Here is a 230686-nt window from a genome sequence, read left to right on the forward strand (position 1 = left end):
GTGCCACCAGACATCCGTCGGCAGCTTCCCGCGCGCCGCCTTCTCGGCATCGACGAGCCCCGGCGCCATATACGGCTCGCGGTCGACGGCGTCGGAGTCGAAGTGGTACCGCTCCGGGTCCTTCACGTAGACGAGGATCGTGTCGTGCTTCGTGGGCCAGCGCGAGCGGCTCTTCGCGCCGTAGTCGTATGCCCAGACGATCTCATTCAGGAAGTGGTCGCGGCCGAACACCGCGTCGAGCATGACCTTCGCGTAGTGCGCCTCGCGGTAGTCGAGGTGCAGGTAGAGCGTGCCGTCGTCGGCGAGCAGGCGCCACGCCTCGCTGAGCCTCGGCTCGAGGAAGGCCCAGTAGTCGTCGAAACGGTCGTCGAACGTCGTGAGCGTCTGGCGGATCCGCTCGTACCGCCGCCCATGGAAGCCGTTCCAGACGGGGTTCTCGGTCGCGTTGAGGAAGTCGTCTCCGAAGAGGGCGCCGTCAGGATCCTCGCCGTCGTCGATCGCGTCGACGTGCACGGCGTCGGGCGCGTGCGTCACGCGCTGCGTCGTGTGCTGGCGCTTCCGCCCCGTGTTGAAGGGCGGGTCGAGGTAGATCATCGTGAAGGCGCCGTCGGGCAGCGTCTGGATGACCTCGAGGTTGTCGCCATGGTGGATCGCGACGGGCGCGCCCTGGCTCAGGCCCCGCTGCGGGGCGGAATCGGCGAGGGTCACGGGACGCGGTGCAGCCACGGGTCGGTCGAGAACTTCGTGCGCACGAGCTCCTCGGCCTGCGCGAGCTCCTCCGGCGTGACGGATCCGCGCTCGGCGCCCGTGAACCTCTGGAACTCGGCCATGAACGCGTCGAGGATCGCGCGACGCTCCATGCCCGTCTGGGTGCGAATGGGATCCACGCGCTTCGCGGCGGACGTCGTGCCCTTGTCGCTGAGCTTCTCGCGGCCGATGCGCAGAACCTCGGCCATCACCTGGCCATCGATGTCGTAGCTCAGGGTCGCGTGGTGCAGGATCCCGCCGTTCGCGAGCCGCTTCTGCGCGGCGCCGCCGATCTTGCCCTGCGGGCTCGCGATGTCGTTGAGCCCCTGGTAGGTCGCCTCGATGCCGATCGCCTTCAACGCCTGCAGCACCCAGTCGTCGAGAAACGCGTACGAGTCGGCGAACGTGAGCCCGGCGACGAGCGACGCCGGCACGTAGAGCGAGTAGGTGATGATCTGCTCGGCGCCCATGAGCATGGCGCCGCCGCCCGAGATCCGGCGCACGACGTCGAAGCCGTGGCGCTTCGCCCCCTCGGGGTCGACCTCGTTCTTGTACGACTGGAAGGATCCGATGACGACCGCCGAGCGGTCCCATTCCCAGATCCGCAGGGTCGGCTTGCGCAGCCCCTCGCCGACGCGCTCCGTGAGCACCTCGTCGAGCGCGAGGTTCATCAGGGGCGACACGGCGGGATCGTCGATGATCTCCCACGCGAAGTCTGTCCATGTCGAAGCGGTGACGAGCGCGCGGCGCACGGCCGTGCCGACGGATTCGGGGGTGAAGCCGAGCAGCTGCGCGCCGTCGGGCAGGGCACGGCGGATCGCGCCGGCGATCGTCGGCACGTCGGCCGTGTCGGGCAGGCCGACGACGGCGCCGTTGATGTCGATCAGGGCCTCGTCGGGCTCGAGGAAGAAGTCGCCCGCGAGCGCGAACTCGCTGATCTTCCCCTCGGACACCTCGAGGTCGACGACGACGAGCTTGCCGCCGGGAACCTTGTACTCGCCGTGCATTCCTCCAGGGTAGTCGGGCGGGCTGGTAGGGATCCGGTCGCGTGCGCACAGCACAACGCAGTCGATCCGACAAGGAGGCGCAGGACACGCCGTCATCCCCCGGCACCGACCGCCGTTCTGACTGCGTTGTGCTGCGAGAGGGACAGGCCTACGCCGGGAACCGCGCGGCGAGCCAGGCGAGGATGTCGGCGCGCACCTGCTCCTGCACGTAGCCGTTGAGGATCTCGTGGCGGCCCGCGTACACCCGCGTCGTCACGTCCGTGAAGCCCGACCGCTCGCGGTATGCATCCGCGAGCGCGTGCACCGCGCGGGGCCCGCCCACGGGATCATCGCGACCCACCATGAGCAGCAGCGGCCTGTCCGGCAGGTCCTTCTCGGGGCGGCCGATGAGCCGCAGCGTGTTCAGCGGGCCGAACGCCTTCGCGAGCGGTGTCTGCGTCTGCAGCGGATCCGCGAGAGCCGCGTCCTGCACGGCCGGATCCTCGCAGATCCACTCGTTGCCCTTCGCGTCCGGACCATCCCAACGGGCGTTGAGCGGCATCGCGTTGAGGTAGCCGGGCCATCGGAGCGCGGATCCGACGAGCACGATCCCGTCGTGTGCGCCCGGGTGGTCGTTGACGATGATCTGGGTGAGGAACGAGCCCCACGAGTGGCCGAGGATCACGAACGGCAGGCCCGGGTTCTCGGTGCGCGCGATCTCAGACATCTGCCATGCGGCCTCCTCCGCCGCACGATGACCGCCCTCGCCGAGGTGGGCGAGCAGGTCGGCGGATCCGTGCTGCCGCATACCCGTGCGCCCGTGGCCGCGGTGGTCGTCGGCGTAGACGACCCAGCCGGCCCCGGCGAGCGCCTCCGCCAGCGCCCGATAGCGCCCCGCATGCTCGCCGACGCCGTGCAGGACGTGCACGACGCCGCGCGGTTCACCCTCCGGCTCGTAGCGGTCGTAGTAGATCGTGGCGCCTCGGCGATCGACGAACTCAGCCATGGCGCGATCCTCCCACATCGAGCCGTTACCCAAACTAATGACCTAAACTAACTATTGCGATGACAGACGACGACTCCCTCCAGAACGACGCCTCCGAACTGCGTGCCGCGACGCTGCGGCTTGCGCGGCGCCTCCGCCAGCAGCGATCGGTCACCACGATGAGCGATGGACAGTTCGCCGTGCTCGTGAACGTGCACCTGCACGGCCCCCACACCCTCACGGCCCTCGCCGAGCGCGACGGCGTCACGGCGCCGTCGATGACCCGCACCGTCACGTGCCTCGAGGAGCTCGGCTACGTCACCCGCGTCGCCGACACCGACGACCGCCGACGAGTGCGCATCGCGGTCACCGAGGCAGGATCCGCCGTCGTCGAGGAGACCGTCGCGCGCCGCGACAACTGGCTCGCCCAGGTGCTCGCGGGCCTCACCGACGACGAGCGCCGCACGGTGCACGACGCGGCCGCGATCATCCTGCGGGAGGTGCACAGGTGAGGAACATGTTCCGCTCGCTCGGCATCTTCAACTACCGCCTGTGGTTCCTCGGGGCGCTCGTCTCGAACATCGGCGCGTGGATGCAGGCGACCGCGCAGGACTGGGTCGTGCTCACCGAGCTCACGAACCACGACGCGACGGCGGTCGGCGTCACGATGGCGTGCCAGTTCGGGCCGCCTCTCGTGCTCGTCGGCGTCACGGGATGGGTCGCCGACCGCTTCGATCGCCGGAAGCTGCTGCTGCTCACCCAGTCGAGCCTCGGGATCCTCTCGGTCGTCATCGGCGTGCTCCTCCTCACGGGTGTGCTCACGCTGCCGATCATGCTCGTCCTCGCCACACTCTTCGGCGTGGCGAACGCCTTCGACGCCCCGGCGCGGCAGGCGTTCGTGAGCGACATCGTCGGCCGCTCGCAGGCGTCGAACGCCGTCGCGCTCAACTCGGCGTCGTTCAACATGGCCCGGCTCATCGGCCCCGCGGTCGGCAGCATCCTGCTGATCCTCGTCGGCAGCGGGTGGGTGTTCGTCATCAACGCCGCGACCTTCGCCGCAATGCTCGCAGCGCTGATCCTCATCAGGCGCGACGAGCTGCAGCCCGTCGCGCGCTCGAAGAAGGGCGGCGGCCGCCTCTCGGACGGCGTGCGGTACGTCGCGGGCCGTCCCGACCTCGTCGTGACATTCGCGATGGCGTTCCTCATGGGCGCGTTCGGGATGAACTTCCCGATCTTCGCCTCGACGATGGCGGTCGAGTTCGGCCGCGACGCCGACGGCTACGGCCTGCTCAGCTCGGCTCTCGCGGCGGGATCCCTCGTGGGCGCCCTGCTCGCCGCCCGGCGCGACCGCGCGCGGCTGCGCGTCGTGATGCTCGCCTCCGCGGGCTTCGGCGCGATGTCGATCGTGTCGGCCATGATGCCCGCCTACCTCGCGTATGCCCTCGTCTGCATGGCGATCGGCTTCTGCACCGTGACGATGCTGACGACCGCAAACGGATTCGTGCAGACGACGACGGATCCGGCGCTGCGCGGGCGCGTACTCGCGCTGTACCTGGCCGTGATGATGGGATCCACCCCGATCGGCGCCCCGATCATCGGCGCCGTCGCGGATGCATGGGGCCCGCGCACGGCGATCGTCGTCGGCGGCATCGCGGGGCTCGTCGCGGCGGCGATCGGCGCGGCGTGGCTGCTGTTCTCGGGCCGCCTGCACCGTGCCGACGACCGGCGATTCCACCTGACGATCGATGAGACCCGGCCCGTGACTGTCGTCACGCCGGTCGTCGAACCGACCGGCACCGACGACGCCGTCGCCCAGACGCACGCGGCGCCGACGCGCCGCTGACGGTCGGCCCCCGATACAGGCAAGCGCTTTCCGTGATGTGATGGATGCATGTCTCTGCGCGCACTGATCGCCACAGCCGAGGGCCGCTACGAGGATCCCTGGCACCCGTTCGCCGACACGACGGCCCGGCTCGCGGCCGCACTCGGCGAGGCCGGTTTCCACTCCGAGGTGGCGCCCGTCGACGAGGCGCTCGGCAGGATCGGCGACGCCGACCTCCTGGCGGTCAACGCCGGGGATCCGTGGCGGCACGACCCGCCGATCATCGGCGCCCCCACCGACGCGATCGCGGGCCTCGACGCCGCGCTCGACCGCGGCATCGGCGTCCTCGCGATGCACACATCGCTCGCGTCGCTGCGCGACTACCCCTCGTGGCCCATCGCGACGGGTGGGATCTGGCTGCCCGGGATCTCGATGCATCCGCCGCTCTCCGACGCCCGCTTCGATTGGGAACCGCACCCGCTCGCGGGACCCGAGCCGCTCATGGCCGTCGACGAGCGCTACGCCTACATGCAGCCGATCGGCCCGCGCGACATCGTCGCGACCCACGAACACGAGGGCGTGCGCCACCCGGTCGTGTGGACGAGGGAGCACGGATCCGCCCGCATCGCCGTCGACCTTCTCGGCCACGACGCCCGCTCATACGACTCCCCGGATCACCGGGCGCTCATCGGCCGCCTCGCACGCTGGGCGGCACGGGCGTAGTCGACGCCACCTCTCCCGCGAACGAACAGGTTCTGCGCGAGAGAACATGAGATGTCCTGTGCGCTCGCACAACTCGTGTGCGCTCACGGGCGGGTGCCGGATCAGTCGCCCAGCTGCCCCAGCGTGCGCGGGCGCACGATCATCCAGAGGGCGAGGATCCCGACGATCGCGCACGCGATCATGATCGACGCCATCGACAGGGGCGTGATGCCGGCCGTCCACACCGACACGACGCCGACGAGCGGAGAGATGAGGCCCGCGACGCCGTTGTTGGCGGCGCCGAGCACGCTCGCCGCGGTCCCGGCGGCGTCGGGGTGGCGGTCGAGCGCGAGCACCTGCGCGCACGGGAAGGTGAACCCGCACGAGCTCATGAACAGGAACAGCGGGACGATCACGCCCCACGCGCTCGGAATGAGCTGCGCGCAGACGGGGATCGCACACGCGCTGACGAGCAGCGCCGCCGTGGAGAAGGCGAGCACCCACTGCGGTCCGTGCCGCACGGCCAGCCGCGCGGCGATCTGGTTGCCGATGATGAGCCCGACCGAGTTCGCGGCGAAGATCAGGCCGAACTGCATGGCGCTCAGGCCGTACCCGGTCTGGAACAGGAATGACGAACTCGACAGGTACGAGAACAGGCCAGAGAACGTCATCGCACCGATGATCAGAACCCCCACGTACACGCGGTCCGAGAACACGACCCGATAGCGGTGCCGGATCGACGTCGTCTCGGCCGTCGCGCGGTCCTCCTTCGGCCGCGTCTCCGGCAGCGAGAAGATCGCGAACAGGAGCATCGCGACGCCGTACCCGGCGAGCGCGACGAAGATCCCGCGCCACGGCAGCACCTCGAGGAGGGCGGATCCGATGAGCGGCGCGATCACGGGCGCGGCGCCCGTGACGAGCGCGAGCCGCGAGAGCATGATCGCGAGCCGCCGGCCGCCGAAGAGGTCGCGCACCGTCGCCATCGCGACGACGCCGCCGGCGGCCGCGCCGACGCCCATGAGCACGCGTGCGACGCCGAGCATCTCGATCGACGGCGCGAAGACGGCGATCGTGGTCGAGACGACGTGGAGGGCCGTGCCGATCAGCAGGGGCCAGCGGCGTCCGACGGCATCGCTCAGCGGACCCGCGACGAGCTGGCCGAGCGCGAATCCGATCATCGTGCCCGTGAGGGTGAGCTGCACCGCGGCCTCGCCGACGCCGAACTCGCTCTCGAGCAGCGGGAACGCCGGCAGGTACAGGTCGACCGTGAACGGGCCGAGCGCCGTGAGCGCGCCGAGCAGCAGGACGTAGGCGAGCCGGCGGGCGCTCGAGAGCTGATCCCCGCGATGCTCGCTCGCCGTCTCCCGCGACGCACCGCGCACGCGATCCGACACGGGCACGACGCCCGTGGGGATCGGGATGAGCCCCGTCGCGGCGGGGATCATGCCGGTATGGGGGTGCGCGTCGTCGTCGCGCTCGTGTTTCGTCACGGGGTCCGGACCTTCGCTCGAGATCGTTTCACTGGCATCGTCGACGCTACCGGCACCGGGCCGCGCACGGCGAGAGCCGCCTCACGCGCGCGGCGCGTCCGCGAACCGCCGCCGGTACGAGGTCGGCGTCGTCCCGAAGGCCTGGACGAAGGCCTGGCGGAAGGCGACCGCACTGCCGAAGCCGCTGGCCTCGGCGATCCGGCCGATGGGATCCGTCGCGGTCTCGAGCCGCACGCGGGCCGCGTCGAGGCGCCGGCGCCGCACCCACTGCGCCGGCGTCGCCCCGGTCGCTCGGCGGAACCGGCGCGTGAAGCTGCGCCGGCTCATGAGCGCGCGGCGCGCGAGCACCTCCACCGTCAGGCGCTCCGCGAGATTCTCCTCGACCCAGGCGAGCACCGGCGCGATGTCGTCGCTCACGTCACCGGTCTCCGGCACCGCGTCGACGTGCTGCGCCTGCCCGCCCTCGCGGTGCGGGGCGATCACGATCGAGCGGGCGACGGATGCCGCGACCGCCGCGCCCAGGCGCTCACGGACGATGTGCAGGCACGCGTCGAGGGCCGACGCCGTGCCGGCGGAGGTGAGGACGTCGCCGTGGTCGATGTACAGCGAGTCGGCGTCGACGTCGACCTCGGGCCGGAGGGCGGCGAGCTCCGCCGTCGATCCCCAGTGCGTCACGGCCTGGCGCCCGTCGAGGATCCCGCTCGCCACGACGGGGAAGCCGCCGAGGCACAGGCCCACGATCGTCGCGCCGCGCGCGTGCGCGGCGACGATCAGGCGCACGAGGCCGTCCGGCACGGCAGGGAGGTCCGCCGGCCAGCTCGGGAATACGAGGATGTCGGCGTCGGCGGTCGCGTCGGCGCCAGCGACCCCGTCGATCCGCAGGCCGCCGGAGGTGCGCACAGCGCCGCCGCCGTCCGTCCAGACCGTCGTGCGCCAGGGATCCGCGCCGCCCGAGCGTCCGACCTCGTCGAAGACGAGCACGGGCGTCGACAGGTGGAACATGCTGATGTCGTCGAAGGCGTGCACCGCGATCCTCATCTGGCCTATTTTCATCGAACATGTGTCTCTACGCCACTCACGCGCGGCGATCGCCCCACGGCATGCTGGATCCGCGCCGCCGGACCGCGGCGCTTCGGAAGGAGACACCCATGACCGCAGGACGCCGCGCCCTCATCGTGATCGACGTGCAGAACGAGTACGTCGACGGGCCGCTCGAGGTGCAGCACCCCGACCGCTCCGGCTCGATCCGCGCCATCGCCCGCGCGATCGACGCCGCGACGGCCGCCGAGATCCCGATCGCCGCCGTGCAGCACGAATACCCGGAGGGCGCTCCCCTCTTCGCCCGCGGATCCGCAGGATGGGATCTGCAGCCCGAGGTCGCCGCGCGCGTGACACCGGCGTGGGCGCGGTCGACGAAGAGCGTCGGCACGGTCTTCGCCGACGAGGGGCTCGTCGCGTGGCTGCGGGAGAACGACGTCGACACCGTGACGCTCGTGGGGTACATGACGAACAACTGCGTCCTCGCCTCCGCCGCCGGCGCCGAGCCTCTCGGCATCGCCGTCGAGGTGCTCTCGGACGCCACCGGCGCGATCCACCTCGCGAACGCGGCCGGATCCGCGAGCGCGCGCCAGGTGCACGAGACGCTCATGGTGCTGCTGCACTCGAACTTCGCCGCGGTCGCGACGACCGAGGAGTGGGAAGGGGCCCTCGCCGCGGGCGAGGCGCTGCCGAAGAGCGACCTGGTCGCCTCGGCCCTGAGCGGGCGCGAGGAGGCCGCCGTCGCCTGATCGCCTGCACATCCGTTCAGGCCTCCCCGTTCGCCATCCGCCTTCGATAGCGTCGGAGCGACACCGCTCGGGGCGCCGTCGCCCCGGCATCGGAGGCGAAGGAGCGTTCATGAACGGCAGCCAGACCATCCGCAGGGGCGGGCGGCGATGAAGAAGCTCATCGGCGACCCGCAGCACGTCATCCGCGACGCCCTCGTCGGCCTCGACAAGAGCACCCCGCAGGTGCGCGTCGATCACGACAACCGCGTCGTCCTCCGCGCCGAGCCGAAACCGGACGGCAGGGTCGCGCTCGTCTCGGGCGGTGGATCCGGGCACGAGCCGCTGCACGGCGGCTTCGTCGGCCTCGGAATGCTCGATGCGGCGTGTGCGGGTGAGGTGTTCACGTCGCCCACGCCCGACCAGATGGTGGCCGCGACGACCGCCGTCGACCGCGGCGCGGGCGTGCTCCACATCGTGAAGAACTACACGGGCGATGTGATGAACTTCGAGATGGCGGCGGAGCTCGCCGGATCCGTCCGCGTCGAGACCGTCGTGACCGATGACGACGTCGCAGTGCAGGACTCGAGCTTCACGGCGGGCCGGCGCGGCGTCGGCGTCACCGTGCTGCTCGAGAAGATCGTCGGCGCGGCCGCCGAGGAGGGCCGAGACCTCGACGCGGTCGCGGAGCTCGCGCGTCGCGTCGCCGACAGCGGCCGCTCGATGGGCGTCGCCCTCACGAGCTGCACCGTCCCCGCCGTCGGCAAGCCGACCTTCGACCTGCCCGACGACCAGATGGAGGTCGGGATCGGGATCCACGGTGAGCCCGGCAGGCGGCGGGTCCCCGTCGCCCCCGCGTCGGAGATCGCGGAGATGATCGTCGAGCCGATCCTCGCCGACCTCGACATGACGACGTCGCCGGTCATCGCGATGCTCAACGGCATGGGAGCGACGCCGCTCATCGAGCTGCACCTCATGTACGGCGAGGTCGCGTCGCTGCTCGAGAAGGCGGGCGTGACGGTCGCCAGGAGCCTCGTCGGCAACTACATCACCTCGCTCGACATGGCGGGCTGCTCGCTCACCCTGCTGCGCGCCGACGACGAGATGCTCCGCCTGTGGGACGCTCCCGTGAACACGGCCGGCCTGCGATGGGGAGCGTGATCGCGTGACAGACACGATCACCGTCGCCGCGGCGACGGCCTGGCTCGAGGCGTATGCCGACGTCGTCGACGCGCAGCGCGACCACCTCACCGAGCTCGACTCGGCGATCGGCGACGCCGACCACGGCGCGAACATGAGCAGGGGCACGCGCGCCGCGGTCGACAAGGTCCTTGCGGATCAGCCCGCCCACCTCGACGGCCTGCTCAAGGCCGTCGGGATGACGCTCGTCTCGACGGTCGGCGGCACGAGCGGGCCCCTGTACGGCACCTTCTTCCTGCGCCTCGCCGCCGCGCTCGGTCACGAGGGTGAGGCGGATCCGGCCACGCTCGCCGCGGGACTGCGCGCGGGGCTCGACGGCGTCATCGCTCGCGGGAAGGCCGAGGCGGGCGACAAGACGATGATCGACGCGATGGATCCCGCGGTCGCCGCATTCGAGCGGGCGGTCACCGGAGGATCCGTGCTGGGCGCCGCGGCGAGCGCGGCCGCCGATGCCGCAGACGCCGGGCGCGACGCGACCGAGCCGCTCATCGCGCGCAAGGGGCGGGCGAGCTATCTCGGCGAGCGCAGCGCCGGCCACATCGATCCGGGGGCCGCCTCGACGGCGCTCCTGTTCCGCTCTCTCGCCGAGGCGCTCGCGGCATGATCGGGATCGTCGTCGTCTCGCACAGCGCGCCGCTCGCCCGCGCCGCGCTCGACCTCGCGCTCGAGATGGTTCCGGAGGATCCGCCCCACGTCGCCCTCGCCGCGGGCGCCGGGGAGGGCATCACGGGCACCGACGCGACGCGCGTCGCCGACGCGATCAGCGCCGTCTCGGGCGACGACGGCGTGCTCGTGCTCATGGACCTCGGATCCGCCGTGATGAGCGCCGAGATGGCGCTCGAGTTCATCGATCCGGGCTGCGAGGTGCGGCTCACGCCCGCGCCGCTCGTCGAGGGGCTCGTCGCGGTCGTGGTGAGCGCGGCCGGCGGCGCGACGCTCGACGAGGCGGATCGCGAGGCGCGCGGGGCGCTCGCGGCGAAAGAGGATCAGCTCGGCGTCGCGGGCCCGGAGGCGGACCACGAGAGCGAGGCGGCCGATGCCGCGCCGGACGTCGGCGCACCCGCGGGGGTCCGCCTCACGCTGACGAACGACGTCGGCCTGCACGCGCGCCCGGCCGGGCTCGTCGTCCGGGCCCTCAAGGGCCTCGACGTCGAGGTGCGCATCGGAACCGACGCGCACGCGCCCGTCGACGCCCGCAGCCTCATGGGACTCATGTCGCTCGGCGCCGCGCATGGCGACGTCATCGCCGTCACAGCCGAGGGCCCCGACGCCGCCCGGGCGCTCGACGCGATCCGAGAGCTCGTCGAGAACGGCTTCGGGGAGGACGCCGCGGAGTAGGCGCGACGCCGCCCCGTGCGCGCCGCACGATCGGTGGTCACGACACGCCCTGTCGCCGCGGTGCAAGACGGCGTGTCGTGACTGCTGACATCACGGTGGTCACGACACGCCCGGACGAGCGCACGCCGTACGGCGTGTCGTTGCCACCCGCGTGAGCGGCGACCGCCGTCAGCCGCGCGGTGCGTACCGTTTCGGCGGGAACGCCTCGGCCACGACGGCGCGGAGCGCCTCGAGGTCGCCCGAGACGAAGCCCGCCGTGCGACCCTGCACGAGCAGGTTGCCGATCGCGGTGGCCTCGATCGGCCCGGCCTCGACGGGGATCCCCGCGCGGTCGGCCGTCAGCTGGCAGAGCAGCTCGTTGAGGGATCCGCCGCCCACGATGTGGATCGTCTCGACGGGCACACCCGACAGCTCGGACGCCGTGCGCACAGCCCCCGCGAACGCCTCCGCGAGGCTCTCGACGATCGAGCGGGCGAACTCGGCGCGCGTCTTCGGGACCGGTTGGTCGTGCTCGGCGAGCCACGTCGCGATCCGGCCCGGCATGTCGCCCGGCGGCATGAAGACGGGATCGTTCGCGTCGAAGATCCCGACCTCGCCGCGCACCGCGCCGGCGCCTGCGAGCAGCGCCGGGAGGTCGATCTTCTCGGCGCCGGGCTCTCGCTCCCACTCGCGGATGGTCTCGCTCAGGAGCCACAGACCCATGACGTTGTGCAGGAAGCGCGTGCGCCCGTCGACGCCGCCCTCGTTGGTGAAGTTCGCCTCGCGCGCCGCGTCTGTGAGGACGGGCCGCTCGGTCTCTACGCCCACGAGGCCCCACGTGCCGCACGAGATGTAGGCGGCGCGGTCGGCCTGCATGGGCACCGCGAGAACCGCCGACGCGGTGTCGTGGGATCCGACGGCGACGACAGGCGCGGATCCGCCGAGCTCCTGCGCGACGTGCGGCAGGAGGGATCCGATCGTGTCGCCCGGGTCGACGAGCGGGGGAAGGATGCGCTCCGGCACCCCGAGGCGCGCGGCGAGGTCGAGATCCCACTGCTTCGACGTCACGTCGAGCAGCCCCGTCGTCGAGGCGTTCGTGCGCTCGGCGGCCTTCTCGCCCGTGAGCATCCAACCGAACAGGTCGGGCACGAGCAGCAGCGAGTCGGCTGCCTCGATCACACCGCGCTCGCACGCGAGCTGGTAGAGCGTGTTGAACGGGAGGAACTGCAGGCCGTTGCGGCGGTACAGCTCCTCGAACGGGGCGACGGCGTGCACGGCCTCGACCCCGGCGGCCGTGCGCTCGTCGCGATAGTGGAACGGGATGCCGAGCATCCGGTCGCCCCGCATCAGGGCGTAGTCGACGGCCCACGAGTCGATGCCGATCGACGCGAGCCCGGGCGCCCGGCGGAAGGCCTCGGTCAGCCCGCCGAGCGCCCCGCGGTAGAGCGCGAGGAGATCCCAGTGCAGGCCGCTCGGGGTGCGCACGGGGTGGTTCGGGAAACGGCCGACGGTCTCCATCTGGATCCCGCCGTCCGCGAAGCGCCCGACGATCACCCGCCCGCTCGTCGCACCGAGGTCGACTGCGGCTACAGAACTCATCGCACCACCCCCATCACAACGCAGTCAATCCGATGGCTTCGAGCATCCATCAGGCCGTATCCGGCTCTTGCAGCCCAAATCGACTGCGTTGTGCTGAGGACCGCTCGGTCAAGAGGCACCCGGCCAATTCCGAGCATCGCGAGAGCTGTCATCGTTCCTCCTCGAACACAACGCAGTCGATTCGTGTGCCTCGGCGCCCTTCGCCGCGCAGGACAGCCCCGACCGTCCGAATCGACTGCGTTGTGCTGTTCAAGACGCGGTCGATCAGCGGACGAAGGCCTGGGCGACGCCCGAGTCGACCGGGATGTGCAGGCCCGTCGTGCGGCTGAGCTCGGGGCCTGTCAGGACGTAGACCGCGTCGGCCACGTTCTCGGGCACGACCTCGCGCTTGAGGATCGTGCGGTTCGCGTAGAACTGGCCGAGATCCTCCTCGTTCACGCCGTAGGTGGCGGCGCGCTGCGCGCCCCAGCCGCCCGCGAAGATGCCGGATCCGCGCACGACGCCGTCGGGGTTGATGCCGTTGACGCGCACACCGTGCTCGCCGAGCTCGACGGCCAGCAGGCGCACCTGGTGGGCCTGGTCGGCCTTCGTCGCCGAGTAGGCGATGTTGTTCGGGCCGGCGAAGACCGAGTTCTTCGACGAGATGTAGATGATGTCGCCGCCCATGCCCTGCTCGATGAGGGGCTTCGCAGCCGCCTTGGACACCAGGAAGGATCCCTTCGCCATGACGTCGTGCTGGAGATCCCAGTCCTTCTCGGTCGTCTCGAGCAGCGGCTTCGACAGCGAGAGGCCGGCGTTGTTGACGACGAGGTCGACGCCGCCGAACGCGAGGAGGGTCTCGTCGATCGAGGCCGTGACGGCGGCCTCGTCGGCGACGTTCGCGGCGACCCCGACGGCCACATCCGTGCCACCGAGCTCGGCCGCGGCGGCCTGGGCCTTCTCGAGGTCGAGGTCGGCGATGACGACGCACGCGCCCTCGGCCGCGAGGCGCTTCGCGATCGCCTTGCCGATGCCGCTCGCCGCGCCGGTGACGAGGGCGATGCGGCCCTGGTGGGTCTTCGGCTTCGGCATGCGCTGGAGCTTGGCCTCTTCGAGAGCCCAGTACTCGATGCGGAACTTCTCCTCGTCGGAGATCGGCGCATAGGTCGAGAGCGACTCGGCGCCGCGCATGACGTTGATCGCGTTGATGTAGAACTCGCCGGCCACGCGGGCGGTCTGCTTGTTCTTGCCGTAGCTGAACATGCCGACACCGGGGACGAGGACGATGAGGGGATCCGCTCCGCGCATCGCCGGGCTGTCGTCGGTCGCGTATGCGTCGTAGTAGGCCGCATAGTCGGCGCGGTACGCCTCGTGCAGCTCCTTCAGACGGGCGATGGAGTCTTCCACCGACGCGTCCGCCGGGAGGTCGAGGATCAGCGGCTTGACCTTCGTCCGGAGGAAGTGGTCAGGGCAGCTCGTGCCGAGCGCGGCGAGCTCTGGCGCACGCTCCGAGGCGAGGAAGTCGGTGACGACCTCGGCGTCGGCGAAGTGGCCCACCATGGGGGCGTCGTGCGACGCGATCCCGCGGATCGTCGCGGCGAGCGCGGCGGCCTTCGCGCGGCGCTCCGCCTCGGGCAGCGCCTCGTAGCCGGCGCGCACGGCGCCGAAGGGCTGCGCGGATCCGTTCGCCTCGATGTACGCCTGCGCCTGCTCGATGATCCAGAGCGAGTTCCTCTCGCATTCGTCGCTCGTGTCGCCCCACGCCGTGATGCCGTGGCCGCCGAGGATCGTGCCGACCGCCTGCGGGTTCGCCTTCTTGATCTCGGCGATGTCGAGGCCCAACTGGAATCCGGGGCGGCGCCACGGCACCCACACGACCTTGTCACCGAAGATCTTCTTCGTGAGCTCCTCGCCATCGGCGGCGGTCGCGATCGCGATTCCGCTGTCGGGGTGGAGGTGGTCGACGTGCGGGGCGTCGACGAGGCCGTGCATGGCCGTGTCGATCGACGGGGCGGCGCCGCCCTTGCCGTGCAGGCAGTAATCGAACGCCGCGACCATCTCGTCCTCGCGGTCGATGCCGGGGTACACATCGACGAGCGCACGCATGCGGTCGAGGCGCAGGGCCGCGAGCCCCTTCTCCTCGAGCGTGCCGAGGTCGCCGCCGGATCCCTTGACCCAGAGCAGCTCGACGGGCTCGCCCGTGACGGGGTCGGTCTCCGCGCCCTTCGCCGACGTGTTCCCGCCTGCGTAGTTCGTGTTCTTCGGGTCGGCGCCGAGGCGGTTCGACCGGGTGATCAGTTCGGTGACGGTGGGGTTCGTCATGGTGTCTCCTTGGTGGGGTCGCGACCGGAGGCGCGGGAATCGGGATCAGGCGAGCCGGGCTGCGAAGGTGTCGATCGTCGCCTCGGCTCCGGGTTCGTCGGGGCGGTTGAGGTGGCCGTGGCGCGTGCCGGACTCGACCGTGCAGCGCACGTCGGCGTCGACACCGGCGAGCGAGTGCGCGAACGCCTCGCCCGAGACGCGCAGCTCGTCGACCTCGCTCGCGACGATCGTCGTGGGCGGGAAGCCGACGAGCTCGCCGTCGGTCGCGGTGCCGGGCGCCCCGATCGAGTCGGCCGTGTCGACGGATCCGCCGAGGTAGTTCTCGTACATCTCACGCACGGCGGCGGGGGCGAACTGCGCGCTCAGCCCCGCGTCCGCGAGTGCGGCGGCGAGTTCGACCGGCACCGCCGGCTGCACCGCGTGCAGCGTCGGGTACGCGAGCACGACGTGCGCAGGCAGGGCGCGACCCGTCTTCAGCAGGCGCACGACGACGCCCGTCGCGAGGTTGGCGCCCGCGCTCGCGCCGCCGATCGCGACGCGGGAGGGCTCCCCGCCCCACTCGGCCGCGCGGTCACGCGCCCAGGCGAGGGCGCACTCGATCTCCTCCGAGGCGATGGGATAGCGCACGCCGTCGTGGGGCTCGTGGTCGGCCCACCGCGATCCGGGCTCGATGGGGGCCAGCGCGTAGTCGACGGACACCGCCGTGATGCCGCGCGCGGCGAAGGCGCGCGCCACCCAGTCGCCCTCGGGCATGTCGATGGATCCCGCGGCGAACCCGCCCCCGTGCGCCCACACGACGACCGCGCCCGTGGGCGCCTCGGCCGCGTACACGCGCACGCCGAGCGGCCCATGGGGGCCGTCGAGCGTCACGTCACGGGGACGCATCACGCGCCCCAGCCGGCCTGCTGGCCGCCGACGCGCGCGGCCTCGATCGACTCCTGGTAGCCCGAGTCGGCGAACGCCTGCATCGGGTCTGCGGGCAGCCCGCGGGCGGCGCGCCACTCCGCGAGCGCGGGGCGCACATCGGTGTAGAACGCGTCCATGAACACCTGGTTCGCGGCGAGCACGTCACCGGAGATCTGCGCGGCGCGCAGGGCCTCCGTGTCGACGAGCAGCGCGCGGGCGGTCATCTCCTGCACGTTGAGCACCGAGCGGGTCTGGCCGAGGATCTTGTTCTCGACGTTGTGGCACTGGTCGAGCATGAACTGCACATCGGGGTTGTTCAGGCCGCCGCCGCGCACGACTTCGAACACGATGCGGAAGAGCTGGAACGGATCCGCCGCGCCGACGATGAGGTCGTCATCGGCGTAGAAGCGGCTGTTGAAGTCGAACGAGCCGAGCTTGCCGAGGCGCAGGAGCTGCATCACGATGAACTCGATGTTCGTGCCGGGCGCGTGATGGCCCGTGTCGAGGCACACGAGCGCCTTGTCGCCGAGGGCGGCGACCTGGGCGTAGGACGTACCCCAGTCGGGAACGTCGGTGTGGTAGAACGACGGCTCGAAGAACTTGTACTCGAGCACGAGGCGCTGGTCGTCTCCGAGCCGGTCGTAGATCGTCTGGAGCGACTCGTGCAGGCGATCCTGGCGCCCGCGCATATCAGCCTGGCCCGGGTAGTTGGAACCCTCGGCGAGCCAGATCTTCAGGTCGCGCGAACCCGTGGAGTCCATCACGTCGATGCACTCGAGGTGGTGGTCGATCGCCTTGCGGCGGATCCGCTCATCCTCGTGCGTGAGGGCGCCGAACTTGTAGTCGTCGTCCTGGAACGTGTTCGAGTTGATCGTGCCGAGGGCGACGCCGTTGTCCTCGGCGTGCTTCCGGAGCGCCGCGAAGTCGCTGAGGTCCCACGGGATGTGCAGCGCGACCGTCGGGGCGAGGCCCGTCAGCTTGTGCACCTGCGCCGCGTCGGAGATCTTCTCGAACGGATCGCGCGGCGTGCCGGGCGTGCCGAACACCTTGAAGCGGGTGCCGGAGTTGCCGAACGCCCATGAGGGCAGCTCGATGGCCTGCGTCGAGAGCTGATCGAGGAGGTCCGGGGAGAGGATGCTCATGGTTCACGAGCCTTTCTGTCGATCGTCGCGGCCGCCATCGGCCGCGCGGATGCGGATGTTCAGTTCTCGGCGCGCGCGGCGCGAAGCTGGGATTCGAGGTGGAACACCTCGGGGAAGGTCTCGGCGCTCTGATCTGCGCGGCCGTCCTGGGCGAGGAAGAAGGGCGCCATCTCGGCCTCCCATCTCGCGGCGACCTCGCTGCTCGCGAGATACGCCTGCGAGGCCGCGTCGTCGTCGGTCTCGTAGAAGCCGACGAGCTCGCCGCCGCCGAGGTGGAAGATCGAGTAGTTCCGGCGGCCCGAGGCCGCGATCTCGTCGAGCATCTCGGGCCTGACGGGGTCGTGGCGCCGCATGTACTCGTCGAGCATCTCGGGCTTCACGCGCAGCCGGAACGCGATGCGCTGGGTCTCGCTCGTCATTGAGGTCCCTCCCTCGTCATGAATCGTTTCATTATGCCCATATCGGCCGGGGATGCGCAAGGCCGCGTTCGCCGCCCACCGCCCCGATAGGATCCAGGGAACACCTGAGGAGGTCGGATGACGGTCAGCATCCGCGACGTGGCGACCCGGGCCGGGGTCTCGGTCGGCACGGTCTCGAACGTGCTCAACCGCCCGAAGGCGGTCTCCGACGCGACGGTCGACCGCGTGCGCCAGGCGATCGACGACCTCGGATACGTGCGCAACGACGCGGCACGCCAGCTGCGCGCCGGCCGCAGCACGACGGTGGGCCTCATCGTGCTCGATGCCGGCAACCCGTTCTTCGCCGACGTCGCGCGCGGCGCCGAGGACGCGGCCGCGCAGCGCGGGCTGTCGGTCCTCCTCGGCAACAGCGACGAGCGGCGCGATCGTGAAGACGCCTACCTGGCGCTGTTCGAGGAGCAGCGGGTCCGCGGCGTGCTCCTCTCCCCCAGCTCCGAGACGCTCGCGGCCGCCCGGCGCCTGCGCGACCACGGGATCCCCGTCGTCCTCGTCGACCGCACGGCGCCCGGATCCGACTTCTCGTCCGTCGCCGTCGACGACATCCGCGGCGGATCCATCGCGGCAGGGCACCTGCTCGAGCAGGGGCGCCGCCGCATCGCGTTCGTCGGCGGGCAGCGTTCGCTGCGCCAGGTCGCCGACCGCTTCGCGGGCGCCGAGCGCGCCGTCGCGAAGGTCGAGGGCGCGCACATCGAGCGCCTCCCCACCGACCAGCTGACCGTGCTCGCCGGACGCGACGCGGGCGCCGAGATCGCGGCGCGCGCGCCGGAGGACCGCCCTGACGCGATCTTCGCCGCCAACGACCTCGTGGCGGTCGGCGTGATGCAGGCGCTCGTGATGATGGGCTCCCTGCGTGTACCCGAGGACATCGCGCTCATCGGCTACGACGACATCGCGTTCGCACAGTCGACGGTCGTCCCGCTCACGTCGATCCGCCAGCCCGCGCAGCTCATCGGATCCACGGCCCTCGACGTTCTCGCCGCCCTCGCCGACGATCCGACGCGCGCCGCCGAGACGATCGAATACGAGCCAGAGCTCATCGTGCGGGAGTCGACCGGCGGCTGACGCTCGCATCCCCGCGAGCGAGCACCTGTGCGGATGCTCGCTCGCGGCACCGCCTCAGCTCGAGCTGCGGATGTCGGCGACGTACTGCGCGACCCGCGCGAAGAGGGCCTCGTCATATGGCCCCCACTCGGGGCGCGGCGTGTCTTCGCCGCGGTAGGGCTCGTCGCCGTAGCGCGCCTGATAGTCGGCGAGCTTCCGCTCGAGGTCCGCGCGGACGTCGGCGTACGCGGGGTCCCCCGCGACGTTGCGCACCTCGGACGGATCCGCCCGCAGGTCGTACAGCTCCCATTCCGGTTCGAACACGGCGTCGGAGGCGCCGGGCACGCCGAGGCCTGCGCCGTAGTAGTAGATGAGCTTGTGATCGGCGGTGCGGATCCCGTAGTGCGCGGGCGCGCCGTGGATGGGGTCGTCGTGCTCCCAGTAGCGGTAGTACGCGGCATCGGGCCAGTCGTCGACCTCCTCGCCGCGCAGCAGCGCGCGGAAGCTGCGCCCCTGCGACGTCGGGAGCGCCTCGTCGGGATCCAGCCCGGCGACGTCGAGGAAGGTCGCCGCGAAGTCGACGTTCGTGATGATGCCCTCGCAGCGCGATCCGGCCGCGATCTCCGCCGGCCAGCGCACGAGCATCGGCATCTGCAGGGACTGGTCGAACATGAGCCGCTTGTCGAACCAGCCGTGATCGCCGAGGAAGAACCCCTGATCCGAGGTGTAGACGACGAGGGTGTTCTCGGCGAGCCCCCGCTCATCGAGGTGGTCGAGCAGGCGGCCGACGTTGTCGTCGATCGACTGCACGGTCTGCAGGTAGTCGCGCATGTAGATCTGGTACTTCCAGCGCACGCGCGCCTCGCGGTTCTCGTCGCCGCGCAGGTGCTCGGGCACCTCCTGCTTCAGGTCGTCGGCGCCCATGTCGTCGGCGAGCGTCATGTGCACGCCCTGTACGGCCCGGCTGCGCGTCGCGTAGTCGTCGAAGAGCGTCTCGGGCTCGGGGATGGATCCGTCCGCGTAGAGGTGCCTGTGCTTCTCGTCGGGGATCCACGGGCGGTGCGGCGCCTTGTGGTGCACCATCGCGACGAACGGATCCTCGCCGACGGAGTCGATCCAGTCGAGCGCGAGGTCGGTGACGATGTCGGTCGCGTACCCCTTCACCGTGTGGTGCCCGCTCGCGTCGATCATCTCGGGGTCGATGTAGTCGCCCTGGCCGGGGAAGATCTTCCACGCGTCGAAGCCGCGCGGCTGCGCGATCTCCTGCTCGCCGAGGTGCCACTTGCCGAACATCCCCGTCCGGTAGCCGACCCCGCGCAGGGCGTCGATGAAGGTGGGGACGCGGTAGTCCATCTCGGTCCAGATCGACGAGACGCCGTTGATGTGGCTGTATGTGCCGGTGAGGATCGTCGCGCGCGACGGGCTGCAGATCGAGTTCGTGCAGTACACGGCGTCCATGCGCACCCCCTCCTCGGCGAGGCGGTCGAGGTGCGGCGTGTGGTTGATCCGACTGCCGTACGCCGAGATGGCGTGGGCGGCGTGGTCGTCGGACATGATGAAGATGATGTTCGGGCGGTTCATCGCGTCTCCTTCTCTCTTCGGGCTCTCTGCGGGCGGGTGTCAGCCGACGAGCGTCGGCGCGAGCAGCAGGTGCTCGGGGGCGGATCCGTCGCGGGCGGCCACGACGACGAGGCCTGCGCAGGCGCGGCCGCCCTCGGCGAGGGGGAGGCTGGCGTAGCTGACGCCGGGCCACAGCGCCGGATCCAGGGCGCCCGCGGCGAGGCCGACGACGCGGCAGCGGGGGTCGCGGGCGCGCGCGGTCGCGAACACGGTTTCGACGTCGGCGCCCCACGAGCACACGAAGGCGGTCGTGTCGGGCGGCGCGGCGCGCGCGTCGAGCAGTTCGCCGATGCGGCGCGCGAGGTCGGCTCGGTGGTCGATGCCGGTCTCCGACGCGTCGATCGCGGCGAGCGATGCCGAGGTGATGGTCGTCTGCAGCACGTGGACGGCGACGTCCGGGTGAGCCGCGAGCTCGCGGAACATCGCCTGCTCGCGCACGCGCTCGGCGTGGGAGGCGATCTCGGGGCGCACATAGTGCACGGTGCGCACGCCGTCTGCGACGAGGCGCTCGACGACGAGCTGGACGCCCCGCGCGTAGTCGAAGTCGACGGTCGAGTACGCGACGTCGGCGGATCCGCAGTCGATCGCCCCGAACGGGATGTCGTGCTCCGCGATGGCGCGGGCGAGGTCGTCTGGTACGGCGTGGTCGTCGTGCCCGACGAACACGAGCCCGTCGAGCTGCCCGCTCCGCACGGCGTCCACCCCGGCGAGATGGTCGCGCGTCGCGAGGAACATGAGCTGATACCCCTCCGCAGCGACGCCTTGGGCCAGCCCGTCCGCGATCGCGGCGTAGCGCGGATAGGCGAGCGGCTTGTCGAGGATCACTCCGATGAGCCGGGCCGCGCGCTGCCGCAGCGACCGTGCGAGCGAGTTGGGCACGTAGCCGATCTCGCGGGCGATGCGACGGATCCGAGATCGGGTGCGCTCGGCGAGAGGGAAGTCGCTGTTCTCGTTGAGCGCGTAGGACACGGCCGACACGGAGACGCCGGCTCGCTCGGCGACATCACGGAGGGTGGGGCGCTTCATGGATCAGCCCTCGGTCGGCGCGGCGCGGTCCGCGTGCCGCGCCGCGAGCACATCGACGTTGTCCGCGACGCGGCGCCTGCTGAGGGGATACCACGTGAGCAGCATCACGGCCGCGACGCCGTACAGCACGGCCGGCACGAGAGTCGAGATCGCGTAGATCCCGTCGATCGTCGCGGCCGACTGCTGCACGCCGCCCTCCTGATAGCCGACGATGCCGAGCGCGATCCCGCCGGCGCCTCCCGCGAGCGCGAAACCGAGCTTGCGGGCCCACGTGTTGATCGCGTAGACCGTGCCGTCGTCGCGCTCACCCGTGCGCACCTCCTCGTAGTCGACCACGTCGGCGATCAGCGCCCAGACGAGCAGGTTGTAGGTGCCGACGCCGAAACCCGCGACGACCGAGAGCACGATGAACGCCCACGGCGAGGTGACGTGCAGCAGGAACATGAGGAGGAACACGGCCGCGCTGACGAGCAGCATGCCCGCGATGAACTCGCGTTTGCCGATCCGGCGCGCGACGGCGGCGGCGAACGGCGCGAGGACCAGGCCCGGCAGGAAGCTCGCGAGCTGCGCGGGCCCCGACAGCGCGCCGTTGTTGAAGTGGTTCAGCCAGAGGTACGCCGCCATGGCGTTCACGAGCAGGCCGGCGAGCATGAGGATCAGGTTCGATCCCATGAGCGCGATCAGCGCGCGGTTCGTCGCAAGCGAGCGCAGGAGCGTCGCGAAGGAGGCGCGCTCGCGCGGCTCGGCCTTGACCCGCTCGCTCGTGAGCCGATAGCAGAAGGCGTAGTAGACGACGGCGGCCGCAGCGAAGGCGATGCCGATGCCGAAGAACGCCCCGGGACGTACGGTCGACACGCCGTCGACCGTGCCGTAGATGACGAGCGGCGGCACGAGCGCGACGAAGATGCCCGCGATGTTCGCGCCGATGCCGCGGAAGACCGACAGCGACGAGCGCTGCCCCGGATCCGGTGTGATGACCGCCGCGAGGGAGCCGTAGGAGATGTTGACCATCGTGTAGAACACGGATCCCCACAGCACGTAGGTGACGACGGCGTAGGTGAGCTTCGCCCCATAGGCCCACTCCGCGACGAAGGGCGCGTACATGAGGGCGCTCATCACGGCGAGCGGGACGGCGGCGCGCAGGATCCACGGACGGAATCGCCCGTTCGGCGATGGCCGATGCGCGTCGAGGAAGCGGCCCCACCCGACGTCGGTGAACGCGTCGAGGAGCCTCGTCAGAAGGAACAGCAGGCCGACGTGGCCCGCCTGCAGGCCGGCGACATCTGTGAAGTAGACCATGAGGTACGACGACGCGAGGAGGAACAGGAAGTCGTTTCCGAGGTCGCCGAAGAGATAGCCGACGCGGTCGCGCCATCCGAACGGGCGGGCGGTGCTCAGCGCCCTGGTCAGTGTGGTCTGCTGCGGGCGATTCACGGTTCCTCCTCGAGCGTGAGACGTCCGCGACTTCGCGGCGTCGAGGTCACGCTACGGAGTTCAATCGTTTGAAACAAACATTCAAACGATTGAACTCCGGCAGGCTCACCCGCCGGGGACGGGCGGAAGCTCCACGACGTCGCCGAGGCCGCTGTACCGGGGCCCCGCGAGACGGCCGACTGGGCGCAGCAGCTCCGTGTCGATGCGCCCGTCGACCATCACCGACTCGTCGACGTGCCATCCGACGACGCGGCCGACGACGAACTGTCCGCCCGTGGGGCTGAACTCGATCGTCCGCTCGTGCACGCACTCCATGCTGACCTTCGCCGCGGCGAGGCGCGGGACATCCACCTTCTCGGATCCGGCCAGGTCGAGCCCCTGCGCCTCCGCCTCGCTCACATCGGGGGCGAGGAACGCGCTGCTGCCGTGAACCTGCTCGATGAGATCGTCGGTCGCGACGTTGACGACGTATTGGCCGTCGCGCTCGATGTTCTCGATCGTGTCCTTGCGTCCCGTCGGGCGGCGGTTGATCGTGAACCCCAGCATCGCGGGATGCTGGCTGACCCACGCGAACGAGCTGAAGGGGGCGAGGTTGACGGTGTGGGGCGGGATGCCGCTCGTGACCCACGCGATCGGGCGCGGCACGACGGATCCGACGAGCAGGCGGTAGGTCGCGGCGGGGTCCAGCGGCGCGGCGTCGATGAACATCTACAGGCTCCTTGCGGTGAAGGGATTCGGGAGGGGCAGGCCGCCGAGGATCTCGGGCGGCACGTCGCGCTCGAGCGCGACGCCGTCGAGGTCGAGCGCCCTACCCCACAACTCGCGCGCGCGATGGCGCACGGTCGACCATGGCGTGATCTCCGCGGCGCCCGCGGTGCGGATCGGCCGGCGCCATCCGTCCGCAGGGAGATCACGCCACTCGACGTTGAGATGGACAGCCGCATGCGCCGCGAGGTTGCGGAGCGCCTCGGCCGGCAGCGTCGCGGCGAAGTCGATCTCGTCGCGCCGGGCACCGGGCGCCGCGAGCGACGGCGGATCATCCGATGTGCGGACCGCCTCGACGACGCGCGCGACCTCGCGGGCCTCGAGCGCGACATGGGCGACGATCCGCGCGCGGGAGAAGCCGGGCACGCGCGACGGCCCCGCCAGGTCGCGGTCGGGCAGGTCGCCGAGTACGCGGGCGTAGAAGGCCTGCCCTCGGCGGGCGAGCAGGAGATCCGCGGCGAGCGCCGGGTCCGCGACATCGTCGGTCCGCCCAGGCATCAGTCGGCCTCGAAGCGGATCCGGTTCCGCAGCTCGCCGAGGCCGTCGACGGCGGTCACCAGTTCGTCGCCGTCCCGCAGATAGCGGGCGGGCGTCCGTGCGTGCCCGACCCCGCCCGGCGTGCCGGTCGCGATGATGTCGCCGGGAGCGAGCGGGAGGATCCGCGAGACGTACGACACGAGCTCGGCGGGCGAGAACACGAGGTCGTCCGTCGCCGCGTCCTGCACGATCTCGCCCTCGACCTCACAGCGGATCCGCGCGCCGAGCGAGAACTCGTCGGCCGTCCGCATCACGGGGCCGACGGGCGTCGTGCGGGCGAAGTTCTTCCCCTGCAACCACTCGACCGTGCGGTTCTGCCAGTCGCGCATCGAGATGTCGTTGAGAACCGTGAACCCGGCGATCGCGTCGGCCGCATCGCCGTCGTCGACGTCAGCCGCCTCGCGGCCGATCACGATCGCGAGCTCGGCCTCCCAGTCGACGGCGGCCGAGGCGCGCGCGGACACGACGATGTCGTCGTACGGCCCTGTCAGGGTCGTGGCGAACTTCGCGAACAGCGTCGGATGCGCGGGGAGGCCGCGCCCCATCTCGAGGATGTGGCTGCGGTAGTTCAGTCCGACGCACAGGATCTTCGCGGGGCGCGGCACGACGGGGGCCCAGCGGTCGGGCGCGATCTCGCCCCGCGGGATCGCGCGGCCGTCCGCCGACGAGGCGAGCTCGCGCCAGTCGTGGCGCGCGAGCAGCGCTCCGACATCCGCGACACCCGGGATCGGCGTGACCGCGTCGTCTCGGACCACGACAGCCATCGTGCCGCCGGCGCTTCGGAGGGTTGCGAGCCTCATCGTGCGCCGTCCCGCTCGGGAACGTATGTCCGGGCGAATCCGAGCCGCTCGATCACGGGGGCGTCGCTGAACCGGAACAGGTCGAACTCGGTCTCGGCGCGAAGCGACCACGGCACCCAGCTGGGCACGACGAACAGATCGCCCGTCTCCAGCCGGTGGGTCTCGTCGCCGAGGACGACCTCGCCGCGCCCCTCGAAGACCTGCCAGACGGAGGATCCGACCTCGTGACGCGCGGGCGTCACGGCCCCGCGACGCAGGCGATGGAACTCGCATCGGATCGTCGGCATGACGTCCCCGGCCGTCGTGGGGTTCGTGTATCGGATGGCGGCGTGCCCCTGCTCGACCGTGGCGGGATATCCCTCGTCCTCCAGCGCGAGCTGCTCTCGCAGCGCCGCCTCGGTGTGCTCCCATCGATAGGCGCTCAGCGGCGAGCTCACGCGCGACTCGAGGCCCGACAGGGGGCGGATCCCGGGGTGCGCCCAGAGACGCTCGGCGCGCGACACGTCGGGCGAGGCCTCGTCGGTGACGCGATCGGATCCGTACTCGAAGAAGCCCACGTCCGTGTGGTTCGACAGGGGGATATCGAGCCCGTCGATCCACGCCATCGGCTCGGCGGTGTCGTTGTGGTGACCGTGGAAGTTCCACCCCGGGGTAAGCAGGAGATCGCCGCGCGACATCCGCACGGGGTCGCCGTTGACGACCGTCCACACCCCCTCGCCCTCCACGACGAACCGGAAGGCGTTCTGGCTGTGGCGGTGCTCGGGCGCGGTCTCGTGGCCACCGAGGTACTGGATCGCGCACCACAGGGTCGGCGTCGCGTACGCCGTGCCGGGCAGGCCCGGGTTGCGCAGACCGATCGCGCGGCGCTCGCCCCCGCGACCGACGGGCACGAGGTCGCCGGAGCGTCGTGCGATGTCGTACAGAGCGCTCCAGCGCCACACGTGCGGCACGGCGGCCGGCGCGGGCGTCATCGGCATGAGGTCATCGCGCTGGGTCCAGAGCGGCGCCGTCGAGTTCGCCTCGAAGTCGGCGTACAGCTGCTCGAGCTCGGGCGAATCGATCCGCCCGTCCATCGTGTCCATGGTCAGCTCCTCCCGTCGCCGGATCCGTCCGGCGCCTCCGCGCGCGAGGCGAACTGGCTCCAGAGCCACTCGATCGTGCCGGGCAGGTCGAAGCTGTCCCTGTCGATCTCCCACTCGGCCTGGAGGCCGTCCGAGACCGCGAGGAGAACGCGCGCCATCATCGAGGGGTCGACGTCGGCGGGGAACGTCCCGACATTCTGGCGCGCCTCGATGTCGCGCCGGATCGTCCCCGTGACGAGGACGTCGCGCCGGCGGAAGAACTCGTTCGCCGGGTGCTCGGGATCCGCCGCGGCCGCCTGGAGGCTGACGTACAGGTGCACGAGCCCCGGGACGTCGACGTTGTGGCGCGCAGTGCGGAGTGTCATGGGGTCGTCGCCGGGATCCACCGTGAGGTGGCGCCTGTTCACGACGTCGCGCTGCCGGAGCACCTCGACGAGCAGGTTCTCCTTCGTGCCGAAGTGATGGAGGAGGCCGGCCTGCGTCATCCCGGCCTCGGCCGCGATGTCGCGCAGGGAGGTCGCGCTGTATCCCTTCCGCTCGATCACATCGAGCGCCGTCTCGAGGATCGCAAGCCGGCTCTCCTTGCCCTGGGAGTAGGTCCGGCGCCCTGCTCGCCGCGCGACGGGGGCGCTCGGCTGCCCCGCCACGAACAGCGGGCGCACCGTGTCGCCGGGCACGTCGGGTCGCGACGGCACGACGGCGGCCGCCGTGCGCGGGATGTCGAACGGCAGCTCGCCCGCGGCCGGCACGCGCCCGGTGAGGACATCGAGGATCGCCGCGTCGGAGGCGCCGAAGTCCGCGACGACGGCCGCGCAGAACGGCAGGAGCGGCTCGAGGATGGCGGGGCGGTCGAGCCGCACGACCAGCACGACGGGGGCCTCGACGCTCAGCAGGCGCACGCGCTCCTCGAACGCGGGAGAGAACTCGAGCGAGCCCGCGTGGAAGCTCGCCTCGAGCATGTAGTCGTCGCGGGGCTCGTACGGCGCCTCCGTGCGGACGACGATCGCCTCGGCCTCGGCGGGATCGGCCGCCGAGCGCAGCCCCGCCGCCGTGACGGCGTCGGCGGAGATCTCGTCCGAGAACACCGCGATGCCGCGTCCGAGCGGGAGGGTCGGCGCGGACGGCCGACCGTTCTCGAGCACGACCATCGATCGCGACTGCGCGTGGCGCCCCTTCTCGACGAACTCCGCGGAGCCGACGATCCGCTCGGCGGCGGCCTCGTCGACATACGGGTTCTCGAACAGCCCGAGCTGGAACTTCACGCGGAGCAGGCGCCGCACGGATTCGTCGAGGCGCGACTCGTCGACGGCGCCGCGCTCGACGAGCGACACGATGTATCCCGGATCCTCCTCGCCGCCCAGCTGGTCGCAGCCGGCATCGAGGATCCGGTGCACGCGCTGCGACTCGTCGAGGTGCTCGACGCCCCACGCGCGCGGCGGGAGCGTCTTGTCGAGGATCCGCGACTCGGTCACAAGGCCCCAGTCGGTGCAGACGACGCCGTCGTAGCCGAGGCGCTCCCGGAGCAGGCCCTGGATCATCTGCCGGTTGTACCCGAAGCCGACCTCCTCGATCGGCTCGCCGTCGAGCGTGAGCCCCATCGGGATCCCGTACGCGGGCATGATGGCGGGCACGCCGCGCTCGATGACGCGGCGGAAGGGCTCGAGGTGCTCCTCGAAGCGTCCGCCGAGGTAGTCGTGCTCCCGGCCGTACGGAAAGTGGGAGTCCTCGCCGTCGCGCTGCGGCCCGCCGCCCGGGAAGTGCTTGGCCATGCACTCGATGCTGTTCGCGGTCAGTTCCCCGCCGCCCTCGAAACCGTCGATGTAGGCGAGCCCGAGGCGTCCCACGAGCTCGGCGTTCTGCCCGAAGGTGCTGTACTGACGCGCCCACCGCGGCTCGGTCGCGAGGTCGAGCGTCGGATGCAGCGCCGTGCGGATCCCGACGGCGAGGTACTCCTGGCGGGCGATGTCCGCGAACTCGCGCACCGCCTCCTCATCGGCGAGGGCGCCGAGGCCGAGCGGCTCGGGCCACGCGGAGAGATGCTCGGCCTGGAACGACGCGCCCCAGTTCTCGGTGAACGAATGGCGCGGATCCGTCGAGATCGTCACGGGGATCCCATGAGGCGACTGCTCGGCGACGCGCTGCACGCTGTTCGTCCACCGCGCCATGGTGGCCGGGTCGGGGATCCGATGCACGTTGAGGTGCGTCACGGCGCGCTCCTCGACGAGTTCCCGGGCGGACGGCCGTCGGTCGGTCATCGGGGGCCCGTCGATGTCGCCGTCGGTTGTGACGGCGACGACCGACTGCACCATGAGCCCCGCCTTCTCGTGCAGGCTCAGGCGCGCCAGCAGGTCCTCGACGCGCTCCTCGACCGGGCGCCGCGGGTCCTCATACGGATCCATGACGCCGTTGCCGTTCAGGTCGCGGAAAGGCGTCCCGTCGGAATGGCGCGCGGTCGCGATCGTCACGGGAGTCGTCATCGTCACTTCTCTCCTTCGGCGGCGAGCTGACGGCGCCGCTCTCGGCGCGCCCTCTGCTCCGCGACATCGGCCACGGGTGCCGACATGAACAGTCTCTGCGTGTAGGGGTGCTCTGGTCGCGCCGTGACCTGGTCGACGTCGCCCTGCTCCACGATGTCACCACGGTAGAGGACCGTGACGCGGTGGCTGATGTGCCGCACGACGCCGAGGTCGTGCGAGACGAACAGGTACGCCGCGCCGGTGTCCTCCTGCAGCTCGACGAGCAGGTCGAGCACGCGCGCCTGGGTCGTGAGATCGAGCGCCGAGACGGGCTCGTCGCAGATGATGAGCCGCGGGCCGAGGGCGATCGCGCGCGCGATCGCTATGCGCTGCCGCTGCCCGCCCGAGAACTCGCGCGGGAGGCGCGACGAGGCGTCGGAGGGGAGGTGCACGCGATCGAGGAGCTCGCGCACGCGCCCGTAGGCATCGTTCCGCGTCCACCCCTGGATGAGCAGCGGCTCGGCGAGGATGTCGGCGATCGTCATCGACGGGTTCAGGGAGGTGTAGGGATCCTGGAACACCACCTGGATGTCCTTCGCGAGCTCGCGCCGCTCGCGTGCCGGGAGCCGCGTGATGTCGCGGCCGTCGAACGTGATCCGGCCGGCGCTCGCGGGCACGAGGCCGAGGATCGCGCGCCCGATCGTCGTCTTCCCCGATCCCGATTCCCCGACGAGCCCGACGGTCTCGCCTGGACGGATGTCGAGTGAGACGCCGTCGAGCGCCTGGAATCGCTTCCCTCCGCGCCCCGTGAAGACGACCTCGAGGTCGTCGACCCTCAGAAGCGGTCCGATGTCGCTCATCGCGCTCCTCCTTCCGAGGCGCCGCGGTAGACGCGCACGTCTCCGCCGTCCTCGAGCATCGATTCGAGGAGGGTCTGGGTGTAGGCCTCCTGCGGCCGCTCGAGGATGTCCTCGACGCGGCCCGTCTCGACGATGCGGCCGGACTGCATCACGGCGACCCTGTCGCAGATGTCGGCGACGACGCCGAAGTTGTGGGTGACGAGGAGAACGCCCATGCCCGTCTCCTCGCGCAGGTCGCGGAGCAGGTCGAGCACCTCGGCCTGCACCGTCACGTCGAGGGCCGTCGTGGGCTCGTCGGCGATGAGGAGCCGGGGCCGTCCCGCCACGGCGCCGGCGATGAGCACCCGCTGCGCCATGCCGCCCGAGATCTCGTGCGGGTAGGCGCGGAAGGTAGCCCCTGGATCCGGGATGCCGACGCGTTCGAGCAGCTCGAGCGCGCGCTCCCTCGCTGCGTGCTTCGACATGCCGAGCGCCCTGCGCAGCGGCTCCGTGAGCTGGTGGCCGATGCGGTAGGCCGGATCGAGGTTGCTGAGCGGCTCCTGCGGCACATAGGAGATCCCCGCGCCGCGCAGTCGCCGGCGGCGGCGCGGGTCGAGGCCTGTGACCTCCGCCCCCTCGAACTCGATCGAGCCGCGCGAGACCCATCCGCCTTCTGGGAGGAGCCCGAGCACGGAGAAGGCCGTCTGGGACTTGCCGGAGCCGGATTCGCCGACGAGCCCGAGCACCTCTCCCGGTGCCACGTCGAGGCTGACGTGGTGGACGACGGGATTCTGCGCATCGCCCGTTCCGTAGCTGACCTCGAGGTCGCGCACGGAGAGGAGGGGCGACCGGCTGTCGTCCGCCGCGATCTCCGCGGGCGCCGTGCGGCCGGTGCGGGTGGCGGAGCCGGAGCCGCGATCTTCGAGGGCGTCGCGCATCGCATTGCCCAGGAGGATGAGGGCCATGGTCGTGAGGCCGATCGCTACGCTCGGCCAGAGAACGAGCGACGGGTTGACGAAGATGCGGCGGAAGCCCTCGTTGAGCATGCTGCCCCAGGATGGCACCGAGCTGTCGGAGAGCCCGAGGAACTCGAGACCCGCCTGGATCGCGATGGCGATGCTCGCGAGGCGCGCGGTCTGGATGATGACGGGGGCGCGTACGACGGTGAGGACGTGCCGCCCGATGATGCGCGCGTCGCCGAGGCCCGACACCCTGGCGGCGTCGACGTAGAGCTCCCCGCGCACCGACTGCACGGCCGCGCGCACGATGCGGAACACGGCGGGTGAGAGCAGGATGCCGAACACAGCCATCGCGATCCAGATGGAGGGGCCGACGACAGCGCGCACCGCGAGGAGGACGACGATGCCGGGCAGCGCCATGTTGAGGTTCGTGAACCAGTTCGCGACGGCGTCGAACCAGCCGCCGTAGTAGCCGGCGATGAGGCCGGTCGGCAACCCCACGACGAGGGCGACGACGAGGGCGAGCGCGGCGCCCGCGAGGTTGATCTGCGCGCCCCAGAGGAGGCGGCTCAGGACGTCGCGCCCCGACGAGTCGGTGCCGAGCAGGTGCTCTGCGCTCGAGGGGAGGAGGGCGTCGCGGAGGTTCGCCGTGCCGGGTGCCGGCAGGCCCAGGAACGGCGCCGAGAGCGCCGCGAGGACGATGAGGACGAGCACGACGGCCGCGATGACGCCGAGCGGGTTGCGGAGGAATCGGCCGATCACGCCCTCGCGGCGCGTGCGCGCGGCCGTGATCAGGGTCGTTGTCTGGCTCATGAGAGGCGCACCTTGGGATTCAGCGCGGCGACCGCGAGGTCGACCAGCAGGTTGACGATGACGACGATGACGACGTACGCGGTCACGGTGCCGAGCACGACGTGCACGTCCGTGCGGGCGGACGCCTCGACAGCAAGGCTTCCGAGGCCGGGCAGAGCGAAGATCTGCTCGATCACGACGGCGCCGCCGAGGATCCCGACGACCTGGACGGCCAGCGCCGTGAGGCCGGTCGTCGATGCATTGCGGAGCACGTGCGCGAGGACGATGCGGGTCTCGGAGAGGCCGCGGCTGCGCAGCGTGCGGACGAAGTCCTGCCGGAGCATCGCGATCATCGAGCTGCGCACCTGCTGGGCGACGCCGGCGACGGCGACGACCGTCAGCGCGATGACGGGCATCGTGAGGCTGCGCGCCCACGCGGCGGGATCGGTCGCGAACGCGGTGTATCCGGTCGCGGGCAGCACGCCGAGCTGGATGGCGAGCACCGTGACGAGGAACAGGGCGATGATGAACGCGGGCAGCGCGTCGCCGAGCGTCGAGACGAACTGGAGGGCGCGGTCGATCCATCCGCGCCTGACGGCCGCAACCACGCCCACCGCGAATCCGAGGATGCCGCTGAGCGCCGTCACGAGGACCACGAGCGCGACGGTCACGGGCGTGCGGACGATGAGCGCCGCCCAGACGGACTGCGTCGTGAACAGCGACTCGCCCAGGTCGCCCGACACGGCGCCGACGAGCCATTGCACGTACTGCACGACGAGCGGCTGATCGAAGCCGAGCTCCGCGTTGAGCTCGGCGGCCTGCGCGGCGGACGCGTTCTCACCGAGGACGTTGAACGCGATGTCGCCGAAGGCGGGCGACAGCATGAGGAAGACGATGAGCGACGCGCCGAACACGAGCGACACGGCCGACGCGAGGCGTTTCACGAGAAAGCGCATGAGGGTTCTCCGGACGGGGCGGTGGGACGTAGCGCGCCCCACCGCCCGGGATCAGTTGCCGCTCGGGGCGTAGTTGTAGATCGACGGCACGGCCTGACGCACCTGCACCTCGACGTCGACCGCGTCGGTCCAGTAGACGAACGTGCCCGGCCGCATGACGGGCGCGAACCACACGTTGTCGACGATCCACGTGTTGATCTCGCGCGCGATCTGCGCCTGATCGGCCTCGTCCGCGCCCGGGTAGGCGTCGATGAGCGCCTGCAGTTCGGGATCGCTGGACCCGAGCGAGTTCCACGCGGCATCCTCCGCGAAGAGGAACTTCACGGTCCCCCAGTCGGAGCGCTGGGCGAGGGTCATGAACGCCACCGGGAACTCACCGCTGAGCATCGACGGGATCGCCTCGCCGGGGCCCCACTGGTGACGCGTGACGGTGACGCCGATGTCCTCCCAGTTCTGAATGATCGAGTCGTAGATCACCGGCTCGAACACCGAAGAGGTCGGCAGCGTGATCTCGAGGTCGCTCGCGCCGGCGTCGGCGAGCAGCTGCTCCGCCCGCTCGGGGTCGTAGGCGTAGGCACCATCGAGGTCTTCGTCGTAGGCCTCGGTCTCGGGCGCGTAGACCTGTGAGGTCGCATCTCCGAGCCCCTCCCACCCGACATCGACGAGTGCCTCGCTGTCGATCGCGATCGCGAGCGCCTCGCGCACGCGGGGATCCCCGAACTCGGGCTGCAGCTCGCCCGTGCGGTCGAAGAAGATGAGCCCTCCCCAGTTCACCGAGAAGCCCTCCTCGCTGTGGAGGCCCGCGGCATCCGCCTGCAGCGCCGACGCGGCGCGGTTGAGCGAGGCGACATCGATCTGACCGGAGGTGAGCGCGTTGAGTCGGGCGGTCTCGTCGACGAGCACCTTGTACTCGACCTCGTCGTACGGGAGCTCCTCGCCCCAGTAGTCCTCCGTGCGCGTATAGGTGATCGTGGAGCCGACGACCGAGTTCGCCTCGTCGAGAACGTAGGGACCCGTCCCGACGGGCACGGTGTCGATGGATCCATCCGAGATCGCGTCCGGGCTGCCGATGTACCCACCGGCATTCGCGATGCTGTCCGGGAGATCGGGGTCCGGCGATGAGAGATGCAGAACGACCTCGTGATCACCGGTGACCTCGACGCTCTCGACCGCTGCGAGGTTGGCGAGCATCGGGCCGTTGGCCGTCTGGAAGTGTTCGATGTTCGCCTTGACGGCCTCGGCATCGAACGGGGTGCCATCGCTGAAGGTCACGTCGTCGCGCAGCTCGAGCGTGAGCGAGAGCCCGTCGTCGCTCGTCGTCCAGTCGGTCGCGAGCATGGGGCTGAGCTCGCCGTTCGGCTCACGCTTGATGAGCGTGTCGTAGACGGCCTGGTAGATCGGCGCGAGGTGCCCCTCGTTCGCCTGCGCGGGATCCCAGCTCGTCGGCTCCTGGAGCGAGCCGACGACGAGGCGCTGCGGCCCGGCGTCGCCGCCGGGCGAGTCGCCGGCCCCCGCGCTGCACGAGGCGAGCACGAGCGCGGCGGCCGCGGCCGCGCCGGCCGCGGAGAGAGTTCGGGTGAGTGCCATGGCGTCTCCTGACGTCGTTGTGTGGAGGCGAGTCCGACCCTGCATCGCGATCGGGTGTGTGCAACACTAAATGGTGTTCAGTGGTTTTGCAACGGCGCAGAATGGAGACGGCACATCATGGCGACGTCGCCCAACATCGTGTGGATCTCGACGCACGACATCAATCCGCACCTCGGTGCATACGAGGGGCTCTGGCCGGACGCCGACCAGCCCTCCACTCCGCGCCTCGACGCGCTCGCGCAGGAAGGCGTGCGCTTCGACCAGGCCTTCGCCGCGGCGCCGGTGTGCGCGCCGGCGCGGTCGGCCATCATGACGGGCTGCTATCCGATCTCGATCGGCACGATGCACATGCGCACCAAGGCCGTCCCGCCCGACGATGTCCACCTCGTGAGCGAGAGCTTCCGCGAGGCCGGCTACTACGCGACCAACAACTGGTTCACCGACTTCCAGGTCGAGACGCCTCCCACGGCGTTCGACGAGTGCTCGCCCACAGCCCACTGGCGCGATCGCCCGGAAGGCGCCCCCTTCTTCGCGTCGTTCCACAGCCTGATCACCCACGAATCGCGCATCTACGGGGACGACGCGTACGCGGCCGAGACCGCGGCCCTCCCGGATGACGAGCGGGTCGATCCCGATCAGGCGAGCTTCCCGCCGTACCACCCGGATACGGAGCCCTTCCGCCGCGCGTGGGCGCGCTACTACGACCTCATCACCGCGATGGACGCGTGGGTCGGGCGGATCCTCGACGAGCTCGAGGCCGACGGCCTCACCGAGAGCACGCTCGTGGTGTTCTGGAGCGATCACGGCGCGAGCTTCCCGCGGGCGAAGCGCTGGGCGAACGAGGCAGGGCTGCGGGTCCCGCTCATCGCCCGCTGGCCGGGTCGCATCCCCGCCGGCGCGACGCGCGAGGAGGTCGTGATGACCATGGACCTCGCCCCCACGATGCTCGCCTCCGCAGGCCTCGAGGTCCCCGCGCACATGCACGGGACGCCGCTGTTCACCTCGGAAGGGCATGCCCTCCCCGCCGCGCCGTACGCGTTCGGCGCGCGCGACCGCATGGATGCGCAGGAGGACGCCGTCCGGACCGTGCGCGATGAGCGCTACCGCTACACGCTCAATCTGCATCCGGATCGATCGGGCATGCAGTACAACCACTACCCCGATCACCTCGACACGTGGGGCGAGCTGCGCCGCCTCGTGCACGAGGAGGGTCAGCGGCTGTCGCTCGGTGAGGTGCCCGCGATCCTCACCGATCTGCAGCGCTCGATCGTCGCCGTGCCGCGCCCGGAGGAGGAGCTGTTCGACCTCCGTGAGGATCCCCATGAGACGACGAACCTCGTGACCGATCCCGCCTACCGCGATGTCCGCGACCGGCTCCGCGCCGCGCTCGATGCATGGCGGGCGGAGCACGGCGACCTCGGCACGATGCCGGAGCGGGATCTGCTGGAGCGGTGGCGGCCGGGCGGCGATCCGCGGCACACCGCCGTACCGGAGGTCGCCGTCGCAGACGGCGTCCTCACCGCGACCTGCGCGACGGCGGGCGCCTCGATCGGGTGGACGACGGACCCGCCCGCCGACGAGCGCGAACGCACGGTGATCGAGGAGCAGAGCGGATCCCCGCGCCAGGACGGCCGCCGCTGGCGCCTCGTCGCGGGCCCCTTCGCCCCGCCGGCAGGATCCTCGATCTGGGTCGGCGCGTGGCGCCTCGGTCACGCCCCCAGCCCCGAGGTGCGACTGGAGATCACGGAGGCGGTTCGCTGATGCGCGCGATCATCCTGATGTTCGACAGCCTCAACCGGCGCATGGTGCCGCCGTATGTCGATGAGGCGCGGCTGCCGAACTTCGCCCGCCTCGCGGCGCGCACCGTCGCCTTCGAGAACTTCTACGCCGGATCCATGCCCTGCATGCCCGCGCGTCGCGAGATGCACACGGGCCGCCACAACTTCCTGCACCGCAGCTGGGGCCCGCTCGAGCCCTTCGACGACTCGATGCCGGAGATCCTCGGGAAGGCGGGCGTCCACACGCACCTCGCGAGCGATCACCAGCATTACTGGGAGGACGGCGGGGCGACCTATCACACGCGATACAGCACGTGGGAGTTCTTCCGCGGCCAGGAGGGCGATCCGTGGAAGGGCGTCGTCGATCGCGTGGATCCGCGCCAGAACCCCATCGTGCGCATGCGCTCGCAGGACGAGGTCAACCGGGCCCACATGGCGACGGAGGCGACGCACTCGCAGACCCGCACGGTCGACGCCGGGCTCGAGTTCCTCGCCGCGAACGCCGAAGCCGATCGGTGGATGCTGCAGCTCGAGCTGTTCGACCCGCACGAGCCGTTCTTCGCCGCCGCGCGCTTCCGGGAGGCACGGGGCCTCAGCGGCGACGCGACCTTCGACTGGCCGCCGTATCAGCGTGTGACAGAGGGTGATGACGACGTGGCGTCCGCCCGCGAGGAGTACCTGGCCCTGCTCGAGATGTGCGACCACTCGCTCGGGCGCGTGCTCGACGCGATGGACGAGCAGGGCCTGTGGGACGACACGATGCTCATCGTGAACACCGATCACGGGTACATGCTCGGCGAGCGCGGCTGGTGGGCGAAGTCGTTCCAGCCCTGGTACAACGAGCTCGTTCACCTGCCGATGTACCTCTGGGATCCGCGCGGCGGTCGCCGCGGCGACCGCGACGACCGGCTCGCTCGCACGATCGACATCCCCGCGACCGTGCTCGACTTCTTCGGTGTCGATGCGACGCCCGACATGCAGGGCCAGCCGCTGGCCTCATCCGAGGACGCTCCGGCGTCGACCCTGTTCGGCAAGCACGGCGACCACGTGAACATCACCGACGGTCGATACGTGTACATGCGGTCTGCGGTCTCACCCGAGAACGCCCCGCTCGAGGAGTTCACGCTCATGCCGACGCACATGCGGTGGCGGTTCTCCCCCGATGAGCTCGCCGAATGGGAACCGGCAGAGGCGTTCTCGTTCACGAAGGGCCTGCGCACCATGCGGATCCCCGTCGCGTCGGCGTGGCTGACGTCGTGGCGACACGGCACGATGCTGTTCGATCTCGAGAGCGATCCCGATCAGCGCGAACCGCTCGCCGACGACGCCGCCGAGCTGCGCATGGTGCGGCTCCTCGTCGACGCGCTGCGCGCCGAGGACGCCCCCGCCAGCCAGTTCGAACGGCTCGGCCTGCCGGCGACCGGCCCCGTCGAGGGCCGACATCTGCTCGCCCGCGCCCATCGCGACCGCGCGCAGGAGATCGCGGATCCGCTCCCCCGCGTCGACGAGCTCGCCGCGCCGGACCTCCTCACGATGCCCCTGCGCGCGCTCCTGCTCGATCCGCCCCTGAGCGAGGTGGTTCGGCGCCACGCACCCGAGCTCGTCGGGTCGGAGCTCGTCGGGATCGCGCCGGACGCGAGCCTGCTGTCCATCGCCGCGCGGGCGGGGATCTCGTCGCGCGCCTTCCGGGCGCTCGACCGCGACCTGGCCGCGGCAGGCTGAGCAGCTCGGCGACGCCACTCGCCGGGCGGCACACGCGCGGCGCCCCGCCGGCCGAGGCCGACGGGGCGCCGCGCGTGCTGCGGAATCAGACGCGCGCGAGATCCGGCTCGTCGGCGCCGTAGCGCTCCTGCTCGATCTCCTCGAGCGACTTGCCCTGCGTGTTCGGCGCCCAGATCGAGCCGACGATGAGCGAGACGGCGAGGATCGCGATGAGGATCGCACCGAGGCCGTGCAGCCCCATCGACACGAGCCACACGGGGAAGCCGTAGCTCAGCAGACCCACCATGATGCGGGCGGCGAAGAACAGCAGCCCCTGCGCCGACGCGCGGTACTGCGTCGAGAACAGCTCGGCGGTCCAGAGGCCGTAGAACGCCTGCGCTCCGATGCCCGAGGCGAGGCCCCACAGCACGGCGAACGCGAACATCGTCCACCCCGACGCAGGCAGGTACACGAGGACGACCCAGCCGGCGATGCCCATGGCTGCGCCGATGAAATACAGCAGGCGGCGCGACATGCGGTCGGCGAGCAGCATGAATCCGAAGTACGTGCCGATGACGGTGCACAGCCACAGGAACGACTGAAGGAAGAACTGCTGCTGCGAGTTCGTGAACCCGGCGGCGTCGTACACGCGCGGCATGAAGATGCCCGCCTGGCCGGCGACGGTGTTCCAGAATCCGTAGACGCCGATGAGGAACAGCAGCGCCGTGAGGTTCTTCTTCCGCCCGAGAAGTGCCTTGAATCCGCGCCCGCCGAGCACCTTCTGGGATCCGTTCTGCACCCGCAGGTTCTTCGTCTCGGTCCAGCGCTTCGACTCCGAGAGTCCCTGGCGCACCCACCACGTGATGAAGGCGACGACGAACAGGTGGATGAAGATGATGCGGGATCCGAACAGCCCCATCGGCTCGAGAAGCGCGGCGAGCAAGAAGCCGATCGCCGGTCCGACCGACCAGGCGAGCTGGGCGGTGCCGACGTGCTTCGCGCGCTGCGCGCTCGGCGCCTCCTCGGCGATGTAGGTCCACGACGCGGGCACGCCGGCGCCGACCGCGATCCCCGTGAGGATGAAGGCGAGCATGAGCATGCCGCTGTTCACGGCGAACGCAGCGATGAGCACGCCGACCATGTAGAGCATCAGGTCGTAGGTGTAGATGAACTTGCGCCCGAGGCGGTCGCAGAGCGGACCGCCGATGATCGCGCCGACGGCGGCGCCGAAGGCGTTCGCGCTGAGGGCCGCGAGCAGGCCCGCGAATCCGTCGGTGAAGCCGAACTCCACCTGCCAGAACCCGAGGCTCGTCGCGATCGCGATGATCGATCCGGCCTCGATGTAATTGGACATCGCGACGGCGATGGTGGCCTTCCACCCCGTCGTCCGCTTCGCACCGATGCGTGCCATAGTCCGTACGCCTCTTCCTTGAATGCCGATACCGGGCGCGGTCGGCGTCGCGGCCGACCCGATCGCCTTCGTTGATGAAACGATTCATGTGCCGGAGACACTGTACGCGTTCCGTCCGGAGTTCGCCACACCGCACTCCCGTCGCTCGAACCGACCTCCGCGCAGAACGCGAAGGCCGAACTGTGCGACGGGGACGGACGTCAGCGGATCGTCAGGGGGATCCGCACGGGGTCGAGCCTCGGGGATGTCACCTCGATCACCGCATCACCTGCCCCCGTGGGGCGCACGACGGCCAGCACGCGGCCGTCGAAGGTGCGCCACGTCGCCTGATCGAAGCGCTCCTCGGTCGCGGGGCGCGCGCTCGACATGCCGGCGAGCTCGGCGGATCCCGTCACCGAGACGGTCACGTCGCGATCGACACCCGTCACGAGGATCCCGCGATCGTCGCGCAGCTCGATCGCGCAGAATGCGAGATCCGCCGCATCGTCGCGCAGCTGGTCCCGGTCGACGATGGCCGTGAGCCTCGTCGCGCCGGCGGTCGTGAGCGAGGTCTCGCCGACTTCGACCCCTCCGCGGAAGGCGACGGCCGTGAGCCGCCCCGGGCGGTACGCGACGCGGAGGTCGGCGACGAGCGGCATCCGCTCGCCGACGGCCGCGCGCCCGAGCACCTCGCCGTCGAGGCGCAGCTCGACCTCGTCTGCGTCGGCGTACACCTCGACGGCGGTCGGGGTCCCCTCGTGACCCGCCCAGCTCCAGGATGCGACCGTGTCGCTCCACGCCCACGGCGAGCGCAACGCGATCTCGCGCCCGCTGTTCTCGGGCCGGGAGACGGCGATGAACGGATCCGTTCGCAGGCCGAAGGCGATCTCGCGGTAGTACGAGGCGGGACGCCGGAAACCGGTGATGTCGATGTCGCCGCACCAGGCCGTGAGCCACGGGTGCTCGCGCTCGAGCGCGGCGCGCGCACTCTCGTCGTCGGCGTAGACAGTGGATCCGATGCCGACCTCGCCGAGGTAGTCCCACCCCGTCCAGGTGAAGTCTCCGATGACGTGCGGATGCGTCTTCACGAGCGGCCAGAGGGTGCCGATCTGGGTGGAGAAGGTCTCGGACCCCACGATGATGCGATGCGGATGCAGCTCGCTGTCGAGGCCGTAGCGCGCTTCGGCGTAGTTGAGCCCGAGCACGTCGACGGCGGCGCTCGACTCCTCGATGCGCCTCGTCGCCGTCGCACTCACGGCGACCGCGGCGAAGGGCCCGTCGTCGCCGCTCATCGCCTCGTTCAGGCCGCCCGCCTGCTCGAGGCCGGCGCGGATCTCGCCGAGCTCGTCGATCACCGACAGGAAGGCGTTGACGCCGTTCGTGACGAGACGGGTCGGATCCGCGGCGCGCACGCGCTCCGCGAGTCGACGGGCCCAGCGGGCGCCGTGCGGCGTTCCGGTCTCGATGATCTCGTTGCCGATCGAGTACATGATGACGCTCGGATGATTGCGGTCCTTCGCGACCATCGCGTCGATGTCCGCGGCCCACCACTGCGGGAACTCGGCGGCGTAGTCGTACGGCGTCTTGAACCGCGTCCACATGTCGAACGCCTCGTCCATGACGAGCATGCCGAGCCGGTCGCACGCATCGAGCATCGCGGGCGAGACGGGGTTGTGCGCGCCGCGGATCGCGTTGAAGCCGGCCTCCTTGAGCAGTTCGATGCGGCGCTCCTCGGCGCGACCGATCGCGGCGGCGCCGAGCGGCCCGTTGTCGTGGTGCACGCACGCGCCGCGCAGGAGCACGGGCTCTCCGTTGATGCGCAGCCCCTTGTTCGGATCCGCCGTCACGGTGCGGATCCCGAACGCCACCTCGACGGGCGCCCCGTCGCCCACCCGCACCGTCGCGCGGTGCAGCTCGGGGCCGTCGGGGCTCCACAGGCGCGGATCCGCGATGTACAGGCGCTGCCGCACGACCTCTCGCGCCCCTGGCGCGAGGGTGACGGGCGTGTCGTCGCCCTCGACCACGGCGCCGTCCGGATCCGCGATCTCTGTCGCGACGTGGACTGTGCGCGTGACGAGCCCGGCGTTGGCGACCTCGGTGACGACGTCGACGACCGCCTGGTCGCCCTCGATGCGCGCCGTGGTCACGACGACGCCGTCGGGCACCACGTGGATCGGCTCGTCGACGTGCAGGACGACGGGGCGGTGCAGGCCCGCACCCGAGTACCAGCGCGAATCCTGGCCGCTGCGCACCTCGATGCGGATCTCGTTCCGCTCGCCGTGCTGCAGGAATGCCGTGATGTCGACGAAGAAGCGCGCGTAGCCGTCGGCGCGGTTGCCGGCGAACTCGTCGTTCACGAAGACCTGCGCGCGGCGATGCGCGCCCTGGATCTCGAGCCGCACGACCCGGCCCGCCCATTCGGCGGGCGCGTCGAGCGCCCTCACGTAGCTGAACGCGCCGTCCGGGTAGGAGGCGGCGGCGCCCTTCGCCGGGACATCGGCCGATCGCTCGGCGTCGCGCAGCGCGTCATGGGGCAGGCGGACGACGCGCTCCGAGGTGTCGTCGCCCATCGAGAAGGGGCCGCGCGGTGTGCGACAGACCCAGTCGTCCATCAGGGGGATCGTCGTCATCGGTGTCTCCCGCTCGCGAGCGGCTCCGAAAACCTTGGATCCGCTCTGTTTTCGACGACGATATCAGGCGCGCCGGCCGCCGCCGGCGGGCCGCGTCACGACGAGAGCAGCGTGCGCAGCCGCTCGGCGGCCGTGATCATGTGGACCGCCATCGCCGAGGCCGCCCCGTCGGCGTCGCGCGCCTCGAGGGCGCGGGCGATCGCCTCGTGCTCGTCGAGCGCGAGCGTGGCGTCCGCGGCCGTGTGCACGGCCCGGTCCGCGTACACCTGCAGGAGCGAGCGGACCACGTGGAGGAGGTCGCGCAGCGTGCCGTTCTCGGCCGCGTCCGCGAGCGCCAGGTGGAAGTCGAAGTCGGCGCGGGCGAAGGCGCTCAGGTCGTCGCCTGCGTCGCGCATGCGCTCGAGGTGCCGCGCGAGATCCGCCCGGGCCGCTTCGGTCGCGCGCGTCGCGGCGAGCCGCGCGACGTAGATCTCCAGCCCCGACCGCAGCTCGAGGAGCTCGGCGGTGTTGCGCTCGCCGATGAGCAGCCCCCACCGCAGCGTCTGAGGGAGGAGCTCGCTCGCCTCGCCGCGCAGGTAGGTGCCGGATCCGGGGCGCACATCGACGATTCCGAGGAGTTCGAGCGCGGCGAGCGCCTCGCGCACGGCGGAGCGCCCCACCCCCAGCGACGTCGCCAGGTTCCGCTCGGCGGGCAGGCGCGTGCCGGGCGCGATGGATCCGCCCGTGAAGAGGTCGAGCAGGCGCCGAGCGACCTCGCTGACCGGCGAACCGCTCGGGAGGGATCCGAGCGCGTCCGCGATGGCGTCCGAGGTGCCCGAGGCGTCGACTGGCATAGGGACAACCTAATCGCACGAATGCGAAAAGGCGATTGCAATTGGTCAACCGGTTTGTCACACTGGAGTCATGACCCGCCTCTGGAATGAACCGGGCGACTTCGCCGACGAGATGGTCGACGGATTCGTCGCCGCCCACGCACGCCTCGTGCGCCGCGTGACCGGCGGCGTCGCCCGACGCAGCCGCACCCCCGACGGCGAGACCGCCGTCGTCATCGGCGGCGGATCCGGCCACTACCCCGCGTTTGCCGGGATGGTGGGGCCCGGCCTCGCCCACGGCGCCGCGATGGGCAACCTCTTCGCCTCGCCCTCGACACAGCAGATCCTCTCCGTCGCGCGCGCCGTCGAGCGCGGCGGCGGCGTCCTCCTCGCCTACGGCAACTACGCGGGAGACGTGCTCAACTTCACCTCGGCGCAGGAGCAGCTGCGCGCCGAAGGCATCCCCTGCGAGTCCATCGCCGTCACGGACGACGTATCGAGCGCCCCGGCCGACGAACGCACCCGCCGGCGCGGCATCGCGGGCGATCTCACGGTCTTCCGCGCGGCCGCCGCCGCGGCCACGGAAGGGCTCCCCCTCGCAGACGTCGCGGCGATCGCGCGCCGCGCGAACGAGCGCACGCGATCGTTCGGCGTGGCCTTCACCGGCTGCTCGCTCCCGGGAGCGGACGCCCCGCTGTTCGAGGTCCCCGACGGCCGCATGGCCGTCGGCCTCGGCATCCACGGCGAACCCGGCCTGTCCATCACGGACATCCCGACCGCCGATGAGCTCGCCGAGATGCTCGTGGCGCGCCCGCTCGAAGAGCTGCCCGACGGCGTCGCATCGGCACGTGGGGCCCGCGTCGTCCCCGTCCTCAACGGGCTCGGATCCCTCAAATATGAGGAGATGTTCGTGGTCTACCGCCGCATCGCGCAGCTGCTCGACGCCGCCGGGATCGAGGCCGTCGACCCGCACGTCGGCGAGTACTGCACGAGCTTCGACATGGCCGGCACCTCGCTCACGCTCTTCTGGCTCGACGACGAGCTCGAGCGGCTCTGGCACGCCCCCGTCGACACGCCCGCCTACCGGCGCGGCGCGATCGCCGCGGGCGAGCCCGACGCGGAGGAGGAGCACGAGGCCGCCGCCGCAGACGTGCCCCCGTCGGACGCCCCGTCCCGCGGCGTCGCCCGGACCATCGTCGCCGCGCTCGAGCGCGCCGCCGCCGCCATCGACGACAGCGCCGACGAGCTCGGTCGCATCGACCGGATCGCCGGCGACGGCGACCATGGCATCGGCATGCAGCGCGGCGCGCACGCGGCCCTCGACGCCGCCCGCGACGCCGCCGATCGCGGCGCGGGGGCGCAGACGACGCTCGCCCGCGCAGGCGACGGCTGGTCGGATCGCGCGGGCGGCACGTCGGGCGCGATCTGGGGTGTGATCCTGCGCACCGTCGCCGCCGATCTCGGTGACACGGGGATCCCGGATCCCGCAGCGCTCGCGACCGGCCTCAGCCTTGCGTCCGATGCCGTCATGGCCTACGGGAAGGCGCAGCCGGGTGACAAGACGCTCGTGGACGCGCTCGCCCCCCTCGCCGAGGCCTTCGCCGCGCGCATCGCCGACGGCGATGCCGCTCCCCGCGCCTGGCGGGTCGCCGCCGAGGCCGCCGAGTCGGCGGCCGCCGCGACCGCCGACCTCCTGCCGCGCATGGGGCGTGCCCGCACGCACAGCGAGAAGGCCATCGGCACCCCGGATCCGGGCGCGCACTCGCTCGCGCTGATCGCGCTCACCGTCTCCGACCTGTTCGCGGCGCGGGAGGTGCGGTGATGATCGGGCTCGGGACATACGCCTTCTTCTGGAGGATGTCGGATCGCGTCGAGGCGCCCATGACGCTCGGCGACGCGTTCGCCGAGACGAAGGAGCTCGGTCTCGACCTGTTCCAGATCTGCGACCACGCGCCGCTCGAGTCGATGACGGACACCGAGCTGCGGGCCCTCGCCAGGCGCGCCGACGAGCTGGGGATCGCGCTCCAGATCGGCACGCGCGGAATCGAGCCCGCGCGCCTCGAGCGCTTCCTCGCCATCGCCGAGATCCTCGGCGCCCGGCTCGTGCGATCGATGTTCCGCGGCGATGCCTGCTCCCCCGCGCCCGACTGCGCCGTCCGCTGGCTCGCCGACGCGATCCCGGCGTACGAGCGCGCCGGCGTCACCCTCGCACTCGAGACCTACGAACAGGTCGCGACGACCGACCTCGTCGACGTCGTCGAACGCGTCGGCAGCGACCGCCTGGGCATCTGCCTCGATCCGGCGAACGTCGTCGCGCGGCTCGAGAGCCCCCGCGCGTGCGTCGAGGCCGCGGCCGCCCACACGACGAACGTGCATGTGAAGGACTTCGCGTTCGACCGCCAGCCGGGATGGGTCGGATTCACCTACTCCGGCGCCCCCATGGGCGAGGGCCTGCACGACTACGACCACCTGCTCGCCATCGTGGATCCGCGCGGTCGCGGCATCGACGAGATCGTCGAGCACTGGCTTCCGTGGCAGGGCGACGCCCTCGCCACGGTCCGCACCGAGCGGGACTGGACCCGCCGCACGATCGACCACCTGAGGAGGACCCCCTGATGACACGCACCCACCGCATCGCCCTGTTCGGCGCCGGAGGCAAGATGGGCACCCGGATCACGAACAACCTCGCGAAGACCGAGCACGCGGTGCGGCACGTCGAGGGCGCCCCTGCGGGCCAGGAGCGGCTGCGCGCGGCCGGGCACGAGCCCATCGCGGCGCCCGCCGCGATCGCCGACGCCGAGATCGTCATCCTCGCCGTCCCCGACCTCGCCCTCGGCGCGGTGACGGCCGAGATCGTCCCGCAGCTGCAGCCCGGCACGATCGTGCTCACGCTGGATCCCGCCGCGGCCTACGCCGGCCTCCTCACGACGCGCGACGACGTCGTGCAGGCCGTCGCGCACCCCTGCCATCCGTCGGTGTTCCTCCAGCGCGAGACGCCCGAGGAGTGGGCCGACACGTTCGGCGGCATCGCCGCCCCGCAGGAGGTCATCGCGGCCGTCGAATCGGAGGATCCCGACGCCGTCGCGCTCGTCGACCGCGTCGTGCGCGACATCTACGCGCCCGTCATCGACGTGCACTGGGTGACGGTCAAGCAGCTCGCCCAGCTCGAGCCGACGCTCGTCGAGACGATCGCCTGCATGATCGGCGCGCTGCTGAAGGAGTCGCTCGAGGAGGCCGTCCACACGATGGGCGTGCCGGAGGCCGCCGCCCGCGCGATCCTCCTCGGCCACACGCAGGTCGCGCTCGCGAACAGCCTCAACGGCGACAACCCGTTCAGCGACGCGTGCCTCATCGCGATGGACTACGGTCGCGAGAGCATCATCAAGGACGACTGGAAGAAGGTCTTCCGTGACGACGAGCTCGACAGGAACCTCGCGCGCATGCTGCACCTCGAGACGATCGACCGATAGGGATCCGATGGCACGCCTCACCGGGAAGACCGCCCTCGTGACGGGATCCGCGACGGGCATCGGCCTCGCCGTCGCGACGCGATTCGCCGCGGAGGGCGCGCGCGTCGTCATCGCCGACCGCGATGGCGACGCCGCCCACCGCGCGGCAGCCGGGATCGGCGAGGCCGCCCGCGCCGTCGCGGTCGACATCTCACAGGAAGACCAGGTGTCCGCCGCCTTCGCGTCGCTCGCGGAGGGCGGCTGGGCCCCGGACGTCGTCGTCGCGAACGCCGGCGTGCAGCTGTTCGGGCAGGACGCGCCGGCCGCCGACCTCGACCTGGACGTGTGGCGGAAGATGATCGACATCAACCTCACCGGCACCTTCCTCACCGTCAAGCACGCGGTGCGAACGATGCGCGAGCGCGGCGGTGGGTCGATCATCCTCACCGGCAGCCCGACGGGCGTGAACGGCGAGGGGAAGGACTTCACGGCGTACAGCGCGTCGAAGGCGGGCATCCACGGGCTCGCGCGCACCGTCGCCGCCGCGTACGCGGGCGACGGGATCCGCGTCAACACCGTCGTTCCGGGCTACACCGAGACCTCGCTGGTGACGACGATCAGCGACGACCCCGAGGCGCGCGCCGCGATCGTCGGCCGGATCCCGATGGGCCGCGCGGGAACCCCCGCCGACGTCGAGGGCATCATGCTGTTCCTCGCGAGCGACGACAGCGCCTTCGCGACCGGCGCCCTGTTCGCCGTCGACGGCGGCATGACGACGCTGTAGCGGGGTCGGGATGTTCGACGACGCCGCGGGTGACGGGGTGCGCGGCGCCCCGTCCATCGGGGTCCAGATGCACAACGACGCCAATTCTGTCCGGGGCAGGTGCGAAGCCGGCGTGTCGCGAGGGTCAGGCACAGAATTGGCGTCGTTATGTATGGGGACAGGCGGGGAACGATGACGTGGATCCGGGAGGTCGTGCGGCCGATCTCGCTCGGAGGTTGGGCGTTCGAGCTGCTCGACGACGACATCGCGGGGATCACGTACCGCGGGGGCGAGGTGCTCCGCTCCGTGCGCGCCGTCGTCCGCGATCGCGACTGGGCGACCGCCGAGTGGGTGGTGGACGGCGTCGAGGTTCTGACTTCGCGCTCAGATACTGAGGGATCCGGCGAATCCGTCAGCATCCCGGAGCGATCTCAGGCGCTCAGCGAAGCATGCGTCTCCCTCTCCTCGACCTCCTTCGGTGCCGATCTCCGCGCGACGCTGACGATCCGCGCGCACGGGCCCGTTCTCACGGTCGCGCTCGAGGCGACGACGGCGCGCGCGTTCCTCACCAACCGCACGGGTCTCGTCGTGCTGCACCCGCCCGCGCTCGCGGGTGCGCCCCTCGAGGTCCGCCACTCCGATGGATCCGCCGAGCGCACCGCCTTCCCCGCCGACATCGCGCCGCACCAGCCCGCCGTCGACATCGCCGGACTGAGCTGGGGCGGTGTCCGCGTGGAATTCGCGGGCGACACGTTCGAGATGGAGGACCAGCGCAACTGGACCGACGCCTCCTTCAAGACCTACAGCCGCCCGCTCTCCCTCCCCTTCCCGTACGAGATCGCCGCGGGCGAGACCGTGCGACAGTCGGTCACGGTGACGGTCGCGACGGAAGCCGGCACCGCGGCGCCCGATGCTCGGCGCGATGACCTCCTCAGTCTGTCGGAGCCGGCACCCGCGCCCACGATCTCGGTCGGGGCGTCGACTGCACCCGACGTTCCCCGCCACGAGGGCCTGGCTTCGCGCCCAGATGGGCCCACACCACCGCTGCTCGTCGAGCTCGACCTGGGGTGGGGCGGCTGGCCGGCGGCCCTCGAGCGCGCCGCCGCCAGCGGACCGCTCGACGCGCGGCTTGTTCTGCCCGAGAAGGGTGCGCGCGCGGCCGTCGCCGCGGCCGTCGCCGCTCTCGCACCGCACCGCGTCGTCCGGATCGCCGCGTTCCGGCCCGCCGGTCACGAGGCGCAGCACGTCTCGGACGCCGAGGCGGTGGCGATCCTGCGAGAGGCCCTCGCGGAGTCCGGCCTCGAGATCCCCGTGATCGGCGGCACCCGCGCCCACTTCACCGAGCTGAACCGCGAGCTGCACCGGATCCCCGCCGTCGACTGCCTCGCCTTCAGCACGACGCCCCTGTTCCATACCCGCGAGACGCGCCAGCTCGAAGAGGCCGTCGCGATGCAGCGGCTCGTCGCCGAGCAGGCGGTGCGGATCGCGGATGGCTCGCCCGTGCACATCGGACCCGTCACGCTGCGCCCCCACGTCAACAACGTCGCGACGACGGCACCTCCGCGCCCCTGCGGATCCGACCTGTCCGAGGGGTACGGCCCCGAGCTGCTCGACGCCGACGACCCGCGCCAGGCCGCCCCCGAGCTCGCAGCCTGGACGATCGCGAGCGCCGCCGCCCTCGCCGTCCCCGGCGTCGCGTCGATCTCGTTCTTCGAGGAGTGGGGCCCGCGCGGGATCCACACGGCGGACGGCGCGGACCTCCCCGTCGCCGAGGCGGTGCGTGCCCTCGCGGCCCTCGCGGGTCCCGTGTCGACCGCCCACTCGACCGACGGACAGGTGTGGGCGATCGCCGCCGACAGCGAGCTCCTCGTCGCGAATCTCGATGGCCGAGACCGCACCGTCGAGATCGATGGCTCCCGAGGACCCGCTCGCGTCGCGCTCCCCGCCCGATCGTGGCGCCGGATCGCGACGACACACATCCCGACGAACGGAGAGACACGATGACGACGATCCCCGACGCCGCGACCCCGCCCCAGTACACGGCCCGCTCCTGGCGCCTCGGCGAGGCGCCATGGCAGGCGGTCCCGCCGATCCCCGGCCACCGCGCCCGCGCGATCGTCGACAACGACTTCTCGGGCGATCCCGACGACCTGCCGCAGCTCGTGCATCAGCTGCTCTCGCCGAGCGTCGACACGCGGCTCGTCGTCGCCTCCCACCTCTCGCCCGGCGATCACTTCGATCCGTCCGGTCAGTCGGCGCGGAACGCCGAGCGGATCCTGCGCGACGTGTTCGCACGGATGGGGCTCACCTCGACCGAGATCATCCAGCGCGGGAGCGAGGAGCGGCTGCCGGACCGCACGAGGCCGCGCCCCTCGCCCGCCGTCGACGCGATCATCGCCGAGGCGATGCGCGACGATGACGCGCCGCTGTTCTACCTCGCGGGCGGCGGGCTCACCGACCTCGCCTCAGCGCTGCTCGTCGAGCCGCGCATCGCCGAGCGGATGACGCTCATCTGGATCGGCGGCGGCGAGCACCCGGATCTCGCCTCGCCGCCGCCGGGCGCGATGCCGATCGAGTACAACATGCTCATCGACCTCACGGCGGCGCAGGTCGTGTTCGGCGACAGCGGGATCCCGATCTGGCAGGTTCCGCGCGATGTCTATCGCCAGTGCCTCGTCTCGGACGCCGAGCTGCGGATCCGGATGGCCGCGACGGGGCCGCTCGGTCGCTGGATGCACGGCGAGATCGCACAGATCATGCGCGCGGTCGCCGAATTCCTGAGCGGCCCCGCCGAGACGTATGCGCTGGGCGACTCACCGCTCGTCCTCCTGTCGTGTCTGCAGTCGATCTTCGAGCCGGATCCATCGTCGAGCTCCCACGTCGTGCGCCCCACCCCCGCGATCGCCGACGACGGATCCTACGTCCCCGTCCCGGGCGCGCGCGAGATGCGCGTCTGCACGTGGGTCGACACCCGACTCATGTTCGAGGACTTCTTCCTCAAGCTCGCGGAGTTCGACCGCTGGGCGACCGCGCCCCACTGAGACGCACAGCGGGGTGCCTCCCCAGCGCCCCGCTGCGTGGTCTTCGCCCCTCGGATCCTCACCCCTCCGCATCGAGCAGGGCCCGACGGGCGACGCGGCGCTCCTCCTGGCGATCCGGGTCCGGCACGGGGGCCGCCATGAACAGGCGCTGCGTGTACGGGTGGGTCGGAGCCGACGTCACCTGGTCCCCGTCGCCGTCCTCGGCGATCTCGCCGCGGTACATCACGGCGACGCGGTGACCGATGTGACGCACGACCGCGAGGTCGTGCGTCACGAACAGGTAGGCGACGCCCGTGCGCTCCTGGATCTCGATGAACAGATCCAGCACGCGCGCCTGCGTCGACAGGTCGAGCGCCGAGACGGGCTCGTCACAGACGATGAGCTTCGGTTCCAGGGCGAGGGCGCGCGCGATCGCGATGCGCTGCCGCTGCCCGCCCGAGAACTCGCGCGGCAGTCGCTGGGCGGCGTCGGAAGGCAGGCCGACCTGGTCGAGCAGGTCCCGCACCCTCTTCCGCGCCTCGGCGACGGGCACGCCCTGCACCGTGAGCGGCTCCGCGAGGATCTGCTCGACCGTCATCGACGGGTTCAGCGACGAGTACGGATCCTGGAACACGACCTGGATCTCGCTCGCGAGCGCGCGCCGCTCGGCGCGCGACAGGTGCGAGATGTCGCGACCGTCGTACCTGATCGTGCCCTCCGTGACGGGCGCGAGCCCGAGCAGGGCGCGGCCGAGGGTCGTCTTGCCCGAGCCCGACTCGCCGACGAGACCGACGCACTCGCCGGGCTCGATCGTGAGCGACACCCCCTTCAGCGCGCGGAACGGCTTGGCGCGGAACCCCTTGCCGGGGTATTCGACGACGAGGTCGGTCACCTCGAGAAGCGGGGCGCTCATCGCGCACCTCCTGCCTGCTGAAGCGGTCCGCGCGCCGGTCCCTCGTCGAGGATCGCGGCGAGCAGAGACGTCGTGTATGGGTGCTGCGCGTCGTGGAAGATCGTGCGCACGGGGCCCTGCTCGACGAAGCGGCCGTCCTGCATGACCGAGACGCGGTCGCACATATCGGCGACGACGCCGAAGTTGTGCGTCACGAGCAGCATCGCCATGTGCCGCTCGGCCTGCAGGCCGCGCAGCAGGTCGAGCACCTCGGCCTGCACCGTCACGTCGAGGGCCGTCGTGGGCTCGTCCGCGATGATGAGGTCCGGATCCGTCGACACGGCGCCCGCGATGAGCACGCGTTGCGCCATGCCGCCGGACACCTCGAACGGGTAGGCGTCGAAGGTGCGCTTCGGCTCTGGGATCCCGACGCGGTCGAGCAGCGCCAGGGCCTTGTCGCGCGCGTCCTTCGCGCTCATCCCGAGACCGACGCGCAGTGGCTCGACGAGCTGGGATCCGATGGTGAACGACGGGTCGAGGTTCGACATCGGCTCCTGCGGGATGTACGCGATGCGCTGGCCGCGGATGCCTTGGAAGGCGCGTTCGCCCGCGTCGGCGAGCTCGGTGCCGTCGAAGACGACCGAGCCGCCCACGACGTGCCCGCCGCGCGGCAGGAGCCCGAGGACCGAGAACGCCGTCTGCGTCTTCCCTGATCCGGACTCGCCGATGAGGCCGTGCACCTCGCCGCGGCGCACCTCGAACGAGACGCCGTGCACGACCTCGACCGACGAGCCGTCGGGCTGGTCGTAGGCGACGCGGAGCCCGTCGACACGCAGGAGCACGTCCTGCGTGCGCCGCGCCGCGTGCGCGTCGTCGTCGTGCACGACGGTCGGGGCGGCGTCGTCGACCGGCAGCTCGTCGAGGTCGACGGGCGCGTCGCGCCCCGTCATCGAGAACGACGTCGTCACGGCGGCGACGGATCCGGTCGCGGTCGCCACGGCGCGGCGGCGACGACGGCGCACGGGAGCGGTGCGCTCCAGCTCGTCGCGCATCGCGTTCGCGAAGAGGGTGAGGGCGATCGTCGTCAGGGCGATCGCCGCCGACGGCCACAGCATCAGGATCGGCTGCTCATAGATCTTCGTGAACGCGTCGTTCAGCATGGATCCCCATGTCGGCACGGCCGTGTCTCCGAGCCCGAGGAATTCGAGCCCGGACTGGATCGCGATGGAGATGCCCGCGACGATCGCGCACTGGATGAGAACCGGCGCCCGCACGACGCCGAACACGTGTCGGCCGATGATGCGTCCGTCGCCGAGCCCCGACACGCGTGCCGCGTCGACGTAGAGCTCGCCCCGGACCGACACGACGCTCGCGTAGACGAGCCGGTAGAACGCCGGGCTCATGAGCACACCGAAGACGAGCATCGCGACCCACACGCTCGGTCCGAGCACGGACCGGGCGGCGAGCAGGACGACGATGCCGGGAAGCGCCATGACGAGCGACGTCACCCATGACGCGGCGGCATCGAACCAGCCCTGGTAGTAGCCGGCGACGAGACCGGAGCTCACGCCGAGCACGAGAGCTGTCGCGACGGCGACGAGGGCGCTGGCGATCGAGATCTGCGTCGCCGCGAGGAGGCGCGAGAGCACGTCGCGGCCCGCCGAGTCGGTGCCGAGGACATGCTCGGCGCCGGGAGGCTGCAGGATGGCTCGGATGTCGGCGAAGTTCGGATCCATGGGCGCGAGCATCGGGCCGAGCACGGCGACGAACGCGGCGACCGCGAGGAACGCGAGTGCGACGACGGCAAGGGGCCTGCGCAGGATCCGCCGGAAGAGGGTGGGATGAGCTCGGGTGGTCACGACAGTCGCACCTTCGGGTTGAGCGCCGCCTGCGCGAGGTCGATCGCGAGGTTGACGATGACGACGATGATGGCCGTGACGACGACGATCGCCATCACGACGGGGATGTCGCCCTGATTCGTCGCCTGGACGGCGAGCTGCCCGATGCCAGGCAGGGCGAACACCTGCTCGACGATGACCGCGCCGCCGAGCATGCCGATGAACTGAACGGCGAGCACGGCGAGGGCGGGAGCCGCCGCGTTGCGCAGCACATGTTTGTAGACGACACGGCTTCCAGGCAGACCACGGCTCCGAAGGGTGCGCACGTAGTCGCGGTTCAGGCCGTCGAGCACGGATCCTCGGACCTGTTGGGCGATCGTCGCGATCGCCCCGACGGCGAGGGCGATCACCGGAAGCGTCACGGACGCCAGCCAGCCCGAGACCGAGTCGCCGATCGCCACGTATCCGGTCGCGCGGAACCACCCCAGCTCGATCGCGAAGACGAGCACGAGCACGAGGGCGATGAGGAATCCGGGGATCGCGAAGCCCACGACGGCGAGGAACTGCACAGCTCCGTCGATCCAGCCGCCGCGGCGGGCGGCGACGACGCCGAGCAGGATCGCGAGGATCGCGGCGATCACGGTCGACCCGATGACGATCGAGAGCGTGACGGGAAGGCGGGTCTCCATGCTGACCGTCACGAACTGGCTGCTGAACCACGATCGACCGAGGTCGCCCGTGAGGGCGCGGGCGAACCAGTCGCCGAGCTGTGCGATGAGCGGCCGGTCGAGACCGAGCTCGACGGCCTTCGCGGCGACCGTCTCCGCGTCCGCGTTCTGCCCCAGGATCCGGCGCGCGATGTCGCCGCCTCCGAGGAACAGCAGGGTGAACGCCACAACCGAGATCACGGCGAGCATGACGACGCCCGAGACGAGGCGTTTGAGGATGAATGCGAGCATCTTCGCTCCTGTGTGGGCGACCGGGCCGCCGCGCGGCGGCCCGGTCGCAGGGTCACTCGGCCGGCTGGATGTCGAAGATCGACGGGTAGGCGTTCGTCGGGAGCATCTCTACCGACGTACCGGGCGCCGAGGCCATGATGCCCTCGACACGATAGAACGGCGCGAACCAGGCCTGCTCGACGATGTACGCGTTCAGCTCTGCCGCGGCGGCGGCCTGCTCGGCCTCGTCACCGAGCTGGATTCGGCTCATCATCTCGCTCGCGGTCTCGTCCTCGTAGCCATACGGGTTGAAGGTCGCACCGGGCGAGAGCATGAACTCCACGAGCTGCCAATCCGGGTTCTGTTCGAGCGCCATGTACGACGCCGGGAACTTCGGCGCCAGGAGGTCGGCGATGAAGTTGTTGCCGGGATCCGTGTAGTCGATCGTGATCCCGATCTCTGCGAGCTGCTGATCGATCAGGGCGTATGTCGACGTGCCGAGCAGTGCCGACTGCGGCATCGAGATCGTGAACCCGTCGGAGTACCCGGCCTCGTCCATCAGCTCCTGCGCCCTCTCGACGTCATACGGATATGCGTCGTCAAGCGCCTCGTCGTAGGCGTCGCTCGTCGGGGGGAACACCTGCGTCGTCACGGTGCCGTGCCCCTTCTGCACGGCCTCGAGCATCGCCTCTCGATCGATCGCGTAGTTGATCGCCTGGCGCACGCGCACGTCGCCGAGCGCCTCGCTGTCGGTGCCGGCGCGGTCGAGCAGGAGCAGGCCCTGGAAGTCGAGCTCGTTCGAGTTGACGGTCCAGCCGGCTGCCTCGACCTGCTCGAGGTTGTCGTTGGTCGACAGGCGCACGGCGTCGGCCTCGTTCGCCTTGATCGCGTTCAGTGCGGCGGTCGGATCCTCGAACACTCGGATCGTCAGCTCCTCGTAGTGCTGGGCGTCGGGATTCCAGTAGTCGGGGTTGGCCGTGTAGGCGTAGCTCGTCCCCGTCACGGACGCGCCGGCGTCATACAGGTACGGCCCGGAGCCGACCGGCTCGGTCTCGAGATCGCCGTTCGCGATGGCCTCGCTCGAGGCGATGAGACCGGCGTCGCGGGTGAGGTAGTCGAGGAAGGCGGGATCGCGCGCCTCGAGGGTGATGACGACGGTGGTGTCGTCCGGGGCCTCGGCCGACTCCATCCCGGCGAGGTCCCCCGCGCCGGGTGCTGTGCCGTCCCGGAAGCGCTCCAGGTTCAGGGCGACGACATCGGCAGTGAGCGCGCTGCCGTCGCTGAACGTCACGTCGTCGCGGAGCGTCAATGTGAGCTCGGTCATGTCGTCGTCATATGCCCACTCCGTCGCGAGCCATGGCTGGATCTCGCCGTTCACATCGGCGTAGAGGAGCGTGTCGTACACGGCCTGGTAGTACGGCGCCCGATTGCCCCATTCGGCGCCGGCCGAGTCGAGCGTGACCGGCGGCGTGATGGCGCCGATCGTGAGGGACGAGTCGCCCCCACCGGCGGATCCGCCCTGCTCGTCCTGGCCACCCGAGCAGGCGGTGAGCACGAGGGCGGAAGCGATGAGTGTCGCTGCTGCGGTCTTCCAACGGATCATCTTCGGTCCTCCGGACTTCGGCGCCCCCTCGTTGGGACGTCGTCTGTCGGGACGCTAACAGGAATGCCGAGCGATCGCTAGGTTTTTACGTCGAATAACTAGCGATTGCTCGGCTTTCGTGATCTGATGGTGACCTACGAGCGCGAGGGAGCGCTTTCAAGGGAGCGACGATGAGCACCGACACTGGAGAGACGCGGACGCGCGGACCGTATGCGAAGACGGCGGCCGTCCAGGAGACGATCCTCGACGCCGCGACCGATGTGTTCGCGGAGTCCGGGTTCCGCGCGGGGTCGATCCGCGACATCGCGGCTCGCGCAGACATGAGCGAGGCCGGAGTCCTGCACCACTTCCGGTCGAAGGCGGCCCTCCTCGAGGGCGTGATGCGCCTGCGCGACGAGCGCTCGCTGGAACTCGCCCCGATCGGCGACGGATCCGGGGCGGACGTCGTGCGGGGCCTGCTCGTCCTCGCCGCCCACAACCAGGCGAACCCGGGCATCGTGAAGCTGTACACCACGATGTCAGCCGAGGCGACATCACCCGATCACCCGGCGCACTCGTACTTCCTCGAGCGCTACGAGTTCGTGCGCGAGGCGATCGGATCCGCGTTCCGCGACCTCGCGGAGGAGGGCCTGCTGCGCGAGGGCGTCGACCCGCGATCGGCCGCCATCGCGACGGTCGCGCAGATGGACGGCCTGCAGGTGCAGTGGCTGCTGCACCCCGACCGCATCGACATGGCCGAGCACCTGCGCCGGTTCCTTGAGGCCCTCGTCGACATCGACCTCGAGGCCTGATCCGCACCTGACTCAGGCCACCGTGAGGACGAAGCGCGTGTAGCCCGTCAGCATCGGCTCGCCCCCGTCGGTCGCCGCGACGATGATGTGCGCGACGTCGCCGGGTTTCGCGTCCGCGGGGATCCGTGCGATGCAGCCCGCCGACGTCCGCTCGACCTCCGCGGCGATCGTGCTCGCCCCCGCGTCGGCGTATCCGCGGATCCGCACCTCGTCGCCGTCCGGATCCGTCGCCTCGAAGGCGAGCTCCACGGCGTCGCCCGCCGCGACCGTGCGGTCGAGCGGCCCCGCGGCCGCGACGCGGGGCGCGTGATTCGCGCCCGCGAACTCGGGCGTCACGCTCCACCGCAGGCGCGCGGCGAGGTCGCGCTGGAAGTCGCCGAACCACTGCCCCGCCTCGCCCGAGTCCTTGGGAGGCCTCCCCGATTCGAGCACCAGGGGGTTGACGCTGCGCCAACGGTGCGGGTCGTCGGGGTCGGGCTCCTGACGCCCACCCCAGCCGCCGAAGGACGGGTGCTCCCAGTTGCGCAGGCCGTTGTCGACGTGCATCGCGAATGTCGAGGTGTCGCCCTCGGAGATCCAGGATCCCGCGGGCTGCGGAGGGCACCACACGTCGTATCCGTCGGCCGCCAGCTGGTCCGCCGCGGCGTCAGGGATGCCGAAGTAGTCGGCCTCGTCGAAGCCGGCCGCCATCTGCCTGCCGTCTCCCCACACGCGATACTCGGCGCCCATCGGGCCGACGCCCGTGACGTTCTCGCGCATCCACTCGGCGGTGAGGTACCGCTGGTCTTCCTCCGACACGACGGCGAACGCGAAGTAGCCCCACGCCACCGTGGCGACGTCGCGGAACTCGAGCTCGGGCCAGCGCGGGCGGATGTACTCGCGGAAGGTGTCGTCCTGCTCGGCGAACGCCGTGATCACGGTGCGGCGTGTGATGAGCGCGTGCACCTCGTCCCATCGCGGCGTGCCGCGGAACTCGTCCTCGATCGACATGAGCGCGCGCGCGATCGTGTTCGTGCCGCCCCATGCCTGCGCGAAGACCTTCCCCGGCGCATCGCCGAGCAGCACGTCGCGCACGAGGTCGGATCCCGGCGTCGCCTCGCCCGTGTCGCCGACGTTCTTCACGTTTCCGACCTTCACGAGCCTCCGGAGCTCGTCCGGGTGCGGATAGCGCGCATCGTGCCGCACGAGATTCTCGTAGGCCTTCGCATAGGCATCGACCGCCACGTCGATGTGCATCCGATCGCCCGGCGCGGGCCAGCGATACGGCGCGACACCCGCGGCCGGATCACCCGAGTAGTGGAACCTGCTCGCGGAGTACACGAGCGCGGCGATGTCGATCTCGTTGCTGTACAGCAGCAGCCGCAGCATCGAGTTGAGGTCGTCGAGCTCGGGATCGGTCGTGACGATGACGCGCGGCGTCGCGCGAGGGTCGAAGTCGGGCATCACTCCATGATCCTCTAACCGGTTGACCAATTGCAAGGTTCGAGGCGTGCCCGACCCGAATAGGCCAGCGCCCTCGTGCACAACGACGCCACTTCTGCGATGATCGGGGCGATTGGTCGGTGTGTCGCTCCTAGTGCCGCAGAACTGGCGTCGTTGTGCAGGGGACAGGCGCTACTTCCCCAGCACGACCTCGAGCTGCTCGATCGCCCAGTCGATCTCGGTGCCGCGGATCGTCAGCGGCGGGGCGAGGCGGATCGTCTGCCCGTGCGTGTCCTTGACCAGCACCCCGCGCGCGCGGAGGCGCTCCGTGATCTCGCGGCCCGTGCCGAGCGCGGGATCGATGTCGACGCCCGCCCAGAGCCCGACCGTGCGCACGCCCGTCACGCCGTGCCCGACGAGCGCATCCAGCTTCGCCGCGAGGTGCTCACCGAGCTGACGCGCACGCTCCTGCCACTCGCCCGTCTGCAGCATGTCGACGACGGCGTGGCCGACCGCCGCGGCGAGGGGGTTGCCGCCGAAGGTGGATCCGTGCTGGCCGGGCTCGATCACGCCGAGCACGTCCTCGTTCGCGACGACGGCCGAGACGGGCACGATGCCGCCCCCGAGCGCCTTCCCGAGGAGGAACACGTCGGGCTCGACGCCCTCGCGCTCACACGCGAACGTCGTGCCCGTGCGCCCGAGGCCCGACTGGATCTCGTCGGCGATGAACAGCACGTTCCGCTCGCGCGTGATCTCGCGCACGCGGCGCAGGTAGCCGTCGGACGGGATGATGACGCCGGCCTCTCCCTGGATCGGCTCGATGAGCACCGCGGCGGTCTCGTCGTCGATCGCGGCGGCGATCGCGTCGGCGTCGCCGAACGGGACGGAGACGAATCCCGGCGCGAACGGGCCGAAGTCGGCGCGCGCGTCCTCGTCGTCGCTGAAGCCGACGATCGTCGTCGTGCGGCCGTGGAAGTTGCCCTCGGCGACGATGATCTTCGCGCGGTCCGCGGGGATCCCCTTGACGCGGTATCCCCACGCGCGGGCGACCTTGATGCCCGTCTCGACCGCCTCAGCGCCCGTGTTCATCGGGAGCACGAGGTCCTTGCCGCACAGCGCCGCCAGCGCGGCGGCGAACGGCTCGAGCTGGTCGCTGCGGAAGGCGCGACTCGTGAGGGTCGCGCGCTGCAGCTGCTCCGTCGCCGCCTTCACGAGCGTCGGATTGCGGTGCCCGAAGTTGAGCGCCGAGTAGCCCGCGAGCATGTCGAGGTAGCGGCGCCCGTCGGTGTCGGTCGCCCAGGCGCCGGAGGCTTCGGCGATCGTGACATCGAGCGGGGCGTAGTTGCGCGCGACGTGCGGCTCGCTCATCGTGCACCTCCCCGCAGCTCGAGCGTGCAGCACTTGATGCCGCCGCCGCCGAGCAGCAGCTCGGACAGGTCGACCGTGACGGGCGTGTAGCCGCGCTCGGCGAGCTGGCGCTCGAAGCCGGTCGCGCGCGGTGAGATGAACACGTTCTTCCCGTCGCTCGCCGAATTGAGGCCGAAGACGGCGCCGTCGGCGTCGGCGACGCGGATCGCGTCGGGGAAGCGCTCCGCGAGGATCCGTCGGCTCTCCTCGTCGAATGCGCCGGGCAGGTACGCGATCGTGGGCGTCGCGCCCGGATCGACGACCGGATCCAGCACGCTGAGGGCCGTGTCGAGGTGGTAGAAGCGGGGATCCACGAGCGTGAGCGAGATGACCTCACGACCGAAGATCGCGGCGATCTCGCGGTGGCTGTCGTCGGAGGAGCGGAACCCGCGCCCCGCGAGGATCACGTCGCCCGCGAGGAGGAAGTCGCCCTCGCCCTCGTTCATCGACTCCGGTCCGCGCACCTCGTAGCCGTTGTCGCGGAACCACTGGGTGAACCAGCCCTCCTCGCCCTGGCGCTCCTCGTAGCGGAACCTCGGCGGGTACGCGACGCCGTCGATCACGAAGCCGCCGTTGGCCGTGTAGACCATGTCGGGCAGGCCCGGCTGGGGGTCGATGAGCTCGATCTCGTGGCCGAGCGACACATAGGTGTCGTACAGCGTCTGCCACTGACGCACCGCGAGCGAGGTGTCGGTGGGGTTCGCCGGCTCCATCCACGGATTGATCGAATACGACACCGTGAAGTGCTCGGGACGGCACATGAGATAGCGGCGCAGCTGCTGCGTGCGCTCGGGGACCTCTGCGGGGGCCGGTGCGGTCTGGGACATCTGACGCTCCTCGTCGTGAAACGGGTGGCGGACGCAGTCCTACTTGGCCCGGCGGAGCAACTGAACGCCTTCGCACGGGCACGCCGAGGCAATTGTGCCACGCGGATCCGCGGCGGCCCTGGATCCGCGCCGCGCACCCGCCCCGCGGATTCGCGTCCCGCGCGCCCTCGGCATAAGCTCGCGCCATGAGCACCGAAACGCAGCTCGAGGTTCTGATCCGCCCCATCCGCGACGCCGACGCCGAGGCCATGGGGCGCGTGCACGCGAAGGTGTGGCACGAGACATACGACGGGATGATCTCGAGCGCCGCGCTCGAGGCCGTGTCCCCCAAGCGGCTGGCCGATCTGTGGAGCAACTACGCCGGCCGCGGCGACGAGCACCGCCACGCCGCCGCGCTCGTCGACGGCGAGATCGTCGGCTTCGCCGCATCCGGCCCGGCCCGCGACGAGGACGCACCGGCGGCGCGCGAGCTCTACTTCGTGTTCCTCCTCGACAGCTGGCACCGCAAGGGCATCGGCCGTCGCCTCTTCGACGCCGTGGTCGACGATGATGAGCCGCTGTACGGCTGGATCGCCGAGAACTACCCCGGCGGCGAGAGCTTCTACACGAAGCGCGGGTTCACGTTCGACGGTGCCAAGCGCACCGAGCCGTTCCTCGGCGAGACGCTGACCGAAGTCCGCTTCTCACGCTGAGCCGCGCCGTGCTGCAGGCCTGGGCGCCGGACGGGATCGGCGAGATCGCGGCGGGCGCCGACCTCGCCGCCGTGATCGGCGACGCCCTCGCGGCGTCGGACGAGCAGATCCTCGCGGGCGACATCGTCGTCGTCACGAGCAAGATCATCTCGAAGGCCGAAGGACGCTTCGTCGTCGCCGATGACCGCGAGGAGGCGATCACCGCCGAGACCGTGCGCCTCGTCGCGAGCCGGACGAATCCCGAGACGGGCGGCACGACCCGCATCGTCGAGAACCGCCTCGGCATCGTGTCGGCGGCGGCGGGTGTCGACGCGTCGAACACCCCCGAGGGCACGATCCTGCTGCTCCCCGAGGATCCCGATGCCTCGGCGTGCTCGCTCGCGGCCGCCCTGCGCGCCCGCTTCGGCGTCGACGTCGGCGTGCTCGTGAGCGACACCCTCGGCCGCGCGTGGCGCGCGGGCCAGGTCGATCAGGCGATCGGCGCGGGCGGCGTGCACGTGTTCGAGGACCTGCGCGGCTCCACCGACACACAGGGGCGCCCCCTCGCCGTGACGCTGCCGTGCGTGGCCGACGAGCTGTGCAGCGCCGCCGAGCTCGTGAAGGGCAAGGCGACGGGCCGCCCGATCGCGATCGTGCGCGGGCGCGCCGACCTCGTGGGATCCCTCGACCTCCCCGGAGCCCGCTCGATCCCCCGCACCGGCCCGACGGACATGTTCCGCAAGGGCTATGACGAGGCCTTCGCCGATGGCTACACCGCCGGCCGCAGCGACGCGTGAGCGTTCACGTTCCGTTCACGCGCGTGTCTCGCGCGATGCGCTGAGATCCGATAGACAGGTGCTCGTGCCGTGCCCATCCCGGCCCGGCGACCTGCTCATCAGCGAAGGACACCCATGCGTTCATCCATGAAGCGCGGCCTCGGCGCCGGCGCGGCTCTCGCCGTCGCCGGCTCGATGCTGCTCGTCCCGCAGGCGGCGACCGCCGCCGCGGCCGACGAGACGACCGACATCCAGATCCTCGGCATCAATGACTTCCACGGCCGCCTCGAGGCGGATTCCTACGGCGGCCTCGCGGGCGCGGCCGGTCTCGTCGGCGCCGTGCGCCAGTTCGAGGCCGAGAACCCGAACACGCTGTTCGTCTCGGCGGGTGACAACATCGGCGCCTCGACGTTCACGTCGTTCATCCAGCAGGACGAGCCGACGATGCAGGCACTCGCGCTCGGCGGCCTCGACGTGAGCACGGTCGGCAACCACGAGTTCGACAAGGGCTTCGCCGACCTCACCGATCGGGTCATCCCCTTCTACCAGCAGTTCAACACCGAGTACGACGGATACGGCAACGACCTCGCGCTCGGCGCGAACGTCTACCACGTGGGCACGACGGATCCGGCGCTGCAGGAGTACGCGATCCGCGAGGTCGACGGCGTGACGATCGGCTTCATCGGCACGATCACGGCCGACACCGAGACCCTCGTCTCGCCCGCCGGCATCGAGATGCTCGACTTCGGAGACCAGGTCGAGGCCGTCAACCGCGTCGCGGCCGAGATCGACGACCAGGTCGACGTCACGATCCTGCTCACGCACTCCGGCGCCGAGATGTCGGGCGACGACGCCGCGACGTGCGAGCAGATCGCGAGCGAGCAGACCGAGTTCGGATCCCTCGTGCGCGATGCCTCGCCCGCGGTCGACGCGATCTTCTCGGGCCACACCCACCAGGGCTACCCGTGCGAGATCGACGGCCGCCCTGTCCTCCAGGGCAACGACTACGGATCCACGCTCGCGAAGCTCGACATCCAGGTCGATGCCGCGACGAACGAGCTGATCTCGACCAGCGGATCCCTCGTCCCGCTCGCCGACGAGGAGGGCGCCCCCGCCTTCCCGATCGCCGAGGACATCCAGGCCGTCGTCGACGACGCCGTCGCGTTCGCCGCCGAGGAGGGCAACAAGCCCGTCGGCGAGATCAGCGCCGACATCCTGCGCGGCGGCGAGACGCCGGGCGACGACCGCGGTGTCGAGTCGACGATGGGCAACCTCGTCGCCGACGTCTACCTCTGGTCGACGACGGAGTACGCCAACTACGGCGGGGAGCCGGCCGACATCGCCGTCATGAACCCGGGCGGCCTGCGCGACGACCTCCTCTTCGCGTCGAGCGATGTGGGCGAGGGCGACGGCGTCGTCACGTACGCCGAGGCCGCGGCCGTGCAGCCCTTCGCGAACACGCTCACGACGAGCGAGCTGACGGGGGCCGACATCAAGCAGATGCTCGAGGAGCAGTGGCAGCCCGGCAACGACCGCCCGAAGCTCCACCTCGGCATCTCGGAGGGCTTCGCCTATGAGTACGTCGACGACGCCCCCGAGGGTGAGCACGTCATGTCGATGACGCTGAACGGCGAGGAGCTCGCCGCGGACGAGACCTACACGGTCACGACGAACTCGTTCGTCGCGGCGGGCGGCGACGGCTTCACGGCCTTCGACAACGCGCCGTACCGCGACACGGGCCTCATCGATCTCGAGGCGACGGTCGACTTCTTCGCGACGCAGGGCGTCGTGGATCCGGCCCCGCTCGGCCGCGCGGCCGTCTACGAGGAGCCGGCCCCCGAGCCCACGCCGGAGCCCACCGAGGAGCCCCAGCCCGAGCCCACGGCCGAGCCGGAGCCCACGGAAGAGCCCGAGCCGCAGCCCACCGAGGAGCCGACCGCCGAGCCCGCGCCGTCCGAGGACGACGACGAGCTCGCAGCGACCGGCGGCGAGCTGCCCTGGGGCATCGCGTTCGCCGCGACCCTCATGATCGCCGCGGGCCTCGTCCTCCGCTCGCGCCTCCAGAAGGCGTAGGCACCGAACGGCGGATGCCCCGCGCTCCTCGGAGCGCGGGGCATCTGCCGTGTCTGCTCAGCGTCGCGCCGCGAGGCGCTCGAGTCCATCGAGGAGAAGGTCGAGACCGAACTCGAACTCGGCCTGGTCGTCGCACCAGCCAAGGGTCGTCTGATCGTCGTGCGAGACGTTCGAGACCATCTCGACGATGTGCGGCGCATCGGCCGCCATCTGCGCGAGCATCTCCTCCGACGGATCCTCGTCGGCGGATCCCCCCGGATCGAAGAGCTCCTGCGAGAAGCCCAGCATGCGGCTGCCGAGCGCATGCATGGCGTGGTGCACGAGGTCGTACGACAGCCCGCCGACACGCATGAGCGCGATCGAGGCGTCGTAGTAGCGGATGATCGCGGCGCTGAACCGCGTGCGGCTCTCGAGCACCCCCGGAGCCCACGGGTGGCTCATCATCACATCGCGCGCCGTGAGGATCCGTCGCCGCAGCGCGTGCTTCCATTCGTCCGGGGTACCGGCGGCGCGCTCCGCGACGGCCGCCTCGATCTCCGCCGCGACCTCGTCGGCCAGCCCGTCGAGGAGGTCGTTCTTGTTCGCGACGTGGTGGTACAGCGACATGGCCTCGACGCCGAGCTCCGCGGCGAGCGCGCGCATCGTGAGCGCCTCGATCCCGCCGCGATCGGCGAGCGCGACCGCGGTCTCGAGCACCCGGGAGCGGGACAGGGATCCTCGCCCTCTCGGTGCGACGGCATCGGCATTCCGCATCGTGTCGTGATTCTCCGGCTCATCCGTTGACGGGGACGTGCCGCCACGCTACCTTACAGAGTAAGACTTACAACGTAAGGGAAACCATGGCACGGGCGCTCCTCATCGCACTCGGCACGATCGTCGTCATCGCCGCGACGCCCGTCGTCGTGATCCTCGTCTCGCTGCGCACGGGGTGGCCGCCGGGCGTCCGGTTCGTCAGGCGCCTCGGCCGCGACCACCTGAACGCCGCGGCGATGCGCACGGCGGGCGCGCCCGGTGCCGCGGCGCAGGTGATCCGCACGGTCGGCCGGCGCTCGGGGCGCCCGTATCGCACGCCGATCGGGCTCCGTCGCACGCCGACGGGATGGATCGTGACGCTCCCGTACGGCACGACGCCCGACTGGCTGCGGAACCTGCTCGCCGCCGGCTCGGCCGAGGTCGAGGTGGACGGCGAGGTGCGCCCCGTCACGGCGCCGCGGGTCGTCTCCCGCGCGGCCGCGGCGGATCTGCTCGGCAGCGGGGATCGCCTCATCTCCCGCCTCCTCGACATCGACCACTTCCTCCTCCTCGACGACGCCCCGAGCGCCGCCGCATGAGGGCCGTCGTCCGCGACGCGTACGGCGGGTCCGAGGTGCTTCGGGTCGACGAGGTGCCGGATCCCGCTCCCGGCCCTGGCGAGGTCCTCGTGCGGGTGCGCGCGAGCTCGCTCAACATGGCCGACCTCGACATCCTGCTCGGGCGGCCGCGCGTCGCGCGCGTCTTCTTCGGCATCGCCTCGCCGCGGACCCCCGGCATGGGCGTGGATCTCGCGGGCGAGGTGGAGGAGGTGGGCGCCGACGTCACGGGGCTCCGTCGCGGCGATCACGTCTGGGCGGACGTCTTCGACCACGGCCACTCGGCCCTGGCCGAACGCGCCGTCGCGCCGGCGGACGCGCTTCGCCGGATCCCCGACGGCGTGAGCTTCGTCGACGCCGCGGCCGTCCCGCACTCGGGCCTGCTGGCCCTCCAGGTCCTGCGCTCGACCGGCTCGACGCGACCCGGCGAGCGCGTTCTCGTCATCGGCGGCGGCGGGTGCGTCGGGCCGTTCGCGATCCAGCTGGCGAAGGCCGCCGGCGCACACGTGACCGGCGTCGACACCGGCGCGAAGGCGGCGCTGATGCGCGAAGCCGGCGCCGACGACACGATCGACTTCACGGTCGACGACGTCACGCGGGGCGGCCGGCGATTCGACGTCGTCATCGACATCGCCGACGCTCACGGGCTCCTTCCGCTGCGCCGGCTGCTCGCGCGGCGGGGACGATACTCCCTCCTCGCGCGCCGCCTCGGCTCGTACGCCGAGAAGGCGCTGCTCGGCCCCGTCGTGGGCGCCACGATCGGCGCGCGGATGGGCACGTTCGCGTGGCGGGCGAACTCCGCCCACCAGCTCGACGAGGTCGGCCGCCTCCTCGCCGCGGGCGCTGTCCGCCCCGTCATCGACGGCGTGCACGGACTCGACGCCGTCCCGGAGATGTTCGCCCGCCTCGCCGCCGGCGACAACCGCGGCAAGATCGTCATCGAGCCCTGACGACGCACCCCCGAGTTCACGCCGCGTTCACCGCCCGACTACCCGGAGCCTCTAGACCGGAGGGCATGTCCCGAATCCCCCGTATCCTCCTCGCGTCGGGCGCCGCGTGCGCCCTCGCCCTGTCCCCTGCGGTCGCGCTCGCGGCGCAGCCCGGCGACATCACGCCGATCTACGACGCGTCGGATGACGCGCCGTTCGACCTCACCGTGACCGGCACGTTCGAAACCGGCATCTACGACGAGGGGGCGAGCGAGATCGTCCAGGCACACGGCGACCGCCTCTTCTCGATCAACGCGGCCGCCGGATCCGTCTCGGTGATCGACATGTCGGATCCGACGGCGATGACCGAGCTGTTCCAGATCTCCGGATCCGGCGTCGCGAACTCCGTCGCCGTCCGCGAGGACGGCTTGGGCGTCGTCGCGCTCGAGAACGCCGACGACAAGACAGCACCCGGATCCCTGCTGTTCTTCGACGCCGACGCGGACGAGCCCGTCACGCTCGGCGAGGTGCAGGTCGGATCGCTGCCCGACATGGTGACGGTGTCGCCCGACGGCGCGTACGCGGTCGTCGCGAACGAGGGCGAGCCGGCGGACGACTTCTCGAGCGACCCCGAGGGATCCGTCGGCGTCGTCGCGCTCCCGGCCGACGTCGCCGCGCCGTTGCAGGAGGACGTGCGGATCGCGGACTTCCATGCGTTCGAGGGCGTCGAGCTCGACGAGGGCCTGCGCGACGCGTTCGGCCCGATCCTGAACGGGGAGCTGCCGCGCTCGACGAACTGGGAGCCGGAGTACGTGACGATCGCGGGCGACACGGCGTATGTCGCGCTGCAGGAGGCGAACGGCATCGCGACCGTCGACCTCGAGACCGCGACGGTCACCGACGTCTGGGGCCTCGGCTTCACGGACCGGGGCGAGGTGCCGCTGGATCCGTCGGATCGTGACCCCGAGGACACCCCCGAGATCCGCATCGAGACGTATGACGGCCTGTACGGCATGCCGATGCCCGACGGGATCTCCTCGTACGAGGTCGGCGGCGAGGCCTACCTCGTCACGGCGAACGAGGGCGACGCCCGCGAGTGGGGCGACTACGTCGAGCCCGCGCGTGTGAAGCACCTCGGCGACCCCGAAGAGGACGTTCCGGGTGCCGGCCCCGTCTGCGAGGAGATCGAGGCGCACACCGCCGACGACGCGCTCGGCCGTCTCGAGGTCTCGACGGAGATGGGCTTCGACGAGGATCGCGGCTGCTACAGCGAGCTGTACGCCTACGGCGCGCGCTCCTTCTCGATCTACACCACGAGCGGCGAGCTCGTCTTCGACTCGGGCGCGGAGTTCGAGGAGCTGACCGCGCGCCTCAGCGAGACGACGGACCTCGTCTTCAACTCGGGCCACGACGACAACGAGGCCGAGAACCGCAGCGATGCGAAGGGCGTCGAGCCCGAGAACCTCACGATCGGCGAGGTCGACGGCCGCACCTACGCGTTCATCGGGTTCGAGCGCCTGTCGGGCGTCGTCGCCTACGACATCTCGGATCCTGCCGCCCCCGCCTACGTCGAGTTCATCAGCAACCGCGAGTTCGACACGAACCTCGGCGACGCCTACGAGGAGCTCGAGGAGCAGGGGGCGAGCGAGGAGCAGCTCGCGGCGCTCGTGAACTCCGTCGGCGACCTGGGCCCCGAGGGGCTCGACTTCATCGCGGCCGACGCGTCGCCCACGGGGATCCCCATGATCGTCGTCGGCAACGAGGTCACGGGCACCACGACCCTCTACGCCCTCGACGGCGCGCCGACCGCGGAGCCGGAGCCCACGCCGACGCCCGAGCCCACCACCGAGCCCACCGAGCCGCCCGCGCCGCAGCCCGAGCCGACCGCGGACCCCACCCCCGCGCCGGAACCGACGGAGGCACCGGAGCCGGAGCCGACCGCTGATCCGGAGCCGACCACGGCCCCGGCACCTCCCGCCCCGAGCGAGGACCCGTCCGAGACGCCCGGCGCCCCGGACGACGACGACCTCGCCGCCACGGGCGGGAACGTGGCCTGGGGGCTCGGCCTCGCGGCCGCCGCTCTGATCGCGATCGGCATCACGCTCCGCATCCGCACGCGCCGCGCGTAGGCGACCGGCACGCGCGCCCTCGTCGGCTGCGACGCGCCCTGCGCAGCAGGGCGCGTCGAGTGCGCCGCGCCTCAGAAGGGGTAGCGGGCGGGATCGTCCTGCATCGTGATCCACTGGGTCTCGGTGAACGTATCGAGGCTCGCCTGCGGTCCGCCGAAGCGCCCACCCACCCCCGACGCCTTCACCCCGCCGAAAGGGATCACTGCCTCGTCGTCGACCGTGGCATCGTTGATGTGCACGGCGCCCGACTCGATCCGGTCGCACAGCTCATACGCGCGGTAGGCGTTCGACGTGATGATCGAGACGGACAGCCCGTACTCGCTCGCATTGATGATGTCGATCGCCTCGTCGACGTCGTCGTAGACGTGCACGGGCGCGACCGGGCCGAAGATCTCCTCTGTCCAGGCGGGGCTGTCGGTCTCGACGTCCGTCAGGACGGTCGGGCGATAGAAGAGGCCCTCGTGCGCTCCGCCCGCCGCGACCGTCGCTCCGTGCGCGACGGCGGCGTCGACGATGCCCGCGACGTGGGCGAGTTGGCGCTCGTCGATGATCGGGCCGAGCGGTGCGCCCTCGGCGGGGTCGCCCACGGGGATCCGCTCGGCCTTCTCGGCGAGCACCCGCACGTACTCCTTCGCCATCGACCGGTGCACGAGGTGGCGTCCCGTCGTCATGCAGATCTGGCCCTGGTGAAGGAAGGACCCCCAGGCGCCGACCGTCGCGGCCGCCGCGACGTCGGCATCGGGCAGAACGAGCTGCGCGTTGTTGCCGCCGAGCTCGAGATGCACCCGCTTGAGCAGGGGCGCGGCGGCCTCGCCGATCCTCCGACCGGCAGCAGTGGATCCCGTGAACGAGATGCAGGGGACGCCGGGATGCGCGACGAGGGCCGCCCCGAGGTCGCCTCCGCCGGGCAGCACGTGCAGCACGCCCGTAGGCAGGCCCGCCTCCTCGAACAGCGCCGCGAGCGCGAGCCCGCCCGAGACCGAGGTGCGCGGATCCGGCTTGAGGATCACCGCGTTGCCGAGGGCGAGGGCCGGCGCAACCGACCGCATCGACAGAATGGCGGGGAAGTTGAACGGCGAGATGACCCCGACGACGCCGATCGGCACGCGACGGGCGATCGATGTGCGCGGCTTCATGCTGCGCAGCAGCTCGCCATACGGGTGCGAGGCGACGGCCGCCGCCTCCTGCAGCTCGCTCGCGACGAGCCCCACCTCGAACGCGGCCTTGCCCTGGCCGGATCCCGCCTCGGGCACGAGGATGCCGGCGAGGCGGTCCGGATCGTCCTGCAGGAGCTGCGCGGCCTTCAGCATGACGCCCGCGCGCACGGGATACGGCGCGGCGGCCCACTCGCGCTGCGCGGCCGTCGCGGAGGCGACCGCGCGGTCGAGGTCGTCGCCCGTCGCGGCGCCGACCGTGCCGAGGGAGGCGCCCGTCGCGGGCGCGATGACGTCGATCGGATCCGCGGATCCTGCGCGCCAGCCGTCCGAGAAGATCCGGCCGTCCCAATCGGGAGAAGAGGTCATCGTCGATCCTTCCTGTCGAGTGCGCGGCTGAGCACCGCCGGATCCAGTCTCACGAAGGGGCGCGCGCCGCGCCGCGTTCGTCCCTCTCACCGGGAGCGGGGCGACGTCGTCACGGGGCCGCGCCGCCGGCGCGGGGTCGCGCGGCACGCAGGATCGCGTCACACCCGGTCACAGACTTCGGCGCCCTGCCGGGGGATTCGGTAAGAATGTCCGGGTGAGCGAAACGCGTGTCCGTCCGACGTGGATTCAGGTTTTCGTCGGTCTCTTCGGAGTCGCGGCGCTCGTCCTCATCGCCTGGTGCGTGGTGTTCGCCACGCGCGCGCTGCTCGCGACGGATCCGCTCGAGGCGTTCGTCGCCCGCTTCCCTGGCGGCGCGCCGATCCTCGGCTCCTCTCCCGAGGGCATCCCGGGCTTCGTCTCCTGGACGCACTTCCTGAACGCGTTCTTCCTCGTCCTCATCATCCGCACGGGCATCCGCACGCGCACCGAGAAGCGCGCGGGCGGCCTCTGGTCGTCGCGGCGCGTGAAGAAGCGGCGCATGTCGCTCGCCCTCTGGGGGCACATCGCGGTCGACGTGCTGTGGCTCGTCAACGGCGTCGTGTACGTCGCGCTGCTGATCGCGAGCGGGCACTGGGCGCGCATCGTGCCGACGAGCTGGGAGGTCGTGCCGAACGCGATCTCGGTGCTGCTGCAGTACATCTCGCTCGACTGGCCGACCGAGAACAGCTGGGTCAGCTACAACGCGCTGCAGCAGCTGAGCTACGTCGTCATCGTGTTCGTCGCCTCGCCGATCGCCGCCGTGACGGGCTACCGCCTCAGCGCGTTCTACCCGAAGGGCGAGGCGTGGCAGCGCGCCCTGCCCGACGCGGTCGCGAAGGCGCTGCACTATCCGACGATGCTCTTCTTCGTCGCGTTCGTGATCGTGCACGTCGGCCTCGTGCTCGCGACGGGTGCGCTGCGCAACCTCGGCCACATGTACGCCGGCACCGATCAGGTCAGCTGGGCCGGCTTCTGGATCTTCGCCGCGACCGTCGTCCTCATGGTCGCCGGCTGGCGCGCCGCGGTCCGCGACGACTGGATCGCGCGCCCCGCGAAGTGGTTCGGCGACGTGCGCCTCATGAAGCGCTGACGCCCGCGTAGGCTCGACCGCATCCGATCCGGCACCGATTTCGACGATGTGCGGCGATCCTGCTCCTGCACGCGGGCGGAGCATCAGGACGAACTCGAGCAGCCCACGTGAACGCAGCAGTATGGGCCTGGCGGCCGCCAAGATGATCGGCGGCGACCACCGGATCGTGATCGCCGATCTCGGTCAGGATCCGATCGATGCCGCTGTCAACGAGCCGACCTCCCTCGGGATCACGGCGTCAGGGATCGAGTGCGACGTCACCGACGAGCAGTCGGTCCGCGATCTCCTGCGCGCCGCCAGGCGGCGCTCCGTTCTGCCCCACTGACCGATTCCCTGTCCCGAGCGAACACGGATCACGCCAGAGCACATGACATGTCATGTCCGCTCGCGCAGAACGTGTGCGTTCGCAGATTGGGTCATCGCTCGAGCCGCACCGGATCCACGAGCGCGGGCGGCGCGCCCGGACGTGCTCGGGCACGTCGCGCTCGAGCGGCGTGAACACGTCGCTCTCGCGCCACCGGGGCACCTCGCGCACCTTCTCCAGGTCGAGTCCCTCGTTGTGGGCGAGGAAGTACCCGAAGTCGAGGCACCAGCTGCAGCCGATGGCGCCCGCCGACGCCATCTCGGCGTACGACGCGAGCTGCGGATCCAACTGGTTCCACTTCGCGGCGCTGCCCTCGATCCCGAGCACGCCGTTCATGACGCGGCGGTTGTGCCACAGGACGTGGGCGTTGTCGGGCACCTTCCCCCACATCCGCTTCACGATGAACGTCAGGATGGCGCCGTACTGCCCCGTGATGCGGGCCTGGGGATGAGGAAGCGACTGGGCCTGACGATCTCCTTCGTGGATCCGGGGCGCTGTCGGCCCCTCCTGCCCATACGGCACCGCGCGGCCACCGATTGTGACAGGATCCCGGAATCGCGTCCGGCACCCGCTCCGTTCACGGAATGAGCGACGCGAGGATCTCGCCGACGGGCGCCTCGCGCGCGGCGCGCCACCCGCGGCCGGCCCACAGGTGGAGGCGCTCGGCATCGCCCGCGGCGGAGGCCGCGGCGCGCAGCGGCCGCGTGAGGTGGTGGATGGCGGGATACCCGATCGGCGCGACGGCATCGTGCGCGGCGACGAAGTGGTTGACGAGGGCGCGCGCGTACCGGCCCGTGAAGGCGCGGGTCAGCGCCGTCTCGCGGAACCGCGGATCCACCAGCGCCGCGCGGTGCGTCGGCGATGTGCCGCTCTCGGTCGCGCGCAGGAGCGCGGTGCCGACCGCGACGGCCTGTGCCCCGGCGGCGAGCGCGGCGGCGACATCGGATGCCGAGGCGACGCCGCCCGCGGCGACGATCGGCAGCGGCGCATCGACCGCGATCTCGGCGACGAGCGCGGGGAGCGGACGCTCTGCGGGTCGGGCGCCCGCAGCCCAGACGCCGGAGTGGCCGCCTGCCGCGGCGCCTTGGACGACGAGGAGGTCGATGCCCGCGGCCTCCGCTGCGCGCGCCTCGTCGCGGCTCGTCACCGTCTGCGCTGTGAGGGCCCCGGCCGCGCGCAGCCGCGCGATGTCGGCGGCATCGGGAAGCCCGAATGTGAAGCTCACGAGGGGGACGGGGTCCACGGCGAGCGCCGAGATCTTCTCGCCCCACGCGTCATCGTCCTCGGTGACGGGCGCGTCGACGGCGACCCCGAGCCGTTCGGCGTCGCCAGCGAGGGACCGCGCGTATGCGGCGTAGTCATCGGGCGCGATCGGGTGCACGTTCGGCACGAACAGATTGACGCCGAACACCTCGACGCCCGCGGCGCGCACGGCCGCGATCTCGTCGACCATCGCCTCGGCGCTCCTGTATCCCGCGGCGAGCTGGGCGACGTGCCCCGCCCGCGCCGCGGCGACGACGAGCTCGGACGTCGTCGGGCCGCCGGCCATGGGCGCCGCCCAGACGGCGGCGCGGCCAGCGAGCGGATCCGGGAGCGCGGTGGTGGTCACGGACCCACGCTAACGCGCACGCACCGCGCCCCCGAGCACGTCCGAGTGCCGTTGCGCCCTTCCGCGCGCCGGGCGGGGCCGAACCGCACTCGGGAACGGCGCCGGACGCGTCAGAGCGCCGAGCGGATCTCGGTATGACCGCCCGTTCGGCACTCAGCAGCGCTCTCGGCGCCGTCAGACGGCGGCGGCGCGCTCGTCCTCCTCGGTGACGACGAGCTGACCGCAGGCCCCGTCGATCTCCTTGCCACGGGTGTCGCGGATCGTCGTCGGCACGCCCGCGTCATTGAGGATCCGCACGAACTCGTTCTGCGCGGCCTTCGTCGACGCGTCCCACACGGATCCGGGCGTCGGGTTCAGCGGGATCGGATTGACGTGCACCCATCCGCGCCCGCGAGCGTTGAGCTTGTCCGCGAGGAGGCGCGCGCGCCACGGGTGGTCGTTCATGTCGCGGATGAGCGCGTACTCGATCGACACGCGGCGCTTCGTCTTGTCGAAGTATGCCCGTGCCGCGTCGAGCACCTCCTCGACCTTCCAGCGCGAATTGACGGGGATCATCTCGTCGCGCAGCTCGTCGTCGGGCGCGTGCAGCGAGAGCGCGAACGTGACGGGGATCTCCTCGTCGGTGAGCTTGCGGATCGCGGGTGCGAGGCCGACCGTCGAGATCGTGATCCCGCGGGCGCTCATGCCGAGCCCCTGCTTCTTGTCGACCATCGTGCGCACGGCCTGCATGACGCGCTTGTAGTTGGCGAGCGGCTCGCCCATCCCCATGAAGACGATGTTGCTGACGCGTTCGGCGCTGTTGTCGTCGGCCTTCTTGCCGCCGAGCTCGCCGTTCGCGATGACCTCGTTGGCCCGCACGACCTGGTCGACGATCTCGGCCGCCGACATGTTGCGGGTCAGGCCGTTCTGGCCCGTCGCGCAGAACGGGCAGTTCATGCCGCAGCCGGCCTGCGAGCTCACGCACAGCGTGATCCGGCCCGGGTAGCGCATGAGCACCGACTCGACGAGGGCGCCGTCATGAAGCTTCCAGAGGAACTTGATCGTGTCGCCGCCGTCGGTCTGCAGGCGGCGCACCTCCGTGAGGAGGGTCGGCAGCATGCCGGCGACGAGCTCCTCGCGGCCATCCTTCGGCAGATCCGTCATCTTCTCCGGATCGCGCGTGTAGTGCTCGAAGTAGTGCTTCGCGAGCTGCTTGGCGCGGAACCCGGGAAGCCCCAGCTCCTTCGCCTTGGCGACGCGCTCCTCCGGTGTGAGGTCGGCGAGGTGCACGGGCGGCTGGCCGCGCTTCGGGCTCGCGAACTGCAGAAGCGGACGCCCCTCGGCGTCCTTGCGCTGCTCCCACCCCTCGGCCTTGGGCTTGACCTGGCGGATCCCCGAACTCGTCATGACTACACGGTACGGGAGGCACCCGAGGTCGCGCTGGGCGGCGCCGAGAAGATTTCTTGTCCCCCTTTTGGGGGACAAGGGCACTTCTCCCCATGGTGCGGGGGTTCCGGACCCCCTAGCGTGGAGATGTCCGGCCGGTTCTTGGGGGAGCCCGGCCGGACCTTCGTATTCCGGGGACGGGCACGCGCCCCACGAATCTCGGGCGCTCCTGGGCCGCGGCGATTGTGGGGCCGGGACAACTCATCGTCAGCTGTCGCCAGGTCTCCGGCACGCTGGTGGTCATGCTCATCGATCTCGGCATCCGCGATGCCGCTCCCGCCGCCGTCCTCGACACCGCCGCCCGCGCCGAGCGGGAGGGGTTCGATGGGATCCAGGTCCCCGAGCTGGCCCACGATCCCCTGATCGCGTGCGCCCTCGCCGGATACGCGACGGAGCGGATCCACACGGCGACCTCGATCGCGGTCGCCTTCGCGCGCACCCCCATGACGGTCGCTCAGGCGGCGAACGACGCGCAGCTCGCGACGAGGGGCCGCTTCGCGCTCGGGCTCGGATCCCAGGTGAAGCCGCACATCGAGAAGCGCTTCTCGATGCCGTGGTCGGCGCCGGCGCCCCGCATGCGCGAGTTCATCGCCGCCGTGCGGGCGATCTGGCACTCGTGGGAGACGGGCGAGCGCCTCAGCGTGCGCGGCGAGCACTACACCCACACGCTCATGACGCCGATGTTCTCGCCCGGCCCGAACCCGTTCGGCGCGCCCGACATCTGGCTCGCCGCCGTCGGGCCCGCCATGACGAAGCTCGCCGGCGAGGCCGCCGACGGCTTCATCGCACACGCCTTCACGACCCCCGAGTACCTCGCCGAGGTCAGCCTCCCGGCGCTCGCCGAGGGGCGTGAACGCTCCGGCCGCGAGTCGACGGACGTGATCCTCACGCCGTTCGTCGTGACGGGAGGCGACGAGGCAGAGCGCGCCACGAGGGAGAAGGCGGTGCGCTCGCAGATCGCGTTCTACGGATCCACACCGTCCTACCGCGCCGTCCTCGAGCTGCACGGCTGGGAGGACGCCGCCGACGCGCTGCACGCCGCCAGCCGCCGCGGCGAATGGGACACCATGGGATCGATCATCACGGACGACATGATGGGCGCGTTCGCGACCTTCTGCGAGCCCCACGAGATGCGCTCCGCCCTCGACGCGCGCTTCGGCGCGGTCGGCACGCGCGCCAGCATCACGCTCGGGTGACGGCGATCGGCGCCCCGCGCCGGTAGGGTTCTCCGCAATCGGCCGCGGATCGCGGCGCCGGCGTCGAACCGACGCTCCCCATCGCTACGAGGAGGTCGCCGTGACCACGACACCCGAGGTCAGGCCGAAGTGGAAGCTCATCGGGCCCGGGCTCGTCGTCGCCGCGACGGGCGTCGGATCCGCGGACATGGTCGCGACGCTCGTCGCCGGCTCCAGCTACGGATACATGCTGCTGTGGGCCATCGTCCTCGGGGTGATCCTCAAGATCATCCTCGTCGAGGGCGCGGGGCGGTACACCGTCGCGACGGGCAGGACGATCTTCGAGGGCTGGCGGTCTCTCGGCCGCTGGCCCGTCGTCTACTTCGCCCCGTACATCGTCATCTGGGGCTTCATCTACGCGGCGAGCGCCATGAGCTCGACGGCCATGCCGATCGCCGCGCTCTTCGACGGCGTGCCGATCCTCAGCGAGATCTGGCCGTGGGCGATCCTCACGGGGATCCTCGCGTTCCTGCTCGTCTGGTTCAACAAGTACTCGGTGTTCGAGAAGATCACGGCGTCGCTCGTCGGGCTCATGTTCGTGACGATCGTGACCCTCGCCGTCATCGCGGCGCCCAACTTCCTCGACACGATCAGCGGCCTCGTCCCTCTGATCCCCGAGGGCGGGCTGTTCAACACGCTCGCGCTCGCGGGCGGGGTCGGCGGCACGATCACCCTCGCGGCCTACGGGTACTGGCTGCGCGAGAAGGGCTGGGACAAGCCCCGGTTCCTCAAGGTCATGCGCATCGACAACACGACGGCGTACGTCGTGACGGGCATCTTCGTCATCTCGATGCTCATCGTCGGCGCCGAGGTCGTGCGCGCCGCCGGCGTCTCGCTCTCGAGCGGCGACGCGGGCCTGCTCGACCTCGACATGGTGCTGCGCGAACGCTACGGCGACTTCATCGGCGTCTGGTTCCTCGTCGGCTTCTGGGCCGCGGGGCTCTCGTCGGTTCTCGGCGTCTGGCACGGCGTCTCGCTCATGTTCGCCGACTTCATGGGCAACGTGACGGGCAGGGGATCCGACCACCCCGACTCACGCAACGGCGGCAAGTGGTTCAAGGTCTACCTGATCTGGCTCACGTTCCCGCCGATGCTGTTCCTCATGCTCGGCAAGCCGATCCTCCTCGTGCTCATGTACGGGTTCCTCGGATCGCTGTTCATGCCGTTCCTCGCGATCACCCTCCTGCCGCTGCTCAACACGAACCGCGTGCCGAAGGAGTTCCGCAACCGCTGGTACACGAACGTCGCGCTCGGGCTGACGGCCGTGATCTTCATCGTGCTCGGCGTCTACCAGGGCTGGAACGCGCTTGCCAGCCCTCTCGGCTGGCCGACGCTCGGGTGAGCTGGGCCGCGTCAGAGCGACAGCACGAAGGTCCAGGTGCCGGCCGCGATCGCCGCGACGGCGGACGCGACCGCGATCACCGCGGCCAGCAGGACGAGGACGCCGTCACGAGGGCGCAGGCGCGACGGGCGGGCCCATGTCCGCCTGCCGGGCGCGCCGAATCCGCGGGCCTCCATGGCCGTCGAGAGCTTCGTGCCACGCCGGATCGCGAGGACGAACAGGGCGAACGTCTGGCCCGCGATGCGGCGCAGTCGCCCCGTGTCGGCGACGCCGCGGGCGCGGCGCGCCATCCCGAGTTCCCGCCAATCCTCGATGAGCAGGCCGACCAGCCGCAGGCCCGCGAGTCCGCCGAGCACGAACCGCGACGGCAGGCGGAGGATCTGCGCGAGCGCGTCCGCGAGGTCGGTCGGATCCGTCGTCGCGAAGAGCACCACGGAGGGAACGGCGATCGCGAGAACGCGGAGGAAGATCGCGAGGGCGAGGGCGATCGAGCCGTCGCTCACCCGCAGGAGCCCCCACTCGAAGTACGTGGTGCCGCTCTCACGTCCGTAGAGCGTCGTCGCGATGCACGCGATGAACGCCGAGGCGACGATGGGCCAGAGCCGCAGCCAGAGGTCGCGCAGCGAGAGGCGCGCGAGCGGCAGCGCGGCGAGCGTGAGCAGGAGAGAGACACCCGCCGAGACGGGGTCGATCGACAGAAGCAGAGTCACGCCGATGAGCAGGGCCGCGAACAGCTTCGCCAGCGCGTTCACGGATCCGAGGGGCGAGTGCCGCGCATCGATCGCGACGAGGCTCATCGGGGTCCTCCCGCATGCGCGGCGCCGATCGCGAGCACGTCGTCCGCGAGGGCGTCCACGAGGGGACGATCATGCGTGGCGATGACGAGCGCCGTGCCGTCCGCGCGCACCTCGTCGAGCAGCGCCGCGAGTTCACGCCACGTGCGCGCATCCTGACCGTAGGTCGGTTCGTCGAGCACGAGCATGCGCGGCCGCGTCACGAGCGACGCGGCCACCGTGAGGCGGCGCTTCTCGCCCCCCGACAGGGTGAAGGGGTTGGCGTCGGCGAGCCGGTTGAGGCGCAGTCGCTCGAGCAGGTCGTCGACGACCGGCGCGACGTCCGCTTCGTCACGCCGAAGCGCGCGCGGCCCCACCTCGAGCTCGGCGCGCACCGAGGCGGCGAGCAGCTGGTGCTCGGGGGACTGGAACAGCATGCCGATGCGCGTCAGGAGCTGCCGCGACGTCCACTCGTGCGGCGCTCCGCGCGCATCCCCGGCGAGCGCCGCCGACGCGACGAGCTCTCCGGCGGCGGGTGGGAACAGGCCGGCGAGGGTCGACGCGAGCGTCGACTTCCCCGCGCCGTTCACCCCCACGACCGCGAGAGCGCGGCCCGAGCGCACCTCGAGCGAGATGCCGGACGCCGCGACATGCGGCTGTCGCCTGCCGAACCCGCGCCGGCCGACCGCCAGGCCATCGGCGTGGAGCAGCCTCTCCGGTGCCCCATGAGGGGTCGTGCGAGCCACGACCGGGACGACGCCGGGAACCCACACCCCGGCATCGGTCAGCGCCTGCTCGTGCGCATCGAAGACATCCGTCGGGGATCCGTCGGCGATGGTCCCGCCCCGTGCCCCGACGACGATGACGCGATCGACGTGATCGATCCAGAGATCGACGCGATGCTCGACGACGACCAGGGTCGCCCCCGTGGCGGCGACGGCGGCCACGACGGCGTCGCGCACCGACGTCGCCCCCTCGGGATCGAGGTTCGCGGTCGGCTCGTCGAGGAGGAGCAGGCCGGGTCGCATCGCGAGCATCCCGGCGAGCGCCAGCCGCTGCTTCTGCCCGCCGGAGAGGGCCGATGTCGGGTGATCGAGAGGCAGGTCGAGGCCGACGGCATCGAGCGCGCGGGGGACGCGGCGCCAGATCTCCTCGCGCGGCACGCCGAGGTTCTCGCAGGCGAAGGCCACGTCGTCGCCGACGCGGGCGAGGATCACCTGGGCGTCGGGATCCTGCAGGAGGAGCCCGGCCGTGCCCCGCGCATGGGCCGCCGGGCGGCCGTCGATGAGCAGCTCGCCGGCGGCGTCTCCATCCGCCTCGTCGCCGAGCACGCCGGCGAGGCCACGCAGCAGGGTCGACTTGCCGGATCCGCTCGCGCCGAGCAGGAGGACCCGCTCGCCCGGCTCGATGTCGAGATCCACCTCGGACGCGGCCCACTCGTCGCGCCCGGCGTGGCGCCAGCCCCAGCCGCGCGCGACGACGTGGTTCGTCACGCGGGGCGGGAGGGCGCCCGCCCGCGGCGCCCCCTGTCCCTCCCCGACGCGAACCGGTCGAGGGCTCCCGTCGCGGCGAGCGCGCGCGTGATCAGCAGGGAGACGATGCCGGCGAGCACGATGCCCGACACGATCGCCGCGGCGGCGTAGATGATGCGCGCCTCCACCGCGAGCGCGGCGACGGAGGAGAAGTTCGTGTCGAGCACGGCGACGGCGATCCCGGCGAGAGCGCCGGACGCGAGCGCGCCGAGCAGACGCCAGTTCGCGTAGGCGAGGACGGCGAAGCCGAGCTCGGCGCCGAGCCCCTGGATGACGCCCCAGATGAGCGTTGTGAAGCCCCACTGCGTGCCGACGAGCATCGAGACGACCGCCGCGATGATCTCGGTGTAGAGCGCGGCACCGGGCTTGCGGATGACGAGGCCGCCCAGCACGCCGGCGAACAGCCACCCTCCCGCGAGCAGGCCCGAGAGCCCCGGCGTGAACGAGAGGAGGCTGTCGAGCGCCGGCCATGCCTGGCCCCACAGCCAGAAGACGACGCCGGCGGCGACGCCGATCACGCTCGCCACGACGATGTCGACCACGCGCCACCGGCGGCGCGTCGGGTTTCCCTCGGGAACGGATGCAGACATGTGCGTTCTCCCTTCCTGCGCCGGCATGATCCGGATCAGGTTCGACGGTCGGCGCGGCGTGCGCCCTCTCAGCCCGGCGTGTCGGACTCCCGTGGTGCTGCGGCATCGGGCGATGCGGCAGCTGAGGTCAGGACCTCAGCGCATGAGTATAGGCACCGCCGGCCGCCGGGCGCCAGCCGTGCGGGATCACACCGTCATCGGATCGTGAGCAGTTCACGGGCGGATCTGCGGTGATCCCCCGGTCGCATCAAGTAAATTGACCGCGTGAGGAGTGACGAGGGCACCGACGAGCAGGGCGACGAGCGCCTCGTCGACGACCGCGATGCCCGTGATCCCGCGGAGGATCTGCCCGGGCGCGACGACGAGGCCCGCCTCGACCCGAACGACGCCCCCACGATCGGCGCGGTGCCGACGATCACGGGGCTGTTCGACATGCCGCACGTCGACGACGATCCCTCCGACGACGATGCCGAGGCCGAAGACTTCGTCGATTCTTCGCAGCCCCAGACCGATTCCGTGCGCATCATCGCCGAGATGTTCCGCGGCTTCCGGCGCCGCAGCGCGACGCCCGAACAGGACCTGCAGCAGATTCTCGGAACCGCGACCCAGACGCTGCCGATCGTGTCCGACGGCCAGCTGGTCCGTGCGGAACCCGCTCCGACCGCGGGCGCGATCCCGATCGTCCGGACGCCGGGGGACGAGCCCGATGCGGACGCCGACTCCGCGGACGATGTCGACGGGACCGCCGTCGGCCCGTCGACCGAGGACATCGCGATCGACGAGCCCGCGAGCGCTGCCGCCGTCGAAACCGCGAGCGACGCCGGCGCCGACATGGCCGACGAGACGGACGCGGACGCCGACTCCGCGGATGCCGACGACGCGTCGAGCGACGAGGCCCTCGTCGGCGACGAGGCGAACGCCTCGGATCCCGCGGATCCGGGCGACGCGCTCCCTGAGACGGTCGCGATCGCGATCGCGCCCGTCGCCCACGCCGCCGCCCCCGATGCCCTGACGCGCGCCCCCGCCGAGGGCGAGGGCGCTGACGCGACCGCCGAGGAGACCGACGTGTCCACGCCCGACGATCAGCGCACCATCACGACCGCGTACGTGCCTCACGACGACGGCAACCAGACCGAGCAGGCTCTCGCGTGGCTCACGGCCGAGAACGTCGGCACGGGGCAGACGCCGATCGTCAGCGGCGCGGCCGAGCTCGTGCCGCGTCGGCGGCGCTGGCTCGCGGCGATCTTCGCACCGATCGTGACGGCGATCGTCCTCGCGGTCGCGTATGTCGTCGCGTTCTCCGTGTGGCCGCTCGACAACGTGAGCCCGTCGATCGCCGCCGCCGAGGTCGACACACCCGTCGCGCCCGCCGCGTCGATCCCATGGCCGGAGAACGGCCAGGCCGCCGTGCTCGTCGACGGCACCGACGATGTGCTCACCTCGGCGACGGAAGAGTCTCCTGAGACGATCGGCCCGATGGCGAGCCTCACGAAGGTGATCACGGTCATGACGCTGCTCGAGCGCCAGCCCCTCGCGCTCGGCGAGCAGGGCCCGGAGTACGAGTTCGGCTACCTCGATCAGCAGCAGGCCGACGTCCTGCGGTGGTCGAACGAGTCGGCCCTCGACGTCCCGATCGGCGGCACGCTCACGTATCACCAGCTGCTCGAGGGGATCCTCATGGGGTCCGCGGGCAACTACGCGAACAAGCTCGTCGACGCCCTCTGGGAGGGCGACCGCGACGCGTATCTCACCGATGCGCTCTCGTGGCTGCAGGACAACGGGATCGACGACACGCTCGTCGTGGACGCGACGGGCATCGGCCCCGACAACCAGTCGACCCCGACGGAGATGGCGAAGGTGTCGCAGATCGCCCTGCAGCACCCCGTCGTCGCCGAGATCGTCGCCCAGGGCAGCGTCGAGCTGCCCGGGGCCGGGCTCGTCGAGAACTCGAACCCGCTCCTGGGCGAGGACGGGATCGTCGGCATCAAGACCGGCCACCTCGACGAGGTCTCGATCGTGAGCTACAACCTCACGACGGCGAAGGACATCGACACGGGGGCGGACGAGCCGCTCCGCGCCTATGCCGCCGTCATGGGGCAGCTCGACGCCGACGCGCAGGAGCAGGTGAGCCGCGACCTCCTCGACGCGGTCACCGCCGGGCTCCAGCCCGTCGACGCGATGGCCGAGGGCACGGTCGTCGCGACGGTCACGACGCCATGGGGGGCGCGCGTCGACATCGTCTCGGACGACACGGCGTCCCTCACGCTCTGGAACGGCGAGACGGCGGAGATCGACGTCGACTACGACATCGCCCTCGGCGACACCGAGGGCGACGAGGTCGGCACCGCGACGATCACGGGCGCGCTCGACAGCGACGAGATCACGCTCGTCGCGACGGGCGACCTCCCCCGCCCCAGCCTCGAGTGGCGCCTGACCCACCCGCTCGAGCTCCTCGGCATCGCGGAGTAGGCGCGGCTTCCGCCTACCCCACCGGGCGGATGTGCTGCGGGGTCGGGGTGTCGAGGCGGGCGACGACGGCGCCCGGGATCCCCGTCGCCTCGTCGATCTCGAGGGCGACGATCTCGTCCGAGCGCTGGCCTGCGACGAGCAGGCGCCCCTCGGCGACGACGTGGTGGCGCGGCACCTTCACACCGGCGTCGACCAGGGCGATCGGCACGATGACTTCGGGGTCCACGCGCAGAACGGCGATGCGATCGGATCCGCGCAGCCCCGCGTAGAGGATCCGCCCGTCGGGCGACGCCGCGAGCTCGGCGCCCGTATCGCCGTCCGCGGCGCCGGTGTCGACCGTGGAGAAGACGCCCCAGAGCCCGTCGCCGCCCTCGGCGAGGGTGACGACCTCGCAGGAGAACTCGGTCACGACGAACAGTCGACCGCTGTCATGCATCACCATGTGGCGCGGCCCGGATCCCTGCGGCAGCACGACCTCGTGGTCGGGGAGGAGCCGGCCGGATCCCACACCCCAGATGCGCACGAGGTCGAAGCCGAGGTCGGTCGTCGCGACGCGGCCGTCGGGAAGGAAGGCGGCCGAGTGCGCGCGCGTCGGGCGGCCGCCGACGTCGTACGGATCCTCGGCGGCCGGGGCGAGGCCCGGCAATCCGAGCGCGCCGTCGGCGGCGAGCGGCACATACACGACGCGCCCGTCTCCCCAGCAGCTGGCGACGAGGCCGGATCCGTCGGGCGCGACGGCGAGGTGACAGGTCGCGTCCCCCGCGACGACCGTGCCGCCGATCTGCTCGAGGGCCGCCTCTCCCACGCGCGCGAAGGCCGCGACCTGGCCCGCCTTCTCGAGCGCCGCGTAGACGACGTCGAGCCTCGGATGCGGCGCGAGCCACGTCGGTGACGGCGCCAGGGCCGCGACCCCCTCGGACACGAGCGTCCCATCGTCGCCGGAGGAGACGGCCCCGATGCCCGTGGCGCTCGCGCCCATGTCGGCGCCGCGCGCCCCGATCCAGAACCTCATGGGCCCATCCTGCCCGCTCGGATCAGCGTCGTGTGGCCCACTCCGAGACGCCGTCGATGAAGCGGTCGTTGTGCTCCGCCTCGATGACGGTGTACCGCACGCCCTCGCCGGCGTAGGCGCGCGGCAGGACACGGGCCGCATCGACGAGGTGGTCGCGGAGCGCCTCCGCGCGGTCGCCGACCGGCAGCCAGACGAAGCTGCCGTCGGAGTGCACGATGTCGATGCGCGGCCGGCCGTCGATCTCGGCGCGCTCCATGCGATCGCGCAGCGTGCGCTCGATGCGCTGGCGCTCGGCCGCGATCCACATCACGCGGTCCTCGATCTGGTCGAGGCCCTCTCGCGAGAAGCAGTGCTCGACGGCGGCGACGGCGAGCCGGTCGACGCCGAGCTGCGCGCGCGACTTCGACAGTCCCGCGATGACGGCGGGCGCCGCAAGGGCGTATCCGACGCGGAGGCCGGCGAGGCCCGCGCCCTTCGACAGGGTGCGCAGGACGACGACGTTCTCGGGGAGATCCGTGCCGCCTCCCGTGAACAGCGGCGCCCCGAACGCCGCGCGCGGGCTCGTCGCGAACTCGCTGAAGGCCTCGTCGAGCGCGAGCACGACGCGGTCGGGCGTCTCGGCGATCAGTCGATCGAGCTGCTCGCGCGTGAGCGGGCGCCCCGATGGCGTGTTCGGGTTCGCGAGGAGCAGGATCCGCGTGCGCTCGGTGATCGCGGCGAGCAGCGCGTCGACGTCGTGCGCACCGTCGGCGTCCGTCGGCACCGTCACGGGCGTCGCGCCGTGAGCGTGGCAGGCGGCCAGGTAGCCCTCGAAGGTGCGCCAGCTCGTGACGACCTCGTCGCCCGCCTCGCACACGGATCCGATGAGCGTGCGGATGACGTCCATGCTCCCGGATCCGAGGATCACCTCGTCTGCCGTGCGCCCGTGCGCGCGGGCGATGTGCGCGAGCGCCGCGTCCGTGCGGCCGCCGTATTCGTTCAGGTGCGGGATCTCCGCCGCGATCGCGTCGGCCAGGCCGTCGATGGGAGGCAGGTGCGACTCGTTGAAGCACGCCCGCGCGACACCGTCGGGCAGCTGCGCCCTCTCGAAGAGAGCGATCTGATCGTGTGCGGCGCGGAAGCGGACGGTCATGGATCCATTCTCGCGCCCGCGAGGATGGCGTCGGCCGCGCGGACGGCGAGGAGGCTCGCGGCGCGCACGTGGATCGTCGGGAGCGGCAGCGGGTCCGGCGTCTCGACGCCCAGGTTCACGACGACGCCACCGGGATGCCGGGCGGCGACGCGCGCGATCGCGTCGCTCTGGGCGGGGTCCGCGACGCGATCGACGAGCACGACGGGCGCCTCACCCGCCGGATCCGCGTCGGGTGACACGACGGATCCGCCGCGCGCGAGATCCTCGGCGAAGCGCGAGCCCGTCGAGCTCACGGCCCACGTCGCGGCGGCGCGGGCGTCGACGACGACGCGCGGTCCCGGCAGCGCGTCGAAGGAGCCCGCGACCCGCGCCGCGCGGACGGCGAGCGCGAGCCCGTCGAGCGCCGGCGCCTCGCCCGCCGGGCTCATGCCCCGCACGTGCGAGCGCAGCTCCGCGACGCGGGCGGCCGCCTCCTCGAGGCCGGCGGTCGCCAGCTCCCCCGACCGCACGGCGTCGACGATGCGGGCGCGCACGGCGAGGAAGTCGCCCTCGTCGTCGCCGGATCCGCCTGGGTTCGCCGGGTTCGACACGCACAGGAGATCGCAGCCCGCGGCGAGCGCCCGCACGGGGGCGTCGCCGCCGAAGCGCTCCCGCACGGCGGCCATGTCGAGCGCGTCGCTCGCGATGACGCCGCCGAAGCCGAGGCCGCGCAGCTCGGCGAGCGCCCGGGGGTTCGCGGTCGCGGGATCCGCGCCCCATGCGGGGACGACGAGGTGCGCGGTCATGATCATCCGCGCGCCGGCGTCGATCGCGGCCGCGAAGGGGGCGAGGTGGACCTCGCGCTGCTGGCGCTCCGACGCCCCCGTGACGGCGAGCCCGTGGTGCGAGTCGGTCGCGGTGTCGCCGTGCCCGGGGAAGTGCTTCGGCACGGCGATCGCGCCGCCGGCGTGGATCCCCGCGATCGCGGCGCGGACGTGGCGCGCGACGAGGCGCGCGTCGGCGCCGAACGCGCGCGTTCCGATCACGGGGTTCCGCGGATCCGCGTTGACGTCGGCGTCGGGCGCGATCACGACGTTCGCGCCGGCAGCGGCCGATCGGCGGGCGAGCCGTTCGCCCACCGCACGCGTCACCGCGATGTCGTCGAGGGCGCCGAGCTGGGCGGCCCCGAGCTCGGCGGATCCGCGCGCCGCGTCGAGGCGGGTGACCGTGCCGCCCTCCTCGTCGATGCCGACGAGGAAGCCGCCGGAGGGATCCACGGGGTCGCCGCCGAGGTTCTGCGCGAACAGCACGACGCCCGCGAGGCCCGCCTCTCGCTCCCGGCGGATCCAGTCGGGGGTTCCGGTCCCGAGGAATCCGGGCCAGAGCACGCCGTTCGCGAGGCGGTCGAGGCCGGGATCCGCGCGCTGCATGGTGACTCCCTCGTTCGGTGCGGCGGGCGCCGCCGTCCGATTCTGCATTTTGTTTGGTAACTTTGCAATACTCACCCGTGCGGCAGGTCGCTCCCCCGCCGCCCGCACGAGGTTCGTTCCACGATGACGTCCGACGAACCGGAAGGGCACCATGGCCGCCGATCGCACCTCTCCTTCTCGACCGCGCGCCGAGGCGCCCCCTCTCCCGCCGACCGAGGCGCGCCTCGAGGCCTCGCGCGATCTCGACGTGCTGCCGACGCGGGACGTCCTCGCGACCCTGCACACGCAGGACCGGATCGCCGTCGAGGCCGTCGCGCCCGCCCTCGACCGGCTCGCCGATCTCGTCGACGAGGCGGCGAGCCGATTCCGGCGGGGCGGGCGGATCCATTACTTCGGCGCCGGCACGAGCGGCCGCCTCGGCGTGCTCGACGCGGCCGAGCTGCTGCCGACGTTCGACCTCGAGCCGGGCCGCGTCGTCGCCCACATCGCGGGCGGCTCCGCAGGGGTCGCCCGCGCCGTCGAAGACGCGGAGGACTCGCTCGACGAGGGAGCGCGTGAGGCCGCGGACCTCACGGCGGGCGACGTCGCGATCGGCCTCACGGCGAGCGGCACGACGCCTTACGTCCGCGCGGCGCTCGAGGCCGCGCGGGAGCGGGGCGCGGCGACCGCGCTCGTCACGAGCAATCCGGCGAGCCCCCTCGCGGGCCTCGCCGACTACGAGATCGTGACCGACACGGGCCCCGAGGTCGTGACCGGGTCGACGCGGCTCAAGGCGGGCACCGCGGAGAAGCTCGTGCTCAACGGGTTCTCGACCGCGCTCATGATCGCGGTCGGACGCACCTGGTCGAACCTCATGGTCTCCGTCGTCGCGACGAACCGGAAGCTGCGCGAGCGCTCCGTGCGCATCCTCTGCGAGGCGACCGGAGTGGAAGCGGATGAGGCCGCCGTCACGCTGCACGATGCGGATGGCGAGGTGAAGACGGCGATCGTCATGTCGTTCGCTGCGGTGGACGCGCACGAGGCACGGCGCCTGCTCGCCGAGCGCGGCGGATCCGTGCGGGAGGCGATGCGGGGATGAGTCCGCACGACGCGGCGGCCGGGATCGACATCGGCGGCTCGGGCGCGCGGATCCTCGTGCGGGCCCGCGGAGCGACCCTGCACGACGAGATCGTCGGGATGACGGCCGGGGCCGTCGCGCAGAGCCCGGACGCGGCCCTCGAGCGGATCGCGAATCGCGCCCGCGAGCTCGCGGGCGGCGCGCCCCTCCGCACGGTGGCCATCGGCGTCGCGGGGCTGTCCACGCACCCGGGGAGCCCGCGCGACACCGAGGACGCGGTCCGGCGACTCCTCGGCGCGGAGCGGGCGATCGTCACCTCCGACGTCGTCACGGCGCACCTCGGCGCGCTCGACGGGCGCCCCGGCGCCGTGCTCGCCGCGGGCACGGGCGCGATCGCGCTCGGGGCGGATGGCGCGGGCACGTGGCGACGCGTCGACGGGTGGGGGCACCTGCTGGGAGACCTCGGATCGGGCGCGTGGATCGGCGTGGAGGCGCTGCGCGCGGCCGCCGGACACCTCGACGGGCGCCGCCAGGACGGCGCGGCCCTCGCCGAGGTCGCCGCGGAGCGCTTCGGGCCGCTGCGCGCGTGGCCGGGCGCCATCATGCCCCTCCCCGACCGGGCGCGCGTGCTCGCCGCCCTCGTGCCCGACGTCGCCGCGACCGCGGAAGACGACGCGTGTGCGGCGGGGATCCTCGATCGCGCCGCCGCGCACCTCGCCGACACGCTGCTCGCGGCGCTCGCGCCGGGGATCCCCGAACGCGCGGCGATCGTGGGCGGTCTCGCCGAGGTCGCCCGCATCACGGATCCGCTCCTCGCGCGCGTGCGCGCCGGGCGCCCCGCCGCGGACATCGTCTCGCCGCAGGGCACGCCCCTCGACGGCGCGCTGCTGCTCGCCGAGCGCCTGCTCGCCGATCCCGATCCCCTCCCGGGCCACTCCGACGTCGAGTAGCGCGGGCCCGAGGTAACCGGACCGGGTCCACGAACCCGGGGAGCCTTTCGTTTGTCAGGGGTGCGTGGTTGGCTTCTCTCGTGCTCTGGAAACTCCTCGTCCGCTATCTCGGGCGATACAAAGTCCTGCTCGCGGGGGTGCTGGTCTTCCAGCTCGTCTCCGCGCTCGCCGCCCTCTACCTGCCGACCCTCAACGCCGACATCATCGATCAGGGCGTCGCGGCCGGCGACGTGCCGTACATCATCCGCACGGGCATGTGGATGCTGCTCGTCGCGCTCGGACAGATCCTCGCCGCGATCGTCGCGACCTTCTGCGCCGCGCGCGCCGCCATGAGCGTCGGCCGCGACATCCGCGACGACGTCTTCACGCGCGTCTCGGGCTTCAGCGAGCGCGAGGTGTCGACGTTCGGCGCCGGTTCGCTCATCACACGCAACACGAACGACGTGCAGCAGGTGCAGATGCTCGCCATGATGGGCGCGACGATGCTCGTCATGGCTCCCATGATGGCGATCGGCGGCATCATCATGGCCGTCCGCCAGGACGTCGGGCTCAGCTGGATCCTCGCGGTGTCGATCCCCGCGCTGCTCATCGTCGCCGCGGCGATCATCAGCCGCATGGTGCCGCTGTTCCGCAGCTACCAGTCGAAGCTCGACGCCGTCAACCGCGTCATGCGCGAGCAGCTCACGGGGGTGCGGGTCGTGCGCGCCTTCGTGCGCGAGGCCATCGAAGAGGAGCGCTTCCGGCTCGCCAACACCGACATCATGGTCGTCGGGCGCAAGGTCGGCTCGCTGTTCGTGCTCATGTTCCCGCTCGTCATGCTCGTGCTCAACGTGACGATCGTCGGCGTCGTGTGGTTCGGCGGCATCGAGGTCGACGCGGGCAACACGCAGATCGGCACGCTCTTCGCCTTCATGCAGTACGTCGGGCAGATCCTCGGCGGCGTCATGATGGCCAGCTTCATGGCGATCATGATCCCGCGCGCCGCCGTGTCGGCCGATCGCATCGGCGAGGTGCTCGCGAGCGAGACCACGCTCGTGCGCCCCGAGCGCCCCGTCACCGAGATGCCCGCGCCGGGTCGCGTCGAGTTCGACGACGTGTCGTTCACCTACCCCGGCGCCGAACAGCCCGTGCTCTCGGGCATCTCCTTCCGCGCCGAGCCGGGCGAGACCGTCGCCATCATCGGGTCGACCGGGGCCGGCAAGACCACGCTGATCTCGCTCATCCCCCGCCTGTTCGACGCGACGGGCGGGTCCGTGAGCGTGCAGGGCGTCGACGTCGCCCGTGCCGACCTCGACGTGCTGTGGACGGGCATCGGCCTCGTCCCGCAGCGGCCGTTCCTGTTCAGCGGCACGATCGCGACGAACCTGCGGTTCGGGCGCGAGGAGGCGACCGACGACGAGCTGTGGCACGCGCTCGAGATCGCCCAGGCCGCCGATTTCGTGCGCGAGAAGCCCGAGGGGCTCGGCACTCTCATCGCCCAGGGCGGCACGAACGTCTCGGGCGGTCAGCGCCAGCGGCTCGCGATCGCCCGCGCGATCGTGCATCAGCCCGATGTCCTCGTGTTCGACGACTCGTTCTCGGCGCTCGACCTCACGACCGACGCGCGCCTGCGTCAGGCCCTCTGGCGCGAGCTTCCCGGCGTCACGAAGATCGTCGTCGCGCAGCGCGTGTCGACGATCACCGACGCCGACCGCATCGTCGTCATCGACGACGGGAAGATGGCCGGGATCGGCACACACGAGCAGCTCCTCGAGACGAGCACCACCTACCAGGAGATCGTCGAATCCCAGATGAGCGCCGATGAGAGCGGGGTGGGAGCGTGAGCACCACGACACAGGACGAGGCCCTCACCGACCAGGAGCGGATCGAGGCCGAGCTCGCCGAGAAGGCGCGCCAGGAGGGCGGCGGCTGGGAGGGTCCCGCGGGCGGTCGGCCCGAGAACTTCTGGCCGAGCTTCGTCCGCTTCCTGCGCCTGCTCGCCCCCTACAAGTGGGCGTTCATCTTCGCGTCCGTCCTCGGGGCGATCGGCGTCGTGCTCGCCGTCGCCGGCCCCAAGGTGCTCGGCGAGGCCACGAACGTCGTGTTCGAGGGCGTCATGTCGGCGACGATGGGCGCGAACTTCGCCGGCATGAGCCAGGACGAGGTCGTCGCCGCACTCGAGGCGGCCGGCGAACAGGAGTTCGCCAACATGGTGGCGGCGATGAACAACTTCGCCCCCGGCGAGGGGGTCGATTTCGACCGGCTGCGCGTCGTCGTGGTCTGGGCGATGTCGATCTACATCGCATCCGCCCTCCTGCAGTGGGTGCAGGGCTACATCATCAACGTGATCATGGTGCGCACGATGTGGCGCCTGCGCGAGCAGATCGAGGCGAAGGTCAACCGCCTCCCGCTCAGCTACTTCGACAAGGTGCAGCGCGGCGAGCTCATCAGCCGCGTGACGAACGACGTCGACAACATGACCCAGACGCTGCAGCAGTCGCTGTCGGGCGCGCTCACATCGCTCCTGATGGTCGTCGGCGTCATCGGCATGATGTTCTCGATCTCGTGGCAGCTCGCGCTCGTCGCCCTCGTCGCCCTGCCGCTCATCGGCATCATCATGGGCGTCATCGGCCCCAAGTCGCAGAAGGCCTTCCAGACGCAGTGGAAGAAGGTCGGCCGCCTCAACTCGCGCGTCGAGGAGTCGTTCTCCGGCCACGCGCTCGTCAAGGTCTACGGCCGGGAGAAGGCCGTCAGCGAGGCGTTCCGCGACGAGAACGAAGAGCTCTACCGCGCCGCCTTCAAGGCGCAGTTCCTCTCCGGCGTCATGATGCCGTCGATGCAGTTCGTCGGATACCTGACCTACGCGGGCATCGCCGTCCTGGGCGGCATCATGGTCGCGGGCGGCCAGATCCGCATCGGGGACGTGCAGGCGTTCGTGCAGTACTCGCAGCAGTTCACGCAGCCCCTCACCGAGCTCGGCGGCATGGTGCCCGTCGTCCAGTCGGGCACCGCGTCCGCCGAGCGGGTCTTCGCCCTCCTCGATGAAGACGAGGAGGACGCCGACGCCGACGACGCCCCCACGACGCCGGAAGACGGCGCGGGCGTCATCGAGTTCGAGAACGTGCGGTTCGCCTACACCGACGACCAGCCGCTCATCGACGACCTGTCGTTCCGGGTCGAACCGGGCCACACCGTGGCGATCGTCGGCCCGACGGGAGCCGGCAAGACCACCCTCGTGAACCTGCTCATGCGGTTCTACGAGCTCGACGGCGGAGCGATCCGACTCGATGGCCAGGACGTCGGCGAGATGACGCGCGCCGACCTGCGCTCGCGTACGGGGATGGTGCTGCAGGATCCGTGGCTGTTCGCGGGATCCATCCGCGACAACATCCGCTACGGCAACGAGGGCGCGACCGACGAGGAGGTGCAGGCGGCGGCCGAGGCGACATACGTCGACCGCTTCGTGCACTCGCTCCCCGAGGGCTATGACACGGTCCTCGAGGAGGACGCCGCGAACGTCTCGGCGGGCGAGCGCCAGCTCATCACGATCGCGCGCGCGTTCGTGCGTCGGCCGCAGGTGCTCATCCTCGACGAGGCGACGAGCTCGGTCGACACCCGCACCGAGCTGCTGCTGCAGCACGCGATGGCGGCGCTGCGCGAGGGGCGCACATCGTTCGTCATCGCGCACCGCCTGTCGACGATCCGCGACGCCGACCTCATCCTCGTGATGGAGCACGGGTCGATCGTCGAGCAGGGCGACCACGAGCAGCTCATCTCGCGGCGCGGCGCCTACTGGCGGCTGTACCAGAGCCAGTTCGAGCACGCGGCCGTCGACCTCGACGAGGTCGAGGCGATCGAGGAGTCGCTCGGCACCGCAGAGGTGCCCGTCGTAGGCGGGCCGCCCGAGCCGGCCGACGAGTCCTGAGTCGGGGGCGCCGGCTCGGCCGGCGCCCCCCCTACTCCCGGGTGATGCCGACGGCGTCGGCGACGCGTTCGAGGTCGCCGAGCACATCCTCGCCGATCGGCTGCACGCTCACATGATCGGCGCCCGCCGCGAGGTGCGCCCCGACGCCGGCCGCGGCCGCGGCCGCGTCGGGGTTCGCGGCGACGAGGTCGATGAGCTCGTCCGATCCGCCCGCGTCGAACTCCGACTCGTCGACGCCGAACCGCGTGAGCGCCGAGACGTAGTTCTCGAGCCGGAAGTAGCGCTCGAGATACCTCCGGGCGACCCCGCGGGCATCCGCGGCGGTGGGCGCGAGCGACACCTTCAGCTCGGGCGCGAGCAGAGCGTCGCCCAGGACGCCGCGCGCGTGCGCCGTGTGGGCGGGCGTCGTGAGGTACGGGTGCGCGCCGATCGAGCGGTCGGCGGCGAGCGCGAGGGTTCTGTCTCCCAGCGCTGCGAGCAGCCGCGCGTCGGCGGGAACGCCCTCCGCGTCGAGCACGTCGAGGTATTCGCGCAGCGCCGTCAGGGGCTTCGCGCGGTGCGGAGTCGCCTCGCGGTGCCCCGATCCGATGCCGACGACGAGGCGGCCGGGGTGCTCCTCGGAGATCCGCAGATACGACGCGGCGACCTCGACGGGATCCGCGTTCCAGACGTTCACGATGCCCGTCGCGACGAGCACGTGCTCGGTCTCGTTGAGCACCGCCTCGACGCTCTCGAGCTCCGCCGCGGGTGACCCGCCGATCCAGAGGGTGCGATAGCCCAGGCGCTCGGCGACCGCCGCGGTCCCCGGCGTCCACCGGTTCTCCGCGAGCCATACTCCGTACGTTCCGAACTGCTTCCTGCTGACCATCGAGGTGCCTTCCCGGCCGAGATGCGGTCATCCTTGGCGCCCCACCCTACGCACGGCAGGTGACGGGCGGGTGTCGCGTGACGAACATCGCGCGCCGAAGCGCGGCCGGCTCGACGGCGGACGGCGACATCGGATCCGCCCATCACGCGGCCGATTCGAGGGGCCCTCCGGCGGCTCGGTTCACGCGAAGAGCGGCGCGGCCGGCTCGTGCGCGAAGGCGCGCCCGATGATGTCGGCCGGGAGCTCCCCGAGCGTCGCCGGCGACCAGCGCGGGGACGCATCGCGGTCGATCATCTGCGCGCGGATCCCCTCGAGCATGTCGGGCTGTGTGTGCACGAACCAGTCGACGAGGCGGAACTCCTGCTCGAGCGCGGCGCGCAGGTTCGGCAGGGCGCGGGACGAGCGGATCGCGGCGAGCGTGACCGCGAGCGCCACGGGAGGGCGCTCGTCGAGCGCCGCGAGCGCGGCGGCGGGCGAACGCGGCGCGTCGCGCCAGCGCGGATCCCCCGCCAGCTCGCGCAGGCGCCCGCGCACCTCGGCGACGGAATCGCGCGCGAAGGCGTCGTCGATCCACGCACGGGCGGCGACGAAGTCGCTCTCGTCCGGGGTCTCGTCGAAGAGCATGACGAGCTCCGTGGGGGTCGAGGGATCCGCACGGGTCTCGAGCGCGTCGCGCACGGCCTCGAGATCCGCCCGCCGGACGAACTGATCCGCGAAGCCCGCGTAGATCGCGTCGGCCGCGTTCATCGTGTCGCTCGTGAGCGCGAGGTATTCACCGACCCGCCCCGGGGCGTGCGCGAGCAGCCAGGATCCGCCGGCGTCGGGCGTGAATCCGATGCGCGTCTCGGGCATCGCGAGAACCGAGGTCTCCGTGACGATGCGCACGGCCGCCTGCCCCGCCAGCCCGATGCCGCCGCCCATCGTGACACCGTCGGCGAACGCGACGATCGGCTTCGGGTACTCCGCGAGCGCCGCATCGAGCCGGTACTCGACCCGGAAGAACTCCTCGGCGAGGTCGGTGTCGCCCGCCATGATCGCCCCGTGGAGGCGCCGCACATCACCACCCGCGCAGAAGCCGCGATCGCTCGTGGCGTCGATCAGCACGGTGTCGATGTCGGCGTCGTCTCGCCAGGCATCCAACGCGGATCCGATGGCCCGCAGCATCGAGGTGTCGACCGCACCCAGGGACCGCGGGCGGTCGATCGTGATGCGACCGAGGGCGCTGTGCGTGCGGATGAGGATGCGCTCGTCGACGTCATTCGGGGTCACGCCGCCACGTTACCGGGCGCGGGTCCCACACCCATCCGCCGCATCGGCGAAGATATAGGCGTACGCATGTTTCTGAAGGAGGTGCGCGTGAGCGACGGCAAGGTGATCGAATTCGCCGATGTGACGATGGTGTTCGGCGACGCTCCCGCTGTCGACGGGCTGACCGCCCGCGTCGACCCGGGCCGCGTCACGGCGTTCCTCGGGCCGAACGGCGCCGGGAAGACGACGACGCTGCGGATCCTGCTGGGCGACCTGCGCGCGACGCGCGGACGCGCGACGATCGGCGGCACCGAGTACCAGCGCATCGTGCGCCCAGCGGCGTCGATCGGCGCCGTGATGTCGATCGCGCCCCTCGAGCGCTCACGTCGCAAGACCGTCGCGAAGCACCTCGCGAAGGCGGCGCGCCGCGTCGGCGTCGGCTCTGGCCGCGTGCGCGAGGTCCTCACGATCGTCGGCCTCGGCGAGATGCACGACATGCGCATCGGCAGCCTCTCGCTCGGGATGAAGCACCGCCTCGCCGTGGCCGAGGCGCTGCTCGGCGACCCGAACGTCCTCGTCTTCGACGAGCCCGCGAACGGCCTCGACCCCGAGGGGATCCGCTGGATCCGCCTCCTCATGCGCCGGTTCGCCGATGAGGGACGCACGGTCCTGATGTCGTCTCACCTGCTCAGCGAGGTCGAGCAGGTCGCCGACTCCCTCGTCGTGCTCAGCGAGGGACGCCTGCTCTTCGAGGGGCCGATCGAGCTGCTCAGCGAGACCGAGGGCGGGCTCGTGACCGTCGACGCCGACGATCGCGCCGCGCTCACGGCGGCGCTCGATGAGGCCGGGCTCGAGTACCGCGTGCTGCGCTCGGGCGTGGCGATCGATGACACGACGACGACCGAGATCGGATCGCTCGCGGCGGGCGCCGGTGTCGCCCTGACGACGCTCACGCACCGTGGCCCGTCGCTCGAGGACATCTACCTGCAGATCATCGACGGTTCGTGGTCGGCGCCCGCGCGCACCGCCGCGCTCGACCCGGGCGCGGCCGCGGAGCTCTTCGGCGAGGAGTCGGGCGCGGCCGCGGCGGATCCCGCCGAGGGCGGCGACGTCGCCGCGGATGGCGACGCCCCGTCGGCGGAAGCCGATGATGCGGCCGACGACGACGGATCCCCGCAGTCGGACCTCGTCGACGACGTAGATGCGGTCGACGACGATGACGAGACCGCCCGCGGCGCCGCGACAGGCGTCGCCGCCGGCGCGGTCGCGCTGCCCGGCGCGGCGGGACTCGCGGGCCTCGTCCACGGCCTCCGTTCGGACGACGAGTCGGAAGACGACGAGTCGCCTGCCGAGGCCGCCGCTGACGGCGCGGAGTCGCCCATCGACGCCAGCGACGTCCCGCCCGCGGACGGTGCGGAGGACGGCGAGACCACAGACGACGCTGCGCAGGAGGAGCGCGTCGCCGACGAGGACGAGTGGGAGGCGCAGCTGCGGGCGATGTTCGACGACGGAGCTGCGGCTTCTGAGGCCGTGGCGACCACGGCCTTTCCGGCCGCGAGCTTCTCGGCGCTGGACGACGACGCAGACTGACCCGACCGAGTTGTCCACAGGCCGCGCGAACCTGTTCTCCACAGGTCCGCGAATCAGCTGAATCCGCGACGCGCTCGTGACATCCTCGTGGCATCGGACGAGAATGGAGCGATGACGATGGCGGAATCGCAGGTCTGGGTGATGATGGGCATCTTCGCCACCGTCATGTTCAGCGTGATCGGCGTGCTGCACGTCATGACAGCGCGGCTGATCCGCGCCGAGATCGGCGGCGTGCAGGGCGAACTGGGCGGCCAGCTCGACGGCCTGCGTGCCGAGATGCGTGGCGGCTTCGAGGCCGTGCACCACAAGATCGACGCGGTCGAATCGCGGCTCGACGCGAAGATCGACAGCATCGAGGCCCGCCTCACGACCCGCATCGACGCGCTCGATAAGGACATGTCGGCGGCCACCCGCCGGCTCATGGGCGGATCCGACCCCCAGTAGGCGGGCCCGCGCGGGCGTCAGTCGAGCTGCGCCACGTCACCGACGTCGTCGCCATCGCGTTGCAGCGCCTTCACGAGGCCGACACCATGCCGCGTCGTGAGCACGATCCGTTCGAACTCGCCGTGGCCCTCGAGGTCGATGACGACGCCGGGACGCCCCTCGCGGACGGCGGCGAAGTCGTCGCCGAACACCGAGCGCCATGTGCCGTAGGCGAGGCGCCCGGGCACATGCGTGCCGGGCGCGCGCACGCCCCTCAGCCACGTGAACGGCTCGTCCGTGAGCTGGACCTTCGCGATGAGCGACCGGTCGACGCGCACGACGTCCTTGCGGCGGGAGAGAGCTCGCTCGAGGGGAGCGAGCTGCACCTCGAGGGTGTCGGTGTCCACGAGCAGCCTGGCCATGGCTCCCATCCTGTCACTGCACGGCGGCTCGGGCCGTGCGAACGGCGCACATCCCGCCGATCGGCGCACGGATCCGCGCCCGTTCGAGAAAACCTGCACCGCTCGCGAGCCCCCCCCGCCCTCTCCAGTGGAAGACTTGACGCGATGACCCTCGTGGATGGTTCCCTGACCGCCGGCGCGCTCGCACGCGCCGCACGCGGCGAGCGCCTCGAAGCAGACGACGCCGAGGCCCTCCTCCATGCGGCGGGCGGTGAGCTCGAACGCCTGCTCGATCTCGCGGCGCACACGCGCGACGAGGGGCTCGCGCGCGCGGGCCGTGCCGGCGTGATCACCTACTCGCGCAAGGTGTTCATCCCGCTCACGACCCTGTGCCGCGACCGCTGCCACTACTGCGTGTTCGTCGACACCCCGGGTCAGCTGCTCGCAAAGCGCAAGCCCGCGTACATGAGCGCGGCCCAGGTCCTCGCCGTCGCGCGTCAGGGACAGGCGCTCGGCTGCAAGGAGGCCCTGCTGACCCTCGGCGACCGCCCCGAGGATCGCTGGCCCGAGGCACGCGCCTGGCTCGACGAGCACGGCTATGCGTCCACGCTCGACTATGTCGGCGCCATGGCGCGCCTGATCCGCGAGGAGACGGGGCTGCTCCCCCATCTCAACCCCGGCGTCATGCGCCCCGACGAGCTCGCGCCGCTGCGCGACGTCGCGCCGTCGATGGGAGTCATGCTCGAGACGACGTCGCGGGCGCTCTATGAGAACCGCGGCGAGGTGCACTACGGATCGCCCGACAAGGACCCGGAGGTGCGGCTGAGGCTCCTCGACGACGCGGGACGCGCGCGGATCCCGTTCACGACGGGGATCCTCGTCGGGATCGGCGAGACGCTGCGCGACCGCGCCGAGTCGATGATCGCGCTGCGCGACGCGCACGAGCGGCACGGGCACCTGCAGGAGATCATCGTGCAGAACTTCCGGGCGAAGCCGCGCACCGCGATGCAGAACGCGCCCGATGCGCAGCTCCTCGAGTACGTCGCGGCCGTCGCCGTCACGCGCCTCGTGTTCGGGCCCAGGATGCGCGTGCAGGTGCCGCCGAACCTGCAGGACCTCGTCGAGCTCGAGATGCTGGCCCGGGCGGGGGCGGACGATTGGGGCGGCGTCTCGCCGCTCACGGCCGATCACGTCAACCCCGAGCGCCCGTGGCCGCACCTCGACGACCTCGCGGCGCGCACGGCGGAGCTCGGCTTCACGCTGCGTGAGCGCCTCACGGCCCACCCCGAGTTCCTCGGGGACGACTGGATCTCCCCCGCCCTGCGCGACGCCGTCGACGCCCTGCGCGACCCTGAGACCGGCCTCGCCCGCGAGGATGGGTCGCCAGATGATGCCACCGCGAGCGCGCCCGCACCGGCATCTTCTGGCGACCGTGTGCCCGGATCCCTGGAGTCGCCGGAGAAGGCCAGCGCGGAGGGGGACGCAATCGCCTTTCCTGGCGACCCTCTCGAGCCGGCGCCCGGCGGGCTCATCGCGGCCGTCGTCGAGCGCGCGGCGCAGGATCCGGCGTCGCTCGAGGACGACGAGTGGATCCGCCTCCTCACCGCGACCGGCGACGAGCTCGAGGCCGTCGTCCAGACTGCCGACGATGTGCGCCGGTACACGGTCGGCGAGGCCGTCAGCATCGTCGACAACCGCAACATCGCCTCGACGCTGTTCGGGTCGGCGGATCCGGGCGGATTCGACCTCCCTCTGCTCGCGGAGATGGCTCGCGATGCCGCGGACCTCGGGCTCACCGAGATATGCGTGCAGGGGCTCGTCCCCGGCGGTCCGGGAGGCTATCTCGACATCGCGCGCACGATCCGCCGCGAGACGCCCGGGATCCACCTGCACGCGTTCCGCCCGCAGGACGTCGCCGACCTCGCCGACCGCGCGGGCCTCGGCCTCGGCGGCGCGCTCACGGCCCTGCGCGAGGCGGGCGTCGACACGATGCCCGGCACGGGTGTGAAGATCCTCAGCGAGCGCGTGCGCCGCGAGGTGAGCCCGAACGACCTCGAGATCGATCGCTGGATCTCGACGATCACCGCCGCGCACCGCGCCGGCTTCTCGTCGAGCTCGGTGCTGTTCTACGGCCATGTCGAGACCGCGGCGGAGCGCATAGATCACCTGCGCGAGCTGATCCGCATCCAACGGCTGACGGGCGGATTCACCGAATTCGTGCCGATCCCGATGCCGGGCTGGGGGCGCCCCCTCGTCGCGGGGCGCGGCGAACTCGACGAGCACCGCGCGATGGTCGCCGTGTCGCGGCTGATGCTGACCGGCATCATCCCCCACATCCAGCTGCCGTGGACGCGGCACGGCCGGGCCACGACCGCCGAGCTGCTGCGCGCGGGCGGCGACGACCTCGGCGGCACGCTGCGCGACGGCAGGATCGGCGCCGAGAGCGGTGTCGAGGCGGGCCAGGAGCTGCCGCTCGACGCGGCGCGCGCCCTCGTGAAGCCGCTGTTCCGCCCCCTGCGGCGGCGGACCACGACCTACGGCGAGGTGTCCGCCGCATGACCCTGCACGTGGACGCCGTCATCGTCGGCGCCGGCTTCGCCGGAATCGCGCAGGCGCTGGCGCTGCGCGAGGCGGGCGTCGAGTCGTTCGTGATCGTCGAGCGCGCCGCACGCGTGGGCGGCACCTGGCGCGACAACACGTATCCCGGCATCGCGTGCGACGTGCCCTCGCACCTGTACGGGCTCGAGAGCCACCCGTGGCCGCGATGGTCGCGCGTGTTCGCTCCGGGGCGCGAGATCCAGGCCTATCTCGAGCGCATCGTCGCCGAGGAGGGCCTGGAGCAGCACCTGATGCTCGGCACGGCGCTCACCTCCGCCCGCTGGCACGACGGCGCCTGGCGAGTGTCCCTCCAGCCCGGCTCCCCCTACCCCGGGCCGTCTCACCCCGGATCGTTCCAACACAATGCAGTCGATCCGTCGGCCCGGCCGCCCGGAAACCCGTCCCTCGCGGCACCGGGCGCCGAATCGACTGCGTTGTGCTGGGGAGGGGAGGGCGAGGTCGTCGCGGACCATCTCGTGCTCGCGGCCGGGCGCCTCACCGAGCCGAGGATCCCGGAGATCACCGGCCTCGGCACCTTCAGCGGCCCGCTGTTCCACTCGTCGCGCTGGGACCACACGACGGCGCCCCACCACGATCTCGCGGGGCGCCGCATCGCCGTGGTCGGCACGGGCGCCACGGCGATCCAGCTCGTCCCGGAGCTCGCCCGCCGGGGCGCGCAGGTGACGCTCTTCCAGCGCACTCCCGCGTGGATCGTGCCGCGCGGCGACCACCCCGTCGACGCCGCCGACATGCGGCGCTTCGAGTCGGATCCCTCGGCCCTCGCGGAGCACCGCGCGCGGCTCCATGCGGAGGGCGAGGCGCGGTTCGCGTCGCGCTCGGGCGACGCGGTCGCCGCCGCCGAGATGCGCCAGGTGGCGCTCGACCACCTCGCCCGGCAGGTTCCCGACGCCGAGCTGCGCCGCGCCCTCACACCCGATTACGCCTTCGGCTGCAAGCGCGTGCTGCTCAGCGACGACTTCTACCCCGCGATCGCGAGCGGCGCGATCACGCTCGAGCCGTCCGCGCTCGCGGAGGTGCGGGGATCCGAGCTCGTCTCCGCGTCGGGCGCGCGGCATTCGGCCGACATGATCGTCCTCGCCACGGGCTTCGAGACGTCCCGCCAGCCATACGCGGCGCTCGTCACGGGCGAGCGCGGGACGACCCTCGACGCGCACTGGTCACGCGGCATGACGGCCGTCGCCTCGACGCTCGTCGCCGGCTTCCCCAATCTGTTCGTTCTCAACGGCCCGAACGCGTCGCTCGGGCACAACTCGTCGGTGCTGCTCTCGGAGGCGCAGGCGGAGTTGGCCGCCGGCCTCATCGCCGAGCGTGCGGCCGCGCCGTTCGCGTTCCCCGGACCGATCCGCGTCACGGACGCCGCCGAGGAGGCGTCGACGCAGGAGATCGCGGAACGCGCGACGCGCACCCCCTGGCTGACGGGTGGGTGCGCCAACTGGTACGTTGACGATCGCAGCGGCAGGCTCACCCTGCTCTGGCCCGGCACCGTCGCCGACTTCCGCGCACGCCTCGCGCGCGCACGCCCCGTCGGGGCGCCTGCCCTCCAGAACGAAGGAGTCACCACATGACCGTCCCCTTCCGATTCGGATACAAGGCCTCTTCCGAGCAGTTCGCGCCGCGCGAGCTGCTCGACTACGCGGTCGGCGCCGAGGAGAACGGCTTCGACTCCGTCTTCCTCAGCGATCACCTGCAGCCGTGGATGCACGAGGGCGGGCACGCCCCCGCCGCGCTGCCGTGGCTGGGCTCGGTCGGCGAGGCGACCAGTCGCGTCCTGCTCGGCACCTCCGTCCTCACGCCCACGTTCCGATATCACCCCGGCGTCATCGCGCAGGCGTTCGGCACCCTCGGCGCGATGCATCCGGGCCGCATGATCCTCGGCGTCGGCACGGGCGAGGCCCTCAACGAGGTCACGCTCGGCCAGACCTGGCCGGATCCCCCCGAGCGCTTCCAGCGCATGAAGGAGGCGATCCTGTTGATCCGCGAGCTGTGGCGCGGCGAGCGCGTGACCTACGACGGCACGTACTACTCGGTGCAGAACGCGACGATCTACGACCGTCCCGATCAGGAGGTGCCGATCTACATCGGCGCCTCCGGTCCTGCCGCGACCCGCCTCGCGGGCCGTATGGCCGATGGGTGGATCACGACGAGCGGAAAGGCGCCCGGGCTGTACACCGACAAGCTCATCCCCGCGTTCGAGGAGGGCCTCGAGAGGGGATCCCGCGAGCCGGGATCCGTGGATCGCATGCTCGAGGTGAAGGTGTCGCTGCGTCCCGACCGCCAGAAGGCCCTCGAGAACACGCGCTTCTGGGCGCCGCTCGCGCTCAGCCCCGAGGAGAAGATGGGCACGTCCGACCCCATCGAGATGCAGCGCCTCGCCCAGGAGCTGCCGATCGAGCGTGCGGCGAGCCGCTTCATCGTCTCGGACGATCCCGACGAGCACGTCGCCGAGATCCAGAGGTATCTCGACCTGGGCTTCACGCACCTCGTCTTCCACGACCCCGGCCACGATCAGGCCGACTTCCTCGAGCTGTACGGCCGCGAGGTCCTGCCGAAGCTGCGCGCCGGGGTGGCCTCGTGAAGTGGTCTGTCGTCATCCCCGTCAAGACGACCGCCGCCGGCAAGTCCCGGCTCGAGCTCCCCGACGCGGACCGGCCCCAGCTCGCGCTGGCGATCGCGCTCGACACGATCGCCGCGGCGGCGAACGCCGACGCCGTCGACGAGGTGATCGTCGTCACGGGTGACGCCGATGTCCAGGCGGGCGTGGATCAGATCACGTCGGCCCGGTGGATCCCGGATCCGGGCATGGGTCTCAACGGCGCGGTGCGCGCGGGCCTCGAGCAGGCGCAGAACGACGCGCGGGCGGCGATGCTCGGCGATCTGCCGGCGCTGACGAGCCGCGATCTCGATCGCGCGCTCCTCGCCGCGACCGCGGAGGATCGGGCGGTCGTCGCCGATGCCGAGAACGCGGGATCCGTGCTCGTCACGTGGCGCACGCCGGCGACCTACGAGCCGCACTTCGGATCCGACTCCGCGCGCCGTCACGCCGACGCCGGCCACGTCCTCCTCGACATTCCGACGACCTCCACGGTGCGGCGCGACGTCGACACCGCCGATCAGATGCGCGACGCGCACGCGCTCGGGCTCGGCCCGCGCACGAGCGCGCTGCTCGAGGCGGCCCTCCGGAACCGCACCGAGCGGGAGGATTCATCCGCCGCATGACGACCTCCGTCCATCTCGCGCGGATCGCCGAGACCGCTGCCCGCGGCGCCGGGGCGATCGCCCTCGAGGGCTTCCGCAGCCGAGACCTCGTCATCGACGAGAAGGCCGATTTCCACGACCCGGTCACGCTGTTCGACAAGCGCAGCGAGGAGCATGTCCGCGAGGTCATCGAACGCGAGGTTCCGGGCTCGCGCATCGTGGGCGAGGAGGGCGGCGAGACCGGCGACGGCGACGTCACCTGGTACATCGACCCGATCGACGGCACCGCGAACTTCGCGAGCGGCATCGCCCTGTGGACCGTCAGCATCGCGGCCGCCGTCGACGGCGAGGTCGTCGCGGGCGTCGTGTACGACCCGGTCGCCGATCGGATGTTCCTCGCGGACGAGCGCGGGGCATTTCTCGACGGCGATCCGCTCCGCGCCGAGGGAGCGACGACGCCCGAGCGCGCGACGATCGTCCCCGGCTTCGTCTCGCACCGCGACCTGCGCACCTCCCGTGCCGAGGCCCTCGACGCGTTCGGGCAGCTGCTCGAGACGTTCGCGCACGTGCGCACGTTCGGCAGCAGCGCCATCTCGCTGTGCCACGTGGCGGCGGGCTGGGCCGACGCGACGTTCTCGTTCGGCACGAGCCCGTGGGATGTCGCCGCGGCCGCCTTCATCCTCCGGCAGGCGGGCGGCGTCTACCGCACCTTCGCCGCGGGCGAGGAGCGGCCCGCCCGGTCGGATCACCTGGGCGCGCACTACTTCGGCGCCGTCCGCGGCGCCGACTTCCCGCTGATCGAACGGATCATGCGCGAGCACAGCGCGCGTCGCGATGCCGCCCGTGCCTGACGCCGTGACGCACAGGTACACCGTGACGGCGACGCCGATCGGGGCGGCCGTCGCCGTGTTCACGCCGGAGGATGCGCTCATCGCTCTCGGAACGGCCGAGGATCCGATGTGGGTCGTCGAGTCGGTCGCGCGCGAGCTGCGCGGATCCCTCGAGGCGACGGGCGACGACGTCGCGGGGCTCGGGGCGCAGCTGGGTGAGTACTTCGACGGCGACCGCCGCGCGTTCGACGTCGAGATCGACTGGTCGCTCGTGACGGGCTTCGCCCGCTCCGCGCTGCAGGCGGTCGCCGAGATCCCGTACGGCCAGACGGCGAGCTATGGCGAGGTGGCCGAGATCGCCGGACGCCCTCGCGCTGCGCGCGCGGTCGGCACGGCCTGCCGGTTCACCCCGATCACGCTCGTCGTGCCCGCGCATCGCGTCATCCGCTCCGACGGATCCCTCGGCGAGTACGGCGGCAACGAAGACGTCAAGCGGCTTCTGCTGGAGCTCGAGGGCGCCCCGGTGCGCTGACCGGGACACCCTCGGAGCGGCGTCAGCTCAGCAGGTCGCGCACCATCGGCACGACTCTCGTGCCGTAGAGCTCGATCGATCGAGTCAGGTCGCCGTGACCGACCTGCGACTGGTCGTACTTGAGGTCGAAGCGGTCGACGCCGAGGGTGCGGACGGTGTCGGCGATCTTGCGAGCGACCGTCTCCGGCGCGCCGACGTACAGCGCGCCGCCCTCGATCTCGCGCTCGAAGTCGCCGATCTGGGGCGGCGGCCATCCGCGCTCCCGCCCCATGCGGGTGCGCATCTCGATCCATCCGCGGCGCGTGATCTCCCTCGCCCGCTCGTCGGTCTCAGCGACCAGGCCGGGCGAATGCACAGCGATCGGCTGGTGTGCGACGCCGAGCTCGTCCTGTGCCCGCTGGAAGAGGTCGACGTAGGGTGCGAAGCGCGCGGCGGATCCTCCGATGATCGCGAGGAAGAGACCGAAGCCGTGCCGCGCGGTGCGGACGACCGACTCGGGGCTGCCGCCCACGCCCACCCACGCCCTCAGCCCGCCGGCCGTGGTCGGAAAGACCCTCTGGTCGGCGAGCGCCGCACGCGTGCTGCCGCTCCACGTCACGGGCTCCTCGGTGAGAAGGCGCGAGAGCAGCTCGAGCTTCTCCTCGAAGAGAACCTCGTACTGGGTGAGGTCGTAACCGAAGAGCGGGAACGACTCGGTGAACGATCCGCGGCCGGCGACGATCTCGGCGCGGCCGTTGGAGACCGCGTCGAGTGTCGCGAAGCGCTCGAACAAGCGCACGGGGTCGTCGGAGCTCAGCACCGTGACGGCCGAGCCGAGGCGGATCCGCTCCGTGCGCGACGCGATCGCGGCGAGCACCATCTCGGGGCTCGAGACGGCGAAGTCCGGGCGGTGGTGCTCGCCGACCCCGAAGAAGTCGAGCCCCGTCTCGTCGGCGAGGATCGCATCATCGACGAGATCGCGGATCACCTGCGGGTGCGCCAGCGGGGCGCCGTCGGGGCCGGGCGTCACGCCGCCGAAGGTGTCGAGTCCGAGTTCGAGTGTCGTCATGTCGTCGTCAACGACCTCCCCAGAGATTCTATTCTCTTGAATATAGATCGATGGGGTGCGTCACCACCGGGCGGCCTACGCGGTGGGCGGCCCCAGGCGAGCGCGTTCGAGCAGCCATTCCGGCGTGACCGTCGCCGGATCCCACCACGACTCCATCCACCAGGTCACGCCCGCCGCCTCCGCGGCGCGCGCCTGCTCGGCGGCGACCGCGGGGTCGTCGTCGAGGCGCCCCTGGAAGACGATGTCGAACGGCTGCGCCGCGTCGCCGCGGTGCTCGGCGACCCAGCGGCTCAGGGCCGCGATGTCGTCGGGGCTCGGCTCGGCGTCCTCCGGTGAGGCACCGCGCACCTGCGGCACGATGCCATCCCAGCGCAGCGCTCGGTCGAGGCTGCGCCGCGGCGGTCGCGCGGCGTCCCACACTCCCACGGGCCACACGGGGATCCGCCCGTTCACGGGCGCCTGCGGGAACTGGAAGTCGCCCGTCACGATGCGGTCGCCCTCGTAGGCGAACGTCTCGGTCGACCAGGATCGCTCGAGCCAGCCGAGCACATCGTCGAGCAGCCGCGCACGGTCGCGCAGCGACTCCGGCTGCTCATGCACCGAGGTGAAGGCCCGATCGATCGGCACGCCGAGACCGACGGGCAGGACGAGCCGCCCACCCGACAGGTGGTCGACCGTGAGGGCCTGCTGCGCGAGCTCCCACGGGCGGCGGCGCGGCGCCGCGAACACCATCGCCCCCAACGTGATCCGCTCCGTGACGGCCGCGATCGCGCCGAGGAGCGCGAACGGATCCCATGTCGGTCCCGCGTCGAACTCACCCGCGTCGAGGCTCACCCCATCCCATGTGAAGAATCCGTCCCACCCGTGCGCCTCGCACTCGCGCGCGAGCCGGACCTGCTGCGCGGGGCTGCCGTAGCTTCCGATGAATCCGTATCTCATGCCGCCGACGCTACGCCGAGCCTCCGACATCAGGACCGGCGGCGCCTCGAGCGTCGCGCACCTCGAGAGCGCCGGATGATCGCCCTCAGGCCGCCGCCTCCGCACGCGCGCGGCGTCCGAACACCCTCGGCACCAGGACGACCGCCGCCGCGGCGATCACGCCGGCCAGGGAGAACACGGCGGCGAACGGATCCGCGACCGTCGCCAGAGCGGCGAACAGGCTCCCGGCGACCGCCAGCACCATCGCGCTGCCGAACGAGTCGGCGACCGTCAATGCCGAACTGTTGAACCCCTGATTCGCGGGTGTCGACAGTGACAGCGTCAGCATACTGCTTCTCGGGCTCATCAGCCCCATGCCCGCACCGGCGATGATCCACGTCACGGCGATGACCAGCGCCCCCCACTGGAGAACGGCCGCCGCCAGCACCATCGCGATGCCGACCAGGACGAACGCCGTGCCGATCCGCAGGGCGGTGATGTTCGGCAGTCGAGCGCCCAGCCGCCCCTGCACGGTCGACGCGATCGACCAAGCCAGAGCGCCACCTGTCAGAGCCAGACCGGCGACGGTCGGCGTCAGCGCGTACCTGTCCGTGAGCAGCGAGGGCAGGTACACCTGCGTGCCGAAGAAGGCGCCGGCCACGAGTCCGCGCACGAGGATGACCGATGGCAGGCCCCTGCGCGCGCGCAGCGCGCCCCTCGGCACCAGCGGTCGCACCGCGATCAAAGCGACGATCACGGCGATGGCGGCGAGCACCGGCCCGATCCCCGGAATGTCGCCGACCAGGTTCAGAGCGAGCACGGCGAGCGCCGCGAGCATGGACCATCCCAGCCGTCCGAATGCCCGGGGGACGGACACGTCTCCGCCGGACAGGCCGCGAAGCGCCGGCACCACCATGAGAAGCGCGACGAGAGAGAGCACGACGACGCCGAGGAACACCCAGTGCCAGCTCCACACGTCGGTGACGACTGCGGCGATGGTCGGTCCGATCAACGACGGCACGACCCACGCCGCGGCGAAGCCGGCGAAGATCGCCGGATGCCTCTCCTGCGGATACATTCGTGCCACGACGACGTACAGCGCGACCATCATCCCTCCGCCGCCCAGCCCCTGCACGAAGCGCCCCGCGACGAAGACCTCCATGCTCGGCGCGAGCCCGGCGATGAGCAGGCCCGCCACGAACGCGGCGACCGCCGTGTGCAGCGGCGCCGCGGGTCCGCGGCGATCCGCCCAGTTCCCCGCGGCCACCATTCCGATGACTCCGGTGGCCAGGGGCCCCGCGAAGGCGAAGGCATAGAGGCGCTGGCCGCCGAGGTCGGCGCTCACCACCGGCATCACCGTCGTCACCGCCAGCGACTCGAATGCCCCGAGGAACACGAGCGCGCACGCGCCGATCGTGACCCAGAAGTACATGCCGCTCAGGATTCCCGGTGCGTCGGTCGCGGCGGTCCGCACCACTCCTGTTTCCGATGTCATACGGATGACGCTAGAACCTCAACTATGGTTGAGGTCAAGCCGACGATGCGCCGAGGAGCAGAACATGCCACAGCTGGGTGGGGACAAGCACCGACAGCTCACGATCGGAGAGCTCTCCAGCCGAAGCGGCGTCGCGTCATCGGCGCTGCACTTCTACGAGCGCAACGGGCTGATCCGCGCGGACCGCACCGACGGCAATCAGCGACGATACGGCAGAGACACTCTGCGCCGCGTCGCCTTCATCCGGGTGTCGCAGCGGGTCGGCATCCCCCTGAAGGACATCCGCACCGCGCTCGAATCGCTGCCGGAGGGGCGCACGCCGACCAAGAAGGACTGGGCGCGCCTCTCGCAGCGCTGGCGCGACGATCTCGACGCGCGCATCAGGCAGCTCGAGCATCTTCGCGGGGACCTCGACGGATGCACCGGGTGCGGATGTCTGAGCCTGACCGCCTGCGCGCTGCAGAATCCCGCCGACGTGCTGGGAAGCACGGGCGCTGGTCCGATCCGCTGGCTCGATGAGGGTGCGGCGACCGAGTGATCCTGGCGCCGTTCGGGCCCGACTCGTTCACACCGCAGCGAGATCCGTCCACGTCTGCACGACGGTGTCGGGGTTGAGGGACATCGATTCGATCCCCTGGTCGAGGAGCCACCTCGCGAGGTCGGGGTGATCGGACGGCCCCTGGCCGCAGATGCCGACGTACTTCCCGTTCCGTCGGCACGCCTCGATCGCCATCGACAGCAGCGCCAGGACGGCGGGATCGCGCTCGTCGAATGTCTCCGCCACGAGGCTCGAGTCTCGGTCGAGGCCGAGTGCGAGCTGGGTCATGTCGTTCGAGCCGATCGAGAAGCCGTCGAAGTGCTCGAGGAAGCGGTCGGCGAGGAGCGCGTTCGACGGCAGCTCGCACATCATGATCAGCCGCAGGCCGTTCTCGCCGCGCCGCAGCCCGTTGTCGGCGAGGAGCCGTTCGACGCCGGCGGCCTCGCCGAGCGTGCGCACGAAGGGCACCATGATCTCCACGTTCGTCAGCCCGATGTCGTCCCTGACGCGCCGGATCGCCTCGCACTCCATCTCGAAGCAGGCGCGGAAATCCTCGGAGAGGTAGCGCGACGCCCCGCGGTAGCCGAGCATCGGATTCTCCTCCTCCGGCTCGAAGATCGGCCCCGCGAGGAGGTTCGCGTACTCGTTCGACTTGAAGTCGGACAGGCGGACGATGACCGGCTCGGGAGCGAAGGCGGCCGCGATCGTCGCGACGCCCTCCGCGACGCGCGAGACGAAGTACTCGCGCGCCGACGGGTACGCCGCGACGCGCTCGCGCACGGCCTCGCGCAGTTCGTCCGTGAGCTTCTCCGGCTCGAGCAGCGCCCGCGGGTGCACGCCGACCTGGCGATTGATGATGAACTCGAGCCGCGCGAGCCCGACGCCGCGGTTCGGCAGCTTCGCGAACGAGAACGCCTGCTCGGGCGTGCCGACGTTCATCATGATCTTGACGGGGAGCTCCGGGAGGGAGTCGAGCCGCGTCTCCTCCTCCTCGAACGGCAGGATCCCGTCGTAGACGTATCCGTCGTCGCCCTCGGCACACGAGACCGTCACGCCCTGGCCGTCCGCGAGGACCCGCGTCGCGGATCCTGTCCCGACGACCGCCGGGATGCCGAGCTCACGGGCGATGATCGCCGCGTGGCACGTGCGTCCGCCGCGGTTCGTCACGATCGCCGACGCGCGCTTCATGATCGGCTCCCAGTCGGGGTCGGTCATGTCGGTCACGAGCACGTCGCCGGGCGTGAAGTCATGCATCTGGTCGAGCGAGCTCAGCAGGCGCGCGGGGCCCGCGCCGATGCGCTGGCCGATCGCGCGGCCCTCGGCGACGACGGGGCCGCGCTCCGTCAGGGCGAAGCGGCTCATGCTCGCGGATGTGTCGCGGGAGACGACGGTCTCGGGCCGCGCCTGCAGGATGTACAGCTTCCCGTCGGCGCCGTCCCTGCCCCACTCGATGTCCATCGGGCGCCCGTAGTGATCCTCGATCGCGAGCGCGATGCGGCCGAGCTCCTCGACGTCGTCATCGCTCAGCGAAAGGAGCACGCGCTCGGCGGGCTCGACGTCGGCGAAGACCGTGCTGCCGCCGACCTCCCTGCTGTCGGTGTAGCGCATCGCCACCGCCTTCTCGCCGACGGATCGCCGGAGGATCGCGGGCCGGCCCGCGCGCAGGGCGGGCTTGTAGACGAGGAACTCGTCGGGATTGACGGCGCCCTGGACGACCGCCTCCCCCAGTCCGTACGAACTGGTGAGGAACACCGCCTGGTCGAACCCCGATTCGGTGTCGACCGTGAACATGACGCCGGACGCCCCGATGTCGGAGCGGACCATGCGCTGGATGCCAGCGGACAACGCGACCTCGGCGTGTGTGAAGCCGTGGTGAACGCGGTAGGCGATCGCCCGGTCGTTGTACAGCGAGGCGAAGACGCGCTTGATCGCGATGAGGATGTTCTCGATGCCGCCGATGTTGAGGTAGGTCTCCTGCTGGCCGGCGAAGGACGCATCGGGGAGGTCCTCGGCGGTGGCGCTCGAGCGCACGGCCCACGTCACGGCGGTCGGATCCGGATCCTCGGCGACGAGCGTCGCGTACGCGCCACGGATGTCGCGCTCGAGATCCTCCGGGAACGGCTGCTCCTCGATCTGGGCGCGCACGGCGGATCCGGCGCGCGTGAGCTCGCCGATGTCGTCGACGTCCAGCCCGTCCATGATCGCGCGGATCCTGTCGCCGAGGCCGCTCGCCTCGAGGAAGCGGGTGAACGCCGCGGAGGTCGTGGCGAATCCCCGGGGGACCCGCACCCCCGCCGTCGCGAGGCCGGACACCATCTCGCCGAGGGAGGCGTTCTTGCCGCCGACCTGGGCGACGTCGCCCATGCCGATCTCCTCGAACCACAGGATGCTGCTGCTCATCGTGTTCCTTTCGCAGAAGGGCTGGTCCGCGCCCGCAGGGTCTGCAGGATCACGGCGGACATCTCCTCGACGCTCTTGGTGGAGGAGTTGAGGAACGGCACGCCGCTCCTCCGGTAGAGGTCCTCGGCACGGCGCAGCTCGAGCGTGCACTGGGCGAGGCTCGCGTACCGCGAGTGCGGGCGGCGCTCGTGGCGCACCTGGCTGAGACGGAGCGGCGTCGTGGTGATGCCGAAGCAGCGATCGGCCATGCCGGCGACGGTGCGCGGAAGCTCGTCGAACGGGAAGTCGTCGTCGGTCAAGGGGTAGTTGGCGACGAGGAGTCCGTGCTGCAGCGCCAGATACATCGTCGTCGGCGTCTTCCCGCAGCGCGACGGCGCGATGATGATGACGTCGGCGAGCTCGAGGGACCGGGTGCTCTGGCCGTCGTCGTGCTCGATCGCGTACTCGACGGCCTTCATCCGCGCGAAGTAGCGGTCCAGGTCGCCCAGCTCGTGGAACTGACCGGACCGCTCGCTCGCGGCGGTGCCGAGCGTGCGCTCGAGGTCGGCGAGATGCCCGGCGAGCAGGTCCAGCACGATCGCCGGGGCCTCCGCCAGAGCGTCCCGGACCGCGGGGGACTTCACCGTCGTGAACACGATCGGGGTCGGCCCCTCGTCGCCGGCGAGTCGCAGCTCTGCGATCAGGGATCGCGCCTTCTCGACGGAGTCGACGAACGGCACGGTGCGCCGCTCGAACGCGACGTCGGGGAAGTTCGCGAGGAGCGCGCTGCCGAGCGTCTCGGCCGTGATGCCCGTGCTGTCGGAGACGAAGTACACGCGGTGCACGTCCGGGACGGCGGGAATCGGGGTCGAGTCGCGCGGCATCGAGGCTCCATCGGATCGGGGGTTTCTGCCACCCTGCCCGAAGGAAGCGGGATTCCGAGCCGCGGTTCAGCCGCAATAACTGCGGATCTTGACGATTCGATCAAGCCGACAACGCCGTGCGCGTGGCGCGGGGCCGGCGCGGATCCGATCTCAGGCATCCGGAGGAGCTCCGAGATGAGGCGAAATCGCCGAGGCGCGGCGAAATCGGCCGCAGGACGAGATTCTCGGCGATCTCGCCTGCGGTCGGAGCCGTCGCTACGCCGTCGCGGCCGCCGCAGCCCTCGCCGCCGCGGGGAGCGCGTCGGCGATGCGCCCGAGCGCCGCGGCGTCGTGCGCCGTCATGACGAACCACGCCTCGTACACGCTCGGCGGCAGGTGCACGCCGCCGTCGAGCATCGCGTGGAAGAACGGGCCGTAGCGGAACGCGTCCTGCGTCTTCGCGGTCGCGTAGTCCCCCGGCTTGGAGTCCAGGAACGCGAAGCCGAACAGCGTGCCGACGCGCGAGATCGCGTGGGCGACGCCCTCCGCGGCGAGCGCGCCCGTGAGATCCGCGATCACGCGATCGGCGGTGGCGTTCAGCTGCGCGTACACCTCGGGCGTCGCGCGCTCGAGCGTGGCGATGCCGGCCGCGACCGAGAGCGGGTTCCCCGAGAGGGTGCCCGCCTGGTACACGGGCCCCGTCGGGGCGAGGTGCTCCATGACGTCCCCCCTGCCGCCGAGCGCCGCGAGCGGCATGCCGCCGCCGACGACCTTGCCGAAGGTGAGGATGTCGGGCTCGTAGGCGTGCCCCGCCTCGACCTGGCGACCCCACTCGCCCGCGGGGTGCACGCGGAAGCCGGTGAGCACCTCGTCGACGATGAGAAGGGATCCGGCGCCGTGCGCGATGTCGGCGAGCGCCGCGTTGAAGCCGGCAGGCGGCTCGACGACGCCCATGTTCGCGGGGGCGGCCTCCACGATGATCGCGGCGATGCGGTCGCCGTGGGCGGCGAACACCTCGCGCACGGCGTCGAGGTCGCCGTAGGGGACGACGAGGGTCTCGGCGGCGACGCCCGCGGGCACGCCCGCCGTCCCGGGCAGCGCGAGGGTCGCGACGCCGGATCCGGCCGCGGCCAGCAGGCCGTCGGAGTGGCCGTGGTAGTTGCCGTCGAACTTCACGAGCAGGTCGCGGCCCGTGACGCCGCGCGCGAGCCGGATCGCGGTCATGGTCGCCTCGGTGCCCGTCGACACGAGGCGCACCTCCTCGACGGGGCTCAGCCCGCCCGCCTGCACGCGCTCGGCGATCAGCGACGCGAGCCGCACCTCGCCCTCCGTCGGGGCGCCGAAGGACAGGCCCTTCGCGGCCGCCTCCTGCACGGCGGCGACGACGTCCGGATGCGCGTGGCCGAGCAGCGCGGGCCCCCATGTCGCGACGAGGTCGACGTACTCGCGCCCCTCGGCGTCGGTGACGTACGCCCCGCGCGCGCTCTGCAGGAACCGCGGCGTCCCGCCGACGGATCCGTATGCCCGGACGGGCGAGTTCACGCCTCCGGGGATGACGCTGCGGGCGCTGGCGAAGAGCTCGTCGTTCCGGTCCATGCCTCCATTGTCTCGCGGCGCGACTGGGCCTCGTCCTCAGTACAGCCCGACGGTGTTCCCGTCGTCGTCGATGTCGATCTGCTCGGCGGCGGGGGTCGAGCCGAGGCCCGGCATCGTCTGCATCGTGCCGCAGATCAGGTAGACGAAGCCGGCGCCTGCAGAGAGGCGCACCTCGCGCACGGGCAGGCGCCAGCCCGTCGGCGCGCCGCGGCGGGTGGGATCCGCCGACAGCGACAGGTGCGTCTTGGCGACGCAGACCGGCAGGTGCCCGAAGCCCTGCTCCTCGAATGCCGCGAGGTCCTTCGCCGCCTGCGGGCTGATGTCGACGCCGTCCGCGCCGTACACCTCGGTCGCGATCGCCTCGACCTTCGCGGCGAGCGAGATGTTGTCGGGATAGAGGAAGCCGAACTCGTTCCGCTCCTCGGTCGCCTCCTCGACGAGGTGCGCGAGCTCGGCCGCGCCGGATCCGCCGTCGGCGACGTGCGTCGAGACTGCCGCCTTCGCACCCTCCTCGCGGGCGACCTCGAGGATCGCTTCGTGCTCGCTCGCGAAGTCGGATTCGAAGGCGTTGATCGCGACGACGACGGGCACGCCGTGGCGGCGGACGATGCCGATGTGGCGGCGCAGATTGTCGGCGCCCACCTGCACATCGTCGGGGCTCTCGGCGAGCATCTCGTCGGGGAGCGGGCGCCCGGCGACGACGCGGTGCCGCCCCGAGTGCGCCTTGAGCGCGCGCACCGTCGTGACGATGACCGCCGCGTCGGGCGTCATCCCCGATACGCGGCACTTGATGTTGAAGAACCGCTCGGCGCCCATGTCCGACGCGAAGCCCGCCTCGGTCACGAGGAACTCGCCGCACCTGCTGCCGATGAGATCGGCGACGACCGACGAGTTGCCCGTCGCGATGTTGCCGAACGGGCCGCAGTGCACGAGCGCGGGCGTGTGCTCGATCGTCTGCAGGAGGTTCGGGCGCAGCGCCTGCTTGAGCAGCACCGTCATCGCGCCCGCGCCGCGGATGTCCTCCGCCGTGACGGGATCCCCGTCGCGCGTCCAGCCGACGACGATCCGCCCCATGCGCTCTCGCAGATCGGCGAGCGACGTGGAGAGCGACAGCGCCGCCATCACCTCGGACGCCGCCGTGATGTCGAAGCCCGTCTCGCGCACGGGCCCGTTCGCGGATCCGCCGAGCCCCGTCACGACCGATCGGAGCGAGCGATCGTCGATGTCGACGACGCGACGCCACGTCGTGCGCGCCGGATCCAGGCCGGACGGCGCCCCGCGCATCAGGTGATTGTCGACCTGTGCGGCGAGCTGGTTGTGGGCGGCGCTGACGGCGTGGATGTCGCCCGTGAGGTGCAGGTTGAGCCGCTCCATCGGCACCACCTGGCTCTGTCCCGCCCCGGCCCCGCCGCCCTTGATGCCGAGCGTCGGCCCGAGCGACGGCTGCCGCAGCGCGATGACGGCGCGGCGGCCGATGTGCTGCAGGCCCTGCCCGAGGCCGACGGTCGTCGTCGTCTTCCCCTCGCCGAGCGGCGTCGGGGTGACGGCCGTGACGAGCACGTACTTGGCGCGCGGTCGGTCGGCGAGCGCGTCGATCGCCGCGAGATCCACCTTCGCCACGCCGGATCCGTATGGTTCGAGGAACTCGCCCGGCAGGCCCATCCCCGCCGCGATATCGGCGATCGGGCGCAGCTCGGCGCGCGCCGCGATCCCCAGGCTGTCCACCCGGCGACGGGTGCGGTGGTCGTCACTCACGTGCGCTCCTCCTCGAGTCGGTCACGGTCCCGCTCCCCGCCGTCGGGCGCATCAGATGCCCGCCCGCACGTCGGATCCGTCGTCTCCGTTCACCGTCGGGCGCAGAGACTGCTTCGGGCGCTCCTTCGTGGGATCCACGAACGGCTTCTCCACGACACGCGCCGGCACGATCCCCTCGGGGGTCGCGACCTGCACCTCGGTGGCGAGCTCGCCGAGCTCGACCGGCATCATCGCGAGCCCGATGTTGCGCTCGAGACGCGGCGAGAAGCAGGCCGATGTCACGGCGCCCACGGGCATCTCGCCGTCGAGCACCGTGAACTCCTCGATCATGGACCCGTCGTTGAAGGTGCCGAGGGGTTCGCCGCCGATCTCGAGGCCGACCATGCGCCGACTGACGCCCTGCTCCTTGATGCGGGTGAGCGCGGCCTTGCCGATGAACTCGGATTCCTGGGCGACGTCGACCATCCAGTCGTAGCCCATGCCGACCTCGAACGGGTTCGTGTCGAGCGTGATGTCGCATCCGTACGAGAGGATCCCCGCCTCGATGCGGCGCATGTGGCACGGCCCGATGACCTTCAGGTCGAACGGCCTGCCGGCCTCCCAGATCCTCTGCCAGAGGCGCACTGCGTCGCGGCTCGCGTCGCGGACGTAGATCTCGAAGCCGAGCTCGGCCGTGTAGCCCGTGCGCGAGACGACGACGCGTATGCCGTCGATCTCGTACTCGCGCAGCCAGTAGTAGCCGATGTCGAGCACGTCGGCGCCGAACACCTCGCTCATGAGCGCGCCCGAGAGCGGGCCCTGCACCTGGACGGGGCCGACGTCGGCCTCGCGGATCGTGACGTCGAGGCCCGAGTTGAGCGCGACGCCGCGCGCCCACAGGAGCACGTCGCTGTCGGCGAGCGAGAGCCAGAAGTGGTTCTCGCCCAGTCGCAGCAGGACGGGGTCGTTGATGATCCCGCCGTCCTCGGCCGTGAGGAAGACGTACTTGCACTGTCCGACCGCGCACTTCGACAGATCGCGGGGCACGAGCATGTTCGTGAACGTGAACGCGTCGGGGCCCGTGATCTCGATCTGCCGTTCGACGCCGACGTCCCAGAGGGTGACGCCGTTCAGGAGCGCCCAGTACTCCGCGACGGGATCGCCGTAGTGGCGCGGGTGGTACGTGTGGTTGTAGACGCTGTACATGGCCACGCCGTGCTGCCTCGAGGCGTGGAAGAAGGGCGACTGGCGAAGCCGCGGGTAGAGGAGGATCCGAGGATCCGGGTTCACAGACATGAGGACCTCCGTTGTCCGACACATCCACTCATTCCGGTGTATCACCGGGGATTTTTCTACGCAAGGGGTGTCGTTCACCTCTCCGCGCGGCGTCCGGCACCGACACGCGCCGATCCGGCTCTCCGCCCGCCGCCACCGGATTCGCTGACGATGCTCGACGGGGTCTGTGCGGGCGACTGTACCCCCGCGAGGCGCTCGAACGGAAGAGAGATTCCAACGAGTCCTCGCGGGGGTCGGCGTCGGCCTCAGCGCGCGGTGCTGTGCATCACGTGCTTGGTGCGCGAGTAGTCGTCCAACGCGTACGCGGAGAGGTCTCGACCGTATCCGGATCCCTTGAAGCCGCCCCACGGCATCTCGTTCGAGATCACCAGGTGATCGTTGACCCATACGGTGCCCGCGTCGAGCCGCGCAGCGACATCGTTGCTGCGGCGGGTGTTCTCGGTGAACAGCGAGGCCGCCAGGCCGAACGGAACCTCGTTGGCGCGATCGACGGCCTCGTCCTCGGAGGCGAAGGTCTCGATCGTCACGACCGGCCCGAAGATCTCCTCCTGGGTGCATGCCGCACCCACCGGGACGTCGACGAGGATCGTCGGGGCGACGAAGAAGCCTCGACCCGCGAGCGCGCCACCGCCGAGCGCGACGCGCACACCGTCCTCCTTCGCGCGCGCCAGGTGATCCAGCACGCGCTCGAAGTGATCGCGGGAGATCATCGGGCCGAGTTCGGCGGCCGTCCCGGCCTCGCCTACGACGATCTCCGAGATCTCATCGACGAGGATCCGCGTGAACTCCTCGGCCACCGATTCGTCGACCAGCACGCGACACGCCGCGCCGCACTCCTGGCCGGCGTTCCAGAAGCCGCCGGTGCGCAGTGCCTTCGCCGCGCCCGCGAGATCGGCGTCCGCGAACACCACGGCCGGAGCCTTGCCGCCCAGCTCGAGATGCACGCGCTTGACCGACTCCGCGGCCACCCGCGCGACGGCGCGACCGCTGCCGACGGATCCGGTGAGGGCGATCATGGCGACATCCGGGTGCTCAGCGAGGCGGGTGCCGATCACCGTCCCCCGACCGTTGACGACGTTGAACACGCCGGCGGGCAGGATATCCGACGTCAGCTCGGCGAGCTTGAGCGTGCTGAGCGGCGTCGTCTCCGAGGCCTTCAGGACGAGCGTGTTGCCCGCGGCCAAGATGGGCGCGATCTTCCACACGCCCATGAGCAGCGGGTAGTTCCACGGCGTGACGGCGCCGATCACGCCGAGCGGCTCTCGGTGGATCACCGAGAGGTGATCTTCGACATACTCGCCCGCGGCGAGCGCAGTGCCGGCGCGCTGCGCGCCCGCCGCGAACCGGAAGCAGTCGATCGCCGAGCTGACGTCGTCCTCAGCGACATCGCGTGGCTTCCCGGTGTTGAGCGACTCGAGCGCCATGAGCAGCTCGGCATGCTCCTGCATCCGGTCGGCCACGGCGAGCAGCGCCTCTGCACGCGCCTGCGGCGTCAGCTTCCGCCATGCCGCCGACGCGTCGCGGGCCGCCGCGACGGCGGCGTCGACGTCTTCCGCGGTGCCCCGCACGACCTCGCAGATGACCTCGCCGCGGCTCGGATCGACGACGACAGCTGCCTCCTCCCCGCTCCCCGTCGTGAATTCGCCCGCGATGAAGTGCTGTCCGGGCGGAAGCTGGGCGACGTCGAACGACTCCGTGTCCGCTCGCAGGACCTCTCCGGCCACGATCGTGTCTGCATTCTCCATGTTCTGTCCTTTCGTGGTTCAGACCGTCAGGCGAGGGAATTCGGACGAAGATCGGCGACGAGCGCAGCGAGTCGTCTCGCGTCGTCCTCTGCGATGGCGGAGACGGGAGCCCGCGGCGCGCCGACCGGTGCCCCCAGCTCACGCAGCGTCGCCTTGATCGCCGCGAAGAAGGGAAGCGTGATCAGACCGTCGATCACCGGATAGACACGGCGCCAATCTTCGCGCGCTGTCGCGATGTCGCCGGACGCGACCGCACGGCGGATCGAGGCGAGTTCTGCCGGCACCACGGACGCGGCCCCCGCGACGGCGCCCGCGGCCCCCTCGACGAGCGCCGAGAAGATGTAGGAGTCCCAGCCGATGAATGTGCCGAGGTGCTCCGAGTGGTGGTGGATCAGCTGCAGCGCCTGCTCCCAGTTCGCGCTGGAGTCCTTGATGTAGCGGATGTTGTCGACCTCGCGAGCGAGCGCTCCGGCGGTCGACGCGTCGATGTTGACCCCGGTCGCGGCCGGGATGTTGTAGATCATCACGGGGATGTCCACTGACGCGGCGACGTCGCGGAGATACGCGGTCGTCTCGGCCAGGCTGATCGGCTCATAGAACGGCGTGACGGGCATGAGCACGTCAGCGCCGGCGGCCTCGGCATGACGGGACAGAGCGATGGCCTCGGCCGTGCTCGTCGCGCCGGTCTGCGCGACGACCGGCACGCGGCCGTCGACGTGGGACACCACCGTCTCGACCGCCTGCCGCCGCTCGACGGTGGTGAGCGCCGCGAACTCCCCCGTCGACCCGCAGACGACGACGCCATCGACGCCGCCGCCGATGCTTCGATCCACGTGCGCCCTGAGTGCGGGAACGTCGAGCTTCCCCTCCGCGGTGAAGGGGGTGGTCAGGGCGGTGAGGATCCCGCCGAGCTCTGTTGTCATGTGCTTTCGTGGCCTTTCTCGATGCTGGTGGTGTGTGGGTGCGCTCGCCGGCTCATCCGTGGACCTCCACGGGCCCGCCCGGCTCCCGGTGGCGCATCTGGCGCTCTGTGGCGAGCACAGCCGATGCGCCGGCCGCCGCCGTCATCCCGGTCTGGATCGCCGTCTCGGTGTAGAGAGTTCCGAGATAGTCGCCGGCGAGGAAGATCCGCTCGGATGGGCGCAGAAGCGCGGGCTGAAGACGGCCGCGCCCGGGGAAGGAGTACGGAGCTCCCAGCTCCCAGCGCTGGACGTGCGATTCCTCGACGATTCCGCCGAAGCCGGGGAGCACCTCGTCGAGATCGCGCGTGTATGCGTCGATGACCTCGTCGTCGGAACGATCCATCAGCCGACGAGCGAGCGCGCCAGGTGAGAACGCCATGATGCTGCCCCCCGGCTGCCTCGTCTGCTCGATCCCGCGGACGATGTTCCCCATATTGAGAACGACGCTCATCGACCGTTTGGGCGTCGCGATCCCATACGCACCGTCCCAGGGCTGCGGTGTGGTCTCGTTCGTGAGGAAGGCCGCGCTGACGTACGGCCCGTAGACGATCTCTCCCAGCGCGTCTCGCGTCTCGGCGGGCAGATCGACGGCGACCCGATGCGTCACGGTCGCGGGGGTCGCCATGATCACGGTGCGCGCCTCGATCTCGCGCTCCGTGCCGTCCTGCGCATAGCGCACGAGGACCGAGTCCTTCTTGCTCACGACTTCGCTCACACGGGCGCCGAGATGGATCCGGTCGCGCACCGCGGCCGCCATCGTCTCGGTCAGCACCGACGGACCGCCCAGGATGCTGCGATTGAGGCCCTGTCCGATGTTCCACACCAGGCTGAAGTAGCCGATGCCGCTGCCGGCTGCCAGCTCCTCCGGGTCGCCCGCCGAACGCGAGACCGTCGGCCGGAACCACGCCCACGCGTCATCGGGCAGGTCGCCGATGTAGTCGGCGAAGGACCGGTCGTTCTTGAAGCCGTAGACCCGCATCTGCCGGGTCTCCGGGCGCTCGCCGCGCCGCGCCCGGACGACGCGCGCATATCGCAGCACATCGAGCCCGACCTTCGCGCCTGCCTTGATCATGGCGATCCGAGCAGCCATGGACATCGGAACGCGGAACGGATAGGACGCAACGGGCCCACGCAGCAGGAGCTTCCCATTCATGGACAGCCCCGCCAGCGTTCCCGGCACCTCGGCGACGAGCGTGCCCGTCTCGCGGAACAGGCGGTCGGTCGCCGACCCCTCGCCCGCGTACACGTGGCCTCCCCAGTTCAGGAAGTACTGCCCGCGCATCTCGGAGGAGATCCGCCCTCCGACGCGATCCGCGGATTCGAGGACGGTCGTGTCCCAGTTCCGCAGTCGCCACGCCGCTGACAGGCCCGCGAGCCCGCCCCCGACGATGACAGCATCTTTCACATCAGTTCCCTTCGTCGCTGTTGCTGTCCTTGAGGCGGGTGCGCACGATGGGGATCCCGCCTGTGAATTCCCCGCGCGCGTCCGCCTCCCACCAGTCGGCGCCCTTGACGCCGAGCTCCTCGACGTCGAGACGCGGGTCATATCCCTCGCGCCGCTGACGGTCGTAGTCCTTGACCACCTTCCACACGATCGGCGCCAGGAGGAGAACGCAGATCATGTTGAGCCAGGTCATGACCCCGTATCCGATGTCGCCGACCGCCCACATGGCGCGCGCGTTCACGATCGCCCCGAAGAACGAGATCGCCAGCGCACCGATCTTCAGCACGACCTCCATCGCCTTGTTGCGCTTGTTCCCGAACAGGAAAAGCAGGTTCGTGGACGCGACGTAGAAGAAGAAGATCTGCGATGTGAAGGCGAACAGCAGGATCGCGATCGCGACGAAGACCGAGCCCCACCCCGGCAGGGTCGTATCGATCGCCAGCTGCACGAAGTTCGGCCCGGCGACCGCGTCGCCGACGTTGTTCAGCAGGTAGTTCCCCGCCCGATCGAGCACGTGATAGGTGCCGGTGATCGTGATCATGAGCCCGGTCGCCATGCACACGAACAGCACGTCGATGTAGATGCTGAATGCCTGCACGATGCCTTGCTTCCCGGGGTGGCTGGTGCGCGCCGCGGCCGACGAGAAGGTCCCCTCGCCCATGCCCGTCGCAGACGCGAAGACCGCGCGGCGGACGCCCCACATGACCGCGTAGCCGACGATGCCGCCGAAGAGCGGGTCGATTCCGATCGCGCTCTGGAAGATGAGGACAGCTGTCTCCGGAATCCGCGACGCGTTCATCACGACGATGACGATCGCCGTGATGATGTAGCCGGCGCCCATGAACGGGATGACACCCTCCGCGACGTGGACGATGCGCTTGGTCCCGCCGATGATCACGATCGCGAGGATCCCGGTGACGATCAGGCCCGTGATCCACGGCTCGAGGCCGAAGGCCAGCTCGGCGCTCGACGCGATGTTGTTCGCCTGGATGCCGGGGAAGACGAAGCCGTAGCCGACGAAGGCCACGCCGGCGACGATCATCGCCAGCCACGGGGCACGGAGCCCGTACTTGATGTAGTACGGCATGCCCCCGCGATCCTCACCGTCGATCCGTCGCTTGTACAGCTGCGCAAGGACCGCCTCCGCGTACGCGACAGTGGATCCGACCAACCCGGTCACCGCCATCCAGAAGATGGCGCCGGGCCCGCCCGAGGCGATCGCCGTCGCGACGCCGGCGATGCTCCCGACCCCCATACGACTAGACAACGTGAGCGCCATCGTCTGGAAGGACGAGAGCCCGCCGTGCTCCGCCTTGCTGTTCCTGAGCTGGCGGAACATGTCGGGCAGCCGACGGAACTGGACTCCCTTCGTCAGGATCGTGAAGAGGACGCCCAGCCCCAGCGCGAAGTACGCGATCGGATCCCAGATGAGATTGCTGATCGAGGACAGGATCTCCATGGTCGTTTCTCCCTGCTGCAGATGATGCCGACTCGTCGAGCCGAGCGATCGTTTCGAGTCGGTGGGGGTGTGCTTCCATCGGCGACAGCTCGCGCAGATGCGAGGGACCGACCCAGCCTGGGCCCTCGGGAATTTCCGGTCAGCGTAACCTGTGATCACAGATCACACAATGGTCGGATATCCATCCACCGAACCCTTGACACACATGACATCAACTCGTAATGTCCCAGTGATGTATCAATTGTCGATCTCATGAGAGGGTGCGTGACATGGCGCTGAGCGTGCTCGACCTGTTCTCGATCGGCGTGGGCCCCTCGTCGTCCCACACCGTGGGACCGATGCGCGCGGCACGACGCTTCACCGCCGAGCTCGAGGCGACCGGTGCGCTCTCGCGCATCGGGCGCGTCAAGGCCGAGCTGTTCGGCTCGCTGGGCGCCACCGGGATCGGGCACGGATCGGACACCGCCGTCATCATCGGGCTCGCGGGGTTCGATCCCGAGACCGTCCAGCCGGATTCGGTGGCGCAGACGGCGGGCGACGCCGTCGAATCGCACCGCCTCCCGCTGGCCGGGACGCACGAGATCGCCTTCGACCGCGCGCGCGACGTGGTGCTGCACCGGCGTCGGTCGCTCCCCGGCCACCCCAACGGCATGCGCCTGACCGCGTTCGACGCCAGCGGCGACTCGCTCGTCGAGCGCGAGTACTACTCCATCGGCGGCGGCTTCGTCGTCGCGCAGGACGAGCTCGACGCGCCGCCGGCCGCGCCCGCCATCTCCGAGCCGCACCCCTTCGCGGACACTCGGGAGCTGCTCGACCGGTGCCGCGACTCCGGGCTGTCGATCGCCGAGGTCATGCACGCGAACGAGCTGGCCCAGCACGACGGCGACGCGCTCCGCGCGCAGCTGCTCGAGATCTGGTCGGTGATGCAGGAATGCGTCGACAACGGCTGCCGGAGGACCGAGACGCTGCTTCCCGGCGGGCTGAAGGTCCGCCGGCGGGCGCCGGCGCTGCACACCCGCCTGCTGGATCGCGACGAGGCGGAGACGAGCGACCCCATGGCCGCGATGGAGTGGGTCAACCTCTACGCGCTCGCAGTGAACGAGGAGAACGCCTCGGGGGGCCGCGTCGTGACGGCGCCGACGAACGGAGCGGCGGGCATCATCCCCGCGGTCCTGCACTACTTCGCGCGATTCGTCCCGAGCGCGGACGAGGACGGGATCATCGACTTCCTGCTGACGGCGGGAGCGATCGGGACGCTGCTCAAGCGCAACGCCTCGATCTCGGGCGCCGAGGTGGGCTGCCAGGGCGAGGTCGGCTCGGCCTGCGCGATGGCCGCCGCAGGCCTCTGCGCCGCGCTCGGCGGCACACCCGAGCAGGTCGAGAACGCCGCCGAGATCGGGCTCGAGCACAACCTGGGGCTGACCTGCGACCCGATCGGCGGGCTCGTCCAGGTGCCCTGCATCGAGCGCAACGCCGTCGCCTCTGTGAAGGCGATCAACGCCGCGCGGCTCGCCCTCGCCGGCGACGGCGCGCACCGGGTGAGCCTCGACCAGGCCATCGCGACGATGCGCGAGGTCGGAGCCGCGATGAAGACCAAATACAAGGAGACATCGCGCGGCGGCCTGGCCGTCAACGCGGTGGAGTGCTGATCGCCGCGCGATCCGCCCTCCGATCCACCAGACACACCCGCCATCGATCCACATCGGGGAGCACCATGCCACTCACCTCAACGCCCTCCACCGCGGCGCCCGACGACCTCACGGCCTCTCTCGCCGAAGTCGACCCGGAGGTCGCCCGGAGCATCGACGCCGAGCTGCACCGCCAGCGATACGGCCTCGAGATGATCGCCTCGGAGAACCACACGTCCTCGGCGGTCATGCAGGCGCAGGGATCCGTGCTGACCAACAAGTACGCCGAGGGATACCCCGGGCGGCGCTACTACGGCGGCTGCGAGCACGTCGACGTCGTCGAGCAGCTCGCGATCGACCGGCTGAAGAGCCTGTTCGACGCGCAGTTCGCGAACGTGCAGCCGCACTCGGGCGCGCAGGCCAACGCCGCCGTCATGCACGCGCTCCTCTCGCCGGGCGACACCATCCTCGGCCTGGATCTGGCCCACGGGGGCCACCTCACGCACGGGATGCGCCTCAACTTCTCGGGCAGGCTCTACGGGGTCGCCGCCTACGGCGTCGACGAGAGCACGCACCGCATCGATATGGACGCCGTCGCGCGACTCGCGCAGGAGCACCGCCCGCAGCTGATCATCGCGGGCTGGTCCGCCTATCCGCGCCACCTCGACTTCGCTCGCTTCCGGCAGATCGCCGACTCGGTCGGCGCCTATCTGATGGTCGACATGGCCCACTTCGCCGGCCTCGTCGCCGCGGGCCTGCACCCCTCCCCCGTCCCGCACGCGCATGTGACGACGTCGACGACGCACAAGACGCTCGGCGGTCCGCGCGGGGGCATCATCCTCACGAACGATGCCGACATCGCGAAGCGCATCAACTCGGCCGTGTTCCCCGGCCAGCAGGGCGGCCCGCTCGAGCACGTCATCGCCGCCAAGGCGGTCGCGTTCCGGGCCGCCGCGTCGCCGGGGTTCGCCGACCGGCAACGGCGCACGCTCGCCGGGGCGCGGATCCTCGCCGACCGCCTCTCGCGCCCGGACGTCGCCTCGCGCGGCATCAGCCTCGTCACGGACGGCACCGACGTCCACCTGGTCCTCGTCGACCTCCGCGACTCGGCTCTCGACGGCAGGACGGGCGAGGACCTCCTCGCGAGGATCGACATCACGGTGAACCGGAATGCGGTCCCGTTCGACCCGCGCCCGCCGATGGTCAGCTCCGGGCTGCGGATCGGCACGCCCGCGCTCGCGACGCGCGGCTTCGACGAGGAGAGCTTCGAAGAGGTCGCGGACATCATCGCGGAGGTGCTCATCGTCGGCGCCGACGGCGCGGACGCCGACGCGATCGAGCACCTGCGCGGCCGGGTCTCCGCCCTCGCCGCGGCACACCCCCTCTACCCGCAGCTCGCCGAGAAGGTCGGTCTCTGATGGTCGCCGATGCGCTCCCCGAGCACCCGGACTTCCTCTGGCGCGACCCGGACCCGAAGCCGTCGTATGACGTCGTGATCGTCGGCGGCGGCGGACACGGGCTCGCCACCGCGTACTACCTCGCAAGCGAATACGGCATCACGAACGTCGCCGTGCTCGAACGCTCCTGGCTCGCGGGCGGCAACATGGCCCGCAACACGACGATCATCCGCTCCAACTATCTCTGGGACGAGAGCGCCGCGATGTACGAGACATCGCTGAAGCTCTGGGAGCAGCTGCCCGACGAGCTGGAGTACGACTTCCTGTTCTCGCAGCGCGGTGTGCTGAACCTCGCCCACACGCTCGGCGATGTGCGGGAGTCGGTACGCCGCGTCGAGGCGAACAAGCTCAACGGCGTCGACGCCGAGTGGCTGACCCCGGAGCAGGTGAAGGAGGTCTGCCCGATCGTGAACATCGGCGACGACCTCCGCTACCCCGTGATGGGGGCGACGTATCAGCCGCGCGCCGGGATCGCCAAGCACGATCACGTCGCGTGGGCGCTGGCGCGGAAGGCCGACGAGCTCGGCGTCGATCTCATCCAGAACTGCGAGGTGACGGGATTCCGCAAGGTCGGGAATCGCGTCGTCGGCGTGGAGACCACCCGCGGCAGCATCTCGACCGGGAAGGTGGCGCTCGCCGCGGCAGGGCATTCGTCGCAGCTCGCGGCGCTCGCCGGCTTCGACCTGCCCATCCAGTCACACCCGCTGCAGGCCCTCGTCTCCGAGCTGTTCGAGCCGGTGCATCCGACCGTCGTGATGTCGAACCACGTGCATGTCTACGTCTCCCAGGCGCACAAAGGGGAGCTCGTGATGGGCGCCGGCATCGACCAGTACAACGGATACGGCCAGCGCGGGGCGCTGCACGTCATCGAAGAGCAGATGTCGGCGGCCGTCGAGCTGTTCCCGATCTTCTCCCGCGCGCACGTGCTGCGCACGTGGGCGGGGATCGTCGACACCACGTTCGATGCCTCGCCGATCGTCTCGAAGACGCCGATCGATCAGCTCTACGTCAACTGCGGCTGGGGCACCGGCGGCTTCAAGGGCACGCCGGCCGCCGGTCTGAGCTTCGCCCACACGATCGCGCACGACGATCCTCATCCCCTGGCCCGCCCGTTCGCGCTCGAGCGCTTCGAGACCGGACATCTCATCGACGAGCACGGCGCGGCCGCCGTCGCTCATTGACGTCACGACGAGGAACGCACACATGATGCTCATCGACTGCCCGAACTGCGGGCCCCGCGACGAGACCGAGTTCGCCTACGGCGGGCAGGCCCACGTCGCCTATCCGGACGACCCCTCGGCGCTGAGCGACGCCGAGTGGGCCCGCTACCTGTTCTACCGAGAGAACCCGAAGGGGCTCTTCGCCGAGCGCTGGGTGCACTCCGTCGGATGCCGCAAGTGGTTCAACGCCATCCGCGACACGGTGGACTACGAGTTCCGCGCCGTATATCCGATCGGCCAGGCGCCGCCCGAGATCACCCGCACCCAGGGAGACGCACGATGACCGCCCCGCAGCACCGTCGCCTCACGGAGTCGCCGCACGCGCGCGTCGACCTCGCCCAGACGCGATCCTTCGCCCTCGACGGCGCCCCCCTCATGGGGGCCGCCGGCGACACCGTCGCGAGCGCGATGCTCGCGAGCGGGCGCACGCGCGTCGGCGACTCGCTCTACCTGGGCCGCCCGCGCGGGATCTTCGCCGCCGGCGTCGAAGAGCCGAACGCGCTCCTGGCCGTCGGTCGGCGACGCGCGGGAGAGGCGTCGGAGTCGATGCTGCCGGCGACGACCGTCGAGCTCGTCGAGGGCATGGATCTGCGCCTGCTGTCGGGGCTCGGCCAGCTCGACGACCAGACCGACGGGGCCTACTACGACCACAAGCACGTGCACACCGACGTGCTCGTCGTCGGGGCGGGCCCGGCAGGCCTGGCAGCGGCCCGCGAGGCCTCCCGCTCGGGGGCGCGGGTGATGCTCGTCGACGAGCGGCCCGCGGCCGGCGGCGCCCTGCTGTCGGACTCCCGATCCGAGATCGACGGCCTCCCCGCGCGCGAGTGGGTCGAGCAGGTCGTGAACGAACTGGACTGGGCGGAGGAGACCGCATATCTCCCGCGCACCGCGGCGATCGGCAGCTACGACGCGAACTACCTCGTCGCGGTCGAGCGCAGGACCGACCACCTGCGCGAGATCGGCGACGGCGTCTCCCGCGAACGTGTCTGGCATATCCGGGCGTCGCGTGTCGTGCTGGCGACCGGCGCCCACGAGCGCCAGATCGTCTTCGAGAACAACGACCGCCCCGGAATCATGCTCGCGGGCGCGGTGCGCACCTACCTGAACCAGTACGGCGTGCACATCGGAGATCGCGCCGTGGTCGCCACGACCGGCGACTCGGCGTACGACCTCGTCGAGGATCTCCTCGACATCGGCGCGGAGATCGCGGCGGTCATCGACTCGCGACCGGATCCGGGCCCGCGCGCCGCCGCCGTCGAATCGCGCGGCGTCGACGTGATCCGCGGCTCCGTCGTGGCCGACACGGAAGCCGGCGGCGACGGCTCGCTGAGCGCCGTGACCGTCTCGGGGATCGACGAGGATGGCTCGTTCGTCGGCGAGGTGCGGACCCTCGCGGCCGACCTTCTCGCGGTATCCGGCGGATGGACGCCGGTCATCCACCTGCACTCGCAGCGTCAGCGCCAGCTGGGCTGGGACGACGAGCTCTCGGGCTTCGTCCCCGCGCACCCCGTGTCCGGCCAGCGGACCGCCGGCGCTCTGAACGGACGCCTCGACCTGCGCACGGCCCTCTCCGAGGGTGCGATGGCCGGCGCCGAGGCCGCAGGATCCACGGGCTTCCCTCGGAGCGCGGAGATCCCCGCCGCGGCCGAGGCGGACATCCGGCCGCCGCGCACGGTGTGGCTCGTGCCGTCCCTCCACGGCGACGACGCCGATGCCTACCGGCGGCACTTCGTCGACCTGCAGCGCGACCAGACGGTCGCGGATGTGCTGCGGTCGACGGGGGCCGGCATGCGGTCGGTCGAGCACGTCAAGCGCTACACGTCGATCTCGACGGCGAACGATCAGGGCAAGACCAGCAGCCTTCCGCTGATCGGCGTCATGGCGCATGCGCTCGGCGTGAAGAACCCGCAGGGGATCGGGACCACGGCGTACCGCGCGCCGTACACCCCCGTGTCGTTCGCCGCGCTCGCGGGCCGCCGCCGTGGCCAGCTCTTCGATCCCGCGCGCGTGACGTCGGTCCACCCCTGGCACGTGCGTCATGGAGCGGAGTTCGAGGACGTCGGCCAGTGGAAGCGCCCGTGGTACTACCCTCAGGCGGGCGAGGACATGGATCAGGCGGTGCTGCGCGAGTGCGCGGCGGTGCGCGACTCGGTCGGATTCATGGACGCCACGACGCTCGGGAAGATCGAGATCCGCGGCGCCGACGCCGGCGAGTTCCTGAATCGCATCTACACGAACGCCTTCAAGAAGCTCGCCCCGGGCAGGGCGCGCTACGGCGTGATGTGCGGTGCCGACGGGATGATCTTCGACGACGGCGTCACGCTGCGTCTCGACGACGACCGCTACCTGATGACCACGACGACGGGCGGCGCCGCGAAGGTGCTGGACTGGCTCGAGGAATGGCTGCAGACGGAGTGGCCGGACCTCGACGTGAGCTGCACCTCCGTCACCGAGCAGTACGCCACGGTCGCTGTGGTCGGGCCGCGATCGCGCGATGTCATCGTGCGCCTCGCGCCCGACCTCGACGTGTCGAACGACGCCTTCGAGTTCATGTCGTTCCGCGAGACGGTGCTGGCCTCTGGGATCCCGGCGCGGGTCTGCCGGATCTCGTTCTCCGGCGAGCTGGCGTTCGAGATCAACGTCGCCACCTGGTACGGCCTGCGCGTCTGGGAGGACGTCGCGGCGGCCGGCGAGGAGTTCGGCATCACGCCCTACGGCACCGAGACCATGCACGTCCTGCGCGCCGAGAAGGGCTTCATCATCGTCGGCCAGGACACCGATGGCACGGTGACACCTCAGGACGCCGGGATGGAGTGGGTCGTCTCGACGGCGAAGGACTTCATCGGCAAGCGGTCGTTCTCCCGGGCGGACAATGTGCGCGGCGGCCGCAAGCACCTGGTGTCCGTGCTCCCCGTCGACACCTCGCTGCGCCTTCCCGAGGGCACGCAGCTGATCGCGGCCGGCACCGACACCTCGTCGGTTCCGGTGCCGATGGAGGGCTGGGTCACGTCGTCGTACCGGTCGGCCGCGCTCGGGCGCACGTTCGGTCTGGCACTGATCAAAGACGGGCGGGATCGCATCGGCGAGACTCTCCGCGCCCCCGTCGACGGCCGACTCGTCGACGTCGTCGTCTCCCCCACCGTGCTGTTCGACCCGGAAGGAAGCCGCCGAGATGGCTGATTCACTCACCGCGGGGCCGCGCGAGCTGCGCCGCTCCCCGCTCGATCACCTCGCCGCCGAGCTGGATGCGGCATCCGCGCCCGGAATCCGCCTGCGGGAGATCCCGTTCACGACGCAGATCGGCGTCAGGGCCGAGCCGGGTTCGTCCGCGCATGGCGCGCTCTCCGACGCGACGGGGGTCGGCCTCCCTGCCGGCGTCGGCGACGTCGCCGGGGATGCGAGCGGCACCGCCGCGCTCTGGCTCGCGCCCGATGAGTTCCTCGTCATCGCCGAGCCCGACAGCCGCGACCTGGTCGCCGCCCTGTGGGACGCGCTCGGCGATGCGCCGGGGCAGGTGACAGACCTGTCGGCCAATCGCACGATCCTCGAGGTCGCCGGTCCGTGCGCACGCGACGCCCTCGACAAGGGCGTCCCCGCCGACCTGCACCCCCGCGCGTTCGCCCCGAACATGGCGATCACGACCACGCTCAGCACGGTTCCCGTGCTGGTGTGGCGCACCGCGGTCGACACCTACCTGGTGCTTCCGCGCGCGTCCTTCGCCGAACACGTCGCTCAGTGGCTGATGGACGCGGCACGCGAGTACCACACACAGGAGACGGCATCATGACGACGGGCACCGGAGAGATCATCCTCACGCTCGACTGCCCCGAGGATCTCGGGATCGTGCACGCCGTCAGCGGCGTGCTGCTCGACCACGAGTACAACATCATCGAGCAGTCCCAGTACGACGACCGTGTCGCCGAACGCTTCTTCCTGCGCATCCAGGCCGACCCGGCCCGAGGCAGCGCCCCCGACCTGGACGCGCTGCGCGAGCAGTTCGGCGCCGTCGCGGAGCGCTTCGGGATGCGATGGCGGATCCAGCCGCGCGACGAGCGTCCGCGCGTGCTCGTCATGGTGTCGAAGTTCGAGCACTGCCTGAACGATCTGCTGTTCCGCACGAAGTCCGGCGATCTGCCGATCGACATCGTCGCGATCGTGTCGAACCACCTCGATCATGAGCGGCTGGCGGAGTGGCACGACATCCCCTTCTTCCACATCCCCCTCACGGCGGCGACGAAGGAGCAGGCCGAGGCCGAGCTGCAGGACCTCATCGACCGCCTGTCCGTCGACCTCGTCGTGCTCGCGCGCTATATGCAGGTGCTCAGCGACGCGCTCGCCTCGCGGATGGCAGGTCGTGTGATCAACATCCACCACTCGTTCCTGCCCAGCTTCAAGGGGGCGAAGCCCTATCACCAGGCGCACGCCCGCGGCGTGAAGACCGTCGGGGCAACCGCCCACTACGTCGACAGCGAGCTCGACGAGGGCCCGATCATCGCCCAGCGCGTGGTCGAGGTCGATCACACCTATGGACCGGACGACCTCGTCGCGGCGGGGCGCGACAACGAGAGCAGAGCCCTCTCGGAGGCGGTCCGCTGGCACGCGGAGGGCCGCGTGTTCCTCCACGGCAGCAAGACCGTGGTGCTGCGCTAGCGCGCGGGCACCTGACTAGACTGACCGGACATGCCACCCTCGTCGACACCGCGCCCGAGCCTCGCGGATCAGGCTTACGGCATCCTGCTCGACCGCCTCGTGATGCTGGACATCGCGCCGGGCGATCCGATCAACGAGACGTCCCTCACCGCCGAGCTGGGCGTGGGGCGCACGCCCGTCCGCGAGGCCCTGAAGCGCCTCGAGTCCGAGCACCTCGTCCAGTCGTTCCCACGGCGCGGCACGTTCGCCGCACGGGCGGAGATCAGCGACCTGCGAAGCATCACGGAGATGCGCCTGATCCTCGAGCCGGCAGGCACCAGGAAGGCGGCGGATGACGCCGACGACGCGCAGCGCGAGCAGCTGCGCGCCCTGGCGTCGGACATCGCCGCCCTGAGGACGTCCGATCCCTCCCTGCGGACGCTGCTCGAGTTCGACCTGGCGACCCATCGGGCCATCTATCGGCTGGTCGAGAACGCGTATATGCGCGAGGTCCTGTTCCGGCTGGACAACCAGGCGACGAGGCTCTGGTGGTCGGTGATCGAGGAGGTCCCCTCGGTCGCGGACCACATCGCGGGGCACCACGCCCTCCTGACTGCGGTGGCGGACGGAGATCCGGGCACGGCGGCGGAGCTCGCGCAGGCGCACGTGGCGGAGTTCCACGCACAGCTGCAGGCCGCGCTCCTCAGGTCCGCCGCGCTCTGACTGCGGCCGCCGGGACCGTCCCGCCGATCAGCGCGCCTCCGCGCGGACCTCGTCTTCGAGCCGCGTCGCGAGGATGCCCTGCGAGATCTCACGCAGGATCCGGATCGATTCGTCCTGGAGCGGCGACGAAAGACTCCCGGCCCTGACCGCGGCGATGACCTTCCTGCTCAGCCGCTCCGCACCGGTCAGCCGCACACGGCTCACATTCGCAACGCCTTCGAGACTGGCGAGGCGCGGAAGCAGGCCGACGCCGACTCCCGCCCCCACGAGCGAGATCGCCGTCTCCCACTCGATCGCCTCGTGCGAGATCCGCGGAGAGAGGCCCGCGGTCGTGAAGGCCGCCGTGAACAGCGCGTGGTACGGCGAACCGGGCTGATCCGTGATCCAGCGCTCACCCACCAGCTCCTCCAGCTCGACCGAGTCGCGTCCGGCGACCGCATGATCGGAGGGAACCATGACATCGAGCGGATCGTCGAGCAGCGTCATCTTCTCGAATCGCGGATCCTCTTCGAGATGCACCTGTCCCTGCATCGATACGACGACGGCGACATCGATGTGCTCGGCGACGAGGAGGTCGAAGCACCGCGCAGGGCTCGCCTCCCACACGCGCACCTCCAGCTCAGGTCGCGTTCGGAGCAGCCGACTCGCCAGCGGCGCCAGCAGCTGGGACGCGGCCGTCGAGAAACCTCCGATCCCGAAGTGCGTCGGCACGTGGCCACCCGCCGTCAGCGCCGCCGACCTCACCTCCTCCCATGTCGTGATGAGCACATCAGAGCGGCGGACGAGATCCCGCCCGGTCGCGGTCAGGCGGAGGCCCCGTCCGTCCTTCGCAAGGAGCGTCATTCCGAGCGCCCGCTGGAGCTCCCGCAGCTGCGCGGACACGGCTGATGCCGAGTAGCCCATGAGCTGCGCGGTGGCGGCGACGGTGCCGCACTGCGCGAACGTGCGGAGGGTGATGAGACGCGCGTCGATCATGCACTGATTCTGCATGGTCCTTCACAAAAACTCACGCTTTTCTTGCATTGACTGGTCTCGTTAGTCTTCCTCCAGGACCGGATTCCGCATCGAATGGAGCAGACATTGAGTGCGATCAACGTGGCCCCCACGCGAGGTGGAGCCGCCGGCCTCACGAGCGAGAGGCTCGACGAGATCCAGGCGCTCCTGGACGAGCGACGCGCGGGATTCTCCCTCGAGTCCCCCTTCTACACGGACGACGACCTGTTCGCTCTCGACATGCGCGCGATCTTCGGGCGGCACTGGATCTTCGCCGGCAGCATCGCGGAGGTTCCCGAGCCCGGCGACTACATCACGATCGACCTCGGCCCCTACTCGCTCATCGTTCTCCACGACGATGACGACGGCGTCACGGTCCTGCACAACGTCTGCCGGCATCGCGGCGCGCGCGTGCTCACCGAGGAATCCGGCAGCACCGGCAATCTGGTGTGCGGCTACCACTCGTGGACGTACTCCCCGTCGGGCGAGCTGCTGCACGCGTCGGCACCCGGCGAGATCGACTTCGACAAGAACTGCTACTCGCTCAAGACCGCGCACGGACGCGTGGAGGCGGGCCTGATCTTCATCTGCCTCGCCGACGAACCGCCGAGCGACTTCGACGACACCGCGGAGATCTTCCGCCCGTACATCGCCCCGCATGAGCTGGCGGGGACGAAGGTCGCCTACCAGCAGAACATCGTCGAAGAGGGCAACTGGAAGCTCGTGATGGAGAACAATCGCGAGTGCTATCACTGCGACGGCCACCCCGAGCTGGCCTGCTCGCTGTTCCCGACGTGGGGCCTGACCGACGGCCTGATCCCGCCGCACCTCGAAGAGGTCTGGGAGCGGAACAAGACCGCGCAGACGGCCCTCGAGCAGCGCTGCCGGCGCTATGGCCTGCCGTACGAGGTCGTGGAGCAGCTCGACACCCGCGTCGCCGGGATCCGGATCTCCCGCGAGGCGCTCGACGGCGACGGCGAATCGTTCTCGGCCGACGGCCACCGCCTGTCGAAGAAGCTCCTCGGCGATCTGCGCGACTTCCGCCTCGGACGCTGCTCGATGCACCTGCAGCCGAACAGCTGGTTCCATCTCCAGAGCGATCATGTCATCACGTTCGCGGCCTTCCCGATCAGCGCCCACCAGACGCTCGTCCGCACCACCTGGCTCGTCGCGGACGATGCGCAGGAGGGCGTCGACTACGACCTCGAGACGCTCACCCACACCTGGAAGCAGACGAACCTGCAGGACAAGGCCTTCGTCGAGCTCTGCCAGCAGGGCGCCGCCAGCCCGTTCTACGAGCAGGGCCCGTACATGAAGAGCGAGTACCAGGTCGAGGCCTTCATCAACTGGTACATCCAGCGCATGCGGGAGCACGTGGCGTGATCGTGGAGGACACGTCCGCGGGCCTGGCCCAGCGGATCCGCGGGCTCGAGATGCCGTGGAACCGAGTCCTCAGCGCGTCGGCCGGCCCTGCCGGCGCCGCGACGGCGCTCGGTCCGTGGTTTCCGCAGGAGTTCCAGGCGGAGTGCGTCGAGACCATCCCCGAGACCGACGACATGATGACCTTCGTCTTCCGACGGACGGACGGTGCGCCGCTGGCATTCCGGGCCGGGCAGTACATCAACGTCGATGTGCCGGTGAACGGCTCGGCCGCCGAGCCGCTCAGTCGCAGCTACTCGCTCTCCAGTGCGCCGACGGTGCCATGGACGTTCGCGATCACCGTCAAGCGTGACGACACGGGAGCAGTATCCCCCTGGATGCACGAGAACGTCCGCCCCGGCGACGTCCTCGACATGCTGGGCCCTGTGGGCGCCTTCCATCTTCCCGACTACGATCGGCGGGCGCGGTTCCTCTTCCTCGCCGCGGGGTCGGGGATCACCCCGCTGATGTCGATGATCCGCACCATCCACTCGCTGCCCGGCCAGGCGGACGTCGTCCTCCTCTACCACGGCGCCGCGCCGGACCGGTTCGCGTTCGCCGACGAGCTCGAGTTCCTCGGCAAGGCCGATTTCCGGATCCGCGTCGTCTACGCGCTCGGCGACCGGGCCGCACCGGAGGACTGGGATGGTCGAGTCGGACGGATCTCGTCGGAGCTCATCGACGCCGTCGCCCCCGATGCGAACGGACGCCAGGTGTACGCCTGCGGCCCGCAGGGCTATCTCGACGCGGTCACGGCATGCCTGCCGCGCGTCGGCGTCGACGACACCTCGGTCTACGTCGAGTTCTTCAGCGGCAACAGCGTGACGCTGCAGGAGTACGCCGAGGAGATCGCGGTCGCGGAGGAGATCGCAGAGGAGATCGCCGCCTCCGCCGACGAGATCGTCGAGCCGCAGACCGCGGCGCTCGATCTCTACGAGGTCGAACGCGCACGCGCTGAGCAGACCGATGCCGTGCCGACGGTCGCCGTCGACGCCGAGGCCGAGGTCCCGCCGCCGCCGGAGATCGACGTCACGGAACTCGACTTCGAGGAGCTCGTCTCGACAGATGACGACGCACCGTACGAGACTGTCGGTGACGGCGCGCTCACCATGTCGTTCGTGCGAACCGGCATCAACGTCCGGATCGATCCCGAGGAGAACATCCTCGAGGCCGCGCGCCGGGCCGGCGTCCGCATCGGCGCGAACTGCCAGGTGGGGATGTGCGGCTCGTGCAAGGTGGTGAAGCTCGACGGAGAGGTCGAGATGAACCACCAGGGCGGGATCCGCGCCCGCGAGATCGACGCGGGGAAGTTCCTCCCCTGCTGCTCGACGGCGCTCACCGACCTCGTCGTCGACGCCTGACTCACCGCAGACCACCACACGCAAGGGACCCCATGTCTACGTCCTCACCTCGGATCGTCATCATCGGAGCGGGCATCGTCGGCGCGAACCTCGCCGACGAGCTCTCGCAGCGCGGGTGCACGAACACCCTCGTCCTCGAGCAGGGCCCGCTCGGCGTGCCCGGCGGCTCGACGTCCCATGCCCCCGGGCTCGTCTTCTCGTCGAATCCCTCGAAGGCGATGACCGAGTTCGCCCAGTACACGATCGAGAAGTACACCGGCCTCACGGACGCCGATGGGGTCGGCTCGTTCCTCCCCGTCGGCGGGCTCGAGCTGGCGACGACGCCGGAGCGCCTGCAGGATCTGCACCGTCGCGCCGGATGGAACCGCTCGTGGGGCGTCGAGGCGCACGTCGTCGACGCCGAGGAGTGCGTCCGGCGCTTCCCGATGCTCGACCCGGAGCCGGTCCTCGGCGGCCTCTTCACGCCCGGAGACGGCCTCGCGCTCGCGGCCAAGGGCACGCAGCTGGTGATCGAGCGCGCGCGCTCGCTCGGCGTGGAGTTCCGCGACCGCACGGCAGTCACGGGCATCGAGGTCACGGGCGGGCGCGTCCGCGCCGTCCTCGTCGGCGATGAGCGGATCCCCGCCGACATCGTCGTCTCGTGCGCCGGCTTCTGGGGCACGAAGATCGCCGGCATGGCGGGCTTTCGCCTGCCTCTGCTGCCGATGGGCCACCAGTTCGCCGTGACCTCGACCGTACCGAGCCTCGTCGGGAAGAACGAGCTGCCGAAGGGCGCCTCGGCGCCCATCCTGCGCTACCAGGACCGCGACCTCTACTACCGCGAATGGGGCGACCGCATCGGGATCGGCTCGTACGCCCACCGCCCGATGCCGGTCGATCTCGAGGCGCTGCCGCAGTACGCGGCCGAGGAGATCACCGACGAGCGCATGCCGTCGAGCCTGCCGTTCACGCCCGACGACTTCGCCGACGAGTGGGCGGCCACACAGCAGCTGCTGCCCGAGCTGCGACAGACCGACATCGACCGCGGCTTCAACGGCGTCTTCTCCTTCACTCCCGATGGTGGATCCCTCGTGGGGGAGGCCCGCGACGTGGACGGGTTCTTCGTCGCCGAGGCCGTCTGGGTGACGCACGCGGCGGGCATCGCGCGCGCCGTCTCCGAGCTCCTGACGCGCGGGTACGCAGACACCGACCTCAGCGGATGCGACGTCAACCGCTTCGAGGACGCGCAGACCGCGCCCGACTACGTGAGCGAGACCTCGCAGCAGAACTTCGTCGAGATCTACGACATCCTCCACCCGCTGCAGCCGCGGGTCTCACCGCGCGATGTGCGGCTGAGCCCGTTCCACGCCCGCCAAGTCGAGCTCGGGGCGTTCTTCCTCGAGGCCAGCGGGTGGGAGCGCCCCCACTGGTACGAGGCGAACGCCGCCCTCCTCGACGAGCTCCCCGCCGAGTGGGCGGCGCCGCCCCGAGATGAGTGGGCGAGCCGCTTCCACTCCCCGATCGCCGCAGTCGAGGCGTGGAAGACGCGCACGGCCGTCGCGATGTACGACATGACCGCGCTCAAGCGCCTCGAGGTGACGGGGCCGGGCGCGGGCGAGCTGCTGCACGGGCTGACGACCTCGTCGATGCTGCGCGCCCCCGGCGCCGTGAGCTACACGATGCTGCTCGACCCCGCGGGCGGCATCACGAGCGACATCACGGTCGCGATCCTCGACGACGAGACCTACCAGGTCGGCGCCAACAGCAACATCGACCTCGCCGTCCTGTCTCGCGAGGCGCGCGCCCAGACATCGGCGGATCCGTCGAAGTGGGTCACCGTGCGCGACGTGACCCCCGGCACCTGCTGCATCGGGCTGTGGGGGCCGCACGCGCTCGACGTGATCTCACAGCTCACAGGCGACGACCTCACGTCCGACGGCCTCGGCTACTTTCGGACGAAGGAGGTGTTCGTCGCCGGTGTGCCGGTGACCGCCATGCGGCTGTCGTATGTCGGCGAGTTCGGATGGGAGCTCTACACCTCGGCCGACCTCGGCCAGCGCCTCTGGGATGCGCTGTTCCAGGCCGGTCAGGAGTTCGGGATCGTCGCCGCGGGACGCGAGGCGTTCAACTCGCTGCGCCTGGAGAAGGGCTTCCGCGCCTTCGGGACCGACATGACGAGCGAGCACGAGCCGACCCAGGCCGGTGTCGGCTTCGCGGTGAAGGCGTCGAAGAAGGGCGACTTCCGCGGCAAGGGCGCGCTCGCGGCGCGAGCCGCCTCCGCGACGAAGGCGCTGCGCTGCCTCACGCTCGACGACCAGGAGGACATCGTCCTGGGGAAGGAGCCGGTCTTCCTGTCGGGGGGCGGATCCGCCGCCGGCTACGTCACGAGCGCGGCCTACGGCTACACGATCGGCCGCTCGATCGCCTATGCCTGGCTCCCGAACACCGCGAGCGTCGGCGACGCCGTCGAGATCGAGTACTTCGGGCGACGCCTCCCCGCGACCGTGGTCGCCGAGCCCCTCTACGACCCGGAGATGGCGCGCCTGCGCGGGACGCCGTGAGCTGAAAGCGAACGGACGCCGCACTCGCGGGCGGGAACGCCACCTCGGCGCCCCGCCCGCGTTCTCATGCCCACACCGCTCCGCGCCGTGCCAATCCGAATGCTGTCCCGCTTCGAAGTACTGATCACACCGACTGGTTCAGGCGCGCGCACGGCCGACCAGAGATCACGACAGAAGGCGGCTGACGGCCATGATGAGAAGAGGCAGTGGGATCTGGAGCGCTGTGAGCGGCATCGTCGCGGCCGTGGCGTTCCTCGCCGTCGCCGAGGCGCTCGTCCCGCTCACCTCGCCCGGCGGTGGGCCGATCGTCGCCGTCGGCGGCTTCGTGATCGACGTCGTCCCGAGCCCCCTCAAAGAGTTCGCGATCTCGACCTTCGGCGAGAACGACAAGCCGGCGCTGCTCATCGGCCTGGGCATCGCGGTGCTCGTCTCGGCGGCGATCGCCGGCATCCTGCAGTACGTGCGACGCCCGCTCGGGGTCGTGCTGCTCGCGTTCGCGGGCATGCTGTCGCTGCTGGCTACGGTGACGCGCGCCGGGGCCGGCGGGCTCAGCTGGATCCCGTCCGCCGCCGGAACGCTCGCCGGGAGCCTCGTGCTGATCCTCCTCATCGCGCGCCTGCGCGCCTGGGTCGCGGCCAGCGCGGAGAATGTCCCGCGGATTCCGGGGAATCCCGCCGCTCCCCAGCCCGCCGCCGCGGTCTCACGCCGGGCGTTCCTCCGCATGACCGCGATCATCGGGGCAACGGCCGTGCTCGCCGGCGTCGGAGCCCGCCTCCTCGGCGCCGCGACCTCCTCGATCTCCGCGATCCGGGACGAGCTGAACCTCCCGGCCCCGCGCACCACCGTCACGGTGCCGGACGGAGCGGAGCTCGACGTCGACGGGCTCACGCCTCTCATCACGCCGAACGCCGACTTCTATCGCGTCGACACCGCGCTCGTCATTCCGACGATCGACCCGGCGAGCTGGCGCCTCGTCATCGACGGAATGGTCGATCGCCCCCTCGAGTTCAGCCTCGACGATCTCCTGGCGCGGGGCGTCGACGAATACGCCATCACCCTCACCTGCGTGTCGAATGACGTCGGCGGCGACCTCGTCGGCAATGCGATCTGGACCGGGATCCCGGTCCGCGACCTTCTCGCCGAAGCAGGCCCCCGCCGCGGCGCCGATATGGTGCTCTCGCGCAGCGTCGACGGATACAGCGCCTCGACGCCGCTGGCCTCGCTCACCGACGATGGTCTCGACGCGATCCTCGCCGTCGGGATGAACGGAGAACCCCTGCCAGCCGAACACGGCTTCCCCGTGCGGATGGTCGTCCCCGGTCTCTACGGGTATGTCTCCGCGACGAAGTGGCTCACGCGACTCACCGTGACGACCTTCGCAGACGACGAGGCGTACTGGACGCCCCGCGGATACAGCGCGAAGGCCCCGATCAAGATGTCCTCCCGCATCGACACCCCGCGGATCGGCTCTCCGGTCGAGGCCGGCACTGTGCCGATCGCCGGCATGGCCTGGGCTCAGACGGTCGGCATCGCCCAGGTCGAGGTGAGCATCGACGACGGCGCGTGGCAGCAGGCCACGCTCTCACATCCGCTGAGCGACGACACATGGGTGCAATGGGTGCTCGCGTGGGACGCGACCCCCGGCACGCACTACATCACGGTGCGCGCGGTCGACGCCGACGGCGAACGGCAGATCGAGGAGCGGGCGCCGATCTATCCAGATGGATCGACCGGCTGGCAGCGGATCCTCATCACCGTCACCTGAGTGCGTCGCGGATCCATCCGGCCGCCTCGGTGGCCCAATAGGTGAGGATCGCGTCGGCGCCCGCGCGACGGAACGCCATGAGGGAGTCGAGGATCGTCGCCTGGCGGTCGAGCCAGCCCTTCTCCGCGGCCGCCTCGACCATCGAGTACTCGCCTGAGACCTGGTACGCCCATACGGGCACGTCGACGTTCGCCCGCACATCGGCGAGCACGTCGAGATACGGGAGACCGGGCTTGACCATGACGATGTCGGCGCCCTCTTCGACGTCGAGCTGCGCCTCGCGCACGCCCTCGCGCGCGTTCGGCGGATCCATCTGGTACGTGCGCCTGTCACCCGTCAGCTGCGAGTCGACGGCCTCGCGGAACGGCCCGTAGAAGGCGCCCGCGTACTTCGCCGAGTACGCCAGGATGATCGTGTCGATGAAGCCCTCGGCGTCGAGCGCCTCGCGCACGGGCGCCACCTGGCCGTCCATCATGCCGCTGAGCCCGAGCAGCTGCGAGCCGGCGCGCGCCTGCGCGACGCCCATCGCCGCGTAGCGCTCGAGGGTCGCGTCGTTGTCGACGGATCCATCCGCCGCGAGCACGCCGCAGTGGCCGTGGTCCGTGAACTCGTCGAGGCACAGGTCCGTCTGCACGACGAGCGCGACGCCGACCTCCTCGCGGACGGCCGTCGTCGCGACGTTGAGGATCCCCTCGGGGTCGTCGGCGCCCGATCCCACGGCATCGCGCACGGCGGGCACGCCGAACAGCATCACGCCGCCGATGCCCGCCTCCGCCGCCTCGACGGCGGCGCGACGCAGCGAGTCGAGCGTGTGCTGGCTCTGGCCCGGCATCGACGAGATCGGCTGGGGCTCGGTGATCCCCTCGCGCACGAACATCGGCAGCACGAGCTGCGACGGCACGAGGTGCGTCTCGGCCATGAGCCGGCGCACGGGCGCCGACTGGCGCAGGCGGCGCGGGCGGTGAGCGGGATAGCTCATGCGCGGGGGTGCTTCTCGTCGCTGGACGTCGAGACCTCGAACGGGCCCGTCTCGGGCACGGCGAGCGCCTCGGGCGTCGGCGGAGGCACCGGGATCCCGGCGAGGGCGTCGATGAGCGACGCGACCGTGCGCTCGGGGGCGACCACCTGGATCGGCAGATCGACCTCGTTCGCGTCCTGCGCCGTGCGGGGGCCGATCGCCGCGATCACCGTCTGGTCCGGGATCTTCGGGAACTGCTCGCGCACCTGCGTGGCGACGGATCCGCTCGTCACGAGGATCGCGTTGATGCGACCGTTGCGCACATCGCGGGCGGCGCGCTCCGTCGCGGGGACTCCGACGGTGCGATAGGCGACGACGGCCTGCACATCGTGCCCGGCCTCGGTCAGCCGCACCGACAGCACGGGCTTCGCGATCTCGCTGCGCAGCGCGAGGATGCGCGTCGGCTCCGGCTCGCGGGCGACGATCTCCGCCGCGACGCCCTCGGCCGAGTTCTCGTTCTCGGGCACGAGCGTCACGGGATACCCGACGGCCTTCAGCGCGGCGGCCGTCGTCTCGCCGACGGCCGCGATCTTCGTGCCGGAGGGGATCCGCGCGCCGTAGGCGTGCAGCACGTCGACGGTCGTCGCGCTCGTCACGGTGAGCCACGAGAACGCGCCGTCGGCGAGGTCGGCGATCGCGTTCTCGAGGGCCGCCGTGTCCTCGGTCGGGGCGAAGTTGATGAGCGGCGACACGACGGGGACCGCCCCCTGCGACCGGAGCCGCGCCGCGACGTCGTCCCCCCAGGGCCCGCCGCGCGGCACGAGCACGCGCCAGCCGGTCAGTGGCTTGTCTGTCTTCGGGTTCCTGGTCATGAGGTGGGGGATGCCTCTCTCGTCACGATGTCGGCTGCCCCGTTTTCCAGCAGCCGACGCGCGAGGTCGCTTCCGATCTCACGGGCACGGGCCACGAGGCCCGAGCTGTCGGCAGCTGCTCCGCTGCCACGTCCCTGAATATACCCCTCGATCAGGCTTTCGACAGACCCCATGCGCGCACTGTGGTCGAGCGTGACGTCATCGTGAGGATCGTCGCCGTAGACGGACGCACGCACGCGCACCGTGTCGCCGGCCACATCGGCGTGCACGCCGACCGGGGCGTGGCAGCCCGCCTCGATGCCGCCGAGGACGGCGCGCTCGAGGGTGACCGCGAACCGCGTGAAGGGCGCGTCGAGCTCGGCGATCGCGGCGAGGAGGTCCGGATCCGCGTCGCAGCGGGTCTCGACGGCCAGGGCCGCCTGCCCCGCGGCCGTCGGCCACTGTGCGAGTCCGCGCGGCTCCGCGTGGAGACCACCGAGGGTCGACTCGTCGGACCCGCCCGCATCGACCCGCACGAGACCGGCGGCGGCGAGGACGACCGCGTCGAGCTCGCCGTCGCGAACGCGCCCCATGCGGGAGTCGATGTTGCCGCGGAGATCCTGGGCCCGCACCTTCGGATTCACGCGGCGCACCTGCGCGATGCGGCGCGGGGATCCCGTGCCCACGACGGACCCGGCGGGCAGCACGTCGAGCGACGTCCCATCGCGGGTGATGACGACGTCGCGCGCGTCGACGCGCGCCGGAACCGCGGCGGTCACGAGACCGGGCGCCTGGTCGACGGGCAGGTCTTTGAGGGAGTGGACGAGCAGGTCGCACTCATCCGCGAGGAGCGCCTCGCGCAGGCGGGTCGCGAAGACGCCGGCGCCGCCGAGCGACGCGAGCGAGGCGCGGTTCGTGTCGCCCTCGGACGTGATCTGCACGAGCTCGACGGGGCGGCCCGAAGCCCGCTCGAGTGCGCGCGCGACGAGGCCCGACTGCGCCATCGCGAGACGACTGCGCCGTGTGCCGAGCCGAATGGGCGTGGTGGTGCTCATGCCTCGGCCTACCGGACGACCTCGGGGATCTCGGAGGCGTCGATCCGTCGGCCGGTGAAGAACGGCACCTCCTCGCGCACGTGGCGGCGCGCCTCCGTATAGCGCAGCTCGCGCATCATGTCGACGAGATCGGTCAGCTCATCCGACTCCATCGGGAGCATCCACTCGTAGTCGCCCAGGGCGAACGAGGCCATCGTGTTCGCGACCACGCTCGTGAATGCGGCGCCCTTGCGGCCGTGGTCGGCGAGCATCGCGCGCCGCTCGGCGTCCGGCAGCAGGTACCACTCGTAGCTGCGCACGAAGGGGTAGAGCACAAGCCAGCCGCGCGCGTGCTCACCGCGGAGGTAGCCGGGCACGTGCGCCTTGTTGAACTCGGCGTCGCGGTGCACGGCCATGCCGCTCCACGTCGGCAGCAGGTTCTCGAGCAGGCCCGTGCGGCGCAGGAGGCGCGTGGCGCGCTGCAGATCCTCGGGGACGGCACCGTGGATCCAGATCATCAGGTCGGCGTCAGCGCGCATCGCGCTCACGTCGTAGAAGCCGCGCACGGTCACTCCGTCGGCGGCCAGCTCCTCGACGACGCGCATCAGATCACTCGTGTCGTCGGTCGCGACGGGCCGTTGCGGATCACGCCGCCACACGGTCCACAGGCTGAAGTCATCGCCGGAGGGTGCTTCGAGATCGGGCATGACCCCATCATGCTCCTGACGACCCGCGAGCGCGTAATCGACGCCTGTTCAGTGGGCCTCCACAGGGTCGCCTGAATTCGTCAGTGCGACGAGTCGTGCACTGACGCGTTCTGGCGCCCCATCCGCGTCAGCGGGAGATGACGCGGGCGATGCCCCAGACCGCGGATCCGACCGCGGCGGCGCCGATGATGATGCCGGCGAGCGCCGCGGCGGGCTTCTCCGCGGCGACGGCCTGCGCCTTCCGCACGGCACGGTCCGCCGCCTCGCCGATGCGCTTGGGGTAGTTCGCCTTGATCTCGATCGCGGCGAGCGCGGCCTTCAGCTCGGCGCGTGCCAACTGGACCGGGTCGTCGATCCCGCTCGGGACGATGGTCGGCGACGGCTCAGAACTCATCCGCGAACTCCTTCACGATCGCCGCATCGGCCTTCGCCGCGGCACCGGGGCTCTCGAGCTTCATGATCGCGCGCACGTGGCGCACATATGCCCACAGCCCGCACATCGCGATCATGACGACGCCGATGCCGAGAACGATGAGCGCGGACGCCCAGAGCGGCATCCACAGAGCGAGCAGGATGATCAGGAAGGCGAGGAACGCGGGGATCGTCCAGAACAGGAAGAACAGCGCCGCGATGGCGAAGATCGCCGTCCAGCCGCCGTGCTTGACGAGCTGACCGACGTACTTCTTGACGGCGGCGAGCTCCGCCTTGACGAGATTCGTGACGAGGTCGGGGACGTCGCCGATCAGGGTGAGCAGGCCGTCATCGGCGCGGTCGCGCAGCGGCGAGGACGTCGTGGAGCGGGCCATCAGCCGGCGGCCTTCTTGACATCATCGGCGGCGTCCGCCGCCTCGCGGGTCGCGGCGTCGACCTTGTCGCCCGCCGTGCCCTTCGTCTCGCTGACGGTCTGAACGACCTTCACGAGGCCGGCCCATGCGACGCGGGGCACGGCCATCGCGCTCGTCTGCGCGAAGTCCTTGACCTTGCCGACCTGCGCCTGCACCGGGTCGAGCTCCCACACCTTCTCGGCCTGCTTCTTGATCTGCTCGTAGCGTGCGCGGCCGGCGCGCGTGCCGAGCACGTAGCCGACGCCCAGGCCGATGACCAGCCCGATCTTTCCTCGCATGGGAACCCCTCCGTGACTTCGATGAGCTGCAGCCCGTTCTACGTTAGGGGATGCATTCCGAAACGGGAATCTTGAGGATTCAGTGTTCCGGATCGAACAGCACCTCGCGACGGACGCGATCCGCCTCGGAGACGGCGTCGGGCACGACCTGTGCGAGGCCCGTCCCGGACAGCCACGCCCCGACGACGCCGACGCGCGGCACTCCCCTGACGGCCGCCCGCGCGGCGCGCGTCGCCTCGGCCTGGCCGATCGTCGCCGCCGGCTGCGACTGCGCGAACCTCTCGACGCGATGACCGCGCAGCCGCTCCCGCGACAGCGAGACGCCGAGCATCGCGGACGCCTCGTCGAGCGCGAGGCCCGCCGCCTCGGCGTCGCTCATCCCGTCGGTCGCGGGGCCCTCGTCGGCGCTCCCGAACGACACCCGCAGGGCGTGCACGCCCGGATCCGCCTGCTCGGCGACCCAGCCCCACTTCGCCGTCGAGTGCGTGAGCGCCTTCGCGCGATGGGATCCGGGCACCGTGAGAACGCCCGTGCCGCGCGGCTTCGCGTCGAGGGCCGGGCACGCCACGACGAGCGTGACGACCGTGACGACGGGGCCGGGCGCCGGCGGATCCGCATCGAGCGCGTCGGCATGCTCCGCGAGCAGCCCGCGCGCAGCGCCCTCCTCGGTCGCGACGATGACGCCGTCCGCGTCGATCGGATCCACGTCGTCGCCGGCGAGGAGGACCCGCCAGGATCCGTCGTCCGTGCGCTCGAGGCCGATCGTGGGCGCCGCGGTGCGGACCTCGCCTCCCCTGCCCTCGATGGCGGCGACGAGCGCGTCGACGAGGCGGCCCATGCCGCCGCGGATCCCCCGCACGGCGCCCCCGGGCGCGCTCCTCCGTTCCGCGGCGAGCGCCAGCACGGCCCCCTGGAGAGAACCGGCCCGCGTGATCGCGGCGTTGAGGCCGGGCGCCGCGAGGTCGGGATCGATGTGAGCGGGCGACGACGAGTAGACCCCCGTCGTGACAGGGGCCACGAGGCGGTCGAGCACGCGACGCCCCATGCGGCCTGCGACGAGGTCGCCGAGCGAGCGCGTGTGCCCGATGGTCAGGACGGGGCGGATCCGGTCGAGGTAGGCGCGCCAGGCGCCGCGCCAGCCGATGACGCGGCGCACATCGTCGGCGAAGGGGTTCCCGGGGATCCCGAGCACGCCGCCCGTGGGGATCGGCGCCGCCCCGACGCCCGGGAGCCCTGAGATCCACGCACCGCCCGCGCCGGTTCCCGGATCCACGACCTCGCCCGACAGCTCGAGCTCGCCGAGGATCCGCTCGACGTGACCGCCGCGCGTCGCGAAGCTCTCGGCACCGAGGTCGAGGGCGAGCCCCGCCACCTCCGCCGAGCGGATCGCGCCGCCGGGTCGCTCCGCCGCGTCCAGCACCGTGACGCGGATCCCGAGCTTCGCGACCTCGAGGGCGGCGACGAGGCCGCCGATGCCGGCGCCGACCACGACGATGTGTCGGCCGACCGCGCGCTCGTGCAGCTCGGCGAGGTCGAAGGGTGCGTCGCCCGGCACGGATCCGCTCACAGCGAGTGGACGAGCTCGACGATGCGCGTGAGGACGGTCGGATCCGTCTCGGGCGGGACGCCGTGGCCGAGGTTCACGATGTGCGCGCGCGCCGCGCGACCGGCCTCGACGACCTCGCGCACGTGCTGCTCGAGCACGGGCCACGGCGCCTGCAGCATGGCCGGGTCGATGTTGCCCTGCAGCGTCGTGTCGGGGCCGACGATCCGCGCCGCCTCGTCGAGCGGCATGCGCCAGTCGACGCCCACGCCGTCGGCGGATCCGTCGAGGCGCATGTCGTCGAGGAACGGGCCCGTGCCGACGCCGAAGTGGATCCGGGGAACGGCGTGGACGGTGTCGAGCACCGCCTTCGAGTGCGGCGCGACGAACGCGCGGTAGTCGGACGGCGCGAGGGAGCCGGCCCACGAGTCGAACAGCTGCACGGCCGAGGCGCCCGCCTCGATCTGTGCGGCGAGGAACGTCGCCGAGATCTCGGCCAGCCACCCCGCGAGGCGGTGCCACGCGTCGGGATCCGCGTGCATCATGGCCCGGGCGCGCATGTGCTCCTTCGACGGGCCGCCCTCGACGAGATAGGCCGCGAGGGTGAACGGGGCGCCCGCGAAGCCGACGAGCGGGATCCCCTGCGGGTTCAGCTCCTGGGTCGTGAGGCGCACGGCCTCGCGGATCGGATCCGCCTTCGCGGCGATCTCGGCGGCCGGGATGCTCGTCACGCGCGCGACGTCATCGGCGGTGCGCACGGGATCCGCGAACACGGGGCCGCGCCCGGGTGCGATCTCGACCTCGACGCCGGCGAGCTTGAGGGGCACGACGATGTCACTGAAGAAGACACCCGCGTCGACGCCGTGTCGGCGCACGGGCTGCAGCGTGATCTCGGCCGCCATCTCGGGATCCAGGCAGGCGTCGAGCATCTTCGTGCCGACGCGCAGGTCGCGATACTCCGGGAGGGAGCGGCCGGCCTGGCGCATGAACCAGATCGGGGCGGTCGCGGGGCGGTCGCCGCGCAGGGCGGAGACGAGGGGGGCATCGAGGAGGGCCATGGTGCCATCCTCCCACCCCCTCCCGGGGAGTTCCGTGGCGCTACGCAGGCCGGGCGGCGCCGTGCTCGCCCTCTTTCGCCGCGTCGTCGTCTCCCGACAGCCAGCGCATCCAGCGCGCCGATGGATCCGACTCGAGCACGACCGCGCGCACGAGCAGCGTGAGCGGGACGGCGAGGATCGCGCCGAGCGGGCCGATGACGAACGTCCAGAACACGACCGAGAAGAAGCTCAGCGTGAGCGTCAGCCCGACGGCGTCGCTGACGAACTTCGGCTGGATGAGGACCTGCAGAGTGACGTTCGCCACGATGTACACCGCGACGACGATGAGCGCCGTGACCCAGTCGTTGGTGACGAGGGCGAGCACCGCGGGCGGCACGAGGCCGAGGACGAAGCCGATGTTCGGCACGAAGTTCGTGACGAACGAGAGGATCGCCCAGACGATCGGCGCCGGCACGTCGAGCAGGTACAGGGCGATGCCGTCGACGACGGCGACGATGAGGCCGAACGAGGCGTTCACGACGAAGTACCGTCGCACCCCCGCGCAGTAGTCCCGCATGCGGGCGAGGACGGGGCGGGCGCTCGGGCCGAAGGCTCGCTCCGCCCGCGCGTATCGCGCCGAGTCGACCCCCATGAAGATCACGTAGGCGAGGACGAAGAAGAACATCATGAGGACGCTCATCGCGCTGCCCGACAGCGATGTCACGGTGCTCACGATCGTCGAGGAGCTGAAGATCGACGACAGCTGGCTGCCGATCGTCGCGTTCACGCCGAGATCCTCGAGCCAGGCGTAGACGTCCTGCGTCATCCGGGTGAAGTCGGGGATCAGATCCGTGACGAGGCGGATGAACTCCATGATCGCGAACGTCATCAGCAGCGCGAGCACGGCGAGGACGACGTACGCGAGCAGGATCACGCCCGTCGTGCCGACCCATCGCGGCGCCCCGGCGCGCACGATGGTCGGGCCGATCGGGTAGCAGATGATCACGATCACCGCGGCGAGCGCGAGAGGTCCGAAGATGTCGCGCGCCAGCCACAGGCCACCGAGCACGGCGACGGCCGCGGCGAGGACCACGAGGATCCGGATGGTGGGAGGGATGGCGGCGATGCGGCGGGGCGCGCGATCGGTGCTCATCAGGCCAATCTATGCCCGCGGAAACGCGCGCCGGGAGAGGGTTATCCCGAGCAGTTCCTGCGAGTTAGGCTGCCCTTGCTTCTCTGGAATCATTCAGAACTGGCTTCGACAGCCTGTAGAATGCTTGATCGTGCTGCTGTGTGTGTCCGCGAGTCATAAGACGGCGCCGTTCGAGCTCCTCGAACGGCTGAGCGCGCACGCCGCCCCCCTGTCGCCCCTCATCTCCGGCGGCGAGCCCGAGATCGCGGGCGCCGTGGTCCTCTCGACCTGCAACCGCTTCGAGGCATACCTCGACGTCGACCTGCCCGCCGGCGCGAGCCGCTCGGCCGCCCTCACCGCCACGCGCGACGCCCTCGAGCGAGCCACCGGGGTGGGGCGCGACGAGCTCTCGGGCGCCTACGAGGTGAAACAGGGCGTAAAGGTCGCCGAGCACCTGTTCTCGGTCGCCTCCGGCCTCGAGTCGGTCGTCGTCGGCGAGGGCGAGATCGGCGGCCAGGTGCGCCGCGCGCTCGACGAGGCGCGTGCCCATGGGACGACCACGAGCGAACTCGAGCGCCTCTTCCAGCGCGCGACCGAGACGCAGAAGAGCGTCAAGAACACGACGGCCCTGGGCCGCGCCGGCCGCTCGCTCGTGCGCCTCGCGCTCGACCTCGCCGACAGCCGCATCGCCGACTGGTCCGAGATCGACGTCCTGCTCGTCGGCACGGGCGCCTACGCCGCCGCGACGCTCGCCGCGCTGCGTGACCACGGGGTGCGCTCGGTGACGGTGCACTCGCCGTCGGGCCGCACGCAGTTCGCCCACAAGCACGGCCTGCGCCAGGTGACCGGCGACGAGTTCGCTCACGCCGCCGCCCGCGTCGACATGGTCATCACCTGCTCGTCGGGCGAGGAGCCCGTGCTGACCGCCGACATCCTCCGCCGCGGCGGCTTCGACGGCAGCGCCTTCGTCATCGACCTCGGCCTGCCGCGCAACGTCGATCCCGATGTGGGCGGCGTGCACGGCATCACGCTGCTCGACCTCGAGACCATCCGCCTGCACGCGCCGCTCGAGGAGCTGCAGGCGACCGACGCCGCGCGCGAGATCGTTCAGGACGCCGCCGCGAAGTTCGCGCAGGTCGGGCGCCAGCAGACCGCCCAGCCCGCCGTCGTCGCACTGCGCAAGCACGTCTTCGGCGTGCTCGAGAGCGAGATCGCGCGCGGCCGCAACCGCGAAGGCGCCGAGCAGATCGAGCAGGCGCTGCGTCACTTCACCGGCATGCTCCTGCACACCCCGACGGTGCGCGCCCAGGAGGCAGCCGTCGACGGCCGCGCCGACGAGGTGTTCGACGCGATCGAGACCCTCTTCGGCATCGACGCCCGCCCGCACTTCGTGGCGGCCGAGCCGCCCGCCGAGTGCCCCGCGAGCGCCGACTACCGCGCCAGCTGACGCGGCGGCTCCTCACGTGGCGCCTCCCCGCGCGGCAGTTGGCGCCTGCACGACGGGACCCACGCCGCCGCGAGGCTCGACCCGGTCCCCGACATGACCACGCCAGTTCTCTGCGGAGAAGCCCGTGGAACCGATCGCTCGGGTGCTGACACGCAGAATCGGCGTCGTCGTGCAGGGCTCGGCGCGTAGGCTCGACGGGTGACCACCCTCGCGATCGTGCTGACGGGCGGGCGGTCCTCCCGCATGGGCGGGCGGCACAAGCCCGCGATCCCCGTCGGCGGCCGCACCATCGTCGACCGCGTCATCGCGGCGGTGCGCGGCGCCGATTCCACATCCGAGATCGTCATCGCGGGATCCGCAGAGGGCGTCGGCGACACGACCTCGCGAGAGGACGGGATCCGAGTCGCCCGCGAGGACCCGCCTTTCAGCGGGCCGCTGGCCGGCGTCGCCGCGGGACTCGCGGCCGTGCCGCCGGCTCGGTCCCGAACCGTGCTGATCCTCGGCGGCGACATGCCGCATCTCGACGCCGCGTTCCTCCGCGCGCTCACAGAGCAGGCCGCCGAGGGTGCGATCGCGATCGCACGGGATGAGACCGGGCGGGACCAGTTCCTCTGCGCCGCCTGGCCGGAGCGAGTGCTTCGCCGTCGCATCTCGGAACTGGATGCCGTCGCCGACGCACCGCTGCGGTCGCTCTACGACCACGTCCGCACGTCCCCCTCCGTCGCTCCTGCGGGTTCGCTCCGCGACGTCGACTCCCCCGGGGACCTCGAGGCGCTCTGACGGCGCGGTCACTCCGTCGGCACGGCGACGATCGGATCCGTCGTCGGCGCGCCCGTCGGGGAACCGCCGGACTGCTCGATCGTCACCGCCACCACGTCGCCCGGCTCGAGCGTGCCGTCCAGCAGGACCGGATCGTCGGTGCCGCCATCGAAGACGCCCGCGGAGATCGGCGCCTCGTCCCGCACGAACCAGAGCTCGTACTGTTGCCCCGCCGCGAGGGGAGGCACGTCCTCGGCGATGACGACCGCCTCGCGGACATCGTGCGACCAGTGGATCTCCAGAGTTCCGCCGTCGGCGAGCGGCTCAGCGACCGTACGCGTGTCCTCGGCGCTCTCGATGCTGTCGAGCGCCACGACGGCCTCCGGACGGTTCAGGAGCTGTGTCGCCACGACGGCGCCGGCGCCGACCGCGGCGACCAGCACGACCGACGCGGCGAGCGCGAGGACCCGGCGTCGGAGGCGACGGCGCGCCTGCCTTTGGGTGGTGCGCTCCTCGAGCGGATCCGCGTCGTCCTCCTCGCGCCCGAGCGTCACAGGATCCCGAGAGATCTGCGCGAGCAGTTCGTCCCGGATGCCCGGCGGCGGCGCGACCTCCGGTGTCGCCTCCGCGAGCGCGGCGGCGACCCCCTCGTCGCGCACTGCTCGATCGCGCAGCTCGGGATGAGCCGCGAGCTCCGTTTCCAGCTCGCGCTCCTCCTCCGGACTGAGCGCGTGGAGCGCATGGCCTGCGAGCAGCTCGTCGAGATGCTTCTCGTTCATGCCATGACTCCCATCTTCGTCCGCAGTCTCGACAATCCATCACGCATTCTCGTCTTCACCGTGCCGAGCGGCGCTCCGGTCAGGGCGGCGATCTCCCGCTGCGAGTAGCCCCCGTAGTACGCCAGTGTCAGCGCCTCCCGCTGGTTGTCAGGCAGCTGCCCGAGAGCCTCCACCACTCGGCGCCCCTCGAGCCGCAGCTCCACGTCCTCGGCGACCACGTCGTACGCCACTCCGATGTCACGGATCCCGGCGCGCACGTCGCGATCCGTGCCGGCCTGCGCGGATCTCACTCGGTCCACGGCGCGGCGATGGGTGATCGTCAGCACCCAGGCCCTTCCCTGTCCTTTCTTCGGAGAGAACTGCGAAGCGGATTGCCAGATCTCGAGGAAGACCTCCTGCAGCACCTCCTCGCTCTGCGCTCGATCGACGAGCACGCGCAAGATCAAGCCGAACATGCGCGGCGAGAGGAGGTCGTAGAGCCGGGCAAACGCGCCCTGGTCCCCGTCGGCGATCCGAAGCAGGAGCCGATCGATGTCGTTGGGACGTTCACCTGAGTGCTCGTCCACGTCCAGACCGTCGATCACCATGACCACAAGCATGCCGCACCAGCGCACACGATGCGTCTCGAGATTGTTCTCAGAACTTCCCATCCGATGCCGCGCCCGTTCCGAATACGTCGTGAAAGCACCCCGATGCTTCGCCGCAGGCACGCATCAGATCAAGAGGAGAAGGCAATGATCACGAAGAAGTCCACACTCACAGGTATGGCGGTTCTCTCGCTCGTCGCGCTCACCGGCCTGACCGGCTGCACCAGCGGCGCGGCACCCGAGGAGGACGGGGAGACCGGGTCGTCGACCGAGCAGAGCGCTCCGGCCGAGACGCAGGACGACGAGATGGACAGCGGCATGGAGGACCCGGCCGCGAATCTCGTCGGGCCGGGCTGCGCCGACTACGCCGATGCCGTTCCGGACGGCGCCGGGTCGATCACGGGCATGTCCGCCGATCCCGTCGCCGTCGCCGCCTCCAACAACCCGCTGCTGACGACCCTCGTCTCCGCCGTCTCGGGAGAACTGAACCCCGACGTCGATCTCGTCGACACCCTCAACGGCGACGAGTTCACCGTGTTCGCGCCGGTGGACGACGCGTTCGCCCAGATCGATCAGGAGACGATCGACACCCTCAGCCAGGATGCCGACCTGCTCACGTCGATCCTGACCTATCACGTGGTCCCAGGCCAGATCTCCCCAAGCGACATCGCGGGCACCCACACGACGGTCGAGGGTTCGGACGTCGAGGTCACTGGCTCCGGCGACGAGATCATGGTCGACGACGCGAACGTGATCTGCGGTGGCGTCCAGACCGCCAACGCGACCGTGTACCTCGTCGACGCAGTGCTGATGCCGGGGGCGTGACACCAGACGACCGAGAGATCCCGGTCGCGCCCGCGGACGTCAACGGACGACCGCGGGCGCGACCGCGTGTGCGAAACCGAGGCCGTTCGGCGAACATGGACGCATGGCCCTCACGATCACCTCCGACCCCGCGAGCGACGAGCTGCTCAGCGAGGACCCGCTCGCCCTCCTCATCGGCATGCTGCTCGACCAGCAGGTGGCGATGGAGACGGCGTTCGCGGGCCCCGAGAAGATCCGCGCGCGGACCGGATCCGTCGCTGCGGCCGACATCGCCGGGTACGATCCCGACGAACTCGTCGAGGTGTTCCGCCAGACGCCGGCCGTGCACCGATACCCCGGCTCGATGGCGGGCCGCGTGCAGAAGGTGTGCCAGGAGATCGTCGCGGAGTGGGGCGGCGACGCGGCCGCGATCTGGACCGAGGGGGATCCGTCGGGCGCCGAGGTCCTGAAGCGCCTGAAGAAGCTGCCCGGCTTCGGCGAGCAGAAGGCGAAGATCTTCCTCGCCCTGCTCGGCAAGCAGGTCGGCTTCGGCGGATCCGGCTGGCGCGAGGCCGCGGCGCCCTACGGCGAGGACGGATCCTTCATGTCGGTCGCCGATATCAGCGGTCCGGAATCGCTCGCGAAGGTCCGCGAGACGAAGAAGGCGATGAAGGCCGCGGCGAAGGCGACGACATAGGCGATCCAGGCCGGAGGCCCTGGCTCCCGAGTGCCTCCGCGCCCTCTCTCGCGCTCAGAGGGGCACATACGCACTCGCGAAGAGGCACACTCGAATCATGAGCGAGATCGACGACTACATCGCGAACGTCACGCCGACGAAGCGGCGACGCGACGCCGAGACTCTCCTGCCGCTGATGACCGAAGTGACCGGTGAGGATCCCGAGCTGAGCGGATCCATCATCGGCTACGGCAGCTATCACTACCGGTACGCGTCAGGACGCGAGGGCGACGCACCCGCTGCGGGTTTCGCCCCGCGCAGGGCCGCGACGACCATCTACCTGATGGATGGTATCGGGGCGCACGCGGAGGAGCTCGCCGCCCTCGGCCCGCACACGACGGGCGCCGGCTGTCTGTACATCAAGGATCTCGCGGCCTGCGATCTCGACGTGCTGCGCCGGATCATCGCTCGGTCGTATCGGACCCTGACGTCCGGTGTGTTCGGGAACCGCGCCCGCGACAGCGGATGATGACGTCGACGGCGGCGGCCGCACCGATCCCGAGTGCGTAGAACACCAGGTCCGACGCCGAGAACACCGTTCCGAACACGAGCATGAGCGGACGGAACGCCGCGCCCCACTGCGCGGGTAGGCCCGTCACCTGGAAGAGCTCGATCGCGACGCACCACGCGACGGCGACGGATCCGGATCGCCACGATGGCCATCGGGGCGCGAGGAACGCGACGAGAAGATGGATCAGCGCCGCGTAGAGGGCGTCGCCCGCCGCGTCGCTCGCGAAGCCGTCGGGCGCGAAGGTGTGCACGGACAGGCCGGCGGCGATCACGACGACCGCGGCGACGGCGAGGACGAGACGGCGCATCGGGCGAGACTATGCGGCGGGGCCGGGAAAGCGCCCACCGCGTGATCCCGATCGACGGAGTTCCGCCCGAACACCGGACCGGATCGGCCGTTCGGATCCGCGGAATCGGCGATTCTCCGGCGGTCCGGTCGAGTCGTGCGGACGGGTGTGGTGGTGTCGGCCTCGAGCGCATCGGCGCGATGCCCGTTGCCGATCATCGCGATGCGGTTCACGATGAGGGAGCACGTGCACATCGCGATCAGAACAGGATGAGGGATCATGGGGATCACGTTCAGCGACATCACGGTCTCGGCCGACGGCTTCGCGACAGGGCTGGGCCAGCGCGAGGAGGCGCCGTTCGGCGACATCGACGAGACCTGGCTGCACGGGTGGATGTTCGACGCCCCCGACGAGAACCGCGCCGAGATCGATGCGATCGTCGACGCCGGCGCGACGATCATGGGACGCAACATGTTCGGCCCCGTGCGCGGCGAGTGGGACCGCGACTGGCGCGGCTGGTGGGGCCCGAATCCGCCATATCACAACCCCGTCTTCGTCCTCACGCACTTCCCCCACGAGCCGATCGAGATGGAGGGCGGAACCACGTTCCATTTCGTGACCGAGGGGATCCATGCGGCCTTCGCACGCGCGAAGAACGCCGCCGGGGAGCGGAACATCTCGATCGCGGGCGGCCCGACCACGGTCAACCAGTTCCTCGCCGCCGACCTCATCGACGAACTGCGCCTGCACGTGACGCCGTGCATCATCGGCGCCGGCGAGCGGATCTTCGACGGCGTCCCGCCGCAGCAGATGGAGCGCGCCTCCGTCCGCGCCACCTCCCTCGTGACGCATATGACCTACCGCCCCGCGCGGTGATGACGAGGACAGATGCACGACGACGCCAACTCTGTGAGACACGTTCGCCGGAACCGCGGAATCTCGCGGAAGCGTAGTGTCCGGCACACAGAATTGGCGTCGTTGTGCACTCGGCGGCGGGGAACGACGAGGCGGGCGGCCCCCGAAGGAGCCGCCCGCCTCACGTACTCGCCTACGCGCCGCGGAGGCGCTCGGCGAGGTAGCCGTAGAGCCCCTCGAGCGGGACGCGCTCCTGGCCCATCGTGTCGCGGTCGCGCACTGTGACGGCGTCGTCGTCGAGGCTGTCGAAGTCGACCGTGATGCACAGGGGCGTGCCGATCTCGTCCTGCCGGCGGTAGCGGCGGCCGATCGCGCCGGCGTCATCGAAGTCGACGTTCCAGGATCCGCGAAGATCGTCGGCCACCTTGCGCGCCAACGGCGAGAGCTTCTCGTTGCGGCTCAACGGCAGCACGGCGATCTTGACGGGTGCGAGGCGCGGGTCGAGCTTGAGCACGGTGCGGGTGTCGGTGCCGCCCTTCGCGTTCGGCACCTCCTCCTCGGCGTACGCGTCGACGAGGAACGCCATCATCGCGCGGGTGAGACCGAACGACGGCTCGATGACGTAGGGCACGTACTTCTCGCCGGATGCCTGGTCGAAGAAGTGCAGGTTGGCGCCCGACTTCTCGATGTGGTTGTTCAGGTCGAAGTCGGTGCGGTTGGCGATGCCCATGAGCTCGCCCCAGCCCTTGCCCTGGAAGCCGAAGTTGTACTCGACGTCGATCGTGCGGTCGGAGTAGTGGGCGCGCTCGCCGTCGGGCACGTCGAAGCGGCGCATGTTGTCGGGGTTCACGCCGAGGTCGATGAACCAGTTCCAGCACGCCTCGACCCAGTCATCGAACCACTTCGGCGCGTCGTCGGGGGCCGTGAAGAACTCGATCTCCATCTGCTCGAACTCTCGCGTGCGGAAGATGAAGTTGCCGGGCGTGATCTCGTTGCGGAACGCTTTGCCGACCTGGCCGATGCCGAACGGCGGCTTCTTGCGCGCCGCGGTGACGACGTTCGCGAAGTTCGTGAAGATGCCCTGCGCCGTCTCGGGGCGCAGGTAGTGCAGGCCCGACTCGTCGTCGACGACGCCGAGGTAGCTCTTGACGAGGCCGGAGAACGACTTGGGCTCGGTCCACCTGCCGCGGGTGCCGCAGTCGGGGCAGGCGATGTCGGCGAGACCGTTCTCGGGTTCGCGGCCCTTCTTCTCCTGGAACGCCTCGATCAGGTGGTCCTCGCGGTGGCGCTTGTGGCACTGCAGGCATTCCACGAGGGGATCCGTGAACGTCGCGACGTGGCCCGACGCCTCCCACACCTTGCTGGGCAGGATGATCGAGCTGTCGAGGCCGACCATGTCGCCGCGGCCGCGCACGAACGTCTGCCACCACTGGCGACGGATGTTCTCCTTCAGCTCGGTGCCGAGGGGGCCGTAGTCCCAAGCCGACCGGGATCCGCCGTAGATCTCACCCGCTTGGAACACGAACCCGCGGTGGCGGGCGAGGGCGATCACTTTGTCGAGGCGGGACTGCTCGGCCACGGTGGCTCCAATGGTCGTTCGGGGATGCTCGCGCGGCCAGAGCGGCCTGCGCCGATGCCACAATCCTAATCGCGACGGCTGTGCGGCAGACCCCGCCATCATCCATCGTCGCGCGCACACCACCACGCGTCCCCTCGCCATGGCTCATGTGATCGCCTCGCGCGCCGCGGCCGCGGCCCGCTCGAGCCAGGCCGGGGTCTGGCCGGGGCGCTGCGGCGGGACGAGCCGGCCCGCCTGGGAGTCGTCGACGAGCTGCCGGGTGCGGCGTTCGCGCGTCGCATCCTGCTTCGCCGACATGATCCAGTGCCGCACCGCCTTGCGATAGCCCGGCGTCGCGGCCTCGAGGAAGGCGACAGTGCCGGGGGAGTCGTCGACGATCGCCTGCAGCGCAGTGCTCAGATCGGCCTCGGGGTTCTCGAACGAGTAGGTGCCGGTGCGCTCATCGGAACGCCGCTCGAACGCCGCGATGCCCGCGGGATGCATGCGCCCCTCCGCGAGCAGCCGCTCGACGTGCGCGACGTTGACCTTCGACCAGGTGCTGCGGGCTTTCCGCGGCGTCCACCGCTGCCGCCGCGAATCGTCGTCGATCGGCTGCGAGACCGAATCGATCCACCCGAAGCACAGGGCCTCGGGCACCGCGTCGGCCCAGGTGAGGCCGCGGTCGGGCACGTGCGCGCGGCGGAGGCCCATCCACAGATCGGTCGCGGTGTCGTGGTTCCGTTCGAGCCAGGATCGGAACTCCGCGGCGTCGCGGAAGAACATCACCGGCCTGTCGTCGGTTCCGTCCGGGGTTCCGGGCTGCGGGGTCGTCATGGAACGAGCCAGGCACGGACGTCCGACACGCGAACAGCCCCTGTCGGATGTCGGGGGTCGATGCCAGCATGATGACCATGTCTCAACCAGCCCCGTCCGTCGGTCTCGTCTTCCGCCCCGATTCCCCGCCCGAACTCCTCCCGGCCGTCGCGCGCGACCTCGATGCCGCGAGCGTCGGCGAGCTGTGGCTGTGGGAGGACTGCTTCTTCGAGGGCGGCCTGACGAGCGCGACCGCGGCGCTGCTCTCGTCCGAGCGACTGACGGTCGGCATCGGGCTGCTCCCGGTCCCACTGCGCAATCCCGCCCTGGCGGCGATGGAGATCGCCACGCTCGAACGGCTCTCCCCCGGTCGCTTCGTCGCCGGATTCGGGCACGGCGTGCTCGACTGGATGGGGCAGGTCGGCGCGCGCGTCGCCTCTCCCCTGACGCTGCTGCGCGAGTACGTGACGGCGGTGCGGGCCCTGCTCGCGGGCGAGACCGTCGACGTCGACGGCCGCTACGTGAAGCTCGCGGGCGTCGCCCTCGACTGGCCGCCCGCCGCGGCCCCCGAGATCACGATCGGCGCGACCCGCCCGAAGACGCTGCGGCTCGCGGGAGAGCTCGGCGACAGTGTGCTGCTCGACGACGCCAACGACGCGGCCGCGGTGCGCGCCGCGCGCGGGATCGTCGACGAGGGGCGCGAGGCATCCGGGCGCCCCGGCCGCACGCAGCTGCGCGTGTTCACCGAGATCGACCCGCGCGGATCCGGCCTCGCCGAACGACTGTCCGATCGCGTCGCCGAGCTTCGGGGCGCGGGCGCGGACTCGGTCGCGATCCAGGCGCCGAAGGACGCACCCGACCCGCGCGCCTTCCTCGAGGCGCTGTCCGGCTGATGCCGTTCAGCGGCGCGCGCACGACGCGAAGAGGCTCCGCGCCCGCCGCCCCGCTTCCCGCCAGGAGTGCTCTCACTCGATGACGAACCCCGCCATCGGATCCGCACGAACCGGTACGAGATCTCGCGGCCGTCCCGCAGGGGATCCGTCCGGACACATCGCCGGAGAGGCGACGACGGTCAGCCGACGATCTCCTCGAGGATCCCGACCGCCGCGCCGAGCCCGTCCTCGCCGCGGATGCCTTCCCCGACGGCGCCCGCGCGGCGCGCGTAGGACGGTGCGCCGACGAGCTGCGCCAGACGCTCGGCCAGGCCGTGCTCGAGGCGCGCCGGCGCGAGCGGCTTCGGCCCCGCGCCGAGCGCGTGCACGCGGTTCCCCCAGAACGGCTGGTCGCCGAGGAACGGCACGACGAGGCTCGGCCGCCCGGCGCGCAGCCCGGCCGCCGTCGAGCCCGCCCCGCCGTGATGCACGACGGCCGCGCAGCGCGGGAACAGCGCGTCGTGCGGGGCGCCGTCGATGACCAGCACGTCGTCGCTCGCCGCGGACCCGGCGGCGATCCCACCCCATCCCGTCGCGACGACTCCCCGCAGCCCCGTCTGCGCGAACGCGCCGAGGACCGCGGCGCGGCGACGCTCGGCGCCCCTCCCGAAGCCCATGGATCCGAACCCCACGTACACGGGCGGCTCCCCCGCGTCGAGGAAGTCGGCGAGCGCCGGATCCAGCCGCTCGTCACGATCGAGGAACCAATAGCCCGTCACGTGCGCGGTCGGCGGATAGTCGTTCGGCACCGGCACGACGTGCCGGCTGTATGGGTAGAGCACCTGCACAGGCGACCCATCGGGGTTCGCCAGCGGATCGTCGAAGCGCCCGACCCTCCCCGTCAGGCCGAGCTGTGCGCGGAAGTCGTTGATCATGCGGCCGTAGGCGAGCGTCGGGAAGCGGCCGAGGGCGTAGGTGGCGCGGTTCCCGCGAGCGCCGAAGGAGACGCCGCCGAAGAACGGGACGGGATGCGCCGCCGTCGGCGTGTAGAACGGCAACGGGATCGACAGCACTCCGGGCACCCCGAGCGCCTCCGCGAGGTGCGGGCCGCCCAGGCACTTCGGGTGATACACGATGACGTCCACGGCGAACGCCTCCGCTGCGCGCCGCGTCTCGTCGAGGTGCCCGCGCATCGCCTCGCGCATGACGCCGAGCGTCTTCAGCGCGTCGCGCGGCCCCGACAGATCGGGAAGCACCTCCTGCACGAGGCGCAGCATCTCGGATCCGGCGGGGACGACATCGATGGATCTGGCCCCCGGCGGCGGCACGAGATCCCCCAGCCCCTCCGGGATCGCGAGCGTCACGTCGTGCCGAGCCCGCGACAGTGCTCCGGCGAGCGCCGCATACGGCTGGATGTCGCCGCGCGTGCCGAACGTCATGACGAGAGCGCGCATGGCGCGAGCGTACGACCGGATGCGCCTCAGCGCCAGGGCGCCGCGCGGTCCTCCTCCGTGAGCGGACGCAGCGCAGCAGGCGGCGGCCACGACAGCTCGATCAGTTCGTACGGCACGTCGATCGCGCCGAAGTCATCGGTCTTCACCGTCACGCGCCCCGGAGAACCATCCGGCGCATCAGGCCGGAACTCGACGAGCCGAACGCGCACGGCGCGACCGCCGCGCTCGAGGATCCACGGCTCGGCCATCCACGCGAGGCTCGCGTCCTCGAGCGCGTCCTCGGCGACATCCCAGTCGGCGGGGTCCGCCACCGCCTGAGCGAACAGGGACATCGCCTGCCACGCGTCTCCGATCGGGCGGATCCACCCGACGAGTTCGCCGTCGGACGCCCGCCGATGCGGGATCCAGTCGTCGCCGATCGTCGCCATGAATTCAGGGTATGCCGGGCCGCGCGGAATACGACGGGTGTCGCTCACGTTGACTAGCCTCTGATGGTGAGCGACGACGAGAATCCCCGGCGGAACCTCTCGCGTCGTGCACCCGGTTGGGCCGTCGTCGCCGCGCTCGCATTCGCGGGCCTCAGCTCGGCGTTCATGTTCACGCTCGTGGTGCCGCTGCAGTCCGAGCTGCCGATCCTCCTCGACGCCTCCCGCGAGGACACGTCCTGGGTCGTGACGATCACGCTGCTCGTCGCGGCCGTCGCGACTCCCATCTCGGGGCGCCTCGGCGACATGTACGGCAAGCGCCGCGTGATCCTCTTCCTGCTCCTCGCCCTGATCATCGGATCCCTCGTGGCGGCGGTGTCGCACTCGATCGTCGGCGTCATCATCGGCCGCGGCCTGCAGGGGATCACGACGGGCGTCATCCCTCTCGGGATCGCCGTCATGCGCGATGTGCTCCCGCCGGCGCGGCTCGGCACAGCCGTCGCGTTCATGAGCGCCACGATGGGCGTCGGCGGCGCCGTCGGCATGCCCGTCGCCGCGTTCGTCGCCGAGAACTACGACTGGCACGCGCTGTTCTGGATGTCACTCGCCCTCGGCGTCATCGGACTCGCCGCGATCTGGAGCATCGTGCCGGAGGACACGCTCCTGTCGCCCGGCCGGCTCGACGTGCTCGGGGCGCTGGGGCTCGCCGTCGGGCTCGCGGGCCTGCTGCTCTACGTGTCACAGGGATCCGCCTGGGGCTGGGGATCCCCGCTGTCGATCGGATCCGTCACGCTCGGCGTCGTGGCGCTGCTCGCGTGGGGCGCGTATCAGCTGCGCACCCGCGAGCCGCTCGTCGATCTGCGTGTCGCCGCGCGCCCCGCCGTTCTGATGACCAACCTCGCCGCCATCGGCATGGGATTCGCCCTGTTCGGCTCGAACGTGTCGTTCCCGCAGCTGCTCGAGCTGCCCGCCGAGACGGGCGTCGGCTTCGGCCTCACGATGATGCAGGCCGCGCTGTGCATCATGCCGTCGGGCCTCATCATGATGCTGCTGTCGCCGCTGTCGGGCCGGCTCGAGAAGCTGTTCGGCCCACGGCCGCTCTTCACGATCGGATCCGCGTCGATCGTCGTCGCCTACGCGTTCGTGCTGCTGTGGTCGAGCGAGGTGTGGCACATCGTCGTCGCCAACTGCATCATCGGCGTCGGGATCGCATTCTCGTTCGCCGCGATGCCGATGATCATCATGCGCGCCGTTCCCAGCAACGAGACGGGCGTCTCGAACGGGCTGAACGCGCTGTTCCGATCCGTCGGGACCTCGAGCGCGTCGGCCGTGATGGGAGGGGTCCTCGCCGCCATGAGCATTCCCGCCGGGGATGTCGCGATCCCGACCTCCGCCGCGTTCGCGACGTGCTTCTGGATCGCGATCGCGGCCGCCGTCGTGGCGACCGTGCTGACGCTCTTCATCCCCCGCTCGACGCCCGACGCCGAGCGCGCGGCGATCCCGCCGCGCGGCTGACGGCCGGCTCGCCTCAGAACGTCAGCGATCGGGATCCGTCACGACTGGACGAACAGGTACCCGCGCTCGGCGTCGAAGCCCGCGATCGCGAGGCCCCGGTTCGTGAGGACGGCCATCTCGCGGCGCAGCGTCATGCGCCACTCGTGCGCCTCGTCCGGCGCATCGGCGCGCATCTGCTCGACGTCTCGGGGGATCTCGAGCGTCGCCGCGATCTCTCCCGCGGCCGGGGGCTTCGCGATGTCGGCGAGCGCCCACTTCACGTCGAGGCGATCGCTCTCGTCGCCCGCGTCGCCGCCGCCGAAGATCCCGTACTGGTTCACGGCGTAGCCGGTGACGCGCGCGCCGAGGACCGTGAGGAAGAAGTGCGCGTTCCGGGCGACGAGCGGATCGAAGGTCCACGTGACGTTGCCCACCCCCCGCGACAGCGCCCACTGGCGCTGGTGCTCCTTGAGCTCGCGACCCCAGCCGCGCCCGCGGAACTCCGGCAGCAGCGCCGTGATGTGCGAGTGCATCGACCGCGTCGACGGTTCACCGAAGAACGCCACGGACGCGCCGACCATGCGGCCCTCATCGAAGAACCCGACAGCGTAGTTGCCCGACTGCTGCAGGGCGCGCAGGGTGCCGGCGTCCACGACGCGCTCGGGGCCGCGAATCGCGTCGAGCACCCCCTGTGCCTCGAGGATCAGTTCGACGGTGTCCAGATCGCGGATCTCACGCATGCTCACCAGCGTATGCCCCCGCCGGGCGGGTTCGCGCCAGGCGAGCGCGCGAGCGTCGGCGCGATCCATCGGACACGACGCGGGCATCGGGGTGGCCGGCCCTGCGCGCCCCGGATCACGGCGTGTCGCTCTCGCGGGCGCCGATCGCTCCGACGCTCGCGCACTGGCCGTGCGATCGATCCGACGCCCGCGCAGCGGGCGCCGACGTCAGTCGGATCCGTAGACCTCCTGCGCGATGCGGAAGGCGGTGTTCGCATCCGGGACCCCGCAGTAGATCGCCGACTGGAGGATGACCTCCTTGACCTCGTCGACCGTGAGCCCGTTGCGCAGGGCCGCGCGGAGGTGCATCGCGAGCTCCTCGTGATGTCCGCGGGCGATGAGCGCCGTGATCACCGCGATCGAGCGCGAGCGCCGGTCGAGGCCGGGCCGCGTCCAGATCTCGCCCCACGCATACCGCGAGATGAAGTCCTGGAACTCCTCGGTCATCTCGGTCCGGTTCGCCGTCGCGCGGTCGACGTGCGCATCGCTCAGCACCTCCCGGCGCACGACCATGCCGTTGTCGTAGCGCTCGCCGTCGGTGATCCCCTCACCCCGCGGGCGGCTCATCGCGCATTCCCCTCGAAGAAGGCGAGCAGCTCGGCGGCGACCTCGTCTGGCTTCTCTGCAGTCGGGAGGTGCGCGGCATCGGCGATCCCGACGAGCCGCGCGCCCGGGACGGTCGTGGCGATCTCCTCCGCGTTCGCGCGCGGGGTCGCCTGGTCCTCCTCGCCGTAGACGACGAGCAGGGGCACCGTCACGGATCCCAGCTCCTCCCGCACATCGAAGTCCGCGAGGGCCTCGCAGCATGCCGCGTAGCCCTCGTCGGATGCGTCGGCGAGCGTGTGCAGGAGGCGGCCCGTGATGTCGGGCCGCGCCGCGATGGATCCCGGCGCGAACCAGCGCTCGGCCGAGGATCCGATCAGCACCGACGTGCCCTGCGCGCGGACCTTCGCGGCGCGCTCGTGCCAGGCATCGGCGCCGGCGGCGAAGTTCGCCGCCGTGCAGATGACGGCGGCGGCTCGCAGGAGTTCGCCGTGACGGATCGCGAGCGCCTGCGTGACGGCGCCGCCGAGCGAGACGCCCGCGGCGAGGACGGGCCCGCCGAAGGAGCGGATCGCCTCGGCGAGCGCGTCGGCGATCTCCTCGACCGTGAAGGGATCCGCGGGCGGGCCGGAGGCGCCGTGCCCCGGCAGGTCCCACGTCGCGACGCGGTAGGTGCGGGAGAGGGCAGGGATCACGTCCTCCCACAGCACGGCGCTCGCGGTGCCGAGGGACGGGCCGAGCAGTACGACGGGCGCGCCGTCGGCGCCGGCCGGTTCTGTGACGGCGAGGTCAGGAACGGTCACGATGCTCCTTCTGGTCGGTGAAGAGGCCGGCGAGGCCGAGGTACTGCGACGGGTCGAGCAGCTCCGGATCCACGAGGCTCGCGAGACCCGCGCCGCCTGTGACCCGGGCGACGATCTCGGCGGCGCGCTCCCGGCCGAGGACGGCGCCGAGCCGCTCGGAGACGATGAGCCCGCCGGTCGCCGTCAGGTTGCGGGCGACGGCGTCGCGGTCGACGCGGAGGCCCTCCGCGAGGTCGGCGGCGTGGGATCCGGCGCCCAGCGCGAGGCGCAGCAGCTCGCGCAGGGCGGGCCACTCGGCGTGCCAGGCGCCGTCGGGACGTTCGTCGGCCGCGAGTGCCGACGCGAGGTGCAGGGTCGCGGCGAGCTGGGGCGCGCGCAGCGCGGCGGAGCGGATCAGCACGCTGCGCGCGGGGTTCCGCTTCTGCGGCATCGCGCTGGATCCGCCGCCCGTGGGTTCGGCGAGCTCGCCGATCTCGGTGCGGGAGGCGGTCGCGACATCGGTCGCGATCTTGCCGAGGGCGTCGATCGCCTGCGCGAGGGCGTCGCCGAGCTCTGTGACGGGCCACCGCTGCGTGTGCCAGGGCGCGTCGAGGTGCCGCAGGCCGGCCGCGGCGGCATACCCGCGACGGATCCCCTGCACCCGCTCCAACACAACGCAGTCGATCTGGGCGGTATCCGGCCCGGCGGCGGCGCGTCGGCCCTCGTCGCCGCCGTCCTGACTGCGTTGTGTTGGAGCGGACGCCCGCACGACCTCGGCCATCGCGGCCATCGTGCCGGCGGCGCCGCCGAGCTGGGCGGGGAGCTCCAGGCCGTCGAGCCGTGCGAGCGCCCGGTCGACGCCGCGGCGCCAGTTCGCGGCCCGCAGCCCGATCGTCGTCGGAACGGCGTGCTGGGTGAGCGTGCGCCCGGCGGCGACGAGGTCGCGGTTGTCGTCCGCGAACGCCTCGAGGGCGGCGGAGACGCGGGCGAGGTCGGCGCGGATCCGGCCGACCGCGTCGCGCGCCACGATCATGAGCGCCGTGTCGAGGATGTCCTGGCTCGTGGCTCCCCGATGGATCCACGGACGCACCTCCTCGTCGGCGCCGGCGCGCAGCTGCGCGATGAGAGGGATGACGGGGTTGCCGCCCGCGACGGCGTCGCGCGCGAGCGCGGCGGCATCGAGTGCGACCGATCGCAGGCGCTCGCCCGCGACCCCCTCGGGGGCCACGCCCTCCGCGACGAGCGCGTCGATGAGAGCCGCCTCCGCCCCCACGAGCGCGGCGAGGATCGCGGCATCCGACACGGCCTGATCCCGCCCGGCGGAGACGGGCGAGATCAGGCCGAGGTCGAACGACGCGTCAGTAGGCAAGGAAGACGGTCTCCTTCTCGCCCTGCAGGCGGAAGCTGTGCTCGAGGTATCCGGCAGCCGTGCGCGTCGCGACGAGCGTCGCGCGCTCGTCGTCGGACAGCGAGTCGAGGAGCGAGTCCGTCTTCCCGTCGGCGATCGCCTCGGGGAGGTAGATGCGCGAGTGCAGCTTGTTCGGCAGGCCACGCGCGTAGACGATGGCGGCGAAGAACGGCGGCTTGCCGTCGTCGGTCGCGCCCGGGTTGCGGGTCCAGAACTCGTAGTGGCCTTCGTCGTTCGTGAAGGTGCGGCCGAACCCCGTGAAGGAGTGTCCGTCGCGCGTCAGCGTGCCGCGGTCGCGTGGAACGGATCCGTCGGTGTCGGCGCCGAAGATCTCGATGATCGCGTCGGGGATCGGGTGGCCGTTGCCGTCGAGCACCTGACCGCCGAGCACGATGGCGCCGGGGCTGTGCGGGAAGGCGACCTCGTTCATGCGCTCGAACTCCACGCCGAACTTGAAGAAGGGGCCGACGGTCTGGCCCGCCGTGGGCTCCAGGGTCTTCTCGCTCATCAGTGCTCCCCCTCCTCGGATTCGGTCCAGGTGGCGTCGGGTCCGTCTACGACGATGTCCCACCGGTAGCCCATCGAGAACTCGGGCACCGTCAGGTCGTGATCGTACGCGGCGATGAGCCGGTCGCGGTCCTTCTGGTCACGGATCGTGTTGTAGATCGGGTCGAGCGGGAACAGCGGATCCCCGGGGAAGTACGTCTGGGTGACGATGCGCTGCGTGAAGGCGGACCCGAAGATCGAGAAGTGGATGTGCGCGGGACGCCACGCGTTGACGTGGTTCTTCCACGGGTAGGCGCCCGGCTTGATCGTCGTGAACTTGTAGAAGCCGTTGTCGTCGGTGATGACGCGGCCGGCGCCCGTGAAGTTCGGGTCGAGCGGCGCGGGGTGCTGGTCGCGCTGGTGGATGTAGCGCCCGGCGGCGTTGGCCTGCCACAGCTCGACGAGCTGATTGGCGACGGGGCGCCCCCAGCTGTCCTTCACATAGCCCTCGATGGTCATGCGCTCGCCCTGCGGCTCGCCCGTGTGCTGGAGCGTGAGGTCGCTCTCGATCGCGGCGACGTCGCGCTGGCCGAACGCCGGGCTCCACAGTTCGATCGTCTCGGGGTCGACGAGACGCGGGTTCTTCGTCGGGTGGCGGAGGATGCTCGAGCGGTACGGAGGGAAGTCCGTCATCGTCTTCGGCAGGTCCTCGCCGTTCGCGACGCGCTCGGCGTACTGCGCGTGGAGATCCTGGATCTCCTTGGTCATCTCGGCCTGCGTGATCTGGTCTGGCGCGGCGAGCAGGGATTCGGGTGCGGCGGCGCCCGGCTTGTCTGTCATATGCGTCTCCTTCGACAGCGACGTGTGGCCTCCAGCGTGACGCGCCGGTGCGCGCACACACGATCCGATTCCCACTCAGTGGGAGTCCGTGAGGTCCTTCGTGAGGTCGCGCGCCGCCTGCCGCACGAGGGCCGCGAGGCGCCGTTCGTCCGCGCGCTCCATGTGCACGACGACGCCGATCGCCGCGGGCGGGAGCCCTGCGACGGGGCCGAGCGGCGCGCCGATCGACACATTGCCGAGCGTCATCTCCTCCTGCGCGTACGCGTATCCGCGGGCGCGCGCCGTGCGCAGGTCGGCAAGCAGGGCGTCAGGATCCGTGATCGTGTGCACCGTCTCGCGTTCGAGCGGTTCGGCGCAGTAGGCGCGGATCCAGTCGTCGCTCTGCGCGGAGAGCAGCGCCTTGCCGACGCCGACGGCATGCGGCAGGTGCCGCCCGCCCATCCGGCTGAGCAGAGGGATGGATCCGTGGCCCGTCACCTTGCCGACGTACAGCGCCGTCGCGCCCGCGGGTTCCTCACCGTCGAGCGCGGCGAGGTGCACGTTCTCCCCGGTCGCCTCGTAGAGGCGCATCATGTGCGGCAGCGCCGTCTCGCGCAGGTGCAGCGCCAGGGGCGACAGCTCGCCGAGCTCCCACAGCCGCGATCCGATGATGTAGCGGCGGCCGGCGATGCGCGCGAGGAGGCCGAGGTCGACCATCTGCGCGAGGATCCGGTGCAGCGTCGACGACGACAGCCCCGTCCGCGCGCCGAGCTCGGAGGCCGCCAGCGCGGCGTCGTCCTCGGAGAAGCACGACAGGATCCGCATCGCCCGCTCGAGCATCCCCTCACCGGCCTGCGCATCCATGCGGTGAGCCTATCTCCCGCTGGGTGGGAGGGGTGATGTTCGCGAATCGCGCCTCAACGCATATTCCCCTGCTGACAATGTCACTGAAGTGGCCATTGAGTGACATTGTGGGCCGGTCGGTGGTCGTCAACGACGCAGGGCCGGCCGGGCCGCTGACAGCCATCAGATCGACTGACTCGCACGCGCGAGTTTTGCGTGAGTTTTGCGCTACCCTCACTCGTGTAGGGTTTGAAAAACTCAGGAGAAACTCATGCACTCCGACATCGCAGCGGCGCTCGAACGAATCGCGCGCGGCGAACGCGCCGCCGATCTCGAGACGGCAACCCTCGACTTCAAGGAGCACAAGCGCTCACGCGACGACCTGCTGAAGGTCATCGCACGCTCCGCGGCCTGCTTCGCGAACGCCGGCGGAGGCCACGTGGTCGTGGGCGTCGCCGATCGAGTCGGCGGCGGCGACGCCTTCACGGGGACGGACCTTCAGCCCGATCCGACGCGCCTGCGCATCCACCAGCTCACCGATCCGCCGTTGCTCGTCGATGTCGAGCGAGCCGACACGGCATACGGAACCGTCGTCGTCATCTCGGCACCGAGGGGTCTCCAGGTTCACATCGCAGATGGAAAGATCCCGACCGAGCGAGTCGGAACGAGCTGCGAACCGATGTCGAGTGATCGGATCGCCGTCGTCACCGACGAGCGTCGCGGCAGGGACTGGAGCGACGAAGACAGCGACGTACCCCCCGAGGCATGCGATCCGCTTGCTCTCGAGAACGCCCGGAAGCTCCTTGCTCAGCTGCCTGATTCGACTCGACGCTCCTACGCGACCGCCACGGACATCGCGCTCCTCCGAGCGCTCGGCGTCGTCACGGAGACGCAGACCCTCACTCGAGGCGGCGCCCTTCTCTTCACCGCCGCGGAGAGACCCGCTGAACGAATCGCCTACACGCACAGGCGCACGCCCGCGGGCGCGATCACCGTGAACGAGATCCTTCACGGTCCGATGCTGACCGCGATCCTGCGCACCTTCGAGTACATCGAGGCGAGGAACGATCGCACCCCGGTATCTCTGCGCGGCGGGCAGCAGCTTCACGTCGCCGACCTCCCTGAGGGCGCGTTGCGGGAGGCTGTCGTCAACGCGGCGATGCATCGCGAGTACCGCTCGGGATCAGGGCGCATCACGGTCGAGCACACGCAGACGCAGCTCGCCGTGACATCTCCTGGCGGCCTCGTATCGGGCGTCCGACCCGACAACGTGCTCACGACGTCGTCTCGACCACGAAACCCCAAACTTGCCAGCGCGCTCAGGTTCCTCGGCCTCGCCGAGACTGCAGGGACCGGCGTCGACCGCATGTATGCGGAGATGGCCCGCGTGGGCCATCAACCACCGATCTACACCGCAACGCCGGAGCACGTGCGCGTCGCGCTCATGGGCGGGGCGCCGAATACGGCCCTGACCAAGTACGTCTCGACGCTGCCGAATCACGAGCGGGACGACGCGGACGCAATGCTCGTACTGCTCACTCTCCTGACGAAGAAGACCATCACGGCGGCGGAGATCGCGCCGCTCCTGCAGAAGCCGACCGTCGAAGAGGCGAGCGCGGTTCTTCTGCGCCTTGCGACCCACGACGTCGCGATGCTCGAGCCGACTCGACAGAGCGCGCGCCGCGCCGCGCCTGTCTTCCGTCTCCGCGAGGAGGCATTGGTGGCGCTCGGCACGGCCGTCACCTACCGGCGCCGCACGACGGATCAAGTTGACAGGAAGATCGTCGACTACGTCAAGGAGACGGGCACGATCAACGGCCGTGTGACGCGCCTGCTTCTCGAGCTCGATACCGTCCAGGCTTCCCGTGTCCTCAGCGATCTCGTCGATCGTGAGCTCCTCGTGAAGACCTCAGAAGCGACGCGCGGCCCGAGCGTCACCTACGGTCCCGGGCCGAAGTTCCCCGCTCAGAAGAAGCAGCGGAGAACGGCCTCGCGCGGCCGAGACCAGGAACCCCCGAGCGAAGAATCGCTCTTTCCTGACATCTGGGGTGCGTGAATCCTCTCGAGGCGCGGAGTTCACAGCGAAGCTCCGCCGCCTGAACGCCCCTACTCCTCGAACGCGAGCTGCGCGAGGATCCGCTGCAGGATGACGGCGTCGCCCGCGTCGACGTGTGTCGAGACGTCCGTGACGACCGCGCGCGCCTCGGCGCAGATGGACCGACCCTCGTCGGTCGCGGCGACGACCTTCGCGCGGCGGTCGCGCGGATCCGTCTCGCGCGCGACGAGGCCCCGATCCTCGAGGTCGTCGACGAGCGCGACGACCTGGCTCGGGTCGAGGCGCAGATACTCGGCGATCTCGCGCTGCGTCGGTGGCTCCTCGTCGAGCGCCAGGCACAGCACGGAGTACGAGCGCACCTTCAGGCCGAGGGGCGCGAGCGCCTTGTTGTCGCGCTGGGCGGCGACGACGCTCGCGCGCGTGAGCAGGAAGCTCGCGTTCTGCGCGAGCGCGGCCCCCCGGGCGGCGTCTGCGTGGACGGCTGGCATGAACCGACCTTATCAAACACGTGCATCCGACAACCATTGACTTTTTCAAGCATTCGCGCTGTGATGGTCACAGCACATGGATCACCTCAGATCGGAGAGAGCAATGACGCTGCAGGGCACAGTCGCGATCGTGACGGGCTCGGGACAGGGCCTCGGGCTCGCCTACGCACAGGAGCTCGCCGCCCAGGGCGCGAGCGTCGTCGTCAACGACGTCGACCAGGCCGCGGCCGACGCGGCCGTCGCCTCGATCGTCGACGCGGGCGGCACGGCCAGCGCCGTCGTCGCACCCGTCGGCCCGACCGAGACCGCGAAGGCCCTCGTCGATCACGCCTACGAGACGTACGGCCGCCTCGACGCGCTCGTGACGAACGCCGGGATCCTGCGCGACCGCACCCTTTGGAAGATGACGGACGCCGACTTCGACGCCGTGATCGACGTGCACCTGCGGGGCACCTTCACCTGCGTACGCGAGGCAGCGACCCGCTGGCGCGAGGACGGCACGGCCGGCCACATCGTGTGCATCGGCTCGCCGACCGGCCAGCGCGGCAACTTCGGCCAGACGAACTACGCGGCCGCGAAGGCCGGCATCGTCGGCATGGTCCGCACGTGGGCCCTCGAGCTGAAGAAGGCCGGCATCACCGTCAACGCCGTCATCCCCGTCGCCGCGACCGCCATGACGAAGACAGTGCCGTTCTTCCAGAAGGCCGTCGAGGCCGACGAGCGCGGCGAGGCGATGCCCGACTTCTTCCGCAAGGAGCTCGGCTTCGGCACCGCGGCCGACGTCGCCGGCATCGTCGCCTTCCTCTCCTCCGACGCTGCAACCGGCATCACCGGCCAGGTCGTCGGCGCAGGCGGCGACCGCCTGCAGCTGTGGTCGCACCCCGAGGCCGTCACGTCGGTCTTCCACGACGGCGGCTGGTCGTACGACGACCTCGTCGACGGCTTCGCGGGCGCTGTCGGCGAAATGCAGTCCGTCGGCGAGAAGTTCCCGCCGCTCCCCGACGAGCTCGCACCGGAGCCCGCGAAGTGACCGCGGAGCGCTACGAGTCGTCGATCGACCTCGCCGCGCTCGAGGCGATCGACACGCACGTCCACATCGAGATCGACGCGGAGGGCCATTCATCCCTTCCCGCCGACCTGTCGGAGGCCGCGAGCAGGTACTTCCGCGCCGACGGGCCCCGCCCCGACCTCGACAGCATCGCGGCCTACTACCGCGAGCGCAAGATGGCGGCGGTCGTGTTCACGGTCGATTCGTCGACGCACCTCGGGCAGGCGCCGATCTCGAACGACGAGATCATCGACGGCGCGATCCGCCACAGCGACATCCTCATCCCGTTCGCCTCCGTGGATCCGAACCGCGACGACGCCGTCGACGAGATCGGTCGCCTCGCGGAGCGCGGCGCGCGCGGATTCAAGTTCCACCCGACCGTGCAGGGCTTCGATCCGAGCGACGACCGCTTCGCCCCCGTCTACGACGCGATGCAGTCGGCCGGCGCGATCGCCCTGTTCCACACGGGCCAGACGGGCATCGGCGCGGGAATGCGCGGCGGGCGCGGCCTCAAGCTCGCCCTCTCGAACCCCATGCTGCTCGACGGCGTCGCCGCCGACTTCGGCGACCTGCAGATCATCATGGCGCACCCCTCCGTGCCGTGGCAGGACGAGGCGCTGTCGGTCGCGACCCACAAGCACAACACGTGGATCGACCTCTCGGGCTGGAGCCCCAAGTACTTCCCGCCCTCCCTCGTCCGCCACGCGAACTCGCTCCTCAAGGACCGCATCCTGTTCGGATCCGACTTCCCGCTGCTGACGCCGGACCGCTGGATCCGCGACGCCGAGAAGATGGAGACGTTCAAGCCCGAGGTGCTCCCCGGCATCATGAAGCTCAACGCGGCGCGGCTGCTCGGGCTGTCATGAGAGTCGATCCCGTGCTGGACCGGCTCGGCCTCGCCGAGCGGCACCTCTCCCCCGCGGCGCAGGGCGCGCTCCGCGAGCTGGACGAGGTGCTCGAGGAGCGGATCCGCCCCCTCCTCGCCGACGCATGGGAGCGCGCCGTCATGCCCGACGAGGTGCTCGACGCCCTCGTGCCGCTCGACCTCATGACGCCGCGCGGCGTCTCCGCGGACGAGGCCGGATCGAGCATGTTCTCGGGATTCCGCAACTACGTCCTCGCCCGCTGCGATGTATCGGTCGCGACCATGTACAACGCGCAGGCAGGCCTGTTCCGCGCGATCGTGCGGCACGGCGGATCCGCCGAACAGGCCGCGCGGTGGGATCCGCTCATCACGCGCTTCGAGATGCGGGGCGTCTTCGCCCTCACGGAGCCGGACCACGGATCCGACGTCGCGGGCGGCCTCGCGACGACCGCACGGCGCGACGGCGACGCCTGGATCCTCGACGGCGAGAAGAAGTGGATCGGCGGCGCCGATCGCGCCGACGTCCTCACGATCTTCGCGCGCGATGCGGAGGACGGCGCTGTCAAGGCCTTCCTCGTCGACCGCGAGGCCGCCGGCGTCAGCCTCGAGCCGATCGACGGCAAGGTGTCGCTGCGCATCATGCAGAACTTCCGGATCCGCCTCGACGGCGTGCACGTCGCGGAGGATCGCCGGCTGCATGGCATCGACTCGTGGCGCGACGTCGCGGCCGTCCTGCGGCGCATGCGCTCCGACGTCGCGTGGATCGCGGCGGGCCTGCAGGCCGGCGCCCTCGACGCCGCCGTGCGCTACGCGACCGAGCGGGAGCAGTTCGGCCGACCGATCGGCGGCTTCCAGCTCGTGCAGGAGAAGCTCGCCCGCATGCTCGGAAACGCCACCGCCTCCCTCACCCACGCCGTCGCCCTGTCCGCCCACCAGGACGCGGGGCGCTGGAGCGACGAGAACTCCGCCCTCGCCAAGATGGTCACCGCCGCATCGGCCCGCGAGACCGTCGCCCTCGCCCGCGAGGTGCTCGGCGGCAACGGGCTGCTGCTCGAGAACGACGCCGCGCGATTCTTCGCCGATGCGGAGGCCGTCTACTCATACGAGGGCACCCACGAGATCAACGCCCTCATCGTCGGCCGGTCGCTGACCGGCGCATCCGCCTTCGTCTGAACCACCGAAAGGACCACCATGACCACCCAGACCGTCGTCCCCTACGCAGAGATCACCTCCCTCGCCGGCCGCGACCTCGGCTTCACCGATTGGTTCGAGGTCACCCAGGACCGCGTGAACACGTTCGCCGACGCCGTCGACGACCACCAGTGGATCCACGTCGACCCGGAACGCGCGACGGCCGAGAGCCCCTTCGGCGGCCCCATCGCCCACGGGTTCCTGTCGCTCTCGCTCGCGACGAAGTTCTGGACCGAGCTGTGCGAAGTCGAGGGCGTCACGACCAAGGTCAACTACGGCCTCGACAAGGTGCGCTTCGTCTCGCCCGTCGCCGTCGGCGCCAAGGTGCGGATGAACGCCGTCGTCGCCGAGGTCACCGAGGTCAAGGGCAACGGGTATCAGCTGAGCGTCGACCACACCTTCGAGGTCGAGGGATCCGAACGCCCCGCCGTCATCACGCGGAGCCTGTACCGCTTTTATGTCTGACGCGCGAAAGGCGCGCCAGACATAAAGTGCCCCTCTGGGCAGATCCGGCTCCGCCGTCTGCCTCACCCTCCCCACCCCGCAGAACAAGGACGTTCACGTGTTCAATGCAGGCATCGGCGCCTGGACCGCGAAGAGGCGCCTCAAGGATCCCGACAAGCAGGCCCTCGTGTTCGGCGAGCGCGCCTTCACCTACCGGCAGTTCGCCGACGCGGTCGACCAGATCGCCGAGGTGCTGCACGTGCGCGACATCTCGCGCGGCGACCGCGTCGCCTACATCGGCGAGAACAGTCCCGAGTTCCTCTTCACACTGTTCGCGTGCACGCAGATCGGCGCCGTGTTCGTGCCGATCAACACGCGCCTCGCGCCGCCCGAGATCACGCACGTGCTCACCGACAGCGGAGCCCGCGCGATCGTCTACGACGACGAATTCGCCGAGCGGATCGCGCCGGGCGTCGCGGCCGGCGACGTCATGCACGTGATCCCCACCCGCGAGAGCAGCGCCGGGTCTCCCGCCCTGCCCGAGCTCATGACCCGCTCGCACGGCGGCCGCGTCGCCGAGGCGATGGATCCGGGCGACCCGGCCGCCATCATCTACACCTCGGGCACGACGGGCCGCCCGAAGGGCGCCGTCCTCACCCACGAGAATCTGACCTACGTCGCGATCAACGCCGTCATCGACTACGGCTTCGACTCGAGCGATCGCTCCCTGCTCATCTCCCCCCTGTTCCACGTCGCCGCGCTCGGCATGGGCGCGTTGCCTATGGTGATGGCCGGCGGCACGATCGTGCTCGAGAAGGGCTTCGACGCCGGCCGCGCCCTCGCCCTCATCGAGCGGCATGGGATCAGCGCGATCAGCGGTGTGCCGACGACGTATCAGCTGCTCGCCGATCACCCCGACTGGGATCGGACGGATCTGTCGACGCTCCGCAAGCTCACGTGCGGCGGATCCGCCGTGCCGACGCGGATCCTCAATGCCTACGAGGAGCGCGGCATGTCGTTCTCGCAGGGATACGGCATGACGGAGACGTCGCCGGGCGCGACCCACCTGCCGCCGCAGTGGACGCGCGAGAAGCAGGGCAGCGTCGGCCTGCCCCACTTCTTCACGAACATCCGGATCACGAACGACGCCGGAGAGGTCGTGCCTCGCGGGACGATCGGCGAGATCGAGATCCAGGGCCCGAACGTGTTCCCGGGCTATCACGGCCTGCCCGAGAAGACGGCCGAGTCGTTCCGCCCCGGCGGCTGGTTCCGCTCCGGCGACATGGGGTATCTCGACGACGACGGATTCCTGTTCATCGCCGACCGCCTGAAGGACATGATCATCTCGGGCGGCGAGAACATCTATCCGGCCGAGGTCGAGAACCTCATCGCCGACATCGACGGCGTCACGGGCGTCGCCGTCATCGGCGTACCCGACGAGAAGTGGGGCGAGGTGCCGTGGGCGATCGTCACCCTCCGCGACGGCGCATCCCTCACGAGCGAGCAGCTGGTGGAAGAGCTCTCCGGTCAGATCGCCCGCTACAAGATCCCCCGCACGACGCACGTGGTCGACGAGTTCCCCCGCACCGCATCGGGCAAGATCCGCAAGGCGGACCTGCGCGCGCGCTTCACGGGATCCGTCCGCCCCACCCACGACGTCGGCACGAAGGAGCCGTGGACGACCGAGACGATCCGCACGCCCGAGAGGTGAAGGTCGGTCACGTGACGGCGTCCGCTGAGCTGCGCCGCGGCGGCGGACCCTCGCCTTCGGGCGGGGAACCTGCCATTCTGGTGGGGCACAGCGGGGGAGAGCGCTCGGCGGGATCGCCCGGCGGCCCGCGCCGCACCGGACGACGAACGAGAGAAGGTCCCATCGTGACCAACGATCCCACAACACCTCAGCCGGGCCCCGAGGGAGCGCCCGATGCGGGAGGAGTGCCCCCGCAGCCGCCCCAGCAGCCTGTTCCCCCTCAGCCTCAGCAGCCCGGCCCGCCTCAGCAGCAGCCCCCGGCTGCTCCTGAGCCGGCGCAGCAGCAGCCGGTCTATCCGCCGCAGGGGCAGACGCCGCCTCCTCCTGGGGGCGGCTATGGCCAGCCGTACGCCCAGTCGGCCCCTGGCCAGGGCACGTCGAACATCGTCCTGAACCTGTGGCTGTCGGTGTTCTTCAGCTGGATCCCGGCGCTGATCTTCTACCTGATCGAGAAGGACAGCGCGACGCCGATCGAGCGCAAGGCGGCGGCCGACAACCTGAACTTCCAGCTCATCCGCATCATCGCGATGGTCGCCGCCGGCGTGCTCGTCGGCATCCCCGTCCTCGGCTGGCTCATCTGGGTCGCGGCCGTCGTCGGCGGATTCGTGATCTCGATCATCCACGCGGCAAAGGTCCCCGGCGAGCTGCAGGCGGGCCGCGAGGCCAAGTTCCTCCTCGCCCCCACCTGGGTCAAGTAGGCGACGAACGGCCTCAGTCAGCATTACCAGCGGTGCCCCGGAACACGTGTTCCGGGGCACCGCTGTCTCATCAGGAGTCTGCTCCGGTTCCGCTGTACGTACTGCGGTGCAGGCGAACACGATCCCGAACACGATGTACACGACCGCGAGCACGGTCAGCGCCGCTCGTGCCCCCAAGAGCTCGCCCAGTGAGCCGCCCAGGATGGCGCCGGCCGGGATCGTCGCGGCGTTCAGCACCTGGGAGACGGAGCTGATTCGTCCCTGGAGCTGGGGTGGCGTGCAGTGCAACCGAAGTGTCATGAGCGCCACGCTCCCGAGCGCGATTCCGAAGCTCACCGAGAACACGCCTATGGCGAACAGAGCGATGGAGGAAGTGGACTGCGTCGCGGGCAGCAGCAGGGACGCGGGGGCAGTGAACGCGAAAGCAGCCGTTGCCACCCTTCCCAGCCCGTAGCGTCTGGTGAGCCTGCCGCTGATGAGCGCTGCGGTCGATCCGCCGACACCGCCCGAAGTGAGGACGAAACCGATAACGTCAGACGAGACTTCGACATTCCGAACGAGGTAGAGGATGTCCAACGCGCCGCTCGCGGAGAGGAGCAGGTTCGCGGTAGCGGCGCCTGCGGTGATCAGCGCGAGAATTCGGCTCGAGCGCAGGACGCTCAGGCCTTCTCCGATCTCAGCCACAAGTCGCCTTCTGGGCGGCGGTGGAGGCGGGGCGACCTGGCCGACGATCGTGAGGATCGCGACGCCGCAGATGAGGAAGCACCCCGAGGTGACGACCAGGGTCGTCGAGGCGCCGATCAGTGCGACCAGGAGCCCGCCCACGGCGGGCCCGACGATCCGGGCGGTCGACCGCCCGGCCTGCATCGACCCATTCGCCGCGGCGTACTGCGTCGGAGGCACGAGCTGACGCAGGTATGGTGTGTAGGCCGATTGGAACATGGCCGTGAAGATCCCGGTCAGGAACGCGAAAACCAACAGCACGGGCAACGTCAGTATCTCGCCGTATCCCGCGATGGCGACGGCCCCGAGGCTCATCATGCGACCGAAGTTCGCCGTGACGAGCACCACGCGGCAACGTTGTTGGCTTCGGTCGACCAGAGCACCCAGCATGAGGCCGAGGACAGCGGCGGGCACCCACTGGAGTGCCTCAAGCAGTCCAACGGCGAACGCAGACGCCTTCAACTGCTCGATCGCGATCAGCGGCAGTGCGACGACTGCGACCATCGTGCCCGTCGCGCTGACCGTTTCCGCGACAAGGAACGTGAGGAAGGCTCTGCCCAGCCCGCGGAGTCCCGTGCTCATCCCACGTGCCGTTCACGAGCATTCGACATACCCGTGATGCGGGATCCAGCTGCGCTGCGTTCCTGCCACGCGCGCATCTCCGCGTCGCTCTCTTCTCTCGACAGCAAGATCGAGCCCGGGTCGAGCACGCCAGCAGCTTGTCCGATTCGCTCACGGATGACGGATTCCGGGACCCCTCCCGCAACGAGATCGGCCACATGCGCGCGTCGGAGGTCGGAGAGTTTCACATCGATACCGGCCCTGGCGCAGTACTGCGCCCACCGATGCTGAACCGACTGATATCGCAACGGCGTGCTGCGGCCCACGGCGGTGAACAGCGGCCCGGAGGATGACGCGGCAAACCGTACGTAGTTCTCCAGCCGCAGGAGCACCTGCCTGTCGTCGACGAGAACGCGCCTCCGCTTGCCACCCCACCCCGTCACGAAGAGAGAGGCGGTGGCTTCCTGGAAGTCGTCCACCGCCAGAGCCAGGGCCTCGCCTGGCCTGAGCCCCAGATGAGCAAGCAGGCCGAACAGCAGATGATCGCGATCCGCGTGATGCGGAATCACAGCGAACACCTGATCGATCTCCGATCTGAGGTCTCGCTGAGGTCTCGCCCTCACCTCCCGGGCAGGTGTCCGCTCTGTGTCACGTTGAGCCGCCAGGAGGTCCATGCGACCGCAGCTGCGAAGGAGGCCTCGAAGTGCCGACAACCGGCGCGCTCGTGTCGCGGCAGTTCGAGCTGTCGGCCAGGCCAGGTACTCCCTGACCACCGCCTCATCGAGAGAGCCACCGAACCTGTCAGCGCAGTCGATCAGGACCCTGAGGTCGGTCTCATATCCCCGCAGCGTGCTCGCCCGACGTCCCGCACGCCTCAGTTCCTCCAGGTAGGCCCGGACTGCTTCGTGTGCATCCACACTGTGACAATATCAATTGACACAATTTAATACAGACCCGAAATGGCAACACGACCCTGCCCCGGCTCGAGCGCCGTGTCCCGACTCTGGCGTGAGCAATGCAAGACGACCGCGGCGGCCGCGCAGCGAACGCAACGAATCAACGAGCAGTCCGAGATCCCCCGAAAGCAGCAGCCCCGGCAGCGACGACAATCCCGACGGTCATCCCGACGACGGTTGGAATCGCGGTCCCGTCGCCCCAGAGCCCTCCGATCGGCGTGACGATGGCGCCGACGATGTACTGGAAGAGCCCGAGCGCGGCGGATCCAGCGCCGGCGGCGAAGCCGGCGCGGGCGAGCGCACGGGCGGTGGATCCGGCCATGCCGCCGGCGATTCCGGCGGAGAAGAGGCACGTGAGAGGGATCCAGGCGGCGAAGGTGAGGGTGCCGCTGACAGCGAGGACGACAAGGGCGCCGGCGGAGGCGAGCGCCAGCAGGTGGGCGGCGCGGAGGGTCGCGGTGGGCCCGACGCGGCGAGCGAGGAGCGCTCCACCGAGGGCGCCGGCGACGAAGCAGAGGGATCCGGCGGAGAACGCGGCCGAGTAGGCGAGCGCGGAGTGCCCGAAGGCGCTCTGCACGATGAACGATGAGGATCCGATGTAGATGATGAAGGCGCCGTAGGTGAAGGCGTACGAGAGGGCGTAGCCGAGGAAGGCGCCGTCGCGGCCGAGCCGGGCGAGGTTGCCGAGGAGCGGTCCGATGCGCGCGGGGTGGCGGCGTTCGAGGGGAGGGATTCGGGGATCGCGAGGGCGGTCGCGATGACCATGGCGGTGGCGATGGTCGCGAGGCCGGCGAGGGCGAGGCGCCAGCCGCCCCATTCGGCGAGGAGTGCGCCGAGTGGGCTGCCGAAGACGGGGCCGAGGCCCGTCATGGCGACGACGACGCTGATGGCGCGGGTCGCCTGCTCCTTCTCGGCGATGTCGGCGACGACGGCGCGCGCGAGGGCGGCGCCGGCGGATCCGAAGACGCCCTGCACGAAGCGGAGCGCGATGACGAGCTCGATGGATCCGGCGAGGGCGGATCCGAATCCGGCGGCGGCGTAGAGCGCGAGTGCGACGAGGAGGGTGCGGCGGCGCCCGAACGCGTCGGAGACGGTTCCGGCGACGAACTGGCCGCTCGCGGCGCCGACGAGGAATGCCGTGAGCGTGAGCTGCACGGTCGCGGCGGTGACGTCGAAGTCGCGCTGGAGGCTGGGGAAGGCCGGCAGGTAGAGGTCGGTGGCGAGGGATCCCGCCATCGCGACGAAGCCGAGGGCGGCGAGCAGCCCCGGCGTCAGTGTGACGCGTCCGTCAGACACGCGCCTCGTCCGGCCGGAAGCCCTCCTTCGCCTTCTGGATCTGCTCGTAGACGTGGTGGCGCAGCTCGGTGAAGCGCGGCAGGGCGCGTGTCTCGAGCTGGTCGCGCTGGTCGGGCAGGTCGATGGTGATGTCCTCCTGGATCACGGTGGGCGACGACGACAGGATGATGACGCGGGATCCGAGGTAGACGGATTCGTCGATGTCGTGGGTGACGAAGAGGATGGTGACGCCGAGGCGTTCGCGGATGGAGCGGACGAGGTCTTCGAGGTCGGCGCGGGTCTGCGCGTCGACCGCGGCGAACGGCTCGTCCATGAGCAGCACCTCGGGCTGATATGCGATGGCGCGGGCGATGGCGACGCGCTGCTGCATGCCTCCCGACAGCTGCCAGGGGTACTGGCGTCCCGCGTGGGCGAGGCCGACGCTCTCGAGCGCGTCGGCGACGAGCTCCTTCCGCTCGGCCTTCGCGACACCGGCGTTGCGCAGCGGCAGCTCGACGTTGTCGGCGACCCGCAGCCAGGGGAACAGCGAGCGGCCGTACTCCTGGAACACGACGGCCATCTTCTTCGGCGGGCCGGTGACCTTCTTGCCGTCGAGGACGACGGATCCGCTCGTCGGCTCGAGCAGCCCGGCGATGCACTTCAGCAGCGTCGTCTTGCCGGATCCGCTCGGCCCGACGAGGCAGGTGAGCTCGTTCTTGCCGAGGTCGAAGGTGAGGTCGCGCACGGCCTCGATGCCGCCGCTGTCGGTCTCGTAGACCTTCTGCAGCCCGCGCACGGACAGGAGAGTCTGCTCGGGCGGGAGGGTGCGGCCGCGGCCCGGGGCGGGGGTGTCGTCATGAGGCATTTTCGAGGTCCTTCAGTCCGTGGTACCAGTGCAGCACGCGACGCTCGACGAGCTTGAAGAGCATCGACACTGCGAATCCGATGAGCCCCAGCAGCAGGATGCCGGACCACATGGGCCCGATCGCGAACTGCCGCTGGAACTGGATGATCGAGAATCCGAGGCCCGCCGAGGTGTAGAACATCTCGCTGATCACCATGAGGATGATCGCGATCGGCAGGCTCTGCCGCACGCCGGCGAGGATCTGGGGAGAGGCGGCGGGCAGGATCTGGAAGCGCACGCGCCGCCAGCCCGTGATGCCGTAGGAACGACTCGTCTCGGTCTGCACCTCGTCGACGCCGCGCACGCCCTCGATGGTGTTGAGGAGCACGGGCCAGATCGCGCCGATGACGATGACGGCGATCTTCATGTCGTCGCCGACGCCGATGAGCAGGGCGAGGATCGGGATGAGCACGGGCGGTGGCACGGCTCGGAAGAACTCGAACATCGGCTCGGTGAAGGCGCGCAGGTTGCGGTTCAGGCCGACGAGCAGGCCGACGACGATGCCGAGAGCGATCGCGAGGATCGCGCCGATCGCGAAGCGGGCGAGGCTCGGCAGGATCGCGCTCGCGAATCGGTCGCCGAGCCATGTCTGGACGAACGTGGTCGCGAGCGGGATCGGCTTCGGCACGAAGGGGTTCGTCGATCCGAGGGTGGCGAGCCACCAGATGAGGATGAGCGCGATCGGCAGGCCGAGCGCGTAGGCGAGGGCGAGGAGGGCCTTGCGCATCAGACGTCTCCCCTCACGGACTGGTGCCACGAGAGCAGGCGGCGCTCGACGGCGCGCACACCGACATTGATGATGACGCCGAGCATGCCCGTCGCGAGCACGAGCGCGTACGTCGAGGGATAGAGACCGGCGTCGCGCGAGAGGCCGATCTCGCGTCCGAGGCCCGGCGATCCGACGACGAGCTCTGCGGTGATCGTGAGGATCAGTGCGACCGCCGCGGCGAGGCGGATCCCCGTGACGAGGTACGGGAGCATCGTCGGGAAGACGACATCGCGCACCCGCTGCCACCAGCTGAATCCGTAGCTGCGCGCGGTCGCCATCGCGACGGTGTCGACGTCGGCGACCCCGTAGAGCACCTGCACGAAGATCTGCCAGAACGCGCCGTAGACGACGATGAGCAGGCTCTGGTGCAGGGGCACCGCGAAGACGAGGACGGCGAGCGGGATGAGGCCCACCGAGGGGATGGGCCGCAGGAACTCGACGGTCGACCGCGTGAGCCGCGTGAGGAACGGCGACAGGCCGATGACGACGCCGAGCGGTGCGGAGAGGAGGAACGCGATGAGCATGCCGAGCAGCCATGTGCCGACCGTGACGCCGACGGCCGCCCAGAAGCCGGTGAGCGTGAAGTTCACGCCGAGCTGCACGAGCACCTCGCTCGCGGGTGGAAGGTACAGGGGGTTCACGACCCCGAGGCGCGAGATCACCTCCCACACGACGAGGAATGTGACGATGCCGGCGAGCCCCAGCAGCAGGCGGCGCGGCCGGAACCGCCGCCTGCTGCTGCGGCGCTGCGCGACCGCCACCACGCGGGTGACGGTCTCGTGCGAGGACGTCATCTGAGCGGATCTCCGTCAGTCGAGGATGATCGTGTCGAGGTCGGGCGCGCTCTCGACGAAGCCCCACTTCTCCGCCAGTTCGGCGAGGTCGGCGATGAGCTGCGGATCCAGCTCACCCGACAGGCGCTCGAAGCGCAGGTCGAGCGCGACCGCCTCGGGCATCCCCGTGAAGTTCGCGATCGTCTGGGCGAAGCCCTCGGGGTCCGCCTCGGTCGCGGCGAGCACGTCGGTGATGGCGCCGCGCCACTGCTCGATGAGCTCCGGATCCTCGTCGGCGAGCGCGCCGGAGGTGAAGGTGACCATGGTCGGCAGGCCCGGGATGGTGGCCTGGTTCGGGGATCCGACGACCGTGTAGGTGTCGGGGTCGGCGAGGGCCGCGCCGAGGAACGGTTCGGGGACCCACACGGCGTCGACGTTGCCGCCGTCGAGCTGCGCGAGCGCGTCGGGGAAGGCGATCTCGATGTACTCGACGGAGCTCGGGTCTCCGCCGTCCTGCTCGATGGCCTCGTTGATCGTCAGGTCGCCCTGCGTGTTGACGGCGTTGACCGAGACGCTCTTGCCCTCGAGGTCGCTCCAGGATTCGATGCCGGAGTCGGCGAGCGCGACGACGGCATTGATGTCGTCGCCCTCCTCGAGCGAGAACGAGTAGCCGCTCGCGATGCGCATGTCGACGCCCTGCGTCGAGGCGACGAGGGACGACAGGGGGTTGCCGACGCCGAAGTCGATCTGGCCGGTCGAGACGGCGGGCAGCATGGCGGCGCCGCCCTGTGCCTCCTGCGTGGTGACGTCGAGGCCGTGCTCTTCGAAGATCCCCTCGTCGATGCCGTACTGCACGGCGGCGGATGGGGCGATCGTGAGCACGCCGACGGTGACGGGCGTGAGGCCGCCGTCGTCGGAGGGCGCCTCGTCGGTGCCTCCACCGCTCGGGGATCCCTCACTGCAGGAGGCGAGGAGGAGACCGGCGGCGGCGATCGCGCCGACCGCGGCGATTCGGGTACGAGTGATCATGCTCAGCGACTCCCTTGTGACTGAGGTCGTGCCGGGCTCGGCACGTGGTGCGTGGGTCCCATCAGTAAACATCCCCACTATTGAAAAAGTCAACGGTAGTGACCAGAGTGTGACGTGGACGTCGGCAAAGCCGCCGGCGCCCACCCTCGATGAGGAGGAACGAATGCCCAGAATCACCCAGACCCTCGCGGCTCTCGCGGCCGCGGCCGCGCTCGCGCTCGGCGGATCCGCGGCGGCCGCCGCCCCGCCATCCGACCTGCCGCAGGTGTCGCCCGCGGCCCCAGGAACGCTCGGCGAATGCGCGGCGCTGACGGGTTTCGACGACGACCGCACCGTCATCGAATCGGCCGAGATCGTCGCCGCGGGCGAGCTCGAGAACGCCGGCGCGCCGATCGGCGAGCACTGCGTCGTCACGGGACACATGAACGAGCGCGTCAGCGAGGTCGATGGCGAGACGTATGCGATCGCGTTCGAGATGCGCCTCCCCTCCGACTGGTCGGGGCGCTTCCTGTATCAGGCGAACGGCGGTATGGACGGCAACGTGAACACTGCCGTCGGCGCGCCGATGCGGGGGCAGCTCGAGAACGGGCTGCAGCAGGGCTTCGCCGTCATCAGCTCCGACGCAGGGCACTCGGGCGACCAGAACCCGCTGTTCGGGCTCGACCCGCAGGCGCGCCTCGACTACGGATACCAGGCGGTCGGGTTCCTCACACCCATGGCGAAGGAGCTGATCGCCGAGGCGTATGGACGCGGGCCCGACACCTCGTACATCGCCGGCGGATCCAACGGCGGGCGCCACACGATGGTCGCCGCGACGCGCTACGCCGACCTCTACGACGGCTTCCTGCCCGTCGCTCCGGGCTTCAACCTGCCGCAGGCGGCCGTCGCGCAGCTCTGGGGCGCACAGCAGTGGAACGCGATCGCGACGACGCCCGGCGACCTGACGACGGCGTTCACCGACGACGAGCGCGCGGTCGTGTCCGCCGCGATCCTCGCCCGTTGCGACACGCTCGACAGGCTCGCCGATGGCATGGTGCAGGACGGCGAACGGTGCGCGAAGTTCTTCGACGTGCAGCGCGACATCCCGTCGTGCGACGGCGAACGCGACGGCACGTGTCTGTCGGACGCCCAGAAGAACGTCCTGACGCGCGTCATGGCGGGCGCCGTGACGACAGACGGCGAACGGATCTACGAGTCGTTCCCCTGGGATGCGGGAATCGCGAACGACGGCTGGGCCGGGTGGAAGCTCGGCGCGAGCGTCTTCCTCGACCCGATGGCCGTCGGCTTCGTGTTCTCCCCCGAGCCGGAGGATCCGTCGATCCTCGGCGACCTGCCCGGCTACGCACTGAGCGTCGACATCGACGAGAAGGCCGCCGGGATCTGGGAGACGGGCCTCTCGGGCGAGAGCCCAATGGAGTTCATGACGCCCGTCGGCGACGACACCGGGCTCGACACGCTGCGCGAGACGGGTGCGAAGATGCTCGTCGTGCACGGCGCCTCCGACGGCGTCTTCAGCCCGGACGACACGGCCCGCTGGTACGACGAGGTCTCTGATCGCTACCGCGACGCCGACGACTTCGTCCGCTACTTCGAGGTGCCCGGCATGGCGCACGTGCAGGGCGGCATGGCGACCGACCAGTTCGACGCCCTCGGCACGCTCGTGCGGTGGGTCGAGCACGGCGAGGCGCCCGACCGGATCATCGCGACGGCGCGCGGCGAGGGCAACCCCGCCGGGGCGAACCCCGAGGTCCCCGCCGACTGGTCGGCCGACCGCTCGCGCCCGCTGTGCGCCTACCCGGAGGTCGCGCGCTACATGCGCGGCGACCCCGAGTCGGCGTCGAGCTTCGCGTGCAAGCCGAGCTCGGGAGGCCCGCACCGCGCGGGCTGACCCCAACCCTTCTTTTCTGGCACGAATCCTCAGGGCACAGGTGAGGATTCGTGCCAGAAATGAAGAATCATGGAATCTCGAGATTGCCTATGGACATTCCCTATGGAGATAGGTACAGTCGTTCCCAGACGCAAGGAAGCGCCCCTCCGGAAGGATCCCCGTGAACGCTGGCCAGAACCTCATCGACGACTTCTCCCTCGAGATGACGGGCAAGGACGTGCCCGGACTGCTCGAGGCACAGCACCTCATCCCGCAGGGCACCCGCATCAATGTCACGTTCCTCGGCAACGAGGATCTCGAGATGCGCGTTGCGGCCGCGAAGGCCGTGAAGGACGCGGGCTTCACGCCCGTGCCGCACATCTCCGCGCGACGCATCTCCTCGCCCGCCCAGCTCGAGGAGTTCCTCGGCGCGCTGCGCGATGTGGGCGCGGCGGATCACGTGTTCAGCGTCGGAGGCGACCCCGAATCGCCCATGGGCCCCTACGGATCCTCGCTCGACGTCATCCAGTCGGGACGCCTCCTCGAATACGGCGTCACGGAGGTGTCGATCGCGGGCTACCCCGAGGGCCACCCCGACATCTCGAACGACGTGCTCTGGGAGCACCTCGAGGCGAAGGCCACGGCCCTCAAGGAGCAGGGGCTCGGCGCCGTCATCCTCACGCAGTTCGGCTTCGACACCGCACCGGTCGTGGACTGGATCCGCGAGGTGCGCTCGCGCGGCATCGACGCCCCGATCCGCGTCGGCACCCCCGGGCCCGCCGGAATCAAGCGGCTGCTCGGCTTCGCGCGCCGCTTCGGGATCGGCGCGAACGCCATGATCGTGAAGAAATACGGCTTCTCGCTGACGAACCTCATGGGCACGGCCGGGCCGGATCGCTTCGTGAACGACCTCGGCGCGATCGTCGACGATGACTCCGCTACCGGAGATGTCGGCGTTCACCTCTACACTTTTGGCGGCCTGCTCGCGACCGCTCAGTGGGCTCAGAAGTTCAGAGAGGACGCCTGATGACCGCCCCGATCCCCCATCTCGTCGACCACGCCAGCCTCATCGTCCACGGCCCCGATCAGCCGGGGATCGTCAGCGAGGTCGCGTCGCTCGTGACCCGCCACGGCGGGAACATCATCTCGCTCGACCAGCACTCGAACGACGCGACGGGCGGCGACTTCTTCCAGCGCATCGTCCTGCATCGCGCGGATCTGGTCGCGGCGATGCCCGACATCGAGGCCGATCTGGCGAAGACGATCGAGCCCATGGGGCTGTCGTGGCGCCTGCGCGACATGTCCGAGCCGCTGCGCATGGCGGTGCTCGCGTCCAAGAGCGACCACTGCCTCCTCGACCTCCTGTGGCGGCACCGCCGCGGCGAGCTGCCCGTCACCATCCCGATGACGATCTCGAACCACACCGACGTCGCGGACGACGTGCGCCAGTTCGGCGTGCCGTTCTTCCATGTCCCGTCGCAGGCAGGCTCCGACAAGTCGCAGTCCGAGGGCGAGATCCTGAAGCTGCTGAAGGGCAACGTCGACTTCGTCGTGCTGGCCCGCTACATGCAGGTGATCTCGAACGACTTCCTCGAGAAGGTCGGCGTCCCCGTCATCAACATCCACCACTCGTTCCTGCCGGCCTTCATCGGCGCGGGCCCCTACCGCAAGGCGAAGGAGCGCGGCGTCAAGCTCATCGGCGCGACCGCGCACTACGTCACGGAGGAGCTCGACGAGGGCCCGATCATCGAGCAGGACGTCGTCCGCGTCACGCACGCCGACTCGGCGGCCGACCTGCAGAGCCGGGGCGCCAACGTCGAGCGCGCCGTGCTCAGCCGCGCCGTGCTCTGGCACGCGCAGGATCGTGTGATCCGGCACGGCAATCACACCATCGTCTTCAATTCCTGACCGCACCGAACACGAACAAGCAGAAAGGTTCATCGTGGCACCACAGAATCTGCAGCAGGCGATCGACCAGGCCGGAAGCCCGGTCGAGCTCCTCCGCAACTCCCAGATCGGCTCCTACATCTATCCGGTCGTCCCGGCCGACTTCCAGAACTGGATCAAGGAGCAGAGGGCGTGGCGCGACACGGCCGTGCTCTACGACCAGTCGCACCACATGGACAACGTCTTCCTCAAGGGATCCGATGCCATCAAGCTGATCAGTGACACCGCGATCAACTCGGTCGCGAACTTCGCCGTGAACAAGGCGAAGCAGTACGTGCCGACGACGGCCGCGGGCCACGTCATCGGCGACGGCATCCTCTTCCGCGAGGCCGAGGACGAGTACGTCTACGTCGGCCGCGCCCCCGCGTCGAACTGGCTGATGTTCCACGGCGAGACCGGCGGATACTCGAACCTCGACATCGAGGTCGACCGCCGCTCGCCGTCGCGCCCCTACGGCCACCCCGTCACGCGCAAGTACTACCGCTTCCAGATCCAGGGCCCGAAGGCCTGGGACGTCATCGAGAAGGTCAACGGCGGCCCGCTGGAGCAGCTGAGGTTCTTCAACATGTCGACGATGACGATCGCCGGCAAGCAGGTGCGGACCCTGCGCCACGGCATGGCGGGCGCGCCCGGTCTCGAGATCTGGGGCCCCTACGAGGACCATGATCTGATCCGCGACACGATCGTCGAGGCGGGCGCCGAGTTCGGCCTCGTGCCCGTCGGATCGCGCGCCTACCCCTCGAACACGCTCGAGTCGGGCTGGATCCCCTCACCGCTGCCCGCCATCTACACGGGAGCCGAAGAGGCCGCGTACCGCCAGTGGCTCGGCGCCGACAGCTACGAGGGAACCGGCACGCTCGCCGGCTCGTTCGTGGGCGACAGCATCGAGGACTACTACAAGACGCCGTGGGAGCTCGGCTACGGCCCGTTCGTGAAGTTCGACCACGACTTCATCGGCCGCGACGCGCTCGAGAAGATCGACCCGGCCACGCAGCGCCGCAAGGTCACCCTGGCGTGGAACGCCGAGGACCTCACGAAGATCTTCGGATCCCTCTTCGACGTCGACGGCCCGAGCTACAAGTTCTTCGACCTGCCGCTCGCGAACTACGGCTCGGCGAACTACGACTCGGTCGTCGACGCCGACGGCAACGTCGTCGGCCATTCGATGTTCACGGGCTACAGCTCGAACGAGAAGCGCGGCCTGTCGCTCGCGACGGTCAACCCCGATGTGCCCGAGGGCGCCGAGGTCAAGGTCGTCTGGGGCGAGCCGAACGGCGGCACCAAGAAGGCCTCCGTCGAGCCGCACGAGCAGATCGAGGTCCGCGCGATCGTCAGCCCCGTTCCGTACTCCACGGTCGCCCGTGAGACGTACCAGGGCGGATGGCGCACCGGCTACTCGCAGTAGTCTCCTCAGGGATGAGGGCCCGGGCGCTCGCGCTCGGGCCCTCATCTCATCCGTCCGACGAAAGGTGACGCAGATGAGCCTGCGCTACGCGCTCCTCGCCCTGCTGAGAGTGGGCCCGAAGTCGGGGTACGACCTGCAGAAGCAGTTCGACACCTCGGTCGGCCACCTCTGGCACGCGCCGGACAGCCAGATCTACCCCGAGCTGCGCAAGATGGAGGCCGCGGGCCTCATCGAGGGCGAGGAGCAGGTGCGCGGCACACGCGCCACCCGACGGCTCTATCACGTGACGCCGGCCGGCGACGCGGACTATCTCGCCTGGATCAACGGCCCGCTCTCCTACGCCCGAGTGCGCGAGCCGGCGAGCCTCAAAGCCGCCTATCTCGAGGCCGCCGATGAGGCCTCCGCGCGCGCGTTCCTCGACGACCACATCGCCCACTGGCAGGGCGAGCTCGCCCAGTGGGAGGCCGAGCTCGAGCGCGTCGACGCCCACGGCACCCCCATGCTGCGCGAGCGCCTCGCCGTGACTCCCCCCGAGGATCACGCCCGCGTCGTCGCATTCAAGCGCCTCGGCTACGAGAACCTCGTCGACCGCGCCCGTGCCGAGATCGCCTGGGCCGAGCGCGGCCTGCGCCTCCTCGACGAGCTGGGATACCCGCCGCGCGGTTGAGGGCGCGCGTCACCCCTCGCCGGATGCCTGGATGATCGGGATCGCGAAGTCCGAGGCGCGAAGCGGGTCGAGATGCCCGTCGGTGATCCCGGCCGTGAAGTCGCCGATGTCGAGGAGCTTGAAGAGCGCCTCGCGTCCGAACTTCGAGCTGTCGGCGACGAAGAACGCCTCCTTGGCGATGGCGCGCATCAGCCGCTTCTGCTCGATCTCATAGCTCCCCGCGCTGTACAGCCCGTCCTCGGCGACCGTATCGGCACTGAAGATGGCGACGTCGACTCGAAAACGAGACAGTTGCTGCTCCGTCGTGGGACCCCACATTCGGAAGGTGTTCGGCAGGAGTTCGCCTCCGAGGAACGCGAGGTGGATGGGGGGACGGGTCGCCACCTCGGCGGCGATGCGCAGGTCGTTGGTCACAACCGTGAGGCGCTGATGATCGAGGTGCCGCGCGACCTCGAGCGTCGTCGTGCCCCCATCGAGGATGATCGTCTGCCCTTCGAGGATGCGTTCCGCCATCGCCTTGCCGATGGCGACTTTCTCCGCGCCGTGCAGCGGTGCCCCGCCCTTTCGCCGCGATTCCGGCGGGTGCACCGGCACAGCACCGCCGTGTGTCCGACGCAGCAGCTGTCGACGCTCCAACCGTTCGAGATCGCGGCGGATCGTCGACGTCGTCACATCGAATCGCGCCGCGAGCTCGTTCACGCCCTGGAATCCGTCGCGCAGCAGGACGTCGACGATCTCTCTCTGACGGGACATACCCCTCCTCCTTGATGACGCCACCGCGCGTCACCAGCACTCCATATTTGCGCGAAAACGCGCATCGCGCAACGATGCTCACCTCTGCGTATGGCCACGAGATTCCATGATCCTCGACGGATCGACGTGCGCTCGACACGATTGCGCGAAACCGTGCAAGGATCTGCGCGAAAACGCTTGACATGTGCGCGCGAGGCGAATAGCTTCCAACAGGAAACGCGTCACGACACCCGATGATCTGACGCGTCTCCCGCACATTTCGTTCACGAAGGAGTAACGAATGACTCGCAATCGCTTCCTGACCGCGGCCGCGCTCACCGCGGTCGCCGTCCTCCCTCTCGCCGGCTGCACCACGGTCGGCGGCGCGGCCGACGGCGCCGACGGCGGCGCATCCGGCGGCGCCGACGCCGCCGACATGACGATGGTGACGGTCGTCAAGGCGCAGACCATCCCCTGGTTCCAGCGCATGGCCGCCGGCGTCGACGAATGGGCCGCAGAGACGGGAATCGATGCCCGTCAGGAGGGTGCGGACGACGTGACCCCGGAGAAGCAGGTCCAGATCGTCCAGGATCTCATCGCCCAGTCGCCGACCGCGATCACGGTCGTCCCGAACTCGCCCGAGGCCCTCGCCAATGTGCTGGGACAGGCGCAGGATCAGGGGATCATCGTCGTCGCCCACGAGGCCACCGGCATGGAGAACGTCGACATCGACATCGAGGCCTTCGACAACGCGTCCTATGGCGAGCTGATCATGGAGAACCTCGCCGCATGCATGGATGAGGAAGGCACATACGTGCAGTTCGTCGGCGGTCTGACGGCGAAGACGCACATGGAGTGGGTCGGCGCGGCCTACGACAAGCAGCAGGCCGACTACCCCGATATGGAACGCGTCGAGACGCCGATCGAGTCGACGGACAATCAGGAGACGGCGTACGAGCGCGCCAAGGAGATCCTCGCTAAGCACCCCGACATCGCTGGCTTCCAGGGCTCGGCCGGCAACGACGTCCCCGGCATCGCCCGCGCCGTCCAGGAAGCGGGCCTCGAGGACGAGGTCTGCGTGATGGGCACGTCGATCCCGTCGGTCGCGAATCAGTACCTCGAGAGCGGGTCGATCGACAAGATCTTCTTCTGGGATCCGGCGCTGGCCGGCAAGGCGCAGCTGGAGATCGCGAGGATCCTCGCCGAGGGCGGAACGATCGAGGCCGGGACCGATCTCGGGATCGAGGGATACGAGGACCTGCAGCCGCTCGACGGCTTCGACAACGTCTTCGTCGGCGACGCGTCGGTCGCGGCAGATGCCGAGAAGGCCGCCGAGTACGACTTCTGATCCGCAGGACGTCGTCGGTCCCTGCTCGCACGCGATCCGTGTGCGAGCAGGGACCACGGAAGAAAGGTCTTCGATGACGAACGAACGTGCCACGACCGTCGCTCCCGTCCTCTCGGTGCGGGGCATCTCGAAACGCTACGGCGGAGTGCAGGCGCTGGACGACGTGTCCATCGACGTCATGCCCGGGGAGGTGCACTGCATCGCCGGCGAGAACGGCTGCGGGAAGTCGACTCTCATCAAGGTGATCTCCGGCGCCGAGCGCGCCGACAGCGGCACGATCACCATCGATGACGTCTCGCACGCCCGGATGAGCACGACCTCCGCGATCACGAGCGGAATCCAGGTGATCTACCAGGATTTCTCCCTGTTCCCGAACCTGACGGTCGCGGAGAACATCGTCATCACCGCGCACGTGGCGGCGGGGCGCAGACTGAACCGGCCGCGCATCGCCCGCCCGCGCGCACGTGCCATCGTCGACGACCTCGAGATCGATCTCGATCTCGACGCCGATCTCGGCACGCTCTCGGTCGCCGATCGCCAGCTGACCGCGATCTGCCGCGCGCTCGTGAACGACGCGCGCGTCATCATCATGGACGAGCCGACGACGGCGCTCACGCACACGGAGGTCGACCGTCTGTTCATGATCGTCGAGCGGCTGCGGGCGCGAGGCGTGGCACTCGTCTTCGTCTCACACAAGCTCGAAGAGGTGCTCGCGATCTCCCAGCGACTCACGATCATGCGCTCGGGCCGGGTCACCGCGAGCGCGCCGACCAGCACCTACACCCGCGCATCGATCGCCGAGCGCATGACCGGGCAGCAGATCGACGAGTCCCGAGTCGTCCGGGCGGTGCCCGCGGACAGTCCCGTCCGTCTGCGCGTGGAGAAGCTGACGCTGCCCGGCGCGTTCCATGATGTCTCGTTCTCCGTCCGCGCCGGGGAGATCCTCGGGATCACGGGCCTTCTCGGATCAGGTCGGACCGAGATCGCCGAGTCGATCTTCGGCGTGCACCCGCCGAAGTCCGGAGAGATCGCCGTGGATGGCGTTCCGGTCCTCATCGCCGACATTCCCGACGCGGTCGCCGCCGGCATCGCGTACGTGCCGGAGGACCGCCTGACGCAGGGCCTCTTCCTGGAGAAGTCGATCTCCGACAACATCGTCGCCTCCTCCCTTGGGCGCTTCCGATCTCCGCGCCTCACACTGGACGGCGCCCGGATCGGGGCGACCGTGAAGGGCCTGTTCGATGCCCTGAAGATCAAGGCTCCGAACGCCGAGGCGCAGGTGCGGTCGCTCTCGGGCGGAAACGCGCAGCGCGTCGTCATCGCCAAGTGGCTGGCCACGGAGCCGAAGGTGCTCATCCTCAACGGCCCCACGGTGGGCGTCGACGTCGGGTCGAAGGCGCAGCTGCTCGGCCTGCTTCGGGAGCAGGCGGCCTCGGGGATGGCGATCGTCGTGATCTCCGACGACGCTCCCGAGCTTGTGTCCTGCTGTCACCGCGTCCTCGTCGTCGCGCGCGGACGGATCTCGGGGGAGCTCACGGGTGACGACATCACGACTGCCGCGCTTCACGAGGGGCTGGCCGCATGAGGCACCTCATCCGCCGAATCCACGGCCCCAACAACGAAGGCATCCTCGCGCTCGTCCTCCTCGCTGTCATCGTCGCGATGTCGATCGCGAGCCCCGCGTTCTTCTCCGCGAACACAGCCTTCTCGATTCTGCGCAGCTCGACGGTCCCGATGATCTTCGCGCTCGCCGTCCTCCTCGTGATCATCTCGGGCGGCATCGACGTGTCCTTTCCCGCCGTCGCGATCTTCTCGGCATACGCCGCGGTGAGCACGTTCCTGAAGCTGGGCTTCGATCCTGGCGTTCCCGCGGTGTTCCTCGCCGCCATCGCGATCGGGGCTGCCCTCGGCGCCGTCAACGGCGTGGTCATCGCGCGTTTTCGATTGCCCACGCTCATCGTGACGCTCGGCACGCAGGGTCTGTTCATCGGTGCGATGTACACCTTCGTCGGCTCGACGTACTACGCGCAGCTGCCCGCATCGATGGCGTCGCTGGCGACGATCGACGTGATCGACTTCGAGTCGGGTCGAGGGCGTGCGTACCTCCACATCATGGTTCTGGTCGCCATCGCGCTGACGATCGCGATCTGGTGGATGCTGCGCGGCACGATGTTCGGCCGCTCTCTCTATGCGCTCGGCGGCGACTTCGAGGCCTCCCGACGTGCGGGCTTCCGCGTCGTCCCGACGCAGATCTGCTTGTACGTCCTCGTCGGCATGCTCGCGGCGGTCGCCGGCGTCGTGCACATGATCATGAGCCGGAGCGCCAACCCGCAGGACCTGATCGGCGGGGAGCTCGACATCATCGCCGCCGTCGTCCTCGGCGGCGCCTCGATCTTCGGCGGCCGTGGGACGGTGCTCGGCACCGTCCTCGGCGTGCTGCTCGTCCAGACGATCAACAACAGCCTCCTGCTCGCCGGCGTGCCGAGCGCATGGCTCCGCGCCGCCGTCGGCGCGCTGCTCGTGGTCGGCGTCGGGATCCAGGCCATCGCAGCCCGCCGCCGTGCACGACGCGTTCACACCGTCGACGAATCACCGAAGCCCACCGTGAAGGAGACGGCCTCATGAGCGGGACGAAGGTTCCGGAGACCGTGGCCCTGCGCCGGGTCAACAACCACGTCGACGGCTGGGTGCGCCGCACGCTGCAGCGCACGGGCGGCGGACGCGGGGCGGGACGGATGGCGATCGCGCTCCTGATCGCGTTCGCGTTCTTCGCGATCGTCAAGCCGGCCGTGTTCCTCAGTCCGATCAACCTGCAGAACCTGATGGTCGCGTCGCCGGAGATCGGCATCATCAGCATCGCAATCATGCTCGCGATGCTGACGGGTGGGATCGATCTCTCGCTCGTGTCGATCGCGAGCCTGTCGGCGATCACGATCTCGACGGCGTTCACCTCGATCGCCGCAGCGGATCCCGCACTCGCCGAGGCGATGGGCATTCCGCTCGCCCTCCTCGGCGTCGCCGTCGGGGCTCTGTGCGGTCTCGTCAACGCGATCCTCATCAGCGTCGTCGGCATCACTCCGATCCTCGCCACCCTCGGCACGATGCAGATCTTCAACGGCATCGCCGTCGTGTGGACAGGGGGCACGACGCTGTACGGTGCCCCCGCGATCCTCACGAACTTCGGGCGGACGGCGATCGGCCCCGTCCCGATGCTCTTCGTCGCGCTGCTCATCGTGGCGGTCCTGATCGCGATGATCGTCAACCGGACCGCCCTCGGCCGACGGATCCAGCTCCTCGGCGCCAACCCCGTCGCCGCGACGTACTCGGGATTCCGCAGCGGCCGGATCCTCATCAGCACCTACCTGCTCGGCGGATCCCTCGCGGGCCTCGCCGGCGTCCTGTTCCTCGCCCGCAATCCGACGGCGTCCGCCGACTACGGGGCGTCCTACGTGCTCCTCGTGATCGTGATCGCTGTGCTCGGCGGCACCCGCCACACGGGCGGCTTCGCGTCGGTCGCCGGTGTCCTCCTCGCGACCCTGACACTCCAGGTCGTGTCGAGCGGATTCACAGCGCTGCGTCTGTCGTCCTACGAGTACGCGATCGCGCAGGGCGCCATCCTCGTCGGCGTGATGGTGCTGGATGCCGTCGAATGGCGCCGGCCCAAGCGGAGACGACCCCCTCAGACAGAGAGCACCCGGACACAGGCTGCCGGGAGAACGGAGCAGCAATGAAGAAGATCATCAACGAGCCGGATGCCTTCGTCGACGAGTTCATCGAGGGGATCCTCCTCGCGCACCCCGATATGGTGAGAACGCCCGGCGACGACCCCCGTGTGATGGTGCGCGCAGACGCGCCGACCCGCGGCAGGGTCGGCATCGTCACGGGCGGGGGATCCGGTCATCTGCCACTGTTCAAGGGCTACGTCGGGCGCGGGCTCGCGTCGGGGGTCGCCATCGGCAACGTCTTCTCGTCACCGTCGTCCGAGCAGATCTTCGAGGCGACGAAGGCCGTGGACGGCGGCGCCGGCGTCCTCTACCTCTACGGCAACTACGGCGGCGACGTGTTCAACTTCGACCTGGCAGGCGACCTCGCCGAGCTCGAGGGCATCGAGACGCGGACCGTCCTCGGGCACGACGACGTCGCGAGCCAACCGCGCGAGAGCGCCGCAGATCGGCGCGGCGTCGCCGGGATCTTCTTCGCATACAAGGCCGCGGGCGCGGCGGCCGAGCGCGGGGACGACCTCGACTCCGTCGCCGCGGTCGCGGAAGACATCGGCCGGCACACCGCGACGATGGGAGTCGGCCTCGCGCCGACGATCCTGCCGACGACCGGCAAGGCGAGCTTCGATCTCGGCGACGGCGAGATGGAGATCGGCATCGGGATCCACGGCGAGCCCGGCATCCGACGCGGCCCCCTCGAGACGGCAGACGACATCGCCGAGCACTTGACCGAGCGGATCCTCGCCGACCTCGAACTCGGCGATGGCGACCGCGTCGCTGTCCTGGTGAATGGTCTCGGCGCGACCCCGCTCGAGGAGCTCTATGTGCTGTACCGGCGCGTATACCAGGTGCTCGCCGAGCGCGGCGTCACGATCTCCAAGCGCTACGTCGGAGAATTCGCGACCAGCCTGGAGATGGCGGGCGCGTCGATCTCGCTGCTCGCGCTGAACGACGAGCGCCTCGCCCTGCTCGAGGCGCCGGCCTCGTCGCCGTTCTTCACCGAAGCCTGACGCCGAACGACCCCGACAAGAGGATCCCATCAACGATGAACGCATCTGAACTCCGCCTCGCCATCTCTCGCGTCGTCGAGGAGTTTCCGAAGCACGCCGATGAGCTCGGCGATCTCGACCAGGCACTCGGTGACGGCGATCTCGGGATCACCGTCTCCGCCGGCGCCGCTGCCGTGTCGGACGCGATGACGGCGCTGCCGGACACCGCGACGCCGAGCGAAGTCGTCCTGGCCTGCGCGAAGGCGTTCGCGAACGCCAACCCGTCGACGATGGCCGCGCTCGTTGCGGGAGCGCTGCTGGCCGGTTCGAAGCGCTGGAAGGGCGTCGACGACATCGATGCAGAGCGCATCGCCGACTTCGCGATGACGGCCGCGGAGTCGATCAGCTCGCGCGGCAAGTCCCAGGTCGGCGACAAGACGATCCTGGACGCGATGTTCCCGGCGGCGGAGGCGCTGCGCGCGTCTGTGCCGAAGAGCGGACTCGATGCGGCCATCTCGGCCGCCGAGGAGGGCGTCGTGACGTCGAAGGATCTCCAGTCGCGGCGCGGCCGCGCCTCATGGCTGCAGGAGCGCAGCATCGGCCTGCAGGACCCCGGCGCGACCGCGTTCCTGCGATTCCTGCAGGCGTGGAAGGCCGCGAATCCGGCCTGAGCCCGACGCGATGGGCCGACGCAGCGTGTGCTGCGTCGGCCTCTCAGCTCGCCTCGCGCAGGAACTCCCGGCCATCGAGCTCGTGGAGGTCGAGCCGGGAGCGGTCGCGTCCGGTCGTCAGCCCGATGAGGCTGACGGCGGCGAATCCGATCCAGAGCAGCGCGACGAGCCACAGATCGCCGCCGCCGAGGCCCACGAGAGCGGTCGCGATCATCGGCGTGAAACCCGCCCCCGCCGTCGCGGCGAACTGATAGGCCACCGACGACCCCGAATTGCGCACCGACGTCGGGAACTGCTCCCCCGCGTAGGCGCCGTAGGGGCCGGCCGAGAAGCCCTGCACGACCGACAGGCCGAGGAACACGGCGAAGAAGAACAGGACCACGCTGTCGGTCTGGAGCATCATCATGATCGGGAACGCCAGGGCGATGCCGAGAATGTTGCCGAACATGAGGATCCGGCGCCGGCCGTACCGGTCGGACATCCGCGAGGCGATGATGATGAACACGATCGTGGTGACGGCGGCGCAGGCTTTGAGCACCAGCACGAGGCTCGAGGCGTGCGCCGCCTGCTGCACGACGTAGGCGACGGCCCACGCTCCCATGAGGCCCTGCGCCGCCTGGCCGGAGATCCCGACCGAGAACGCACGGAGCAGCGGCCTCCAGTGATCCCGGATCAGTTCGACGAGCGGAGTCCGGTGCTCGGCGGGAGCCTTCTGCGCGGCCTCCTGGAACACCTTCGACTCGTTGACGCGCCGCCGGATGAACACGACGATGAGCATGAACACGGCGGAGAGGAGGAACGGGACGCGCCATCCCCAGGCCAGGAACTGCTCGTCGGGCATCGTGGCCATCCCGGCGAGGATCAGCGTGCCGACGAGCGTGCCGGTCGGTGCGCCCATGTACGAGAACGCCGCCGCGAAGCCGCGCGAGCGCTTCTTCGCGTTCTCGAAGCCGACGAGCATCGCGCCGCCCCACTCGCCGCCGACGGCGATCCCCTGGACCACTCGCAGGGTGACGAGCAGGATGGGCGCCATCACGCCGATCTGGGCGTTGGTCGGCAGCAGCCCGATGAGCGTCGAGGTGATGCCCATGATGAGCACCGTCGACATGAGGACGGCCTTGCGCCCGATCCGGTCGCCGAGGTGCCCGAAGATGATCCCGCCGAGCGGCCGTGCCACGTACCCTGCGGCGAGCGTGCCGAACGACAGCACGAGCGCGGCGGTCGGGTCGAGGCCCGCGAAGAACACCCTGTTGAAGACGATGCCGGCGGCCGTGGCGTACAGGATGAAGTCGTAGTACTCGAGCGCGGTGCCGAGCAGGCTCGACGCGAGGATCCGACGCATCTGGCGTTCGGACGCGGCGTATTCGGTGTCGAGTGCCTGGGTTCGGGGGGATTCGGTCGTCATCGTTGACTCCTGTGGCTGCGGCCCGGCTGTGCCGGGCGGGTGGGGGATTACGCGAGCATGCGCGCGCCGGGCGCGTGGGCGCGGGCGACGACGAGCGTCTCGAGGTCATGGGGGATCGACAGGTCCCCGTCATATGTCGTCCGCGCGTCCTGCCAGACCGCGGGATGGGCGTGCGACGGCACGAGGTGGTGGAGCGCGAGGTGAGCCGCACCCGCTCGGGACGCGATCCTCCCGGCATCGGCCGGCGTCGTGTGCGACCGGCGGTGGTGGTCGAGCGTCGCCTGGAGCATCTCCGTGTCCGAGTACTGCGAGGCGAGGTTGTCGAGGTCGATGGCCTCGTGGAGCAGGAGATCGGTGCCGCTCGCGAGCCGCACGAGGTTCTCGCACGGCGCGGTGTCGCCCGAGATCGTCACGGATCCGTGCGCGCTGTCGAAGCGGTAGGCGAAAGCGGGCGCCATCGGGTGGTGCGAGACGAGCGTCGCCGTGACGGTGACGAGGTCGTCGCGGAACACCACGATCGGATCCATCTCGGGCGCCACGTCGTGATCCGGGTCGAATCCGCAGCTCGGCGGCAGCGCGATCTCCTGCACCGCGAACGTGTCACGGGGGCTCTTCGCGAGCGAGTCGAAGATCCGGTCGTTGATGTCGGTGGCGTAGGCGGCGAGGAGGCCGTCGACGAGGCCGGAGACGCCGGGCGTGGGGCGCTCCGGCGCCACCGCCTCGGGGATCGACGTCGCGCGCGGCGACAGCGGGGTGAGGCGGCCGCGGTCGCCGGGGCCGACGATCGGGATGGGCCCTCCGGTCTTCCCCTTGAGCTCGAACGCGCCGAACAGCAGGAGGCTCGGCAGGTCGACGAGGTGGTCGGAGTGCATGTGGGTCACGAAGATCCCGCCCAGGTCGAGCATGCTCAGGCCCGCCGCCTTGGCCTGATGGCCGGCGCCGTCGCCGCAGTCGACGAGGTACCAGCGTTCGCCGACGACGATCGCGGTGGCGATGCCGAACCGCGGGGCGCCATCATGATCCGCCCACCATCGGGGCCCGCCGGCGGTGCCGAGCGTGACGACGCGAAGGGGGGATTCCGTCATCGAGGCGACGCTGCTTTCTGACATGCCGTCGATGATTCGCCATGCCACGCCATTTGTCGACCTAAAAGAACTTTGCATTGCTGTTAACTGTCTTTATGACTGAGATCACGCTGCGGCAGCTCGAGTACTTCGTCGCGATCGCCGATTCGGGGTCGCTGACGGCCGCGGCGGAGCGCTGTCGCGTGACCCAGGCCGCCGTGAGCATCGCGCTCGGTCAGCTCGAACGGACCGTCGGGACGGCGCTCGTCATCCGGCGCCCCGGCCACGGGATCGCCCTGACGACGGAGGGGATCGCGGTCGTCGCGCACGCGCGGAGCGTGCTCGACGAGGTCCACAAGGTGTCCTCGATCGTCTCGGAGGTGCGGGGGCGCCTCAGCGGCCGCCTGTCCATCGGCGTGTACCGCACGCTCTCGATGCACACGATCCCCGCCCTGATCGACTGGTTCGCGAGCCGCCATCCTGACGTGGAGCTGGAGTTCGTCGAGGGCTCGGGCTCGCACGTGCAGAACGAGATGCTCGCGGGGCGGGTGCACGTCTGCGTCATCTACCGCGCCCAGCTCGGATCCGCGTGCGACGCCACGACGCTGCGTCACGCGAGGCGGCTCGCCGTCATGAGCCCGGACCACCCCCTGGCGGACGAGCCGGATCTCACCCTCCGACGCCTCGCCGCGCACCCCGCGATCTTCCTCGACGAGGAACCGGCGCTGCAGAGGACCCTCGCCGCGTTCGCCGCGGAGGGCGCGGATCCGCTGGTTCCGTGGCGCAGCTCGAGCGTGCAGACCATCCACAACGTCGTCGGGCGTGGATCCGCCTACTCGCTGCTCATGCAGACGACGTCGCGCAGCCCCGAGGGGCGGCCGCTCCGCTTCCGGGACCTGCCCGCGTCGCCCTTCGACAATCCCGTCGTCGCGGCGCTCCCCCGCCGCGTCACCCCCACGGCGCTCGTCAGCGAGGCCCTCGCCGCCGTCCGCGACTACTGGGCGACGACGGAGGCGACGCTCTCGGAGGGGTGAGCGGCCGGCGCCGTCAGCCCTCGGCGGGGTTCGGGATCTCGACGTCGCCGCCCCATTCGAGGAAGGTGTTGCTCGTCGTCGTGCTCACCCCGCCGAAGGTGCCCGTGCCGACGAAGTAGGCGCCGAGGTGGTCGGTCGTGAGCCACAGCTCCACGTCGGTCAGCTCGACGCCGGCGAGGTTCATCGCCGAATCGGGCTCGATGAGCCACGCGACGTCCGCCACCGCGTCGGCGGCGGGAACGGGGGCGTCCTCGACGAGCGTCCATGTCGGCGAGGTGGCGAAGAACTCGGCGAGCACCTGCGGGGATCCGAGCGCGCGCGTGAGCTCGACGATCATCGTCGCCTGCTGCACGATGGGATCCTCGGACCCCGGCTCGGACTTCACCCAGCCGACCTCGGGAACATGCAGCCATCCGTCGTCGCCGCGCACCACGACATGCTGATCGCCCTCAACGCTCATCGAGAAGTCGGGATCCCACGCGAATTCGACGAGCGACGACGTGCCATCGCTCGCATCGACGCGCTGCACGCCGGATCCGGCCAGCTGCATCGCCGCCGCCATGCAGTCGCCGAGCAGTCGCCCGTCGATCTGCGTGTCGGGAGCGAAGAGGAAGCCGTCGCACTCGGGCGGCACGGCCGGCGTCTCCGTCCCGGTGCCCTCCGTTGGCGCCGCGGTCGCCGGCGGCGCCTCTGCCGGCGCGGACGCGTCGGCGGCCTGCTCGTCGGTTCCGGCGTCGCAGGACGCGAGGACGGCGGCGAACACGGTCACGGCGAGGGCGGCGACGGATCGGCGGATGCGCATGCTCTCATCCTGGCATCAGCGGCGGGCGGCTGGGAATACCGCCGCTTCCCGAGTGCCGCCGCGCCTCCGGTCGCGCCCCGGAGGGCGCGCGGGCACTCGGGAAGGCCGGGTCAGCGCACGTATGACGGGAACGGAGCCGGCTCGCTCGGGCGGCGTTCGTTCGTCAGGTCGATGCCGTAGTCGCTTGCGAACAGGGCACGCGACCCCGTGTAGACGCCGTCTGCGTTCTCGTCGAGCGTGAAGACGCGCGCTCCCCGCAGACGGTGGGTGTCGGCGCCGCCGAGCCCGTACGGCCCGAAGCCGGTGCCCGGGCCGTATCCGAGCTCGATGCCGTAGTAGTTGCCGACGTAGGTGTTGACGTGGTCGTGCCCGACGAAGAGGCCCTTGATGTCGCCGCGGTGGAGCATCGCGTTGAACATCCCCGAATCGAACGGGCCGGGACACTCGTCCTCGTGCCGCTCGCCCACGATGCCGTGCTTCGCAACGGCACGAGCATGGTCGTCGTCGGTGCGTCCGTCGACGCTCGCGAACCACATGAAGCGGTGCTGCCAGAGCGCGATGTGCTGGAAGACGAGCCCGGGCACGAGACCGCCGGCGCGCTTCTCGAGCGCCTGCGACGTGCGCCAGTACCAGTCGACCTGGTCGAAGCGCAGCCAGTCCCACGTCGGGTAGCCGGCGAAGTCCTGCCCGGCGATCTCCGACGGTGCGTACCGGCCGGAGTCGAGCAGCCACAGCGCGAACGCCTCCTTCCCGTTCGCGGAGGAGCGGATCGTGAGCACCTGGTTCGCGGTGCCCGTGATGTCCGCATCGCCCGCATTGACGTTGTGCTCGTACTGGCGCAGGAACGCGAGCATGCGCGACTCGTCCATGCCGGTCTGGGGCACGCTGTCCTCGTCGTGGTTCCCGAACGTCACGGCCCACAGGATCCCCCGGCTCTCCATCGGGAGCACGACGTTGTTCAGCGCCTGCTTCACCTGCAGTTCGGTCGTCATTCCGCCCGTGATGACATCGCCGTTGATGAGCGCGAAGTCGGCGTCCGCATCGTCGAGCACCGCTTCCTGCAGAGCGATCGTGCGCTCATCCGTCGTGTGCGTGTCCTGGGTGTCGTTGAACTGCACGATGCGGAAGGTGCCGTCATCGCGGAAGCGCAGGGCACGGCGAACGAGGCCGTCAGCGGACGCGGCGTGCGCGGCCGACGGTGCGCCGATACTGGCGGCGACGGCCGCGGCACCCACGGCGGCGACGGAACCCGCCAACAGGCCACGGCGGCTGAGGGACATGCGAGGAGAGGACGACATCGGCGATGCCTTTCGCGTGATCCGGACAATGACCGGCCCAGGATGCGCGCGGGACATGACTGCGGGGCGGACGGCGCGTGACGCGCCGGCGATCCGTGGGTGACGGGACGGGGGAGTTGGCAACGCCGGTTCCCGAGTGCCGTCGGGCCATTGGACGCGCCGCGAGGGGCCGTGCGGCACTCGGTAAGCGTGAGTCGGCCGTCTACAGGTGCGCCAGCTCCCCTTCGATCCCCCGCACCGCGTCCCGCAGCGCCGGCAGGAACGCGCCCTCGAGGCGGTCGAGGTCGACGCGGCTCGACGACGTCGACACGTTGACGGCGGCGACGACGTGTCCGCCTCGCCCGCGCACGGGCGCGGCGACCGAGCGCACGCCCTCCTCGAGCTCGCCGTCGACGATCGCGAAGCCGCGCTCTCGGATCCGCTCCAGCTCTTCCGCGAGGATCCGCGGATCCGCGACCGTGCGATCGGTGTATGCCTCGAGCGGCATGGACAGGGCCGCCTCACGCTCCGCCGTGGGCAGGTGCGCGAGGAGCACGCGTCCCATGCTCGTCGCATGGGCCGGGAAGCGGGTGCCGATCGTGATGCCGACGCTCATGATGCGGCGCGTGGGCACGCGCGAGATGTAGACGATGTCGGATCCGTCGAGCACGGCCGCCGAGACGCTCTCGTCGACCTCGCGCGACAGACGCTCGAGGTGCGGATGCACGATCTCGGGCAGGCTGAGCGCCGACAGGTAGCTGTAGCCCAGCTCGAGCACGCGCGGTGTCAGGGCGAAGTCGCGCCCCGATTCGCGGACGTACCCGAGCTCGACGAGGGTGTGGAGGAAGCGCCGCGCGGCGGCCCGCGCGAGACCAGCCCGCTGTGCCACCTCGCTCAGGGTGAGCGCGGCGTGCTCGGCGTCGAACGCGCGGATCACGCTGAGCCCCCGCGCGAGCGACTGCACGAACTCCCGGGACGTCTCCTCTGGCATCACCCCAGCCTACGATCGCTCGCCGTGCCGTCGCGGGCGAGACGACAGCGGAATCCACCGATCCACTCAGTGCCGGATCGCCGACAGCACCTCCGTACGCAGTCGTGCGAACTCAGGATCCGCCTTCGTCACAAGCTGATCCCGCGGACTCGGGAGCTCGACGTCGAGCTCGACGCTCACCGACGCGGGCCGCTTCGACAGCACGATGACGCGGTCCGCCAGGTACACGGCTTCATCGACGTCGTGCGTGACGAACACGAGCGCGGACTCGATCTGTCCGTGGACCTCGAGGAGAAGATCCTGGAGCTCCGCGCGCGTCTGCGCGTCGACGGCCGCGAACGGCTCGTCCATCACGAGCAGTGGCGCGTCGTACGCCAGCGCGCGAGCGATCGCCACCCGCTGCTGCATTCCCCCCGACAGCTGCCACGGATACGACGATGCGAAGTCGGCGAGACCGACGCTCTCGAGCGCACGCATCGCGCGTTCCCGCCGCTCGGACGCCATGAGCGAGAACCGCAGGAGCACCAGCTCGACGTTCTTCACCACGGACGTCCACGGCAGCAGCGAACGGCTGTAGTCCTGGAACACGAACGCCAGATGCTCTGGGGGTCCGTCGATCTCCGACCCGCGGAGCACGACGGATCCCGTGTCCGGCCGGTCGAGCCCGCTGATGCTGCGCAGGAGAGTCGTCTTGCCCGCGCCCGAGGGGCCGAGGATGCAGATCAGCTCGCCCTTGCGCGCCGAGAACGTGAGCCGCTCGAGGACGGGAAGCGGACCGCTCGGCGTGTCGAAGGTCTTCGAGACGCCGGTGACTTCGAGAGTGTTCATGAATTCGCCCCTCCTCGGGCGTGGAACCAGGACAGGGCCCGGCGCTCGATGACGCCGAGCAGAAGAACGTTGAGCGCATATCCCAGCAGCGCGAACATGATCGCGGTCGCCCAGACGTCGGGGAACCGGAACGCGTCGTTCGCCATGCGCAGCTGGAATCCGAGGCCGTCGGTCGCTCCCACCGCCTGGGCAGGGACGAGGAGCACGATGACGATGGCGAGCGAGGTGCGGATCCCGGCGATGATCGACGGCGACGCCGCCGGGACAGCGATCCGGAACAGCCACGTCGCCCTCGTCAGGCGATACGACCGCCGCAGATCGTGGAGCTGGGAGGGGATCCCGCGTATCCCGTCGATCGTTCCGAGGAGGATCGGCCAGATCGCTCCGAATGTGAGCACGAACATCATCAGCCCGGTCCCGACCCCGAGGATCACGAGAGCGGGCGAGATCAGGAGCACCTTGGGGATCCCGCGGATGAAATCCAGCAGGGGACGCATGGCGCGCTCGGCCGTGTCGTTGAAGCCGATGAGCACGCCGAGCACGACGCCGATCATGGTCGCGAGGACGAGGGACTGGAGAACGAGCAGCGCGCTCGGCACGAAATCGGTCCAGAACATCTCGAAGAACCACATGCGATCGAGCGCGACGACGATGTCCGACAGGGGCGGGAAGGACGCAGAGGTGCCCTCGGCCGACGCGATCCACCACAGCAACACGAGCAGAGTGGGCAGCCAGATCACCGTCAGCAGGCCGCGAACCCATGTCCATGGCGTGCTGCGCGGCTTCATCGCCGTCTGGATGATCGTGCTCGTACGCGTACCGCTCATCGTCGTACCCCTTTCCGGTGGCTCGCGTGCCATCCGAGCACCTTGGCCTCACCCATGCCGATCACGAGGTTCAACCCGACGCTGAGGAAGCCGACGAGCAGGATGAGCGCATACATGCGGGGGAAGTCGCCGATTCTGCGCACCTCATCGACCAGGCTTCCGACGCCGGGCGAACCGCTGAGATACTCGGCGACGACGATCACGATCAGACACAGCGATGCCGAGATCCGCACTCCGGTCGCGATGAACGGCATCGACGCCGGCAGCTGAATCCGGAAGAACGCTGTCGCGGGACGGATCCGATACGACCTGCGGAGGTCACGGAGCACGGGATCGACGCCGCGAACGCCGTAGAGCGTCTGGATGAGGATCGGGAACACGGCTGCAAACGACGCCATCGCGACCTTCATCGCCATCGAGGTGCCGAGCATCAGGATCAGGATGAAGATCAGCGCAGGCGGAGGCGTCGACCTCAGCACGTCGATCAGAAGGGAGGTGGACTTCGTGAGGAAGCGGCTCGGTCCGATCAGGAGCCCCAGACCGACGCCCAGCGCGATCGAGACGCACATCGCCAGGAGCCATCCGAGTACGGTGTTCCCGATCGCCCACCACGTGGTCGCCTGAGCGAGCGTGGTGACGAACGAGACCGCCACATCCGAGAACGCCGGGAAGTCACGGGGATCGAGGATCCCCAGCCGGCTCACCATCTCCCACACCAGGGTGATCGCCAGCACGACCGCGATGCGGAGTGCGGTGATGCGCATCTCCGTTCCCATGCGAGGGGTTGCCAGCGCCGTCATCTGCGGTCGCCTCCATGGTCGATCACGCGCGCCCAGAGATCCCGTCCGACGATCAGCTCGCCGGTGAATCCACCGTCGCGGACGCGCCGCGCGAACAGCTCCTCCTCGTCGGGCGATCGGGGCGGCGGAAGCAGGTGCGTCAGGACGAGCGTCTCGACGCCCGAACGCTCGGCCATCGCACCGAGGTCGACGGCGTCCGCGTGATAGCTGTACACGCTTGCATCGCCGCCGGATGGCATGAGCTCTCGGAGCGCGACCTCGTGCACGAGGACATCGGCCCCGAAGGAGAGCTTCTCGACAGCATCGCACGTGCGCGTGTCACCGCTGACGACGACGGCGTGCCCTCCCGCATCGACGCGGTACGCGACGGCGGGCTCGACGGGCGGATGCTCGACGAGCACGCTCCGCACGGTCACACCGCCGTGCTCGAACACGACATCCGACTCGGCTCGAGCCGCGAACGGGCGCCAGTCCAGGGAAAGCGGGTCGCGCCCCGTCACATGCTCACGGATCTCCAGGTCCGCGCGCCACGCGCTCAGCAGGCGCTCGCCGAAATCCGACAGGGGCCCATCCGGCACGATGACCGGGAGGGACCCCGCACGGAGAATCCACCTGTTGAAGAGAATGTCATCGATGTCGACGCAGTGGTCGGAGTGATGGTGGGTGAGGAACATCGCGGTGAGATCGGAGGTGGCGACGCCGACCTCGGCCAGACGCAGCGTCGTCGCACGTCCTGCGTCGAACTGCAGCTGCGTGGTCCCGCTCTGGACCAGGACGCCCGCGCCGGCGCGGCCGGGAGCGACGTGGGGGATTCCCGTTCCCGTGATCGTGACTTTCAGCTTCTCGCTTTTCACGGGACCAGCGCCTCCAGGTCGGGGGCTTCGTCGATGAACTCCCACTCGACCATCGAGTCGACCAGGGTCTGCATCCCGTCCCGCGTGACCTCGGTGTCGAACGTCGGAAGGCGCACCGTCTCCGCCTGTTCCGGCGTGAGGTCGATCAGCTCGGGAAGCGCCTCGCGGAGCCTCTCCTCGTCGTCGTTCGCCCAGTCGACCGCAGCGGCGAACGCGCGCCGGAACGCTTCGACGGTCTCCTCGTCAGCCGCGACCGTCTCCTGAGTTGCGGCGATCACGCCGATCGGAGCGGGTGTCTCGAATGCGTTGTGCCCGACGCCGACAAGGCGCACCGTGCCGTCCTCCTCCATCCCCGAGACGAACGGTTCGATCGACACGGCGGCGTCGATCGATCCTGACCGGAGCGCGGCCGCCATATCGGGGAACGTGATGTCGACGAACTCGTTCGCGTCGGGGTCACCCCCTTCGGCCACCATCGCGTTGCGCACCATCAGCGTGTTCTGCGAGGTCAGAGTCTGGGTCCCGATCGTGAGTCCTGTGAGGTCGGACACCTCCTCGATCCCGGAATCCGCCGGGACCATGATCGCAGTCTCATCCGTCTCCTCGGTCGAGGCGGTTCTCGTACGACCGCTGACCACTTGGAGCGGAAGTCCCTGTGCCACCGCGGCGGCCACGACCGACGCACCGAGCGAGGCGAGGTCCACCTCGCCGCTCTGCAGTGCCGCGACGGCCGCTGGCCCGGGAACCTCCTCGATCTCGACGTCGAGCCCCTCGGCCTCGAAGAAGCCCTGCTCGTCGGCGATCAGGACGGGGACGGAGCCCGATACGGGCACGATCGCGATCGACAGGGAACCACCCGCGTCGCCGCCCTCCTCCGCGGCGGAGCAGCCGACGCCGGCGATCGCCGTCGCCGACATGATCGCGATGGCGGCCTTCGTACGTGTCGTCTTCGACATGTCTCTCGTCCTCTCCGGGCGTCATCGTTGACGCCTCACGGAGAGGATACCCGTTTAGTTCTGCATACGGAAGTAGTTGCTTCTGAAGTCAGAACCAGTTGCTCCGAGGATATGCCCACTGGCTCTACGGTGGAAGGGCCCCACCTCTTCGAACACGACGAGACAGAGATGACGACGGAACAGCAGACGGCCGGTCACGAACTCACGGCGACTCCCGAGACTGACACCTCACGCGGTCTCGCGACCGTGATCATGCGCGTGCGCCACATCATCGCCGAGGGGATCCGCGGCGAGATCCCGTGGGAGATCCTTCCCATGGCCCAGGTCGAGATCCTTCAGAACGTCGAACGCATGCCGGGTCTGCGTCTGTCTGACCTCGCCTATCGGCAGCGCCTCGCCGTGAACACGGTTAGCACCCTCACGAAGGAGATGGCGAACAAGGGCCTGATCGAGCGACGCCCGGACGAGCGAGACCGTCGAGTCCTGCGCCTGCACACGACTGAACGCGGCCGGGAGATGGTCGAACAGTTCGTCGCCGCGACCTCGAGCTTCATCGCAAGCGGGCTGCGCCGGATGGACGACGATGCGCTGCAGGCGCTGGGCGACACGACCGCGCTCCTGCACACGCTCGCATCCGCTCTCGAGGACAACTACTCGGCTTCCTTCGGAACGGAGCACGGCGGTCCACCCGACGCACGGGGATGACCTCGGACGGGGCATCGAGCCACCGGGGCGCGCTCCTGTGCGCCGCACAGCGGCGACAGAGCGAGCCCCGGAACGGGTCACCGCTCGAGCACGACGGCGAGGCCCTGGCCGACGCCGATGCAGATCGCTGCGACCGCGACCCCGGATCCGCGGCGCGCGAGCTCATGCGCCGCGTGGCCGATGATGCGCCCGCCCGAGGCACCGAGGGGGTGCCCCATCGCGAGCGCGCCGCCGTGGATGTTCAGCTTCTCCGGATCCAGTTCGGGCCAGCCGGCGAGACAGGCGAGCGACTGGGACGCGAACGCCTCGTTGAGCTCGACGACGTCGACGTCCGCCCAGGTGCGACCGGCGCGCGCGAGCGCCTTGTTCGCGGCCTCGATGGGCGCGATCGGGAAGTCGTCGGGATCCACGCCGTGCGTGCCGCGGCCCGTGATGCGGGCGAGGGGCTCGGCGTCGATCGCGCCTTCGGCGCCCAGAAGCACGGCGGACGCGCCGTCGTTGATCGACGACGAGTTGCCGGCCGTGACCGATCCGCCCTCCGCGAAGAGCGGCTTCAGGCCCGCGAGCTTGTCGACGGTGGATCCGTCGCGGATCCCCTCGTCGCGCGCCAGCTCCACACCCTCGACCTGCACGATCTCGCGATCGAACACGCCATCCGCCCACGCCTGCGCGGCACGCGTGTGGCTGCGCACGGCGAAGGCGTCCTGCTCCTCGCGGCTGATGCCCCACTCGCGGGCGATCTTCTCGGCCGACTCGCCGTTCGAGATCGTCCAGTGCGTCGGCAGCTTCCGGTTGACCATGCGCCACCCGATCGATGTGTTCCACATCGTCGGATTGCCGCCGGCCGGGAACGGCTTCGGCGACTTCTCGACGACGAAGGGCGCGCGGCTCATCGACTCGACGCCGCCCGCGAGGATCACCTCCGCGTCCCCCGCCTCGATCGCACGGGATCCCTGGAACACGGCTTCGACGCTCGACGCGCAGAGGCGGTTGACGGTCGTGCCCGTCACGGAGGTCGGGAACCCGGCGAGCAGCGCGCCGAAGCGGGCCACATTGCGGTTGTCCTCGCCCGCCTGGTTCGCGTCGCCGAAGATCACGTCGGCGATCCGGGCGGGGTCCACGCCGGCCCGCTCGACGGAGGCGCGCATGACGGTCGCCGCGAGGTCGTCCGGGCGGACCCCCGAGAGCGCCCCGGCAGCCCGTCCGAACGGCGTGCGGACGGCGTCGTAGATGTATGTGGCGGTCATGTCACTCTCCCCCGAGGCTCAGGCCCGTGAGCCCCTCGAGCTCCGCGACCGTATTGGATCCGAACGCCTCGCGCACGCGGAAGCCGTCCGGCGTGACGTCGAAGACGGCATGGTCGGTGTACACGCGCGTCACGCAGCCGACGCCCGTCAGCGGGTAGGTGCACGCCTCGACGATCTTCGGCTCACCCTTCTTCGTGAGCAGATCCGTCATGACGTAGACGTCCTTCGCGCCGATCGCGAGGTCCATCGCGCCTCCGACGGCGGGGATCGCGCCGGGTGCGCCTGTCGACCAGTTCGCGAGGTCGCCGTTCTGCGCGACCTGGAACGCGCCGAGCACGCAGACGTCGAGGTGCCCGCCGCGCATCATCGCGAACGAGTCGGCATGATGGAAGTAGGCGGCGCCCTTGAGCGCTGTGACGGGCTGCTTGCCCGCGTTGATGAGATCGGGATCCACGAGGCCTTCCTCGGGCGCACCGCCCATGCCGAGCAGGCCGTTCTCGGTGTGGAGGATGATCTCCTCGTCCTCGGGCAGGTAGTTGGCGACGAGCGTCGGGGCGCCGATGCCGAGGTTGACGAAGGCACCCTCTGGGATGTCGGCGGCGATTCGCGCCGCGAGATCCTGGCGGGTGATGCGGGTGAGCTCGGTCATCGTGCGTCCTCCTCGGTCTGCAGCGGGCGTCCCTCGATGTCGACGCCGCCGACGAACTCGCCGTCTGCGATCCAGGCGCGGTCGCCGACGGCGACGACGCGATCGACGTAGATGCCGGGCGTCACGACGTGCTCGGGATCGAGGGATCCGAGCTCGACGACGCGGTCGACCTGCACGATGCTCGTCGTCGCGGCGGCGGCCATGATGGGGCCGAAGTTGCGGGCCGTCTCGCGGTAGACGACGTTGCCCCAGCGGTCGGCGCGGTATCCGGAGACGAGCGCATAGTCGGCCCGGAGCGGGTACTCGAGGGCGTAGGCGCGCCCGTCGATCTCGCGGATCTCCTTGCCGTCGGCGAGCTGGGTCCCGACGCCCGTCGGGGTGTAGAAGGCGCCGATCCCGGCACCGGCGGCGCGGATCCGCTCAGCCAGGTTGCCCTGCGGCACCAGCTCGAGCTCGACCTTCCCGTCTCGGTACAGGCCGTCGAAGACCCACGAATCGCTCTGCCGCGGGAAGGAGCAGACGATCTTCCGCACCTGCCCCGCGGCGAGAAGAGCCGCAAGCCCGGTGTCGCCGTTGCCGGCATTGTTGTTCACGATCGTCAGGTCCTTCGCGCCCGTGGCGATGAGCGCGTCGATCAGCTCGACGGGCTGCCCCGCCCGGCCGAACCCGCCGATCATGACGGTGGATCCATCCTCGATGCCTGCCACGGCGTCTGACACGCTCGCGACGCTCTTGTCGATCATCCGGCCTCCTTGCGGGTGTTCGCTCTGCGAACAGTAGTTCGCTCTACGCACCGATGGTAGCGGATCCGGGCGAGCAGTGGAAGCCCCACCCCTCCGTTCGAAGGCCTGGGCCATGCGCCGAATGCCGCAGATGGCTCCAACCCGCGCGGGGTGGAGCCATCTGAGGCATTCGAAGAGTGCGTCAGCCGGCGAACGCGTGCACGGGGGCGCCGTGGACGCCGACCTCGACGGCGAGGACGCGGCCGGCGAGGGGCTCCGCCGCGACGTCCACGTTCTCCTGCGAGGTCGTCACGAACAGGGTCGTCCCATCCGAGCCGCCGAAAGCGCACGAGGTCGGGTTGCTGACGGGCAGCGCGATCCGGTCCTCGAGGGTCCCGTCGGGGCCGTAGCGGTGCACCGCGGATCCGCCCCAGATCGCGACCCACAGGCAGCCGTCGGCGTCGAGGGCGCAGCCGTCCGGCGCCCCGACCTCCGCGGGGATCGCGATGTGCGGGCGGGACGCGCCGAACTCGCCCATATCAGGGTCGAACGCGTACGCCCGGATCTCGCCCGTCGGGGTGTCGGTGTGCAGCGCCGTGTGGCCGTCGTCGACCCACACGAGCCCGTTGGGGATCGACACGCTCTCGAGGGCGACGTGGACGCTGAGGTCCGGGTCGAGGCGGTACAGGGTTCCGGCGCCGCCGCGCGCGTCATAGGACATCGATCCGACGAACAGGCGTCCGGACGGGTCGCACGCCCCCTCGTTCATGCGGATCGATGGATCCTCGAAGACGGCGATCTCCCGCTCGAGCGAGAGATCGTCGTCGAGGATCAGGAAGCCGCGCTGCACCGCCACGACGTACCCGCCGCCGCGCCGGGCGCGGATGACGGCGGCGACATCGGATCCCATGTCCGTCCGCTCGGCGGCATCGCCGCGGAGCGTCACGACATCGCCCGCGAGCATGTCGACGTAGCGCAGTGCGCCGATGCGCGGATCCCACCACGCGCCCTCGCCGTGGAAGACGGCGTGGTCGCCGATCCAGCGTCCGCCTGATCGATCCGAAGCGGTCATCACGTTCCTCCTCGCGCCGTACTCGGACCGAGCGTATCCGACCGATCGACGAGCGCTTCGAATGCCGCGAATCGCCCCGAGATCCGCTACTTGCAGCGATCTGAGGCATTCGACTGGTCCACCCTTGCTTCGAATGCCGCAACCTGCGCCAAGATTCAGATCTTGGCGCGATCTGCGGCATTCGAGCCGGCGCTCAGCGGTGCCGGATCCGCGGACGCACGCGCGCACGCGGGAGGGGCGGGGCCGGGCGGGAGGCGCCGACGGATCCCGTCAGCTCGCCGATCCCCTCGACCACCATGCGCACCTCGTCGCCCTCCTCGAGCGGCGGCAAGTCGCTGCCACGGCCCCACAGCTCGCCCAGGCAGCCGCCGTTTCCGACGGTGCCGGATCCGAGCACGTCGCCCGGCACGATCCGTGACGCCCGCGATGCATAGGCCACGAGCTCCGCGAACGGCCAGCCCATGTTCGACACGAGGTCCTCGCCATACCGCTCGCCGTTCACGACGACCTCGGCGCGCACCGCGAGGAAGCCCTCGCCGTCCTCGAACCGCGCGAGCTCGTCGGCCGTCACGATCCAGGGCCCGAGCGTCATCGCGAAGTCCTTGCCCTTGCAGGGACCGAGGCGCACCTTCATCTCGCGCGCCTGCAGGTCGCGGGCCGACCAGTCGTTCATGATCGTGTACCCGAAGATCGCGTCGCCGGCCTCCTGCGCCGTGAGGTCCGTTCCTGACCGCCCGATCACGGCCGCGACCTCGAGCTCGAAGTCGAGCCGGTGCGTCTCGGGCGGCGTGATCGTCTCCCCCGGCCCGGCGATCGTGTGCGGGTTCGTGAAGTAGAACGTCGGCGCCTCGTACCACTCGTCGGCGACGTGGCTCTTCCCCTCGACGCCCGCGCTCACGCCCTCGACGTGCTCCTCGAAGGCGACGAAGTCGCGCACCGACGCGGGATCCAACGGGGCGCGGAGCGCCACGGCGTCGAGCGCGGTGACGGGATCCCCGGCGCGTGCACGCAGCTCGGCGAGCGCGCCGAGGCCCGCCGCGAGGACATCGGCGACGAGGAGCCCACCTGGGAACGGCACGACGCCCGTGTCGTCGATGAAGCCGTCCTCGTGGCGGCCGTCACGGATCCAGCGCCCGATCCTCATGCGCGCGCCCCCTCGGCGACCGCGACCCCCGCGGCGAGCGCGCCCGCGTTGCCCGCGAGCACGGCGTCGACGGCGTCCTGCGGGAGCCCTGCCCCGCGCGCGAACGCGACGGGATCGTCGAGGCCCATGTCGAAGGGGAAGTCGGATCCGAGGACGACGCGGTCGGCGCCGGCGATGTCGACGAGGTCGCGCAGCGCGCGCTCGTCATGCACCACCGTGTCGAACCACATCCGCCGCAGGTAGGTCGAGGGGGCGTTCTCGCAGCCACGCGCCTCCGGGCGCACGCGCCATGCGCGATCGGAGCGGCCGATCGCCGTCGGCAGGTATCCGCCGCCGTGCGCGGCGACGATCTTCAGCGCCGGGTGTCGGTCGAGCACGCCCGCGAAGATGAGGTGCGAGATCGCGACGGCGTTCTCGACCGGCTGTCCGACGGTGTTCGACAGGTAGAACGTGTCGAGGCGCTCGTCGAGCGAGCAGCCGAAGGGGTGCAGGAACACGATCGCGCCGAGCTCGCCGGCGCGCGCCCAGAACGGCTCGAGGCGCTCGTCGGACAGTTCGACGTCGCCCGCGAACGAGGAGATCTCGACGCCGAGCAGGCCGTGCGTCACGACGGCGTCCTCGAGCAGCTCGACGGCACGGGACGGGTGCTGCAGCGGGATCGTGCCGAGCCCGCGCAGGCGGTCGGGGGCCTCCGCGACGTGGGCGGCGATGAGGCGGTTCGCCTCGCGCGCGGCCCACACTCCGAGCTCCTCGTCGGCCCACGGGTAGTAGTGGTTCGGCGACGGACTCACCCACTGCACGGCCACGCCCTGCTCATCCATGCGCGCGAGGCGCGCCGCCGCATCGGTGAGGAGAGGGATCCGCTCGCCGATCATCGCGCCCGACGCCTCGAGGCTCGGGACGCCGTTGCGCACGCGCTCGAGGTCGGCCGCCGCCGCGATCCCGTCGGGATCCCGTCGCGCGACCTCCTGCTGGAGCGAGGGCATGAGCAGGTGGGCGTGGACGTCGACAGCCGCGGTCATGCCGGTTCCGCCATCTTCTGCGCGATGCCGAAGATGAGCCCTGGCGCGTCCGCTTCGCGGTTGTGCTCGAGCTGCCACCTCCCGAGCTGCACCGACGCCTCGACGACGGCCGTCGCGCGCGCGACGCGGCGCGCGTGGAAGGCGTCCCACAGATCCTGATCGACGGCGGATCCGGCGAGCAGCAGCTCGGCGAGCACGAGCCCGTCCTCGAGCGCCTGCGCGGCGCCCTGTGCGATGGTCGGCGGGCAGCTGTGTGCGGCGTCGCCGATGATGACCGTGCGCCCGCGGTTCCACGGGCCCTCGATCACGTGTGCGGTGAACCACGTGTAGTTGATGCGGCTCGACTCGTCGAGGCTCTCGCGCACCTCGGCCCAGGGGCCGCCGTATGCGGCCGCGAGGCCCTTCATGATGTCGACGGCCTCGGCGGGGCCGACGCCGAAGCGATCCTGCGCGTCCTCGACGAGGAAGGCGTACATCGAGTCGTCGCCGGTCGGGGTGTAGCCGGCGATGTGGACGGGGCCGCCGTAGTAGAGCTGGGTCTGCGTCACCGCGGCGGGGCGCGGCACGAACGCGCGCCAGATGCCCATGCCGGTGTGCTCGGGCTGGGTCACGATGTCGATGAGCTCGCGCACGGTCGAGTGCAGGCCGTCGGCGCCGACGAGCAGGTCGAATTCGCCGACCGTCGCGCCGCCGACGTCGACGCGCACGCCCGTGTCCGTCTCGCGCACGCCCGTCACCTTGGATCCGAAGTGGATCCGCACGCCGAGGGACTCGGCGCGCTCCGTGAGGATCCGCGCCAGGTCGGGCCGGTACATGCCCATGCCCGCGGGGAAGTCGGGACCGCCCGTCTTCACCTCGGGCAGATCGGCGACCACGGCTGCGTCCGGGCCCGGCGCGCGCAGCGTGAGTCCCTCGAAGGGGTAGCCGAGGGCCGCCGCCTCCTCCCACACGCCGAGCGCCGCGAGGGAGCGGAGGGCGTTGCCCTGCAGGGTGATGCCGGATCCGAGCGCGGGCAGCTCGGACTTCAACTCGTAGACGTCGACCTCGACGCCGGCGGCGGCCAGCGGGATCGCGACGGCCATGCTGGCTGCGCCGCATCCGGCGATCGCGACCTTCTTCACTGCGGTCATGGGGAGAACCTCCTCGTTCTCGGAATGCGTTCTGACTAGAGGATCGCGAGCGGGTTGATGGGGGATCCGACCGCGCCGGTGATCGGCAGCGGCGGCGCGACGACGAGGAACTCCCAGCTGCCGCGCTCGGCGCACGCCTCGGCGAGCTCGTCGAGGTTCCACATCTCGCCGATCGTGAGCCCCATGTTCGGGATCACGATCTGGTGCAGGGGCTGGAAGCTCGGTACGTCGAACTCGTTCGGGCGCACCTCGAAGCCCCACGTATCGGTCGCGACGGCGGCGATCTCTGTGCGGTGCAGCCAGCCGGCCGTCGTGAGGGACAGGCCGGGGGCGGCGCCGCCCGCGTAGTCGCCCCACCCCTCGCGCCTCGCCCGTGCGTAGCGGCCCGTGCGCACCATGAGGATGTCGCCGCGGCGCACCTCGACGCCTTCGGCTGCGGCGATCTCGTCGAGCTCCGCCGGCGTGATGGCGTAGCCGTCTTCGAGCTCGCCGTCCGCGAGGTGGCGGCCCGCGTCGAGCAGCACGCCGCGGCCCGCGACCGCGCTCTTCGCGTGCTCGATGCCCGTGACGAGGTCGCCTTCGCTCGTGACGACGTCGCCCGCCCGGCGGCCGTTCCACGCGTTCCCGTGGTCGAAGATGTGGCCGAGGCCGTCCCACTGCGTCGAGCACTGCAGCGGCATGGTGATGTAGTCGTCGGCACCGCCGACCCCGTGCGGAAAACCCTGGCTGCCGCGCTCGGCGTCGGTGCCCGTGTCGGTCATCGTGTGCACCGGGTTGACACGACGGCGCCACCCCTTCTGCGGGCCGTCCGTGTCGAACGCCTGCGCGAGCGACACGGTGCGCCCCGAGCGCACGAGCGCGGCGGCCGCGACGCGATCCGCCTCGGTGATGAAGTTGAGCGTGCCGAGCCGGTCGTCCTCGCCCCAGCGTCCCCAGTTGCGGAACGCCTCGGCGCGCGCGCGGATCTCGCCCTCGGGGTCCGAGCGGTCGATGTCGGCGGGGTCTTCTGATGGCCGCGTCATGACGCCTCCCCGATGCAGCGGACGATCTGCGTTCCCAGCCCCGCGATGGATCCTGTCATGACGTCGCCGTCCGTCAGGAACCTCTTCCAGTGCTGGCCGTTGCCGGCGGGGCTGCCCGTGAGCAGCAGGTCACCCGGCAGCAGGGGCATCGTCTGGCTCGCCGCAGAGACGAGCGCGGGCACGTCGAACAGCAGATCGGAGGTCGACGAGTCCTGCATCGTCTCACCGTTCAGGTCGAGCCGCACGTGCGCATCGGACTCGTCGACGAGCTGGGCCGGCACGAGGAACGGGCCCGTCGGCAGGAAGCCGGGCGCGTTCTTCGAGCGGTACCAGTCGGTGCCGATCTCCTTCATGTCCTTGCGGAACACGAGGTCGCGGGTCGTGATGTCGTTGACGATCGTGTACCCGGCGATGTGGCCGAGGGCATCCTCGCGGGAGACGCGGAACGTCTCGCGGCCGATGACGACGGCGAGCTCGAGCTCCCAGTCGTGCACCTCGCTGTAGGCGGGCAGCGCGAGGGGCACGTCGTCGCCGACGACGCAGGCGGGCAGGCCGATGAAGAAGTACGGCTCGCCGTTCGCGGCGCGGTCGTCCATCATCTTGGCCGCGAACGCGCGCGCCTCGTCGGGCGTGCGATCGGAGCTGTTCGTCAGCCCGGCCGCGACGAGCTCGATGACGTGCTGGCGGTAGTTCGCCCCCGTCTGCAGGACCTGGCGCGGCTCGACGGGCGCCGTCAGGATGACGTCGTCGAGCGGCCGCCATGGCCCGTCCGCCTCGACGAGGGCCGCGAGGCGCTCCCACGCGGGATCCCCCTGCGCGAGGAAGGCGTTCAGATCTGCGGCACCCAGTTCGTCGGGAGACAGCGCGCGGATCCGATCCCCGGCCACGAGGCCGAGGCGGACGGCGTCGCCGTCGCGGAAGCGCGCGAGGGCGAATCGGTTGTCGAGTGTGTGGTGTGACGTCATCGTCGGGTCCTCATCGAGTCTGGGCGGAACGGGATGGGCCGCGACCGCACAGGGCGGTCGCGGCCGAGCCCGTCAGCCGCGTCCCTCCACGGCATACGGGTTGAGCAGCGCGTCCTTGATGTCGTCGGGCACGCCCTCCTCTGTCGCGCTCGGTCCGTCGGCGGGCGGGAACGACTCCGTCATCGACATCGGCATCGCGCCGTTGCGGTAGAAGTTGTTGGATCCCTGCGACGGCTTCCACGTGTTCGGCTCCCAGTCAGGCACGTAGTTGCGGTATCCGCCCGTGTTGAGCTCGATGCGCAGGCTCGACGGCTCGCGGTAGTAGAGGAAGTTCTGCTCGCCGATGCCGTGGATCGACGGTCCGTACTCGATGTCGGTGCCGTTCTCCATGAGCACGTCAGCCGCGATGAGCAGCTCCTCGCGGGTGTCGACCCAGAACGCGAAGTGGTTCACGCGTCCGTCGCGGGTCGATCCGTCGAGGACGACGCCGAGGTCGTGCGACTTCTCGTTCGTCGTGAGCACCGAGAACACCGAGATGGGGGCCTCGTCGAGCACCGTGCGAGCCATGTGCCGGAATCCGAGGACCCGGGTGTACCACTCGCAGAACGCGTCGACGTCGCGGGCCGCGATCGTGACGTGGTCGAGCTGGCGCGGGGCGCCGGCGTGCGACGAGCGACGCTGCGGGCGGTCGGGGTATATCGACGCGAGGTCGGATCCGCTCTGGAAGTGCTCGACATCCCAGTGCAGCGTCATGGGGTGGCCCTGCGGGCCGACGAAGCGGTAGGCGCGGCCGATCGCGTGCCCGTCGCTCCACTCGCCCTCGACGCCCTCGGCCTCGAGACGCTTCACCGCCTCGTCGAGCGCCTCCGGGCTCGTGGTGCGCCATCCGGCCGTGTGGAGCGCGGGCTCGTCACCCGGCAGCACGACGAGGCTGTAGCGGTAGTAGTCGCCCCAGCAGCGGAGGTAGACGGCGCCGTCGATGCGGTCCGTCACCTGCATGCCGACCTGTTCCTCGTAGAACTTCACGGAGGCCTCGACATCGGGCGTCGTCACCGCGACATAGGACAGGTGCGAAAGCAGTTTGATCATCTTCGATCCCTTCTTCGGGTAGGTCTTGTTCCACTCTCGCCGCCGCGAGCACATCAGGGAAGCCGAATATCTGGATCCCGGGAATCACTGTTGTTTATGCGCGAGTGGAGCGCCTCCGGGTCGCGAAGAGGGCGGCACCCACGGCGGCCGCGCAGAGCCCGACCACGCCGACGACGGGCTCGAGGCCGCCGATCGCCGCCGTGAGAGCGCCGACGAGAATCGGGGTGAGGAACTGACCGAGGAAGAACGAGGCCGTCCACAGCCCCGTCACGCGGCCACGCTCGTCGAAGCTCGTGGGAGCGACGACCCAGGTGAGCAGGGACGGCAGCAGGAATCCCGATCCGAGCGACGCGACGATTGAGCCGATCACCACGCCCGCAAAGCCGGGCAGCACCCACACGAGAATCATCCCGACCGCCTGCAGGCCGAATGCGAGCGGCAGCAGCGCACCAGGGCGCAGCCCGCCGAGGCGCGAGAACGTGAAGCCGGCGATCGCCGTCGCGAGCGATGCGACGGCCGAGACGAGCCCGATCGTGCGCGTGTCCTGCGCGTCGACGCCCGTCGCGACGACGAGGTAGCTGACCTCGATCACCATGACGTAGAACGAGAACCCGGCGAACAGGCTCACGAGCAGGCGGATCCTGATCCGCCGCCAGGGGATCCGCACCCGCTCCGGGACGGCGGCGTCGCCGACCTCGTCGCCGCGGCGCGGCTCCCAGAGCGCGAAGAACATGGGGATCGCGATCACGATGCTCACGGAGTAGACCCAGAACGGGGCGTGCCACCCACCCGTGCCGAGCGCCCCGCCGAGCGCGATGAACACCGTCGCGGCGAGAGTGGTCGTCACGGTCTGCAGGCCCAGATACTTCGTGCGTCGACGTTCCTCGTGGAAGTAGTCGACGATGAGCGCCGTGCACACCGTCATGATCGCCGCCTCGCACACGCCGACGAGCACGCGGCTGAGGAGGATCCCGGTGAGGCCCTCCATCCAGGCGGGCGCCGTGCCGGCGATGGCGTAGGCGATCATCGCGACGAGCAGCAGCGGCTTCCGGCCGATCCTGTCGACGACCTGGCCGGCGAACGGCGCGAAGATCGCGATCATGAGGGCCGGGATCGCGACGATCATCGGCACGAGCACATCGGCGCCGGGCTCGCCGGCGAAGTGCGCCGACAGCTGCGGCAGGATCGGCGTGAGAAGAACGGATCCGAGAACCGGCATGCAGCTGCCGGCGAGAAGCAGGATCCCCTGGAGGGCCCCGGCGCTGCGCTGCGCGCGGTCGGCCCCGGAGTGGGTGGTGGAGGTCGCCATTGAGACTCCTATCGTCGTGCTCATTCGACCGCGTCCGTGCACGCTCGTGAAGACGAGATCCCTGATCCACGGAGTCAACCAGGGTGATGCCGCCCCGCATCGCGGGCGCGTCGCGGTCGCTCTCGAGGCGCGTGTCGACCGCACGACACCCGCGAATCGGTCACCGGCCCCGGTGGCGCATCCGCTGGCTCAGCTCGTGGGCGTGGGCGAGCAGCGTGCGGCCGAGGTGCGTGCGGCGCGCGGTGCCGAAGCGGAACTCGACGCCCGTGATGCTCAGCGCCCACTCGGGGCGGCCCGCGGGTGAGAACACCGCGGCGCCCATGCCCCAGCTGCCCTCGACGATGAGGCCGGGGTTGAGCGAGAGCCCGCGATCCCGTGTCTCCGCGATGCGGGACCGCAGGCTCGCCCGCGAGTGGGCCGCGCCCCAGCGGCCCGAGAGATCGTGGCCCGCGATGAACTCCTCGGCCTCGTCATCGGGCAGGAACGCGAGGATCGCCATACCCGCCGATGCGACGCCGAGGGGGAAGCGCACGCCCTCGCTGAGCACATGCGAGCGGATCGGGAAGGCGCCGTCCTCGCGCACGAGGCAGACGGTCTCGTCGCCGCGCCGGACCGACAGGAAGGCGCTCTCCTCCGTCGCCGTCGCAAGGGAGCGCACGACGTCGCGCGAGCGCTCCGCGACGTCGTAGCGCTCGGCGGCGACGGATCCCATGAGGAACAGCTCCGGGCCCGGCAGCCAGCGCCCCGTCACGGCGTCGCGGTCGACGAGCGCCTCGGCCTGCAGCGCGAGCAGCAGGCGGTGCACGGTCGGGCGGGCGAGGCCCGACTCGGCGACGAGGTCGGCGGCGCGGGCACCCCCGCGCTCGGCCCGCGCGGTGACGAGTCGCAGCAGCAGTGCCGCGCGCGCGACCGACTGCGTACCCTGCGGCGAGCGCGTGTCCATGATGTGGACATTAGCGTCCACGGAATCCACCTGACAACCGCTACTGGACGGGCGGATCGAGGCGACGCACAGTGAGAGGAGGGCTTTCCCTTTCTCACGAAGGAGTGACACCGTGATCGACAAGCAGGTCGCGTCCGCCGCGGACGCCATCGCCGACATCGCCGACGGGGCGAGCCTCGCCGTCGGCGGATTCGGCCTCTCGGGCAATCCGATGGCCCTCATCGAGGCGCTGCTCGCGCAGGGCACGACCGATCTGTCGGTCGCGTCGAACAACTGCGGCACCGACGACTGGGGCCTCGGCCTGCTGCTCGCGGCGAAGCGGATCCGCAAGATGACCTCGTCGTATGTCGGCGAGAACAAGGAGTTCGAGCGGCAGTTCCTCTCGGGCGAGCTCGAGCTCGAACTGACACCGCAGGGAACCCTCGCCGAGAAGCTGCGCGCCGGCGGATCCGGCATCGCCGCGTTCTACACCCAGACGGGCGTCGGCACGCAGGTCGCCGACGGCGGGCTCCCCCGCCGATACGCCCCCGACGGATCCATCGCCGTCGCCTCGCCGAAGAAGGACGTCCGCGTCTTCGACGGCCGCGAGTACGTGCTCGAGGAGGCGATCCGCGCCGACTTCTCGCTCGTGCACGCCTGGAAGGGAGACCGCCACGGCAACCTCGTCTTCCGCAAGGCGACGCGCGCGTTCAGCCCGCTCGCCGCGATGGCGGGCCGGGTCTGCATCGCTCAGGTCGAGCATCTCGTCGAGCCGGGCGAGATCGACCCTGACGACGTGCACCTGCCCGGCGTGTACGTGCACCGCATCGTCGAGGTGGGCACGGACATCGTCAAGCGCATCGAGAAGCGCACCGTCCGAGAGGAGGCCTGACATGGCCCGCACCCGCACCGAGATGGCGGCCCGCGCCGCGCAGGAGCTCGCCGATGGCTCGTACGTGAACCTCGGCATCGGCCTGCCGACGCTCGTCCCCAACTACGTTCCCGAGGGCACGACGCTCGTGCTGCAGAGCGAGAACGGGATCCTCGGCGTCGGTCCGTACCCGACCGAGGAGGCGGTGGATCCGGATCTCATCAACGCCGGCAAGGAGACCGTGACGACGCTGCCGGGGTCTGCGTTCTTCGACTCGGCCCTGAGCTTCGGCATGATCCGCGGCGGCAAGATCGACGCCGCGATCCTCGGCGCCATGCAGGTGTCGTCGGCGGGCGACCTCGCGAACTGGATGATCCCCGGGAAGATGGTCAAGGGCCCCGGCGGCGCGATGGACCTCGTGCACGGCGCCGCACGCGTCATCATCCTCATGGAGCACGTCGCGAAGGACGGATCCCCGAAGATCGTGAACGACTGCTCCCTCCCCCTCACGGGGCGCGGCGTCGTCGACCGCATCATCACCGACCTCGCCGTCATCGACGTGACCCCGGGCGGCCTCGTTCTGCGCGAGGTCGCGCCCGGCGTCACCGTCGAGGAGGTCGTCGCCGCGACCGAGCCCCCACTCGCCGTCGATCTGGAGTCCGGCTCATGACCCCCCGATGCACAACGACGCCAATTCTGCGCGTCGCCATCCGCCGGTCCGCGTCGTTCCGGGGAACACCCGAGGCGCACTTCGAGAATTGGCGTCGTCGTGCATCGCGCGGCGCCGGACAGGAGTCATCGTGACCACCGACATCGTCATCGTCGCCGCCGCGCGCACGCCGCAGGGCCGGCTGAAGGGCGGGCTGTCGTCCTTCTCAGCGCCCCAGCTCGGATCCTTCGCGATCGCGGGCGCCCTCGAGCGCGGATCCGTCCCGGCGAGCGCCGTCGACGCCGTCATCCTCGGGCAGGTGCTGCCCGCGGGATCCGGGCAGAACCCGGCCCGCCAGGCGGCGCTCGGCGCCGGCATCGGCTGGGACGTGCCCGCGCACTCGGTCAACAAGGTGTGCCTCTCCGGCCTCACCGCCGTGATCGACGCCTCGCGCATGATCGCGTCGGGCGACACCGAGGTGGTCGTCGCGGGCGGCATGGAGTCGATGTCGCGGGCGCCGCACCTGCTCGTCGGATCGCGTTCGGGCTGGACCTACGGATCCGTCGAGGTGCTCGACCACATGGCGCACGACGGGCTCACCGATGCGCGCGACGGCGTGAGCATGGGCCTGTCGACCGAGAACCACAACGCGCGCTTCGGCCTCACCCGCGACGAGCAGGATGCCGTCGCGGCGCGCTCGCATCAGCGCGCGGCCGCGGCCGCGGAGTCGGGCGCGTTCGCCGACGAGATCGTGCCTGTCGAGGTGCCGCAGCGGCGCGGGGATCCCCTCGTCGTGTCGACCGACGAGGGCGTGCGGCCCGACACGACGACCGAGACCCTTGCCCAGCTGCGCCCGGCCTTCGCGGAGGGCGGCAGCGTGACCGCGGGCAACGCGTCGCAGATCTCGGACGGGGCGGCCGCTCTCGTGCTGACGACCCGCGCCCGCGCCGTCGCGGAGGGGTGGCACGTGCTCGCGGCGCTCGGGGCGAACGGTCAGACCGCCGGCCCCGACAACTCGCTGCAGGCGCAGCCGGCCGACGCGATCCGCCGTGTGCTCGACAAGCAGGGCATCGCCGCCGGCGACCTCGATCTCGTCGAGATCAACGAGGCCTTCGGCGCCGTCGTCGCGCACTCGCAGAAGCAGCTCGGGCTGTCCGACGAGGTCGTGAACATCCACGGTGGGGGCATCGCGATCGGACACCCCATCGGCGCCTCCGGCGCCCGCCTCGTCGTCCACGCGGCGCACGAGCTCGCGCGCCGCGGATCCGGCACGGCCGCCGTCGCCCTCTGCGGAGGAGGCGGCCAGGGCGACGCGCTGATCTTGACGCTCTGATCCCGCCAGCACAGCGCAGTCGATCCGCCGTCCCGGCCGATGCGGCCCCGCGGAATCCCGGGGGTCGGCCGGAGCGCCGCGCAGGATCGACTGCGTTGTGCTGCCGCCGGCCCGTCGGAGCGATCACCGCGCCCCCTCCGTAGACTCGTCGAACGACGAAGGGAGGGCGTGGTGACGGCACGCAGGTGGTTCGCGATCACGCGATTCGCCGCCGCGGCGCTGTGCGCCGCCGCCCTCGTGCACCGCCTGTTCTGGGGCCTCGGATCGCAGACGATCGCCGGCCAGAACTTCTTCGCCTACCTCACGATGCAGTCGAACATCGCCTTCCTGGCCCTGGCCGCGATCGGCGGCGTCATCGCTCTGCGCCACGACGAGGATCCGCGCTGGCTCACCGACGTGCGAACGGCCGTGCTCAGCTGGACGATCACGGCGGGGCTGGTGTTCGGGCTGCTCATCTGGCAGTCGGGCGTGCGCGGGATCCCCATGACGGTGCCGTGGTCGGACCTCGTGCTGCACTTCCTGCTGCCGGCGATCGCCATCGGCGCGTGGGTCATCGGGCCGGGGCGGCGCGCGGCGCGGTGGCGCCTCATCGTCCTCGTCGTCGCCTATCCGATCGTCTGGGGGCTGTTCACGCTCTGGCGCGGATCGCTGATCGGCTGGTACCCGTACTACTTCCTCGACCTGCGCCAGGTGAGCGGGCTCGGCGAGTTCGTCGGCACCGTTGCGTTCGCGCTCGCGGTGTTCGCGGGCGTCGCGAGCGGCCTCATCGGCCTCAGTCTGTGGCGGCAGACGGTGCCGGATCCCGATGTGCGACGCCGCCGACCGGACCCCGCCCCGCAGGACCAGTTCGTGATCTGACGCCCGTTCACTCGTCGACGGACGGGTCCGTGAACGGCGCGAGCGACTCGGCGGCGAGGGTGAGCAGCTCGTCGTCGTCGAGGTCCGCGACGGCGCGCGCGGCGGACCCTCCCACAAGACCCACGAGGATCGGCTCGCCCGTCGCGGGCAGCAGGTTGAGCCAGGTGCGGATCGTCGTGTCGACGGCGGCGGGCTCGCCCGGATCCGGGGTAGGCGTGGGCGTCGGAGTCGGCGACGGAGTCGGCTCGCCGCTGGCGGGCCCGATCACGTGCCAGATTCCCGCGTCGGTCGTCCAGAACGGCTGCTCGTAGCGCAGCCAGACGGCTTCGATCGCGCCCATCTCGAGCGCCGCGATCGCGCCGCGGTGGCCGAAGGGCAGCGGTGGGTCGAACTCGATCGCGTCGGCCTGCAGCACGCCGAGAGGCACCGTCAGGACGACGCGGTCGAAGGTGAGCGATTCGCCGGTCGCGAGCCGCAGGCTCACCCCGTCAGCGTCATAGGCGACGCCGGCGACGGCCGTCGAGAGGGTGACGTCGAGGTCCGCGAGCTGCGTGGAGACGAACGGCGCGACGTCGCTCGCGAGCGCGTCGAAGGATCCGTTCGGCAGCGCGGGCGCATACCAGCTGGAGGCGGTCGCGGGATCGATTCCGGTGAGGGCCGCCAGTGCGGCGAGATAGGCGGCGAGGTTCTCGGATCCTTCGACGCCCGCCGCGGCGATCGCGTCGGCGATCGTCGGATCCACGAAGGCGTTCGCGGCGTCGTCGAGCGCGCTCTGCACGATGTCGCTCGCAGGAGCCTCGGTCTCGCCCTGACGCGTGAATCCCGCAGCGGTCGTGACGTCGACCGTGCCGATCCCGAGGACGGCCATGCGCGAGGCGACCTCCGTGTCATCGGATCCGAGCAGCCAGGCGCCCGCCTGCGGCGGCACGGGCCACTCGCCGTCGAGGTGCGTCGCGAGGCGTCCGCCGACGCGGTCGCGGGCCTCGATCACGGTGACCTCGAAGCCGGACTCCACGAGGCTGCGCGCGGTGCGCGCCCCCGCGGCGCCGGCGCCGACGACGGCGATGCGCTCGCCCTCCTCGGCGATCTCGGCGATCTCGCGCGCCGCGCGGTCGCCCGACACGGTGGCGCCCGCGATCGTGCCGGGACGCTCGGGGCTCGTCGCCTCGCCGGCGAAGAACACGCGGCTCATGAGGGCGGCGCCGAGGGCCTCTCGGTCGACGGAGGTCGCGCCCGCAGGCGTGACGCTGCGCGCACCGCGGGCGAACGGATCCGTCGACCACTGCGTGCGGAAGTAGGCGGTCGCGGCGGGCACCTCGCCGACGGGCGTGGGCGTCACGGTCGGCTCGGGGCTCGGCGTCGGACGAGGGGACGGCTCGTCGGGCGTGCACGAGGCGAGCAGCACCGTCAGGGCGCCGGCTCCGGCCCCCAGCAGCAGCGTGCGACGCGTGATCCTCATCGTTCGCCACACTACCCGCGGGGCGGGCTCTGGTGCGTGGCGGATCCGCCGCGTCCACGCCGAACTCAGCATAAGGTCGGAACTCTGAGCGGGATTATCTGACGAGATCGACCAGGGGGCTCGGTTGACGAAACAGACATCGGATGTCTACGCTGGCCTCCTACCCCAAGGAGCCCCGTGAGCACCATCGTCAGCGTCGACACGACCGACATCCGCTTTCCCACATCGCAGCAGCTCGACGGATCTGATGCCATGAATCCGGATCCCGACTACTCGGCCGCGTATGTCGTCATCGCGACCGACGCCGGCGACGGCCACGAGGGGCACGGCTTCGTCTTCACGATCGGCAGGGGCACCGATGTCCAGGTCGCCGCGATCCGCGCGCTCGCGCCCTACCTCATCGGCCGCGAGGTCGAGCCGGTCCTTGACGATCTGGGAGGGATCTGGCGCGAGCTCGTCGGAGACTCGCAGCTGCGCTGGCTCGGCCCCGAGAAGGGCGTCATGCACATGGCGATCGGCGCCGTCGTGAACGCCCTCTGGGACCTCAGGGCGAAGCGGGCAGGCCTGCCGCTCTGGCAGCTGCTCGCGCGCATGAGCCCCGAGGAGATCGTCGACCTCGTCGACTTCCGATACCTCGCCGATGCGCTCACCCGCGAAGACGCGCTCGGGATCCTCCGCGCGGCCGAGCCGGGGCGCGACGAACGCGAGGCGCGCCTCATCGCCGACGGGTACCCGGCGTATACGACGACCCCCGGATGGCTCGGATACTCCGACGAGAAGCTCGTGCGCCTGTGCCGCGAGGCCGTCGACGGCGGGTTCCGCATGATCAAACTCAAGGTCGGCGCCGATGTCGACGACGACATCCGCCGCATGCGCCTCGCCCGCGAGACCGTCGGCCCGGACATCCGGATCGGCACCGATGCGAATCAGCGCTGGGAGGTCGCCGAGGCGATCGAATGGATGGGCCGCCTCGCGGAGTTCGACGTGGCCTGGATCGAAGAGCCGACGAACCCCGACGACATCCTCGCGCACGCCGCGATCGCCCGCGGTGTCGCGCCGACCCCGGTGGCGACCGGCGAGCACGGGGGCGGCCGCGTCATGTTCAAGCAGATGCTGCAGGCGAAGGCCCTGAGCGTGCTGCAGATCGACGCAACGCGCGTCGCCGGCGTCAACGAGAACATCGCGATCCTGCTGATGGCGGCGAAGTTCGGCGTGCCCGTCTGCCCCCATGCGGGCGGCGTCGGCCTGTGCGAGGCCGTGCAGCACCTCTCGATGTTCGACTTCGTCGCCGTCACCGGCACCACCGAGGGCCGCGTCATCGAGTATGTCGACCACCTGCACGAGCACTTCGTCACGCCGACCGACGTGGCGGGCGGCGCGTATCGCGCGCCGAACGCGCCCGGCAACGGCATGGAGATGCTCGCAGCGAGCCGCGAGGAGTACACCTTCCATGGCTGATCCGCTGTCCCCGCGCACCGATCTGTCGCTGCCCCCGCTGGGCTACGGCGCCGCGAACGTCGGCAATCTGCACCGCGCGCTCACCGATGACGAAGCCCATGCCGTGCTGGAGGCCGCGTGGGACGCGGGGATCCGCTCCTTCGACACGGCACCGCACTATGGGCTCGGCCTCTCGGAACGACGTCTCGGCGCCTTCCTCGCGACGAAGCCGCGCGACGAGTTCGTGCTCTCGACGAAGGTGGGGCGCCTGCTCGTCGCGAACCCCGGGGGCCAGGAATCCCTGGATCTCGACAACGGCTTCCACGTGCCGCAGACCGTCCGGCGCGAGTGGGACTTCTCGGAGGCCGGCATCCGCCGCTCGCTCGACGAATCGCTCGAGCGGATGGGCCTCGACCGCGTCGACCTGCTCTATCTGCACGACCCCGAGCTCGCGGATCTGGAGCGCGATCTCGACTCCGGGATCCGCGCGCTCACGGCCCTCAAGAGCGAGGGGCGGATCCGCGCGACGGGGCTCGGATCCATGTCGGCCGATGCGCTCGCGCTCGGCGCCGCGTCGGGCGGCCTCGACACGCTCATGGTCGCCGGGCGGCTCACCCTCCTCGAGCAGCCGGCGCTCGCGGACGTCGTACCCGCGTGCGAACGCACGGGGACGGGGATCGTGACGGCATCGGTCTTCAATTCGGGCCTGCTCGCGCACGACGCCCCCTCCGCGAATCCGCGCTACGAGTACGGCGACGCGCCGCCCGAGATCCTCGAGCGGGCAACGCGGATCGCGGACATCTGCCGCGCGCACGGCGTCTCGCTGCCGGCCGCCGCCCTGCAGTACACGCTGCGCATCGCCACCGTGCGATCCGTCGTGGCGGGCAGCAGCCGGCCCCAGCAGATCCGCCAGAATGCCGAGTGGATGCGCGCGCCGATCCCCGACGCGCTGTGGGACGACCTCGCCCGAGACGACCTCATTCCGTAAGGAGGCGACGATGCTCGAAGGAATCCACCCGCTGCTCACGGGGCAGCTGCTGATGCGCCTCGACGAGATGGGCCACTCGGATGCCGTGGTCGTCGCCGACGCGCACTACCCGGCGGCCTCCCTCGGCCGCCACGTGCTCGATCTGCCGGGAACGACGACGCCCGATGTGCTCGCGGCGATCCGCACCGTGGTCCCCCTCGACGACGCTCCCTCACTCGACCTCATGGCGTCGGCCGACGGCGACGTGCTCGAGGTGCAGCGCGAGCTGATGGCGGCGGCCGGAACGACCGAGAAGACGACGCGCTTCGTCGACCGCTTCGACTACTACGACGCGTCGCGCCAGGCGCACCTGATCGTGCGCACCGGCGAGACCCGCACGTACGGGAACGCGCTGCTCCGCAAGGGCGTCGTGGGGCACGCGTCCCACTAGCGCGCGAGCGGCAGATCCACGCGAACCAGGCCCGCGACGCTCTGCTCGCCGACCGTGACGACGACGGCACCGTCGCGCACGTCGACGTCCGCCGACGGGTCGAGCGCCGACGGATCGATGTCGAGCGTCACGAGGGATCCCGGATCCGCTTCGATGAACGCGTGCGCCGTGTCACCCGTGCGGGTCCAGCGCACCCACGGCGCGTCTCCCGGACGAGCGATGGCCGGATCCAGCGGGCGGGATCCGAAGATCGCGTCGCCGTGCGCGTCGTTGAAGGCCCCGAGCCCCTCGAGCGTGCGCCGCTGCACGGGCGTGACCTCTCCGGCCGCTGTCGGCCCGATGTTCAGCAGCAGATTGCCGCCGCGCGCGACGACGTCGACGAAGTGACGTACGGCTCCCGCCGCATCGAGCGAGGTGGACTCGTCCTCGAGCTGATTGTGGCCGAAGGAGAACCCGATGCCGCGGCAGTTCTCCCACACCCCGGCCTCGTGCTCGCGGCCCGCCTCGTATTCGCTCGTGCGGAAGTCCCAGTGCGTCTCGCCCCAGCGATCGTTCGCGACACCCTCGGGCCTCACGGCGTAGAACCGGCGGAACAGTTCGGCCATGCTCTTCGCACCCTCGGGCTTGCCCGCGTCGGGCCACTCGATGTCGCCCCAGAGGATCTCGGGCCGGTACTTCTCGATGAGGTCGGCGACGTGGTCGAACGCGTAGTCGGCATAGGCCCTGTCGACGGGACGGGACGCGTCGATCCCATCGATGATGGGCGGGCCGCCCGAGAAGTGCCAGTCGAGGCCGCCCGAGTAGTACACGCCGAATCGCACCCCGTGCCGCTCGGCCGCATCGCGGAACTCGCCGACGAGGTCGCGGCGCGGCCCGCGGCGCACGGTGTTCCGGCCCTCCGTTCCCGGAGCGTCCCACAGCGTCACGCCGTCGTGGTGCTTCGAGGTGGGGATGATGTAGCGCGCACCCGTCGCCGCGACGAGCCCCAGGAATGCGTCGGCGTCGAACGACTCGGCCCGCCATGCGTCGAGGAACTCGTCGTAGTCGGCCCCGCCCCACGCCTCGCGCTGATGCTGCTGGGCCGGGCTGCCGTCGATGCGGATCGTGTTCGCGTACCACTCGGCGTACGGGTTGTGCGTGAACCAGTACTCGTTGTCGTCGACGGTTCCGAGCGCTCCGATCGGCTCCGCCCACGCGGGCACCACGTACGGGCCCCAGTGGACGAAGATCCCGAGCTTCGCGTCGCGGAACCACTCGGGCACCTCACGCGCGAACTCGCGGTAGACCTCGTCCCGCTCTCCGGCTTGCTGACTCATCGTCGTCCTTTCATTCCGTGAGCGGGCATCGTCCGGCGAAAGCGCGTCAGAGCGATGCTCGCTCGCGGGGCTGGTGATGGGGTGTCACTCGGGGCGCAGGCGCAGGCCCTGCATTCCGCCGTCGACGGCGAGCGCGACGCCCGTCGTGGATCCGGCGCGCGGACTCGCGAGGTACGCGACGGCGTCGGCGACCTCCTCGGGCCGCACGAGCCGCCCGTGCGGCTGACGCGCGTTCAGCGCGGCGCGCTCGGCGGCGGGGTCCGGCGCCGAGTCGAGCAGACGCCCGATCCACGGGGTGTCGGCGGTGCCCGGATTCACGCAGTTCACCCGGATCCCCTCCCGCAGGTGATCCGCCGCCATCTGCAGCGTGAGCGACTGGATCGCGCCCTTCGTCGCCCCGTAGAGCGCGCGCGCCGGGAGGCCGGCCGTCGCCGCGATCGAGCAGGTGTTGACGATCGCGGCGGCCCGCGACTTCCGCAGATGCGGCAGTGCGGCGCGAGCGACGCGCACGGCGCCGACGACGTTGACGTCGAAGACCCGATGCCATTCGTCGTCGTCGTTCTCCTCGATCGTTCCCTGCGCGCCGATCCCGGCGTTGTTCACGACGATGTCGATGCCGCCGAGATCGCGGACGACAGCGTCCACGCCGGCGCGGATGGTCGCGTCGTCGGTCACATCGACCCGGTACGCGCCTTCGAGGTCGTCCGAGACGTCGCGGTCGAAGATCGCGACGCGGGCGCCGTCCGCGCGGAGGCGCGCGACGACCGCCGCACCGATACCGCTCGCCCCGCCCGTGACGATCCCCGTGAGACCGTCGAACACTCCGGCGCTCACGCGAACACCTGCCTCTGGGATCCGAGCCCCTCGATGTCGAGTTCGACGACATCGCCCCGCTTCAGATAGGGGAATCGACCCGAGAGGGCGACGCCCTGTGGCGTGCCGGTCATGATGACATCGCCTGGTTCGAGGGCGAGGTGCTGCGAGAGGTGCCACACGATGTAGGGCACGTCGAAGATGAGGTCGGATGTCGACGAGTCCTGGCGCGGCTCGCCGTTGACGAAGCTCCGCAGTCGCAGATTCGCGTGATCGACCTCGTCGGGCGTGACGAGCCACGGCCCGAGCGGCGAGAACCCGGGGGCCGACTTCCCCTTGCCCCACTGCCCTCCGGAGGTCTCGAGCTGCCACGCCCGCTCCGAGAGGTCGTTCGCGACGGTGAATCCGGCGATGTGATCGAGCGACTGCTCGGGCCCGTCGAGGTAGCTCGCTCGACGGCCGATGACGATCGCGAGCTCGACCTCCCAGTCGGTCTTCTCGCTCGAGCGCGGGATGGTCACCTCGTCGTTCGGCCCGACGACGGTGTTGGGCGCCTTCATGAACAGCACGAGGTTCTCGGGCGGGGCGGATCCCGACTCCGCCGCGTGCTCGGCGTAGTTCATGCCGACGCAGTAGATCGCCGAGGGGCGCGTGATGGGCGCGCCGAGGCGGGATCCCGCCACGTCGATCGGCTCGAGGGATCCTGCGGCGAGCGCCTCGCGGACGCGCCGGGGACCGTCTTCGAGGAAGTCGCCGTCGATGTCCGCCGTGAGGGGACTCAGGTCGTAGGTGGTGCCGTCGACGTCGACGATGGGCGTCTCGTCACCCGGTGCGCCGCTTCGCGCAAATCGCATGATTGCCTCTCCGAACATCCGAAGTATGGTCCCGTGAACCACGGGTTCGCTTCGAGATTACCATCGAAACCCCTCGATAGGTCCGATGTTTGATCGAGCCGCTCCTCGAATCTCGCGGGCCGTCTCAGGCGCCCGGCAGCCCGTAGAACTCGCGCGCGGTCTCGCCCGCGAGGTGCGCCCACTCCGCGTCGGAGGCCGCCTCGCGCAGCGCGTCGAGCGCACGGTCGACCGGGACCCCCGTGCCGGGGACGCCCGAGACCGGCCAGTCGCTGCCGAACATCGCGCGCTCAGCGCCGAATGCGTCGAGCGCGACCCGGTCGAACACGCCTGCGACGCCGTCGAACACCGGTCCGGAGCCCGCCTCTCCGGGGATCCCGGAGCACTTGACGAAGACGTGCGGCAGGCGCGCCAATCGCTCGATCGATCGGCGCCAGCGCGTGCCCGCCTCACTGTCGAGGCCGTCTGCCACAGGGGGCTTTCCGAGATGGTCGAGCACGATCCGGGTGCCGGGCGCCTGCTCCGCGGCCTCGGCGAGGACGTCGAGCTGGCCCCACCGGACGCACGCGTCGAAGCTCAGACCCCGCTCACCGAGGAGGCGCAGATCGCGCGCGAAGGCGGCGGATGCGATCCGCTCGTCGGGGCCGTCCTGCACTGAGGGGCGGACCCCGACGACGAGCGGACGATCCGCGAGGGCATCGAGCTGTGCGCCGAGGTTCCCGCCACCCATCTCGGCGTGCGCGACGATGCCTGCGAGGCCCGGCCACTCGAGCCCCGCGACCCAGTCGACTTCGAAGGCGGCCCAGGAGGGATCCGCGTCGGTCTCGACGAAGACCCACCCGTCGATGCGCCCGCCCGCGGTGTCGATGTCCGCCGGCAGGAAGGCGCGGTCGAGCCCCGGAACGTTCGCGAGCCACGGATGCGGCACGCGCTGCGGATCCCACACGTGCACGTGGGCATCGAGAACGCTCACGTCGCTCCCCGCAGCCACTGCTCGACACCCGCGACATGGGCGACCATGAGCGCGTTCGCGAGCTGCCCATCGCCGCGACGCAGCGCGTCGACGATCGCGCGATGCTCGTCGATCGTGCGGGCGACGGATCCACCCTCCGTGATGCCGCGCCACACGCGGGCTCGCACCGTCGGCCCCGAGAGGGATTCGAGCAGACCCGCGAGGTACGCATTGCCCGTCGCTCGCGCGATGCGCCCGTGGAACTCGATGTCGTGCGCGACGAGCGCCTCGACATCCGCTTCTTCCGCCACGGCGTCGACGAGACCGTCGAGGTCGCCGAGATCCTCTTCACCCGCGGTCCTCGCCGCGAGCTCGGCCGCCGCCGGTTCGAGGATCCGCCGGACCGCGAAGATCTCCAGCACGGAGTCGTCCTGATGCAGATCGACGACGAAGCTCATCGCCTCGAGCAGAAGATCCGACTCGAGGCTCGTCACATACGTGCCGTCACCGCGTCGCACATCGAGCACCCGGATCACGGCGAGCGCCTTGACCGCTTCGCGCAGCGAGCTGCGCGAGAGGCCGAGCTCCTCGCTGAGTTCCTTCTCCGGAGGAAGGCGGTCGCCGGGGGAGAGCCGCCCCGACACGATCATGTCCTTGATGCCGGCGATCGCCTCGTCTGTGACTGCCATTCCCTGAGTCTAGCGAGAGATCGGATGTCTGAGGGAGCGTCAGATCCGCACGTCTCCCGCCAGGTGAACGCGGATCCCCATGCGCTCGAACGCCGCGGCCTTCGCGACGAGGGCACGATCGGCCGTGTCGGCGTCCGGTGCGTACACGAGCTGCGCGTGGTTCGCCTTGTGGCGGGCCATGAACTGATCGCGCGTGATGCCGTGCAGGACGACGTGCGCGATCGGCCACTCGGGATTCGTGGCCTCCTTGCGGCGCCGGGTCCCCTCCTCGGGCAGCTCGACGGCGGATCCGCGGAAGATGTCGGCCTGCAGCACGCCATCGGCGATGTACACGCGCGAGATGACGAGTTCGCCGGGCTTCGAGACCCCGTTGACCGTCGAGCCGCCCGCTGGGAAGAAGACGGGATCCTGACGCCAGCCCTCTGCCTTGTCCCACCCGCCGAGGTGCGAGGCGGGCACGGAACCCGAGATCTCATAGACCCACACGAACTCCCCGCCGTGCTCCTCCCCCCAGCGCACGTCGTGGAGCGTGTTGTCGGGAGTGAGCCCCATGGCCCGCCAGACGCGGTCGGTGACGAGCGCGTCGACCGCGACACCCTCGTCCGCCTCGTTGAAGTGGGGCATGGCGCGGCCCGCGAACAGCTCCCGCGAACTGTCACGCGACATCACGGCCGGCCGCTCGGTCGAGTTGAGCATGCCCTCCGGCAGATCGGACGCCGGGGCGAGATCCTTGAGGCCCTGCTGGTACTGGATGCCGATCGCGTCGAGCCCGAAGTCGTCGGCGATGCGCAGCGCCGCGATGTACATCTTGAACTGCGCGCGCAGCTGCGCCTCGGTCAGTTCGGTCGCTTCGTCGTCGCCGAGGCGGAAGGTCATGCCCTTCTCGCGCAGCCACTCGCCGATCGCGTCGGCCTCGGCATCCGTGACGGCGAGCATCTCGGCGTACAGAGCCGACTGCGAGAGTCGCTCCTTGTAGATGCCCGTCGCATTGAGGATCTCGTCGTCGAAGA

206 protein-coding genes, 2 pseudogenes and 1 riboswitch (1 of these 209 cut by a window edge) are annotated in these 230686 nt (G+C 70.6%); of the genes and pseudogenes, 87 read left to right on the plus strand and 121 right to left on the minus strand.

What is annotated here, in order from left to right; genetic code table 11:
- The 3 genes from GB932_RS13215 to GB932_RS13225 all read right to left on the minus strand — a co-directional run.
- Positions 1–726: DNA-methyltransferase (locus GB932_RS13215; RefSeq protein WP_438616717.1), on the minus strand; the 726-nt coding region annotated here is incomplete at its 3' end.
- On the minus strand, positions 705–1754 hold the full coding sequence (lplAB, locus tag GB932_RS13220) for a lipoate-protein ligase LplAB (RefSeq protein WP_156761172.1): 1050 nt from the start codon (positions 1752–1754) through the stop codon (positions 705–707). The genes GB932_RS13215 and lplAB, both read right to left, overlap by 22 nt.
- A gap of 148 nt (positions 1755–1902) precedes the next feature.
- Positions 1903–2739 carry an alpha/beta fold hydrolase gene (locus GB932_RS13225; RefSeq protein ID WP_156761173.1) on the minus strand — a complete coding sequence of 279 codons (837 nt, stop codon included), beginning with the start codon at positions 2737–2739 and terminating at the stop codon, positions 1903–1905.
- A gap of 59 nt (positions 2740–2798) precedes the next feature.
- Here GB932_RS13225 and GB932_RS13230 point away from each other — a divergent pair, with 59 nt between their 5' ends.
- Genes GB932_RS13230 through GB932_RS13240 form a run of 3 tightly spaced genes read left to right on the plus strand, consistent with a single transcriptional unit; the run spans position 2799 to position 5263 of the window.
- On the plus strand, positions 2799–3230 hold the full coding sequence (locus GB932_RS13230; protein ID WP_156761174.1) for a MarR family winged helix-turn-helix transcriptional regulator: 432 nt from the start codon (positions 2799–2801) through the stop codon (positions 3228–3230).
- A gap of 5 nt (positions 3231–3235) precedes the next feature.
- Positions 3236–4561 (plus strand): MFS transporter, encoded by a 1326-nt coding sequence (locus GB932_RS13235; protein WP_156761750.1) that lies wholly within the window; start codon positions 3236–3238, stop codon positions 4559–4561.
- A gap of 48 nt (positions 4562–4609) precedes the next feature.
- Positions 4610–5263 (plus strand): ThuA domain-containing protein, encoded by a 654-nt coding sequence (locus tag GB932_RS13240; RefSeq protein ID WP_156761175.1) that lies wholly within the window; start codon positions 4610–4612, stop codon positions 5261–5263.
- 101 nt (positions 5264–5364) lie between these two features.
- Here the strand turns inward: GB932_RS13240 and GB932_RS13245 are convergent, their stop codons facing one another.
- Positions 5365–6732: a multidrug effflux MFS transporter gene (locus GB932_RS13245; RefSeq protein ID WP_231916196.1), complete on the minus strand. Its 1368-nt coding sequence runs from the start codon at positions 6730–6732 to the stop codon at positions 5365–5367.
- Positions 6733–6813: 81 nt separating this feature from the next.
- A complete protein-coding gene (locus tag GB932_RS13250) occupies positions 6814–7770 on the minus strand; it encodes a GlxA family transcriptional regulator (protein ID WP_156761176.1) in 957 nt (318 codons plus the stop codon).
- 110 nt (positions 7771–7880) lie between these two features.
- Here GB932_RS13250 and GB932_RS13255 point away from each other — a divergent pair, with 110 nt between their 5' ends.
- The 4 genes from GB932_RS13255 to dhaM all read left to right on the plus strand — a co-directional run bounded on the left by GB932_RS13255 (position 7881) and on the right by dhaM (position 11033).
- Positions 7881–8519: an isochorismatase family protein gene (locus tag GB932_RS13255; RefSeq protein ID WP_156761177.1), complete on the plus strand. Its 639-nt coding sequence runs from the start codon at positions 7881–7883 to the stop codon at positions 8517–8519.
- Between the two features lie 147 nt (positions 8520–8666).
- Positions 8667–9656, plus strand: a complete 990-nt coding sequence (gene dhaK, locus GB932_RS13260) for a dihydroxyacetone kinase subunit DhaK (protein ID WP_156761178.1) — start codon at positions 8667–8669, stop codon at positions 9654–9656.
- 4 nt (positions 9657–9660) lie between these two features.
- A complete protein-coding gene (gene dhaL / locus GB932_RS13265) occupies positions 9661–10299 on the plus strand; it encodes a dihydroxyacetone kinase subunit DhaL (protein ID WP_156761179.1) in 639 nt (212 codons plus the stop codon).
- A complete protein-coding gene (gene dhaM, locus GB932_RS13270; RefSeq protein WP_156761180.1) occupies positions 10296–11033 on the plus strand; it encodes a dihydroxyacetone kinase phosphoryl donor subunit DhaM in 738 nt (245 codons plus the stop codon). Before dhaL ends, dhaM begins: the two co-directional genes overlap by 4 nt.
- Positions 11034–11201: 168 nt before the next feature.
- Here the strand turns inward: dhaM and GB932_RS13275 are convergent, their stop codons facing one another.
- From GB932_RS13275 to GB932_RS13295, 5 genes are all read right to left on the minus strand, one after another.
- Positions 11202–12611, minus strand: a complete 1410-nt coding sequence (locus GB932_RS13275) for a rhamnulokinase (protein ID WP_156761181.1) — start codon at positions 12609–12611, stop codon at positions 11202–11204.
- Positions 12612–12875: 264 nt separating this feature from the next.
- Positions 12876–14912 (minus strand): bifunctional aldolase/short-chain dehydrogenase, encoded by a 2037-nt coding sequence (locus GB932_RS13280; protein ID WP_156761182.1) that lies wholly within the window; start codon positions 14910–14912, stop codon positions 12876–12878.
- A 45-nt stretch (positions 14913–14957) separates the two neighbouring features.
- Positions 14958–15797 carry an alpha/beta hydrolase gene (locus tag GB932_RS13285; protein ID WP_156761752.1) on the minus strand — a complete coding sequence of 280 codons (840 nt, stop codon included), beginning with the start codon at positions 15795–15797 and terminating at the stop codon, positions 14958–14960.
- On the minus strand, positions 15797–16960 hold the full coding sequence (rhaI, locus tag GB932_RS13290) for an L-rhamnose isomerase (RefSeq protein ID WP_156761183.1): 1164 nt from the start codon (positions 16958–16960) through the stop codon (positions 15797–15799). Before rhaI ends, GB932_RS13285 begins: the two co-directional genes overlap by 1 nt.
- Positions 16961–17019: 59 nt before the next feature.
- Positions 17020–17379, minus strand: a complete 360-nt coding sequence (locus GB932_RS13295) for an L-rhamnose mutarotase (protein WP_156761184.1) — start codon at positions 17377–17379, stop codon at positions 17020–17022.
- 117 nt (positions 17380–17496) lie between these two features.
- Between GB932_RS13295 and GB932_RS13300 the strand changes: the two genes are divergently transcribed.
- Complete coding sequence (locus GB932_RS13300) at positions 17497–18501, plus strand: LacI family DNA-binding transcriptional regulator (protein ID WP_156761185.1); 1005 nt, start codon at positions 17497–17499, stop codon at positions 18499–18501.
- A 54-nt stretch (positions 18502–18555) separates the two neighbouring features.
- Here the strand turns inward: GB932_RS13300 and GB932_RS13305 are convergent, their stop codons facing one another.
- The 12 genes from GB932_RS13305 to GB932_RS13360 all read right to left on the minus strand — a co-directional run bounded on the left by GB932_RS13305 (position 18556) and on the right by GB932_RS13360 (position 33333).
- A complete protein-coding gene (locus tag GB932_RS13305) occupies positions 18556–20061 on the minus strand; it encodes a sulfatase family protein (RefSeq protein WP_156761186.1) in 1506 nt (501 codons plus the stop codon).
- Positions 20062–20100: 39 nt separating this feature from the next.
- On the minus strand, positions 20101–21126 hold the full coding sequence (locus GB932_RS13310; protein ID WP_156761187.1) for a LacI family DNA-binding transcriptional regulator: 1026 nt from the start codon (positions 21124–21126) through the stop codon (positions 20101–20103).
- Between the two features lie 3 nt (positions 21127–21129).
- Positions 21130–22560 carry an MFS transporter gene (locus GB932_RS13315; protein ID WP_197517485.1) on the minus strand — a complete coding sequence of 477 codons (1431 nt, stop codon included), beginning with the start codon at positions 22558–22560 and terminating at the stop codon, positions 21130–21132.
- 105 nt (positions 22561–22665) lie between these two features.
- Positions 22666–23268 carry a flavin reductase family protein gene (locus tag GB932_RS13320; RefSeq protein WP_156761188.1) on the minus strand — a complete coding sequence of 201 codons (603 nt, stop codon included), beginning with the start codon at positions 23266–23268 and terminating at the stop codon, positions 22666–22668.
- Entirely contained in the window at positions 23269–23823 is a 555-nt protein-coding gene (locus GB932_RS13325) for a maleylpyruvate isomerase N-terminal domain-containing protein (RefSeq protein WP_156761189.1), read from the minus strand. It lies immediately after the preceding gene.
- Positions 23823–24626 carry a fumarylacetoacetate hydrolase family protein gene (locus GB932_RS13330; protein WP_306769969.1) on the minus strand — a complete coding sequence of 268 codons (804 nt, stop codon included), beginning with the start codon at positions 24624–24626 and terminating at the stop codon, positions 23823–23825. The genes GB932_RS13325 and GB932_RS13330 overlap by 1 nt, the downstream gene beginning before the upstream one ends.
- A gap of 32 nt (positions 24627–24658) precedes the next feature.
- A complete protein-coding gene (locus tag GB932_RS13335) occupies positions 24659–25744 on the minus strand; it encodes a cupin domain-containing protein (RefSeq protein WP_156761191.1) in 1086 nt (361 codons plus the stop codon).
- 2 nt (positions 25745–25746) lie between these two features.
- Positions 25747–28221: a glycoside hydrolase family 3 N-terminal domain-containing protein gene (locus tag GB932_RS13340; protein WP_156761192.1), complete on the minus strand. Its 2475-nt coding sequence runs from the start codon at positions 28219–28221 to the stop codon at positions 25747–25749.
- 2 nt (positions 28222–28223) lie between these two features.
- Entirely contained in the window at positions 28224–29060 is an 837-nt protein-coding gene (locus tag GB932_RS13345; protein ID WP_156761193.1) for an ATP-binding cassette domain-containing protein, read from the minus strand.
- Positions 29057–30811, minus strand: coding sequence for a dipeptide/oligopeptide/nickel ABC transporter permease/ATP-binding protein (locus GB932_RS13350; protein WP_156761194.1), 1755 nt, complete (start codon positions 30809–30811; stop codon positions 29057–29059). The genes GB932_RS13345 and GB932_RS13350 overlap by 4 nt, the downstream gene beginning before the upstream one ends.
- Complete coding sequence (locus GB932_RS13355) at positions 30808–31746, minus strand: ABC transporter permease (protein WP_156761195.1); 939 nt, start codon at positions 31744–31746, stop codon at positions 30808–30810. The genes GB932_RS13350 and GB932_RS13355 overlap by 4 nt, the downstream gene beginning before the upstream one ends.
- Positions 31747–31797: 51 nt before the next feature.
- Positions 31798–33333 carry an ABC transporter substrate-binding protein gene (locus tag GB932_RS13360; protein ID WP_156761196.1) on the minus strand — a complete coding sequence of 512 codons (1536 nt, stop codon included), beginning with the start codon at positions 33331–33333 and terminating at the stop codon, positions 31798–31800.
- 117 nt (positions 33334–33450) lie between these two features.
- On the opposite strand from GB932_RS13360, the gene GB932_RS13365 reads away from it, so the two are divergent.
- Positions 33451–35094, plus strand: a complete 1644-nt coding sequence (locus GB932_RS13365) for a sulfatase family protein (RefSeq protein ID WP_156761197.1) — start codon at positions 33451–33453, stop codon at positions 35092–35094.
- The gene (locus tag GB932_RS13370; protein ID WP_156761198.1) at positions 35094–36833 is read left to right on the plus strand and encodes a sulfatase; all 1740 of its coding nucleotides are present in this window, start codon (positions 35094–35096) and stop codon (positions 36831–36833) included. Before GB932_RS13365 ends, GB932_RS13370 begins: the two co-directional genes overlap by 1 nt.
- Positions 36834–36918: 85 nt before the next feature.
- Here GB932_RS13370 and GB932_RS13375 read toward each other — a convergent pair whose 3' ends face one another.
- From GB932_RS13375 to GB932_RS13385, 3 genes are all read right to left on the minus strand, one after another.
- Positions 36919–38223: an MFS transporter gene (locus GB932_RS13375; protein ID WP_156761199.1), complete on the minus strand. Its 1305-nt coding sequence runs from the start codon at positions 38221–38223 to the stop codon at positions 36919–36921.
- Between the two features lie 200 nt (positions 38224–38423).
- Positions 38424–40832, minus strand: a complete 2409-nt coding sequence (locus GB932_RS13380) for a glycoside hydrolase family 2 TIM barrel-domain containing protein (RefSeq protein ID WP_156761200.1) — start codon at positions 40830–40832, stop codon at positions 38424–38426.
- 95 nt (positions 40833–40927) lie between these two features.
- On the minus strand, positions 40928–41665 hold the full coding sequence (locus GB932_RS13385) for a FadR/GntR family transcriptional regulator (protein WP_156761201.1): 738 nt from the start codon (positions 41663–41665) through the stop codon (positions 40928–40930).
- A gap of 70 nt (positions 41666–41735) precedes the next feature.
- Between GB932_RS13385 and GB932_RS13390 the strand changes: the two genes are divergently transcribed.
- The 6 genes from GB932_RS13390 (at position 41736) to GB932_RS13415 (ending at position 48897) form a co-directional block, all read left to right on the plus strand.
- Complete coding sequence (locus tag GB932_RS13390) at positions 41736–43466, plus strand: dihydroxyacetone kinase family protein (RefSeq protein ID WP_156761202.1); 1731 nt, start codon at positions 41736–41738, stop codon at positions 43464–43466.
- Positions 43466–44260, plus strand: coding sequence for a sugar phosphate isomerase/epimerase family protein (locus tag GB932_RS13395; RefSeq protein WP_156761203.1), 795 nt, complete (start codon positions 43466–43468; stop codon positions 44258–44260). Before GB932_RS13390 ends, GB932_RS13395 begins: the two co-directional genes overlap by 1 nt.
- The gene (locus GB932_RS13400) at positions 44260–45114 is read left to right on the plus strand and encodes a phosphogluconate dehydrogenase C-terminal domain-containing protein (protein WP_156761204.1); all 855 of its coding nucleotides are present in this window, start codon (positions 44260–44262) and stop codon (positions 45112–45114) included. Before GB932_RS13395 ends, GB932_RS13400 begins: the two co-directional genes overlap by 1 nt.
- A gap of 7 nt (positions 45115–45121) precedes the next feature.
- Positions 45122–45877: an SDR family NAD(P)-dependent oxidoreductase gene (locus tag GB932_RS13405; RefSeq protein ID WP_156761205.1), complete on the plus strand. Its 756-nt coding sequence runs from the start codon at positions 45122–45124 to the stop codon at positions 45875–45877.
- Between the two features lie 171 nt (positions 45878–46048).
- A complete protein-coding gene (locus GB932_RS13410; RefSeq protein ID WP_197517486.1) occupies positions 46049–47860 on the plus strand; it encodes a D-apionate lactonase family protein in 1812 nt (603 codons plus the stop codon).
- Complete coding sequence (locus tag GB932_RS13415; RefSeq protein WP_156761206.1) at positions 47857–48897, plus strand: nucleoside hydrolase; 1041 nt, start codon at positions 47857–47859, stop codon at positions 48895–48897. The genes GB932_RS13410 and GB932_RS13415 overlap by 4 nt, the downstream gene beginning before the upstream one ends.
- A gap of 58 nt (positions 48898–48955) precedes the next feature.
- On the opposite strand, the gene GB932_RS13420 is transcribed toward GB932_RS13415, so the two are convergent.
- From GB932_RS13420 to GB932_RS13435, 4 genes are read right to left on the minus strand one after another with little or no spacing between them, the layout of a single operon-like run.
- Positions 48956–49789 (minus strand): ATP-binding cassette domain-containing protein, encoded by an 834-nt coding sequence (locus GB932_RS13420; RefSeq protein ID WP_156761207.1) that lies wholly within the window; start codon positions 49787–49789, stop codon positions 48956–48958.
- Positions 49786–51627 (minus strand): dipeptide/oligopeptide/nickel ABC transporter permease/ATP-binding protein, encoded by a 1842-nt coding sequence (locus GB932_RS13425; protein ID WP_156761208.1) that lies wholly within the window; start codon positions 51625–51627, stop codon positions 49786–49788. Before GB932_RS13425 ends, GB932_RS13420 begins: the two co-directional genes overlap by 4 nt.
- Positions 51624–52565, minus strand: a complete 942-nt coding sequence (locus GB932_RS13430) for an ABC transporter permease (RefSeq protein WP_156761209.1) — start codon at positions 52563–52565, stop codon at positions 51624–51626. The genes GB932_RS13425 and GB932_RS13430 overlap by 4 nt, the downstream gene beginning before the upstream one ends.
- Before the next feature lie 52 nt (positions 52566–52617).
- A complete protein-coding gene (locus GB932_RS13435) occupies positions 52618–54147 on the minus strand; it encodes an ABC transporter substrate-binding protein (RefSeq protein ID WP_156761210.1) in 1530 nt (509 codons plus the stop codon).
- A gap of 170 nt (positions 54148–54317) precedes the next feature.
- Between GB932_RS13435 and GB932_RS13440 the strand changes: the two genes are divergently transcribed.
- Positions 54318–54938: a TetR family transcriptional regulator gene (locus GB932_RS13440; protein ID WP_156761211.1), complete on the plus strand. Its 621-nt coding sequence runs from the start codon at positions 54318–54320 to the stop codon at positions 54936–54938.
- 12 nt (positions 54939–54950) lie between these two features.
- On the opposite strand, the gene GB932_RS13445 is transcribed toward GB932_RS13440, so the two are convergent.
- From GB932_RS13445 to ddaH, 3 genes are all read right to left on the minus strand, one after another.
- The gene (locus GB932_RS13445; protein ID WP_156761212.1) at positions 54951–56381 is read right to left on the minus strand and encodes a DUF1593 domain-containing protein; all 1431 of its coding nucleotides are present in this window, start codon (positions 56379–56381) and stop codon (positions 54951–54953) included.
- Between the two features lie 171 nt (positions 56382–56552).
- Positions 56553–57728 carry an ornithine--oxo-acid transaminase gene (gene rocD, locus GB932_RS13450; protein ID WP_156761213.1) on the minus strand — a complete coding sequence of 392 codons (1176 nt, stop codon included), beginning with the start codon at positions 57726–57728 and terminating at the stop codon, positions 56553–56555.
- Positions 57725–58594: a dimethylargininase gene (gene ddaH, locus GB932_RS13455; protein WP_156761214.1), complete on the minus strand. Its 870-nt coding sequence runs from the start codon at positions 58592–58594 to the stop codon at positions 57725–57727. Before ddaH ends, rocD begins: the two co-directional genes overlap by 4 nt.
- 185 nt (positions 58595–58779) lie before the next feature.
- On the opposite strand from ddaH, the gene GB932_RS13460 reads away from it, so the two are divergent.
- From GB932_RS13460 to GB932_RS13470, 3 genes are all read left to right on the plus strand, one after another.
- Entirely contained in the window at positions 58780–59286 is a 507-nt protein-coding gene (locus GB932_RS13460) for a GNAT family N-acetyltransferase (RefSeq protein WP_156761215.1), read from the plus strand.
- 8 nt (positions 59287–59294) lie between these two features.
- Entirely contained in the window at positions 59295–60062 is a 768-nt protein-coding gene (gene cofE / locus GB932_RS13465; RefSeq protein WP_156761216.1) for a coenzyme F420-0:L-glutamate ligase, read from the plus strand.
- A 114-nt stretch (positions 60063–60176) separates the two neighbouring features.
- Positions 60177–62114 (plus strand): bifunctional metallophosphatase/5'-nucleotidase, encoded by a 1938-nt coding sequence (locus GB932_RS13470; protein ID WP_156761217.1) that lies wholly within the window; start codon positions 60177–60179, stop codon positions 62112–62114.
- Positions 62115–62171: 57 nt separating this feature from the next.
- Here GB932_RS13470 and GB932_RS13475 read toward each other — a convergent pair whose 3' ends face one another.
- Positions 62172–62867, minus strand: a complete 696-nt coding sequence (locus GB932_RS13475; protein WP_156761218.1) for a TetR/AcrR family transcriptional regulator — start codon at positions 62865–62867, stop codon at positions 62172–62174.
- Positions 62868–62953: 86 nt separating this feature from the next.
- Here GB932_RS13475 and GB932_RS13480 point away from each other — a divergent pair, with 86 nt between their 5' ends.
- The 3 genes from GB932_RS13480 to GB932_RS13490 all read left to right on the plus strand — a co-directional run bounded on the left by GB932_RS13480 (position 62954) and on the right by GB932_RS13490 (position 66521).
- Positions 62954–63445 carry a nitroreductase family deazaflavin-dependent oxidoreductase gene (locus GB932_RS13480; RefSeq protein WP_156761219.1) on the plus strand — a complete coding sequence of 164 codons (492 nt, stop codon included), beginning with the start codon at positions 62954–62956 and terminating at the stop codon, positions 63443–63445.
- A complete protein-coding gene (locus tag GB932_RS13485) occupies positions 63442–64413 on the plus strand; it encodes an NAD(P)-dependent alcohol dehydrogenase (protein ID WP_156761220.1) in 972 nt (323 codons plus the stop codon). The genes GB932_RS13480 and GB932_RS13485 overlap by 4 nt, the downstream gene beginning before the upstream one ends.
- A 65-nt stretch (positions 64414–64478) precedes the next feature.
- Entirely contained in the window at positions 64479–66521 is a 2043-nt protein-coding gene (locus GB932_RS13490) for a choice-of-anchor I family protein (RefSeq protein WP_156761221.1), read from the plus strand.
- 71 nt (positions 66522–66592) lie between these two features.
- Here GB932_RS13490 and GB932_RS13495 read toward each other — a convergent pair whose 3' ends face one another.
- Positions 66593–68044 carry an aldehyde dehydrogenase family protein gene (locus tag GB932_RS13495; protein WP_156761222.1) on the minus strand — a complete coding sequence of 484 codons (1452 nt, stop codon included), beginning with the start codon at positions 68042–68044 and terminating at the stop codon, positions 66593–66595.
- Positions 68045–68258: 214 nt separating this feature from the next.
- Here GB932_RS13495 and GB932_RS13500 point away from each other — a divergent pair, with 214 nt between their 5' ends.
- Positions 68259–69173 carry a cytochrome b/b6 domain-containing protein gene (locus tag GB932_RS13500; protein ID WP_156761223.1) on the plus strand — a complete coding sequence of 305 codons (915 nt, stop codon included), beginning with the start codon at positions 68259–68261 and terminating at the stop codon, positions 69171–69173.
- A gap of 238 nt (positions 69174–69411) precedes the next feature.
- On the opposite strand, the gene GB932_RS13505 is transcribed toward GB932_RS13500, so the two are convergent.
- The 3 genes from GB932_RS13505 to rlmN form a co-directional block, all read right to left on the minus strand.
- On the minus strand, positions 69412–70059 hold the full coding sequence (locus tag GB932_RS13505; RefSeq protein WP_197517487.1) for a carboxymuconolactone decarboxylase family protein: 648 nt from the start codon (positions 70057–70059) through the stop codon (positions 69412–69414).
- A 55-nt stretch (positions 70060–70114) separates the two neighbouring features.
- Complete coding sequence (locus GB932_RS13510; RefSeq protein WP_231916197.1) at positions 70115–71146, minus strand: nitronate monooxygenase; 1032 nt, start codon at positions 71144–71146, stop codon at positions 70115–70117.
- Between the two features lie 174 nt (positions 71147–71320).
- Positions 71321–72532: a dual-specificity RNA methyltransferase RlmN gene (rlmN, locus tag GB932_RS13515; protein WP_156761224.1), complete on the minus strand. Its 1212-nt coding sequence runs from the start codon at positions 72530–72532 to the stop codon at positions 71321–71323.
- Between the two features lie 281 nt (positions 72533–72813).
- Between rlmN and GB932_RS13520 the strand changes: the two genes are divergently transcribed.
- Both GB932_RS13520 and GB932_RS13525 read left to right on the plus strand, forming a co-directional pair.
- On the plus strand, positions 72814–73767 hold the full coding sequence (locus GB932_RS13520) for a TIGR03617 family F420-dependent LLM class oxidoreductase (protein WP_156761225.1): 954 nt from the start codon (positions 72814–72816) through the stop codon (positions 73765–73767).
- A 100-nt stretch (positions 73768–73867) separates the two neighbouring features.
- Positions 73868–75148 (plus strand): Nramp family divalent metal transporter, encoded by a 1281-nt coding sequence (locus GB932_RS13525; RefSeq protein ID WP_231916199.1) that lies wholly within the window; start codon positions 73868–73870, stop codon positions 75146–75148.
- An 11-nt stretch (positions 75149–75159) separates the two neighbouring features.
- On the opposite strand, the gene GB932_RS13530 is transcribed toward GB932_RS13525, so the two are convergent.
- The 3 genes from GB932_RS13530 to GB932_RS19490 form a co-directional block, all read right to left on the minus strand.
- Positions 75160–75945, minus strand: coding sequence for an energy-coupling factor transporter transmembrane component T family protein (locus GB932_RS13530; protein ID WP_156761226.1), 786 nt, complete (start codon positions 75943–75945; stop codon positions 75160–75162).
- A complete protein-coding gene (locus GB932_RS13535; RefSeq protein WP_231916200.1) occupies positions 75942–77414 on the minus strand; it encodes an ABC transporter ATP-binding protein in 1473 nt (490 codons plus the stop codon). Before GB932_RS13535 ends, GB932_RS13530 begins: the two co-directional genes overlap by 4 nt.
- The gene (locus GB932_RS19490; protein WP_231916202.1) at positions 77411–78043 is read right to left on the minus strand and encodes an ECF transporter S component; all 633 of its coding nucleotides are present in this window, start codon (positions 78041–78043) and stop codon (positions 77411–77413) included. The genes GB932_RS13535 and GB932_RS19490 overlap by 4 nt, the downstream gene beginning before the upstream one ends.
- Positions 78038–78146: riboswitch (TPP riboswitch) on the minus strand. It overlaps the preceding gene by 6 nt.
- Positions 78147–78307: 161 nt before the next feature.
- Between GB932_RS19490 and GB932_RS13540 the strand changes: the two genes are divergently transcribed.
- The gene (locus tag GB932_RS13540; protein ID WP_156761228.1) at positions 78308–80512 is read left to right on the plus strand and encodes a D-alanyl-D-alanine carboxypeptidase family protein; all 2205 of its coding nucleotides are present in this window, start codon (positions 78308–78310) and stop codon (positions 80510–80512) included.
- 13 nt (positions 80513–80525) lie between these two features.
- Here the strand turns inward: GB932_RS13540 and GB932_RS13545 are convergent, their stop codons facing one another.
- From GB932_RS13545 to GB932_RS13555, 3 genes are read right to left on the minus strand one after another with little or no spacing between them, the layout of a single operon-like run.
- Entirely contained in the window at positions 80526–81524 is a 999-nt protein-coding gene (locus GB932_RS13545; protein WP_156761229.1) for a lactonase family protein, read from the minus strand.
- 22 nt (positions 81525–81546) lie between these two features.
- Positions 81547–82656 carry an aminotransferase class I/II-fold pyridoxal phosphate-dependent enzyme gene (locus GB932_RS13550; RefSeq protein WP_156761230.1) on the minus strand — a complete coding sequence of 370 codons (1110 nt, stop codon included), beginning with the start codon at positions 82654–82656 and terminating at the stop codon, positions 81547–81549.
- Entirely contained in the window at positions 82653–84065 is a 1413-nt protein-coding gene (locus GB932_RS13555; protein WP_197517488.1) for a glycoside hydrolase family 3 N-terminal domain-containing protein, read from the minus strand. Before GB932_RS13555 ends, GB932_RS13550 begins: the two co-directional genes overlap by 4 nt.
- 151 nt (positions 84066–84216) lie before the next feature.
- Between GB932_RS13555 and GB932_RS13560 the strand changes: the two genes are divergently transcribed.
- The 4 genes from GB932_RS13560 (at position 84217) to GB932_RS13575 (ending at position 89976) form a co-directional block, all read left to right on the plus strand.
- Positions 84217–85143: an N-acetylmuramic acid 6-phosphate etherase gene (locus GB932_RS13560; protein WP_156761232.1), complete on the plus strand. Its 927-nt coding sequence runs from the start codon at positions 84217–84219 to the stop codon at positions 85141–85143.
- On the plus strand, positions 85140–86072 hold the full coding sequence (locus tag GB932_RS13565) for an N-acetylglucosamine kinase (protein WP_156761233.1): 933 nt from the start codon (positions 85140–85142) through the stop codon (positions 86070–86072). The genes GB932_RS13560 and GB932_RS13565 overlap by 4 nt, the downstream gene beginning before the upstream one ends.
- Positions 86073–86152: 80 nt before the next feature.
- Positions 86153–87895, plus strand: a complete 1743-nt coding sequence (locus tag GB932_RS13570) for an ABC transporter ATP-binding protein (protein ID WP_156761234.1) — start codon at positions 86153–86155, stop codon at positions 87893–87895.
- Positions 87892–89976, plus strand: coding sequence for an ABC transporter ATP-binding protein (locus GB932_RS13575; protein ID WP_156761235.1), 2085 nt, complete (start codon positions 87892–87894; stop codon positions 89974–89976). Before GB932_RS13570 ends, GB932_RS13575 begins: the two co-directional genes overlap by 4 nt.
- 31 nt (positions 89977–90007) lie before the next feature.
- Here the strand turns inward: GB932_RS13575 and GB932_RS13580 are convergent, their stop codons facing one another.
- Both GB932_RS13580 and GB932_RS13585 read right to left on the minus strand, forming a co-directional pair.
- Positions 90008–90844, minus strand: a complete 837-nt coding sequence (locus tag GB932_RS13580) for a TIGR03620 family F420-dependent LLM class oxidoreductase (RefSeq protein WP_156761236.1) — start codon at positions 90842–90844, stop codon at positions 90008–90010.
- A 180-nt stretch (positions 90845–91024) separates the two neighbouring features.
- Entirely contained in the window at positions 91025–92113 is a 1089-nt protein-coding gene (locus GB932_RS13585) for an enoyl-CoA hydratase/isomerase family protein (protein ID WP_197517489.1), read from the minus strand.
- 66 nt (positions 92114–92179) lie between these two features.
- Between GB932_RS13585 and GB932_RS13590 the strand changes: the two genes are divergently transcribed.
- Complete coding sequence (locus tag GB932_RS13590; RefSeq protein ID WP_156761237.1) at positions 92180–93682, plus strand: ATP-binding cassette domain-containing protein; 1503 nt, start codon at positions 92180–92182, stop codon at positions 93680–93682.
- 111 nt (positions 93683–93793) lie between these two features.
- Positions 93794–94126 carry a hypothetical protein gene (locus tag GB932_RS13595; RefSeq protein WP_156761238.1) on the plus strand — a complete coding sequence of 111 codons (333 nt, stop codon included), beginning with the start codon at positions 93794–93796 and terminating at the stop codon, positions 94124–94126.
- A 17-nt stretch (positions 94127–94143) separates the two neighbouring features.
- Here GB932_RS13595 and GB932_RS13600 read toward each other — a convergent pair whose 3' ends face one another.
- A complete protein-coding gene (locus GB932_RS13600) occupies positions 94144–94527 on the minus strand; it encodes a hypothetical protein (RefSeq protein WP_156761239.1) in 384 nt (127 codons plus the stop codon).
- A 144-nt stretch (positions 94528–94671) separates the two neighbouring features.
- On the opposite strand from GB932_RS13600, the gene cofG reads away from it, so the two are divergent.
- Genes cofG through GB932_RS13630 form a run of 6 tightly spaced genes read left to right on the plus strand, consistent with a single transcriptional unit; the run spans position 94672 to position 101682 of the window.
- A complete protein-coding gene (cofG, locus tag GB932_RS13605) occupies positions 94672–97065 on the plus strand; it encodes a 7,8-didemethyl-8-hydroxy-5-deazariboflavin synthase CofG (RefSeq protein WP_156761240.1) in 2394 nt (797 codons plus the stop codon).
- The gene (locus GB932_RS13610; RefSeq protein ID WP_156761241.1) at positions 97062–98690 is read left to right on the plus strand and encodes a flavin-containing monooxygenase; all 1629 of its coding nucleotides are present in this window, start codon (positions 97062–97064) and stop codon (positions 98688–98690) included. Before cofG ends, GB932_RS13610 begins: the two co-directional genes overlap by 4 nt.
- Positions 98687–99700: a glucose-6-phosphate dehydrogenase (coenzyme-F420) gene (gene fgd, locus GB932_RS13615; RefSeq protein ID WP_156761242.1), complete on the plus strand. Its 1014-nt coding sequence runs from the start codon at positions 98687–98689 to the stop codon at positions 99698–99700. The genes GB932_RS13610 and fgd overlap by 4 nt, the downstream gene beginning before the upstream one ends.
- Entirely contained in the window at positions 99697–100341 is a 645-nt protein-coding gene (gene cofC, locus GB932_RS13620; RefSeq protein WP_156761243.1) for a 2-phospho-L-lactate guanylyltransferase, read from the plus strand. Before fgd ends, cofC begins: the two co-directional genes overlap by 4 nt.
- Complete coding sequence (locus tag GB932_RS13625; RefSeq protein ID WP_156761244.1) at positions 100338–101171, plus strand: inositol monophosphatase family protein; 834 nt, start codon at positions 100338–100340, stop codon at positions 101169–101171. Before cofC ends, GB932_RS13625 begins: the two co-directional genes overlap by 4 nt.
- A gap of 4 nt (positions 101172–101175) precedes the next feature.
- Positions 101176–101682: a methylated-DNA--[protein]-cysteine S-methyltransferase gene (locus GB932_RS13630; protein WP_231916203.1), complete on the plus strand. Its 507-nt coding sequence runs from the start codon at positions 101176–101178 to the stop codon at positions 101680–101682.
- Between the two features lie 22 nt (positions 101683–101704).
- Here GB932_RS13630 and GB932_RS13635 read toward each other — a convergent pair whose 3' ends face one another.
- From GB932_RS13635 to GB932_RS13645, 3 genes are all read right to left on the minus strand, one after another.
- Complete coding sequence (locus tag GB932_RS13635) at positions 101705–102730, minus strand: LLM class flavin-dependent oxidoreductase (RefSeq protein ID WP_156761245.1); 1026 nt, start codon at positions 102728–102730, stop codon at positions 101705–101707.
- Between the two features lie 75 nt (positions 102731–102805).
- Positions 102806–103669, minus strand: a complete 864-nt coding sequence (locus GB932_RS13640) for an LLM class flavin-dependent oxidoreductase (RefSeq protein ID WP_156761246.1) — start codon at positions 103667–103669, stop codon at positions 102806–102808.
- An 85-nt stretch (positions 103670–103754) separates the two neighbouring features.
- A complete protein-coding gene (locus GB932_RS13645; protein ID WP_438616718.1) occupies positions 103755–105143 on the minus strand; it encodes an MFS transporter in 1389 nt (462 codons plus the stop codon).
- A 64-nt stretch (positions 105144–105207) separates the two neighbouring features.
- Here GB932_RS13645 and soxR point away from each other — a divergent pair, with 64 nt between their 5' ends.
- Positions 105208–105681: a redox-sensitive transcriptional activator SoxR gene (soxR, locus tag GB932_RS13650; protein ID WP_197517490.1), complete on the plus strand. Its 474-nt coding sequence runs from the start codon at positions 105208–105210 to the stop codon at positions 105679–105681.
- A 27-nt stretch (positions 105682–105708) separates the two neighbouring features.
- On the opposite strand, the gene ppsA is transcribed toward soxR, so the two are convergent.
- The 9 genes from ppsA to GB932_RS13695 form a co-directional block, all read right to left on the minus strand.
- Positions 105709–108081, minus strand: coding sequence for a phosphoenolpyruvate synthase (gene ppsA / locus GB932_RS13655; protein ID WP_156761248.1), 2373 nt, complete (start codon positions 108079–108081; stop codon positions 105709–105711).
- Positions 108078–108944: a pyruvate, water dikinase regulatory protein gene (locus tag GB932_RS13660; protein ID WP_156761249.1), complete on the minus strand. Its 867-nt coding sequence runs from the start codon at positions 108942–108944 to the stop codon at positions 108078–108080. The genes ppsA and GB932_RS13660 overlap by 4 nt, the downstream gene beginning before the upstream one ends.
- Positions 108945–109199: 255 nt before the next feature.
- Positions 109200–110519, minus strand: a complete 1320-nt coding sequence (hemL, locus tag GB932_RS13665; RefSeq protein ID WP_156761250.1) for a glutamate-1-semialdehyde 2,1-aminomutase — start codon at positions 110517–110519, stop codon at positions 109200–109202.
- A 36-nt stretch (positions 110520–110555) separates the two neighbouring features.
- The gene (locus GB932_RS13670; protein WP_197517491.1) at positions 110556–112274 is read right to left on the minus strand and encodes a formate--tetrahydrofolate ligase; all 1719 of its coding nucleotides are present in this window, start codon (positions 112272–112274) and stop codon (positions 110556–110558) included.
- 51 nt (positions 112275–112325) lie between these two features.
- Positions 112326–113549, minus strand: coding sequence for a glycine cleavage T C-terminal barrel domain-containing protein (locus GB932_RS13675; protein ID WP_156761251.1), 1224 nt, complete (start codon positions 113547–113549; stop codon positions 112326–112328).
- A gap of 245 nt (positions 113550–113794) precedes the next feature.
- Positions 113795–115294 (minus strand): aldehyde dehydrogenase family protein, encoded by a 1500-nt coding sequence (locus GB932_RS13680; protein ID WP_156761252.1) that lies wholly within the window; start codon positions 115292–115294, stop codon positions 113795–113797.
- A gap of 26 nt (positions 115295–115320) precedes the next feature.
- Entirely contained in the window at positions 115321–116217 is an 897-nt protein-coding gene (locus GB932_RS13685; protein ID WP_156761253.1) for a dihydrodipicolinate synthase family protein, read from the minus strand.
- Positions 116218–116269: 52 nt separating this feature from the next.
- Positions 116270–117661 (minus strand): protoporphyrinogen/coproporphyrinogen oxidase, encoded by a 1392-nt coding sequence (locus GB932_RS13690; protein ID WP_156761254.1) that lies wholly within the window; start codon positions 117659–117661, stop codon positions 116270–116272.
- Between the two features lies 1 nt (position 117662).
- Positions 117663–119159 (minus strand): alanine/glycine:cation symporter family protein, encoded by a 1497-nt coding sequence (locus tag GB932_RS13695; protein WP_156761255.1) that lies wholly within the window; start codon positions 119157–119159, stop codon positions 117663–117665.
- Between the two features lie 269 nt (positions 119160–119428).
- On the opposite strand from GB932_RS13695, the gene GB932_RS13700 reads away from it, so the two are divergent.
- From GB932_RS13700 to GB932_RS13735, 8 genes are all read left to right on the plus strand, one after another.
- On the plus strand, positions 119429–120808 hold the full coding sequence (locus GB932_RS13700) for an L-serine ammonia-lyase (protein WP_156761256.1): 1380 nt from the start codon (positions 119429–119431) through the stop codon (positions 120806–120808).
- A gap of 65 nt (positions 120809–120873) precedes the next feature.
- Positions 120874–122205 (plus strand): serine hydroxymethyltransferase, encoded by a 1332-nt coding sequence (gene glyA, locus GB932_RS13705; protein ID WP_156761257.1) that lies wholly within the window; start codon positions 120874–120876, stop codon positions 122203–122205.
- Positions 122205–123425, plus strand: coding sequence for a sarcosine oxidase subunit beta family protein (locus GB932_RS13710; protein WP_156761258.1), 1221 nt, complete (start codon positions 122205–122207; stop codon positions 123423–123425). The genes glyA and GB932_RS13710 overlap by 1 nt, the downstream gene beginning before the upstream one ends.
- Before the next feature lie 22 nt (positions 123426–123447).
- On the plus strand, positions 123448–123747 hold the full coding sequence (locus tag GB932_RS13715) for a sarcosine oxidase subunit delta (protein ID WP_156761259.1): 300 nt from the start codon (positions 123448–123450) through the stop codon (positions 123745–123747).
- The gene (locus tag GB932_RS13720) at positions 123744–126644 is read left to right on the plus strand and encodes a sarcosine oxidase subunit alpha family protein (protein ID WP_156761260.1); all 2901 of its coding nucleotides are present in this window, start codon (positions 123744–123746) and stop codon (positions 126642–126644) included. Before GB932_RS13715 ends, GB932_RS13720 begins: the two co-directional genes overlap by 4 nt.
- The gene (locus GB932_RS13725; protein ID WP_156761261.1) at positions 126637–127251 is read left to right on the plus strand and encodes a sarcosine oxidase subunit gamma; all 615 of its coding nucleotides are present in this window, start codon (positions 126637–126639) and stop codon (positions 127249–127251) included. The genes GB932_RS13720 and GB932_RS13725 overlap by 8 nt, the downstream gene beginning before the upstream one ends.
- The gene (gene purU / locus GB932_RS13730) at positions 127248–128114 is read left to right on the plus strand and encodes a formyltetrahydrofolate deformylase (RefSeq protein WP_156761262.1); all 867 of its coding nucleotides are present in this window, start codon (positions 127248–127250) and stop codon (positions 128112–128114) included. Before GB932_RS13725 ends, purU (GB932_RS13730) begins: the two co-directional genes overlap by 4 nt.
- A gap of 30 nt (positions 128115–128144) precedes the next feature.
- Positions 128145–128816 (plus strand): GntR family transcriptional regulator, encoded by a 672-nt coding sequence (locus GB932_RS13735; protein ID WP_156761263.1) that lies wholly within the window; start codon positions 128145–128147, stop codon positions 128814–128816.
- A 27-nt stretch (positions 128817–128843) separates the two neighbouring features.
- Here GB932_RS13735 and GB932_RS13740 read toward each other — a convergent pair whose 3' ends face one another.
- On the minus strand, positions 128844–129791 hold the full coding sequence (locus GB932_RS13740) for a LysR family transcriptional regulator (RefSeq protein ID WP_156761264.1): 948 nt from the start codon (positions 129789–129791) through the stop codon (positions 128844–128846).
- 93 nt (positions 129792–129884) lie between these two features.
- Here GB932_RS13740 and GB932_RS13745 point away from each other — a divergent pair, with 93 nt between their 5' ends.
- The 4 genes from GB932_RS13745 to GB932_RS13760 all read left to right on the plus strand — a co-directional run bounded on the left by GB932_RS13745 (position 129885) and on the right by GB932_RS13760 (position 136894).
- The gene (locus tag GB932_RS13745; RefSeq protein ID WP_156761265.1) at positions 129885–131192 is read left to right on the plus strand and encodes an aromatic ring-hydroxylating oxygenase subunit alpha; all 1308 of its coding nucleotides are present in this window, start codon (positions 129885–129887) and stop codon (positions 131190–131192) included.
- A 50-nt stretch (positions 131193–131242) separates the two neighbouring features.
- Positions 131243–132589, plus strand: coding sequence for a ferredoxin reductase (locus tag GB932_RS13750; protein WP_156761761.1), 1347 nt, complete (start codon positions 131243–131245; stop codon positions 132587–132589).
- A 32-nt stretch (positions 132590–132621) separates the two neighbouring features.
- The gene (locus GB932_RS13755; RefSeq protein WP_156761266.1) at positions 132622–135129 is read left to right on the plus strand and encodes a GcvT family protein; all 2508 of its coding nucleotides are present in this window, start codon (positions 132622–132624) and stop codon (positions 135127–135129) included.
- A gap of 190 nt (positions 135130–135319) precedes the next feature.
- On the plus strand, positions 135320–136894 hold the full coding sequence (locus tag GB932_RS13760) for a molybdopterin-dependent oxidoreductase (protein ID WP_156761267.1): 1575 nt from the start codon (positions 135320–135322) through the stop codon (positions 136892–136894).
- Here GB932_RS13760 and hemB read toward each other — a convergent pair.
- From hemB to GB932_RS13810, 10 genes are all read right to left on the minus strand, one after another.
- Entirely contained in the window at positions 136887–137873 is a 987-nt protein-coding gene (gene hemB, locus GB932_RS13765; protein WP_156761268.1) for a porphobilinogen synthase, read from the minus strand. The two genes, GB932_RS13760 and hemB, sit on opposite strands and share 8 nt — an antisense overlap.
- Positions 137870–138724 (minus strand): uroporphyrinogen-III synthase, encoded by an 855-nt coding sequence (locus GB932_RS13770; RefSeq protein ID WP_156761269.1) that lies wholly within the window; start codon positions 138722–138724, stop codon positions 137870–137872. The genes hemB and GB932_RS13770 overlap by 4 nt, the downstream gene beginning before the upstream one ends.
- Positions 138721–139758 (minus strand): hydroxymethylbilane synthase, encoded by a 1038-nt coding sequence (gene hemC, locus GB932_RS13775; protein ID WP_156761270.1) that lies wholly within the window; start codon positions 139756–139758, stop codon positions 138721–138723. Before hemC ends, GB932_RS13770 begins: the two co-directional genes overlap by 4 nt.
- Positions 139759–139766: 8 nt before the next feature.
- Positions 139767–140444: a hydrogen peroxide-dependent heme synthase gene (gene hemQ / locus GB932_RS13780; protein ID WP_156761271.1), complete on the minus strand. Its 678-nt coding sequence runs from the start codon at positions 140442–140444 to the stop codon at positions 139767–139769.
- A 127-nt stretch (positions 140445–140571) separates the two neighbouring features.
- The gene (locus GB932_RS13785; protein ID WP_156761272.1) at positions 140572–140838 is read right to left on the minus strand and encodes a hypothetical protein; all 267 of its coding nucleotides are present in this window, start codon (positions 140836–140838) and stop codon (positions 140572–140574) included.
- Entirely contained in the window at positions 140828–141250 is a 423-nt protein-coding gene (locus GB932_RS13790) for a phage holin family protein (RefSeq protein WP_156761273.1), read from the minus strand. The genes GB932_RS13785 and GB932_RS13790 overlap by 11 nt, the downstream gene beginning before the upstream one ends.
- A complete protein-coding gene (locus GB932_RS13795) occupies positions 141250–141567 on the minus strand; it encodes a hypothetical protein (protein ID WP_156761274.1) in 318 nt (105 codons plus the stop codon). Before GB932_RS13795 ends, GB932_RS13790 begins: the two co-directional genes overlap by 1 nt.
- 79 nt (positions 141568–141646) lie before the next feature.
- Positions 141647–143134 carry a protoporphyrinogen/coproporphyrinogen oxidase gene (locus GB932_RS13800; RefSeq protein WP_231916205.1) on the minus strand — a complete coding sequence of 496 codons (1488 nt, stop codon included), beginning with the start codon at positions 143132–143134 and terminating at the stop codon, positions 141647–141649.
- Positions 143131–144168 (minus strand): uroporphyrinogen decarboxylase, encoded by a 1038-nt coding sequence (gene hemE / locus GB932_RS13805; RefSeq protein WP_156761276.1) that lies wholly within the window; start codon positions 144166–144168, stop codon positions 143131–143133. Before hemE ends, GB932_RS13800 begins: the two co-directional genes overlap by 4 nt.
- A gap of 40 nt (positions 144169–144208) precedes the next feature.
- The gene (locus GB932_RS13810) at positions 144209–145300 is read right to left on the minus strand and encodes an AI-2E family transporter (RefSeq protein ID WP_156761277.1); all 1092 of its coding nucleotides are present in this window, start codon (positions 145298–145300) and stop codon (positions 144209–144211) included.
- A gap of 130 nt (positions 145301–145430) precedes the next feature.
- On the opposite strand from GB932_RS13810, the gene GB932_RS13815 reads away from it, so the two are divergent.
- Positions 145431–146726 carry a glutamyl-tRNA reductase gene (locus GB932_RS13815; protein ID WP_156761278.1) on the plus strand — a complete coding sequence of 432 codons (1296 nt, stop codon included), beginning with the start codon at positions 145431–145433 and terminating at the stop codon, positions 146724–146726.
- 198 nt (positions 146727–146924) lie between these two features.
- Entirely contained in the window at positions 146925–147506 is a 582-nt protein-coding gene (mobA, locus tag GB932_RS13820) for a molybdenum cofactor guanylyltransferase (protein ID WP_156761279.1), read from the plus strand.
- Positions 147507–147514: 8 nt separating this feature from the next.
- On the opposite strand, the gene GB932_RS13825 is transcribed toward mobA, so the two are convergent.
- Together GB932_RS13825 and sigK are read right to left on the minus strand one after the other, a co-directional pair.
- Complete coding sequence (locus GB932_RS13825; protein WP_156761280.1) at positions 147515–148264, minus strand: anti-sigma factor; 750 nt, start codon at positions 148262–148264, stop codon at positions 147515–147517.
- Positions 148261–148863, minus strand: a complete 603-nt coding sequence (sigK, locus tag GB932_RS13830) for an ECF RNA polymerase sigma factor SigK (protein WP_197517525.1) — start codon at positions 148861–148863, stop codon at positions 148261–148263. Before sigK ends, GB932_RS13825 begins: the two co-directional genes overlap by 4 nt.
- 135 nt (positions 148864–148998) lie before the next feature.
- Between sigK and GB932_RS13835 the strand changes: the two genes are divergently transcribed.
- The 3 genes from GB932_RS13835 to GB932_RS13845 all read left to right on the plus strand — a co-directional run bounded on the left by GB932_RS13835 (position 148999) and on the right by GB932_RS13845 (position 150860).
- Positions 148999–149676 (plus strand): fasciclin domain-containing protein, encoded by a 678-nt coding sequence (locus GB932_RS13835; protein ID WP_156761282.1) that lies wholly within the window; start codon positions 148999–149001, stop codon positions 149674–149676.
- Positions 149677–149779: 103 nt separating this feature from the next.
- Positions 149780–150352 (plus strand): HhH-GPD-type base excision DNA repair protein, encoded by a 573-nt coding sequence (locus GB932_RS13840; RefSeq protein WP_156761283.1) that lies wholly within the window; start codon positions 149780–149782, stop codon positions 150350–150352.
- Positions 150353–150449: 97 nt separating this feature from the next.
- Positions 150450–150860 carry a DUF1801 domain-containing protein gene (locus GB932_RS13845; protein WP_156761284.1) on the plus strand — a complete coding sequence of 137 codons (411 nt, stop codon included), beginning with the start codon at positions 150450–150452 and terminating at the stop codon, positions 150858–150860.
- On the opposite strand, the gene GB932_RS13850 is transcribed toward GB932_RS13845, so the two are convergent.
- Positions 150793–151209, minus strand: a complete 417-nt coding sequence (locus GB932_RS13850; protein ID WP_156761285.1) for a ribosomal maturation YjgA family protein — start codon at positions 151207–151209, stop codon at positions 150793–150795. The genes GB932_RS13845 and GB932_RS13850 overlap by 68 nt on opposite strands.
- 258 nt (positions 151210–151467) lie before the next feature.
- Between GB932_RS13850 and GB932_RS13855 the strand changes: the two genes are divergently transcribed.
- A complete protein-coding gene (locus tag GB932_RS13855; RefSeq protein WP_156761286.1) occupies positions 151468–152064 on the plus strand; it encodes a dihydrofolate reductase family protein in 597 nt (198 codons plus the stop codon).
- Between the two features lie 172 nt (positions 152065–152236).
- On the opposite strand, the gene GB932_RS13860 is transcribed toward GB932_RS13855, so the two are convergent.
- Together GB932_RS13860 and GB932_RS13865 are read right to left on the minus strand one after the other, a co-directional pair.
- Positions 152237–153622, minus strand: a complete 1386-nt coding sequence (locus GB932_RS13860; protein WP_156761287.1) for a glycine--tRNA ligase — start codon at positions 153620–153622, stop codon at positions 152237–152239.
- A 144-nt stretch (positions 153623–153766) separates the two neighbouring features.
- Positions 153767–154435 (minus strand): YdeI/OmpD-associated family protein, encoded by a 669-nt coding sequence (locus tag GB932_RS13865; protein ID WP_156761288.1) that lies wholly within the window; start codon positions 154433–154435, stop codon positions 153767–153769.
- A 77-nt stretch (positions 154436–154512) separates the two neighbouring features.
- Between GB932_RS13865 and GB932_RS13870 the strand changes: the two genes are divergently transcribed.
- The gene (locus tag GB932_RS13870; RefSeq protein ID WP_156761289.1) at positions 154513–155307 is read left to right on the plus strand and encodes an LLM class flavin-dependent oxidoreductase; all 795 of its coding nucleotides are present in this window, start codon (positions 154513–154515) and stop codon (positions 155305–155307) included.
- Between the two features lie 179 nt (positions 155308–155486).
- Here the strand turns inward: GB932_RS13870 and GB932_RS13875 are convergent, their stop codons facing one another.
- Entirely contained in the window at positions 155487–156740 is a 1254-nt protein-coding gene (locus GB932_RS13875) for a glycosyltransferase (protein WP_156761290.1), read from the minus strand.
- A gap of 26 nt (positions 156741–156766) precedes the next feature.
- Complete coding sequence (locus GB932_RS13880; protein ID WP_156761291.1) at positions 156767–157168, minus strand: hypothetical protein; 402 nt, start codon at positions 157166–157168, stop codon at positions 156767–156769.
- Between the two features lie 63 nt (positions 157169–157231).
- On the opposite strand from GB932_RS13880, the gene GB932_RS13885 reads away from it, so the two are divergent.
- Positions 157232–158680: an MFS transporter gene (locus GB932_RS13885; protein WP_156761292.1), complete on the plus strand. Its 1449-nt coding sequence runs from the start codon at positions 157232–157234 to the stop codon at positions 158678–158680.
- 38 nt (positions 158681–158718) lie between these two features.
- On the opposite strand, the gene GB932_RS13890 is transcribed toward GB932_RS13885, so the two are convergent.
- The 7 genes from GB932_RS13890 to GB932_RS13920 all read right to left on the minus strand — a co-directional run bounded on the left by GB932_RS13890 (position 158719) and on the right by GB932_RS13920 (position 164340).
- Entirely contained in the window at positions 158719–159399 is a 681-nt protein-coding gene (locus GB932_RS13890; protein WP_156761293.1) for a GNAT family N-acetyltransferase, read from the minus strand.
- Positions 159400–159606: 207 nt separating this feature from the next.
- Complete coding sequence (gene pcaC, locus GB932_RS13895; protein WP_197517493.1) at positions 159607–160005, minus strand: 4-carboxymuconolactone decarboxylase; 399 nt, start codon at positions 160003–160005, stop codon at positions 159607–159609.
- Positions 160002–160784 (minus strand): alpha/beta fold hydrolase, encoded by a 783-nt coding sequence (locus GB932_RS13900; RefSeq protein WP_156761294.1) that lies wholly within the window; start codon positions 160782–160784, stop codon positions 160002–160004. Before GB932_RS13900 ends, pcaC begins: the two co-directional genes overlap by 4 nt.
- Entirely contained in the window at positions 160771–162132 is a 1362-nt protein-coding gene (locus tag GB932_RS13905) for a lyase family protein (RefSeq protein WP_156761295.1), read from the minus strand. The genes GB932_RS13900 and GB932_RS13905 overlap by 14 nt, the downstream gene beginning before the upstream one ends.
- The gene (gene pcaG / locus GB932_RS13910) at positions 162122–162679 is read right to left on the minus strand and encodes a protocatechuate 3,4-dioxygenase subunit alpha (protein WP_156761296.1); all 558 of its coding nucleotides are present in this window, start codon (positions 162677–162679) and stop codon (positions 162122–162124) included. Before pcaG ends, GB932_RS13905 begins: the two co-directional genes overlap by 11 nt.
- The gene (gene pcaH, locus GB932_RS13915; RefSeq protein WP_156761297.1) at positions 162679–163497 is read right to left on the minus strand and encodes a protocatechuate 3,4-dioxygenase subunit beta; all 819 of its coding nucleotides are present in this window, start codon (positions 163495–163497) and stop codon (positions 162679–162681) included. The genes pcaG and pcaH overlap by 1 nt, the downstream gene beginning before the upstream one ends.
- A gap of 75 nt (positions 163498–163572) precedes the next feature.
- The gene (locus GB932_RS13920; protein WP_156761298.1) at positions 163573–164340 is read right to left on the minus strand and encodes an IclR family transcriptional regulator; all 768 of its coding nucleotides are present in this window, start codon (positions 164338–164340) and stop codon (positions 163573–163575) included.
- 250 nt (positions 164341–164590) lie between these two features.
- Here GB932_RS13920 and GB932_RS13925 point away from each other — a divergent pair, with 250 nt between their 5' ends.
- Positions 164591–166375: an ATP-binding protein gene (locus GB932_RS13925; protein ID WP_156761299.1), complete on the plus strand. Its 1785-nt coding sequence runs from the start codon at positions 164591–164593 to the stop codon at positions 166373–166375.
- Positions 166376–166425: 50 nt separating this feature from the next.
- On the opposite strand, the gene GB932_RS13930 is transcribed toward GB932_RS13925, so the two are convergent.
- Complete coding sequence (locus GB932_RS13930) at positions 166426–166863, minus strand: MarR family winged helix-turn-helix transcriptional regulator (RefSeq protein ID WP_156761300.1); 438 nt, start codon at positions 166861–166863, stop codon at positions 166426–166428.
- Positions 166864–166966: 103 nt separating this feature from the next.
- On the opposite strand from GB932_RS13930, the gene GB932_RS13935 reads away from it, so the two are divergent.
- The 6 genes from GB932_RS13935 (at position 166967) to GB932_RS13960 (ending at position 172859) form a co-directional block, all read left to right on the plus strand.
- Positions 166967–167893 (plus strand): SDR family NAD(P)-dependent oxidoreductase, encoded by a 927-nt coding sequence (locus tag GB932_RS13935; protein ID WP_156761301.1) that lies wholly within the window; start codon positions 166967–166969, stop codon positions 167891–167893.
- Positions 167890–168777, plus strand: a complete 888-nt coding sequence (locus tag GB932_RS13940) for an amidohydrolase family protein (RefSeq protein ID WP_306769962.1) — start codon at positions 167890–167892, stop codon at positions 168775–168777. The genes GB932_RS13935 and GB932_RS13940 overlap by 4 nt, the downstream gene beginning before the upstream one ends.
- A complete protein-coding gene (locus GB932_RS13945) occupies positions 168774–169949 on the plus strand; it encodes an acyl-CoA dehydrogenase family protein (RefSeq protein WP_156761302.1) in 1176 nt (391 codons plus the stop codon). The genes GB932_RS13940 and GB932_RS13945 overlap by 4 nt, the downstream gene beginning before the upstream one ends.
- A gap of 18 nt (positions 169950–169967) precedes the next feature.
- A complete protein-coding gene (locus tag GB932_RS13950; protein ID WP_156761303.1) occupies positions 169968–170432 on the plus strand; it encodes a MaoC family dehydratase in 465 nt (154 codons plus the stop codon).
- 97 nt (positions 170433–170529) lie between these two features.
- Positions 170530–172122 carry an o-succinylbenzoate--CoA ligase gene (gene menE, locus GB932_RS13955; protein WP_156761304.1) on the plus strand — a complete coding sequence of 531 codons (1593 nt, stop codon included), beginning with the start codon at positions 170530–170532 and terminating at the stop codon, positions 172120–172122.
- Between the two features lie 164 nt (positions 172123–172286).
- Positions 172287–172859 (plus strand): DUF4870 domain-containing protein, encoded by a 573-nt coding sequence (locus GB932_RS13960; protein WP_156761305.1) that lies wholly within the window; start codon positions 172287–172289, stop codon positions 172857–172859.
- Positions 172860–172931: 72 nt separating this feature from the next.
- Here the strand turns inward: GB932_RS13960 and GB932_RS20705 are convergent.
- From GB932_RS20705 to GB932_RS13995, 7 genes and pseudogenes are all read right to left on the minus strand, one after another.
- Positions 172932–174164: pseudogene (locus GB932_RS20705) on the minus strand (MFS transporter); the annotation flags it as partial.
- Entirely contained in the window at positions 174161–175060 is a 900-nt protein-coding gene (locus GB932_RS19500) for a tyrosine-type recombinase/integrase (protein ID WP_156761306.1), read from the minus strand. The gene GB932_RS19500 and the pseudogene GB932_RS20705, both read right to left, overlap by 4 nt.
- Positions 175061–175199: 139 nt before the next feature.
- A pseudogene (locus GB932_RS20710) lies at positions 175200–176335 on the minus strand (Bcr/CflA family efflux MFS transporter).
- 52 nt (positions 176336–176387) lie between these two features.
- On the minus strand, positions 176388–177239 hold the full coding sequence (locus tag GB932_RS13980; protein ID WP_156761308.1) for an ABC transporter ATP-binding protein: 852 nt from the start codon (positions 177237–177239) through the stop codon (positions 176388–176390).
- Positions 177229–178005, minus strand: a complete 777-nt coding sequence (locus GB932_RS13985; RefSeq protein WP_156761309.1) for an ABC transporter permease — start codon at positions 178003–178005, stop codon at positions 177229–177231. Before GB932_RS13985 ends, GB932_RS13980 begins: the two co-directional genes overlap by 11 nt.
- Complete coding sequence (locus GB932_RS13990) at positions 178005–178841, minus strand: ABC transporter permease (protein WP_156761310.1); 837 nt, start codon at positions 178839–178841, stop codon at positions 178005–178007. Before GB932_RS13990 ends, GB932_RS13985 begins: the two co-directional genes overlap by 1 nt.
- A gap of 15 nt (positions 178842–178856) precedes the next feature.
- Positions 178857–179849: an ABC transporter substrate-binding protein gene (locus GB932_RS13995; RefSeq protein ID WP_156761311.1), complete on the minus strand. Its 993-nt coding sequence runs from the start codon at positions 179847–179849 to the stop codon at positions 178857–178859.
- A 163-nt stretch (positions 179850–180012) separates the two neighbouring features.
- Between GB932_RS13995 and GB932_RS14000 the strand changes: the two genes are divergently transcribed.
- The 5 genes from GB932_RS14000 (at position 180013) to GB932_RS14020 (ending at position 185735) form a co-directional block, all read left to right on the plus strand.
- Entirely contained in the window at positions 180013–181737 is a 1725-nt protein-coding gene (locus tag GB932_RS14000) for a tannase/feruloyl esterase family alpha/beta hydrolase (protein WP_156761312.1), read from the plus strand.
- Between the two features lie 202 nt (positions 181738–181939).
- On the plus strand, positions 181940–182743 hold the full coding sequence (locus tag GB932_RS14005; protein ID WP_156761764.1) for a methylenetetrahydrofolate reductase: 804 nt from the start codon (positions 181940–181942) through the stop codon (positions 182741–182743).
- Complete coding sequence (gene purU, locus GB932_RS14010; protein ID WP_156761313.1) at positions 182743–183624, plus strand: formyltetrahydrofolate deformylase; 882 nt, start codon at positions 182743–182745, stop codon at positions 183622–183624. Before GB932_RS14005 ends, purU (GB932_RS14010) begins: the two co-directional genes overlap by 1 nt.
- Positions 183625–183658: 34 nt before the next feature.
- On the plus strand, positions 183659–185068 hold the full coding sequence (gene ligM / locus GB932_RS14015; RefSeq protein ID WP_156761314.1) for a vanillate/3-O-methylgallate O-demethylase: 1410 nt from the start codon (positions 183659–183661) through the stop codon (positions 185066–185068).
- Between the two features lie 73 nt (positions 185069–185141).
- Entirely contained in the window at positions 185142–185735 is a 594-nt protein-coding gene (locus tag GB932_RS14020) for a PadR family transcriptional regulator (protein WP_156761315.1), read from the plus strand.
- A gap of 9 nt (positions 185736–185744) precedes the next feature.
- Here the strand turns inward: GB932_RS14020 and GB932_RS14025 are convergent, their stop codons facing one another.
- Positions 185745–186488, minus strand: a complete 744-nt coding sequence (locus GB932_RS14025) for a DeoR/GlpR family DNA-binding transcription regulator (RefSeq protein WP_156761316.1) — start codon at positions 186486–186488, stop codon at positions 185745–185747.
- Positions 186489–186768: 280 nt separating this feature from the next.
- On the opposite strand from GB932_RS14025, the gene GB932_RS14030 reads away from it, so the two are divergent.
- The 6 genes from GB932_RS14030 (at position 186769) to GB932_RS14055 (ending at position 193194) form a co-directional block, all read left to right on the plus strand.
- Positions 186769–187815 carry a substrate-binding domain-containing protein gene (locus GB932_RS14030; RefSeq protein WP_156761317.1) on the plus strand — a complete coding sequence of 349 codons (1047 nt, stop codon included), beginning with the start codon at positions 186769–186771 and terminating at the stop codon, positions 187813–187815.
- Between the two features lie 73 nt (positions 187816–187888).
- Positions 187889–189400 carry a sugar ABC transporter ATP-binding protein gene (locus GB932_RS14035; protein WP_156761318.1) on the plus strand — a complete coding sequence of 504 codons (1512 nt, stop codon included), beginning with the start codon at positions 187889–187891 and terminating at the stop codon, positions 189398–189400.
- Positions 189397–190440, plus strand: coding sequence for an ABC transporter permease (locus tag GB932_RS14040; protein WP_156761319.1), 1044 nt, complete (start codon positions 189397–189399; stop codon positions 190438–190440). Before GB932_RS14035 ends, GB932_RS14040 begins: the two co-directional genes overlap by 4 nt.
- A complete protein-coding gene (locus GB932_RS14045) occupies positions 190437–191546 on the plus strand; it encodes an ABC transporter permease (protein ID WP_231916213.1) in 1110 nt (369 codons plus the stop codon). Before GB932_RS14040 ends, GB932_RS14045 begins: the two co-directional genes overlap by 4 nt.
- A complete protein-coding gene (locus GB932_RS14050; RefSeq protein WP_156761320.1) occupies positions 191543–192544 on the plus strand; it encodes a dihydroxyacetone kinase subunit DhaK in 1002 nt (333 codons plus the stop codon). Before GB932_RS14045 ends, GB932_RS14050 begins: the two co-directional genes overlap by 4 nt.
- Before the next feature lie 35 nt (positions 192545–192579).
- Positions 192580–193194 (plus strand): DAK2 domain-containing protein, encoded by a 615-nt coding sequence (locus GB932_RS14055; protein WP_156761321.1) that lies wholly within the window; start codon positions 192580–192582, stop codon positions 193192–193194.
- A 43-nt stretch (positions 193195–193237) separates the two neighbouring features.
- Here GB932_RS14055 and GB932_RS14060 read toward each other — a convergent pair whose 3' ends face one another.
- Positions 193238–194599, minus strand: a complete 1362-nt coding sequence (locus tag GB932_RS14060) for an MFS transporter (RefSeq protein WP_156761322.1) — start codon at positions 194597–194599, stop codon at positions 193238–193240.
- Positions 194600–194646: 47 nt separating this feature from the next.
- Positions 194647–195684, minus strand: a complete 1038-nt coding sequence (locus GB932_RS14065; protein ID WP_156761323.1) for an MBL fold metallo-hydrolase — start codon at positions 195682–195684, stop codon at positions 194647–194649.
- A gap of 95 nt (positions 195685–195779) precedes the next feature.
- Between GB932_RS14065 and GB932_RS14070 the strand changes: the two genes are divergently transcribed.
- Positions 195780–196697, plus strand: coding sequence for a LysR family transcriptional regulator (locus GB932_RS14070; protein ID WP_156761324.1), 918 nt, complete (start codon positions 195780–195782; stop codon positions 196695–196697).
- Between the two features lie 13 nt (positions 196698–196710).
- Here the strand turns inward: GB932_RS14070 and GB932_RS14075 are convergent, their stop codons facing one another.
- The 8 genes from GB932_RS14075 to GB932_RS14110 all read right to left on the minus strand — a co-directional run bounded on the left by GB932_RS14075 (position 196711) and on the right by GB932_RS14110 (position 204032).
- Positions 196711–197499: a hypothetical protein gene (locus GB932_RS14075; RefSeq protein WP_156761325.1), complete on the minus strand. Its 789-nt coding sequence runs from the start codon at positions 197497–197499 to the stop codon at positions 196711–196713.
- Between the two features lie 110 nt (positions 197500–197609).
- The gene (locus GB932_RS14080) at positions 197610–198779 is read right to left on the minus strand and encodes a metallophosphoesterase family protein (RefSeq protein ID WP_231916214.1); all 1170 of its coding nucleotides are present in this window, start codon (positions 198777–198779) and stop codon (positions 197610–197612) included.
- Positions 198780–198999: 220 nt separating this feature from the next.
- A complete protein-coding gene (locus tag GB932_RS14085; RefSeq protein ID WP_156761327.1) occupies positions 199000–199767 on the minus strand; it encodes an IclR family transcriptional regulator domain-containing protein in 768 nt (255 codons plus the stop codon).
- A gap of 66 nt (positions 199768–199833) precedes the next feature.
- Positions 199834–200595: an ABC transporter ATP-binding protein gene (locus GB932_RS14090; RefSeq protein ID WP_156761328.1), complete on the minus strand. Its 762-nt coding sequence runs from the start codon at positions 200593–200595 to the stop codon at positions 199834–199836.
- Entirely contained in the window at positions 200592–201422 is an 831-nt protein-coding gene (locus GB932_RS14095; protein WP_197517494.1) for an ABC transporter permease, read from the minus strand. The genes GB932_RS14090 and GB932_RS14095 overlap by 4 nt, the downstream gene beginning before the upstream one ends.
- On the minus strand, positions 201419–202222 hold the full coding sequence (locus GB932_RS14100) for an ABC transporter permease (RefSeq protein ID WP_156761330.1): 804 nt from the start codon (positions 202220–202222) through the stop codon (positions 201419–201421). Before GB932_RS14100 ends, GB932_RS14095 begins: the two co-directional genes overlap by 4 nt.
- Entirely contained in the window at positions 202219–203076 is an 858-nt protein-coding gene (locus tag GB932_RS14105; RefSeq protein WP_156761331.1) for an MBL fold metallo-hydrolase, read from the minus strand. The genes GB932_RS14100 and GB932_RS14105 overlap by 4 nt, the downstream gene beginning before the upstream one ends.
- On the minus strand, positions 203073–204032 hold the full coding sequence (locus GB932_RS14110; RefSeq protein ID WP_156761332.1) for an ABC transporter substrate-binding protein: 960 nt from the start codon (positions 204030–204032) through the stop codon (positions 203073–203075). The genes GB932_RS14105 and GB932_RS14110 overlap by 4 nt, the downstream gene beginning before the upstream one ends.
- Positions 204033–204200: 168 nt before the next feature.
- Here GB932_RS14110 and GB932_RS14115 point away from each other — a divergent pair, with 168 nt between their 5' ends.
- The gene (locus GB932_RS14115) at positions 204201–204737 is read left to right on the plus strand and encodes a MarR family winged helix-turn-helix transcriptional regulator (RefSeq protein WP_197517495.1); all 537 of its coding nucleotides are present in this window, start codon (positions 204201–204203) and stop codon (positions 204735–204737) included.
- Between the two features lie 77 nt (positions 204738–204814).
- Here GB932_RS14115 and GB932_RS14120 read toward each other — a convergent pair whose 3' ends face one another.
- From GB932_RS14120 to GB932_RS14175, 12 genes are all read right to left on the minus strand, one after another.
- Positions 204815–205984, minus strand: a complete 1170-nt coding sequence (locus GB932_RS14120; protein ID WP_156761334.1) for a thiolase family protein — start codon at positions 205982–205984, stop codon at positions 204815–204817.
- Position 205985: 1 nt separating this feature from the next.
- Positions 205986–206633 carry a 3-oxoacid CoA-transferase subunit B gene (locus GB932_RS14125; RefSeq protein WP_156761335.1) on the minus strand — a complete coding sequence of 216 codons (648 nt, stop codon included), beginning with the start codon at positions 206631–206633 and terminating at the stop codon, positions 205986–205988.
- The gene (locus GB932_RS14130; protein ID WP_156761336.1) at positions 206630–207376 is read right to left on the minus strand and encodes a 3-oxoacid CoA-transferase subunit A; all 747 of its coding nucleotides are present in this window, start codon (positions 207374–207376) and stop codon (positions 206630–206632) included. Before GB932_RS14130 ends, GB932_RS14125 begins: the two co-directional genes overlap by 4 nt.
- A gap of 181 nt (positions 207377–207557) precedes the next feature.
- The gene (locus GB932_RS14135) at positions 207558–208427 is read right to left on the minus strand and encodes an SMP-30/gluconolactonase/LRE family protein (RefSeq protein WP_156761337.1); all 870 of its coding nucleotides are present in this window, start codon (positions 208425–208427) and stop codon (positions 207558–207560) included.
- Between the two features lie 193 nt (positions 208428–208620).
- A complete protein-coding gene (locus GB932_RS14140) occupies positions 208621–209571 on the minus strand; it encodes a fumarylacetoacetate hydrolase family protein (protein ID WP_156761338.1) in 951 nt (316 codons plus the stop codon).
- The gene (locus tag GB932_RS14145; protein ID WP_156761339.1) at positions 209568–210593 is read right to left on the minus strand and encodes an amidohydrolase family protein; all 1026 of its coding nucleotides are present in this window, start codon (positions 210591–210593) and stop codon (positions 209568–209570) included. The genes GB932_RS14140 and GB932_RS14145 overlap by 4 nt, the downstream gene beginning before the upstream one ends.
- The gene (locus GB932_RS14150) at positions 210590–211723 is read right to left on the minus strand and encodes an FAD-dependent monooxygenase (RefSeq protein WP_156761340.1); all 1134 of its coding nucleotides are present in this window, start codon (positions 211721–211723) and stop codon (positions 210590–210592) included. Before GB932_RS14150 ends, GB932_RS14145 begins: the two co-directional genes overlap by 4 nt.
- A gap of 35 nt (positions 211724–211758) precedes the next feature.
- Complete coding sequence (locus GB932_RS14155; RefSeq protein WP_156761341.1) at positions 211759–212745, minus strand: cyclase family protein; 987 nt, start codon at positions 212743–212745, stop codon at positions 211759–211761.
- Positions 212742–213710, minus strand: a complete 969-nt coding sequence (locus tag GB932_RS14160; RefSeq protein ID WP_156761342.1) for a fumarylacetoacetate hydrolase family protein — start codon at positions 213708–213710, stop codon at positions 212742–212744. Before GB932_RS14160 ends, GB932_RS14155 begins: the two co-directional genes overlap by 4 nt.
- Before the next feature lie 72 nt (positions 213711–213782).
- Complete coding sequence (locus GB932_RS14165) at positions 213783–214799, minus strand: VOC family protein (RefSeq protein WP_156761343.1); 1017 nt, start codon at positions 214797–214799, stop codon at positions 213783–213785.
- Positions 214800–214893: 94 nt separating this feature from the next.
- Positions 214894–216108, minus strand: a complete 1215-nt coding sequence (locus GB932_RS14170; protein WP_156761344.1) for an MFS transporter — start codon at positions 216106–216108, stop codon at positions 214894–214896.
- 160 nt (positions 216109–216268) lie between these two features.
- Positions 216269–217051: an IclR family transcriptional regulator gene (locus GB932_RS14175; RefSeq protein ID WP_156761766.1), complete on the minus strand. Its 783-nt coding sequence runs from the start codon at positions 217049–217051 to the stop codon at positions 216269–216271.
- A 112-nt stretch (positions 217052–217163) separates the two neighbouring features.
- On the opposite strand from GB932_RS14175, the gene GB932_RS14180 reads away from it, so the two are divergent.
- From GB932_RS14180 to GB932_RS14195, 4 genes are all read left to right on the plus strand, one after another.
- Positions 217164–217922 (plus strand): CoA transferase subunit A, encoded by a 759-nt coding sequence (locus tag GB932_RS14180; protein WP_156761345.1) that lies wholly within the window; start codon positions 217164–217166, stop codon positions 217920–217922.
- A 1-nt stretch (position 217923) separates the two neighbouring features.
- A complete protein-coding gene (locus GB932_RS14185) occupies positions 217924–218571 on the plus strand; it encodes a CoA transferase subunit B (protein WP_197517496.1) in 648 nt (215 codons plus the stop codon).
- 130 nt (positions 218572–218701) lie between these two features.
- A complete protein-coding gene (locus GB932_RS14190; protein ID WP_438616719.1) occupies positions 218702–219883 on the plus strand; it encodes an acetyl-CoA C-acetyltransferase in 1182 nt (393 codons plus the stop codon).
- A 171-nt stretch (positions 219884–220054) separates the two neighbouring features.
- Complete coding sequence (locus GB932_RS14195) at positions 220055–220741, plus strand: Pr6Pr family membrane protein (RefSeq protein WP_156761346.1); 687 nt, start codon at positions 220055–220057, stop codon at positions 220739–220741.
- Positions 220742–220748: 7 nt separating this feature from the next.
- Here the strand turns inward: GB932_RS14195 and GB932_RS14200 are convergent, their stop codons facing one another.
- Positions 220749–222200, minus strand: coding sequence for a flavin monoamine oxidase family protein (locus tag GB932_RS14200; protein WP_156761347.1), 1452 nt, complete (start codon positions 222198–222200; stop codon positions 220749–220751).
- Positions 222201–222377: 177 nt separating this feature from the next.
- Between GB932_RS14200 and GB932_RS14205 the strand changes: the two genes are divergently transcribed.
- The 3 genes from GB932_RS14205 to GB932_RS14215 are packed head-to-tail and all read left to right on the plus strand — an operon-like array spanning position 222378 to position 225055.
- Entirely contained in the window at positions 222378–223658 is a 1281-nt protein-coding gene (locus GB932_RS14205; RefSeq protein ID WP_156761348.1) for an enolase C-terminal domain-like protein, read from the plus strand.
- Positions 223651–224625: an aldo/keto reductase gene (locus tag GB932_RS14210; protein WP_156761349.1), complete on the plus strand. Its 975-nt coding sequence runs from the start codon at positions 223651–223653 to the stop codon at positions 224623–224625. The genes GB932_RS14205 and GB932_RS14210 overlap by 8 nt, the downstream gene beginning before the upstream one ends.
- 10 nt (positions 224626–224635) lie before the next feature.
- On the plus strand, positions 224636–225055 hold the full coding sequence (locus GB932_RS14215) for an RbsD/FucU family protein (protein WP_156761350.1): 420 nt from the start codon (positions 224636–224638) through the stop codon (positions 225053–225055).
- On the opposite strand, the gene GB932_RS14220 is transcribed toward GB932_RS14215, so the two are convergent.
- The 6 genes from GB932_RS14220 to GB932_RS14245 form a co-directional block, all read right to left on the minus strand.
- Positions 225052–226371 (minus strand): alpha-L-fucosidase, encoded by a 1320-nt coding sequence (locus GB932_RS14220; protein ID WP_156761351.1) that lies wholly within the window; start codon positions 226369–226371, stop codon positions 225052–225054. The two genes, GB932_RS14215 and GB932_RS14220, sit on opposite strands and share 4 nt — an antisense overlap.
- Before the next feature lie 84 nt (positions 226372–226455).
- The gene (locus tag GB932_RS14225) at positions 226456–227205 is read right to left on the minus strand and encodes an SDR family NAD(P)-dependent oxidoreductase (protein WP_197517498.1); all 750 of its coding nucleotides are present in this window, start codon (positions 227203–227205) and stop codon (positions 226456–226458) included.
- Positions 227202–228038: a fumarylacetoacetate hydrolase family protein gene (locus GB932_RS14230; RefSeq protein ID WP_156761352.1), complete on the minus strand. Its 837-nt coding sequence runs from the start codon at positions 228036–228038 to the stop codon at positions 227202–227204. The genes GB932_RS14225 and GB932_RS14230 overlap by 4 nt, the downstream gene beginning before the upstream one ends.
- A gap of 124 nt (positions 228039–228162) precedes the next feature.
- On the minus strand, positions 228163–229008 hold the full coding sequence (locus tag GB932_RS14235; RefSeq protein WP_197517499.1) for an amidohydrolase family protein: 846 nt from the start codon (positions 229006–229008) through the stop codon (positions 228163–228165).
- Positions 229005–229676, minus strand: coding sequence for a FadR/GntR family transcriptional regulator (locus GB932_RS14240; protein WP_110590233.1), 672 nt, complete (start codon positions 229674–229676; stop codon positions 229005–229007). The genes GB932_RS14235 and GB932_RS14240 overlap by 4 nt, the downstream gene beginning before the upstream one ends.
- A gap of 39 nt (positions 229677–229715) precedes the next feature.
- On the minus strand, positions 229716–230686 hold the 3' portion of the coding sequence (locus tag GB932_RS14245) for a fucose isomerase (RefSeq protein WP_156761354.1). 664 nt of this gene lie beyond the right edge of the window; only the last 971 of its 1635 coding nucleotides appear in the window; its start codon lies off the right edge, out of view — the gene reads right to left on this strand; it ends in the stop codon at positions 229716–229718.

This window comes from Microbacterium karelineae (genome assembly GCF_009745985.1).
GTDB lineage: Bacteria > Actinomycetota > Actinomycetes > Actinomycetales > Microbacteriaceae > Microbacterium > Microbacterium karelineae.

Excerpts from the sequence above, each read along its gene's own strand:
- cofG (WP_156761240.1), top strand. The coding sequence starts at position 94,672 with ATGACCCTCGTGGATGGTTCCCTGACCGCCGGCGCGCTCGCACGCGCC.
- GB932_RS13950 (WP_156761303.1), top strand. The coding sequence starts at position 169,968 with ATGACCACCCAGACCGTCGTCCCCTACGCAGAGATCACCTCCCTCGCC.
- GB932_RS13480 (WP_156761219.1), top strand. The coding sequence starts at position 62,954 with ATGGCACGGGCGCTCCTCATCGCACTCGGCACGATCGTCGTCATCGCC.
- GB932_RS13355 (WP_156761195.1), bottom strand. The coding sequence starts at position 31,746 with ATGCGCTTTCTCGTGAAACGCCTCGCGTCGGCCGTGTCGCTCGTGTTC.
- GB932_RS13225 (WP_156761173.1), bottom strand. The coding sequence starts at position 2,739 with ATGGCTGAGTTCGTCGATCGCCGAGGCGCCACGATCTACTACGACCGC.
- GB932_RS14065 (WP_156761323.1), bottom strand. The coding sequence starts at position 195,684 with ATGACGGAATCCCCCCTTCGCGTCGTCACGCTCGGCACCGCCGGCGGG.
- GB932_RS13875 (WP_156761290.1), bottom strand. The coding sequence starts at position 156,740 with ATGCGCGCTCTCGTCATGACGTTCGGCACGCGCGGCGACATCCAGCCG.
- pcaC (WP_197517493.1), bottom strand. The coding sequence starts at position 160,005 with ATGAGCCGCCCGCGGGGTGAGGGGATCACCGACGGCGAGCGCTACGAC.
- GB932_RS14135 (WP_156761337.1), bottom strand. The coding sequence starts at position 208,427 with ATGACCGCTTCGGATCGATCAGGCGGACGCTGGATCGGCGACCACGCC.
- GB932_RS14240 (WP_110590233.1), bottom strand. The coding sequence starts at position 229,676 with ATGGCAGTCACAGACGAGGCGATCGCCGGCATCAAGGACATGATCGTG.
- GB932_RS14055 (WP_156761321.1), top strand. The coding sequence starts at position 192,580 with ATGAACGCATCTGAACTCCGCCTCGCCATCTCTCGCGTCGTCGAGGAG.
- GB932_RS13845 (WP_156761284.1), top strand. The coding sequence starts at position 150,450 with ATGAGCGAGATCGACGACTACATCGCGAACGTCACGCCGACGAAGCGG.
- GB932_RS13390 (WP_156761202.1), top strand. The coding sequence starts at position 41,736 with ATGACCCGCCTCTGGAATGAACCGGGCGACTTCGCCGACGAGATGGTC.
- GB932_RS13610 (WP_156761241.1), top strand. The coding sequence starts at position 97,062 with ATGACCCTGCACGTGGACGCCGTCATCGTCGGCGCCGGCTTCGCCGGA.
- GB932_RS13795 (WP_156761274.1), bottom strand. The coding sequence starts at position 141,567 with ATGCGAGGAAAGATCGGGCTGGTCATCGGCCTGGGCGTCGGCTACGTG.
- GB932_RS13495 (WP_156761222.1), bottom strand. The coding sequence starts at position 68,044 with ATGACCTCTTCTCCCGATTGGGACGGCCGGATCTTCTCGGACGGCTGG.
- GB932_RS13740 (WP_156761264.1), bottom strand. The coding sequence starts at position 129,791 with ATGATCGACGCGCGTCTCATCACCCTCCGCACGTTCGCGCAGTGCGGC.
- GB932_RS13560 (WP_156761232.1), top strand. The coding sequence starts at position 84,217 with ATGGCCGCCGATCGCACCTCTCCTTCTCGACCGCGCGCCGAGGCGCCC.
- hemC (WP_156761270.1), bottom strand. The coding sequence starts at position 139,758 with ATGAGCACCACCACGCCCATTCGGCTCGGCACACGGCGCAGTCGTCTC.
- GB932_RS13380 (WP_156761200.1), bottom strand. The coding sequence starts at position 40,832 with ATGACGACGATCCCCCTGATGGACGACTGGGTCTGTCGCACACCGCGC.
- GB932_RS13250 (WP_156761176.1), bottom strand. The coding sequence starts at position 7,770 with ATGAGGATCGCGGTGCACGCCTTCGACGACATCAGCATGTTCCACCTG.
- soxR (WP_197517490.1), top strand. The coding sequence starts at position 105,208 with ATGCCACAGCTGGGTGGGGACAAGCACCGACAGCTCACGATCGGAGAG.
- GB932_RS13880 (WP_156761291.1), bottom strand. The coding sequence starts at position 157,168 with ATGGCGACGATCGGCGACGACTGGATCCCGCATCGGCGGGCGTCCGAC.
- hemL (WP_156761250.1), bottom strand. The coding sequence starts at position 110,519 with ATGGACCGGAACGACGAGCTCTTCGCCAGCGCCCGCAGCGTCATCCCC.
- GB932_RS13375 (WP_156761199.1), bottom strand. The coding sequence starts at position 38,223 with ATGGCACGCATCGGTGCGAAGCGGACGACGGGGTGGAAGGCCACCATC.
- GB932_RS13590 (WP_156761237.1), top strand. The coding sequence starts at position 92,180 with ATGTTTCTGAAGGAGGTGCGCGTGAGCGACGGCAAGGTGATCGAATTC.
- GB932_RS13695 (WP_156761255.1), bottom strand. The coding sequence starts at position 119,159 with ATGGAGATCCTGTCCTCGATCAGCAATCTCATCTGGGATCCGATCGCG.
- pcaH (WP_156761297.1), bottom strand. The coding sequence starts at position 163,497 with ATGACAGACAAGCCGGGCGCCGCCGCACCCGAATCCCTGCTCGCCGCG.
- hemE (WP_156761276.1), bottom strand. The coding sequence starts at position 144,168 with ATGGCCCTCCTCGATGCCCCCCTCGTCTCCGCCCTGCGCGGCGACCGC.
- GB932_RS13320 (WP_156761188.1), bottom strand. The coding sequence starts at position 23,268 with ATGTTCATCGACGCCGCGCCGCTGGACCCCGCCGCGACCTACCGCCTG.
- GB932_RS14100 (WP_156761330.1), bottom strand. The coding sequence starts at position 202,222 with ATGACGGCGCTGGCAACCCCTCGCATGGGAACGGAGATGCGCATCACC.
- GB932_RS13725 (WP_156761261.1), top strand. The coding sequence starts at position 126,637 with ATGGCTGATTCACTCACCGCGGGGCCGCGCGAGCTGCGCCGCTCCCCG.
- dhaK (WP_156761178.1), top strand. The coding sequence starts at position 8,667 with ATGAAGAAGCTCATCGGCGACCCGCAGCACGTCATCCGCGACGCCCTC.
- GB932_RS13750 (WP_156761761.1), top strand. The coding sequence starts at position 131,243 with ATGCCGTGGAACCGAGTCCTCAGCGCGTCGGCCGGCCCTGCCGGCGCC.
- GB932_RS13945 (WP_156761302.1), top strand. The coding sequence starts at position 168,774 with ATGAGAGTCGATCCCGTGCTGGACCGGCTCGGCCTCGCCGAGCGGCAC.
- GB932_RS14170 (WP_156761344.1), bottom strand. The coding sequence starts at position 216,108 with ATGGCGACCTCCACCACCCACTCCGGGGCCGACCGCGCGCAGCGCAGC.
- GB932_RS13550 (WP_156761230.1), bottom strand. The coding sequence starts at position 82,656 with ATGACCGTCCGCTTCCGCGCCGCACACGATCAGATCGCTCTCTTCGAG.
- GB932_RS13850 (WP_156761285.1), bottom strand. The coding sequence starts at position 151,209 with ATGCGCCGTCTCGTCCTCGCCGTCGCCGCGGTCGTCGTGATCGCCGCC.
- GB932_RS13240 (WP_156761175.1), top strand. The coding sequence starts at position 4,610 with ATGTCTCTGCGCGCACTGATCGCCACAGCCGAGGGCCGCTACGAGGAT.
- GB932_RS13385 (WP_156761201.1), bottom strand. The coding sequence starts at position 41,665 with ATGCCAGTCGACGCCTCGGGCACCTCGGACGCCATCGCGGACGCGCTC.
- lplAB (WP_156761172.1), bottom strand. The coding sequence starts at position 1,754 with ATGCACGGCGAGTACAAGGTTCCCGGCGGCAAGCTCGTCGTCGTCGAC.
- GB932_RS13415 (WP_156761206.1), top strand. The coding sequence starts at position 47,857 with ATGACGACGATCCCCGACGCCGCGACCCCGCCCCAGTACACGGCCCGC.
- GB932_RS13935 (WP_156761301.1), top strand. The coding sequence starts at position 166,967 with ATGACGCTGCAGGGCACAGTCGCGATCGTGACGGGCTCGGGACAGGGC.
- GB932_RS13410 (WP_197517486.1), top strand. The coding sequence starts at position 46,049 with ATGACGTGGATCCGGGAGGTCGTGCGGCCGATCTCGCTCGGAGGTTGG.
- GB932_RS14165 (WP_156761343.1), bottom strand. The coding sequence starts at position 214,799 with ATGATCAAACTGCTTTCGCACCTGTCCTATGTCGCGGTGACGACGCCC.
- sigK (WP_197517525.1), bottom strand. The coding sequence starts at position 148,863 with ATGCTTGTGGTCATGGTGATCGACGGTCTGGACGTGGACGAGCACTCA.
- GB932_RS14145 (WP_156761339.1), bottom strand. The coding sequence starts at position 210,593 with ATGACCGCGGCTGTCGACGTCCACGCCCACCTGCTCATGCCCTCGCTC.
- GB932_RS14020 (WP_156761315.1), top strand. The coding sequence starts at position 185,142 with ATGAGCCTGCGCTACGCGCTCCTCGCCCTGCTGAGAGTGGGCCCGAAG.
- GB932_RS13660 (WP_156761249.1), bottom strand. The coding sequence starts at position 108,944 with ATGCCGCGCGACTCGACCCCGATTCCCGCCGTCCCGGACGTGCACCGC.
- fgd (WP_156761242.1), top strand. The coding sequence starts at position 98,687 with ATGACCGTCCCCTTCCGATTCGGATACAAGGCCTCTTCCGAGCAGTTC.
- GB932_RS14130 (WP_156761336.1), bottom strand. The coding sequence starts at position 207,376 with ATGATCGACAAGAGCGTCGCGAGCGTGTCAGACGCCGTGGCAGGCATC.
- purU (WP_156761313.1), top strand. The coding sequence starts at position 182,743 with ATGACCGCCCCGATCCCCCATCTCGTCGACCACGCCAGCCTCATCGTC.
- GB932_RS13885 (WP_156761292.1), top strand. The coding sequence starts at position 157,232 with ATGGTGAGCGACGACGAGAATCCCCGGCGGAACCTCTCGCGTCGTGCA.
- GB932_RS13555 (WP_197517488.1), bottom strand. The coding sequence starts at position 84,065 with ATGCAGCGCGCGGATCCCGGCCTCGACCGCCTCGCGAACGGCGTGCTC.
- GB932_RS13745 (WP_156761265.1), top strand. The coding sequence starts at position 129,885 with ATGGAGCAGACATTGAGTGCGATCAACGTGGCCCCCACGCGAGGTGGA.
- GB932_RS13395 (WP_156761203.1), top strand. The coding sequence starts at position 43,466 with ATGATCGGGCTCGGGACATACGCCTTCTTCTGGAGGATGTCGGATCGC.
- GB932_RS13680 (WP_156761252.1), bottom strand. The coding sequence starts at position 115,294 with ATGGAGAATGCAGACACGATCGTGGCCGGAGAGGTCCTGCGAGCGGAC.
- dhaM (WP_156761180.1), top strand. The coding sequence starts at position 10,296 with ATGATCGGGATCGTCGTCGTCTCGCACAGCGCGCCGCTCGCCCGCGCC.
- GB932_RS14045 (WP_231916213.1), top strand. The coding sequence starts at position 190,437 with ATGAGCGGGACGAAGGTTCCGGAGACCGTGGCCCTGCGCCGGGTCAAC.
- GB932_RS13645 (WP_438616718.1), bottom strand. The coding sequence starts at position 105,143 with ATGACATCGGAAACAGGAGTGGTGCGGACCGCCGCGACCGACGCACCG.
- GB932_RS13675 (WP_156761251.1), bottom strand. The coding sequence starts at position 113,549 with ATGTCTGTGAACCCGGATCCTCGGATCCTCCTCTACCCGCGGCTTCGC.
- GB932_RS13485 (WP_156761220.1), top strand. The coding sequence starts at position 63,442 with ATGAGGGCCGTCGTCCGCGACGCGTACGGCGGGTCCGAGGTGCTTCGG.
- GB932_RS14215 (WP_156761350.1), top strand. The coding sequence starts at position 224,636 with ATGCTCGAAGGAATCCACCCGCTGCTCACGGGGCAGCTGCTGATGCGC.
- GB932_RS14200 (WP_156761347.1), bottom strand. The coding sequence starts at position 222,200 with ATGAGGATCACGCGTCGCACGCTGCTGCTGGGGGCCGGAGCCGGCGCC.
- ddaH (WP_156761214.1), bottom strand. The coding sequence starts at position 58,594 with ATGTCCCAGACCGCACCGGCCCCCGCAGAGGTCCCCGAGCGCACGCAG.
- GB932_RS13275 (WP_156761181.1), bottom strand. The coding sequence starts at position 12,611 with ATGAGTTCTGTAGCCGCAGTCGACCTCGGTGCGACGAGCGGGCGGGTG.
- GB932_RS13720 (WP_156761260.1), top strand. The coding sequence starts at position 123,744 with ATGACCGCCCCGCAGCACCGTCGCCTCACGGAGTCGCCGCACGCGCGC.
- GB932_RS13990 (WP_156761310.1), bottom strand. The coding sequence starts at position 178,841 with ATGACGTCCTCGCACGAGACCGTCACCCGCGTGGTGGCGGTCGCGCAG.
- pcaG (WP_156761296.1), bottom strand. The coding sequence starts at position 162,679 with ATGAGCGAGAAGACCCTGGAGCCCACGGCGGGCCAGACCGTCGGCCCC.
- purU (WP_156761262.1), top strand. The coding sequence starts at position 127,248 with ATGACGACGGGCACCGGAGAGATCATCCTCACGCTCGACTGCCCCGAG.
- GB932_RS13770 (WP_156761269.1), bottom strand. The coding sequence starts at position 138,724 with ATGACCAGGAACCCGAAGACAGACAAGCCACTGACCGGCTGGCGCGTG.
- GB932_RS13785 (WP_156761272.1), bottom strand. The coding sequence starts at position 140,838 with ATGAGTTCTGAGCCGTCGCCGACCATCGTCCCGAGCGGGATCGACGAC.
- GB932_RS14095 (WP_197517494.1), bottom strand. The coding sequence starts at position 201,422 with ATGAGCGGTACGCGTACGAGCACGATCATCCAGACGGCGATGAAGCCG.
- hemQ (WP_156761271.1), bottom strand. The coding sequence starts at position 140,444 with ATGCCCGATCTCGAAGCACCCTCCGGCGATGACTTCAGCCTGTGGACC.
- GB932_RS14185 (WP_197517496.1), top strand. The coding sequence starts at position 217,924 with ATGGCCCGCACCCGCACCGAGATGGCGGCCCGCGCCGCGCAGGAGCTC.
- GB932_RS13400 (WP_156761204.1), top strand. The coding sequence starts at position 44,260 with ATGACACGCACCCACCGCATCGCCCTGTTCGGCGCCGGAGGCAAGATG.
- GB932_RS13305 (WP_156761186.1), bottom strand. The coding sequence starts at position 20,061 with ATGAACCGCCCGAACATCATCTTCATCATGTCCGACGACCACGCCGCC.
- GB932_RS13325 (WP_156761189.1), bottom strand. The coding sequence starts at position 23,823 with ATGCCTGGGCGGACCGACGATGTCGCGGACCCGGCGCTCGCCGCGGAT.
- GB932_RS13595 (WP_156761238.1), top strand. The coding sequence starts at position 93,794 with ATGACGATGGCGGAATCGCAGGTCTGGGTGATGATGGGCATCTTCGCC.
- GB932_RS13980 (WP_156761308.1), bottom strand. The coding sequence starts at position 177,239 with ATGCCTCATGACGACACCCCCGCCCCGGGCCGCGGCCGCACCCTCCCG.
- GB932_RS13685 (WP_156761253.1), bottom strand. The coding sequence starts at position 116,217 with ATGACAACAGAGCTCGGCGGGATCCTCACCGCCCTGACCACCCCCTTC.
- GB932_RS13365 (WP_156761197.1), top strand. The coding sequence starts at position 33,451 with ATGGCGACGTCGCCCAACATCGTGTGGATCTCGACGCACGACATCAAT.
- GB932_RS14005 (WP_156761764.1), top strand. The coding sequence starts at position 181,940 with ATGACGGGCAAGGACGTGCCCGGACTGCTCGAGGCACAGCACCTCATC.
- GB932_RS14070 (WP_156761324.1), top strand. The coding sequence starts at position 195,780 with ATGACTGAGATCACGCTGCGGCAGCTCGAGTACTTCGTCGCGATCGCC.
- GB932_RS13930 (WP_156761300.1), bottom strand. The coding sequence starts at position 166,863 with ATGCCAGCCGTCCACGCAGACGCCGCCCGGGGGGCCGCGCTCGCGCAG.
- GB932_RS14080 (WP_231916214.1), bottom strand. The coding sequence starts at position 198,779 with ATGTCCCTCAGCCGCCGTGGCCTGTTGGCGGGTTCCGTCGCCGCCGTG.
- GB932_RS13835 (WP_156761282.1), top strand. The coding sequence starts at position 148,999 with ATGATCACGAAGAAGTCCACACTCACAGGTATGGCGGTTCTCTCGCTC.
- GB932_RS13755 (WP_156761266.1), top strand. The coding sequence starts at position 132,622 with ATGTCTACGTCCTCACCTCGGATCGTCATCATCGGAGCGGGCATCGTC.
- GB932_RS14175 (WP_156761766.1), bottom strand. The coding sequence starts at position 217,051 with ATGGACACGCGCTCGCCGCAGGGTACGCAGTCGGTCGCGCGCGCGGCA.
- GB932_RS13640 (WP_156761246.1), bottom strand. The coding sequence starts at position 103,669 with ATGAGATACGGATTCATCGGAAGCTACGGCAGCCCCGCGCAGCAGGTC.
- GB932_RS14115 (WP_197517495.1), top strand. The coding sequence starts at position 204,201 with ATGACGACGGAACAGCAGACGGCCGGTCACGAACTCACGGCGACTCCC.
- GB932_RS13300 (WP_156761185.1), top strand. The coding sequence starts at position 17,497 with ATGACGGTCAGCATCCGCGACGTGGCGACCCGGGCCGGGGTCTCGGTC.
- GB932_RS13870 (WP_156761289.1), top strand. The coding sequence starts at position 154,513 with ATGTCTCAACCAGCCCCGTCCGTCGGTCTCGTCTTCCGCCCCGATTCC.
- GB932_RS14110 (WP_156761332.1), bottom strand. The coding sequence starts at position 204,032 with ATGTCGAAGACGACACGTACGAAGGCCGCCATCGCGATCATGTCGGCG.
- rhaI (WP_156761183.1), bottom strand. The coding sequence starts at position 16,960 with ATGAGCATCCTCTCCCCGGACCTCCTCGATCAGCTCTCGACGCAGGCC.
- GB932_RS13475 (WP_156761218.1), bottom strand. The coding sequence starts at position 62,867 with ATGCGGAATGCCGATGCCGTCGCACCGAGAGGGCGAGGATCCCTGTCC.
- GB932_RS13430 (WP_156761209.1), bottom strand. The coding sequence starts at position 52,565 with ATGCTCGCATTCATCCTCAAACGCCTCGTCTCGGGCGTCGTCATGCTC.
- GB932_RS13920 (WP_156761298.1), bottom strand. The coding sequence starts at position 164,340 with ATGGATGCGCAGGCCGGTGAGGGGATGCTCGAGCGGGCGATGCGGATC.
- GB932_RS13840 (WP_156761283.1), top strand. The coding sequence starts at position 149,780 with ATGGCCCTCACGATCACCTCCGACCCCGCGAGCGACGAGCTGCTCAGC.
- GB932_RS13460 (WP_156761215.1), top strand. The coding sequence starts at position 58,780 with ATGAGCACCGAAACGCAGCTCGAGGTTCTGATCCGCCCCATCCGCGAC.
- GB932_RS13600 (WP_156761239.1), bottom strand. The coding sequence starts at position 94,527 with ATGGCCAGGCTGCTCGTGGACACCGACACCCTCGAGGTGCAGCTCGCT.
- GB932_RS13435 (WP_156761210.1), bottom strand. The coding sequence starts at position 54,147 with ATGATCCGTTGGAAGACCGCAGCAGCGACACTCATCGCTTCCGCCCTC.
- GB932_RS13635 (WP_156761245.1), bottom strand. The coding sequence starts at position 102,730 with ATGACGACACTCGAACTCGGACTCGACACCTTCGGCGGCGTGACGCCC.
- GB932_RS14125 (WP_156761335.1), bottom strand. The coding sequence starts at position 206,633 with ATGACCGAGCTCACCCGCATCACCCGCCAGGATCTCGCGGCGCGAATC.
- GB932_RS13340 (WP_156761192.1), bottom strand. The coding sequence starts at position 28,221 with ATGACGACTCCCGTGACGATCGCGACCGCGCGCCATTCCGACGGGACG.
- GB932_RS13735 (WP_156761263.1), top strand. The coding sequence starts at position 128,145 with ATGCCACCCTCGTCGACACCGCGCCCGAGCCTCGCGGATCAGGCTTAC.
- GB932_RS14090 (WP_156761328.1), bottom strand. The coding sequence starts at position 200,595 with ATGAACACTCTCGAAGTCACCGGCGTCTCGAAGACCTTCGACACGCCG.
- GB932_RS13310 (WP_156761187.1), bottom strand. The coding sequence starts at position 21,126 with ATGAAGCGCCCCACCCTCCGTGATGTCGCCGAGCGAGCCGGCGTCTCC.
- GB932_RS13865 (WP_156761288.1), bottom strand. The coding sequence starts at position 154,435 with ATGACGACCCCGCAGCCCGGAACCCCGGACGGAACCGACGACAGGCCG.
- GB932_RS13255 (WP_156761177.1), top strand. The coding sequence starts at position 7,881 with ATGACCGCAGGACGCCGCGCCCTCATCGTGATCGACGTGCAGAACGAG.
- GB932_RS13280 (WP_156761182.1), bottom strand. The coding sequence starts at position 14,912 with ATGACGAACCCCACCGTCACCGAACTGATCACCCGGTCGAACCGCCTC.
- GB932_RS13420 (WP_156761207.1), bottom strand. The coding sequence starts at position 49,789 with ATGAGCGCCCCGCTTCTCGAGGTGACCGACCTCGTCGTCGAATACCCC.
- GB932_RS14150 (WP_156761340.1), bottom strand. The coding sequence starts at position 211,723 with ATGACCGCAGTGAAGAAGGTCGCGATCGCCGGATGCGGCGCAGCCAGC.
- GB932_RS13345 (WP_156761193.1), bottom strand. The coding sequence starts at position 29,060 with ATGAGCGACATCGGACCGCTTCTGAGGGTCGACGACCTCGAGGTCGTC.
- GB932_RS13520 (WP_156761225.1), top strand. The coding sequence starts at position 72,814 with ATGCTCATCGATCTCGGCATCCGCGATGCCGCTCCCGCCGCCGTCCTC.
- GB932_RS13360 (WP_156761196.1), bottom strand. The coding sequence starts at position 33,333 with ATGGCACTCACCCGAACTCTCTCCGCGGCCGGCGCGGCCGCGGCCGCC.
- GB932_RS13760 (WP_156761267.1), top strand. The coding sequence starts at position 135,320 with ATGATGAGAAGAGGCAGTGGGATCTGGAGCGCTGTGAGCGGCATCGTC.
- GB932_RS14025 (WP_156761316.1), bottom strand. The coding sequence starts at position 186,488 with ATGTCCCGTCAGAGAGAGATCGTCGACGTCCTGCTGCGCGACGGATTC.
- GB932_RS13470 (WP_156761217.1), top strand. The coding sequence starts at position 60,177 with ATGCGTTCATCCATGAAGCGCGGCCTCGGCGCCGGCGCGGCTCTCGCC.
- GB932_RS14085 (WP_156761327.1), bottom strand. The coding sequence starts at position 199,767 with ATGCCAGAGGAGACGTCCCGGGAGTTCGTGCAGTCGCTCGCGCGGGGG.
- GB932_RS13790 (WP_156761273.1), bottom strand. The coding sequence starts at position 141,250 with ATGGCCCGCTCCACGACGTCCTCGCCGCTGCGCGACCGCGCCGATGAC.
- GB932_RS14060 (WP_156761322.1), bottom strand. The coding sequence starts at position 194,599 with ATGACGACCGAATCCCCCCGAACCCAGGCACTCGACACCGAATACGCC.
- GB932_RS13565 (WP_156761233.1), top strand. The coding sequence starts at position 85,140 with ATGAGTCCGCACGACGCGGCGGCCGGGATCGACATCGGCGGCTCGGGC.
- GB932_RS13715 (WP_156761259.1), top strand. The coding sequence starts at position 123,448 with ATGATGCTCATCGACTGCCCGAACTGCGGGCCCCGCGACGAGACCGAG.
- GB932_RS14155 (WP_156761341.1), bottom strand. The coding sequence starts at position 212,745 with ATGACGCGGCCATCAGAAGACCCCGCCGACATCGACCGCTCGGACCCC.
- ppsA (WP_156761248.1), bottom strand. The coding sequence starts at position 108,081 with ATGAGCAGCAGCATCCTGTGGTTCGAGGAGATCGGCATGGGCGACGTC.
- GB932_RS14160 (WP_156761342.1), bottom strand. The coding sequence starts at position 213,710 with ATGACGTCACACCACACACTCGACAACCGATTCGCCCTCGCGCGCTTC.
- GB932_RS13810 (WP_156761277.1), bottom strand. The coding sequence starts at position 145,300 with ATGAGCACCGATCGCGCGCCCCGCCGCATCGCCGCCATCCCTCCCACC.
- GB932_RS14030 (WP_156761317.1), top strand. The coding sequence starts at position 186,769 with ATGACTCGCAATCGCTTCCTGACCGCGGCCGCGCTCACCGCGGTCGCC.
- GB932_RS13545 (WP_156761229.1), bottom strand. The coding sequence starts at position 81,524 with ATGAGGTTCTGGATCGGGGCGCGCGGCGCCGACATGGGCGCGAGCGCC.
- GB932_RS14220 (WP_156761351.1), bottom strand. The coding sequence starts at position 226,371 with ATGAGTCAGCAAGCCGGAGAGCGGGACGAGGTCTACCGCGAGTTCGCG.
- GB932_RS13925 (WP_156761299.1), top strand. The coding sequence starts at position 164,591 with ATGCACTCCGACATCGCAGCGGCGCTCGAACGAATCGCGCGCGGCGAA.
- GB932_RS14210 (WP_156761349.1), top strand. The coding sequence starts at position 223,651 with ATGGCTGATCCGCTGTCCCCGCGCACCGATCTGTCGCTGCCCCCGCTG.
- GB932_RS14075 (WP_156761325.1), bottom strand. The coding sequence starts at position 197,499 with ATGCGCATCCGCCGATCCGTCGCCGCCCTCGCCGTGACCGTGTTCGCC.
- GB932_RS14140 (WP_156761338.1), bottom strand. The coding sequence starts at position 209,571 with ATGAGGATCGGGCGCTGGATCCGTGACGGCCGCCACGAGGACGGCTTC.
- GB932_RS13330 (WP_306769969.1), bottom strand. The coding sequence starts at position 24,626 with ATGGCTGTCGTGGTCCGAGACGACGCGGTCACGCCGATCCCGGGTGTC.
- hemB (WP_156761268.1), bottom strand. The coding sequence starts at position 137,873 with ATGAGCTATCCCGCTCACCGCCCGCGCCGCCTGCGCCAGTCGGCGCCC.
- glyA (WP_156761257.1), top strand. The coding sequence starts at position 120,874 with ATGCCACTCACCTCAACGCCCTCCACCGCGGCGCCCGACGACCTCACG.
- GB932_RS14035 (WP_156761318.1), top strand. The coding sequence starts at position 187,889 with ATGACGAACGAACGTGCCACGACCGTCGCTCCCGTCCTCTCGGTGCGG.
- GB932_RS13855 (WP_156761286.1), top strand. The coding sequence starts at position 151,468 with ATGGGGATCACGTTCAGCGACATCACGGTCTCGGCCGACGGCTTCGCG.
- GB932_RS13995 (WP_156761311.1), bottom strand. The coding sequence starts at position 179,849 with ATGATCACTCGTACCCGAATCGCCGCGGTCGGCGCGATCGCCGCCGCC.
- GB932_RS13890 (WP_156761293.1), bottom strand. The coding sequence starts at position 159,399 with ATGCGTGAGATCCGCGATCTGGACACCGTCGAACTGATCCTCGAGGCA.
- GB932_RS13825 (WP_156761280.1), bottom strand. The coding sequence starts at position 148,264 with ATGAACGAGAAGCATCTCGACGAGCTGCTCGCAGGCCATGCGCTCCAC.
- GB932_RS13295 (WP_156761184.1), bottom strand. The coding sequence starts at position 17,379 with ATGACGAGCGAGACCCAGCGCATCGCGTTCCGGCTGCGCGTGAAGCCC.
- GB932_RS14040 (WP_156761319.1), top strand. The coding sequence starts at position 189,397 with ATGAGGCACCTCATCCGCCGAATCCACGGCCCCAACAACGAAGGCATC.
- GB932_RS14050 (WP_156761320.1), top strand. The coding sequence starts at position 191,543 with ATGAAGAAGATCATCAACGAGCCGGATGCCTTCGTCGACGAGTTCATC.
- GB932_RS13350 (WP_156761194.1), bottom strand. The coding sequence starts at position 30,811 with ATGAGCCAGACAACGACCCTGATCACGGCCGCGCGCACGCGCCGCGAG.
- rocD (WP_156761213.1), bottom strand. The coding sequence starts at position 57,728 with ATGAGCGAGCCGCACGTCGCGCGCAACTACGCCCCGCTCGATGTCACG.
- GB932_RS13700 (WP_156761256.1), top strand. The coding sequence starts at position 119,429 with ATGGCGCTGAGCGTGCTCGACCTGTTCTCGATCGGCGTGGGCCCCTCG.
- GB932_RS13405 (WP_156761205.1), top strand. The coding sequence starts at position 45,122 with ATGGCACGCCTCACCGGGAAGACCGCCCTCGTGACGGGATCCGCGACG.
- GB932_RS13625 (WP_156761244.1), top strand. The coding sequence starts at position 100,338 with ATGACGACCTCCGTCCATCTCGCGCGGATCGCCGAGACCGCTGCCCGC.
- GB932_RS14000 (WP_156761312.1), top strand. The coding sequence starts at position 180,013 with ATGCCCAGAATCACCCAGACCCTCGCGGCTCTCGCGGCCGCGGCCGCG.
- GB932_RS13530 (WP_156761226.1), bottom strand. The coding sequence starts at position 75,945 with ATGAGCCTCGTCGCGATCGATGCGCGGCACTCGCCCCTCGGATCCGTG.
- GB932_RS13445 (WP_156761212.1), bottom strand. The coding sequence starts at position 56,381 with ATGCCCGACTTCGACCCTCGCGCGACGCCGCGCGTCATCGTCACGACC.
- GB932_RS13440 (WP_156761211.1), top strand. The coding sequence starts at position 54,318 with ATGAGCACCGACACTGGAGAGACGCGGACGCGCGGACCGTATGCGAAG.
- GB932_RS14230 (WP_156761352.1), bottom strand. The coding sequence starts at position 228,038 with ATGCGATTTGCGCGAAGCGGCGCACCGGGTGACGAGACGCCCATCGTC.
- GB932_RS13370 (WP_156761198.1), top strand. The coding sequence starts at position 35,094 with ATGCGCGCGATCATCCTGATGTTCGACAGCCTCAACCGGCGCATGGTG.
- GB932_RS13490 (WP_156761221.1), top strand. The coding sequence starts at position 64,479 with ATGTCCCGAATCCCCCGTATCCTCCTCGCGTCGGGCGCCGCGTGCGCC.
- GB932_RS13335 (WP_156761191.1), bottom strand. The coding sequence starts at position 25,744 with ATGGACACGATGGACGGGCGGATCGATTCGCCCGAGCTCGAGCAGCTG.
- GB932_RS13235 (WP_156761750.1), top strand. The coding sequence starts at position 3,236 with ATGTTCCGCTCGCTCGGCATCTTCAACTACCGCCTGTGGTTCCTCGGG.
- GB932_RS13985 (WP_156761309.1), bottom strand. The coding sequence starts at position 178,005 with ATGCGCAAGGCCCTCCTCGCCCTCGCCTACGCGCTCGGCCTGCCGATC.
- GB932_RS13710 (WP_156761258.1), top strand. The coding sequence starts at position 122,205 with ATGGTCGCCGATGCGCTCCCCGAGCACCCGGACTTCCTCTGGCGCGAC.
- GB932_RS13285 (WP_156761752.1), bottom strand. The coding sequence starts at position 15,797 with ATGCGTCCCCGTGACGTGACGCTCGACGGCCCCCATGGGCCGCTCGGC.
- GB932_RS13230 (WP_156761174.1), top strand. The coding sequence starts at position 2,799 with ATGACAGACGACGACTCCCTCCAGAACGACGCCTCCGAACTGCGTGCC.
- rlmN (WP_156761224.1), bottom strand. The coding sequence starts at position 72,532 with ATGACGAGTTCGGGGATCCGCCAGGTCAAGCCCAAGGCCGAGGGGTGG.
- GB932_RS13580 (WP_156761236.1), bottom strand. The coding sequence starts at position 90,844 with ATGGTCAGCAGGAAGCAGTTCGGAACGTACGGAGTATGGCTCGCGGAG.
- GB932_RS14120 (WP_156761334.1), bottom strand. The coding sequence starts at position 205,984 with ATGACCGCCACATACATCTACGACGCCGTCCGCACGCCGTTCGGACGG.
- GB932_RS19490 (WP_231916202.1), bottom strand. The coding sequence starts at position 78,043 with ATGTCTGCATCCGTTCCCGAGGGAAACCCGACGCGCCGCCGGTGGCGC.